Source organism: Marinobacter oulmenensis (assembly GCF_014201735.1).
Taxonomy (GTDB): Bacteria; Pseudomonadota; Gammaproteobacteria; order Pseudomonadales; family Oleiphilaceae; genus Marinobacter; species Marinobacter oulmenensis.
Genome location: NZ_JACHFE010000003.1, coordinates 227864 through 450228, shown reverse-complemented (window position 1 = coordinate 450228; position 222365 = coordinate 227864). Strand labels below are relative to the sequence as shown.

Here is a 222365-nt window from a genome sequence, read left to right as displayed (position 1 = left end):
GTGAACCGGCTGGGTGTGCGAACGGAATGGGACTATGACAGCAATGGGCGGGTTACCGAGCTCAGAGAGGCGGCTGGATTGCCGGAACAAAGAACCACCCGCTACGCATACCCGGACGCACTAACGCGAGTGAAAACCCAAGTGGGTGACGAGTACACTCCGGATGCCGTTACCACCAATGTCCAGGATCAATATGGCAACCTGGCCCGGCACACCGACGCCGAAGGCAACACCACGGAGTACAGCTACAACGCCCAGGGCAAAACCTTAACGGAAACCAGGCCCTCGGGAGCCGTTTACAGCTATGAGTACGATCCACAGGGTAACCTGACTAAAAAGACGGATCCTCTGGACCGGGCGACCCGCTATGAGTATGACAAGGCGGGCAACCTGCAAACCATGACGTGGCCGAACCAGGCCGTTACAACATACGGATACAATGTTCTGAATCGAAGAGCATCAGTGACCGATGCCCTGAATCATACGACGGAAACCGTCTATGATCGGGCAACCCGGAGTTTCACGCTGAAAGACCCGAGAGACGCCGAAACCGAGATGCGCCTGAACGCTCAGGGCTTCCCCGCACTGAAAGAAGACCCAAACGGCAATGTTACCCGGCAAACCTATGATGATGGGCGATTAGCCGCAACCCAATACCCAACCTTTGAGCAGAGTTACGAATACGCAGTCGGGTCTCGCCTCAAACGCATCACGGACCATTACGATGGACAACAGGCCGTGACGCAGATTCAACTGGATCCGTATGGGCAATTGAAGAAGAGGGTGGATGCCAAACAGAACCCGGAATACAGAGACTACGATGGTCTGGGACGCCTGATCCGGATCATAGATGCCATCGGCGGAGTCACCCGCCTGACCTACGATACCCACGGTAACCTGGTTAAGGTGACCGACCCCGAGGACCGCAGCACCTGGTTCGAGTACAACGGCAACGGCCAGGTAGTGGCGGAAGAGCGGAGGCCGGCCCCTGGAGAAGTCAACCGCCGGACCTATGAATATAACGCTGATGGTGATCTTCACATCGAGATTACGCCAAACGGGGAAAAAGTTGATTATGATTACAACCCCGCAGGTGAACTAACCAAACTGACGTTCTATCCGGACCAAAACACAAGTACGCCGGAACAGGTGACAGAGTTCAAGTACAACGATCTGGGGCTACTCGAATCCTACGACGAAGGCGAAACCTCTGGCAGCTACAACTACGATAAACTGGGGCAACTGCTCACTTCCACAATTGACTACGGTCCTTTCTCCAAGACCATCAGCTACACCTACGATTCTGCGGGCAATATTGCTACCTACACCAACCCGGAGCAGATTACCTACCAGTACACCTACGGTGCCAACGGCCAGGTAGAGAGCATAGACATTCCCGGTGCGGGCTTGGTGAGTTTTACCGATTATCAGTGGAACAAGCCGACCCGAATTCAGTTACCCGGTGGCAGCGTGATCCAGCGCCAGTATGATGGCCTTCAGCGTATGGCAAGTAACAGCTTGAAGGATCCTGCCCAGCAATCGTTGATGAACGTGGTGTACGGCTACGACTCAGTGGGTAACATCACCGGGCAGTCCACGGAACATGGTGAGTACAGTTACGGCTACGACGACCTGTACCGACTGGCCGGCGCCGACTACCCGCAAGCTCAGAACGAAACCTTCACCTACGATGGGGTCGGCAACCGGGCTAGTTACAACGGCGGCGACAGTTGGCAGTACAATGACGCCAACCAGCTTACCGCTGAAAGCGACACTACATACAAATACAACACCAATGGACACATGACGCAAAAAACCGTGGGGGATGAAACCACCTACTATATCTATGATAGTCAAGAGCGACTGGTTCGGGTTGAAAATAGTGAGGGCAATGTAATGGCGCGTTATGGATTCAACCCATTCGGCCTTCGTTTGTGGAAAGAGGTGGGGGGAGTCAAAACCTATTTTTTCTACAATCAATCAGGACTGGTAGGTGAATACACAAGTGCAGGCGACCTGATCAAGGAATACCAGTATGCGGTCAAGTCCCCATGGATGACCAATCCCTTGCTCCAGCGGGACAGTGGAGAAGTCTACTTTTATCAGAACGATCATCTGGGCACGCCTCAGCGGATGGTGGCCAAATCCGGTGCTGTGGTGTGGCAGTCAAGTTACATGGCGTTCGGTAAGGCACCGCTTTTTATCACAAAAATCTCGAACAATCTCCGATTTCCGGGACAGTATTTCGATCAAGAAACTGAGTTTTACCACAACTATTTTCGGGATTACGATCCGACGTTAGGGCGGTATATTCAATTCGATCCCATAGGGTTGAAGGGCGGAGTTAATGGGTATTCATATACATATAATAACCCTATTAATTACTCTGATCCGTATGGTCTTAATCCTCTGTTGTTTTTGGCTGGATGCACAGCTAAAGACGGAGCAAAGAAGTATGAGCAAGATGTTGCGAGTAATGAGTTCAATCGTGATGTTTTCGAGTGGCAGAAAATCAGGGATAAAATGATGCAACAATGTGGAGAGGATCATTGTGATCAGCCTGTTAAGAATAATGAATGTGAGAGAGCCGCAGAGCAATGGTATAAGGATAAGATGAAGGATTCATTTTCTAGGTTTAATGAAAGGATGGAGAAAATTAGAAACGTTTATAAAAAATGGGATTTTGTGTGTTCTTTCCCGATGAAGAGGATTGTTCCTATTCGGGGAGTTCGGCTGAGATGAGTATTTTTTTTAAGCGCGTTATTTTATCATTTTTTGTTATTTTTCCAGGGTTTTCATTAGCCGGGATAGATTTTGAAGGGTGTCATGAGTCTATAAGTGAGGCTAAAGCTATAGTTGATGAATCTATCGCATTTTTCTCTAGCGAGGATTTCGAATTTACTATGCTGGAGGATGGAGGTTCTGCCTCAACTGTTATAAAAAAATTGAATGACGAATTGTCTTTTATTGAAGAATGTTCGGAGGCTGGTCGGTATCTTCATGAAGTAGACAATTATGTTCCCTCAATTGCTGTAAAACGGAAATTCTTTGTTTCGGAAATTGAGCGCCAAAAGGCCATCGATGAGCATCTAAGGTCAGTAGATCTGATCTTGTACACGCTGAAAGACATTATGAGTGATTTATCCAGTATGAGTAGATAAGAAAAACTAGCAGTTATGATGGTTTTGGGCTTGGATGGCCCATTTCCTGCGTAAAGTCGGCAGAAGGGAATTTAGGGTATGAGATGGGTGCGAGTACTAGGTTGGCTATACATTATATGGATGTTGTTATTCGCATCCCAGGTCTCTGCTCAGGAATCCCTCTGCGCAGTCGTCAAAATCGAAATCGCCCAGGAATTGACCCTCGAGCGTCAGGGTTTCGAGGCCAATATGCGCATCACCAACAGCCTGGACACCCTGGCGTTGGAGCAGGTGACCATTGACTTGCTGTTTGAGGATGCGGATGGCAACGTGGTGGTGGCATCGTCTGATCCCGATCATGACAGCGCCAGCTTCTTTATCAGCCTGGATGACTACGCCGGGATCAATTCCGTGGAAACGGGGGCCAATGGTGCACTGACCGATGGCAAGATTGACCCGGCCGAGGTGGCAGACCTGCGCTGGTTGATTGTGCCGACGGTGGGTGCGGGTGGTGACGATGGTGAGGGCCGCCTCTATTACGTGGGTGCCGAGTTGTCCTTCACCTACGGTGGAGAGAGCCAGACCATGGACGTCTCACCTGACACCATCGTGGTTAAGCCCCAGCCCAATCTCACCCTGGATTACTTCCTGCCGGAAGAAGTGAATGGAGACAACCCCTTCACTCCTGAGATCGAGCCCGTTGAGCCCTATCATCTGGGCGTTCGCATCGCCAATAACGGCAGCGGCCCTGCCCGCTCCGTTAAAATCCAGTCTGCACAGCCGACTATTGTTGAAAACGAGCGGGGGCTGCTGGTGGATTTTTTGATCACCGGTAGCTTTATTGATGATCAATCTGCCAGCAAAAGCCTCTTGCTGAATTTTGGTGATATTCCCGCCGATGCCAATAAAACCGGCTGCTGGGTGATGGAAACCTCGCTGACAGGTCGGTTTACAGAGTTTGATGCCACTGTCAGCCATGCCGATGAGTTTGGTGGCGAACTCACCTCCCTGATCGAATCCATCAATACCCATCGGCTGGTGCATGATGTGCTTCTGGACCTGCCTGGCCGGGATACCGTGCGCGACTTTCTGGCGGAGGCGGGCACGAGCCTCCGTGTTTATGAGTCTGAGTCCACGGGCACGAACCTCGCAGACTGCAGCGACTGCTTGGCCGTTACCTCGCGCAATGGCTCACTGGGCTCGGCCACAGCAGGCGGGGCCGGCGTTAATAGAATCCTGACGACCAGCTCGGCCGCAGGACCTGTGCACATCAAAACGAGCGATCCCTATGAGGGCAGTGAGCCACTGACGGCCGTCATCCGGGCTGATGGCAAGGTTCTGCCCCCGGCCAACTACTGGTTATCCAAGAGCATCCAGGACGACAAGATCCATTACGATTACTACGTCAACGTTTTCGATACGACCGGTGACAGCAGCTACACCCTCACCTTTGGTGGTGAGGTCCAGGTGAACCAGCCGCCGGTCATCCAGCCCATTGCCAGCTATACCGGTTATGAAACCGGACAGGTTGGTTTTCTGGTTCAATCCTCTGATCCGGACAAGTCCACCCCGGAGTTGGTGGCCAGTAACCTGCCCGCCGGTGCGACGTTTGAAGACAAGGGCAATGGCCAGGGCGTGTTCAACTGGCATCCCCAGGTGGGCCAGGCAGGCAGTTATCAGCCGATGTTTGCCGCGTCAGACGGGGCGCTCAATGCCACCCGTTCCACGACCGTCACCATCTTTCCGGAGGATGATCGGGACGGTGACGGCATGTCCGATGATTGGGAGCGGGCGAATTTTGGTGATCTGAGCCGGGATGGCACCGGGGACTTCGACGGCGACGGCATTCTGGACCTGGACGAGTATCGCCGGGACAGTGACCCCACCGTGGCACAGCAGGCACCGGCTACGCCACAACTGGCTTCACCTGCGTTTGGTGCGGAGGTTTCCACCCGCACCCCTGTGCTCCAGGTAACCAATGGCTCACACGGCGGCAGTATCGGCGCCGTGGATTACACGTTTGAAGTCTATGAAGACGAAAGCCTGACCCGCCAGGTCGGCGTTATCAGTGGCGTACCCGAGGGAGAAGCCACCACGGAAGTCACTCTGGACAATTACACCCTAGGCGCCACGCTCAGCGACAATACCACTTATTACTGGCGGGCCAATGCGCGCACGGCGGCGGGGTCCAGTGAATGGGTTAATGGCCGCTTCTTTGTGAACACCGCGAATGACCTGCCGGTGGCATTCAGTGTCAGCAAGCCGTCGGACATGACATTGGTGGACACACTGACCCCGACTCTGATTACCAACAACAGCTCGGATATTGATGGTGACACCCTGAGCTACAGCTTTGCTGTTTACGGCGAAGACGATGCCGGCCTTACTGATCCGGTAGCGGAAGTGAGCGGAGTGTCCCAGGGCAATGGCGGCCAGACGGCCTGGACAGTTTCCCGCCCGTTAATCAATGGCCAGCTCTACTACTGGGTGGCCAGTGTAACCGACGAACATGGCGCCACCACGGCGGCGGATCCCGCCAGTTTCATTGTGTCCACTTCCAATCTCGCTCCATCGGCCCCGGTGGTTGAGGCTCCCGGCGAGGGTCAGGTTGTTCCCGAAACCACGGTTACCCTCCAGGTAGGCAACGCCCGGGATCCGGAGCGCCGCAGCCTGGAATACTGGTTCGAGCTGGATGAAGTGGACACGTTTGATAGCTCGGCCCTTCAGGCTTCACCCGCCATAACGGAAGGCAATGGAACCACCACTTGGAGCGTGGAGGGCCTGGAAAGAGGGCAAATCTACTACTGGCGCGCCAAGGCGGATGACGGCTCTGCCCATGGGCCATGGATGACAGCCAGCTTCCGGGTATACACCGATGCCAAACCGCCGACCCTGCCAACACTGGGCAACCCTGCACCGGACGCCTGGGTGGAGGTGCTGGCTCCGGCGTTGTCCGTGCACCCGGCAACAGACCCGAATGGCGATGCGGTGTCCTACCAGTTTGAACTCTATGCCGACGAGGGTCTGGAGGAAACCGTTGATCAGGCCACCGTCGACACTTTGTCATGGACACCCTCTCAGCCACTGGCGAACCATGAATATTATTACTGGCGCGCCCGTGCGATGGATGCCGGAGGCCTGGCCAGTGCCTGGTCCCAGTCTCAGAGATTTTTCATCAACAAGGACGGCATCGACGACGCACCGACTCTGGAATTCGTCCAGCCCGATGAGGACATTGATACCTACGGCGGCAATATTCTGTTGCAGTGGGTCGATAGCGACCCGGACAGCGATGCCACTATCGACCTGTACTACAACGGAAACCATCCCATCGCGGTGGGTATTCCCGAGAACGACGATGGCGAGGGTGACCGCTATCGCTGGAACATCGATGGCTTGCCGGTAGGTACCTACACCGTTTCAGCCGTGATCAGCGATGGCTTGAACGAGGTACCTGTGGATGCATGTTGCACCATCACCAAATCCAGCCGGGAGCTGGCGGCGAAGGTGACGGCGGTTACGGAAAACCGGACTGACGAAAGCGGCCTGTCTACCGCCGAGTTTGATGTGGTGCTGGATGGCGCTCCAAGGGTGGATACCAGCGTGGTACTCAACGTCTCCCTGTCGGATGATACCGAAGGCCGCATCCTGGATGACCTGACCTATCTGGAGTTCACGACGGAGAACTGGTCAGAACCTCAAAGGATCCGTGTGCAGGGGGTTGATGACTGCGAGACAGATGGCGATATCCGTTACCACCTTCAGTTTGCTCCGGCCGTCAGTTCAGACCCGACGTTTGAAGGCACCCTCACGCCAGCGGTTGAGATCGTTAACCGTGATAATGAGCAAACCGGGCAATCACTGTTTATCTGTGACTATCAACCGGTGGGGCAACAGAGCTCTGGTGGCCAGGTGCAGTATGAATATCGCGCCCGATTGACCAATCGGGGGCTGGGCATTAACGGCGCGAGCGCAGACGCTACGGCCCAGCAGCCGGAAATGTCCCTGGTGGCGGGTATGCCCGTGAGCTTCCCTGCTGCCGCCCGTGGTGAGAGTGTATGGAGTGAGGGCAGCTTTACGGTGTCTGTGCCAACCGGACTGCAGCCCAACCTGGCGTCTATTGCGTGGTCCATTGCAGGCAGTGCGCCGTCGGTGGTGTCGACTCCGCCAGATGAGGCCATGGATGGCCAGGAATACACTTATCAGGTCATGGCCACCGGGCGTGCCGGGGATGTGTTCAGCTATTCCCTGGCGGATGCACCAGACGGCATGGTGATTGATACTTCCACCGGAAGGATCCAGTGGACACCCGAGATGGATCAGCAGGGCTCACAGCGTGTTGTGGTGGAAGTGCGCGATCAGTTTGGTGGGGTTTCCCGGCAGGCCTTCACGATTGAGGTATCCCCCAATGGCTCCATAGCGCGGGTGTTTGTGATTGATCTTAATCCGGAAGGCGATGCGGACTTCCACAGTGTCGAGGAGGCCCTTGCGGCGCTGCCCTCGGAATTTGTGCGGCCAATAACCCTCAGGCTTCGTTCCTCAGGGAACCAGGTGGATCATCAGGGCATTCACCTGGCGTCGGTTGCGCCCACCAGTGATAAGCCACTGACACTGGTTTTCGAGGAAAGCTACCAACTGGAGTTGAATGCGACTGCAAACGGAGACAGAGCGGTTGCAGTGAAGGTGCCCAATGTCCGGCTTCAGGGCGAAGGCGGCGGAATTCTGGTTCGAAACCAGGGCTTCGATAACGTCCTGGCGGTGGAGCTGGCTGCCCAGGGCGACAGCGGATTTGTCGCTGTGGAAAGGCTGCGTATACGGGGCGACATAACGGGCGAACCGCAAACGGCGGGCGGGGTCCTGAGCCGGATGAATGGTGTCCGGGCGCTGATCCGTAACAACGACATTCGGGGATTCCGTGGCGTCGATAACGGCTTTGCCGCACGGGTTTCCGGTGAGGTTTACCTGTACAACAACAGCCTGATCAAGAACCGGACGGGGCTGGTGGCAGAAGCGGTTACCGGGCGTATTGCCAACACTCTGGCGGTAGATAACGGTTCAGACTACCAGCTTCAGGGCGATGCCTGGCCACAAACGGCGAACAATCTTAGCTCTGATGCCAGCAGCCCGAATGCGGCTTTTCACGATCGGGCTGTGGAGTTTGTGGATGTGGGCGCAGGTAATTACGCACTGGCTCCCTGGGACGAGGGCGCCCGGGCACAGGGTGTGGATCTGAGCCAGGGCGTCCCCTTCAGTTTCACTGACGATATTAACCTCCAGACACGCGAGCAGCCCTGGGATATCGGCGCTTATGGCGTGGGGGAAGTCAGCAACTGGCCACCGGCCATCGACAGTGAGGCGGTGACCCAGGTTGATCAGGGGGAGGCCTATCTCTATCAGGTAGCTGCATCGGATGAAGATGGTGATTCGCTGACATACGACTTGGCGGAAGCACCGGCTGGCATGACGATTTCAGCCACCGGTGAAATCTCGTGGGAGCCATCGGAAGACCAGGTTGGCGATCACGAGGTCGTGGTTGAGGTCACCGATGGCCGCGGTGGTATTGCCCAGCAGCCCTTTACCTTGCTGGTATCGCCGGCAGGCAGCGGTGGCGCGCGCCTGGTGACCGTGGATACCGATCCTTCAACCGGGGCCGATTATGAGGATCTTCAGAGTGCCATTGAAGCCGAAGCGGGTGATCTGGAAACACCTCTTCTGATTCGTGTGCGGGCATCGTCGGGGATTTTGGACACTACGCCGGTGGTGATCGATGGTTTCAAGACCAATTCCGAGCAGCCCGTAACGATTGTCCTGGAAGCGGGATATCACTTGCTGGTGGACGCGTTGGAAGATGACGTATACGCCATGACGATCCGTGATGATTTTGTTCGTGTGCGTAGCACCGGCGGTCAGATTACCGTCCGGAACAATGGTTACGAGGGTGTTGGTGGCATCCGGGTTGAGCAGCAAAACCCGGGGGCTGTGGTGATGCTGGATGCCTTGAAACTGGTTGGCGCTATTACCGGTGAGCCATCAGATGGTAGCGGTATCCTTGCGGGGGATGCCAACGCAACTTATGTGCTCCGTAACAACCGGGTATCGGGCTTTACCGGCAGCTATACCAACCAGGGTATCACGACAGCCGGTCCGGCATTTGTCTACAACAACACGCTGATCGGCAATCGAATCGGCATGCGGGTGGAACACCCCGAGAGCCGTATTATTAATAACCTGTCGTCCGGCAACGCCAGCGACTATGAGTCCTGGTCTGGCACCTGGGGAACCACTGGGCACAACCTGAGTAGTGATGCCACCTCGCCCGATACGGGCTTCCGCAACAGGACCGTCGCTTTTGTTGACCGGCAGGACTCGGGCTTCCAGTTGGCGCCCTGGGATACGGCGGCTGTTGGCGAGGGCCAGGACCTCTCCACGGTGGAGGATTACGCGTTCGCCACGGATGCCAGTGGCGCCCAACGCACAACGCCCTGGGATATTGGGGCCTTGGGCGTTGGTGAGGTCAATAACTGGCCTCCCTCCATAACCTCTGATCCGAACACCCAGGCAACGCAGAATGAGCGGTTTACCTATCAGGTTGCAGCGGAAGATCCTGATGGCGACACCCTGACTTATGCGCTTCAACGGGCCCCAGGCGGTATGACTATTGGTTCGGATTCGGGTTTGATCGAGTGGACGCCGGGTTCAGGGCACGAAGGCGGGTATCCGGTAGTCGTTCAGGTTAGCGATGGTTATGGCGGCTCGGCCAAGCAGTCGTTCTCGGTCATCGTTGAAGCGGTGGAGGACGAGCCCGGTGGCGGCATCGTGGACATCGTGAAGTCGATTTTTGACTGGCTGAAAGACCTATTTAGTGGTTGGTTTGGCTGATTCCCGGAACCTTTGATTAACGCCCCTTCCGGGTTTGGAAGGGGCGGGATATTCCTTTCAGGTAGTTGTAGAGAGACCGTGTTAATTATGTAACGAATTGTAGTTGTGGGTAGCAAGGTTGATATCCTGTGCTATCAGTTAGGTTACGGATTGATCAAACACATGGAGTGTGCCAATGAATAATTCCGTAGCTTTTCTTACCTTCTTTTTCCTTTCCTCAACAGCAGCAATGGCTGGACAGCCTGCATCGGTGCCAGAGGGCGCCATTCCTATCGAGAACCGTGCAGAGATAGTCAGGAAGCTCAGTGGTCGCTCGGACTCGATGGAAGCTTTAGACGATCTGGGCCATTCGGGGCGGTCAATGCGCCACCTGTCGGCCGAGCCGGAAGCTCAAGCGTTTGTTCGGGCCGAAGCCTCAACTGGAAATTCTGAGGCCCCAAAAATCAAGAAACGTTCCGTGATAGCGAACCCCAACGCCAAATAACATTCACGACGCGAGAACGTTGCAAGGATGATTCGATACCTACATGGAGGTGACCAATGTCATTTCATTGCCAAGCTCTGTCTTGCCTATTGATAGGTGCAATGATTGCCTGCTCAGCGCAGGCGAATATCAGGGACTACTACGAGGAGCCAGGACTTAATCCCTTCAAAGAGACCATTAACGAGAATTTCGGTGAACACATTGATCCGTTTTCCGGGCAACTTCAACTGAGCTATACAGACCTGGTTATTCCAGGGAATGGTGGTTTCGATATCCGGATCAATCGTGTCTACAACAATCCTCAGGACGACTTTTTACCTTATAGCCCATATGGCTATGGCTGGTATATGCATTTCGGGCGTATTTCTGTACCAGATGCCCATGAGAACAAGATCTGCACTCAAAATCTCTGGTCAGTATCGGTGATCGACAACCCATCGCTGGAGCTATCCGATGGCAGTCGACAGCTTCTGGTACTCGCAGATCAGCACAGCCCTGAGCTGATTACCAAGCAATGGTGGAGCGCGACCTGCGATGGAAGCAGCAGCAGCGATATCATAGTGAAGTCTCCCGATGGCACCACCTACACGATGAATTACCGGGACTACGACACCGAGGGAACAAAGATTTATGCCACGCGCATCGAGGATGCTAACGGTAACTGGATGACCATCGACTACAACACCAACTCCCACGGTGTGACCTATATCGAATCGTTGAACACTAGTGATGGCCGCACGGTGACGTATGACTACGCAAACCTGGGTGGTGACGACACACGACTGACTTCCATTACCGCCAATGGCGAAACGTGGACTTATGAGCACACCTATACCGCGAACACCATTCCGGAGTTTGCTCAGCTTACAAAGGTCACCCGCCCGGACGGATTGAGCTGGGAATACACCTATTACCCGAACCTCAGTAACGGGGATGCCGGAAGCTTCGCCGTTGATACGGTTACCTATCCTTCTGGCGGTACCATCGAGTACGACTATGACTACGTGAGATTCAACTACGGCGTTCAGAAAAGAACCACGGTAGTTACCGAGAAGACAAACAGTGGGCGGGACATTGAAGAAGGCACCTGGTCATATGCCTATGTCCCGGCCTACGACGGGCAGTATGGTTATGATGAGACCCATATGGTTGCCCCAGACCATCAGCGGAGTTTCTACCACGTAGGCTATACAACCGACTTAAATATATGGGAGATCGGAACAAAACGACACGAGTTGGTCTACGATCTCCAGGGCAATCAGTTAGAGCAGTACGATTACAGCTACAGCAGCATGCTGCTATCGAACGAAAATTTCTGGCACGGCCGGGATACCACCAGAATTGACACCACCACTCAACTCCCATTACTCACAAGGGTCAATCATTGGCGCCAGGGCCGGGCGGCAGAGACCCAGTACTCGAACTTTGACGCCTATGGGAAGCCTCAGACCATCGTTGAGACAACCAGCAACAGTGGTTTGGCTGACCGCTCCCGTAGTCTTACCTACAGCCACTCGGGAAGTGACTGGATCCTCGGGTTAGTCACTCAGGAAGTCATTGACTATCCGAACAGCGCTCCGGTTACCCAGTGGATTACGAACAACACCTATGATGCCGCCGGGAACCTGTTGACCAATGATCAGTCCGGTGTCCTCACAACTTATACCTACACTGACGAAGGCGATGTAGAAACGGTTACCGATGCAAACGCCAATGTAACCACGTTCTCAGACTATCATCGGGGTGCTCCTCAGATTATTAACCGGCCTGAAGGAGTGACCGAATCCCAGGAGGTGAACGACGACGGAACCTTGTATTCATCGACCGATGGGCGAGGCTATACCACGCTGTATACTTGGGACGGACTCAACCGACTGACTGGAATTGATTACCCCATCAATTCCAATGTCGCCATCAGCTACGATGATGAGTCAGCCGTGTTGACGCGAGGGGCATATAAGGAAACCCGGTTATTTGATGGTTTCTGGCGCCCCTTGGGTATAAAGCGTGAGGATACAAATACCGCCTTATCCATTGAGGTAACCAAGGAGCGTGACGAAGTTGGCAATGTGACCTTTGAAAGCTACCCCAATAGCGCCCAAGGGAAAAACATGGCCTACGATGCGCTTCAGCGCCTCACCAGCATAACTTTCCCCGATCAGGCATCCCGCACTTTCAGCTATCCGAGTGGAACGACTGTTCTGGAAGTTGACGAGAATGGCCAGCAGACGGAGAAGCGCTTTGCCTACCATGGCAACATGGAAGACGGGTGGCTCATGACGATCCTCTCACCGGAAAGTCTTGGTACCCGCATTTCTCGTGACGGTTTGGGCCAGGTCTATCGAGTATTTCAAGGAGAGGTTCAGCAGGACGATCAGTTGTTCGGGTATGCTCGATTCTATACCCGGGACGCCCGTGGCTTCCTGATGCAGGAAACACATGAGGAAACAGGAACGACGGTATACGGTCGCGATAATGTCGGGAACATGACCAGCAAAGAAATTGGCTCAAGTGGCGTTGTTGAAACCCGGACCTACGATGACCTGAATCGTGTCCAGACCATTTCGTACTCCGATGGCACTCCGACTGCCACATATTCCTACGATGCGAACAGCAACCTGACGTCTGTCTCGAATTCGGCTGCCACCCGCACTTACAACTATGACCAGAACGGGAACCTGACGGGTGAATCACTCGCCATTGGCGGTGCCACATACGATGTGTTGTACGGAATTGATAATCTGGATTATCTGACCAGCGTGACCTACCCAAGTGGACGAGTAATCAATTACGGGACCAATGTGTTCGGTTGGCAGACGCAGGCTGGACCTTACGTTAACTCCGTCACGCACTATCCAAACGGTTCGTTGGATACCATGACCTATGCGAACGGCGTAATAACCGATCAGAACCTGGATAATCGGCTGCGGCCTGATTCGCTCGTGACGGATAATGGACAGCTCAATATTGTTGATCTGCAATTCGGGTACGACCTGGCGGGCAACCTGGACAGCATTGTCGATAATGCCGGCTCACTGCACGACAGAACCATCGGCTATGATGGCGTTAATCGCATGACCTCAGCTACCGGCCCATGGGGCACGGAGACCATCTCTTATGACGGTCGAGGCAACATACTTAGCCGCGACCGCAATGGTGATTTGCAGGAGTATTACTATAACTCCGACAAAATGACCTACCGGCTCTTCACAAACTTCTACTACGCCATCTCTCATGATGCCCGAGGCAACATGACCAGCGATGGCCCCAACGTTATGACCTATGATGGCGCGAACAATCTGACTTCCGTCGATACTGGCTCCGATGTCATCGATTATACCTATGATGGCGCAAATACCAGGGTGAGTCGGGCGTCGTCCACTGAGCTAACTAACGTGTTCTATTCGATCAAAGGGGATCTGCTGGGCGAGTACGACTCGTCAGCAGGCTTTAAAGAATACATCTACGTTGATTCCAAGGTTGCGGCGAAAGTTGTCGATGACACGGCTGTTGTCGGCCAATAAGCCTCAGGGAGGACCACATCATGAAAGTCACATCAGCAAACATATTGGCCGTTCTTGCGGTACTGGTGTTCGCCTCACTGCCTCTCAATGCAGAGGAGGTTGTGACCTATTACCACAACGATCAACTGGGGTCGCCGCTAGCGGCAACGGATAGTTCCGGGGCAGTCGTCTGGCAGCAGGCCTATGATCCCTGGGGGGAGCCCGTCACCACTACCGCCAACAACCGGGCATTCACTGGCAAATGGCGCGATCAGGGCACTGGGCTAAATGACTACTCTGCGCGATGGCAGAGTTCATCAATAGGGCGATTCACCCAAATTGATGATGCCCCGTGGAATGAATCAAACATTCATTCCTTCAACCGCTATGCATACGCGAACAATAGCCCCTACCGGTACAAGGATCCCGATGGGAATGTGCCGGTTGATACGATCTGGGACCTTGCCAACGTTATATACGACGGTGGCCGGATTATTTACGGTAAGGCAACCGGTAACGACCAAATAGTGGCGGAAGCCAATACGGACATGACCCTTGATTTGGTCGCCATGGCGACTCCCTATATACCGGCAGGTGCCAGCAAAGTTGCGAGGATGGTGGCGAAGGCAAGCAATGCTAAGACTGTTGCAAAGGCGGGACGTAGCGCAGGCGCTATGGCTCGAAGAGAGTATCGAGCGGCCAGCTACCACGGGAAAGCAGGAAATGCAGTTAAAAGCAAAGCACCTAAAAATGGGCAAGATGCTCTAGACATGTCGGTGCAGGTCAAAGGCACTTCTCCACGTCGAGTAGGAATAGATTATGAGACAGGAGAGTTTGCTGTTTTCGATCAAACTACTAATGGCGTATTTCATGGTCACGTTAGGGGGTGGAATGATCTCACAAGCCAAATGCAGAATGCGCTTCGTAAAGCGGGGATGGTCGACCGAAAAGGAAAGATACTTAGAGGTGGACAATGACATATGTTTACGATGAACCTAAGGATATAGATAAGTCGCAGTTCTTGAAGATTGTTGAATCTGGAATAATAGATCTCATATGTGATGCTATAGCTAGATCTCCAAACTTTATTGATGATTACGATTGGTTGCTGCATCAGTACAAAGTATTGCTATTTCATCCGGATTTAGAGGTTCGTGGAGTAACTATTACATCTATAGGGCATTTAGCGAGAATAAACGAGCATGCAAAGAAGGATGAATTGTTAGGGGTTTTGGGGCCTCTCATTTCCGACCACGATTTGGCAGGTAGGGTTGAAGATGCGATTGACGATATCAATACTTTTTTGTAAGGATTTGATGTCGGAAAGGGCGAAAGGAGCCGGTTAGTTAAGTACCCCCCATTTTAACCGCTTTGTTGAGTGGGGGGTGGACTTCCCCAACGCACAGGACACTACAGCGCAACTGTAATCCGTGCCGATACAGTTCCAGATTTCTCGCCCTGGTCCAGCGTTGCCTGGGTGATGGTGACTTTGTATTTTTGGGTCAGGGTCTCCAGCCATTTTGCAACGTTGGTAAAATGGGATTCGTTGACCCATAGGCTGACCTTTTCTTCACCACTCGGTTCAAGACGCTGGAGTTTGACATCCCCATCGTTGGCACTTGTGGTGATAAGCGACATCAACTGCCTTACGGAGTCGGGGGTGAGGTTGTTTTCTTCGGCGGCGCCCGAACTGGAGTTGGATAGGTCCTGCAGCCGATCGAGATCAGTCCGGTGTGCGATTATCCAGGCGTGAAGCTCTTCCGCTTTTGCCTGTGTCTGCTCTGCGTGCCCGAGATAATTCTCGCTGGGCCGGTAAATGCCCGCGTAAGCGACGACGACCACTACGGCGATTCCGAGTATAAGCAGCGCTCTGCGATCCTGTGGGCTCAATGTCTGGTATCGGTGGGTTAGTTTACGATACCAGGCGTGGTCGTTATTCATCTCAAAGCTCTCCTTTGACTGTGAGCCGTCCGTCGGTGCCTTCCGGATTGTTAATGACGGAACCGATGTCAGCGTCCAGGCCGCTGCTGGCTACTTCGTCACGGAACTGTGCCAGTTGGCGATAGCCTCCGCCCCGCAAATCCACGATCAGTTCGCCTCGTTGCTCGTTATAGCTGATGGATCTGAGTGTCAGGTCGGAGCCGGATTTCAGTGCTTGCTTATGGGCTTCGCCGGTTACCCGCATCAAATCGATAAACGAGGTGTTTGAGGTTTGGGGGCCGGCGACTCTCAACTGCCCTTTTATAACCCGCTGCAAGTTGTCCGGCCCTGATCGGGTGTCTTCAGGAAAGAACTGATGGTAGATGGCCATCGTTTCTGCGTTGATTTTTTCTGCCGCCTGATGGTGGTGAATGCCCATGCCCATGTTTATCCCGGCCTCTACCGCGAGCCACAGGGCTGCGGCTATGCCAAGCGGCCGCCAGATGCGCCAGTTAGAGCGGTTAGCGCTGCTGACCGAGAATGCCTTCTGGCAAAGGTTGATCGGTGCTCCCCGGTGTTTCTGATAATTCTCGGCGAGCCAGGTTGTCAGCGAGGTCGGTGCTTCCGGATCACCTTCCGGAGCGATGAATTCCGGGAATTCGGTTTGCGCCAGCGTGTGTTCCGCATCTGGCGGTATGCACCAGTAACGCAGTGGAATCTTTGCCGAAGCCTCGTTGGTGTCGTGTTCTTGGGTGGACTGCAACGTCATGGCAAAGACGGATAACTCTGAAGCCGGTAACGAAATCCACAGTTGATCCTGATACCGGGCAATAATCTGGTCATTCGTTATCACTGCTGACCACCCGGATTCTGTCACGGGGAGTAACGAGGCGTCCGGAATCAGTGCCTCAATTTCGCCATTTTCCCAGTCCCCCATGACCTCAATCCATTCCCCCATCCGATAACGATCGATGACAGCAACGGGGTAAACGTCAGCTTGGCGAGCCCCGTGTGCAATATGGAGTGTCTCAACGGGCTGAGCGAGTTGGTCTTCGACGGCATAGGGCAAGGCCTGGTTTAAGGTCGCCTGGTTTACCCTGCCTGGGATCCTCGCGCTGCAATAGGTCACGTCGATGGTTGGGAGAAGACCAATAACCGAAACCGCTGGAATGTCCTGGTCTGTAAGCCACTGTTCGATGTCTTGTCGATGATCTCTGCCGTAGCCCGTGAGCTGGTTGTCCGGGCTGTAAACCGCCCACTCGTATTGGTCCGATTGTGGGCCGTCGCTTGTGAGGGTGAACAGGGGGCGGATGAACAATTGGTATTTCATCTTGTGGGCCTCACAGTATCGCGCTTGGTTTGTTGATTTTGACATTTCGCCCAAGGGAGCGATCGATCACAAATACTTTCCCCTGGTCATCCCGGTAGAGTCTCGTAATCATGCGTATAACGCCGCCGTCGTTACGGGCTACCTGGATGATTGCTTCAAAAAAATGAGAACTCACATGCAGCCGTTCAGACGGTATTGCGATGCCGGCAAACGCTGGCAGAGCAAGAAATTCAGTGATCTTTGAGAACGGTTTTTCTTTCCTTCGGTTATCGGCCGTTTGGGCTTCTTTACGGTTTATTCTGGGATGGAGGCTCATTATGACCGTTACAGGTGCTGAGTTTATGTTCAGGCCATTGCCCTTGATGGGCAACGCGGTTACGTAGGGCATGAGAGCCTGAACCTCTTCCTCTGTTGCGCCTTCCATAAGCCGTAACTCAGTAACCGAAGAGAAGGGCTGATTGGCTGACCTGTAAGGCGGTTGGCTGATCAGGTAGGCCCCATCTTCAGCGCCGTAAGGGCGCGTTTCCTCTTTGTTGCTGTCAATCCAGTCCACCAGGGTCTCAATGTGTAAGTTCTCAATGCCCAGGCTGGAAAACAGGTTGGTAAACCGTTGTTGGGTGAAAGAGTCTATGGTTCCCGACGGCGTCACCAGATCATTGAGGTTCAGGCGACCGGAGAGATCGTTGATCTGCAGGGACACCGACATATTGGTGTTTTCGACAGGCAGGGATACCGATTGGCCGAGCCACGCTTCGGTTAACGCATCAATCCGGGCCCCGTCTTTCGTGTCCTTCTCATGGTCTTTCTCAAGCATTCGCTTGGCAAGAATTTCGGCAGCAAGTGCAATTTCCTGCTGTTGTTGTTTTTCCAGGTACGCTTGGGTACGAAGTACCATTGTACTTTGCTTTTTCATGATCCCGGCGGTGATAAGAACGACCAGGGCCAACCCGAACAGGGTCATTATCAACGCGATGCCATTCTGGTTCTTGTTCGGAAGCAAAGTCATGAGCCGGTCTGTGCCTTCTCTGCCATCCCTTTTCGGTCATCCGGGAGTGAGGCGTTTTTAAAGGCTTGAATGGGGAGGGTGTCTGGCATGGCAAAGATTCGGTCAATTTTGCCAAATCGTTCATGCTCGATAACAATCCGAACCGCTCGGGGTAAGGCCCCATAATGATGCTGTAAGTTCTCCGTTCCTTGCTGGCTTTTATGCTGGGGCCATTGGTTTTGCCACTGCTCATCGACGAGCCAGTCCACCTGCAATGAGTGAACGTTATCGAGTTGGATGACTTCGACGGCGTTGTCTTCCTGTCCCTGGTCGAGTGTGACCCAGTCGGTTCTTGTGAGTTGTGAGCCAACCAGAGCCCAGCCAACCCGTTGCAGGTTGCTGCGCCGGCTCCCCAGTGGATTTCTCCAGCCCTGGCGGGTTAAAAGAATATCGAAGGATGGATGCTCGCCGGTTAACGCCGGAGTTAACTCTCCATACCGGTCGCGGGTCGGGCGATGAACGATCTGGAGGAAATCACGCTCCATTACTGTCATCGTGCGCTGAAGTTGTAAAAACTCCTTTGAGACTCGATCCACATGATCACGGGTGTTAAGGGTAGAGTGCAGGGTCTGCCAAAGAGCAATGCCAATGATTGAGGTGATGGTGATGGCCACGAGAACCTCGAGAAGAGTGAAGCCATGCTCTGAAGGTGCGTGGCTGCTCATTTTGTCTGCCTGCCGTCTTCAATAAAGGCTGAAAGTGTATAGACCGGCTTCGGTGCGGGGTCGGGCGGTCGAACCTGGGAAACCCTAACCTCTACGCGGTGCATGGCTTTCTCGGACGTATCCGTTATTGTTGTTTGGACCTCCCAGTTCTGGTTGGCGAACTCACGGGTGGTGTGGCTTTCTGTAACGGTTGAGCCCGAGGGCTTCAAGCGAAGCTCGGTAACCACGTTGCTGGCCAACCAACTGGCAAGGGTTTTGTCCCGAACCCGTTCCTGGGAAACAACGTATTGGCTGGTGACACTGACCGCTGCGCTGGCCAATAACGAGAACACGAGCAGTGCGACAAGCACTTCCAGGAGCGTGAAACCTATGCACGACCTTGCCCCTTTTGCCCGCATGGTCATCCTCCCCGCCCCTGGGTTTGTTGGAGCCTTATGGGCATGCCGCCGCTTGAGGTGATTTCATAAGCACTTGTGCCCGATTCGTCGGATAACGTCAGGGTAAACCCAGTAACCTCTCCGCTGGAGAGGAATATGACATCGGGCCGATGGCCGCTGTCTTCGTCGGTCAGCAGTGGTAGGCCCGCTCGCCGCTCGTGTAAGACTTTTATGCTTTCCGGGGCCGATTGGTCGCGCAATCTGCGATCAGTTGCCGGTTCCCAGCTTTCTGCCTCCCGGCTCAGTTTCAGGAATTCAAAACGCCCATCCTGGATGCGCAGCCCTATTTCCTCGTTTTCAAAGACGGCATACTCCCGGGCCGTTTCCATCTGCAGGTGGAGGTCATGGGCAAATTGATCCAGCTTTCTTTGTCCGAGGGAACCCGCCATGGAGAAGACAGCGACACTGACCAGCGAGCTTACCAGCACCAGTACAATCAGTATCTCGATCAGGGTGAACCCCTGCTCTGCGTTACTCGTCCCCGGAGAGCGCATGCTCAGGTACCTGCATCCCAGACATTGATGTCGGCGGCGTCCCCTTCTCCGCCTTCCTGGCCATCAGATCCCAGGGAGTACAGGTCATAAGGGCCGTCAACGCCCGGACTGACGTACTGATACGAGTTGCCCCAGGGGTCAACCGGAACGGACTTCATGTAACCGTTGCTGTTCCAGTTTTTGGGTTCTGGTGTCCCTGCAGGCTTGTTGACGAGGGCCTCGAGGCTTTGCTGGGTGGAAGGGTAATGGCTGTTATCAAGGCGATATAAATCGAGAGCGTTGGCAATGTTGCTTAACTGTGTTTCGGCAACGGTGACCCGGGCTTGATCACTCCGGCCCATAATATTGGGCGCAACAATGGCCACCAGCAGCCCGAGAATAACCATGACGACCATGATCTCAATCAGGGTGAAGCCGCGCTGAATACCGGCTTTGCACCCAGTGTGATGGTCATTCAGGTACCTTTGCATGTAAGTCATCTCCTTGACGGTTGGAATAGTGAATCCTGAGTCGTTATCCGACCAGGTTGCTCATGTTCAGGATGGGGAGCATGATTGCCAGAACAATAATGAGAACCACTGCGCCCATCACGAGCAACATAATGGGCTCGAACAGGCCAACGAGTGTTTCCACTTTGGCCTGTAGCGTGTTTTCCTGCATGCGGGCGGTGCGTTCCAGCATATCGTCCAGCTCACCGCTTGTTTCCCCGCTGGCGATCATGTGCAGCATCATGGGCGGGAAATAGCCGGCCTGCGTTAGCGCTTTATTGAGAGATCCGCCCTCGCTTACCGTTTTGGCTGCACTTGCCAGTCGCTCGCGCAAATGGTCATTACCCAGTACCTCGCCGGAAATGCGCATGGCTTCGACCAGTGGTACACCACTGGATGTCAGAATGCTCAACGTGCTGGCATACCGGGCTGTATTGTATCCCCGAACAAGCCCTCGAATGCCCCGCGCGTTTAACAGCCTTTTATGCACCACACGGCGAAAGGCCGGACGGTTTAACCAGATACGGAAGCCCACGAGGCTGGCAGCCATGAGCGCCAGCAAATAGATTCCCCAGGCTGACAGAAAATCCGACATTGCAAGCAGAGCCGATGTGAGGGGCGGCAGGCTTTGGCCCTGCTTGATAAAGACGTCGATTATGTCCGGGACGACATAGGAAACCAGAAACACGACGATGGACACCGCAACGATGGTAAGTATGACGGGATAGATCGTTGCCAACTGGATTTTTTGCCGGGCTTCCTGACGTTGTTCCGTGTGGTCCGCCAGACGATTCAAGACCAGATCAAGATGACCGGCATGCTCGCCCGCGGCCACCGTGGACCGATAGAGCCTGGGGAAAGCTTTGGGAAAGGCTGCCAAGCTGTCCGCTAATGTATAACCTTCAACTACCTTTGCTCTGACGGCTGAGAGAATGCTTCGGGTTCTGGGCTTTTCAGTCTGGGCGACCACTGCGCTTAGTGCCTGCTCCACAGGTATCCCTGCCTGAATCAGCGTTGCCAGTTGTCGGGTTATCAGGGCTAACTCCTGAACCTTGAGCGGTCGGCCTTTGAACAACTGGGCGCCCTGTTTCTTCTCAGTTGACGTACTCAACTCGACCGAGATTGGGACCATTCCATGGTCGCGCAATTGCTGTCGTACTAAACGGGGGCCGTCGGCTTCCAGTACCCCCTGAGTCGTCTTGCCCTGTTCGTTCAGGGCTTTGTAATTGAAGGCGGGCATGGCTACTGCTTCCTGTTGGTCACACGCATGACTTCTTCTATCGTTGTGATGCCCTGCAGTACCTTCTGCGCTCCGTCAGCCTGAATGCTGGGGAATTTGGACCTGGCTTCCGTCTCAAGAGCCCGCTCCCCGGCGCTTTGGTGAATAAGTACACCAAGGGCGTCGTCCACCGGCACGACTTCGTAAATGCCAATTCGGCCGCTGTATCCCAGCTGATTGCAGGCCGGGCAGCCACTTGCCTGGTATATGGTTGGGGGGGCGTCTGGATTTACCCCGAGGTACGAGCAATGCGTCGGCGTGGCTTCAACCGGGGTGCGACAGCTTCGGCAAAGAACCCTGACCAGCCGTTGAGCCACGATACCCACCAGTGAAGAGGAGATCAGGAAAGGTTCAATCCCCATATCCATTAACCGTGTAATGGCGCCGACAGCGGTGTTGGTATGGAGGGTCGACATCACGAGATGTCCGGTCAGGCTGGCCTGAACCGCTATCTCGGCTGTTTCGAGGTCCCGGATTTCACCGATCATAACCACATCGGGATCCTGGCGAAGTATCGCTCTGAGGCCACGGGCAAAGGTCATATCAACCTTGCTGTTCACTTGTATTTGACCGATGCCGGGCAGGTTGTATTCGATGGGGTCTTCGACCGTCATGATGTTACGGCTGCGATCATTGATGGCTTGCAGGCAGGCATAGAGGGTGGTGGATTTCCCTGACCCGGTTGGCCCGGTGACGAGAAGGATCCCGTGAGGTTCGTCGACGAGCGCCCTCATTTCACGAAGATCATTTTTGCTCATACCCAGTGACATCAGGTCAATGTGACCGGATTGTTTGTCCAGGATACGGAGAACAACGCGTTCGCCCTGGGCCGCCGGTATGGTTGAAACCCGGAGATCGATTTCCCTTCCGGCGACACGGAGAGCGATCCGGCCATCCTGTGGGACTCGCTTTTCGGCGATGTCGAGCCTGGCCATCACCTTGATACGCGATACAAGAAGTGGGGCTAATACCCTTCGCGGCTGCACCACTTCACGAAGGACTCCATCTATTCGGAAACGAACAACCAGTTGCTTTTCATAAGTTTCAATATGCACATCAGATGCATTGGTCTTCACCGCTTCCGTAAGGATGGCGTTGATCAACCGAATGATCGGAGCATCGTCTTCCTGCTCCAGCAAGTCCTCTGTTTCGGGCACGTAATCCGCCAACAACGCGAGGTCCGGATCGTCGCCGATGCCCTCGACCATTTGCATGGTTTCTTCAGAATCGTTCTGGTAGGCCTGATTCAATAACCGTTCAAATTTGGCGTTCTCAACGACTTCTATCCGGGCTTTTCCCTGGATCAGGCGGTTGGCTTCTGCAAGTGCTGAAGGAGAGGCATCACGGCGGAGGGCAATAATTGGCGCCTGGTTTTCATTGGTGGTAAGGACGACGCCCTGGCGCTTTGCGAAGGTAAAGGGTAGACGGGGTACCGCGCTGGTTTCCTCGGATTTTGGCGTTTGCATGAGGTCTCTCCGAACCATTGGGCGACACGTCCGGATATGTCGCCGATAGAAGTCTCCAGATCAATACAGGGGGTTTCCCATGTCGGGGAGACTAATTGCGGGCCGTTGTGCGGTTGGCATTCGTGCTGATATGACAGAGCCAAATCAGGAAGATCCAAAAGCCGAAGGGTATGACGGCAGCAATAGGGCTGATGTTAATTTATATCTGCTGCCAATCACAGGGGCGAGTGGTGATTTTGGAATAGAACTGAGGATATCTGACGCAAAGTTCAGTATCGGATTGTGGCTGATGGTTCGGAATGTCATCACCGAAGGCTCATAGCCTTTCGGCGCATCCGCCGGGCCTGGTGCCGGTCTGCCAGGCCCACCACAAGAATGCCGCAGCCGATCAGGCAGAACCCGAGGATGTCCGGGAAGCCCGGCTGCTCGTTCAGTATGATGGCCGAGGACACCAGGCCGACGGCGGGTACAGCGGCGGAGTTCAGGGACATGGTCACCGCCGGTAGGGAGCGGATGGCGCCCACCTGAGCAGCCACGCAGACGCCGGAGGCAATAGCGCCGCTGAAGAAGACATTGACCAGAAACGCCGGCTCCCAGCGGATGCTGTTCACGTCCTCCATCAGCAGGGACAGGGGCACCAGCAGGAACACTGACGACAGCAGTTGCCAGGGAATAAGCGACAGCACATCCCCGCGCCACTGATGCCGGCGCACGTGGATCAGCCCGGCGGTCCATACCAGGGTGGCCAGCACGATCAGGCCGCCGCCGGTGGCCATGCCCCGGGCGTGCCAGTCCACGCTCAGCGGATTGAAGATGGCGGTCAGGCCGGCCAGGCCCAGCCCCGTACCCAGCGCCCGGAACAGGGTGAAGCGTTCGCCCAGCAACAGGGCCGCGGCCGGTACCACCCAGATCGGCGAGGTGTAGGCCAGGATGGCGGCGCGCCCGGCGGGCATGAACTGCATGCCGATGGTCACCAGGGTGATAAAGCCCATGTTCTGCAACAGGCCCACCGAGAATACCACCGGTATGTCTGCCCGGTGCGGCACCCGCAGGATGCCCATGAACCGGGCGATCACGAACATGGTGATGGTACCCAGAATCATCCGCAGGGTGGTGTAGATCAGGGGCGGGCTGTAGGCCAGCCCCATTTTCAGGATGGGAAAATTGATGCCCCAGGTCAGGGCTGTGAACGCCAGAAGCAGGTAGCCCCTGCGCCAGGCGTAGCTGCCCCCCGTGGAGGGCAGCGTGTCGATGGATTGGGCCATTCAGTGTTCAACCTTCAGGGCGCTCTCATGCCAGTTACGCAGCGCCCGGTCGGAGAGCCAGACCATCAGGGCGAACAGGAGAATGCCGGTCAGCGTAATCAGGATCAGGGCGGCAAACATCTTCGGAATCTCCAGTTTGTAGCCGGACTGGAGGATGGTATAGGCCAGGCCGGCCTTGGCACCGCCGGTGCCGGCGACAAACTCCGCCACCACGGCGCCGATCAGTGCCAGCCCGGAACTGATCCTCAGCCCGCCAAAAAAGTAAGGCAGGGCGCTGGGAATGCGCAGGCGTACCAGTTCCTGCCAGCGGCCGGCCCGGTACATGCGGAACATGCTCAACAGGTTGGGATCGACACTGCGCAGGCCGAGGGTGGTGTTGGAGATGATCGGGAAGATCGCCACGATCACCGCGCAGATGGTCAGCGCCCAGGTGGTGTCGTTCACCCAGATGATGATCAGGGGCGCGATGGCCACAATCGGTGTCACCTGCATCAGCACGGCGTAGGGAAACAGGCTGATTTCAATCCACTTGCTCTGCACGAACAGCAGGGAGGCGGCCACCCCGAGCACAACGGCAATGGCGAAGGCCAGGAAGGTCACCTTGAGGGTCATCATCAACGCGTTGAACAGGGACTGGAAGTCGTTCACCAGTGACTGCGCGATATCCACCGGACTGGGCACGATGTAAACCGGCACTTCCAGTGCCATGACCGCCAGTTGCCACATCAGCAGCACCAGGGCACCGACCAGTAAAGGCGCGGCGACCTGTACAAAGCGTTCGTTCTGTATCAATGGTGTTTTCATGACGGCTGCCCCTGTGTTTCCTCACCCATGCTGCTGGCTCTTTCCAGGGCCTGCGATACCTGGCGGCAGTAGCCGGCGAATTCGGTGGAGACCCGGAAATCGGGCGATCGGGGGTAGGGTTCACGGATCTCGATATCGTCCACGATGCGTCCCGGACGGGCCGCCATCACAACCACGCGGCTGGACAGGTAGACCGCCTCATAGACGCTGTGGGTCACGAACACGATGGTCCAGCCCTTCTCCTTCCAGAGTTTGAGAACATCATCGTTGAGCTTGTTTCGGGTCATCTCATCGAGCGCACCAAAGGGCTCGTCCATCAGCAGCAGGTCGGGCTCGGTGACCATGGCACGGGCGATGGACGCCCTCATCTGCATGCCGCCGGACAGTTCCCGGGGGAAGCTGTCGTCAAAGCCCTTGAGGCCGACCATATCCAGGGCACTGTCGATCTTTTCCTCGACACCGGGCGCATTGCCGGCGTGCTCCAGGTCCAGCGGCAGACGCACATTCTTGCGAACCCGGGCCCAGGGCATCAGGGTCGCGTTCTGGAACACGAACGCCAGTTTGCGTCCTTCGCTGCCCACCACGCCGTAATCCTGCTCCCACCATTGCACGGTGCCGGTGGTGACCTCACCCAGCCCGGCCATGATCCGCAGCAGGGTACTCTTGCCGCAGCCGGATGGCCCCAGCAGGCTGACAAATTCCCCCTGCCAGACGGTCAGGTCGGCGCCCTTTAGGGCGACCGTGCCGTTGCCATAAACCTTGTTGACGCCATCGACTTCCAGAACCGGGCGGCCCCGGGTGACCGGTCCGGTTGTGGCTGCCTCTTCGGCGCTCGGCAACTCGGACGCTGTGTTTGCGGGCATACTCATGTCTCCAAAGCCGGCACGGGAAGCCCGGCCGGCATCAGGCTGTGGATGGATGACTAGGGCAGTACCGGCTCTTCCGGCAGGAACTCCAGGGTGTAGACCTCGCTGAGATCCAGGTCTTCGGAGGCCAGATCCGCCTCCACCATGAAATCCTTGATCTTCTGCCAGCGTTCTTCGGTCATCACACCGATGCCCTGGGTCTGGGCGTCGCCACCGGTGATCAGCTCATACTCTTTCATCTTCTCGATGCCGTAGGCGATCTGCTCCGGCGTCATTTCCGGGTTGGCTTCCATGATCAGGCGGTTGCCGGGCTCCGGGTTTTCCAGGTAACTCTTCCAGCCTTCCATGCTGGCCTGCACAAAGCGTTTCACCACGTCCGGGCGGTCTTCGATCATGCCTTTGGTGGTTTCGATGGTGGTGGCGTAGGGAGGGTAGCCATAGTCGGACAGCAGAAAGACCTTGGGTTCGATGCCGGCCTGCTTAATGGCAAAGGGCTCGGACGACAGGTAACCCTGCTGCACGATGTTCTTGTCGTTCAGGAAAGGCGCCACACTGAAGGTGTAGGCGTGGACCACGTCATCCTCGAAGCCGTACTCCGCTTTCAGCCAGGGCCAGAAGGTGGAATGGGCGTGGGTGGCCAGGTAGACCGGCATTCCTTCCTCCTTGATCTGTTCGATGGACTCCACGTGGGGGTGTGCCACCAGTGACTGGGGGTCGCCCTGCATGGAGGCCGCCACCGTCATGACCGGCAGGCCCTTCTCGACGGCATTGATGTTGCCGATGGGGTAGCCCATCAGCAGGTCGTAACGGCCGGTCACCAGCAGTTGTGTGCCGTTGACCTGGGGCCCGCCCATCTTGATCTCGACATCCAGCCCCTGCTCCTCATAGAGGCCCGTCGCCAACGCCTGATAGAAACCGCCATGCTCCGCCTGGGCGTACCAGTTGGTTCCGAAGACCACTTTGTCCAGTGTTTCCGCCGAGACCGGCGAGAGGCTGAGTAGCCCGGCCGCGATCAGCGAGCCGCCCAGCGCGGAAGTCAGTCTGTTTTTCATGGTTCTCTCCTTTCCTGGCTTTTTTGGTTTAAGTTGACCAGTTGCTCAGGTTTTTAAAGCAATGGTTGTACCAATCCTATTTTTTTATAAATTGTCTAAAATCAGACAGTTGTATTTATTTGGCAAAGGTTTTCGAGGGATGTTTTCGCAGGTTTCGAACCGGCCCTGTGCATGTGCTCCACTTTTGCCCAAAAAAATGCCGCCCGAAGGCGGCCAAGGACAACACAACATCAAACCTGAACATCAAAACGCGGGTTACTGGCTGTAGGCGGCGAGCTCAACCGAGGCGGGTTCCGGCTGCAGCCAGCCCGAGAGCCGGGCCACTCTGGCGCCCAGGGCATGGGCGATGGCCAGTTCATTGGCGTCCACGCCCCGGGTGCCGTCAAAGCCGGTCACGGTGGTGGCGCCATAGGGCGAACCGCCTTTTTCAGTGCGGACCAGTTCCGGCACGCTGTGGGGCACGCCGGCCAGTACCATGCCGTGCTGGAGAAAAGGCATCAGCAGCGACAGCAGGGTCATCTCGTTGCCGGAGTGCATCCCCCCGGTGGAGGTGAAGGCGGCGCCGACCTTGCCGATCAGCGCGCCCTGGCGCCAGAGCGGCGCGATTTCATCAATAAATGCCCTTAACGGCGTGCTCATCAGCCCGTAACGGGTTGGCGAGCCCCAGACGATGCCCCGGGCCCAGGCCAGGTCCTCGGCGGTGGCCCTTGGCAGGGCCCGGTATTCGGCCTGGGCGGCGATGAAGTCCGTCCGTTCGGTGTCCACGCTGAACTCCGCCTCTTCAATATCCACCCGGCACAGGCGCACCTCGGCCCCTTCGGATTCGGCACCGGCAGCCACGGCGCGGGCCAGTGCCAGCGTGCTGCCGTAGCGGGAGTCGACAACCACGGTTACCCGGCTTGCTGTCATCGTGCGCTCCTTAGTGTCCGTGGTTCTGCCAGAAGGTTTTGTGCACCGTTGCGGCTTCGTCTTCCAGGACCGGGCCGATCACCGTTACCGGTCTTTGCCCGGACTCGAACACCTGCCGGCACGGCAGGTCCAGAGTCGGGTTTTCCGGGTGATTGCCGGTGATCTGTTTCAGACGGTGTTCACTCAACCCGTACACTACCCGGCCAAGGCCGGCCCAGTAGGCGGACCCGGCACACATGCAGCAGGGTTCGGCGGATACATACATGGTGCATCGGGCCAGAAAGTCCGGGCGCCAGGTTTTGCTGGCGCGGGTCATCAGTACCCGCTCGGCGTGGCCGGTCATGTCATGGTCCGGCAGGTAAGCGTTGCCCTGCTCCATCAGGACCTGGCCCTGATCGTCCACCAGCAATGCCGCGAACGGATGGATCCCGTCATTGGCCAGGGACTCGGCCAGGGCCAGCACCCGGCGCATCAGCGCCAGGTCGGCCTCGTCCAGTTTTTCGAGTTCACTCACTGGGTCTACCTCCTGTGATTCGGTGGCTCAGCGCTTCTTCTTGGGAAGGCTCCAGGGGAAAAACAGTTGCTGTGCCCACTGCACGGACTTGAACAGCAGCAGGCTGACCACCGCCAGGAAGAACAGCCCGGCAAACGCCTGGGGTATCCGGAAGAACGATGTGGAAAACTGGATGAAGTAGCCCAGGCCCTCTTCGGCGGCGACGAATTCGGCAACCACCGCGCCGATAATGGCGAGCGTGATCGCCACCCGCAGACCGCTGAAAATATGGGGAATGGCATAGGGTATGCGAATCTGCCAGGTTTCCCGGCGGGTGGGGGCGTCCAGAGACCGGCTCAGCTCAATCAGTTCCGGCGGTGTCTCGTTGATCCCGGTGGCGGTGGAGACCACCAGCGGGAAGAACGTCAGCAGACAGGTGATCAGCACCCGTGACGGGTCATCGGAGCCCATCAGCACGATGATCAGCGGCGCCACCGCCACCACCGGTGTGGACTGGATCACCACCAGCAGCGGGTAGAGTGTCCGGTTCAGCAGTTCCGAGCGCATCATCGCAATGGCGATGGGCAGCGCGATGGCAATGGAGACGGCAAAGCCCATCAGAGCCACCCGCAACGTGGCCCAGAGATGGGTGAACCAGCGGCTCATCTCCACCTCGAAAAAGGCTGCGGTGATCGCCGAGGGCGCCGGCAGGACATAGGCCGGCAACTCGAAGATCCGGCAGACTAGTTCCCAGAGCACAATCAGCGCGATGAAAAACAGCCAGGGCGCGCTCATCAGCACAAGCTGCCCCGCTTTGCCGTCAGGCAGCTTCGGGCTCATAGATATGCTTCCTCAGACGCTCGGTCAGTTGCCCGAACCGTGGCTCGGAAATGGTGTGGCTGGTGCGGGGCCGGGGTAGATCCACATCGAGCACCTCAAGGATGGTGCCCGGGCGTTTGCTCATCACCAGCACCCGGTCGGCCAGCAGCACCGCTTCGGCAATGGAGTGAGTGATGAACAGCACGGTCTTGGGGTTGTCCTCCCAGATCTTGAGCAGATCAAAACCGATCTGCTCGCGGGTCATCGCATCCAGCGCCGAAAACGGCTCGTCCATCAGCAGGATGTCGGGGTTCAGCAGCAGCGCCCGGACAATGCCCACGCGCTGCTGCATGCCGCCGGACAGTTCGTCCGGCATTTTGCCGGCAAAAGACGCCAGGCCCGCCATGGCCAACAGATCGTCGGCCCGTTTCTCATCCTGCTGGCTGTAACGCCCGAACTTGTGTTTCAGGGGAAACAGCACGTTCTTGCGTACAGTCAGCCAGGGCAGCAGCGTCGGCTTCTGGAACACGATGCCAATGTCGTCCCGGGGGCCGTCCACCTGCTTGCCAAAGACGGAGACTTCACCCTCACTGGGCGTCAGCAGGCCGGAGATCATTCTCAGCAGCGTGGACTTGCCGCAGCCGGACGGGCCGACCACGGCCACGAACTCGTGCCGGCGTATATCCAGATCGATCGCGGTTACCGCTGGCGGCACCTGCGGGTCCGGGTCGTACCGGTGTCCGACTCCGGAGAGCCGGACGAACGAACGGTTGGTGGCGGGCGAGGTCATGTTTACAGGGCCTCAAGCAGGGTGCGGTCGATGATGCTTTCCGGGTCCAGTTTGTCTTTCTCGACTTTTTCCGCCTGTGCCACCCAGTCCCAGGTCAGGGCCACGCGTTCCCTGGTGAGCGCGCCCAGGCCATCGCGTTCGCTGACCGCGTTGATGACCAGTTCCATGGTGTCGTCAATCTGCGCGGTAACCACGTCAACATCGACTTCCGGCACCATGGAGTGCAGGTCTTCGGCGGCAGCACGGGGGTTCTCGCTGGTGAATTTCAGGGCCTTGTCAAAGGCACGCATGAAGCGCTTGGCCACGTCCGGCCGTTCGCTCAGGAAGGCTTCGCTGGCGACAACCGACGAGGAGTAGAGCTCCAGGCCGGCATCCGACCAGGGCAGTACCACCAGTTTGTTGCCGGTCGCGTCGGCCTGGCTCTCGAACAGGGCAATGTTGGTCACCCAGGCGATGATGGCGTCGGTACCGCCGTTCATCAGCATGGGGCCCAGAGCACCGGGATCGGCCTTGGTCAGATTGACGGCGTCCTCGGCCATGCCGTTTTCCTTCAGTACCAGGGGCAGGAAGGCATTGGATGATGTGAACGGCGAGGTGGCCACCTCTTTGCCCTCAATGTCCGTCAGTTCGCTGATGCCGTTTTTCTCAAGAGTAAAGAAGGCGTGGGGGGCCTGGTTAAAGATGCTGTAGACGGCTTTTACCGGCAGCGAATCATCCTGGGCTTTGGCGGCCATCAGGGAACCGATGTCGGCACTGCCAATGTCTGCCTGCCCGGTGGCGATCTTGGTGATGGCATCGGTGGAGCCGCGTCCGCTGGCGATGCTGACTTCCAGACCCTCGTCCTCAAAGAAGCCCTGCTGGACACCAACGTAGACCGGGGACTTGTCCCCGCCCGGCAGCCAGTCCAGCTGATAGGTAACCTGGTCAGCCGCCAGGGCAGCCTGGGTCATCAGGCCGCCGGCCAGCGACGCCGCGATCAGAACGGAACGTGTGAAACCTTTGCGCATGTGGATTCCCCTTTCATGATTTTCGTTATCTGATTTATTGAACAATCGGTCAGGTTTTATATCTTTGAAGCAAAGGGCAGGCCAGATTCGGGTGCGGTTGCCAGAAACTGCAACGAAAATCGCGCAAGCCCCTTACAGAGCGTCGGTTTATGGGGTCGATGCCTGTGGGTTTTTGCGACAAAAAGCGGGCCAATGAGCGTGAAGGCTGTGATTTCGGGGGTGGGGAGTCTGGATGGAAACGCTCAAATCCGGTGCAGAAAACACCTATGCGCCCCGACATGAGGCCTGAATGCCGGTTCTGAACGGGACTCCTGGCTGGAAAACCCCGCGCTCCGCCGGCCTGGCAGGGGCAATCCCTGTGCGGACTGTGGCATGCTTTGTGAATTACTGACCATCTGGACAATTTTGATTATGCGCCCCGGAGCACACCATGACCCAGTCTCACCTGACACCGCCTGCACTGCCGATGATTGACCTGTCTCTGCTGGATGGCAGCGAAAACGACCGCCAGCAACTGGCCAGAAGCCTGGAACAGGCCTGTCTCCGGCATGGCTTCTTTTACGTCTGTGAGCACGGCATCGACGGTGAGCTGATCAAGCGTGTCTTCGAACAGTCCCGGGCGCTGTTTGATCTGCCGGACGCGCAGAAAGAAGTGATCAACAAGAGCCGATCCCCGGCAAACCGGGGCTACGAGCCTCTCAAGGGACAGACCCTGGAACCCGGTTCGCCCCCGGATCTGAAAGAAGGCTTCTATATCGGCGAGGAGCTGGATGCCTCAGACCCAAGGGTGCAGGCGGGGCGCTTCAATCAGGGGGCGAACCAGTGGCCCGCCACTCTGCCGGAGTTCCGCCGTACCATGACCGGGTACTTTGATGCGCTCAATGAGCTCAGCGCCCGGATCATGTCCGCGCTGGCCCTGTCGCTTGGGCTCGATGAGGCCTTTTTTGATGATTTCTGCCACCAGCCGTTGTCGACCCTGAGGCTGTTGCACTACCCGCCCCAGCCGGCCCGGCCCGAGCCCGGTGAAAAGGGGTGCGGCGCCCACACGGACTTCGGCGGTATCACCATCCTGCTGCTGGATGACAAGCCGGGACTCCAGGTGCGGGATCCACATACCGGCCAGTGGCTTGATGCGGAGCCGGTTGCCGGAGCATTCGTGGTCAACCTTGGTGACATGATCGCCCGCTGGACCAACGACCGTTATCGCTCAACCCTGCATCGGGTGGTCAATACCTCGGGCGAGGAGCGCTATTCGGTGCCCTTCTTCTTCAGCGGCAATCCGGACCACGAGGTACGGTGCCTGCCCACCTGCCTGGCAGCCGGCGACCAGCCCCATTACCCGCCAACGACCGTGGAAGCCCACCTGATGGAGATGTACCGGAGGACCTATGCCTGAGTCCGACGTTACCGTGGTACTGATCCACGGTGCCTGGGCCGGTGGCTGGGTTTGGGATCGCCTGACACCCTGCCTTGAAGCTCGGGGATTCCGGGTGCTGGCTCCGGACCTGCCCGGTTGCGGGGAGCGTCTGGGCGACCCCCGGGAAGCGTCTCTGGCGGGATGTGTCGATGAGTTGCAGGCTGACTTGTCTGAGATCACCGGTCCTGTGCTGCTGGTGGGCCATTCCGGGGGTGGCGTGGTGGCGACCCAACTGGCGGAAGCGCTGGCGGAGCGCACCCTGGGCGTGGCCTATCTGGCGGGCATGATGCTGCCTTCCGGCATCGGCTTCGGAGAGCTGGTGGCCTCCATGATCGGCGCGCATCCCGAAGCCGCCGGCATCGGGCCCCATCTGGCCTGGGACAGTGCAGAGCCTGTCTCCCGGGTGCCGCCGGCGGCGATACGGGAGATCTTCCTGCAGGACCTCGCCGAGGACGAGGCCCGGCAGGTGATTCCCCGATTCGGGCCGCAGGCGGAGGGCAGCCGGGCCCTGGTGCCGAACTGGACCGGGCAGCGGTTCGGGCAACTGCCGCGGCTTTATATGGAAGCTCTTAAAGACCGCTCGGTGGTGCTGCCGGTGCAGCGCGAAATGCAGCGTCGTGTGCCCGGCGCAACCGTCGTTTCCCTGGATACCGGCCATGTGCCCCAGGTGATCGCCCCGGAAGCGGTCGCTGATCACCTGGCCCGCTTTGCGGCCACCACCGCCCTCACACACTCATCCTCCTGAACAACGGAAACCACGCAACAATGACCGATACCCTGTTACTGAAAAATGCCCGGGTCATCGCCACCATGGACGACGATGACCGCGAGATCGAGAATGGCTATGTCCTCATCCGCAACAACCGGATTGAGGCTGTTGGCCCGGCGGAAACCTGTCCGACGGAAGCCCCCCGGATTATCGATCTGAGCGGTCATGTGGTGATCCCGGGTCTGATCAATACCCACCACCACATGTTCCAGTCACTGACACGGGCCCTGCCAGCGGCCCAGAACGGTGAACTGTTTGACTGGCTCAGCGCCCTGTTTCCGGTCTGGCGCAATATCACCCCGGCCATGCAGCGGGCCGCCAGTCGCACCGCCATGGCCGAACTCATGCTGTCCGGTTGTACCACAGCGGCGGATCACGCCTACCTGCATGTCAATGGCATCACCCTGGACGACAGTGTTCAGGCCGCCACTGAAATGGGCATCCGTTTCCACGGTGCCCGGGGCGCCATGAGTCTGGGCCAGAGCCAGGGCGGGCTGCCGCCGGATGAGCTGGTGGAGGCTGATGAACATGCCATTCTCCGGGATATGCAGCGGGTGGTGGAAGCTCATCACGATCACAGCCCGGATGCCATGGTACGTGTGGCCCTGGCGCCCTGTTCCCCGTTCACGGTCACCACCGATCTGATGCGGGAGGCAGCGACCATGGCCCGGTCCCTGAAGGTGGGACTGCACACCCACACGGCCGAGAACTGGAAAGACCTGGCATTCAGTCAGGAGCGCTACAGCATGACGCCCACCGAATTCACCGAGGATGTAGGCTGGGTCGGAGACGATGTCTGGCACGCCCATTGTGTGCACCTGGACGATCCGGGCATCGAACTGTTTGCCCGCACCGGCACCGGGGTGGCTCACTGCCCCTGTTCCAACATGCGGCTGGCGTCGGGCATAGCCCCGGTGCGGCGCATGCTGGATGCCGGTGTCAAAGTGGGGCTGGGGGTGGATGGCAGCGCCTCCAACGACACCGGAAACCTGCTGGACGAGGCGCGGCTGGCGATGTTGTCTGCCCGGGTCCGGGATCAGGAGCCGGGCGCCATGACCGCCCGTGAGGCCCTGAAAGTGGCTACCCGGGGTGGCGCCGAGGTATTGGGCCGTGGCGATGCCCTGGGCCGGATCCAGCCCGGTTACTGCGCCGACATCGTGGCCTTCCGCACCGACGATATCGCCATGGCCGGCGGCCAGAGCGATCCGCTGGCGTCACTGGTGTTCTGCACGCCGCCCCGGGTTGCCTGGAGCATCATCAATGGCCGGGTGGTGATCAAGCAGGGAGAGCTGCTGACCCGGTCACTGCCCCACATCGTTGAGGAGCAGAACCGGATGGCGGCCCTGCTCCTGGACGGATGATGCCTCAGGCCGGTTCCTGGCGGTGGTCGTAAGTGGCATCCAGGCGTGACTTCAGATACTGCGCACAGGTAATTGGCTGGTATTTGGGCGCCTGGTCCGGGACCACATCCCTTGGATCAATCACCGACTCCGGGTTCACCTCCAGGAAGAAAGCCACCGAGTAGCGTTCCTTCGCCGGGGGGCGCACCCGGTGCGGGGTGGATACATAGGTGTCGTTGCTCCAGCGCATCAGGCAGTCGCCGATGTTACAGACGAACGCCCCCGGTACGTGGGGTGCCTGTATCCAGTCACCCTGACGGTTCAGCACTTCCAGGCCGGCGACCTGGTCGGTGGCCAGGATGGTGATGTTGCCGTAGTCACTGTGGGTGCCGGCACCGCCGTCGTCCCGCGTGTTGCTGTCGGCGCTGGGCGGATAGCGCAGCATGCGCAGGGTGGCGACGGGCTGGTCCAGGTGCTGGCTGAAGAAGTCTTCCTCAAGCCCCAGATCAATACTGAAACCGCGATGGATGGTCCGGCCCAGCTCCAGACAGTGATCGAAGTAGTCCAGAGCACGCTGACGCCAGCCCTCGATCGGCGGCCAGAAATTCACGCCCCGGAAGGGCTTGCCGGCCAGAACATCCGGATGATCCTCCGGGAAATCGGTGCCGATGTTGAAGGCTTCCTTCATGTCGGCGCCGGATTCCGGATTCAGCTTCTCATCGGCCATGGCCACATAGCCCCGGTTGTGGGGGGAACGTTTGATAGAGAGCGTTTCTTTGGTCTCGTCCGGCAGGGAGAACAGCTCCCGGGCCAGGGTAAAGGCATCGTCGCAGACTGCGTTCGGGATGCCGTGGTCGGTGACATAGAAAAAGCCGACTTCGCGGCAGGCCCGTCCCAGTTCGGCGGCCGTAGCCCGGCGCTGGGCCGGGTCGTCACTGCGAAGACCGGCGACGGATATGATCGGTAGTGAAGACATGAGGGTTCTCCTGAATGATAGGGGGTGTCAGACCATGGACGTTCGGGTGTGGGCCAGTTGCCGGCAGGCTTCATGCAGTGCCAGACCCTGCTGTTGGGCTTCGGTGAGCACTGTCTGACCGGAGACGAGAGTTGGAGCGCCGTTACGGATCAGGCGGCGGCCATCGACCCAGACACCAGCCACGTTCTGCGGGCCGGCGGAAAACACCAGGTTCCACAGCAGGTTGCCGCCCCGGGCGTCTACCGAGAAAGGCGTCAGGTTGGCGCACTGGAGATCAAGCAGCAGCAGGTCCGCTTTCTTGCCCACCTCCAGCGAGCCGATCTGGTAGTCCAGTCCCAGCGCCCGGGCGCCATTGATGGTGGCCATGCGCAGGATCTGCTCCGCGGGCAGGGCCGTGGCATCCAGCCGGGTGGCCTTCTGGATCAGGGAAGCGAATTTCATTTCCTCGAACAGGCTGAGGCTGTTGTTGCAGACCGGGCCGTCGGTGCCCAGACCGACATTCACGCCGGCTTTAAGCATCTCGGGTACCCGGGCCACGCCACTGGCGAGTTTGGCGTTGCTGACCGGGCAGTGGGCAATGCTGGTGCCGGTGTCCGCCACCCGGGCGATTTCTTCATCGTTGAGCCACACACAGTGGGCCAGCAGCGTGCGCTCACCCAGAATGCCGTAGTGGTCGAGCATGGCCAGGGACCGGCGGCCCAGGTCGGCGGTCACCGCCTGCTCTTCCTCTTTCTGCTCGCTGGCATGGGTATGGATGCCCACGCCATACTCCCGGCTCAGTGCCGCGGCCTCCCGGTAGGCGTCTTCGGTGCAGTAAAACAGATGCTCCAGGCCCAGCCACACTTGCACCCGGCCCTGTTGGGTGTCGTGGTGGCTGTGAATCAGGCGCCGGTTCTCCTCCCGGGTGGAAAAGAAATCCTTGCCCGGTCGGTCTGCCACATAAGGCGCCAACTGGACCCGCAGGCCCAGTTCGGCAGCGGCGTCGGCACAGCGATCCATGAACCGGAACATGTCCATGACACAGGTGGTGCCCGCCTGCAGGGCTTCCAGGTAGCAAAGCCGGGCCGAATGGTAGGCATAGGTTTCGGTCATGGCCCGGTGTTCGAGCTGATACCAGGGCAGCCATTCCATCAATGGCATGTTTTCGGTCACACCCCGCATCAGGCTGGAGTGGGAATGAACGTCAATCAGGCCGGGGAGCAGAGCGTGGCCCTGAGCGTCAATGACCTCGCAACCCTCGGGAAGGGTGACCTCTGTGTCCTCGCCCAACCGGGTGATCACGCCGTCCTGCACCACCAGGGTGCCGTCCGGTATCACCCGGTTATCGGGATCGACGGTAAAGATCGCCGCATGGCGGATCGCAAAACTGGACATGCTCACTCCTGTCATTAACCTGACCACCTGATCAGTTTTTAAAGCAATCGCTATGCCACGGATGGGTCCGTCGGGTCCGGACCCAGGTGTCGCTCGATGGCCCGTTTCAGGCCACCGTAGCCGGTGCAGCGGCACAGGTTGCCCGTCAGCGCTTCGGTCAGGTCGGCCGGCCCACCCTGGCGTCTCGCGCGCAGGGCGGAGACCAGGGACAGTGCAAAACCGGGGGTGCAATAGCCACATTGCAGGGCGCTCTCCCGGGCCAGGGCTTGGCGCACCCGCAGGTAATCCGGGTCATCGCTCAGTCCTTCCACGGTTTCTATCCGTCGGCCCGGCAGTTGCCAGGCCATCACCAGACAGGCAGGCATGACCTGACCGTCCACCAGCACATTGCAGGCACCGCAGCGGCCAATGCGACAGCCCGGGCGTACGGAGGTCACCTGGCCGCCGTCCCTGAGCAGGTCGATCAGTGCTGCCGCCGCCGGTACCGAACGGGTGACCGCTTGCCCGTTGAGCTCGAAGCGGATGGTTTCAAGGGGCTGATCGCCGTCTTTCATGACTGGGCCTCCCGGGCCTGGATGGCTTCAAGCAGGGCGCTGGGGCTGACGGGCAGCGTCCGGACGCGGACACCGGTGGCGGCTTCAATGGCCGAGACGATGGCGGGCGTGACGGCTTCAATGCCCAGCTCACCAATGCCCCGTATCGGGTAGGGATCGTTTTCTGGCGTGTCATCCACCACATCCACCCGCTGTGCCGGCGCGTCCCCGATGGTTGGCATCAGGTACTGGTCGAGGTTGTCGCGTTGCATTCGACCCTTCCGGGTGGGCATGTCTTCGGTCAGGGTCATGCCCAGACCCATCACCGCCGCGCCCTCAATCTGGCCCAGGTAACCGGGTGGATAGATCACCCGACCGGCGGCGGTGATGTGGTGCAAATCGGTGACCCGGACCCGGCCGGTCAGGCGGTCCACCATGACCCGGGCGATCGTGGCAATCTGCAGTTGCAGGTAGCGGCCCACCGGAGTCTCCTGCCCCGGCGCCACCGGGAAGTCCTGACCGGCCTCGGCCACCAGAGCATCGGGGGGAGCTTTGCCGGCCAGTTCCCGGTAATCGATCAGCCGGCGGCCCTGGAGAAAGAGGCCTCCGGTGCCAGGCGCCAGGTCCTCCGCGGGCTGGCCGGTGAGTTCTGCGGCCAGGCGCTTTAAGGTCTGTGTCCATTCCGGCAGCATCCGTGACAGCAGGCCGTGCACCATTACCGAACTCCGGGAGGCACTGGTCGGGCCGGAGTCCGGCCCCCGGGACTGGCCCAGGACGACTTCCACGTCGGCACTGCCACAACCCAGGGCGTCACATACCGAGCGCGTGATGGCCCCGGCGATATCCTGGCCGTAGTCGGCAAACCCGAATTCCACCCGGATACGGCCTTCCGGGGTCAGCGACAGTCGGCCGCCGCCACTGTCCGGCAGGCCATCGCCGAGGCCGTTGCCCTGGGCGCCGAACGCCAGGCCCGTACCCGTGAGCCAGCGTGCTCCAGCCGGGTTCCCCGGCTGCCACAGGGGCGATGCCAGGGCCGCATCCAGTACCGTGGCGGGTGCGGCGGTCCAGCGTACCGGCTGTCCCCGGCTGCCGGGCTCCTGGCGGGAGCGAAGGTTTTTCCGGCGCAGTTCGCCGGGGTCCATGCCCAGCTTGCAGGCCAGTGCGTCGAGCTGGGATTCCACGGCAAAGGTGGCCTGGTTGCCGCCAAACCCCCGGAAAGCGCCACACAGACCGTTGTTGGTGTAGACCAGGCGACCGGTCACGGCATAGGAATCGATCCGGTACAGGGGCGCCGTGGCATGATCCATGAAATTCTCCAGTACCGCCGGGCCCAGGCTGGCGTAGGCCCCGGTGTCCAGGACCGCGTCCACCCGATGTGCCAGCAGGTGGCCCCGGGCATCGCAGCCGGTTGTCATCCGCACGGCGACCGGATGGCGTTTCATGCCCGACCGGCAGGATTCGAAGCGGTCCAGGTGGATCATCACTGGCCGCCCGGTTCTGAGAGCCAGGATGCCGGCGGCCGGCTGGATGGTCAGTTCGTCCTTGCCACCAAAGGCACCGCCGGTGGTCATGGCTTCCACGGACACCTGTGCCCGGGGCAGGGCCAGGATGTCTGCCAGCTGCTCCACGTCCCGGTGGCCGGACTGGCAGCCTACCCGGAACAGGACGCCGCCGTTGCCATCGGGTAGTGCGACGCCACCCTCGGTTTCCATGAATCCGTGCATCTGTCGGGGGGTACGGTACTCGTGTTCGACCACCACCGCGCAGGCGGCCAGGGCCTGATCCACATCGCCGCGGGTCAGGCTCTCCTGAGCCAGCAGATTGCTGCCTTCGTGGAGGGCAGGCTGGTTTTCCGCACTGGCGGCATCCTCAACAACCGGTAGCGGCTGGTACTCCACCCGTATCGCCGCAATGGCCGCCCGTGCCTGTGCCGGGGTATCGGCGGCCACCGCTGCGATGGCGTCGCCCTCGTAGCGCACCCGGTCCTCACAGAAGACCGGCTGATCCCTTACCACAATGCCGAACCGGTTCAGGCCCGGAACATCCTCGGCGGTCACCACCGAATGAACACCGGGCATGGTCCGGGCCACGCGGGTGTCCACGGCGAGCAGCCGGGCATGGGCCTGGTCGCTGCGCAGGATGGCCCCGTGCAGCAGTCCGGGCAGGTTGAGCAGATCGGTGGGGTAGTCGAGCTGACCGTCGATCCGCTGGTAAAGGGTGTCACCGGGCTGCCCTTCCGGGCCCCAGTCGACAGCGAGTGTGCTGATACTGGCGGGGCGATCAGTGGTCACGGGCGATGTCCTCCTGCAGGAAAGCCAGCATGCGCTGAATCGCAAGCCGTAGGGCCGGGTCCTGCCAACCACCGGCTGTCAGCTCTGTGTCCTGATCCGTTTCGCTGCTACGCAAGCGCGCGGGCCCGCCTTCGCCGCACACGGCCCGGCGCATTGTCTGGCCGTCGTGAACACAGGCGACGGTCGCCCGGGGGGGACTGAAACGCTCCCGGTACCCCAGCTTTTCCAGGCCGATGCGCCACTGGCGGCTGTCGGGGATGGACAGGGCTGTCATCAGCGTGCCGTCACCGGCGCTGTAGTCTTCCAGCGGCTGGCACTGTTCCTGCGGATCGTCATCCGAAAGCCGGTGCACCTGGGCATCCAGCGCCAGAAACAGGGCGGACAGATCGCCCCCGGCGCAGAGGTTGCCGCCGACTGTGCCAAGATGGCGAACACCGGGGCCGGCGACCTGGTCCATAAACTCGGGCAGGCAAGGCAGATAGCGGTGGATCAACGGGTGCTGGGCCAGTTCGCCCAGCGTGGTCAGCGCGCCAACCCGCAGACCCTGACCGGTTTCTTCAATTCCCCGAAACCCGGGCCAGCCGGGGTTCAGGGCCACGATCTGCCGCGGCCAGCTGCCGTTACGTTCCCAGACCGGCTGTAGCCCGCTGCCTCCGGCGATGTAGGGTGCGCCGGTGGTTTTAGCCAGGGCTACGGCCTCCCGGGGCGTGGCCGGGCGCAAGACCCGGATCTGGTCCCGTTGTGTGGGGTCAGCCTGCATGACAACGCCTGAGCTGTCTGGCCATCGATTATGTCCTGTAGCCCAGCCTCAGTCGGGCTGGTACGGGTGGGTCGCTTTCCAGTGCCGGGCGATGTCGATGCGCCGGCAGATCCAGACCCGGTCGTGCTGCTGGATATGGTCGAGGAAGCGTTGCAGGGCGCGGAAACGCCCGGGCCGGCCAACCACCCGGCAATGCAGCCCGATGGACAGCATTTTCGGGGTCTCGGCACCCTCTTCGTACAGCACATCGAAGCTGTCCTTGAGGTACTGGAAAAACTGTTCGCCGGAGTTGAATCCCTGAGGGGCACAGAAGCGCATGTCATTGGCTTCCAGGGTATAGGGCACCACCAGGTGTGGCTTGTGTTCACCGTCGCTGGTCTCGACCGTGGTCCAGAACGGCAGGTCGTCGCCGTAATAGTCGCTGTCGTACTCCAGGCCACCGTGTTCCACCACCAGCCGGCGGGTGTTCGGGCTGTCGCGCCCGGTGTACCAGCCCAGCGGCGGTTCGCCGGTGAGTTCGGTGTGCTCAGCAATCGCCGCTTCCAGGTACCGGCGTTCCTCGGCTTCGCTCATGTTCTGGTAGTGGATCCAGCGCTGGCCGTGGCAGGCAATCTCGTGGCCGTCGTCCCGGAACGCCTGCACCACCTCGGGGTTGCGGGCCATGGCCATGGTGACGCCGAAGATGGTCAGGGGCAGCTGGCGTTTGCGGAATTCCCGGAGAATGCGCCATACCCCGGCCCGGGAGCCATACTCATACAGGGACTCCAGGCTCATGTGGCGGTCGGGATAGGCTTCTGCCCCGATGATGTCGGACAGGAAGGTTTCGGAGTGCTCATCCCCGTGCAGGACGCAGTTTTCGCCACCTTCCTCGTAGTTCAGTACAAACTGGACAGCCACCCGGGCATTACCGGGCCATTGGGCCTGGGGCGGCTGCTCACCATACCCCCGCATGTCTCTGGGATAGGAATCGGTTTGGTTCATGTCGGACTCTCAAGACCGCAACCTCTCAGGATCACCTCGGTGAGAAAGCTGGCCGCGTGGTCAAAGTCACGCTTTTCATACTCGGCCTTGTTCTCCACCATCAGTATCTGAACCTGGAAGTCCGCGTAATGTTGTGTGGATGACCAGATCAGGAAAATCAGTTGCACGGGGTCCACCGGTGCCATCCGGCCCTGGTCGATCCAGGTCTGGATGACGTCTGCCCGCCCCCGGACCCATTCGCGCATGTTGGTGCGCAGGTGGTCCAGCAGAAAGGGCGCGCCCTGAATGATCTCCATTGCAAACAGGCGCGAAGCCAGCGGGTACTTGCGGGACATTTCCACCTTATTGCGGATAAAGGTGGCCAGTGCCTCGGCGGGGTCGTCGTCCGGACGGATATCGGTGAACACCTTGTTCCAGCGACCCAGAATGTCGTCGAACATGGCGCTGTACATCCGTTTTTTGGTGCTGAAGTAATACAGCACGTTGGACTTAGGCAGTCCGGCCCTTTCAGCAATGTTCTGGATGGTGGCGCCCTTGTAGCCGTTCTGGGCGAACTCGGCTTCCGCCGCCGCCAGAATGCGCTCCCGGTTCCGTTCCCGTATGCGCCCCGGCCGGTATTTCCGGCTTTTGCCGTTACCCGGCTCCGGTTCGGAAACGGGGATATCTGCAACTGAATGCTTGGTCATGCATGCCTCACTTGTTGTCCATCTGATCAGGAGTCCGACAGAGTGATTCTGCCGGACTCCTGTGACGGATCAAAAGTGGAATTTCACCAGGGCGCTGACAGAGCTCTGTTCGTCGATCAGGGTTTCATCCAGACCGTACTTGTTGTTCCAGTACTGGTACTCGATGCCGGCGTATAGCACGCCCGGTGCGTCCCAGAAGTTACCCACGTCCAGCTTGATCTGCGGCGTGATCTGCAGTTCGGACTTGTGATCCGAGGCCGAGGTGGACCAGTCCATATAGCCATCGACCAGGAACAGGGCCGGGCCGACGTTGAACGGCACACCCCAGGTTACGGTCAATTGCTGGTCGTCTGCGATTTCGCTGTTGTTCACGTAGTAGAACATAGTGTTGAAGTACAGGAAGGTCGGCACATCCCAGGCAAGGCCGAAACCGGTCATGTAGTTGTTCACCTCGGTGCCGCCGCCGAATTCGTACTGGCCGGAGAGCATCACGTCCTTGATCGGACCAAAGGACAGGTCCTGGCCGGTCAGCCAGCTGCCGCTGATGTTGGGGGCAAATTCCCCGTAGACCTCATCGGTGCCTTCCAGATCGTCGTCATGGGGCTGGTCGCGGTCAATGAAGAAGAAGGTACTGCCCCAGTTATGGGCGGTGGCGTTCTCGAAGGTGAAGTAGGTGGCTTCATAGTCACGACCACCGTTACCGCCGGCGTCGAATTCGACACCCTGGTACTGGTTACTGTGCAGGATGGAGATGCTGGAGGTGCTGAAGAATTTTTCAGCGTGGGCGGCCGGAGCCAGAGCGGCGGCTACGCAGCCAGCGATCAGTGTTTTACGCAGTGCTTTCATGGTGTTACCTCTGTGGTTTGGGTCTCTCGGTTTCATTTTCTGAGTCATTTTTGGTGCAGTTTTCTTGGTTGGTTATTGTTAGTGCCCCGGCCGGTACGGCTGGCCAAGGGAAAGCGGGGTGTTCAGGCGGGTTCTGGCCGGGTTCCAGGACAACAGGACCAGCATCAGGATGGTGACCACGTAGGGCAGCATCGCGAGCAGTTCCGTTGAGCTTTTCCAGCCCAGACCCTGCAACACCAGGTGCAGGATGCTGGCAGCCCCGAACAGATAGGCACCCAGCAGCACCCGCTCCGGGCGCCAGCTGGCGAACACCACCAGGGCCAGGGCAATCCAGCCCCGGCCTGCCGTCATGTTTTCGGTCCACAGCGGGGTGTAGGCCAGGGACAGGTAGGCCCCGGCCAGCCCGGCCATGCCGCCGCCGAAGGCCACCGCCAGGTAGCGCACCACCAGGACCTTCAGGCCATTGGCGTTGGCGGCGTCCGGATCTTCACCGGCGGCACGCAGCAGCAGGCCGCCCCGGGTATGGCGAAGGAAAAAGGCAACGCCGGCAAAGGCGATCAGTGACAGGTAGACCAGCGGGTCCTGATCGAACAGCACCCGGCCCAGGACCGGAATATCACTGAGCAGTGGAATGGCCACCCGGGTGAAGCCGTCAATGGACTGGCCGACAAAGCCGGCGCCAAGAAAGGCACTGAGCCCGGTACCGAAGATGGTCAGGGCCAGGCCAGCGGCATACTGGTTGGCCGCCAGGGTGACGGCCATGAAGGCAAAGAGCATGGACATGCCGATACCGGCGACGATCGCCGCAGCCACGCCCACGATCAGGCTGCCGCTGGTCAGCGTGGCCACGAAGCCGGCCACGGCACCCATCAGCATCATGCCCTCCTGGCCCAGGTTCAGGACGCCGGAGCGTTCGCAGATCAGTTCGCCCAGAGCCACCAGCAGCAGCGGGGTTCCGGCAACAACGGTGGCCGCCAGCACGTTTGTCAGCAGTTCCATATCAGGCCTCCCCGGTGGCTGTGGAATGAGTGGATGGGTGCGCCGGCCGTTTCAGGCGGATGCGGTAGTGGATAAAGGCGTCACAGGTCAGCAGGTAGAACAGCAGCAGCCCCTGGAACAGGCCGGTGACGGCCTTGGGCATGTTCATGGCGATTTGGAGTATCTCGCCACCGATGAAGGTCAGGGCCAGCAGTGCACTGGCCACCACGATGCCCAGGGCGTGCATGCGTCCGAGGAACACCACGATGATGGCGGTGTAGCCATACCCGGGGGAGACCTGCGGCACCAGCTGGCCAATCGGGCCGGTAACCTCGGAGGCGCCGGCGAGGCCGGCGGTGGCGCCTCCGACCAGGAAGGCAAACCAGGTCAGGCGGCGGGCACCAAAGCCGGCAAAGGCTGCTGCCCGGTGGTCCTGTCCAACCACGTTCAGCTGGAAGCCGATGAAACTGCGGGCAAACATCACCCACACTGCGACCGCCGCCAGCAGACCAAAGGCCAGGCCCAGGTGCAGACGGGTGCCGGGAATCAGGTCCGGTAGCAGCGCGGAATCGCCAAACATCACCGACTGGGGAAAGCCGAAGCCGTAGGGATCCTTGAGCGGGCCGTGTACCGTGTACAGCAGCAGGTTCAGGGCGATGTAGTTGAGCATGATGGTGGTCAGGATTTCATTGCAGTTCAGGTGGGTTTTCAGCCCGGCCGCCAGGGCCGCCCAGGCCATGCCCGCCAGGGTTCCTGCCACCAGAACCACCGGCAGTACCCAGACACTGTCCACGTCCACCAGTTGCACGGCCACGATGCTGGCGCCCAGCGCGCCCATCAGGAAATGGCCCTCGGCACCGATGTTCCAGATCTTGGCCCGGTAACAGACCGTCAGGCCGGCGGCACACAGCAGCAGGGGCGCCATTTTCAGGCCCAGCTCGGCCAGGCCCATCAGGTCACTGATCGGAGTAATGAAGAAGAAGCGCAGACCTTCCACCGGGTCCTTGCCCATCGCCAGGAACAGAATGAAACCGGTAATTACGGTCAGCACCAGGGCCAGCAGCGGCGAGGCCCAGCGCATCAGGGACGAATCAACGGGACGGCGTTCAAGCAGCAGCATGGTTGGCCTCCGCACTGTCGAATTCGCCTGCCATCCACTGGCCAAGCTGTTCAATGTCCAGCTCCCGGGTCGGAGCCAGTGGCGACAGTCGCCCGGCGCACAGGGCGCCAATGCGGTTGCACAGCTGGTAGAGTTCGTCCAGGTCTTCGGAGATCAGAACAATGGCAGCGCCCTCGTCGCGCAGTTTGACCAGTGCCTCATGAATGGCCACGGCGGAGCCGACGTCCACGCCCCAGGTGGGGTGAGAGGCCACCAGAAGGCGCGGGTTCTGCAGCGCCTCCCGGCCGATGATGTACTTCTGCAGATTGCCGCCGGACAGGCTGCCGGCTGTGCTGGTTTCACCGGTGCAGCGCACACCGAACCGGCGGATGACCTCCCGGGAGAATTCCCGGACCCGTTCGAACCGGATCATGCCCCGCTGGACCAGCCCCTGACCCGAGGCCGTGAGCAGGGCATTATCGGCCAGCGTCATCTTGGGCACGGCTCCCCGGCCCAGGCGCTCTTCCGGGACGATCGCCACACCCATCCCCCTTCTCTGATCCGGGCCGAGTTTTTCCAGGCCCTTGCCTTCGAGTGTGATGGAGCCGCCATCGACGCGGGTCTCACCGGACAGAGCCTTGAGCAGTTCGTCCTGGCCATTACCGGCAACCCCGGCAATGCCGACAATTTCGCCCCGGCGCAGTTCAAGGCTCACCTGGCGCAGGCTGGTACCGAAAGGATCCTGGCTCTGCCATTCCAGGTTTTGGACGCTCAGCATTACCTCGCCCGGCTCCGCGGCCGTCACCCGGGTGGAGATTGGCGTGTCATCACCCACCATCAGGCGGGCGATATCGGTTGCCGACACCTCGGAGGGCCGGCAGTCGCCGCTGACCCGGCCCTGGCGCAGCACCGTGGCGTTGTGGCAAAGGCTGCGCACTTCTTCGAGCTTGTGGCTGATGAACAGGATGCTGCAGCCCTCCTTCGCCAGTTGCCTCAGGGTGGCAAACAGCGATGCCACCTCCTGGGGCGTCAGCACCGAGGTGGGCTCATCCAGAATCAGCAAAGTGCTTTCCTGAATCAGGCAGCGGATGATCTCGACCCGCTGACGCTCGCCCACGGACAGGGTGCTGACGTAGCGGCGCGGGTCCAGGGTCATGCCGTAGCGGTCGGAGACCTCGCGAATACGCTGATCGAGCTTTTTGCGGTCGCGGGCTTCAAAGGGGGGCAGGCTCAGGGCAATGTTTTCGGCCACGGTCAGTGTTTCGAATAGGGAAAAATGCTGGAACACCATGCCAATGCCCATGCTGCGGGCCTGGGCAGGACTGTTGACCCGCACCTCATGACCATTCCAGAACATCCTGCCTTCGTCCGGCTGAACCACGCCGTAGATCACCTTCATCAACGTGCTCTTGCCGGCGCCGTTCTCGCCCAGCAGCGCATGGATCTCACCCGCTTCCACGCGCAGATCAATGCCGTCGTTGGCCCGGCAGCCCGGGTATTCTTTGACGATGTTTTCCAGTTTCAGGCGCAACGCTGAACTCATAGGCAGCCTCTTGTCAGTCATGCTCACTGGCCAGCCCTGAAAGAAGCTGACCAAGTAATCAACATTTGAGGTGACAGCAATATGCTTGCCAATAGTTAATGCAACCTTAAAAAACCTGAAATAAACCAGTTGGTCAGTTTTTTGCAGTAAGTCATGGGCAGATAGCGGAAAACCTGCCTTAAAAGGAAGGTGGGATATCCCGAATAGGCTTGAATAGGCTGCTGGCGGAGAACACCGTGATTGAATTTCTACTGAATGGTCATCCCGAAAAAGTTGACCAGGTCGACCCAAATTTGAGCATCCTGGAATGGCTGCGCACCAAAATGCGCCTCACCGGCACCAAGGAAGGCTGCGCTTCCGGTGACTGTGGTGCCTGCACCGTGATTACAGGAACGCCCGATGGACAGGGGGGCACCCGATACGAGGCCATCAACAGTTGCATCACTCTGGTGGGGAGTCTTCACGGCAAACAGCTGATCACCGTGGATGCCTTCCAGCAGGAACCGGGGCACCCGGTCCAGATCAGCATGGTGGCAAAGCACGGTTCCCAGTGTGGCTTCTGCACTCCGGGCATTGTCATGTCGCTGATGGCGCTGCACGCCAACCGACCGGATCATGCCGTGGTCAGTCATCAGCAGATTCTGGAGGCCCTGTCCGGGAACCTCTGTCGCTGTACCGGTTACCGGCCGATCATTGAAGCCGGTCACGACGCCATGGTGAGTGAATGGACGCCGGATGCCTCCCATCCCGCGGCGGGACTTGCCGGGCATGAGCCCCCGACCGGCGCTGGCGATCCGCAAAGTGTCACACTCACGGGAACAGACGGCACCCGCTACGATGCGCCGGTAACGGTGGAGGAGCTGCGGGCGCTGAGGCGGGACTATCCGGACTCCAGGCTGGTGGCCGGCAGTACCGACCTGGCGCTGGAAATCACCCAGCAGCTCAAAACCCTGGACCACCTGATCAGTGTCGAGCGCATCGTCGAACTGCAGGGCTGCCGGATGGCCGGGGATGAATTGGTCATCGGAGCGGCCACTACCTATCAGGTGTTCCGGGAGATTCTGAGTGACTCCTGGCCCCCCTTCGACGCGATGATCGAGCGCCTGGGCTCACGCCAGATCCGCAACCGGGGCACGATCGGGGGCAACATCGCCAATGCCTCGCCCATTGGTGACATGCCGCCGCCCCTGATCGCGCTGGACGCCACCCTGGTCCTGGATGGGCCGGACGGCCCGCGCACCCTGCCAGTGGAGCAGTTTTTCCGGGGTTACCGGCAGACCGCCCTGAACGCCGGTGAATTCATTCACTCGGTGCGTATCCCCACTCCGGCGGACGATGAGTCCCTGTTTATCTACAAGATTTCGAAACGGCTGGATGACGACATTTCCGCCGTCCTGGGTGCTTTCCGCCTGACCCTGGTGGATGGTGTCGTGCGCGACTGCCGGCTGGCGTTCGGTGGCATGGCGGCAACGCCGGCCCGGGCCCTGAAGGCCGAGCAGGCCTTGCGCGGAAAGCCGTGGAACGAGGACAGTCTGGCCGCCGCCATGGCGGCCCTGGCGGACGATTTCTCCCCCATGAGTGATGCCCGTGCGTCGGCGGCTTACCGGCTGCAGGTGGCCGGCAATCTGCTGCGTCGTGCCTGGCTCTCATCCGATGCCCATCCCAGCGAGCAACTGATGGTGACTGATTATGCGTAAACTGCCGCTGAATACGCCCACACCGGCCCACACGGCCCGGGGCCTGGCCGGTCACGGCGCCAAACATGACAGTGCCTGGAAGCATGTCAGTGGCCAGGCCCGTTACATCGACGATCTGCCCATGCCGGAAGGCACCCTTCATGGTGCCGTCGGCCACAGTGAACAGGCCCACGCCCGGATCATCGCCATGGACCTGGATGCCGTTCGGGCCTACCCCGGCGTGGTGGCCGTGGTGACTGCCCGGGACGTGCCGGGGCACCTGGACATCGGGCCGGTCTTTTCCGGCGACCTGGTACTGGCAGATGACACCGTCGAGTTTATCGGTCAGCCGATTTTTGCGGTGGCGGCCACCTCCCATGACGCCGCCCGCAAGGCCGCGAAACTCGCTAGGGTGGAGTACGAGCCTCTGGAGGCGGTGGTCACCGTCACCCAGGCGCTGGAGAAAAAACTGTTCGTGCGCCCCAGCCATACCCAGAAACGGGGCGACCCGGATTCGGCTCTGTCGACCGCGCCCCATCGTCTGAAGGGTGAGCAGTTTGTGGGTGGCCAGGAGCACTTCTATCTGGAAGGCCAGGCCTGCCTGGCGGAGCCCACCGAGGACCGGGGCATGTTTGTGCATACCTCCAGCCAGCATCCCTCGGAAGTGCAGAAACTGGTGGCCGAAGTGCTGGGGCTGCCCATCCATGAGGTTCAGACCGAGGTGCGCCGCATGGGCGGCGGCTTTGGCGGCAAGGAGACCCAGGCGGCTCCGGTGGCCTGTGTGGCGGCGCTGCTGGCCAATGCCACCCGGCGCCCGGTCAAATACCGGGTGTCACGTCCGGACGATATGGTCCAGACCGGCAAACGCCATGATTTCTACAACACCTACGATATCGGGTTTGACGCTGACGGCCGGATCCGGGGCGCCGACATCATGGTAGCCGGGCGCTGTGGCTACTCGCCGGACCTGTCCGACGCCATTGTTGACCGCGCCATGTTCCACGCCGACAACGCCTATTACCTGGACCAGGCGCGGGTGGTCGGCCATCGCTGCAAGACCCACACTGTCTCCAATACCGCGTTCCGGGGCTTTGGCGGCCCCCAGGGGATGCTGGTGATCGAGCAGGCCATGGACGACATCGCCCGGCATCTGGGCCGGGACCCGCTGGATATCCGCAAGCTCAACCTCTACGGCCCGGGCCGGGACACCACCCATTACGATCAGACCATCGAACAGCACGTGCTCCCGGAGCTGATGGAGCTTCTGGAGGACAGCTCGGATTACCGCCAGAGACGGGCGGAAATCACTGCCTTCAACCAGTCCAGCCCGGTACTCAAACGGGGACTGGCGCTGACCCCGGTGAAATTCGGCATTTCCTTCACCGCCAAGCACCTGAACCAGGCCGGCGCGCTGGTGCACATCTACACCGACGGCAGTATCCACGTGAATCACGGCGGCACCGAAATGGGCCAGGGTCTGTACATCAAGGTGGCCCAGGTGGTGGCGTCCGCCTTCCAGGTAGATCTGGACCGGGTCAAGGTCTCGGCCACGCGGACCGACAAGGTGCCCAATACCTCACCGACTGCGGCGTCCTCCGGCTCCGACCTGAACGGCATGGCGGCGCTCAACGCCTGTGAAAAGATCCTCGAGGGGCTTACGGACTTCGCCGCCAGGCACTGGTCGGTGCCGGAGTCGGCGGTCGAGTTTGCCGACAACCAGGTACGCATCGGTGAACAGACCCTCGACTGGGCGGAGTTCATCCAGCAGGCGTACATGAACCGGATACCGCTGTCCTCCTCCGGTTTCTACGCCACGCCGAAAATCCACTACGACCCGGAAACGGGCACGGGCCGGCCGTTTCTCTACTACTCCAACTGCGCCGCCTGTTCCGAAGTGGTGGTCGACACCCTGACCGGCGAATACCGGGTGCTGCGCACGGACATCCTGTTCGATGCCGGCCGCTCCCTGAATCCGGAGATTGATATCGGCCAGATCGAAGGTGGCTTCGTGCAGGGCATGGGCTGGCTGACCACCGAGGAGCTGGTTTACAGCGATGACGGCCGGCTGATGACCACCGGCCCCGCCACTTACAAGATTCCGGCGGTGTCCGACTGCCCGCCGGACCTGCGGGTGACGCTGCTGCCGGACAGCCCGAACCGGGAAGCCACGGTGTTCCACTCCAAGGCCGTGGGCGAGCCGCCCCTGATGCTGGGCATGGCGGTCTGGAGTGCGCTGCGTGATGCCGTATCGAGCCTGACGGACTACCGCTTCAGCCCGCCCATGGACCCGCCGGCGACACCGGAAAAAGTGCTGGCCGCAGTGACGGCCAGTCAGGACTGGCTTCGTCAGCAGCAGAAGGAGGCCGGCTAATGGAACGTCGAATGACCTGGTATCAGGCGGTTGCCGACTGTGAGGCCCGGGGCGAGCCCTATGTGCTGGTGTCCGTGCTGGGCGTGACCGGTTCGGTGCCGCGGGAGCCGGCCAGCAAAATGGTGGTCACCGGTGAACAGAGTTACGACACCATCGGCGGTGGCCATCTGGAATACCGCATCTGCCTGCAGGCCCGGGAAAAACTGGCGCGCCAGGACTACACCGGCGAACTGGCCCACTTCCCCCTCGGCGCCAGCCTCGGCCAGTGCTGTGGTGGCAGTGTGTCCGTGCTGCTGGAGGCCCAGCCGGGCTGCGAGCAGGCACTGGTGATCTTCGGCGCGGGCCATGTGGCCCGGGCGCTGACCACCATCCTGGCGGACCTGCCCTGGCGGATCACCTGGGTGGACGAGCGCCGGGACCAGTTCCCGGCCGATGTGCCCGCCAATATCCACATTCACCACACCGACGACCCGGCCGGTGATGCCCCTGAGCTCTGCGCGGGCAAACAGGTGCTGATCCTGACCCACAACCACGCCCTGGATTTCGAACTGTGCCGGACCCTGCTCATGGCGGGCACCTGCCGGGGTATCGGCCTGATCGGGTCGGCCACCAAAGCCGACAGGTTCCGCAAGCGCCTGGACCACCGGGGCTTCAGTGAAGCGGCCATCAGCAGCATCCGGTGCCCGGTGGGCGATACCTCCGTGCCCGGCAAGCGGCCCATGGAGGTGGCGGTATCGATCAGTGCCGAACTGCTCAGGCTGGCCGCCGACAACGACGCGAGCACCCCCGCGCGGCGCGGATTGCCCTGGAAAGAGCTGCGCGGGCTGATCCAGGAAAACGACACCCGGGAGAGCCAGGAATGACACTTGATGAACTCAATGCCCTGCCGGAGGAACAGGCGGCGGCGCGTTTCCGGGACTGCTGCGCCGCCGAGCGCTGGGTGCAGGGAATGGTAGCTGGCCGTCCCTACGCCGATGCCGAGGCCCTGTTTGCCCGCTGCCGCAGCCTGTGGCCGCAACTGACCGAGCAGGACTGGCTCGATGCCTTCGAGGCCCATCCACAGATCGGCGACATCGACAGCCTGCGGGCGAAATACGCCAATACCCGGGCCATGGCCAGCGGCGAACAGGCCGGCGCCACAGGCGCGCCGGAGGCGGTCCTGCAGCGACTGAAGGCCGGCAACGACGCCTATCTGGACCGGTTCGGCTTCATTTTCATTGTCTGTGCCTCGGGCAAATCGGCGGCGGAGATGCTGGCGATGCTGGAAGCGCGCCTGACCAATACCCGCGCCGAGGAAATCGCCAACGCGGCCCGCGAACAGGCTCGGATTACCGAATTGCGACTGGAGAAACTGTTATGACCCCCAAAAGCCCCATCACCACCCACATCCTGGACCTTGGCAGCGGGCGCCCGGCATCCGGCGTCGAGGTGACCCTGTACCGGGTCCGGGATCAGGTACCGGGAGCCATCGCCACGGCCACGACGGATGACGACGGCCGGGTCATGAACTGGTTCGATGATCCTGTTGAACAGGGCCACTACCGCCTCGTCTTCGCGACCGGCGCCTGGTACCAGGCGCGCGGCCTGGAGACCTTCTTTCCGGAAGTGAGCCTGGATTTCACGGTGGCGGACCCGTCCGCGCACTACCACGTGCCCCTGTTGCTCAACCAGTGGGGCTTCTCAACCTATCGGGGGAGCTGATGGCCACTGCGACCGATGCGGCGCTGCCGGATAACTGCGAGGTTCACCGGGGCGCGCTGCTGCATTTTCTGGACGACCCCGGCAATGACCCGGAGCCGATACCGGGCAGCGTGGAATTCCTGGAAGACGGATTACTGGTGGTGCATGACGGCAAGGTACTGCTGACCGGCCCGGCGGAGGAATGGCTGCCCCGGCTGCCGGATGGCGTGCCGGTAAGCCACTGGCAGGACGGCCTGATTGTGCCGGGCTTCATCGATACCCATGTGCATATGCCCCAATTGGGTGTCATGGCCAGTTATGGCGCACAACTGCTGGACTGGCTGGAAACCTACACCTTTCCCCATGAGGCCCGCTTCAGCGATGGGGACTGGGCGCAAGCGGAAGCCCAACGTTTTACCGACCTGCTGCTCAGTCATGGCACCACGTCGGGGCTGGTGTTCTGTACCTCGCACCCGGAGTCGGTGCAGGCCCTGTTCGAGGCTGCCGAACAACGGGGCATGGGGCTGACCGCCGGCAAGGTGATGATGGACCGCCACGCCCCGGACGACCTCACCGATACCGCCCAGGGCAGCTACGATGACAGCCTTTCACTGCTCAAGACCTGGCACAACCGGGGCCGGCAACGCTACGCCATCACCCCCCGTTTTGCTGCCACCTCCAGCCCCGAGCAGTTGTCCCTGGCTGGCCGGCTTGCCGGGGAATACCCGGACGTTCTGGTGCAGACCCACTGGGCGGAGAATACCGGTGAAATCCAGTGGATCCGTGAACTTTTCCCGGAGCGAGCCAGCTATCTGGATGTCTATGATCATTACGGGCTGCTGGGTGATCACACCGTGCTGGCCCATGGCATCCATATCGACGATGCCGACCGGGCGCTGCTGGCGCAACGGGGCAGCCGCATTGCCTTCTGCCCGACCTCCAACACCTTCCTCGGCAGCGGCCTGTTCGACTTCCGGGAGGCCCGGGCCGCTGGCGTCATGGTCGGGCTTGCCTCGGATGTGGGTGGCGGCACCAGTCTGTCGATGCTGGCCACCATGGCCGAGGCCTACAAGGTCTGCCGGCTCAGGGGCCAGACCCTGACACCCTGGCAGGCCTTTTACCTGGCCACCCTCGGCAATGCCCGGGTGCTGCACCAGGCGCAGCATACCGGCAACTTCGAGGCCGGACGCTATGCGGACTTCGTGGTTCTGGACCAGGCCGGATCGCCCCAGTTGGCGATGAAGCGACCGTACACCCGCTCACCCTTCGAAGCCCTGTTCAATCTGATGATGCTGGGCGACGACCGGGCCATACAGGCCACGGCCGTGGCGGGGCAGGTACACCATCAACGTTCGGACAAAGCCCCGGCTCTGTCCTCCCATCAATCAACTCAATACGCTCAAGGAGCCTGAGCATGGAAGCCTATCTCAGCGAATGGCTGGCCCTTCTGGTCCGCTGGTTTCATGTTATTGCCGGTGTTGCCTGGATCGGCGCCTCATTCTATTTCATCTGGCTGGATAACCACCTCAAGGAACCGCCGGAATGGAAAAAGAAGGAAGGCATCAAAGGGGACCTGTGGGCCATACACGGCGGCGGTTTCTACGAGATTGCCAAGTACAAGCTCGGGCCTCCCGAAATGCCCAAGGAACTGCACTGGTTCAAATGGGAAGCCTACTCCACCCTGCTCAGCGGCCTGGCCATGCTCTTTGTAGTCTATTACATGGGTTCACCCGGGTACCTGATTGATCCGGCCAAGGCGGACCTGAGCATTGGTCAGGCGATGGCGATTGGCCTGGGCGCCATTGCGGCGGTGCTGGTGATCTATGAAGCGCTGATCCGCAGTCCGCTGGCGGACAACGGCAAGGCTTTCGGCCTGATTTTCTTTGCCATCCTCCTGCTGGCGGACTGGGCCTTGTTCCAGGTGTTTTCCGGCAGGGGCGCCTATATCCACGTGGGCGCCATTATCGGCACCATCATGGTGGCCAATGTGTTCCTGGGCATCATTCCGTCCCAGTGGGCCCTAGTGCGCTCGGTTGGTAAAGGTCGAGAGCCGGACGAACGGGTGGCCCGGCTGGCCATGCTGGCGAAACTGCGCTCGACCCACAACAACTACCTGACTCTGCCGATCCTGTTCATCATGATCAGCAACCACTACCCGGTGCTCTACAGCCATACCCACGGCTGGGCGATACTGGCGGCGATCGGTTTCATCACCGCGTTTGCCCGCCACTATTTCAACCTGCGCCACCGGGATATCCACAAACCCTGGATACTGGTGGTGTCAGCACTGCTGACCATTGCGCTGATCTGGGCAGTGGCCCCGGCGCCCCGTTCGGAAACCGCCGCCAGTGACGCACCGGTGGTCAGTGATGAGGCCGTGATGACCGTTGTGAACACCCACTGCACGGCCTGCCACGCCAGCCAACCCAGCCATCCGGCGTTCCAGTCGCCGCCGGCGGGTATCGAACTGAAGGATACCGAAGCACTGACAACCTATGGGGCGCGGATTCTGCAGGTGGCGGTGGATTCCCACTACATGCCTCTGGGCAATGTCACCGGCATGACCGAGGAGGAACGCCAGCAACTGGGGCAGTGGCTGACCGAAAACGGCAGCGGGAAATAATCGGCAGGAGACAGGGCCTTCGCCGGAAGGCCCTGTCTGTTGGCAGGGTTACTTCCGGGCTTTGACCGCGTCGAAGTTGGCCTGGATCCGCTGCAACAGGTAGTCCCGTGCGGAAATCGGCGGGTATTTCTTCTCCGGACCCTGGATGATTTCATCCTTATTGGCCTGGCAGAAAAACGCCATGCTGTAGCGGGGGCCGTTGTACTCGCCCGGCCGGGGCATGCGCACCCGGTGCAGGGTGGATTTCAGGCGGTCATCGCTCCAGCGCATCAGCATGTCGCCAATGTTGCAGGTGATGCGGTCTTCCTTGGGGGTGACGCTGAACCATTCCCGATCCTCGCCCTTGCCTTCGGCGTCCATGCCGGGGCTGACCTGCAGGCCGCCCTGGCCTTCCTGTTGGAACACCATGGTCAGGCAGTCGAAATCGGTGTGCGCGCCGGCGCGCCAGATGGACGGGTCCATCTGGTGATCTTCCGGCAGCGGCAGGTAGTGCAGCAGCCGCAGGGTGCTCTGGTAATCCTCCCGGGTGCGGTCGTGGGCGCGGGTGAAAAAGTCACGCTCGAAGCCCAGCCGGTCGGCAAAGCAGGACAGCACCTTCATGCCCAGTTGCCAGGCCTGATGTTCGAAATCCAGCATCACCCGGGTGAACTCCGGCACCACCGTCTGGTTCGGCCAGAGGTCGTCCATGTGCGGCAGGGTGATCTGGTAGGACTCTTTTTCGTCGGCAGTGCCGGTGGACGGTCTTACCTGTGAGCGGAATTCCCAGCCGGCGTTCAGGCCCTCTTTCAGCGGATACTGTTGTTTACTGGCTTCCGGCAGTGCGAAGAAACGCTCGGACAGGCCAAAGGTCTGACGGATGAGGGCCAGCTCCAGGCCGTGATTGGCAAGCTGGAAGAAGCCGACTTCGGTGGCCGCCTGCCACAGCTGTTCGGTGATTTCCTCCCGGCGCTGGTCGAAGTCCGTCAGGTCGATCACGGGGACTTCCCGCTCGCCTTCACGGCCCATGCCGCCAAGGGTGGATTCCAGGTCCAGTTCCTTGAGTGCGTATTTTTTTGCAGTGTTGGTCATTTTGCCTCCCGGGCTATAGTCGATTCATCAAAGGGAAACGCTAACCGGGGCCTGGTGGCGGGGTATCCGGGTGTCGGATATCGGTGCGGGGTGGCAGTGATCCGGCCATCGCCGCCAACCGCCCTCGGGCTTCTCCGGTTGACGACTGAGCAATGACCCGACCCAGCACGGGGCTGGCGCCTGACTGCTTCTACTCAGACTTGCGGGCGGTCGTTATAAGGCACCCGCCCCTGTCGTGCTGCAGCATTCATGCCATTGGCTGTCACCGGCACAGGCCCGGAATTTCAGGCACTTGCCACACCAGCGTGTTGGCGGGCGTCAGGCACCGGACCCACCTCAGTGCAATAATTGTCCTATTTGCACCATGACGGGGCCGGGGTGAGCGGCTTCGGCGGGTTAACTGCCAGGCTGACCGCATGGTCAGGTTCTGGTGGCGATTTTGCATTGTTCTGGCTGTTACCTGACACAAGAGTAGAAGCGGTCAGAGGTGGTCACGCTGGTGACCGGGCCTCGGGACATTGCTCTTTTCACATCACAAGGAGCAACCATGAATTACCTGATCCGTAATGCCGTTGGCATCCACAACGACAGCCATCCCGGCGCTACCGATATCCGTATCCGCAATGGCCGCATTGCCGAGCTCGGGTGGCAACTGACGCCCTCTGCCGCAGATCCTGAAACCCTGGTGGATGCCTCTGGTTGTGTGGTCTGGCCGGGGCTGGTCAATACTCATCATCACCTGGCCCAGTCGATCATGAAAGGCGTGCCCGAGGGGCTGAACCAGAACCTGGGTGACTGGCTGGGGAGCGTGCCCTACCGGTTCTGGCCGAAAGTCACGCCCGAGCTCATGTATCACGCCGCCCGGCTGGGGTTCTACGAGCTGATCCGCTCCGGTACCACCACCTGTGCCGATCATCACTACCTGTACCATGCCACCACCAGCCCGGAGCTGGAGGCGGCGGTCTGGCAGGCCGCTGAAGAACTGGGTATTCGTCTGGTTCTTTGCCGGGGCAGCGCCACCGAAACCGGTTCCCATGAAGGGATGATCGAACACCGTATTGAGCCGGAGACGATTGACCAGATCATTGACCGGCTCGACGCCACCCGGAAACAGCACCATCAGGACGGGCCGGATGCCATGAAGAAACTGGTGGTGGCCCCCACCAGCCTAATTCATTCCAGTTCACCGGAGGGCCTGAAGGCACAGGCGGCATGGGCCCGGGAGCATGGCCTGAAAATGCATTCGCACCTGCTGGAGGTGGATTTCGATGAGATCCAGGCCCGGGAAAAATACGGCCAGAGCGCCATTGATTATGCCGAATCCTGTGGCTGGCTGGGCGATGACGTCTGGTACGCCCACCTGGTACACAGCGATGCCCATGCCATCGAACGGTTGGCCGCCACCGGCACCGGCATTGCCCACTGCCCGACCTCCAACTGCCGCCTGGGCAGCGGCATTGCTCCGGTGATCGAAATGCAGAAGGCCGGCGTGCCGATATCACTGGCGGTGGACGGCTCTGCCTCCGCCGAATCCGGTTCCATGCTGCAGGAGCTGAATCTGGCCTGGTTGATTCACCGGGCCGTGCATGGTCCGGAAGCAACGACGCTGGAACAGGTGCTGGACTGGGGCAGCCGGGATGGCGCCCAGCTTCTGGGCCTGTCTGACACCGGCAGTCTGGCTATTGGCAAGGCGGCGGACCTGGTCCTGTATGACATTGATCAGCCCCGTTTCGCGGGTGTGCACTCACCGCTGATGGCACCGCTGATGTGTGGTGAACCGGTGCAGGTTCGTGACAGCTTCGTGCAGGGCCGGCGGCTGGTGGCCGATGGCCGGGTGGCGGGTCTGGATGAAGCCGAACTGACCGCAAAGGTTCAGCAGAGCGTGGCGCAACTGCTGGCGGATGCCTGAAAGCCGCACACAGAGACAAAAAAGCCGGTGGGTGGTAGCACCCGCCGGCTTTTTTTCTGCCCGCCTGAGCGGAGCAGTCGGTTACCGGGAGGTCCCGGAAGCTTATTCCGGCAGCGTGGCGGTCATGCCCTGGACGTACCAGTCCATGCCGGCCAGTTCTTCCTTGGTCATGGTTTCGCCTTCCAGTACGCGCAGTTCACCGCTCTGGTCCTTCAGGGGGCCAGTGAACGGATGGAACTCACCGCTGTCGATGGAGGCAATCACCTCGTCGACCTTGGCGCGCTGCTCATCGGTCAGGCGATCACTGATGCCGACAATCTGGATCACGTCATCGGAGATGCCGCCCCAGTAGTCCTCGGATTCCCAGGTGCCGTCCATCACCGACTGTACGGTATCGATATAATACGGGGCCCAGTCATTGACCACAGACAACAAGTGGGCGTCACCCCCGAACTTGCGCATATCGGAGGCCTGGCCCACGCCCCAGTTGCCGCGCTTCTCGGCCGCCAGCAGCGGTGCCGGGCTGTCGGTATGCTGGACAATAACATCGGCGCCCTGGTCCATCAGTGCGTTCGCGGCATCGGCTTCCTTGGCGGGATCAAACCAGGTATTGGCCCAGACCACTTTCAGCTCGATGTCCGGGTTGACGGCTTTGGCACCCAGATACACCGCGTTGATGTCACGGATGACTTCCGGAATCGGGAACGAGGCGATGTAGCCCAGGGTATCGGTTTCGGTGACCAGACCGGCAGCGGTACCTGTCACGTAACGGCCCTCATAGGTGACCGACAGGTAGGTGCCCAGGTTTTCGGCCTGCTTGTAGCCGGTGGCATGCAGGAAGGTAATGTCCGGGAATTCCTCGGCAACCCGGGCGGTGGGGTTCATGAAACCGAACGAGGTGGTGAAGATGACGTCGTTGCCGGTCTGTGCAAGACGACGGATAGTGCGCTCGGCGTCCGCCCCTTCGCTCACGTTTTCCACATAGGTGGTATCGACCTTGTCGCCAAAGTGTTCCTCGAGGGCAAGGCGCCCCTGATCGTGCTGATAGCTCCAGCCATGATCGCCAATCGGACCGACATAGACAAAGCCGACTTTCATCGGGTCTTCCGCCATAGCCGGCATGGACAGACCGAGCGTGACAGCAAGCACCAGGCTCCGGTTTATTTTCATGGGATCTCTCCTGAATCTCTGGATCGTTTTGTGTTTTTCGAGTGAACGATGTTCCAGGGGTAAGAGAGCAAAAAGCTGGCCAATTGTTCAGTAATTTTAAGCTTATGATTTGCAAGTGCTTTTGTTTTTAGGCCATGGCTGGTACTGCTGAGATGGCACCAATATGGGTCAAGGTGGTGCAGGGGCGGGGCTCCGGTTTTCTGGCCGGACATTCAGGCATAAAAAAAGGCCGGATGAACCGGCCTTTTTACTGAAGCTGTCAGCCTTACTTCTGGCTGGCACGCTGCAGCATACGCTTGGCGCGCTCGTTGGCTTCGTCAGCGGAACGCTGAGCAGCCTTGGCCGCAGCCAGTGCTTCTTCAGCAGTCTGCTGGGCAGTGCGAGCGTCGCTAGCGGCGCTGTTGGCGGTGTTCAGAGCCTCATCAGCAGTCTGCTCAGCGGAAGATGCATTCGCATTGGCTTCGTCGATGGCGGCCTGGTTGGCACAGCCAGCGGTCATAACAGTGGCCAGTGCAAACCCAGCGATCATCAGTTTACGCATGGTAAATCCCCTTTATGGTCGTTTTGTTTCCCGTAGTTTCGGAAGCCGGTCTCCAGGACTTCCTGTCAGCTCGGCCCGATAGGCATTGACTACCGGAGTCGAATTCAGTGTAAAACAGTACGAGATAAAATGTTAACCAATGATCGCGAAAATTTCCTATCGTGTGACAGCAACTTAATGCTTTTGTGATGATCGTTGGCGTGGGTCAGGGTTCGATGCGGATGGGTGTTCCGTTTTCGACCAGTTGCCAGATTTCATCCATGGCTTCGTTGGTGACCGCAATGCAGCCGTCGGTCCAGTCCAGTCCGGCATAGGCAAAGGCCATATCTCCGGCGTTGTTGGGCAGGCCGTGGAGCATGATGCTGCCGCCGGGATCGAGCCCCCAGGCGGCGGCCAGCTCACGATCACGGGGGCTGGGGTAGGAGATATGGATGGACTTGTGGAAATCGCTCTGCGGATTGCGCCAGTCCAGAACGTAGTCGCCCTCCGGTGTGCGCTCATCGCCTTCATAGAGCTTGTGGCCGTCCGGGTTGTCGCCCAGGGATATGCGGTAATGGCGCACCCGATTGGCACCACTCATCAGGTACAGGCGGCGCTCGCCCTTGCGGACCAGAACCAGTGTCACCTCCGGAGACGGGGTAACGGACTCCTGCCCCGGGGGCATGTTCAGATGGGGCTCGGCCCGGGCCAACAGCTCGGAAGCGCTGGCGAAGAGCGGTAACAGCAGAAGTGGCAGCGCCAGAAGCAAACGCATGACCATGAGGGTTCCGTAATGCCGGTCAATGTTAAATTTCATTCATGTGGTTTATAGCACAACTGACCGTGCCGGTGATAACCCCTTTTGTCGGGTGTTTGTTAACCAACGGTGTCAGCCATCCATCTTCAGGCCAACCTTGGTCACCCGGTCCGCCTCCGTGGCGCGGGCGACCAGTGTGACCGGGCCCAGTGTCACCACATCGCCCACCACCGGGTGGCCCTTGGTGCGACGGGCAAAACACTCGGCCAGGGACAACTCGGGCGACAGCTGCTGGAACTCGATGCCGTAAACCTGCTCGACATCGCCCAGCAGGGCATCGCCATTGAGCACAAAGTCACCAAAGAAGGTGCGCTCGGCCAGGTGCCGGGGCGCCTGGCGCCCGCTCAGGGCCTTGCCCAGTTCTGACAGCACCGAGGGCGTGGCAAACAGGGCGATGGTGTCGCCGGAGGCCACTTCCAGATCATCCGCCGGCGGCAGGCAGTCACGGTTGCGGAAAATCCCGGCGATGGCCGTGTTCTTCGGTAGCCGGAGCTGGCCCAGTTTGCGCGGTTTTTCCCAGGCCTGGCCCCGCAGCGGGAACAGCATGAGTTCGTGATCGCCGGCGGCGGGGGCATCCAGGGGCAGCCGGCGATAGGGATCCTCGCTGGCGGGGACTTCCAGGCGCAGTTTGCGGGCCAGCGGCGCCATGGTGGTGCCCTGCACCACCAGTGACACCAGCACGATGAAGAAGGCGGCGTGGAAGACCAGTTGGGCATCGGGCAGGTTGGCAATCACCGGAAACAGCGCCAGCACAATGGGCACGGCGCCGCGCAGCCCGGTCCAACTGATGAAGCCGAGTTCGCGCCGGTTGAAGCCGAACGGCCAGAGCGTCATCAGTACCGCCAGCGGGCGGATCAGGAAAATCAGGGCCAGGGCCAGGATCAGGCCGGCACCGGCCAGGGGCACCAGGTCGGAGGGATTGACCAGCAGCCCCAGAATCAGGAACAGGCAGAGCTGGGCCAGCCAGGCCAGACCGTCGTGCACCTGCAGGATCATCGGCATCATCCGCACCCGGCGATTGCCGATCACCACGCCGGTCAGGTAGATGCCCAGGAAACCGCTGCCGCCAATGGCATTGGTGGCGGAAAACACCACGATGCCGGCGGCGGCTACCAGCAACGGATAGAGTGCCGGTGTCAGCCGGATTCGGTTGGCCAGTTCCACCACCACAAAACCACCGGCGACACCGATCACGCTGCCCAGGCCGAATTGCTGCACCAGCATCCAGAGCCCGGACACCAGATTGCCGTCCTCATGCTGGCTGATGATGGTGACCAGCATCAGGGTGAGAAAGATGGCCATGGGGTCGTTGCTGCCGGATTCGATTTCCAGCGTCGCACTGACCCGCTCATTCAAATGCAGGCCCCGGCCCTGCAGCAGCGAGAACACCGCCGCCGCGTCGGTGGAGGAGATGATGGCGCCGATCAGCAGCGCCATCAGCCAGTGCAGTTCGAACACCCACCAGGCCACCACGGCCGCGCCCAGGGCGGTGAGCCCGACACCGACAGTGGCCAGCATGAGCGCGGGCCGCAGGCCCACCCGGAAGGTCTCGGCCCGGGTGCGCATGCCGCCGTCCAGCAGGATCACGCCCAGGGCCAGGTTGGCAATCAGGAAGGCTAGTTCGAAGTCATCAAAGACAATGCCGCCGGGCCCGTCCTCGCCCATCATCATGCCCACCACCAGGAATACCAGCAGCACAGGCATGCCAACACGGCTTGAAAGCGGGCTCAGGACGATGCTGATGACCAGCATCAGGGCGCCAATGAGGGTTAGCGTGGGATCCATCAGACTCCAGACCAAAGGGGGTTGCCCGAATGCGGATTCGGGCCTATATTGCTGATGCCTTCATTATGCAGGCGGGCGTAGCTCAATGGTAGAGCAGAGGCTTCCCAAGCCTACGACGAGGGTTCGATTCCCTTCGCCCGCTCCAGTCCCCGGTCCTTTGATTGTGCTTGCAGGTGGTTGTGCCTACAGCGATGCGGCTGAGCGGGCCGCCTGGTCGTAGAGGCCGGACACGCCCCGGAGGAAACTGGCGATGGAGCCCAGGTCGGTATTGGAAAAACCGAGAGTGCGCAGCGAGTCCACCAGGCAGCTTTCCCGGATTTCTGCGTAGGATTTGCAGACGGACTCGCCCTTGTCGGTGATCGAGTACAGGGTCTCTTTGCCCCGGCGTTCGGACGCCACCACGCCATGCTTCACCAGCTTCTTGAGCGCATACGTAACCGTGTGGGTGTCCTCCACATTCAGCACCAGGCAGATATCCGCTGATTTTTTGGCCCGGCCCCGATGATTAACACTGTGAAGAACGAGGATGTCCAGGGGGCTCAGGTCGGGCAGGCCGGCTGCGTTCATGCATCGCATCATCCAGCGATTGAAGGCATTGCCGGCAACAATCAGCCCGAATTCCAGTTCCGACAGCTCCGCCGCGCGACCGGACAGGTGCGCAGAGGAAACGATCGGGCCGATGTGCTTGGCCTCGGAGGGCGGTGCCGCCTGTTGCTGGCCTGAATCACCTTGTTCATTGTTTTTCATGGTCGTCTTACCTGACTGGGTTCGCGAAAATCGATGGTCCAACACCGGGCTCGAGAGCGACTGCCATCAACTGCCCATCTGATGGGGCAGGAAGGTCGCAATTTGCGGGAACACAGTTATAAGTATTACGCCGGTGAGTAGCAACAGGAAATAGGGCAATGCGGCCAGCGCCACCTTGAGGATGTTCTCCCCGGTCAGGCCCTGGATCACAAACAGGTTAAAGCCGACCGGCGGCGTAATCTGGCTCATCTCGACGACGATCACCAGATAGATGCCGAACCACAGCGGATCAATGCCTGCGGCTTCCACCATGGGCAGGATGATGGACGTGGTCAGTACCACCACCGAGATGCCATCGAGGAAGCAGCCCAGCAGAACAAAGAAGATGGTCAGGGCAAACAGCAGCATTCCGGGTGTCAGCGAGAGGGTACTGATCCACTCGGCGAGTTCCCTGGGAATGCCGGTAAACGCCATGGAGACAGTCAGGAAGTGGGCGCCCACCAGAATGAACGCGATCATGGTGGAGGTTTTCACGGTGCCCATCAGCGCCTGGCTGAAGGTCTCCCGGTTCAGGGAACCGCCATACCAGGACAGCAGGTGTGCCAGGGCCACGCCCACGGCTGCCGATTCTGTGGGTGAGGCGATGCCACCGTAGATAGAGCCGATCACCCCCACAATCAGCAGCACCACCGGAATCAGCGGCTTGCTGCGGCGAATTTTCTCGGCCAGGGGCAGCGCTTCCTCAGCTTCGGACGGCACGCCGTCCGGATTGATCTTCGACCAGATCGCCACATAGCCGACAAACAGGGCCATCAGCAGCATGCCGGGCAGGATGCCGGCGACAAACAGGCGGGCGATGGACTGTTCGGTCGCCACCCCGTAGACAATCAGGATGATCGAGGGCGGAATCAGCAGCCCGAGGGTGGCGGAGCCGGCCAGCGTGCCCAGGATCTGCTTGCGGTCGTAGCCACGCTCGGTGAGCTCCGGCACCGACATCTTGCCAATGGTCGCTGCGGTGGCTGCGGAAGATCCGGAAATGGCCGCAAAGATGCCACAACCGATGATATTGGTGTGCAGCAGCCGGCCCGGAACCCGGCCCACCCAGGGCGCGATGCCGGTGAACATTTCCTGGGACAGCCGGGAGCGGAACAGCACTTCACCCATCCAGATGAACATGGGCAGGGCTGCCAGCTCCCAGGAAACACTGGCGCTGTAGAACGAGGTTGCCAGGCTGGTGCCCACCGGGATGTTGCTGAAAAACTGCAGTGCCACCAGCCCGGTCGCGGTCAGAGCAAACGCCACCCAGAGGCCGGCGCCAAGCAGAACCAGAAGCCCCAGCAGCAGGAGAAGGCTCATTGAGATCATGTCCATGGTTTACTCCTGGGGGCCTTCGTCTTTGATTTGGGTAACCCGACCGGTGATCAGGCCGATGAACAGATCCAGCAATGCGATAGCCAGAAGCCCCAGCCCTGCAACCATGACCGTCTGCGGAATCCAAAGGGGCACCGGCACCATGCCGATCGAGACATCGCCAAAGTCGTAACTTTCGTAAGCGAGCAGTACGCTGAACCAGATGCCATAAACGGTGATGGCGAGCGCAATCAGCGTGACCAGAATGTCGAGCGGACGCTGGACCTTGCCGGGCAGGGCCCGGTGCACGATATCGACACGAATATGGCCGCCGCCCACAAAGGTGTAGGCCAGGCCCGTGAAGGTGGCGCCGAGAAGAAGGAATCCCGCGAGCTCGGCGAGCCCGGGGATCTGAAGGCCCAGGGAGTTCATCCCCAGGGCCAGCAGGACCGTATCCAGAAGCCGTCCCAGCACCTGAAGGACCACCATGATCATGATCAGGGTGAGCTGGAACGCCGAGACAAAACCACCGAAGCGGTAAATCGTGTCTAGAAACCTGCGCATGGCAATCGCCTCTGGATAGCCGTTATTGAGTCAGGCCTCAGCGGGCCCGGTATGCTTCGATCAGCGCCTGGCCGTCGTCACCGGCCTGCTCGATCCATTCCTGGGTCATGGTGTCGCCAACGTCCTTGAGGCGCTTGACCAGGGCATCGCTGGGTTCAGACACGACAATGCCGTTGTCTTCCATGATCTGGATCTTGCTGGCGGTTTCCTTCTTGCTGGCAGCCCAGCCCCGCTTTTCCGCTTCCGCTGCTGCGGTTTCAACGGCGGCCTGAACTGACTCCGGAAGGCGTTTGAACGCCCGGGCGTTCACAATGACCATGTTTTTGGGCAGCCACAGCTGGGCATGGTTGAAGTGGCTCAGGTAATCCCAGGCACGGGTATTGGCGCCGGTGGACGGTGACGTGATCATCGCGTCAACGCGGCCGGTGCCGAAGGCGGTCGGGATGTCCGGCACTTCCACCTGGGTGGGGATGGCCCCCAGCAGCTCCGTCAGGCGTTCGCTGGATTTGTTGTAGGCGCGCATTTTCACGCCCTGAAGTTCCTCGCCGGTTTCGATCTGGAACTGGGTGTAAATGCCCTGCGGCGGCCAGGGTACGGCGAACAGCAGTTTCAGGCGCTGGCGCTCCAGGCGTTTTGCCAGGATATCCCGTGAGGCCTGCCACAGGTCCCACGCCTCGTCGTAATTGCTTGCCAGGTAGGGAACGGAATCCACCGCAAACAGGGCGTCCTCGTTCGCCAGCCGGGACATGATCAGCTCGCCAATCGGAACCAGTCCCCGGCGAACCGAACTTTTGATTTCCGGGTGCTTGATCAGCGATCCGCTGCTGTGAACCGTGATGTCCAGCTCGCCATTGGTGGCCTCCCGGACGTCATCAGCAAAGCTGCGGATGTTGACGGTATGGAAGTTGGAGTCGCCATAGGGCGTGGGCATATCCCAGTTGGTTTCTGCCACGGCCGGGCCCACAAGCGCCGACAGTGCGATGGCCGCAAGGCCTTTTCGAATGGTGTTCATGTTTTTCTCCTGTGTGTCTCACGTTGAGCGTAATCCTGGACCCCGCGATGGCGAGCTACAGGTAAAGCGAGTGCGTACTGCAACTGTTTCTTATTTGGGCAAGATAGTTAGCCTATGAACGCCTGTCAAACATTTCGGTGGTAAACAATACGTACTTATGCGTTGAATCGTTGATAATTTATCTATAAATTGTCTCTAAGGTCAATTTTGGATCGGTTTTTTGTTTGGCGGGCGAGGCCCGGGGGAATGGCTATGTTATTGAACTGTGATATTGGTGAGAGCTTCGGTGCCTGGACCATGGGGATGGATCGTCAGGTGATGCCCTTTATCGACCAGGCAAACATAGCGTGCGGGTTTCATGCCGGTGATCCGGTCACCATGCGCAACACGGTGCGCCTGGCTCTGGCTTCCGATGTTGCGCTCGGCGCTCACCCGGCCTACCCGGACCTTCAGGGCTTTGGCCGGCGTTCAATGGCGCTCCATCCGGATGAGGTCTCAGCCATGGTCAGTTACCAGATCGGGGCACTCTGGCACATTGCCGAATCGGAAGGCGGGAGCCTGAGTTACGTCAAACCCCATGGCGCACTGTATAACGACATGATGCGGGATCCGGCGCTCCTTGAGGCGGTGCTGGTGGCGATCAGGCATTCCCCACGACCGCTTTCCCTGATGGCGATGACGACACGCGATAACGGGCGTATCCGCGCTGCCTGTCAGGACCATGGTGTCGATCTGATTCTGGAGGCCTTTGCGGACCGGGCCTATGACAGCCATGGCTACCTGGTTTCCCGGAGTCAGCCCGGGGCTGTGCACAGGGACAGGGCGTCCATCCTTGACCAGGCCATCCGTATTGCCGAAGGTAGGTCGATCCCGACGATTGCCGGTGAAACCGTGGTCCTGGAAGCCGATTCGCTGTGTGTGCATGGCGACAACCCGGAATCCGTCGAGGTGGTGCAGGCCATTCGTGAGGCCCTGGGGGCTCGGCCATGATGTTCTGGCGTTACGAGGTCACCGGGGTGGATACGGTCACCCTGCATTTCGGGGACCGGATCGATATTGCCCTGGCTGACCGGGTCCATCAGGCCGCCGATGCCATAGCGGCCGACATGGGCGACCGATTGATGGACATCGTGCCCTCGTACACCACCGTGTTGCTCCGTTATGACCTCTCCCGTGACGATCTGTCGAGCCTGCTCAGTGATGTTTCAGACACACTGGCAGACCTGCCGGCCATCGGCCCCGGAGACAGTGACGGCGAGGTGGTGGATATACCGGTCTACTACGACCCGAGTGTCGGCCCGGACCTGGCAGACGTTGCCGACAGGGCCGGAATGACGGTGGATCAGGTGATCGGGCGTCACAGCGGGGAGCTCTATCACGTGTTTGCCATTGGTTTCGCCCCCGGGTTTGCCTATCTCGGGCAGGTGCCGGAGGCATTGGCCGTGCCCCGGCAGTCCACGCCCCGGCCCAAAGTGCCGGCAGGGACCCTGGGCATTGCCGACACCCAGACTGCCCTCTATCCCCTGGCGTCTCCAGGCGGCTGGAATCTCATCGGCCGTACCCCGGTTACCCTGTTTGATCCGGGCCGGGATCAGCCCTCCCTGCTGCAGGCCGGGCAGAAAGTGCGGTTTGTCCCGATCAGTCGTGAACGCTACCTGGAACTGGGCGGCCGTCTGGACGACCTGCCATGGCGTGAAGAGGCTCAAGCACCGGCCAGCGAAGGAGGCCAGCCATGACAGCCACAGCCGGACAGGGATTGGTGGTGACCAGGCCGGGTTTCTTTACCCTTCTGCAGGATGCGGGGCGACGGGGTGTCATGCACCTGGGGCTGGCCGCCGGGGGCGCAATGGACCGCCATGCCTGGGCCTGGGCGAACCGTCTGCTGGGCAACGCCTACGATTCGGCGGCCCTGGAAATCACCTTCGGCAACGTTGAGTTCACCAGCGAGCTGGATACCCAGATTGCGGTCACCGGTGCGGATGCCGCCTGCACGGTTAATGGCGAGCCCCGGCCGCTGTGGAGCACCCTGAGGCTCCGGGCGGGCGACCGGGTGGCCCTGGGCGTACCGAAATCGGGCATCCGTTCCTACATCGCGGTGCTTGGCGGCTTTCAGGTCAGCCGGGGGCTGGGCGGCAGTTGCGCCAGCTTCATCCGGGAGGGCATGGGTAGCCTGAACGGCGATGGCTGCAAGCTGGCGCAGGGGGATCACCTGCCCTGCCTGTCCGGGCTGGCGCCCGTTGCCAACCGGAAGGTGCCGGAGGGATGGCGCCCCGACTACAAAACCCCACTATCTCTGCCCGTTATTCTGGGGGCACAGGTTGAACGCTTCTCTGCAGCGACCCTGGAGACCTTCTTCCAGAGGCCATACACGCTTTCACCCCAGTTTGATCGTATGGGGGCGCGCCTGAAAGGACCGGCCCTGGCGGTGACCGACAACACCCTGATTTCGGAAGGCACCAGCCTGGGGGCTATCCAGGTGCCGTCAGACGGGCAGCCGATCGTGCTGTTGCATGACCGGCAGACCATTGGCGGTTATCCGAAACTGGGGGCGGTAACGCCACGGGGCCTGGATGCGCTGGCCCAGCGGCCCCCGGGGACCGAGGTTCGGTTCAGCCCGGTGGCTCTGCATCAGGCCCAGCGTGAGGAGCACGAATTCCTGTCGTTTTTTAACGCCTGAGATCAGTGCAGTTTCAGCCGCGGGTGCATGGCCCGGGTGATCTTGTCCATCAGCCAGATGATGCCGGTACGCAGGACACCGTGCAGGGCCACCTGATGCATCCGGTACAGGGACACATAGAACAGGCGCGCCACCTTACCTTCGATGTACATGCTGCGGCCGGACAGGTTGCCCATCAGGTTGCCGACCGTGGTGTAGCGACTGAAGTTGATCAGGGAGCCATGGTCGTTATAGACAAACGGGACACCCTCTTTGCCCTCCAGGCGGTTGCACAGGGTCTTGAACAGGGTATCGGCCTGCTGGTGAGCGGCCTGGGCCCGGGGCGGTACCGGGCGTTCGGAGCCCGGCTGCGGGCAGGCCGCGCAGTCACCAAAGGCAAAGATGTTGGAATCCCGCGTGGTCTGCAGGGTCTGTTCCACCGCCAGTTGGTTGCCCCGGTTGGTCTCCAGGCCATCCAGTTCCGCCAGAAACGCCGGTGCCTTGATGCCGGCCGCCCAGATGGTCATCTCAGAGTGCAGCTCACTGCCGTCTTTCATCACCAGGCTTTCTTCACGCACCTCGCTGACCGGCTGGCCAGTCATCACCCGCACATTCTGGTATTCGAGTTCTTTTGTGGCTGCCACCGACAGCCTGCCGGGCAGGGCCGGCAGGATACGGTCCGCGGCCTCAATGACCGTGATGGAGACATCCGAGGACTGCAGGTGATTCATGCCGTAAACCGGAAGCTCCCGGGAGGCCAGACGCAGTTCGGCGGCCAGTTCCACGCCGGTGGCGCCGGCACCAATGATCGTGATGTCCAGATGGTGGGCCTTGCCGTTGTGGGACTCGTGGTTCTTGCGCAGAAAGGCGTTGAGCATCAGGTTGTGGAACCGGCGGGCCTGTTCCAGGCTGTCCAGGAACAGGCAGTTGTCCTGGGCGCCGGGCGTGCCGAAGTCATTGGCGGTGCTGCCGACTGAAATCACCAGGGTGTCGTAGGGCAGGCGCCTTTCGGGGACCACTTCCTCGCCGTCCTCGTCGTGGAAGGGGGCGATAATCATTTCTTTGCTGTCCCGGTCCAGGCCGCTCATCCGGCCCAGCTGGAACTCGTAATGGTGTTTACGGGCATGGGCGCGGTAGTTGATCTCGTTGGCGTTGGCGTCGAGGGAGCCGGAGGCGACCTCGTGTAGCAGGGGTTTCCAGACATGGGTCAGCCCCGAGTCCACCAGGGAGATTCGGGCCTTTTTCTTTTTGCCCAGGCTGTTGCCCAGTCGTGTGGCCAGTTCCAGACCGCCGGCACCGCCGCCGACGATAACGATATGGTGAAGCTTCTCCATGATGTCAGTGCCTTGCCCGATAATGATCAAGAATGCCGGCCATGTCCTCGGCCAGCGCCCGGAGTTGCTCGCCTTTGGTGCCTTTCTCGGCCATGTCACGCAGCGCCATCATCTGGGCCTGGAACAGCCGGCCCAGCCGCTCGCAGTCGACGTCCGGCGCCAGTTCGCCGGTGCTTCTGGCCTGCTCCAGCAGCCCAATCAGGGTCGCTTCCAGAGAGCCCAGGGCTTCCCGGGCCTGAATGGCCAGGCTGTCGTGGGTATGGCGGGTTTCCAGCAGCGTCTTGACCACCATGCAGGCCCGGGAGGGGCAGGTGTCGTTCTGGCAGCTCTCGGCTGCCTTGATCAGATAGGCCTGAAAGCCATCGACGATACCGTCGTACTGCTGCATGTGGTCGTTCAGGTCCGCGCTACCCGTCTCAGCGTACAGGGCCAGGGCTTCTGAAAACAGGCCGTCCTTGCTGCCGAAGGCGGCATAGATGCTGCCGGGGCGCATATCCAGGGCCTGTTCGATCTGTTTCATGGAACTGCCATGGTAACCCTTCTCCCAGAACAGGCTTACCGCCTTTTCCAGCGCTGCAGTGCGGTCGTATTGCGGGTGTCTGGCCATGTCCACTCCAATGGCTGAATATTGAAGGTTTGCTCAATTTTAACTTGAGCGATTGATCAATAACAGGCGGCGGCCACCCCCGGAAGTGATCCGGATCATGTTGCCCTGCAGTAGGTGTGGTGCCCTGTATCCTTTGCTAATCTGATGGCAGTTGTGTTCTGGTGACTGAATCGAAGTTCTTGTCAGCACCGTAAAGATCGAATTCCTGACAATGTCTGAAGGAGAGTAACCGTGAAACTAGAGGTTCGAGGAATCGAGGAAGGCAAACCCGTTCCGGAGAAATACGCCTTTGGCGTATTCAGCGAAGAGGACCACATGAGTTTTGGCCCCAACCGTAACCCGGAAATGGTCTGGGACGATGCGCCGGCGGGGACGAAGAGTTTTGTGGTGATCGTATTTGACCCGGACGTGCCCAGCGTCGCGGATGACGTCAATCAGGAAGGCAAGACGGTGCCGGCGGATCTGGAACGGGTGGACTTCTTCCACTGGCTGCTGGTGGACATTCCGGCCACCACCCACCGGATTCCGGAAGGGGAAGACAGCGACGGTGTTATTCCCAAGGGCAAGAACCCGGGCCCCGGCCCGATTGGCATCCGCGGGGTCAACAACTATACCCAGTTCCTGGCCGGCAATCCGGACATGGCTGGCACCTACGGCGGCTATGACGGCCCCTGCCCGCCCTGGAACGATAGCATCATCCACCATTACCACTACGAGGTTCATGCCCTCGATGTTGAGACCCTGAACCTGGACGGTGAGTTTGACGGCCCGGCCGTACGCGAAGCCATGGCAGGGCATGTTCTGGCCAGCGCAAGGGTGACCGGCACCTACACCCTGAACCCGGACCTGCGCTAACCGGCGCCTGCCGGTTCATCAAACTGTCGCATCGTTGTCACCCGGCTGTCACCGGCCCTTGCCAAGGTGGCTCCAGGGTCCTGAAACCAGGGCCCGGAAGCACGGGAGGCCTCATGCGACAGTACCGCAGCGTATTCATCTCCGATGTCCATCTGGGAACCGCTGACTGCCAGGCGGAGTACCTGCTGGATTTCCTGCACAATGTCCGGTGCGACACCCTCTATCTGGTCGGCGACATCGTGGACCTGATGGCGATGCAGCGCCGGGCCCATTTCCCGGAAAGCCATCGCCAGGTGATTCACCGGCTGATTGAGCTGGCCGCCTCCGGCACACGGGTGGTGTACATTCCCGGCAACCATGACGAATTCTTTCGCCGTTTCTGTGACCAGACATTCTCCGGTATTGAATTGCAGTACAAGGCCATCCACACCACCGCTGACGGCCGCCGGTTCCTGGTGTGTCATGGCGACCAGTTTGACCAGGTGGTGCGCTGCAGTCCCCTGATGTTGCTGGTGGGGGATCGGGCCCATGGCCTGCTGCTGCGACTGAACCGCTGGCTGAACGCCCTGCGCCGGCTTCAGGGCAAGTCGTACTGGTCGCTGGCGGCATGGACCAAGAGCCGGATCGGCAAGGCCCGGACCTTTATCCGGCGTTTCGAGCTGGCGGCGCTGACCGCTGCGGAGAAAGGCCAGTACGACGGTTTCATCTGCGGCCATATCCACTCCGCCGGCTTTCTGCGCAGCGAAGATGGCCTTTACTGCAACGACGGCGACTGGGTGGAACACTGCACGGCGCTGGTGGAGCAGGCCGATGGCCGGCTGGAGCTGCTGCACTGGTCCGAATCGCCGGTCACCCTGAGCCGGGAGCCCGAAGCGCCCAGCCCTGAGCTGGCTGGTGATGCCCGGCCGGCTGTGGACGCCCTGCCGGCGTCTTTCCTCGAACAGTTCAACGAGCCGGCAGGCTGAGGCCAAGCCCCGCCGGCTTAATGGCTGTGGGCGTGCCGGTGGGCATCCTGGGCCTGGGGCGCATGCCCCATGATCATCTCCGGAATCTGCCCCAGGGCGATGATGTAATCCACCGCCTGCAGTTTGATGGCTTCCTTGGGCATGCCGAAAACCACGCATGAGGCTTCATCCTGGGCCACGGTCCGGGCCCCCTTCTCTTTCATAAGCTTCAGGCCCCGGGCGCCGTCGTCGCCCATGCCGGTCATGATGATGCCGGTGGCGTTCTGCCCGCCGGTCTGTGCGACGCTGCGGAACAGCACATCCACCGACGGTTTGTGACGGGTAACATGGGGGCCGTCGAAGATGCGCACCCGGTACTGGGCACCGCTGCGCACCAGTTCCATGTGCTTGCCGCCCGGAGCAATCAGGGCCAGGCCGGTGTGGACCCGGTCGCCATCCCGGGCTTCGCGCACATCAATACGACAGACTGAATCCAGGCGCTTGGCAAAGGCGGCGGTGAACTTTTCCGGCATGTGCTGTACGGCAACAATGCCTGGCGCATCGGGCGGCAGGGCGGAGAGCACGGCTTCAAGCGCCTGGGTGCCACCGGTGGAGGTGCCGATGGCCACTACCCGGTCAGTGGTCCGGTACGAGACGGCCCGGGTGACCGCCGGTGGTGGCTGGGCCACCCGCTGGGCCTTGCGGGCCGGTCGGGCACTGCTCGCTTCCCGAACGGCACGGACCAGTCGCCCTTTCAGGTCGTTCAGCCCTTCCCTGACGCCATGGGCGCTCTTGGTGAAGACCGACACGGCACCGGCTGCCATGGCATCCACGGTCAACTGGGCGCCCTGATCGGTCAGCGTCGAGCAGACAATGACCGGTGTGGGCCGCTCGTGCATCAGCTGTTTGAGAAAGGTCAGCCCGTCCATGCGGGGCATTTCCATGTCCAGCAGGATGACGTCGGGCCAGTCCTTGTCCATCTTCGCCTTGGCGAAAATCGGGTCCGCAGCCGTGCCGATGACGTTGATGTTCTCGGAGCGCAGAGCCTCGGAGAGCACCTGCCGTACCAGGGCCGAGTCATCAATGATGAAAACGCGGGGGGCGGATGTGTCACTCATACAACGCCAACCTTACAAAGTGCCTAGTGGGTTTTCCGGTACACCGCCGGAGCCAGTTGTGTCAGGGGCAGGTCCTGCCCGAACAGACTCTCTGAATGGCCCACCATGAGCAGGCCTCCGGGTTTGATCCGCTCCAGCACATGGAGGATCAGCCGGCGTTTGCTGTCAGTTGAGAAATAGATCAGGACATTGCGCAGGAAGGCCACATCGAACTGACCCAGGCTACCGGGCAGGCGGTCATTGAGGTTGGCCACCCGGAAGTGGACCCGGTCCCGTAATTTCGGTTTGGCCAGGATCATGCCCTCACTCCTGCCAATACCCCGGAGCCAGTAGCGTTTCAGATACTCCCGGGGGATGGAATCGAGTGCCCGGGCACTGAACAGTCCCCGGCTGGCCTGATTTACCACCGAATGGGACACATCCGTACCCAGTACTTCCCAGTCCTGGCGCCGGTTGGCCGGGTCCACCAGGCACATGGGGTGCGGGTGGGCCCTGAACAGCTCGCCATAGGCTTTAAGAGTCCGGGCGTGACGTTTCTTTTCGCCCCGGTGTTTCCGGAGTACGGCACTGAGCAGAAAATAGAGGGCAACGGCGGTTATCGAAACCAGCACCAGTTGGTCCAGAAAGTGGAGGACTGTGGGGTTGTCGGCCGGATGTGCGTCCAGTGCCACCCAGTCCAGGCCGAAGCTGAACAACGCGGCAACACTGATATAGGCAAGGGCGAAGCCAGTGGCGCCAAAGCGTTTCAGGAATAAATGCATGGGGTCTCAAGGGCTGAATTTGGATTTTTCGCTTTTATTGAAATAAGTGTAGATCATATGGACAGGTGATGCCTTTGAGTTAGGGTTTATGGGTTGCTCTGTCATGAAGGAGGGAATGAGCCGGGTGGCCCCGCTCCTTTCGTCGGATTCGCCGATGCACGGACCATCGGTTCTATGAATCCGATGCTGTAGGTCGCTATGAGTGACCAACTTGATAGGGTTCCGTTATTAATTCGTGAGTATTGCACGGTAGCCTGTCATGGTTGGACGCTTCCAGTGTCTGGATAACGACATTCCCTGAAACGGAACCGATAAATGATGGCGAAACCGAAGCTGATTCTGCTGGCAGTGATCCTGATTGTAGTGGCAGCGTTCGTACTGCTGGGCGGGCCGGGGTTGCTGACCCTGGAAAACCTTCAGCGTCACCAGGCGTCACTGGATCAGTGGATCTCCGGCCATCTGTTGCTGGCAGCTTCCGTCTATGCCCTGATCTATGTTGCTGTGACCGCGTTGTCGTTGCCGGGAGCGTCGGTCCTGACCCTGGCCGGCGGGGCCTTTTTCGGTAATGCCGTTGGGCTGCTGGCCGTATCGGTGGCCTCCACGATTGGAGCCTCCATCGCCTTTGCGGTTGCCCGGTTCCTCTTGCAGGACACATTGCGGCGCCGGAACTCCAATACCGTAAGACGCATTGATGAGGGGGTAAAAAAAGATGGCCCTTTCTATCTGGCCACCCTGCGGCTGGTGCCGGTTTTTCCCTTCTTCCTGATCAATCTGGCCATGGGCCTCACCAGTATGCGCCTGTGGACCTACGTCTGGGTGAGCTGGGCGGCCATGCTGCCGGGGACGTTTATCTACGTGAATGCGGGCACCCAGCTCGGCCAGATTGAATCGGTGGGCGATATCATGTCCGCCGAACTGCTGTTTTCCTTTGCCCTGCTGGGGCTTTTCCCGCTCATGGCCAAGTTTGTTGTGGCTTTTCTTCGCCGCCGACGGGTCTATGCCGGCTGGCAGAAGCCGGCGTCTTTCGATTACAACCTGCTGGTGATCGGCGGTGGCTCGGCCGGGCTGGTGTCCGCCTACATTGCGGCGGCGGTGAAGGCCAGGGTAGCCCTGATTGAAAAAGACCGGATGGGCGGAGACTGCCTGAATACCGGCTGTGTCCCTTCCAAGGCCCTGATCCGCAGCGCCCGGGTTGCCGATACCCTCAGGCATGCGGATCGCTACGGGCTGGATTCCGTGCCGGTGACCGGATCCTTCAAACGGATCATGGACCGTGTCAGGGAGGTGATCGCCCGGGTCGAGCCCCACGACTCCCCGGACCGATACCGGGCGCTGGGGGTGGATTGTCTGTTCGGGCAGGCCAGTTTCGTCTCGCCCTGGGAATTGGAAGTCCGGCATAACGATGGCCATACCGAGCGCCTGACGGCCCGCAGCATTGTGGTGGCGACCGGAGGCAAGCCTGCGCTGCCGCCTGTCCCCGGGCTGGTGGACATGAACCCACTGACCTCGGAGAACCTCTGGCAGATTGAAGAAAGACCGGAGCGCCTGCTGGTGCTGGGCGGCGGGCCCATCGGTTGTGAACTGGCCCAGGCGTTTGCCCGCCTGGGCAGTCAGGTCACCCAGCTGGAACGGGGAGACCGGCTGCTGTCACGGGAGGATGCCGATGTTTCGTCCATGGTGCTCAGCCAGTTTCAGGCCGACGGTCTGGATGTCCGGCTGAATCATTCGGTGGTGGCTTTCCGGATGGAAGAGGGCGAAAAGGTGGCCTGTTGCGAACACGCCGGCGAGTCGGTGCGGATTGCCTTTGATCAGGTGCTGGTGGCCACCGGGCGCGCCGCCAATACCGAGGGTCTGGGGCTTGAGCGTATTGGCGTGGAAACCCTGCCCAGCGGTGCGGTCCCGGTGGAGGATGACATGAGCCTGCGTTACCCGAACCTCTTCGCCTGTGGCGATGTGGCCGGGCCCTACCAGTTTACCCATGCGGCCGCCCATCAGGCCTGGTACGCGGCCGTGAACGGGCTGTTTGGTCAGTTCCGGCGCTTCCGGGTGGATTATCGGGTGATGCCCTGGGTCACCTTTACTTCCCCGGAAGTGGCCCGGGTGGGGTTAAGCGAAGCCGAAGCCCAGGACCGGGGTATTGCCTGTGAAGTCACCCGTTACGACCTGAACGATCTGGACCGGGCCATCGCCGAGAGCGAGGACCGGGGCTTTATCAAGGTGCTGACGCCGCCGGGCAAGGACCGGATACTGGGCGCGGTGGTGGTCGGCGCTCATGCCGGCGAAATCCTGGCGGAGTTTACCCTGGCCATGAAACATGGGCTGGGTCTGAACAAGATCCTGGGGACCATTCATCCCTACCCCACCTGGAACGAGTCCGCCAAATTCGCGGCCGGCGAGTGGAAAAAAGCCCACGCGCCGGGCACGGTGTTGCGCTTGCTTGAGAAACTTCATGCCTGGCGCCGGGGCGCAGATCGGAACGCCCTGCGCCCGCGTAAGGACAGACAGGATAGCGATGCATAACGACAAGGAGCCATCATGCCCCTGACCGAGACGAGAACAGAGCGCCGGGCGCGGATTCCCGCGGTTGACCTGCTTGAACCCCGGGCCCGGGACAGCTGGACCCACACCCGCGATGGCGATCCCCGTGGCTATATTGACGCCGACCGCCTGAAGGAACTCTGGATCCACACAGGCACCGCCTGCAACCTGGCCTGCCCTTTCTGCCTGGAAGGGTCTCACCCCGGTGATGGCCGGATTCCCGGCATGAAACTCAGCGACGTCCGCCCCTTTATTCACGAAGCCCTGGACATGGGGGTGGAGCAGTTCTCCTTCACCGGCGGCGAGCCGTTTGTAATCCGGGATTTCGTCAACATCCTGGACTACGCCAGCCAGCACCGCCCGTGTTTCGTGCTCACCAATGCCACCGAGCCCCTGCTCAAACGCCGGCATCAGGTGACGCCGCTGCTGGACAACCCCTACCCCGTTCACTTCCGGGTCAGCCTGGATTTTCCGGACCGTGCCAGGCACGACAAGGACCGCGGGGAAGGCAGTTTCGAGCAGGCGCTGGAAGGCATCCAGTGGCTGCTTGAGCAGGGTTTCAAAGTCTCCATTGCCCGCCAGACCGATCCGGGCGAAGACCCGGCCGAGGTGGAGGCGGCTTTCCGGGCTATTTTCCGGGCCCGGACGATTCCGGAGAACCTGGCGTTCACGGCCTTTCCGGATCTGGGCACGCCCGGCTCCGAGGATGGCAGCCCGGAAATCACCGAGGCCTGTATGGACAAGTACCCCACCCGGGAGTCCCGCAGTTACTTCATGTGCACCTACACGCGCATGCTGGTGAAGAAAAACGATCAGGTCCGGGTCTACGCCTGTACCCTGGTGGACGATGACCCCCAGTACGACCTTGGCGGCACATTGGCCGAAAGCATGGACGAACGCATCATGCTGCGCCATCACCGGTGCTTTTCCTGCTACCGGTTCGGCGCCAGTTGTTCGGCACCGGCCTGATGAGCGCCACCCCGACAGGATTTCAGGAACCATTTCATGACAGTGTTTGAAGCTTCGGTCTTTTGGGCCTTCCTGCTGATGTACGGCGCGGTGATGTACGCGCTTTCCCCCAGAAGCCGGAACGCGGATTCGTTTTACCGGGGGGCCGACGACCAGGGTAATCCGGTCGGGCAGTGGTCGCTGACGGCCAGCATCTTCATCAGCTGGATCTTCGCCAAATCGGTGACCAATGCGGCCAACCTGGGCGAAGCCTACGGCGTGGTGGGCGGTCTGGCCTATGCCAGTTACTGGCTGTCGATCCCGGTGGCCGGTTACATCATCTACCTGATCCGGACCCAGACCGGTGCCGGCAGTCTCCAGGAATTTCTGACCTCCCGCTTCGGGCGCCTGGCCAGCCTGGCCTTTGCCGCGGCCATCCTGATACGGCTGTATAACGAGGTGTGGAGCAATACGGCGGTGGTCGGCGGTTATTTCGGCCTGCCGGGCGAGACCGAATACTACGCGGCGGCGATGTTGTTCACCGTGTTCACCCTGGCGTACAGCCTCAAGGGTGGGCTCAGGTCTTCCATTTTTACGGACGTTATCCAGGCCTTTGTCTTCGTGTTTTTTGTCGGCGCGGTTCTGTTCCTGGTGTTGCCCGCCAACGACACCGGGACCCTGCTCTCGGACGGCGACTTCCGCCTCGACGCCGGGGCGGACCTGCTGCTGGTGGCATTGCTGCAGCTGTTCAGTTACCCGTTCCACGATCCGGTACTGACCGATCGCGGGTTTGTGAACCGCGAGAAGACCATGCTCCGCAGTTTCGTGGTTGCCGGCCTGCTGGGTTTCGTGGCGGTGTTCATTTTCAGCCTGGTGGGCGTCCATGCCCGGCTCAATGGCATTGAGGTGATGGGCAATGCACCGGCGGCGGTCGGCCAGTCGCTGGGCCTGACCGCGCTGTTTTTCATGAGCGTGGTGATGATGACCTCCGCCGGCTCGACCCTGGATTCCACCTTCACCTCCCTGGCCAAATCCCTGGCGGTGGACCTGCCAAGACTGGCGGGGCGACTGGGCGACCGCCTGCCGAGCATGAAAGTCGGTGCCGTGGTGATGGTGGTTTTCGCCTTTCTGGGCAACCTGCCCATGTTTGCCGGCACCGATATCCTCAAGGCCACGACCATCTCCGGCACCATGGTCATGGGGCTGGCGCCGGTGTTTCTGTTTTACCGCTTTACCCGCTGGTCGCCCTGGAGTTTCCACCTGAGTTTCTGGACCGGCCTGGGCCTGGGTGTGGCCCAGGCCCTGGGCGCCCTGCCCGCCACCTGGGCGATCGGCGAGGGTAAATACGCCCTGCTGCTGGGCGTGAATGCCTGGGGCATCCTGATCTGTACCGCGGGGTTCTTCCTGCCGTTGCTGGTGCGCCGGCTGGCGGGTCGTTCGCTGGCCGGGGGTGAGCCTTTGGCGGCGTCGCAGCCGGAGACCTCGGCATGAGCGAAGGTCGCAGTTGTCCGCTGGCCTACCGTTACCGGCCGCAGGACCTGAGCAGTAGCCCCGTCGAGGTCGGGGAGGACGTGCTCTACATCATTGGCGGTCTCTACGGTAATCCGTTTGCCCTGGATGAAATTGAGCGTATGGCGGCGGCGGAGCGCCGCGACGGACGCCGGGTGAAGCTGGTTTTTAACGGCGACTTCAACTGGTTCAACGCCAGCGACGATCTGTTCCGCGATATCAACCACCGGGTAATGGCCCATACCGCCAGTCTGGGCAACGTTGAGTATGAACTGGGCTCGCCCAGTGACGGGGCCGGTTGCGGCTGTGCCTATCCGGAGTCGGTGGATCAGCAGGTGGTTGAGCGTTCCAACCGGATCATGGAACGGTTGCAGCAGGTGGCCGGAAACCATCCGGATGTCCGTGCCGCGCTGGCGGGGTTGCCCCGTTATCGGAGCCTGATATTTGGAGGCCTAAATATTCTTGTGTTGCACGGTGATCCGGAATCCCTGGCCGGCTGGGGCCTGTCGCGCGAGTCGTTGCTGTCCGAACAGGATAGTGCTGGGAGCAATCGGGTTGCGGGCTGGTTGCAGGCGACCGGTGCCGATGTCATCGCCTGCACGCATACCTGCCAGCCGGCGCTCTGGCGTGGTCACGTTGATGGCCACCCCCGGGTGGTGGTCAATAACGGGTCCGCCGGTATGGGGAATCTGTCGGGTAAACCAGGTGGGCTGATCACCCGGATCGCCCTGTCGGAGCCGGGAGCAGCGCCAGTTGCGGCCTCAGGCGGCTCAGGGCTGTCCGTTTCGCTGGTGCCGGTCGATTACGATGTCAGCGCCTGGCTGGCCTGTTTTGACCGCGTCTGGCCGTCGGGTTCGCCGGCGGCGCTGTCCTACCGGGAGCGGATTGTCCGGGGTACGTCTCTGGTGCCTGACGATCTGCTGATCGGGTCGGGTTTGTAACGGGTCTGTCACTGGCCAATGCTCGAATAGACGCTATTCTTAAAGTATGGGCCAGATGCTTACGGGAGGCTTCCCAAAGCGTCAACTTGAAATATATTTCGTGGTCTATATAATTTGTCCCCATCTTTCGGAAGCGAATTGATCACATCATGACATCAGAAGGTTCGAATACCACCGCCATCACCCTGCGCACACCAACGAAGGATGATGGCTTCAGGCTCCACCAGCTTGTGGCCGAGTGCCCACCGCTGGACCCCAATTCCATTTACTGCAACCTGTTGCAGTGCAGCCACTTTGCCGAAACCGGCGTGGCCGCGGAGAAGGAAGGCGATCTGGTCGGCTTTATCTCCGGATACATCCCTCCCCAACAGCCCGAGACCGTGTTTGTCTGGCAAGTGGCGGTTCACGAGAGAGGTCGTGGACAGGGCCTCGCCAAGCGGATGCTGAAGGCGATTGTTTCCCGGGACGCGTGCAAGGACGTGACCCATCTGGAAACCACCATCACCGAAGACAACGAGGCCTCATGGGCGCTGTTCCGCTCATTCGCCCGTGATATGGGAGCCGAGCTCACCTACCACGAGCACTTCGAGAAAGAGACCCATTTCGGCGGCAGGCACGATTCCGAGTTCCTGCTGCGTATCGGGCCCTTCACGAAGCCTGTCTGAGAGCCCGGGTTTTACGATCCGATATCGTGACCGACTGTGATTTGGCGTAGCCGGCAGGCCACCCGAGGAGGGCCTGCCATCAAGGCTTAAACCAACGCACGGCGGGCCTGTTGCGACCGTAAGCTCTACCGGCAGGTCCCCGCGCATCTACCTCGAACCTGACATGCTAAGAGGCAAGACCATGGAAATTTTCAAGTCCACCGAATCCGAAGTACGCGTTTATTCCCGTGCCTTTCCGGTGATTTTTAACCGCGCCAAGAACGCGCACCTGTACACCGAAGACGGCAAGGAATACCTGGACTTTCTGGCCGGTGCCGGTTCCCTGAACTACGGCCACAATAACGACATCCTGAAAAAAGCACTGCTTGAGTACATCGAATCGGACGGTGTGAGCCAGGGCCTGGACCTGTTTACCACCGCCAAGCAGGACTTCATGGAGTCCTACAAGAAGCACATCCTTGATCCCCGTGGCCTGGACTACAAGATGCAGTTCACCGGTCCGACCGGTACCAACTGTGTGGAAGCGGCCATGAAACTGGCGCGCAAGGTGAAAGGGCGCACCAACATCATCTCCTTCAGCAACGGTTTCCACGGTGTCACCACCGGTGCGGTTGCCGCCACCGGTAACGAACACCACCGTGGTGGCGTCGGCCTGCCCCTGAACGGCGTGGACTTCCTGTTCTACGACGGTTACCTGGGCGAGGACGTGGACACCCTGGCCATCATGGACAAGGTGCTGTCTGACAGCTCCTCCGGTGTTGAACTGCCGGCCGCTGTGATCGTCGAGGCGGTTCAGGGCGAAGGCGGTCTGAATGCGGCCCGTGCCGAGTGGCTCAAAGGCCTGTCCGAGCTGTGCAAGAAACACGACATCCTGCTGATTGTGGATGACATCCAGGCCGGTAATGGCCGTACCGGTGAGTTCTTCAGCTTTGAGTTTGCCGGCATCCAGCCGGACATCGTCACCGTGTCCAAGTCACTGAGCGGCTACGGCCTGCCCATGGCGCTGGTGCTGTTCAAGCCGGAACTGGACGTCTGGGCCTCTGGTGAGCACAACGGGACGTTCCGTGGTAACAACATGGCATTTGTCACCGCCCGTGCCGCCATTGAGAATTACTGGAAAGACGACGCCTTCGCCAATGAGGTGAAAGCCAAGTCCAAAGTGCTGGGCGACGCCCTGCAGTCCATCTGTGACAAGTACCCGGGCGAGTTCCGCCTGAAAGGCCGCGGTATGATGCGGGGCATTTCGGCCACTCACGCCGAACTGACCGATCCGATCACTGCCCGTGCCTTTGAAAAGGGCCTGATTATCGAGACCAGTGGCCCCAATGACGAAGTGATCAAGTGCCTGATGCCGCTGACCACCAGCGAGGAAGACCTCAGGAAAGGGGTGGCCCTGCTGGCGGAAAGTGTGGACGAAATCATGCAGGAAGGCGTGAGCCAAGCGTCGTAAGACGCCTATACTGACAGGACATCCATTGCGCAGGAAAGCAAAGGCGGAGACATGACAACGGCACAACATACCGTCGAGAAAATCGGCGGTACCTCCATGAGCAATTACGAGGCGGTGCGCGACAACATCATTGTTGGCAAGCGCAAGAAAAGCGACCTCTACCAGCGCATCTTCGTGGTGTCGGCCTACGGCGGTGTGACCAACGAACTGCTGGAACACAAAAAGACCGGTGAGCCGGGCGTTTACGCTCTGTTCGCCGACGCCGAATCGGACTGGGCCTGGGGCGATGACCTCACCAAGCTGATCCAGTTCCTGACGGATATCAACGGCGAACTGTTTGAGGATCCGATGCTCAAGCAGCAGGCGGACCAGTTCATCACTGACCGCATCGAAGGGGTGCGCGGCTGCCTGATCGATTTGCAGCGGCTGTGTTCCTACGGTCAGTTCCAGCTGGAAGAGCACCTGCTGACCGTCCGGGAAATGCTGGCCGGTATCGGGGAGGCTCACAGTGCCTTCAACACGGCCCTGAAACTGCAGCAGGAAGGCATCAATGCCCGCTTTGTTGACCTGACCGGCTGGCGCGACAGCGAACTGCTGCCCCTGGACGAGAAACTGCAGCAGGCGTTTGACGCCATCGACCTGAGCCGTGAGCTGCCCATCGTGACCGGTTATGCCCAGTGCAAGGAAGGGCTGATGCGGACCTTCGACCGGGGCTACAGCGAGATGACCTTCAGCCGCATTGCGGTGATCACCAATGCCCGGGAAGCCATCATCCATAAGGAATATCACCTGAGTTCCGCCGACCCCAACATCGTGGGCGAGGAAAAGGTGGTGCCCCTGGGGCGGACCAACTACGACGTGGCGGATCAACTGGCCAATCTCGGGATGGAGGCCATCCACCCACGGGCCGGCAAGGGGCTGCGTCAGAACGAGATTCCCCTGCGGGTGATGAACACCTTTGAGCCGGAGCACACCGGCACCCTGATCACCGGGGATTACGTCAGTGAGAAGGCGCAGGTGGAGATCATCGCCGGCGCCAAGGGGGTGTTTGCCATTGAGGTGTTTGACCAGGACATGCAGGGCGAGCCGGGGTCTGACCGGAAGATCCTGGATGTGCTCACCCGCTTCAAGGTGCGCTTCATGTCCAAGGATTCCAATGCCAACACCATCACCCACTATGTGGAGACCACGCTCAAGCATGTGAAGCGTGTGGTGAAGGCGCTGGAAGAAGCGTTTCCCAATGGTGAAATCAGCACTCGCAAGGTGGCGCTGGTGTCCGCCATCGGCAGTGACATGAAAATACCGGGCATTCTGGCTCGGTCGGTCAAGTCACTGGCAGACAAGGACATCAGCGTGCTGGCGATCCACCAGTGCATGCGTCAGGTGGATATCCAGTTCGTGATCGATGAGGACCACTACAATGAGGCGATCGCCGCTCTGCACGGCGCCCTGATTGAGCCTCACAATCACGAGTACGCCATTGTGGCGGCATCCACCACCGCCAGCTAGTGTATCCGGCGGCCGGAACCGGTCGCTCCGGCCGCCGATACGGGAGGTTGTCTTGCCTCCCGGTCGGCAGCCCCGCCCTGCGAATGACTGCGGGGTGGGGGCTGCCGGTCTTTGTCCCTCAGATCAGCCCACGTGAACCAGGTGGAACCAGGCGCCGGCCAGGACCTGGCAACTCACCACCACGACCGTCAGCCCCAGCCTCAGCTTCAGATACCAGTCCGGCCAGAACTGTCGCATCCAGCGCACATCCACCAGATACAGCAGCGCAAACGCCAGGGTGTACAGCACGATCTTTTCCGGCGTTTCCAGTAACAGCCCGACACCGGCCGCCACAAAAAAGACCTGACTGAGCAGCATGGTGACGAGGGGGGACTGAGGATAGGTTCGGTTTTCCTCCAGTTGCATGGCGATGGGCCAGTAAATGCCGGCCATGAAAGCGAGAATGCCGGCGCTGTAGAGGTAGAACCAGGCCAGGATCGCCACGCTTCGATCCGGTAGCAGGAACAGCCCCAGCACCCCGCCAATGAACGGAATCAGGCCGGCCAGTCCCACCAGAATGGCGACACGAGCGACGGCAATCACGAGCTTTGCCTCTGTACGCGGATGCGCATGGGTTCAATATGGGCCGGTTCCATGCCCACCATTTCATGGTAGGCCGACGGGTGAACCACCTGGGTTTCCCGGATATCGAAGGCTCCGAGCAGGTCCTGTATCTGCCAGGCGCTGGCGAACAGGCGGGTAACGTTGCTGCCGTCCGACAGCACCTTCATACCGAAGTCGCCATGGATCCGGGCCATGTATTTCTGGCCTTCCAGGGACAGGATTTCCAGTAGGCTGATGGTTGAGGATGGCAGCGCCCTGAGTTCTTCGAAAGTGATTCGCACACGCAGGCTCCTGAAACGGTTGTGTCAGGGTATTACGCCGCGCGGTCGAAACAGGATCAGTCCGCCAGCCGTCGACATTCCTCGTGGACGTGACAGTCGATCAGATGATCATTGACCATGCCGGTGGCCTGCATGAAGGCGTAGACAATGGTGGGGCCCACGAAGGTGAAACCGGCTTTTTTAAGCGCCCGGGACATGGCCCGGGATTCGGCAGTTTCGGTCGGCACCTCCTCGAACAGGCGCCAGCGGTTCTGTATCGGCTGGCCATCGACGAACTGCCATAGGAAATCACTGAACGCCTGGCCCTGCTCCTTCAGTTGCAGATAACGCCGGGCATTATTCAGGACCGACCGGACCTTTAGCCGGTTCCGGACGATGCCGGGGTTGTCCAGCAGCCGGGCCACATCCGAATCATCAAACCGGACCAGCTGCTCCGGGTCGAATCCGGCGTAAGCCTGCCGGTAGTTTTCCTGTTTGCGCAGAATGGTCAGCCAGCTCAGCCCGGCCTGCTGGCCGTCCAGACAGAGCTTCTCGAACAGCGCCTGGCTGTTGTATTCCGGGCGCCCCCAGACGGTGTCGTGATAATCCACGTATAACGGGTCGGTGCCGCACCAGGGGCAGCGTTGCACGTTGTTCTCCATCAGGTCTCCCGATCAGCCAGAGGGATGAATGTCAGCATTGAGCAGCCAGTCTGCGGTGCACGCAAGCGGTTCCGGTGCCACCAGGCGGCAGTCGTCCGGTGGCGGTGCTAACAGCGTCGGCGCGGCCGGTTGGCCCCCGGCCGCCTCCGGACCCTGCCACACCAGTGTGACGATGAAACCGGCGACAAGACAACTGCCGGCGCGCCAGCCCCCCTGTTGCTGGTCACCCAGAAGCTCGAAGTCGGCGCTGACCCGAAGTGTCTGCAGGTTGCCGGCAATGCCCCGTCCGGTGGCCTTGAGCCAGGCTTCCTTGAGGGTCCAGACTTTCAGGAACTCGAATGCGTCGTCTGTACGCAGCAGCCAGTCCTGTTCGGCAACTGAAAACCAGCGGCGTGCCACCCGCTGCCAGTCTGCCCGCCGCCGGGCCGGTTCGATATCGATACCCACCGCACCGGTACCCGTGGCACAGGCCGCGAGGTTCTGGCAGTGGCTGATGGACAGGTGCCAGCCGGGAGGCGTCGCCGCCGCCGTGGGGCGACCCGGCACCGGACAGCAGTCAGAGGCCGGAAGGCCACTGGCGCCGGCCAGAGCCTGTCGGATCAGCCAGCGGGTGGTGAGAAACTCCTGCCTGCGATGGCCTTTCAGGCCGGCGAGCCGCTGTGCCTCATCCGGAGTCAGCCAGTCAGGCGTGGCCTCGTCTGCCTTTTTCGCGGGTTGGCAGAGCCAGATACGGGGAATGGACTCAGGGTTGGAGTCGCTGGATGCTCCAGCCATCGTAGCTCCTTACGTACTCGAAGCGGTCGTGCAGGCGGCTGGGCCGGCCCTGCCAGAATTCGATGCGCTCCGGCACCACCCGGTAGCCACCCCAGAAGCTGGGCAGGGGAATTTCGCCGTTACTGAACTTGCGTTTCATTTCCGCCACCTTCTGTTCCAGCAGCCCGCGGGAGGTGATCACGTGGCTCTGCTCGGAGACCCAGGCACCGATCTGGCTGCCCCGCGGGCGGGAAGAGAAATAGCGCAGTGACTCGGATTTGCTGACCTTTTCCACGGCGCCCTGGATGCGTACCTGGCGGTTCAGGGCAATCCATGGGAATAACAGGGCGGCCTTGGGGTTCTCCTCGATTTCCCGGGCCTTGCGGCTGCCGTAGTTGGTATAGAACACGAAGCCACTGGCATCGAAGTATTTCAGCAGCACCGTGCGCAGGTCCGGTAGCCCATCGGATCCGGTGGTGGCCAGGGACATGGCGTTGGGCTCCAGAATGCCGCCGTCCCGGGCCTGTTCAAACCAGGTCTGGAACTGCTGCACAGGGTCGTCACTGAGGGCGTCCCGATCCAGGCCCTCACTTTCGAAATCCCGACGCATCTCGCCGATATCCATACTGCCACTCTCCGATTGGGGGAACTCACGAAATGATACGTCAGCGGAGCATATCGGGTTCGCCGGTTCCTGTCAGGCCCGGCTGACAAATTGCACCCCCGGGCGCTATGCTTGCAGGATGGATCATCCATCTTGAAAGCGGGAGTGGCCTGTGGGCAGGACAAAGGCGGAGAGTCACCTGGCGCGGAATCTGGCGATCGGGTTTGCAGTACTTCTGGTGTTATACACGCTGGCCGGGTTTCTGGTTCTGCCCTGGTGGCTTGAGAAGTCGGTACCGGAACAGCTGGAGCAGCGCATGGGCTGGCAGGCCGGGGTTGCCGGGGTCGCCTTCAATCCGTTTTCACTGGAGTTGGATGTCAATGGCTTTGAAGCCCGGGACGGGGCGGATGAGCCGGTACTGGCCTTTGACCGCCTGCGGGTAAACCTGAGTTTTTTCCAGCTTTTGACCGGGGTGGTCGGTTTTGAGGATATCCAGCTGAACGCGCCGCACATCCGCGTCGACCTGCTGGAGGATTACTCGGTCAATTACGCCCGGGACTGGCAGGCGGCCAATCCGCCCGCAGAAGAACCCGACCCGGATGCAACCGACGAGGCTTCCGCAGCGCCGCAGTTGTATTTCCAACGTGTCGCCATCGAAGATGGTGAACTCCTGTTCCGGGATTTCAGCCGGGGCGAGGTGGCGGAGTTCCATTTCAGTCCCCTGGATCTGACTCTTAACGATCTGGCCACCTGGCGTCAGGCCGACGATCAGGGGCCCAGCAACTATTCCATCAACGCGACCTCCGGCGACCAGACGGTCGAATGGGAAGGGGAGTTGAACATCGCGCCCTTCTATTCCCAGGGGCACATCAGGCTGGCGGATATCGACCGCCAGACCCTGTCCCATTTTCTGGAGCCGGTCTTGCCGTGGCAACTCCGGGAAGGCTCGCTGACCGTGGAATCCCGCTACCGGATTTCGGCCAGTGGCGGTTTCGATCTGGTGACCACCGAAGGCCGGGTGTCACTGAAAGAGCCGGTCCTGGCTCTGAGCGAGTCCGATGACGAGCCGGCCCTGAGTGCCGGTGAGATTCGTGTGGAAGGCCTTGGCTTTGATCTGGCCGGGCGAGTGGCCACGGTGGGCATGGTGTCCCTGGACCAGCTGATGGTTGCTGCCCGGCGCGATGCCGAAGGGCGCATTGACTGGGTGTCTTCCCTGCCGGCTTCCGAAGCGGCTGGCGATGCCCCGGACAGCCCCGCCGGTACGCCCTTCCGGTGGTCGGTTCAGGCCGTGGAATTCACAGACAGCGGCCTGCGCTGGCGGGATCAGGTACCGGCCACGCCGGCGGAGTTTGAACTGACCGGACTGAACGCCACCCTGACGGGACTCTCGGACCGCTTGCAGGAGCCGGTGCTGTACCAGTTGTCCTCCGATGTGGCCAGTGGCGGCCGGTTGCAGGCCAATGGCCAACTGACGCCAGCACCGTTTACCTTTGAAGGCGCCTTGTCCGGGTCGGGTATCCTGCTGTCGGTTGCACAGCCCTATCTCCAGCAGGGCGCCAATCTTGAGGTGCGCGACGGCCAGCTGTCCTTCGATGGCAACCTGGACCTGGATGACCAGAACGATCCCATGACCGGCACCTTCAGTGGCACAGCTCAAATCACCGATCTGGATGTGCGCCTGCCGGATGACGACGGCCCGCTGATGTCCTGGCAGAGCCTGCGTCTGACGCCGGTCGAATACAATGTCTATCCGCCGCGGCTGGAGATCGGCACGGTGACCGTTGCCAGCCCGAGCGCCACCATTGTGCGGGCAACCAGTGGCCTGCATAACGTACAGCGGGTTGCCGGAGCCCCGGCGCCTGCAACGGCAGAAGCAACAGAACCGGCCGCAGCCGGCGACGCTCAGGCACAGCCCGGCTTTATCTTCCGCATTGGCGACCTGCAGATCCAGGATGGTGCTGTCTCGTATACCGACCGGACCCTGGAACCGCCCTTCAGTACCACCTTCGATGCGCTGAACGGATCGGTGACCGGCGTCAGCAACGTGCCGCCCCAGCAGGGGCGGGTCAACCTGAGAGGCGAACTCTCCGGTGTCGCGCCTGTGGAGTTCCGGGGTACGCTCGGAGCCCTGGGGACCGAGGAGCCCAGCGACCTGAAACTGACCATGGAAAACCTGTCATTGCCGGTGTTGTCCCCCTACTTTGGGCGCTATCTGGGGTATGCGGTGGACAGTGGCAAGATGCGCCTGGACCTGGACTACCAGATCACCGGCACCCGGCTGGATGCTTCCAATCTGGTGGTGCTGGACCAGATGCAACTGGGGCAGTCGGTCCAGAGCGACCAGGCAGTCAGTGCCCCGGTCAAGCTGGGTCTGGCCCTGCTGACCGACCGCCAGGGCGTGATCGAGGTGAACCTGCCCGTCGAGGGGGATCTGGCGAACCCCGAATTCAGTGTCGGACAGGTGGTCATGCGGGCCTTTGTGAACCTGCTGGCGAAGGCGGCTGCCTCGCCGTTCACCATGCTCGGCTCGATTGCCGACCTTGCCGGGTTTAACAGTGAGGAACTGGGCTATGTGGCATTCCAGCCGGGAACCACGGCGCTGAGCGAAGAAGAGGCCAGCAAGCTTTCGGTGCTGGCCGACGCCCTCAAGGAACGCCCGGAACTGATGCTCGATATCCGCGGCGCCTTCGCCCCCGAAGCCGATGGTCTGGCCCTGCTGAAGGAGCAGATGGAGGCCCAGGGCGAAGCCACCACCGGTGACGCCTGGGAGCAGGCCCGTCAGGCCTACCTGGCCGGTGACCGCAACCTGCCGCCGGAAGCGCTGGGGCAACTGGCCAACCGCCGCGCCCTGGAAGTCCGGCGTATTCTGGAGCAGACCCACGGTGTGCCGTCGGATCAGGTGTTCCTGCTGGATATCAGCCGGGATGCCGGAACCACGGGCCAGTCCTCGGTGGTGGTGCCCTTCAATCTGGATGTACGCTGATGTCCGGTGACGGTGAAAACCGGCCGGGCAAGCGCCTGGCCAGTCACTTTTTTGCCTATATCTCGCGGCTGCGCTGGATCAAGCGCTGGGGCCTGATGCGCAATGCCATTGAGGAGAATGTCGCCACTCATTCCTGGGAGGTGGCCACCATTGCCCATGCCCTGGCGCTGATCCGCAACCGGGACGGTCAGCGCCGTGTGAATGCGGACCGCATCGCCGCCGCTGCGCTCTACCATGACGCCACCGAAGTGATTACCGGGGATATGCCGACACCGGTCAAGTATCATTCCCGAGTCATGCGTGAAGCCTTCGGCGACATTGAACACAAGGCGGAAGAGGAGCTGTTGGCGCTGCTCCCGGAGGAGTTGCGGGGTTCCTTCAGCCCCTATGTCCAGGAGTCCCGGCTGGCACCCGAGGAACAGGAGTTGATCAAGGCGGCCGACCGCCTGTCCGCCTGGCTCAAGTGCCGGGCCGAGCTGCGGGCCGGCAATCCGGAGTTTGCGCCGGCGGAAGCGCAGATTCGCAGCCGCCTGGAATCCGAGGACCTGTCGGAGGTTCGCTACTTCATGGAGGTATTTGCCCCCGGATACGAGCAGCCACTGGATAACCTGCTGGACTGATTCAGAGAACAACGCGGAGCCCAAGTGAATGTGTGAACTGCTGGCGATGAGCGCCAACACGCCTACGGACCTGTGTTTCAGTTTCACCGGTCTCACCCGCCGGGGTGGCGACACCGGCCCCCACAAGGACGGCTGGGGGGTGGCCTTTTACGAAGGCCGGGGCGTGCGCTGTTTCCATGATGCCGATGCCAGTGCCAGCTCACGGATTGCCGAGGTGGTGCAGACCCACCCGATCAAGAGCGAAGTGGCGATCTGCCATATTCGTCAGGCCAATGTCGGGGATATCTGTCTGGCCAATACCCATCCGTTCATGCGCGAACTCTGGGGTCGCTACTGGGTCTTTGCCCATAACGGCCAGTTGAATCATTTCCGGCCGTCTGACGGTTTCTATGAGCCCGTCGGCACCACCGACAGCGAAGCGCTGTTCTGCGACATACTCAACCACCTGAGGACAAACTGCCCCCGGGATGCCGCCATGGAGACCATGGTCAGCCAACTGGTTCGCCTGTCCCGGGGCTATGCCGCGCAGGGGGTGTTCAACCTGCTGCTGAGCAACGGTGACTGGCTGTTCACCTACTGCACCACCAAGATGGCCAGCATTACCCGGCGGGCCCCGTTCGGGCCGGCACGCCTCAGGGATGCGGACGTGACCGTGGACTTTGAATCCGAGACCACCCCGGACGACGTGGTCAGTGTGATCGTCACCGAACCGCTCACCACCGACGAGACCTGGGATATCTATGAACCGGGTGAGTGGCGGCTCTGGCAACGGGGGGAGGTGGTGATGTCGGGGATTGAAGCGCCAGACCAGAGAACGGCTGATTAAGGTTTCTTCACAGGGTTGGGTCCCGGTGTTGCTGTCCCCATTAACACGACAGATGCATCACCAAACACTGGCGGGACGGAACACGAGATGATTGAACGCAGCAACACCCATAGCAAGATTTTTGGCTATCTGCTCTGGATCTTCGGATTTCTGGGCTCACACCGGTTTTACTACGGCAAACCGGTCACCGGCACCATCTGGTTCTTCACCCTGGGGCTGTTTTTTGTTGGCTGGATTGTGGATTTCTTCCTGATTCCGGCCATGGACCGCGAGGCGGACCTGCGTTTCCAGGCGGGGGAAACCGATTACAACATCGCCTGGCTACTGCTGACCTTCCTGGGTGTCTTCGGGGTTCACCGGATGTATATGGGCAAATGGATCACCGGGGTGATCTACCTGTTTACCGGCGGCCTGTTCATGATTGGCGTGCTCTACGATTTCTGGACCCTGAACGAGCAGGTGTCCATCCGCAACCAGCAGCGCCTGCTGCGCTGATCAGGCGGCCGCAGGGCTGAGCAGTGGCAGTGGTACCCGGTAGCGGCTGCCCGCGGACCGGCCAGTGCCCTGCACCGTACAGCTCTTGCGGTTGACCCGGAGAATACGGCCCTGACGCTGCCGTGGCCCTTCCCCGAACGTGACCTCATCGCCTACCTGCCAGCGACCGGCCAGTTCGGCGTTGTCAGGCAGGGCGAATGGCGTATCCAGAGCCGGCAGGCCCAGGGCGGAACTCCGGGAAGCCAGGTGCCGGCGGAGCGCGCCGGCCCTGCCGTCGGCATGAAGCTGGTCCAGCAGGTCGTAGAAATACCGGTTGTGGACGGAACCATGGGTGCGCCTGCCGGCGCGTTGCTGTAGCAGGTGGGCGAATTCGTGGCAACAGGTATGGGCCAGCAGGTTCAGTGTGCTGAGCTCGCCATCAAAATACTCCCGGTTGCGAATTTCCCTGGTCGAGAGCCAGCCCATGGCGGTTTCCGGGTTCTGCTTGGCCGCGATCATGCGGACACCATAGGTAATGACATGCAGCCGCTGGCCGGGACTGTAGCGGTGGTAGGTGGCCTGCCCGGAGCCCACCCGACACTGCAGGCGGGGTGGTCGTCGACCCATACTGCCGGCTTCGGTCGGCCAGAGGGCGTCCAGGGTGGCGCGGCACATCAGCTCGCCAAGTTGTCGGTTCAGATCTGGTTCGGGCATCAGGCGGTAGTGGATCGTGAGTCGGAATGCATGCTGAGAAGCCTACCTTCAGAATTTGTAATTTACTATGGCCCGCCTGGCCAGACTTGTTTAGAGTCTCTCCACATTTTGTGTAGTGGTTGTTTCAGGAGACACTTTCCCACCATGAATGCCGAACAGCTCAAACAACTTGAAGACGATCTCTGGTCCGCAGCCGATAACCTGCGGGCCAACTCCGATCTCAAGTCCAGCGAATATGCCACGCCGGTACTCGGGCTGATCTTCCTGAAATTTGCTGACAACAAATACCAGCTCGCCGAGACTGAGATCACCCAAGAGTTCGCGGCTTTAAAGGGCAGCCGTCGAGAAAAGCCACTCTCTGAAATCGCGATTCAGAAATGCGGCTTTTACCTGCCGGATCATGCCCGATACAGCTACCTGCTGAATCTGCCGGAAAGTGAGGATCTGGCCAAGAAAATCAAACAGGCCATGGAAGCCATCGAAGACTACAAAACCGAGTTGGACGGCATTCTGCCGAAAGATGAGTATTTCGCACTGACGCGTACCAGCAATACACTGCTGGCCGAATTACTGAAAACCTTTTCTGACATCCCCATCGATGCCGGCGGTGACATCTTCGGCAAGATTTACGAGTATTTTCTTGGCAAGTTCGCGCTAAGCGAGGGGCAGAAAGGCGGCGAGTTTTTCACGCCCACCTCGGTGGTTAAACTGATGGTGGACATCATCGAGCCCCACCACGGCACGGTGTATGACCCGGCCTGCGGATCGGGGGGCATGTTCGTTCAATCCCAACAGTTTGTGGAAGCGCACCGTAAAAAACTGGACGAGTTGGGCGAAGCCCACCAAGAAGACCAACTATACGTGTACGGCCAGGAGAAGACCCTGGATACCGTCAAGCTGGCCAAAATGAACCTGGCAGTGAACGGCCTTCGTGGCGATGTTCGGCAAGCAAACAGTTACAGTGAAAAACCGTTTGCAGAGGTCGGTCAGTTCGACTTTGTCATGGCGAATCCACCGTTCAACGTGGACGATGTGCCCCTGGCAACGGTTGAGAACGATCCCCGTTTCAATACCTACGGCCTGCCCCGCAAGAAAACCAAAGCCAAGGCCAGCGAACAGGGCAAGGAAACCGTCCCCAACGCCAATTACCTGTGGATCAACCTGTTCGCCACCTCCCTGAAGGACAACACCCCGGACAGCGGCCGGGCGGCCCTGGTGATGGCAAACTCCGCCTCCGATGCCCGCCACAGCGAGGCGGACATTCGCCAGACCCTGATTGAAAACAACCTGATCTACGGCATGCTCACCCTGCCGTCCAACATGTTCTACACGGTCACCCTGCCCGCGACCCTGTGGTTCTTCGATAAGAACAAGCAGGACGACCGCATCCTGTTTATTGATGCCCGCAACATCTTCACCCAGATCGACCGGGCCCATCGGGAGTTCAGCGAGGAACAGGTCCAGAACATCGCCATTATCAGCAAACTCCACAAAGGCAAGCGTGCGGACTTTATCCGGCTGGTGGACAGCTACTTCCGCAAAGGTATGGAACAGTTGCTGGCCAATCGTGAAAAGGTGGAGTCGGTCAGTGAACAGTTGCTGGACGTATTGGACGATACCCAGGGCAAACAGGCCGTGGGCGAACTGGTCAGCCAGTGGCAAGGCTTGAAAGCCCTGCAGCAGGCGAGCGATGCCTACACCCAAACTGCGGACCTGCACCTGAGCACCCCGGAAGCTATTGAAACCGCCAACCGCACCCAGCAGTCACTGAGAGCGACATTCGATCCCTTCTTCCAGCAACTGCACACCGGCCTTAAGCAACTGGACAAAGTGGTGCGTCAGCATGAAAAAGCCAGAGCCGAAGAAGCCAGACAAGCCGGCAAACGCATCGCCATCGACCGCAACGCCCGTCGCCTGAAGGAGGCGCTGGAGGAGTTGCATAAGGAGGTTCGCAGTGCCGAGGCCTACTACCAATATATTCACTGGCTGCAGGAGCGCTTTCCGAATGCCGAATACGAGGATGTAACGGGTCTGTGCAAGCTGGCGAGACCGGAGGAAGTGAAAGAGCAGGATTACTCCCTGAATCCGGGGCGGTATGTTGGGGTTGTGATTGAGGAGGATGGGAAGACGGAGGAGGAGTTTCTTTCAGAGCTATCTGATTCGTACGAGTTGCTGACGAACCTCGATGCTGAAGCTGCCGAGCTTTCTAGAACAATCCGGCTGAACCTTCGGATTTTGACGGGTGAATCATGACAGAGTTCGTGGACAACACACTTGGCGAGGTTTGCCAAGACAGTGGTGGAATCATTCAGACTGGCCCATTTGGTTCGCAGCTACATCAGAGTGATTACTCAGAAACGGGCATCCCTGTCGTGATGCCTGCTGACATAAAAAATGGGCGTATCGACGAGACCAGAGTTGCCCGAGTCTCTGAAGGGCATGTGGAGCGTTTGAAACGTCATAAGCTGGAAGTTGGCGATATTGTTTATGGCCGCCGAGGAGATATCGGAAGGCAGGCAATCATCAGGTCTGAAAATGAAGGTTGGTTGTGCGGCACTGGTTGCTTACGACTTTCCCTTGGTGAGAATCCGCGAATCCTTCCAGAGTATCTTCATCTCTATCTTTCAATGCCCGAGGTTATCGGCTGGATTCAGAATCAGGCGATTGGTGCGACTATGCCCAATCTCAATACCCAGATTTTGAAACGAGTGCCGCTGATATTCCCTGAAGACTTCGATGCCCAAAAGAAGATCGTTGCAATCGTTGCAGCCTACGACGACCTGATCGAAAACAACAAACGTCGCATTACCCTGCTGGAAAACATGGCCGAGGAAATCTACCGCGAGTGGTTTGTGCGGTTCCGGTTTCCGGGGTGGCAGGAGGCGAAGTTTGAGAAGGGGCAACCTGTTGATTGGATTCTCAATCCAGTTTCGGAAGCAATTGAAATTAATCCAACGGAACGTATCGACAAGGGCGAAGAGAAACCTTTTGTCGGAATGGATACGCTCTCTACTAATGCCATGTATTTTGAAACTCAGGAATGGCGGACTGGCAATTCGGGTTCGAAGTTCAGAAACGGTGACACCCTTTTTCCACGTATCACACCATGCCTTGAAAATGGTAAACGTGGTTTTGTTATGTCACTGGAAGAAGGCCAAGTCGCTGTGGGTTCAACAGAGTTTATCGTCATGCGAGGAAAATTGGTCTCACCTGAATACACATACTTGCTCTGCAGCTTTCCGCCTTTCCGAACTCATGCCGAGCAGAGCATGGTGGGAGCATCTGGTCGGCAAAGAGTGGCTGAGAACTGCTTTTCATTTTTTTTAATTAGGGTTCCACCAGTCGAGATCATGGATAATTTCACCAAGTTGGTGCGTCCGATTTTTAACGAAATCGGGTTCTTAAATAGACAAAATTCTGTTTTAGAACAAACCAGAAACCAACTTCTCCCCCGCCTGATCTCCGGCAAACTCTCTGTGGAAAACCTGGATATCCAGTTTCCACCGTCCATGCAGAGCGAGCGGTCGAATAACACCAACGAAGCCGTCGCTTGAACCCTCAATGGTATTCAGACAAACTGTTGCCAGATATCAATAAGTGGTGACGGTTTGTCTGATTCTGGCTCTGCCCGATCCTCCCGGGCACAACTCCAAACCCTGTTCCGCCAGCACGGCGGCAAGCTCCGCCTGAGCGAAGCGCTGGCACAGGGCTTTAGTCGGTATCAGTTCTATCAGCTTCGGGACGAAGGGGTGATAGAGCCGGTCAGCCGTGGTCTGTACCGGCTGGCGGACCTGCCGGCCATCGAGAACCCGGATTTGGTGGCCGCCGCCACTCGGTTCCCCAATGCGGTGCTTTGCCTGATTTCCGCGCTGGACTGGCACGGCATCACCACCCAGATTCCGCATCAGGTGCATCTGGCAGTGGAGCGGGATGCCCGTCTGCCGGTTCTGGATTACCCGCCGGTGGCCGGGTACCGGTTCTCCGGACGAGCCTTCAGCGCAGGCATTGAGCAGGTCGATGTAGATGGCATCACCCTGAACGTTTACAACCCGGAGAAAACCCTGGCGGACTGTTTCAAATTCCGGAGCCGCATCGGCATGGATGTGGTGCTGGAGGCACTGGAGCTTTACCGCACCCGAAAAACGTTTCGGCCCGGCAGGCTGATGGAATACGCCCGAATCTGCCGGGTCGCCAATGTGATGGCGCCTTACGTGGAAGCCAAGCTATAAGTGAGCGCGTTTAACCCATGGAAGCACCGAAGTGAAAGGAGATCACGATGGCCAAAAACACCGCCGCCTCTGTTCGCCAGAAATTGCTGAATAAGTCCTGGGAAGAAAAACGTCCCTTTCAGGAGCTGTTGCAGTATTACGCCATGGAGCGGTTTCTGTATCGGCTGAGCCAATCGCCCCACAGCGGCTGCTTTACCCTGAAGGGCGCGCTTATGCTCTGGGCTATGCAGGGGCCGACCAGCCGACCGACTCGTGACATTGATATGTTGGGGCAGACCAGCAACGAGCCGGAGGCGATTCTTGTCCAGATGCGGGACATACTTGCGACTGAGGTGGCGGATGATGGCTTGCGTTTTGATGCGGGTACCCTGAAAGCAGATACCATCACCGAAGATGCGGACTATCAGGGGCTGCGGGTGACGTTCACCGGCTTTCTCGACAGTGCCAGGATTCCGATGCAACTGGATATCGGTTTCGGCGATCCTATATTTCCGTTCCCCTCCTGGCTGGAGTTTCCAACCCTACTGGATTTTCCCGCTGCGCGGATTAAGTGCTACACCCCGGAATCGTCGATTGCCGAGAAGTTTCAGGCGATGGTAAGCCTTGGCGAGCTGAACAGCCGGATGAAAGATTTCTATGATGTCTGGCTGCTGTCTCGCCAGCACGAATTCCGGTTGGCAGATCTCAAGGGCGCGATTCAGCGCACTTTTGAAAAACGCGGTACCGAACTTCCTGAAACCAATCCTTTTTCTGCCGCCTTTGTAGACAGCAAGCAGCCGCAATGGCAGGCTTTTCGTAAACGCCTTGGCCAGGATCATGTGCCGGCGGCATTTTCGGAAGTTGTAGAGGCGGTGGTTGAGTTTCTTGGGCCGGTGATGGACGGCAACGTCGCGGATGCCCCCGAGGAAATCTGGCAACCACCCGGTCCATGGAGTCGGCAGGCCGATGGCTAGTTTTATTTCGGAAGACAATATCGAGCAGGCGCTGTTGCAGCGGCTCCAGCATATTCATGGTTTCAATGTGCTGGACTGCTGTACCGCAAAGCCGGAAGACCTGAATGATGGCTCCCACCGTTCCGATAAACGCGATGTTGTTTTTCCGGTTGAGTTAAAAAAAGCCTGCTCCGACCTGAACCCAGATATCCCCGAAAGTAAGATTGATGAAGCCATTGAGCGGATCATGGAACGGCGAACGGCCATGTCTCCGATTGCCGCGAACCGCGAACTGTATGACCTGATCCGGGATGGTGTGCCCGTACAGTTTGATGATGAGCGGGGCATCAAACGGCACGAGAAAGTGCGGCTGGTCCATTTTGATGATCCGAAGCAGAACCACTGGCTGGCGGTGTCGCAATTATGGATCAAGTCCGTGGGCCAGGCTCCCAAAGCTGCCTACCGTCGCCCGGATGTCATTCTGTACGTTAACGGGCTGCCTCTGGTCTTCATCGAACTGAAAAACTCCAACGTGCGGCTGCGCAATGCCTTTGAGGATAACCTTCACAGTTACCGGCACGACATCCCTCAATTGTTCCATTGCAATGCCTTCTGTGTGCTGTCCAACGCGCTGGAAACACGGGTGGGTAGTTTCACTGCCGGTTGGGAGCACTTTTTTAACTGGTTCCGGGTCGAAAGTGAGAATGAAGCGGTGAATCGAAAGGAGATCACCGAACACGCTACCAGTCTGGAACATGCAGCGGATGGTCTTTGCGAAAAATTCCGCCTGCTGGATTACGTTGAGAATTTCATCCTGTTCCATAAAGGCGAAACCAAGATTATTGCCCAGAACCACCAGTTCCTAGGTGTGAACAACGCCTATGAGCGCTTCCTGAATCGCCGGGAGCACGATGGCAAGCTGGGGGTGTTCTGGCACACCCAGGGCTCGGGCAAAAGTTTTTCGATGATTTTCTATGCCCGCAAAATTTTCCGTAAAGCCACGGGCAACTTCAGTTTTGTGGTGGTGACAGATCGCCAGGATCTGGACGGTCAAATCTACCGGAATTTCCTCAATACAGAGACGGTTCGCAAAGAAGATTCTGCCCAACCGGCCAACGCCGAGGAAATGCGCAAGTTTCTGGGGCAGAACAAGAAGGTGGTTTTCACCCTGATCCAGAAATTCCGGTACGACAGAGGCCGCCAGTACCCTCGCCTATTCGATCCCGAGAAGGAAAACCGGGAAATCATCGTGATGGTGGATGAGGCCCACCGCACCCAGTACAAGAACCTGGCGGAAAACATGCGGGCGGGCCTGAAGGGGGCTCACTTCCTGGCCTTCACCGGCACGCCGCTCTTGGGGCGTGATCGCAAGACCAACAGCTGGTTTGGCGATTACGTGTCCGAGTACAACTTCCATCAGGCGATGGAAGATAACGCCACCGTGCCGTTGTTTTATGAGAAGCGGGTGCCGAAGGTTCTGATCCAGAACGACGATCTGGGGGATGAGTTCTACGAGCTACTGGAAGACGAAAACCTGGACGAAGCCCAACAGGAAAAGCTGGAGAAAAAGTACGCCCGGGAACTGGAAGTCATCAAGCGGGACGACCGCCTGGACACCATTGCGCGGGACATCGTGTATCACTTTCCCCGCCGTGGTTATCTCGGCAAGGGCATGGTCATCACGCTGGACAAGTTCACCGCTGTGCGGATGTACGACAAGGTGCAGCAGCACTGGAAAGATGAACAGAAGCGACTGCTGAAGCTGATCAAAGAGTCGACCAACGAGGTTGAAAAAGCCCGCTACAAGAAAATCCGGGATTACATGAAAACGGTCGAAATGGCCGTGGTGATCAGTGACCCGAAAGCGGATGAGGAGAAATTCGAGAAGCAGGGCCTCGATATCAAACCCCACATCAAGCGCCTGGAGCAGCTTGATGCGCACATGCACGACGTGGAGTACAACTTCAAAGACCCGGAGCACCCTCTTCAACTGGTGTTCGTGTGCGCTATGTGGCTAACCGGGTTCGATGCTCCCACTGTATCCACACTTTATCTCGACAAGCCCATGAAGGGCCATACCCTGATGCAGACCATTGCCCGGGCTAACCGGGTGGCTTCCTATCGCGTCAAAGGCCACAGCGGTGATCTGGTCGAGAAGAAAAACGGCGAAATCGTTGATTACTACAACGTGTTCCGCAACATGCGCAAAGCTCTGAAAGATTATGCGCAGGGTGCGGATGGTGAGGAGCAACCCGTTCAGGAGAAGTCTGAGCTTTTTGAATTACTCGATGATGCTATTGCCCAAACACTCGAGTTTTGCCGGGAGCGGGATATCGAGATGAATGCGGTGTTTGAGAAACCGGATACCTTCAAGAATGTCGGCTTCTTTAACCAGGCAGCCGATACCCTCCTGAGCAACGAAGACTGGCGCAAGCAGTTTAACGTGTACGAGAACACCGTGACGGGGCTGTATGAGGCATGCAAGCCGGAAATCTTCCAGCAGCATGATAATCAGCGGATTGCGGCAATCCAGTACCTTCGTGGGGTGGTGGACGCACTGGTGGAGCAGGCCGACATCGACGAAATCAGTCAGAAGATTTCGGAACTGCTGGACGAGAGTGTGGTGGTAGACAATGCCGAGGCTTTCAACATCAAGGAGCACCGCGCGGAATACGAGATCGTCCAGAAAGGCCAGGGCTGGGATCTGAGCAAGATCAACTACGGTAAGCTCCGTGAAGATTTCAAAAAAGCTGAGTACAAGCACATTGAGATTGCAGAGTTGCGCGCCTTTATCGAAGACAAATTGCAGCAGCTTCTGGAGCAGAACCACACCCGTACCGACTTTGCACAACGGTTGCAGGAGATCATCGACAAGTACAATTCGGGCAGCTCTTCCGCGGATGCGTACTATGAAGATCTGGTCCAGTACGTTGGCAACATGCGGGAAGAATCAGAACGGCATATCCGTGAAGGTCTCAGTGAGGATGAGCTGGAGATCTACGACCTGTTGAAAAAGGACAAACTCACCAAAGCCGAGGAACAGAGGGTAAAGCTGGCGGCAAAGGATTTGATCATCCGTCTGTTGGAAGGCCATCCGAAAGTGTTGGTTCAGGATTGGTGGAAGGATGGTCAGACTCAGCGGGCTGTAAAGGCTGCCATTGAGGAAGTACTGGATAAAGATCTTCCGGACAGTTACGACAGGGTTGCCTTCAAAGAAAAGTGCGACAATATCTTTGAACTGGTTGTCGAATTCGCCGCCAACGGTAAAAAATGGGTCGCTTGACGCGGCTCAACGCAGGCTGAACCGCACCGGCAGTGCGTAGGTGAACGTCCGGCCGGACATGGTGTCCGGTACTTCCGGCAGGGGCGCGGCCTGGGTCAGCATTTCCTGGGCGGCGTCATCCAGCAGGCGGTGGCCGGAACTGTCGCGCAGGGAATGGCCGATCAGGGTGCCGTCCCGGCTGAACTCGAAGACGATGACCGGGGTGCCTTCCTGGCCCAGGCGCCGGGCCCGGCGGGGGTATTCATAGTAGCGGGCCAGGTGGCGGCTCAGGCGGCTGAGATAGCTGTCCACATCGGCGCTGTTGCCGGCGTTCTGCAGCGCCACGGCGTTCTGGCTGTCCTGATCATCCGCTTCCTGCCCGGCCGCTTCGGCCGGTGGTCCCTGTTCGACCTGTTCCGCCGGGGCTGTTTGCTCCGGCTGGGGCTCTGGTGTCGGTTCGGGTTCCGGCTGTGGCTCGGGTTGAGGTTCGGGCTCCGGTTCAGGCTCGGGCACGGGTTCCGGCTCCGGCGTTGGCTCCGGTTCAGGTTCGGGTATTGGTTCCGGTTCTGGTTCTGGCTGAGGCTCGGGTTCCGGCTCTGGCTCAGGTTCCGGTTCGGGCGCCGGTTTTGGGGGTGTGTCTTTGGCCGGCTCGGGCTGACTGGCCGGCTTTGGTTCCGGCGCCTGCTCGCCGGCCAGGCTGATCTTCATGGCCGGTGCGGTGTTGACGGCACTGTCACCCAATACCGGTAACTGCATGGGCTCGTCCGGTGCGGCCAGTACCATCGCCACAGCGGTCAGGGCAATGGCGAGCGCCAGGAAAACGGTCTTGGGGAGGTTACCCGCTGTTTTCATGCCGCCGGCTCCGTCAGCAGCAGGACTTCGTCATAGCCACCTTCCTCAAGCAGTTGAAGCAGGTTTTCCAGATCGGCCATGGTGAGGGCTTCGTCGGCGGCGATCCGCAGCGGGTTCTGTTCGTCCGGGGCCGGCAGCGCCTGCAACAGGCGATTGCCTTCCAGGGTTTCCCCCGCCACCTGCCAGCGGCCGTCGGCGCGCACCATCAGGTCGGCCTCCGGTGGCCGCTGCTGCTCCATCCGGGCAGTGCCGGGCAGCTCCGGCAGCGGCTCGTTGGCCAACTGGCCGGCCACGATGAAAAACATCAGCAGCAGGAACACCAGGTTGATTAGCGGTAGCAGGGCGTCCTCGACGCGTTCCAGCAGGCTTTTCCCGGAAGTGGACGGAGGTGGAACCAGTTCTGTCATGAGTCGGGAGTGCTGCGTTTCCAGTGAGCCTTGATGCCGGCGTTGTCCAGTGCGCTAAGCGTGCGGGTGAAACTGGCCAGGCTGGCGTCGTCTGCGGTGGCCAGATTGGCCTCGTCAATACCGGCACCAGAGAGCGCTGGCAGCAACTCTTCCACGGTATAGCGGGTGTTCTGCCAACTCACCGAACCATCCGTATTGACCATCAGTTCAGGTAGCGGATCGCCGGTGGCGGTTCCCCGGCTGCTGGTGTTGTTGCCAAGCTCCAGATAATCCACCGGCAGCAGCCGGGTGGTGAGCATGAAAAACACCAGCAGGATGAACACCACATCGATCAGTGGTGTGATCCTGATGGGGATGGGGCGGTTGGGCCTGGGTTCAACCAGCTGCATGGGCGTATCGGGGCGTGCTGTCGATGTCGTAGTTATCCCTTTCGCCGGCTTTGGCTGGCTCTGGCTGCTGCCGGGAGTCTGCCTGTGCCGGTTCATCATCGGCAACCGGGGTCACGTTGAACACGCTGACCAGGGCACTGTTGATGTTCTTGTGGATCCGGCGCAGGCGGAACTCGATCCAGGCGGCCAGGGCAGCAAAAGGAATTGCGACGACCAGGCCTGCCGCCGTTGTGGTCAGGGCCTCATAGATCCCACCACTGAGCTGACTGGCGTTGGCGCGGCCATCGGCGGCAGCCATGGCGCTGAAAGCGTCCATCATGCCCATGACCGTGCCCAGCAGGCCCAGCAGTGGTGCCAGGGCGGCGATCACTTCGATGATCTTCAGCGGTGCTTCAAACGGCTCAAGGCTGCTCTGGGCATCCCTCACCGCGGTTTCGCGTACGGCACTGATGTTGGGGTTGCGCTGGCATGCGGACATGGTGTTGACCAGCAGGTGCATCAGTGGGTTGGTGCGGCTGAGAAAACCGCTCTGGCGGCGAACTTCTTCAGGGCGCGCTTTGGCTGGGTCCTGCTGCCACTGCCCCAGCAGCTTGCGCAGCGAGCGGCTGAATCTGGGTGCGTAGAAGGCACCGAACAGCATCAGGTAGATAAATGTCACCACGCCGATCAGGGCGATGGCGATCAGGACGATCATGACCGGACCGCCCATTTCCACGAGCTGGTTGAGCGGACCCGGGGTGAGCATGGTATCGGAGGCAGCACTAATGGCATTCATGACAGGATTACCCGGCAACTTGAAAACAGATTTAAATAATAACGATTATCAGTAAATTTTCAAGTCCCGGGTCAGGCTGCCAGCCAGCCGGAGGAGATGGCCGCGAGCCATAGCAGTCGAAGGGCCAGCAATGTCAGGACGACGTTGAATACCAGGGTGAACCAGCGGTTGCTCATGGATTTGAGCAGATGAAGGCCAATCCAGGTGCCGGCAAAGCCGCAGGCGATCATGGCCAGGATGAATGGCAACCACTCGGAAAACACAAACCCGGCCACGCTGAAGACCAGGGCTTTGGGCGCATGCTGCAGGGTCATGGCGGTGGCAAAGGTCGAGACGGTGCGGAACCGGTCCCGGTGAATCTGCTTGATAAAGGCCGCCACCAGGGGACCGGTGGCACCGACAAACAGGCTGATAAAGCTGGTGAGTGTGGAGGCGATGAAAATACCGGGTTTTCCGATGGAAGCCTTGGGCAGCGCAGGGCCCCAGCACAGATAAAGCACGAACAGGGCGATGGTCAGTTGCCACAGGTATTCCGGCAGGTCCACCAGCAGCCAGGCACCGAGTGCCGCGCCGGCCAGTACGCCAGGGGCAAACGCGGCGATCACCCGCCAGTCAATGTGCCGGCGGGTCAGCGTGGCGCGTCCGGCGTTGGAGCCGAGCTGGATCATGCCATGGACCGGGATGATGGCCGCAGGCGGCATCCAGGATGCCATCAACACAAGCAACAGCACGCCACCACCGGCGCCCAGTGCCGCTGTTATCATGGAGGTGAGGGTCGAGGCGAGCAACAGGAACAGCCCGATGCCCGGTCCGATGGCGTCGGGAAACAGCGACAGCGACATGAAAGGTCCTGATACGAGTGAAACGGATGAACCGCTGGCGGGTTCGGTCGTTATGAGTTTCCGGATTATGCCCGGAATGTCCAGTGACAGGGGTTGTGATCCGACGACATCGTCTCCACGTTTATCTTTGCTACGGGAACAGGCTATGCTTGTTGTAAGGGGAAATGCTTTCCCCGACCCGGATGGCATCGAGGAGGCGAGCATCTTATGAACCAATCGATGGCGATCGAGGATCTGGTATCGGTAGCACAGGCCGAGGCCATGGGCGAGCTGGATGCTCCGATGATGGCGATTGTGCTGTCCAGCGAGGAGAGTTATGACCTGCCGATCAACTCTCTGGAAACCGATGCCGACAAGGCGCGCTGGGGGCTGATCCTGCGCGCGGCACGTGAACATGTGGAAGCGGATGCGGTAGCGGTGCTCTACCCTGCCTGGACCACCATTCGTCACAAGCCGTTGGACAATGAGGAACAGCCGGCCCGGGAAGCTGAGGATGAGGGCGGGCCGATTGATACGCTCTTTGTTCAACTGCACACCCGGGACCGAATCTATTGGCGAGGGTTCGAGCAGATCCGGGATCCACGCCACCAGCGGATTGTCGGTTTCCGGCGCATCAAGGCGCTGTCCACAGACTATGACCGGGATGATGTGCCCCCGGTGGCTTCCTGGTTGAGCACGCTCTTTGAGCCGTTGCCGGAAGAGGGCCAGGAAACCGAGGTGGATATGGAGCTGTCGGACCTTCTGGAAGAACCGGAGGTCAGTGCCGCACTCTACCCCAGACAGATGCGCTCCCTGCACTAAGTCAGTGTGCCTGTAGGGGCAACTACCCATCGTTGCCTCGTTTTGGAAGGTTCGGGTTTAACCGGCAAATGGGCTATAATCGCCGGTTTTAACAGCGCACCCACAAGGCACTGATTGTGATTGTATTCGACCAGGTACAGAAGTCGTATCAGGTGGGCGGGGAGGCCGTGCCGGCCCTGCACCCCACCAGTATGACGATTGAGACCGGTGAGGTTTTCGGCATTGTCGGCCACTCCGGCGCCGGCAAGTCGACGCTGGTCCGGCTGATCAACCGGCTGGAGCCGTCCACCGGTGGCCGGATTCTCATCGACGATGAGGACATTACCCACTACAGCCATGCCGAGCTCCGGGCGTTCCGCCGCAAGGTTGGCATGATCTTCCAGCACTTCAACCTGCTGTCCTCGAAAACCGTGGCGGACAACATCGCCTTCCCGATGAAGCTGGCCGGCATTTATTCCGCCACCCAGATCCGCGAACGTGTGGATGAACTGCTGGCCCGGGTGAGCCTGGTGGACCAGGCCAACAAATACCCGTCACAGCTTTCGGGCGGCCAGAAGCAGCGGGTCGGTATCGCCCGTGCCCTGGCCTGCCGGCCCACCATCCTGCTGTGCGATGAGGCCACCAGTGCCCTGGACCCCCAGACCACCCAGTCGGTGCTCAAGCTGCTGGGCGACATCAATCGCGAGCTGGGGCTGACCATTGTGCTGATCACCCATGAGATGGATGTGGTTCGCCGTGTCTGCGACCGGGTGGCGGTGATGGATGCCGGGCGTGTGGTTGAGATGGGGCCGGTCAGTGATGTGTTCCTGCATCCCCAGCATCCCACTACCCGGGATTTCGTGTTTGAGAGTGAAAGCGTTGACCGGGACGAACTGCAGGAGGATTACCAGAAGGCCGAGGGCCGCATCCTGCGCCTGACCTTCAAGGGCGAATCCACCTACCAGCCGCTGCTGGGCAGTGTGGCCCGGGAATCGGGGGTGGATTTCAGCATCCTGTCGGGCCGTATCGACCATATCAAGGACACCCCTTACGGCCAGCTTACGCTGTCGCTGGTGGGCGGTGATCTGGGCCTTGCCATGCAGGCGTTTGAGAAAGCCGATGTTCACGTGGAGGTGGTGCGCTGATGGAAGGCCTGTTGACGAATGTAGACTGGGTGGAGATCGGCTGGGCAAGCTGGGACACCCTGGTCATGGTGGGCATGTCGCTGCTGTTCAGTGTGGTGATCGGCCTGCCGGTGGGTGTGCTGCTGTTCCTGACCGGCAAGCGCCAGTTGCTGGAGCAGCCGGTGGCCTACGCCGTCCTGTCGTTTGTGGTGAACGTGCTGCGTTCGGTGCCGTTCATCATCCTGCTGATTGTGATGATTCCGTTCACGGTGATGCTGATTGGCACCTCCCTGGGCGTGGCCGGTGCCATCCCGCCACTGGTGGCGGGTGGTGCGCCTTTCTTTGCCCGGCTGGTGGAAACCTCCCTGCGGGAAGTGGACCGGGGTATCATTGAGGCAACCCAGGCCATGGGCGCCACCGTGCGCCAGGTCATCTTTGGTGCCTTGCTGCCGGAGGCACTTCCGGGCATCATCGCGGGCATTACGGTGACAGCGATCACCCTGGTGTCCTATGCCGCCATGTCAGGTGTTATCGGTGGTGGCGGTCTGGGCGATCTGGCGATCCGGTTCGGTTACCAGCGTTTCCAGACCGATGTCATGGTGATTACCGTGGCGCTGCTGGTCATCTTTGTGCAGATACTGCAGATGATTGGTGACCGCTTGGTGCTGTACTTCAGTCGACGTTAATACCGAGTCAGCACAGATTTCCGGGCATTTTCCAGAAACTGTTGAGGGCCAGGGACGGCCCGAAACAAGCCCACATGGACGTGCTTGTCGGCGTGTTTCTGGAAAATGCCCGGAGAGCTGGGCGTCTTGCTGCAACGAAGTTTCACGATAACAGGAGCAGGTTATGAACTTTAAGAAGACCCTGGTAGCCCTGGCTGCCGCCGCAACCTTTACCTCGGTGGCCAGCGCTGAAGAGCTGTCCGTGGCGGCCACTCCGGTGCCGCACGCCGAGATTCTGGAACACGTCAAACCGATGCTGGCCGAAGAAGGCGTGGAGCTTGAGGTGAAAGTATTCACCGATTACATCCAGCCGAACATCCAGGTGGATCAGGAGCGTCTGGACGCCAACTACTTCCAGCACCAGCCGTACCTGGACGAATTCAACGCCGGTCGTGGTACCGATCTGGTGACGGTCGCAGGCGTTCACGTTGAGCCGTTTGGTGCCTACTCCAGCCGCATCAGCAGCCTGGACGACCTGGAAGATGGCGCTGTTGTGGCGATTCCGAACGACCCCACCAACGGCGGCCGCGCCCTGCTGCTGCTTCAGAAAGCGGGCCTGATCACCCTGGAAGATCCGAGCAAGATCACCTCCACCGCCAGTGACATCGCCGAGAACCCGAAAGACCTGGAGTTCAAGGAACTGGAAGCTGCGACCCTGCCGCGTATCCTGGATCAGGTGGACCTGGCGCTGATCAACACCAACTACGCGCTGGAAGCCGGCCTGAACCCGACCGAAGACGCGCTGCTGATCGAGGGTGCCGAGTCTCCGTATGTGAACATCCTGGTGGCTCGTCCGGACAACAAGGACAGCGACGCCATGAAAAAGCTGGCTGAAGCCCTGCGTTCCGAGGACGTGAAGAACTTCATTCTGGAGAAGTACGAAGGTGCGGTTGTTCCCGCTTTCTGATCCGGACTGCCGGCACAGGCGGGCCTGAGCGCCCGCCGGGCATAAAAAAACCGGACCGCCGAGGCAGTCCGGTTTTTTTGTGGGCGGAAACTTAAACTCAGTCGCCGCTCCAGTTGGCTTTTGGATCCGGGGTCATGCGCAGGTAGGACTTGACCGCTTTGTAGCCTTTCGGGAAGCGTTGTTTGATTTCGTCCTCGTCCTGCAGTGACGGCACGATTACCACGTCTTCGCCACGCTCCCAGTTACCCGGTGTCGCGACCTTGTGTTCGTCGGTCAGTTGCAGGGAATCGATCACCCGCAGAACCTCGTTGAAGTTACGGCCGGTGGACGCCGGGTAGGTGATGATCAGGCGCACCTTCTTGTTCGGATCAATGATGAACAGGGAGCGCACGGTCAGCGTGCTGTCGGCATTGGGATGGATCATGTCGTACAGGTTTGCGACCTTGCCATCGTGATCGGCAATGATCGGGAAATTGACGGCGCAACCCTGGGTCTCATTGATGTCCTTGATCCAGTCCTTGTGGGACTCGACCGGGTCCACGCTCAGGGCCAGAGCCTTGACATCGCGTTTCGCGAACTCGTCTTTGAGTTTGGCGGTCAGGCCCAGCTCGGTGGTGCAGACCGGGGTGAAATCCGCCGGGTGGGAGAACAGGATGCCCCAGCTGTCGCCCAGCCAGTCATAGAAACGGATCTTCCCTTCGCTTGAGTCCTGTTCGAAATCCGGTGCGGTATCTCCAAGACGCAGACTCATAATCACTCTCCTTTTCCGTGCCAGAAGTGTCGGAATGCCTTTGCATCCGGTCTTACTGTGTGACCTGATGCCAGACGGCAGAAAAACAAGGGCTTTGTCGGACTGCCGTCTGATGGATTATGCACATGCATATGAGCCATGTGCATTACAGCATGGTTACTTGGGGGGCGTGCCCTGCTTGTCAAAGTAACCCCGGGTGAGTTTGAACACCACCGGGCTAAGCAGCAGCAGCGCGATCAGGTTGGGCAGCGCCATCATGGCATTGAGGGTATCGGCCACCAGCCAGATGAAGCCCAGGTTCACGGTGGCGCCCACCGGAATGGCGATGATCCAGACGATCCGGTATGGAATGATCGCCTTCACGCCGAACAGGAACTCGATGCAGCGTTCACCATAGAACGACCAGCCCAGGATGGTGGTAAAGGCAAAGATCGCCAGGGCGATGGCCACCACGTAGTTACCGAAACCGGGCAGGCCGTTCTCGAACGCCAGTGAGGTCAGGGCTGCGCCGGTCTCGCCGGAGGTCCAGACACCGGAGGTGATGATCACCAGGCCGGTGATGCTGCACACGATGATGGTGTCGATAAAGGTACCGAGCATGGCCACCATGCCCTGTTTGACCGGGTCCCGGGTCTGGGCGGCGGCGTGGGCAATGGGGGCAGAGCCCAAACCGGCTTCGTTGGAGAAGATGCCGCGGGCGACACCGAAGCGGATGGCGGCCCAGACAGCGGCACCGGCAAAGCCGCCTTCGGCAGCTGTGGAGCTGAAGGCCGAGCCGAACACCATGCTGATGGCTTCAGGGATTTCATGGGCGTTGATCGCCAGGACCAGCAGGCCGATGACGACATAGGAAACGGCCATGAAGGGCACCAGCGCGCTGGCGACCTGGCCGATCCGGCGGATGCCGCCGATCAGGACCATGCCCACCAGCACCATCAGTGCCACGCCGGTTACCCAATGGGGCAGGCCGAAGTTGGTTTCCAGCACGTCCGCCACAGAGTTGGCCTGAACGGTATTGCCGATGCCGAAGGCGGCAACGGAGGCAAATACCGCAAAAAGGATACCCAGCCAGGCCCATTTGGAGCCCAGGCCGTTACGGATGTAGTACATCGGACCACCGACGTAGGAGCCGCGTTCGTCCACTTCCCGGAACCGTACCGCGAGTACCGCCTCGGAGTATTTTGTGGCCATACCGACCAGTGCCGTCAGCCACATCCAGAACAGCGCCCCCGGCCCACCGAGGAAGACGGCGGTGGCCACGCCGGCAATATTACCGGTGCCCACAGTAGCGGAGAGCGCGGTCATCAGGGCCTGGAACGGCGGGATTTCACCGGTATCGTCCTCGCCCCGCGCCCGACCGCTCCACATCAGGCGGAAGCCGGCGCGCAGCTTCAGGATCGGCATCAGCTTCAGGCCGATGCTCAGGAACAGGCCCACGCCGAGGATCATCACCAGCATGGGTGGTCCCCAGACCAGGCCGTTAATTTGACTGACTAAATTCGAAATCGCTTCCATGGGATCTCCCCAGTTTTGCCATGGATTGGTTTTTGCGCCTTGTGGGCATAACTCATTGAGTTTAGCCAACTATCTTTTCGTGTAAACCGTTTTGGCAATGCCGGGAAGGATTTTCCGTCGGAAAGATCAGGAGCGGAAGCCCCAGAGCAGGCTGAAGTCCATGGAGGGCATGGTTTCGGGTTCCTCGTGATCCCGGATCATGTAGTCGATCAACCGGGTGTCCCGCTCAAAGGTGCCGCTGTAACGGTTGCCCCTCGGGCCGAAGATGGCCTGGACAATGGTGCCTCGTGCCCGGCTGGCCCGCTGGGTCACCACGCCGACCTCATTGTTGTCCAGGCGCACCAGCACGCCGGGCGGGTAGTTGCCGAGCAATTCCAGCAGCGCCCGGGGAATGGCCGGGCGGAATTTGTCCTCGCCAAGAGTCGAAATCAGGCGGCGGGCATCGGCGATGTTCATGCGATCCCGGTAGGCCCGCTTGGTGATCATGGCGACATAGCGCTCCGACAGGGCGATGATTTCTGCCTCGGGAAGAATGTCGCTGCCGCTCAGTCCTTCCGGGTAACCGGTGCCGTCGGCCTTCTCATGGTGCTGGGCGATGATCTGCAGCAGTAGCTTGTTATCGATGCCCGCCGCTTCCATGGCTTTGACGCTGCGGTTCGGATGCCGTTCGATTACCGTGCGCTGGTCATCGCTGAGAATGACATTGGAGGCATTGAGCTGATCCGCCACCGGTACCAGTGCCAGGTTGGCTGTCAGCGCGGCACTGGTCAGCAGGCTGGTTCGTTTGCTTTCCAGGCCGAACTGGCGGGCAATGAACTGGCTGAGGATGGCGTAAAAAAGGATCTGCTCGTGGATCGTCGGGTTGATCGAGTACAGATGAACCAGCGCCAGGCTGGCGTCCGGCGCCTCCATGCAGGTGCGCTCCACCATGCGGCTGAGTCCCATCAGGCGCTTCTGGGAGGAGGGGTCCCGGGAGGTGATGGCGTTGAGGGTGGCTTCCAGCGTGGAAAGCAGTTCCGCGTACTCGGCAAATGGATTGCGCTGGCGCAGATCCTCAAAGGTTTCCTCTTTGGGCAGATCAATCTTGCGGGGCTTGAACCGGCCACGCTCGAACAGGTGCTCCAGTTGTGTCTCGGTCTGAATCACGTAGCCCTGGCGCAACAGCACATTGCCATCGGAGTCAAAGACATCCCAGGGCAATGGCCGGCCGATGACAAGTGCCCCAGGGGCAATGCGTACGAATTCAGGCAAAACAGATGTTCCTGGCGACAGAGTGGACAAGTTAGTCTAACCTCGAATGTTTATTCAGTACCAGCAATCTTTGTTTTGGCGACATGTCGTTCATTGCTGCATTGCTGAGTGATACTGGAAGGCCTGCCGGATCTGTTCCCGGAGCTGCTCCTCGTCCCATGGTTTGGTGAGGAACTTGTAAATTGCCCCTTCGTTGATGGCATCTGTCACCGACTTAAGGTCGGTGTATCCTGATAGCACAATGCGCACCGTATTTGGATGGATGGCTTTGACCTGGCTGAAAAACTCAGTACCGGACATCTCGGGCATGCGCTGGTCCGAAACAATAACCTGTACTTCGTTTTCCGCCAGGATGCTGAATGCTTCCCGGACACTGGTTGTCGACAGGATACGGTAGCCGTCCCGGCGGAGTGTGCGGCTGAGGGCCTTGATGATATTCGCTTCATCATCCAGGAGCAGTAGGGTCTTGTGCCCGGATGAGTCGGCCGGCGAGGGTTCGCCGCGGCGGAAGCCGTGATGGTTCATGTAGTCCACCAACTGGTCATAGGGCAGGGGTCTGGAAAACACGTACCCCTGCAGGAGGTCGCAATGATGGCGTTTGAGAAAGCTGGCATGGGCGTCGGTCTCCACGCCCTCTGCCACCACTTCCAGGCCGAGATGATGAGCCATAGAGAGAACGCCTTGGGTGATAGCGGCATCACTGCGATTCTGGATGACATCCTTGATGAAAGAACGGTCAATCTTGATCTTGTTGGCCGGCATCAGCTTCATGTAACTCAGGCTTGAGAAGCCGGTTCCGAAATCGTCAATGGCAATCCGGACGCCAAGATCGCGAAGGTTGTTCAGGATCCGGATAACCTGGTCGGTATCGTAAAGTACTGCTGACTCCACCACTTCCAGCTCCAGCGACTGGGGCGGCAATCCCGAGGCCTTGAGCGCTTCCTTGACGGTCTCCAGGAAACTGTCTGTCCGGATCTGGATGGGTGATACATTGACCGCCACGGTGCAATGGGTGAACCCGGCCGCGTGGAGCCGGACCATGTCACGGCATGCCTGTCTGAGAACCCAGCGCCCGAGCGCTATAATCTGCCCGGTTTCCTCGGCCAGAGGAATGAAATTGCCTGGCGGGACCAGCCCCTGTTCGGGATGCTCCCAGCGAACCAGGGCTTCCACGGATCGTGCCTGCCCGGTGCGTGAATCAATCAGTGGCTGGTAGTGGATAACGAGGGTTCCATTGTCGATGGCGTCCTGGAGCTGGTTACGGATCTTCACCCGGTAGTTCGCCTGGGTGTTCATCTCCTCGGAAAACCACTGCCAGGTATTGCGACCCAGTTGTTTGGCCTGGTACATGGCCAGGTCTGCCTGTTGAATCAGCTCTGCTGGATTGGCGATGTTGCCGTCGGTGGCGGTGATTCCGATGCTGGCGGTCAGGTAGATACTTTCATCGTTGACAATATAGGGCGCCGAAAGCGCACGGCTAGCGCCTTCCACTATCAACTGTACATCCTTGGCTTTAGCCAGTGCCGGCAGTGCCATCACGAATTCATCACCACTGACCCGGGCCACCGTATCACCGGAGCGCACCAGTTTTCTGAGGCGCTGGGCCACTTCGATCAGGATTTGGTCACCGGTCTGATGGCCGAGGCTGTCATTGGTCAGCTTGAAGCCGTCGAGGTCAATAAACAGGACGCCAACAAAATGCTGGTACCGGCGGGCAAACTGACAGGCCTGACTTAACCGATCCTCCAGCAGGGCTCTGTTGGGCAACTGGGTCAGTACGTCATGACTGGAGTTATAGGCCAACTGGTTTTCAATGGACTTTTTTTCCGAGATGTCGTTCTGGATACCGACATAGTGGGTGATTTCGTTCCTGCCATTGCGAATGGGGGACAGGTAGAGTTCATTCCAGAATGGCGAGCCGTCTTTGCGATAGTTTCTAAGGACGACGGATACCTCGCTGCCTTTATTCAGCGCCCTGTGGATCTGGGAAAGCGACTGCTCGTTACTGAGGTCGAACTCACTGCCCTGAAGGAAACGAAGGTTTTTCCCGAGGGCTTCGCTGGCGGAATATCCGGTAATACGTTCAAAGGTAGGGTTAACATACACCAGTGGCATGTCCCCTGCCCGGGCATCGGTAATAACTATGCCGTTGGAGCTGGATTCGATGCAGCGCTTGAGCAGTTTCAACTGGCGGTTATTGTCGATCTCGGCGGTTTTGTCGTTAAGGGTAAGGAGAGCCAGGTCATCACCGTTGATGGTGATGCTCTCCGAAACCATCTCGACAATCAGGGGCTGACCGTCCCGGGTCTGATGCATCTCCAGTGTGGCCCCCGGGTGCAGGATGACCCCTTCCCGTTCGGGCGGTGTGCAGTCGGGTTTCTGAAGGTCCTGCAGTTGTAAGACAGGCTCCTGCTCTTGCCTGATTCTGTATAAGCTCCGGGCTGCTCCGTTGAGTGCGCTGATGACCCCGGTTTCCGGTTTTAACAGGCACATGGGGGTCGGATTGTTCTCAAACAGCAGGCGATATTGGGCTTCACTGCTGATCAGGTTTTCATTGGCGGTTGCCCGGTCGAGCGCGTAGCGAATACTTCTGAGCAATGTATGACCATCGAGCCTCCCCTTCACCAGGTAGTCGGCGGCGCCCAGTTCCACTGCCCGGGCATCCAGCTCCGGATCCCCCTGTCCTGTCAGCAGGATGAAAGGGATGCTGATACCTTCTTCCTGAGCCTGCTGAATCAGGTCAAGCCCGGAATCCGGTCCCAGTCGCAGATCCACCAGGGCAATATCAATAAGCCCTTCGCGCAGAGCCTCCAGTCCGTCATCGAGATTGTCCTTCCAGATCAGGCCCGTATACGCGGGGTTGGCCTCACTCAGCAGATCCCGGGTGATCAGATAATCGTCTTCGTCGTCCTCGATTAACAGGACTCTCAGGGTCGGTTCAGTCATGGCTACCCTCCTGACAGTCGGGGTTGCAGCAATTCAGGTAGGCCTGAAAGGAATCCACGAGCGCCAATAATTCTGTATAGCGGGCCGGCTTGACCAGAAAACCATCGGCACCGCTGGATAGGCAGTACTGGCGATCCTCATCGTTCCGGGAGGTGGTCAGAATGATCGTTGGCATGCCTCGGAAGCGATTGTTGGCCCGGATTTCGGTCAGGGATTGGCGGCCGTCTTTGAATGGCATATTGAGATCCAGTAACAGCAATGCCGGCAGTGGATCATGCCCGATGGTTTGTGTGGGTGACCCGGACAGAAAATCCATCAGTTCCACGCCATTGTTCACAAAGCAGAGCTGGCAGTTGCCGCAGCGTTCACGGAATGCGTCCCGGAGCATCAACTGGTCGTCTGGGTCGTCCTCGGCAATGAGAACGAGCGGGTTGTTTGCGTTAGTGGTCATACTGCTCTCCTAACCACGTTTGAAACGGATCCGGAAGCTGGTTCCGGATCCGGGAACGCTGTTGACGGAAACCGTCGCTTGATGACGGTCGAGTATTTTCTTGACGATGGCCATGCCGATACCGGTGCCGGCATAGCCGGCGTTCTGATGTAGCCGCTGAAACGGGAGGAACAGTTTTTCCGCATAGCGTTCATCAAAGCCGATACCGTTATCGGCGACGACCAGGGTCCAGCTATCCTCCGAGAGATCACCGGCATGGATATGGATCTCGGGAGTGCGCTCAGGTGCATGAAACTTGATCGCGTTGCTAAGCAGGTTCTGGAAGACCTGGCGCAGTTGCGTTGGGTCGCCATGAGTGTCCGGCAGGTCGTCAATCCGGATCTGAGCCTGCTCCCTGCCGATGGCGGTTTCCATATCCTGCAGCACTTCCCCCAGAATTTGCCGGGTATTACAGGAGGCCATGGGCTTGGCACGGGTGGTGACCCGGGAATAGCTGAGCAGGTCGTCTATTAGGTTCTGCATGCGCCCGGCTGCTGACTGCATGCGGCGCAGGTAGTCTCTTTCCTGCTCGCCGAGGACGGTTGATCGGGTGATCAGCCGGTCGGAGAAAGCCTGTATCTTGCGCAATGGCTCCTGAAGATCATGTGATGCCACAAAGGCGAAGTCCTGCAGTTCCCGGTTGCTGCGCTCGAGTTCCTGAAGCGTGGCTTCCAACTGCCACTGGGCCTCTTTGCGCTCCCGGATACTCCGGTAGTAGACAGCAAGACCTTCTTCAGAGGGGTAGGCGCTGATCTCCAGCCAATTGTCCAGAGGCTCGTAATAGCCTTCAAAGGAGACGGACTCCCCGGTTTCCATGGCGTGCCGGTATTGGCGTTCGAATTCGGTGCCCAGGGCGCCGGGGAACATCTCCCAGAGATTGTATCCGAGAAGCTCATCACGTGATTGTCTCAGCAGCTCTTCGGAGCGACGGTTGATATAGGTGAAACACCAATTGCGATCGAGGGTGAAAAAGGCGTCGGTAATGCTCTCGAAGATGGTCGCCTGGCGTTCGGCAAATCGCTTGATCTGTTCCATTGCCCTTTTCGATGCGGTGATGTCCTGTAGAGCCCCTTGAAGGCGTGTGATCCTGCCGTTGTCATCCTTGACTGGATGGCCGATGGCACGAACCCACCTAAGTCGGCCCTGAGCGGTCCGGATCTGCAGTTCCTTGTCAAAGGGCATGCCGGTGTCGATGCATGTCTGGATGGCGAGACGGATAGATTCCCGATGTTCAGGAATGTAATAGCGGATGGCTTCCTCCAGGGCTGGAACCCGCCCGGCAGGCAGATCGTGGATGATACACACAGCATCGGACCAGGTGGAGTTGCCGGTCTCCAGGTCCAGCGCCCAGCCGCCAAGCATGGCCACCTGTTCCGCCATCCTCAGTAGCGCTTCACTTTCTCGCAGCTTCTGCTCAATCACCCGTTGCTCTGTGGTGTCCCGGGCTACCACGTAGATCAGCTCGTCAGCGCTGAGGATGGCGTTGATATTCAGCCAATGCTCCGAACGGTCCCGGTCGAGCAATCGCAGTACCAGATCGAACACCTGATGGCCATTGAGTAGAGAGGTTACGGCGTTGGCGGCCAGGTGGTGGTCGTCCGGGTGAATTAACTCCAGATAGGAGGTGCCAATCAGGTCTTCCCGGTCGTAGCCCAGAGTCTCCACGAAGGTGTTGTTGACCTCGAAGAACAGGGTGTTGAGGTCCACAATGCAGAACATGTCAGGTGACAGTGAGAAGAACTGGTCGCGCTCCCGGGTCAGTGTCTCCGCCATCAGCTCGTTGGATATATCCCGCCCCACGCAGAACAGTGCCTCGTCCTCAGAGGACCATTCGGCGCTCCAGGCAACGGTCACAACCTGCCCTGACCGATGGCTCAGACGGGTACGGAATCCCGTTGCCCGACCCTGCTTGCCATTAAGCAGCAGACGGATTTCATCTTCTGTTGCAAGGCGGTTATCCCCGGCCAGGAGGTCCCGGTAGTGTGTTCCGATCAGCTCAGTCGGCCGATAGCCCAGGAGTGCCTCGCTGGCGGGGCTGACCTGGAGGAAACGGCCATCCTTGCCGATGGAACAAAGCAGATCCCGGGAATACTCCAGGATGCGTTCATTGGTTTGACGCAGTGAGCGTTCCTGATCCAAATGATAGTTGAGAACCTGATTAAGTGATTCGAGGGATTCTGAACGTTGCTCCGATTCCCGCCAGAACAGGTGAATCAGCATCACGAGAAAGCTCAACCCCAGCCCGCTGAACAGCACCAAGGGTGGCAGATAGAGATCGCCCGGGGGGACGACACCCTCCGGTATACTGATGTCGAGGGTCCACTGGGTGTCATGTTGCGCTTTGACCGTGCGCGTCAGCAGGTGAATGGGCGCCTGGTTGTCAGGTAGGCTCCGTTCTGGCGGAAACTCGAACACGGGAATATTCCGAGCGTAAACTCGAACATTCATATCCTGATCCAGATGGCGGGTCAGTTGTTCAAATACCCGGCTCATATCCACCACGGCCATGAGCAGTCTGGTCTTCCCGTCGGCAATATCAACCGGCATTCCAATGGCTGCCAGTGCCTGGCCCTGGCCCGAGAGACGAGGCTGGCCAAGATGCACACTACCGGAACCCAGAACATGCTCCTGCCAGTCGGCAAAACCGGAATCGTGCAGCAGGTCATTAAGCCAGGCCAGGCTGTCGGTGCTGCGTGCCCGCGTTCGGGCATGCCCGCTTTGAGGGTCGATAATAGCCATCAGTCGAAGATCCGGGTGGTCCCGAAGGTAACTGGATACTTCCTGTTGCCATAGGAGTGTGGAGGGCAGGGTGTCGAGGAGTTCCCAGCGTTCGGACATGCGACGGATTAGAGCCAGTTTGTCCTGATAGGCTGACAGGCTTGTCGCTTCCAGTTGATCCGCCAGTGCGTTGGCCCTCTGCATCAGGTACTCACTGTGCTGAACCCTGAGGAAATGCCAACTGAATGTGGTGATCACGATAGCGATAGCGCCAATAACGATGGGCCCCTGTCGAGGCACCTGAACGGTACGGCGGAAGACCTGCGGCAGGAAAGGCAGGAGTGCACCCGCCAGCATGACCAGCGGGCTGACCACAACCGTGGACTCGGGAACGCTACCGAGACTCAGGGCCGACAGTTCCGGAAGCCATTTGGAAAGCAGCGACATCATTCCGAGTAGGGTACTGGCCAGGCCGGTCAGCACACCCGGGATCCGGTACTGCGGCCAACCGATAGCAGCCACAATGCCAGTGGCCACCAGGGCTGTAACGACCCAGAATGGCGGTGTGACGGCAAAACCGGCGACGGCGGTGCTGACCTCGTAATAGGGCAATACAGCCAGCACGGAAGCCAGGGCTAGCGCAGAGATTGCCAGCACAGTGGCCAGTCTTCCAGCCTGAAATGCCAGAGCCATGAAAGCGGCTCCCAGGATGACAGACAACACACCTCCGCCCGGTCGGAGGTTGATGTGGCTTCCGGTGGCAGGTTCCAAAGTGGCGGCGTCAAAAAGGATGGTTGCGCCCAGAGCGGCCATGGTGATGGACAGGGCGAGCGTCGCACAAAACCAGAAAGCTGTCAGATTCCGTGACTCAACCATGAATCACCTGTGGCCCCAATAGCCGGAGTATTTCCTCCGGCGTGGTGACGCCGTCGGCCAGTTTTTCCAGGCTGTCATCCAGCAACACTCGCATGCCCTGCTCCAGGGCCAGTTTTTCAATCTGCATGGCACTGGCGCCTTCGGTAATGGCGGCCCGAAGGGTGTGGTCCATGGTCAGGACTTCATGCAGGGCGACCCTTCCCTGATATCCCTTGTGGCATCTTTCGCAGCCACGGCCACGATAGAAGGTCAGCTCGGGCGACAGGAACTGTGGACCAAGCTGTTCCAGGACGTCGGTGGGCGGCGATATTTCCTCACGACAGTGGTGACAGATGCGGCGCACCAGGCGCTGGGCAATGATGGCTTCAAGGGCGGAGGCAACCACGTAAGGTTTGAGTCCCAGGTCGAGGAGCCGGGCGACCGTCGCTGATGCGGAGCTGGTGTGCAGGGTGGAATAAACCAGGTGCCCGGTCATTGCCGCGTGAAATGCCACATCCGCTGTTTCCTGGTCGCGGATTTCACCAAGCAGGATGACGTCCGGGTCCTGCCTGAGTATCGCCCGTAGCACACTGGCAAAATCCAGGCCGATGCGGTCTTTTACCGGAACCTGGCCTGCCATGTCGACATGGAACTCCACCGGGTCTTCAATGGTGACATAGTTGCGTTCCGGGGTGGCGTTGTGTTGAAGCAGGGCGTATAGCGTGGTGGTTTTCCCGCTGCCGGTTGGGCCTGTGGCCAGGATAATCCCCTGGGGCTTGGCAACCACATGCATCAGGCGCTTCAGGTTATGTTCGGAAAGTCCCAGTTCCCCGAGTGACTGGGCGGATGACTGTCGCTCCAGTACCCGCATCACCACCTTTTCACCGTTGATGGTAGGGAGGGTTGAGATACGCAAATCGACAATGCGCATTGGGGTTTTCACAGTGATGCGTCCGTCTTGGGGGCGTCGACGTTCGGTGATGTCCAGTTCAGCCATCACCTTGATACGGGATACCACCGACATCAGCAGGTTGGTGGGAATGTGGATCTTGTCCTGCAACACGCCGTCTATCCGATAGCGCACCACCAGGGATTTTGTGCGGGGGTGAATGTGAATGTCGCTGGCGCCCAGTCGCAGGGCTTCCAGAATGATGGCGTTAACTAGGCGAATGGCGGGAGGTTCCTCTGAACTGCCAAGCAGTTGTTCCAGCGATTCCTGGTCAGAGTCGTCGTCCAGGACGATCTCGATGCCTTCGTAGGGATCATCGGTGCCGACCTTGGTGGCAATGTCATCCAGATCCTGGGTTTCCCCGAAAATCTCCGCCAGTTTGGCCTGCATCTGGTTGGTTTCGCATAACAGCGGGTGGATGGTGTAACCGGTCATGAAACCCAGTTCATCAATCAGGTTGACGTCCATGGGGTCGACCATGGCCAGGCGCAGACGCTGGCCGGTAACCCTGAGCGGCAGAACCAGTTGACGGGTAGAGATGTTATGCGGAATCAGGGACAGCAGGCTCGGGTCTGGCTGGAATTCCCGCAAATCCACTTCTTCGAACAGCATGTCGTCACGCAGCAGCTCGAAGACTTTCCGGAAGTCCAGCCAGTCATGTTTGAGCAGAGTGCGAACCACCGGGTTTTTTCTGCTTTGCATTTCCCGGTGCAATTGCTGGATCTGTTGGGCGTTTAGCCAGCCCTTTTTATGCAGAAGGATGGCCAACTGGCTCCGGTTTGTGGCCGTCAGCTTGCTGATAGTGTCCAGGTCCTTGCTTTGTTTTTCCGTTTGCTGTTCCAGTGCCCGGGTACGCTGGATCAGTTCATATTGTTCCAGCGCCAGTGCGATGGTCAGGCGAATGTCGTCGTCATTCCAGGGTTTGAGAATGAAACGGTACACTGCGCCGTCCCGTATCGAGCCCATGACCGCGTCGGTATTAGCGTGGCCGGTCAGCATGATCCGGATGGTCTGGGGCCAACGTTCGCGCACTTCCCGTAGCAGTTCGCTGCCGTTCATGCTAGGCATCATGAAATCGGTCATGATCAGTTCGACCGGTTGTTTTTCCATGATCGCAAGCGCTTCGGCACCGCTGGCAGCAAACAGCAGCTCATAGTTTTCCCGGTGGAACACCCGTTTGAGGGAGGCCAGGATGTTCGGCTCGTCATCGACCAATAGCAAGCGATAGGGAGCCCTTTGGGGCTCCTGATAACGGGTATCGCTGGCATGGGCGTCTTTGCCGTAAAACAGTGAGGCGTAGCGTTTGGCCATCTGGCTTCCTTTAACTGATCGGTAGCGTTAACAACACCCGCGTACCGGCGCCTTCACGGGAGTGTAGTTGCAACTGGCCGCCATGGGCACGCACCGTGTCCTGGGCGACCGTCAGTCCGAGACCAGTGCCCGAGCCGACGGGGCGGGTGGTGTAGAAGGCATCGAATACTCGCGGCCGGTGGCTGTCGGGGATGCCGCAACCGTTGTCCTGGATAGTGATCTGGATGCGGTCATTCTGTGCCAGGGCCTTTACCAGAATACGGCTATTGTCCCGGGTTTCACTATTGCCTAAAGCCTGCGCGGCATTATCGAGCAGGTTGAAAAAGGTTTGTGACAGTCTTGAGGGGTGGCCGGAGATCTCCGGCATGTCATGCAACTGCTCTGTGATGCGCAACCGGTGGTCGTATTCGGTCTGGACAAGATGAATGGCGCTGGCGAGCAGGGCTCTGATATTGCAACGGGTATAGTCAGCCTGGTCAATGCTGGAGAACGTTTTCAGATCAGTCACAATGGCGGCGATGCGGCTGGTACCTTCAATGGATTCATTCAGCAGGTCATGGAAGTCCGTGGCCAGTTCCCGATTCTCAGCGGAGTCCGGCAGCATGGCCTGGATGTCCTTCACATAGTCCCGTGCTACCCGCAGATTACTGCTGATAAAGCCAATGGGGTTGTTGATTTCGTGGGCCACTCCGGCAGCCAGTTGGCCAACGGACCGCATCCGGGCGCTTTCATACAGCTCCTGCTGGGTTTGGCGGATCACGCCGACCTGCTCATCCACTTTCTGCTGCAACTGGTTGGACAGCTCCCGATACCGGGCCTCTGATTCTCGGAGTGCTTCGTTCTGGCGCTGCAGTTCGGCGTAACTGGCTTCGGTGGTGTCATGGTGCAGATTGGCGGCCAATCGGTATTTGCCAATGAACAGCATCAGGAATGACACCAGGTCGGCGGCGGCTTCGCGTTCCTGCGGCCCCTGCCCTCCAGACAGCCAGCCTACGGTGTCGAGGTTGAATTCCACTGCTGTGGCGTCATTGCCCGGATGGGCCTCTGTCAGCATGACCGGCTCACGGCACAGCTTGCTCAGACACTGGTGCAGTCGGGAGAGCTGCTCGGCATTGAGCAATTGGGACAGGGTCGGATCATCTTCAAAGGTATCCATGGGGCACCTCGCTTTTGCTGCTCCGGCCGAGCCGGTCAACAAACTCCTGGCGGTTAATGCCGTGTGTCTCTGCCAGTCGGAATTCCTCATCAACACGGGTGTACAGGCGGTCAAGCAGGGACCGGAAGGTCTGGATCACTCCTTCGCCTTTCAGTGCCGAGGCCATGATCAGGGGCGCCCAGGGTGTATCGGCCCACCGGTCCTGTAATTCCCTTTCGCCAGCCACCCGGGGCAAATCCCGCTTGTTGAACTGCACCACCATGGGCAGTGTGTCGATATCCAGGCCGACCTTGTCGAGGTTTTCTTCCAGGTTGCCGAAGGCGATGGCGTTATTATCCTGCTGGTTAAGCTGAGAGTCGGCGACAAACACCACCCCATCCGCCCTGGACAGAACCGCCTTGCGGGTACTGTCGTGCTGTACCTGACCGGGCACGGTGTAAAGTTTCAGGCGCAGGTCGAAGCCCGAGATGCCCTTCAGGCCAAGGGGGAGCATGTCGAAAAACAGGGTGCGGTCGTCCCGGGTTTCCAGCACCATAAGTTCGCCCTTACGCTCCGGGTTCAGCAGGGTGTGCAACTGCATCAGGTTGGTGGTCTTGCCGCTCAGGGCCGGGCCGTAGAACACCACTTTCAGCGTCAGCTTATTGTTGTCGGGGCTGAAATCAGGCATGGGGCATACACTGGTTCAATGATTTTTCAAAAGTACCGAGCCGTCTTGGTCCCGGTATACCCTGGTGATGCCCGGGCTCTCGGCCTCCAGGCGCAGAAGTTCTTCCTCCCGGGCTTTCAGTTGAGCCCGCTGGCGGTCGTTTTCCTCACGTAAATGCTGGTTCTCACGGTGCAGGTGGTAAAGCTCAATGGCCGATTTGACGGCTGCGACCAGTTCGTAATCGTCCCAGGGTTTCGACAGGTAACGATAGACTTCAGCCTGGTTTATGGCTTTGATCATGGAGGCCCGGTCACCGTAGGCACTCAATACCATGCGAATGGCGTCTGGCTGCTTTTGTTTGGCAAACTGCAGGTAGGTGACACCGTCTGCGGTGGGCATCTGATAGTCTGACAGGATCGCCGCATACTCGTGCTCCAGCAGAGCCTGCAGGGCGTTATCCACTCGGGTGAATGTATCGACCTGCCATCCCTGGGGTTTGAGCAGACGTTTCAGACTGTTGAGGATATTGGCCTCATCATCCAGCAATAGAATCCTGGTCATGCCCGGGCCTCCGCTTGCTCGTCTTCAGGTTCACAGACATACAGGGTGTAACGATGTCCGCCAGGCTCACCCTGTTCAAAGGCAGTCAGCTTTTCGATCAGGATGGGGGTCAGGGTTTTCCCTTCATTCAGTAGCAGCATGCCTGATGCAGCATAGAGGTTGCGGGCCAGTACCATCCCGGGTCTCAGACGCCGGGTATCCAGCACCAGAATTGACGGATCGTCGTGTTCCACATCCGGCGCCAGCTCCTCCAGCATAGTGATGAACTGGTCGGTTAACGCCGGGTCGTACAGGCGTCCCCGGTAGCGCTTGAGCAGTTTGATGGCATTATCGCGGGTCAGTTGGCGCTCCAGAACCAACCCCAGTTGCAGCTCAACAAAATCAACTGCAATTTTCAGTACCCGGGCATCCGGCGGAATCTGTTCACCCTTCAGCCTGTCCGGAACACCATAACCATTCCACTTTTCCTGATGGTGACGGAGGATTCGGGCGGTCTCTTTCAGGGGTTCCAGCGTCATCAACAGTTGTTCGCCGGTCACCGGGTATTTCAGGTATTCCTGCCGATGCTCCCCGGCCATCAGGTCTGACGGTGTCGCAAACAGCTTGTCGGGCCAGGCCAGTTTGCCCAGGTTATAGAGCGCAGCGGCCATGGCGAGATTCCGAGCCCTTTCCTCGTCCATGCCTGAGTAATCCGCAAATGCCCGTACCAGTGTGATGACGCGTTGGTTTGGACGTTGGTCAGTTGGCAGACGTTTATTGATCAGCGCTGAGAAGACTTCCGTGGTGGTGACGTAGCTTTGTCGAAGTTCCTGATAGGCCAGATCCAGCATATCCGCCGTTTGTTTCAGTTCGGCGGTGCGCTCCCGGACCTTGTCCTCAAGACTGGCGTTGAGTTGCTGCAGTTTCTGATTCTGTCTGCGTGTGACTTTCTCCAGAGCCAGCCGGCGTCGCTCGGAATGCTGGAATGCCAGAGCCTGCCGGATAATCAGTCGGAGCTCATCGTCGTCCCATGGTTTGCTGATGTAGCGATAGATCTGGCCATCATTGATGGCGCTGACGGTGGTGGTGATATCGGCGTAGCCGGTAAGCAGGATCCGGATACACCAGGGATATTTTCGCCTTATCTCTGCCAATAGGGTTGGCCCGTCCATGCCCGGCATGCGGGCATCGGATATAACCAGATCAAAATGGGACTCTGCCATGTCCTTCAGAGCCTCTTGTCCTGAGGTCGCACAGACCACTTCCCATGGCTCCCGGCGCAGCACCCGCTGCAGGCTGCGCAGGATGTTTTCCTCATCGTCCACAATTAGCAGTCGCGCATTATCGGGCAGTTGCGCGGCCGGGTGTTTAGGCTTGTCCGGAGTGTCACTCATGGCTGTTCTTTTCCGGTTGTCGAACGGGCAGGGTGACTCTGAAGCAGGTTCCCTGCCCTGGCTGGCTGTCTGCTTCAATCCTGCCATTGTGCTTCTCAACAATGCTGAACGAGAGCGACAGACCCAGGCCAGTGCCTTTGCCAATGGGCTTCGTGGTGAAGAAAGGGTCGAAAATCCGGTTCAGATGTTCTCGGGAAATGCCCGTGCCTGTGTCTTCCACTTCAATGGCAACCTGATGGCCGGTCGATCGGGTCCGAACCGTGATCCGGCCATAGTCTTCAATGGCATGGGCGGCGTTGACCAGCAGGTTCATCACCACCTGGTTGACCTGGGAGATGATGCACTCAATTTCCGGCAATTCGCCAAAATCACGAATCACCTCGGCTTTGTACTTAAGCTCATTGTTGACGACATTCAGGGTGGTCTCTATCCCCCTGTGAAGGTCTGCTGGTTTGAATTCGTCTTCCTCTATGTGGGAGAAGTCCTTCATCGCCGAGATGATAACCTTGACCCGTTCAATACCCTCCCGGGACTCGGCGAGCAGGTCTTTGAGGTCCTCACGCAGGTAGTCGTAGTCGATGTTGTGCTTGATCAGGCGAAGGTCATCCAGGGACTGTGCGGAATCCACCGCTTCGGTCAGTCTGAACAGATCATTGAGATAGGCTTCAAGGCTCTGCAGGTTGGAGTACACATAACCTACGGGGTTGTTTATCTCATGCGCGACGCCGGCAGCCAGTTGGCCAATGGCCGCCAGTTTTTCCGACTGCATCAGTTGCCGGTTGGCCTGCTCAAGCTTTTCTGAGAGGGCCTGCTGTTCTTGCGGTGAAGGGCGCGACGGGTTCATTAGCGATGCCTTCATATCAGTTGTCTAATTGTTTTTCTGTGAACTGTTCCGAGTATATAGGCAGTGGCGGCGCAAGTTCGTAACGTTTCGTTTCCATAAAAGGCGGCTAAGGCCTGTCAGGATTTAACGGCAGAGGGGGGGGCGCCTCAGGGCTCTCTGAAAATATTCACATGCTTTATGTTTTCGGCCTGAAAATCTTTGCCCGGCAGCAGCGGTTTCTGTTTGTACTAATTATTAATTGTTAAGTTTCGTAGCCATTGTCTACATACCAGAAATAAATGCTCTATGATTATGTTTAAAATAAATCTAAGACTTTAGTCGAGTTCACCCGCCCATGCTCCATCGCCTGAAAAACGATTTCCGGCTATCCATCATCGTTCTGTTGGGTACCAGCGGTGTACTGGGTATCACGCCCTTTGCGGTTCTCCGGTTTTCCCAGGGCAATGTTCTGGCGGGTACTGTGGATGTGTTGATTCTGCTGGGTGTCTCCTTGCCTATGACATACGCCTGGCTGACTGGCGACACCCGCCGCAGCGGGTTGGTCATGGCGTTTATTTCCTCCTTTGGCGCGGTCGCTGTCGGAACCCTGGTGGGCGATCCGGGCCTGTTCTGGCTGTATCCCTGCCTGGTTACCGGCTTTTTCCTGGTGGCTCCCCGCATTGCCATGGCCATTAATATCTCTGCAGTCCTGCTCATGATGATGTTGGGCGACGCTTTCCGGTCGCAGGAGCAGATGTGGTCTTTTGCCGCGACGGCCGTTGTGGTCAGTGCCTGTGCCTATGTGTTTGCTTACCGCAACCGCAGTCAGAGACGGCGGCTGGAGCATCTGGCGACCATCGATCCCCTGACCGGCGTCAAGAACCGCCGGTCCATGGATCAGGAACTGGCCATGGCCGCGGCCCAGTCCGAGCGCACCGGCTTTCCGCTGTCACTGGTCCTGCTGGATATTGACCACTTCAAGAAGATCAATGACGAATACGGCCACGGCGTGGGTGATGAGGTACTGGTGGAACTGGTCTGGGCGGTGGATCGACACACCCGCAAGTATGACCAGCTGTTCCGCTACGGTGGCGAGGAATTCGTGCTGTTGATGCCTGGGCTCGAAGGTGCGGGGCTGGAGGTTGTGCTCAGTCACCTGCGTCAGGTTCTGCATCGTTACGTCAGACATCCGGGCGGATCGGTGACTGCATCCTTTGGGGTCGCCAGCCTGCAGCACGGGGAGAGCGTGGAAACCTGGCTGGCCCGGGCCGATGACGCGCTCTATCGGGCAAAATCCAGTGGCCGAAACCGCGTGGTTTATGCTGACGGGATGGAGGATCAGCCGTTAATCGAACCGGCCTGAGACCGCCTGGATGGTGGCAGTTCATGCCGTGTCGGCCGGTACCGGAACAGGCGCCAGCCCAGCAGCAGGCTGGCGGAAGTGAGCCCGGCGGTCAGCCCTACCCAGAAACCGGCTGCGCCCAGTGCCGGTAGCAGCCAGTCGGTAAAGGTCAGCACGTATCCCAGCGGCAGGCCCACCCCCCAGAATGAAAACAACATGATGAACATGGGCACGCCGGTGTCCTTGTACCCCCGCAGCGCGCTGATGCAGGTGACCTGGATGACATCAGCAATCTGGAACATGGCCGCAAAGGTCAGCAGGCGCACGCTCACCGCCTGCACGTCCGCTTCACTGGAATAGAGTGCGGCGATGGGCCTGGAAAAGGTGAACAGCAGGAGTGCGAACACCAGGGCGATGCTGGCCGCCAGAATCAGCGAACTGCGTGAAATCAGGCGGGCGGTATCCGGTGCCCGTGCGCCCACCAGGAAGCTGACCCTCAGTGTCAGCGCCATGCCCAGGCTCAGCGGTAGCATGAATAGCAGCGAGACCACGTTCAGTGCGATCTGGTGCCCGGCCACCACCACCGGCCCCAGTGGCGCGAGAAACAGGGCAATAACAGCAAACATGCTGGCTTCCACGAAGATGGTAAAGCCGATGGGAACACCCAGGCGCAGGATATAGCGGATGCCCTGCCAGTCTGGCCTGGCCCAGTCAGCAATCAGGTGGAACCGGCGGTAGCTGCGGCTGCGGTTCAGGTAGATAAGCATGGCGATGGCGGCGACGCCGTTGGACAGCGCCGTGGCCCACCCGCACCCTATGCCGCCCATGGCCGGCAGCCCCAGCTTGCCGTAGATGAAGATGTAGTTCAGTGGCAGATTGACCAGCGTGCCCAGCACGGAAAACACCATGATCACTCGGGTGTGGCCCAGGCCATCGGTCAGCCCACGCAGGGCGTTGATCAGCAACAGTGCCGGGATCCCCCAGGCAAAAGCGTCCAGATAGCCCTGGGTGATACCCGCCGTGTGTGGTTCCAGATTGAGTTGTGCCAGCACCGGGTGGACGTTGGTCAGCAGCAGCGCCATGATCACGGTGCCGGCACCGGCAATGTAAAGGCCCTGCCATGTGGCCGGCATGATCCGTTCAGTGGTACGGGCGCCGTTGTAGCCGGAAATAATCGGCTGCAGGGCGCCAAGCAGCCCCATGAAGAACAGGAACAGAGGCATCCACAGGCTGCTGCCTATGCCTACGGCGGCCAGGTCCTCGGCGCTGGCATGGCCTGCCATGACCGTATCGATAACGCCATTGGCCATCTGGGCCACCTGAGCGATCAGAATTGGGCCACCGAGCGCGGCCAGTGTTTTCCATTCAGCCAGGGTGCGCCGGGTCAGTGGCTGTCTGGCTTCTGGTAATGGCTGATGGCTTTCATCCATGGCGTTACTGGGGACCGACATCGTTCAGGGGCTGTGATCGGATCACTGGCCTGCGGGTGAGTGCGAACCGGACATCATACGCGATTGCGCCCCTTCCGGGGCATAGGCAGTTGTCCGTGCGCAAAAACGTCAAAACGGGTACAGTGGCCCGCCCGGATCTGGAGGTAGGTATTCATGGCATTACTGGTTCTTGTCACCGTCCTTTGGGCGTTTTCATTCAGCCTGATCGGCGAGTTCCTCGCGGGGCAGGTCGATAGCGATTTTGCGGTCCTCAGCCGGGTCCTGCTGGGGGCGCTGGTGTTCCTGCCGTTTACCCGTTGGCGGGGTGTGCCGGGTGGTTTGCGCCTGGGGGTTCTGGTTACCGGCATGTTGCAGTTTGGCATTACCTATCTGTGCCTCTACCGTTCCTTTGGCTACCTGTCGGTGCCCGAAGTCCTGCTGTTCACCATTTTCACACCGCTTTATGTCACCCTCGTGGACGATGCGCTCTACGGCCGGTTCTCTCCGGTTGCCCTTATGGCTGCGGCCATTGCCACACTGGGCGCGGGTATCATCCGTTACGATGGCCTGAGTGAGGACTTCCTGACAGGCTTCCTTTTGTTGCAGGTGGCCAACTTTACCTTTGCCTCCGGCCAGGTCGGCTACAAGCACGTGATGCAGCGGTATCAGGTGGACCTGCCGGGTTACCGTACCTTTGGCTACTTCTTTTTCGGGGCCCTGATCATTGCTTTGCCCTCGTTCCTGATTTTCGGCAACCCGGAGAAGCTGCCTTCCACGCCGATGCAGTGGGGCATACTGGCCTGGCTCGGGCTGGCGGCGTCCGGGCTTGGGCTTTACCTCTGGAACCGCGGTGCCTGCACCGTCGATGCGGGGACTCTGGCGGTGATGAACAACGCCCTGGTGCCGGCCGGTCTGCTGGTCAACCTGCTGATCTGGAACCGTGACGCCGACCTCTTGCGTCTGGCGCTCGGCGGAGCGGTCATCGCGCTCTCCCTGTGGGTGAATGCCCGCTTTCATCCCAGAGCCCGGCTGGCGGCGGGTTGACCGGTAACGACATGTCGACGCCAGATCCGGCCGGATCTGTCACTCCCTGGCCATTGTTATACCCGCCAGCACTGGCATCATCGGGCCAGTGCTGGCAGAATCCCGCCCCAACACTCCCGCCGGGCCTGGCGGGTACCATATTTTCGTCCCAGCCAAAAGCACAGGAAGAATTCTCATGAGTCAGTCCAATTCCGCATCCGACAGCGGTGCACGGGGACTCTGGTCATCCAGGCTTGCCTTCATTTTAGCGGCGACCGGTTCCGCCGTGGGCCTTGGCAACGTCTGGAAGTTCCCCTATGTCACCGGCGAAAACGGCGGCGGTGCGTTCGTTCTGGTTTACCTGCTGTGTATCGCCATTATTGGTGTGCCCATCATGATGGCCGAGGTGTTCATTGGCCGTAACGGGCGCCATAACCCCATCACCAGTTTCCGTCTGGTGGCGGAACGTAACCTGGTGTCGCCGCTGTGGCGCATATCGGCCATTATCGGCATGCTGGCCGCGTTCATCATTCTGTCGTTCTACTCGGTGATCGGTGGCTGGGCGGCGTCCTACATTGGCCACGCCGCCGCCGGTGACTTCACCGGTGGTACCGCCGAGTCAGTGGGCGAGCTGTTTTCCGCCCTGCTGGGCAGCCCGACGCAGCTGCTGCTCTGGCACACCGTATTCATGGCACTGGTGGTGCTGGTGGTATCGCGCGGGCTCAAGGGCGGCCTGGAACGGGCTGTGACCATCCTGATGCCGGCACTGTTCGTGTTGCTGCTGGCAGTAGTGGGTTACGCCACCACAACCGGCCACTTCGGTGAGGCAGTCAGCTTCCTGTTCACTCCGGATTTCGGTGCCCTCACGGTTGATGGCGCTCTGGTGGCTCTGGGCCACGCGTTCTTCACCCTGAGCCTGGGCATGGCCATCATGATGGCCTATGGCTCTTACCTTGGTCGCGACGTCCATATCGGCCGTACGGCGGTGAGCGTGGCGATCATGGACACCGTGGTGGCCCTGCTGGCCGGCCTGGCCATCTTCCCGGTGGTCTTTGCCAACGGGCTGGAAGCCGGTTCCGGCCCGGGCCTGATTTTCCAGACTCTGCCCCTGGCTTTTGGCAACATGCCCATGGGCAGCCTGTTCGGGGCCCTGTTCTTCATCCTGCTGCTGTTTGCCGCCTGGACCTCGGGGATCTCCCTGCTCGAGCCAGTGGTTGAGTGGGTCGAGGAAAGAACCAGCTTCGCCCGTACCGGCAGTGCGGTACTGGTCGGCATTCTGTGCTGGGCGTTGGGCATTGTCTCCATCCTGTCCCTGAATGTCTGGTCGGATGTGACGCCGCTGGGAATGTTCCAGGCTTTCGAAGGCAAGACTATTTTCGATCTTCTGGATTTCTTCACCGCCAATATCATGCTGCCGCTGTCCGGTTTGCTGACGGCCATCTTCGTGGGCTGGTTCGTGGCCCGGGAAACCATGAAGAGCGATCTGGCGCTGGAAAACGGTGCCTTCACTCTCTGGTACAACCTGATCCGGTTCGTGACACCGGTGGCAGTAGCCGTTGTCTTCTTCTACAACCTGATGGCCTGAATCGCGGCGTCAGCAAGGCACAAAAAAACCGGCGCCCGAAAGGCTGCCGGTTTTTTTGTGCCTGTAGGAAAGGCCGGGTTCAGAGTTTGAAACGGGCCACCTGGGTGCTCAGACCCTCGGCCAAGCTGGACAGTTCGTCGCTGGCTGTGGAGACCTGCTCGGTGGACGCCGCACTCTGCTCGCCGACATCGCGGATCAGGGTGATGTTCTGGTTGATATCCTCGGCAACCGACGACTGCTGTTCCGCTGCCGTGGCGATCTGACTGTTGTACTGCCGGATTTCCTCCACGGCTTCGGCCATCTGGGTGATGGTGCTGCCGGCTACCTGAGCCCTTTCCAGGGTCTGTTCGCCCAGGTGGGTACTCCGTTCCATGGTGGTGACGGAGGTTTCAGCGCTGTTGACCAGGTTGCTGATCAGTGTCTCGATTTCTTCGGCGGAGCTCTGGGTACGCTGGGCCAAGGACCGGACCTCATCGGCGACCACCGCAAAGCCCCGGCCCTGTTCACCGGCACGGGCGGCTTCAATGGCCGCGTTCAGTGCCAGCAGGTTAGTCTGTTCGGCCACGGACTTGATCACATCCAGTACAGTGCCGATGTTCTGGGTATCGCTCTGCAGGCCGCGAAGCTGTTCCATCACGTTGCCTATCTGGCTGTTCAGGTCAGTGACGAACTGCAAGGCTTCCCCGCCGGCTTTCTCGCCCTCACTGGATTTCTGACTGGCGTTCTGGGCCGCAGAGAAAGCCGACTCGGCACTCTTGGCAACGTCGTTCACCGTGGCCACCATTTCGTTCATGGCGGTGGCAACCTGGTCGGTCTGGTCCTGCTGGTCGTTGACGCCCTGACGGGTCTGTTTGGTGACAGCCGACAGTTCCTCAGAAGCGGAAGCGATGCTGGTGGCACCGGTGTCAATCTGCTGGATCAGGTCCCGCAGGTTGGTGACCATGGTGCCGAACGCCGACAGCAGGTTGCCGAATTCGTCGCCCCGGTCACTGTTGATTTCAACGGTCAGGTCACCGGAGGCCACGCGGTTGGCCACTTCGACAGTCTGATGGATGGGCCGGGTGATGGAGCGAATCATGAACAGGGCAATCAGGATGGCCAGCACGATGGCGACAGCAGTGATCGAGCCAATCAGGATCAGGGCTTTGTTGTACTGTTCCTCCATGCGTTCGACCTGGATTTCCTGCAACTCGACGGCCTTGGCAACCATGGCCCGGGCGGTTTTGCTCAACGCCTTTTCCGCGTCATCCACGGCGGCAAAATTGTTATCCAGTGCAAAGGCCAGATCTTCAAGCTTGGATTTATAGGTTTCTACGTTTTCAGCGACAAAGTCGATTCTGGCGTGGTTTTCCGGTGACGCCAGAATGCCTTTCAGCGGCATCAGTGTGTCGGCGGCGTTCTGGACCAACTGCTCGGCCTCTTCGCGGTAGCTGGTGTCCCGGAGTAACTGGAAGTTCTTTTCTTCGGTTCTGGCTTCGAGCAGGTAGGATTCGGCGGAACTGGCACCGGCTACAATCAGTGAACGCTGGTTATAGGCGTTCAGGTTGCTGACGGAAAGTGCAGCAATGATGGCGGTAAAAACAATCAGCAGTGTGAAGCCGAAGCCCAGTTTTTTGCCAACCGACACGTCATTCAGTTTGGCGAGCGACATGGAAGAATCCTTTTGTCAGGTTTGAGAGGAGAGGCCGAGCCCGGTCAATCCATTTTTATAGGGTCACCCTGTACGCATCGGAAAGTTTGCCTGAAACTTTAGGTCGTCAGGTGGCTTCGGCGAATTATCAATAAGTTTATGCGTTTTATTAATAGCCTATTCCCGGGCGAAGCACACTGCCGATGGCGGTGGGGTGGGATTTAAACCTTGCCGCCCAGCAGAATGCGCACGGCGGTGCAGGCGTCTTCGAGTTCCTCATCCCGGGGTTCCCGGCCGCCAATGATGTCGCTGTAGAGACAGGACTCGGCCAGCCGGACCATAAAGTAGGACAGACTCTGAATGTTCATGGGCGGGCTCAGATGTCCGGCCCGGACCTCGTCCTTCAGCAGCCGGGTGTTCACCTCCACCGTGCGGGCATGCAGGGTGGAGTGTGAGGAGGTGAGCATCTTCAGGGCGTATTCCGGGTCCTGGTGCAGGAACTTGCGCAGGGGGCCGAAATGCAGAATGGTGGTGTTGATGTAACGGAAAACACCGACCACGTAATCGACACCCTGGCCCGGGGTTTTTGCCCGCGCTTCCTTGTAGAGCGGTTCATAGAGGGACCACAGGATCTCACCCACCAGCAGATCCCGGTTACCCACCCAGCGAAACAGGGTGGCCCGCCCGATGTTGAGATCGTCGGCCAGGGCAGCCAGGCTGATCTTCTCGCCTTTCAGCCACATCCGGCGGGCCCGCCGGAAGGCATCCAGGGGGGTTGGTTTGGCAGGTTGTCCGGTCACTCTCACCTCTGTGTCGGGTTTGGGGACATTCTATCGATTGCCGGTGCCCCCGGCTATGGCCGTTACACCCACAGGTCCCCGATGGCGGTCTCCGGGCTGAAATGATGGAGAACCTGAGCCTGAAGCAGCTCGGCGGTGGCGATGGCGTCAATCAGGGCGTTGTGGCCGGCGTAGTGTGGCAGTCCATAACGCAGGCGACTGTCAGCGAGACGGATGGAGACTGGCTTTTTCCCCAGCAGCCGCTGCCAGCGGTTCGGATTACGGTCCGGGTGCAGGTAGGCCTCGATCGCCATGGTGTCCAGCACCGGAAACCGAAGCTGTTCCTGCAGACGATGCTGCAGTGCCACGTTCAGAAAAGGCCGTTCAATGTTGCGGTAATGAACGACGGGAATGCGCCCGTTCAGGTGCTCGAACAGGGTGTCGAGCACCTCGGACAGGTCAGGTGCGCCGTCGATGTCACTGTGGGTGATGCCGTGGATGGTCACCGAGGTCTGATGCAGCGGCAGTTGCGGACGGACAATCTGATGCCAGCTTTTCCCCAACTGGATACCGTCCAGGGTGAACGGCACCAGGCCAATACTGACAATGGCGTGTTCATCCGGATCCAGACCGGTGGTCTCGAAGTCCAGAGCCACCAGCGGGACCTCGCTCATCGGGGTGGCCGGGGCCGGGCAACCGGCTTTGTAGAACGCCTGGATGCGCGGGTCCCTGGCGGTGTTGGCCATGTCCCGGTAGCGTTCCGGCCAGGTCTTGTGGGGCTGTGCCGTCGGGCCGTTGTTACTGGACATTACGCCCACCTCCGGCGTTGTACCGGAACCGGAGGAATTTCTGGGCGTTACTGACAATCTGGAAGGCGTCCTTCAGGTGACTGCGTTCAAACGGTGACAGATCCTCCGGGCGCACGTTGTTGTCCGGCTCGCGTCCTTCCTCAATGGCCAGGGCCTGATGTCGTATCCGGACGATGGAGATGAACTCCAGGGCATCCCGCAGGTTGCCGGCATCGTCGTCGATCAGCAGCTTGGTTTTGGAAATCGCCCGCAGCCGTTCAAACGAGTTCTGGGCCCGGGATCCGCAGGCCAGCGCGTGCACCCGGATCAGGTCCGAGACCGGCGCGGTGCCCCGGCGCTTGAGGTTGAAGCTCTTCTGGTGCTTGCCGTTTTCCTCCAGTACGAAGGCCCGGAAGAAGCCCAGCGGCGGGGTACGGTTCAGGGCATTGCGCGCCAGCAGGGTCAGAAAACGCTGGCTGCCTGAGGCCTTCTCGGCGATCAGGTCCTTGAGTTCCTCGGCAAAACCGGTCTCGCCATGAATGCCGTCCAGGTCGAAGAAAATGTTGCTGTTGAGCAGGGACTCCGCCTTGGGGTATTCGATCCAGTCAGTGAAGTACTCCTTCCATACCCGCAGTGGCTGGCGCCATTTCGGGTTGGTCGCCATAATTTCGCCGGTGCAGTAGCTGTAGCCACATTCGGCCAGGCCATCGCTGACGAACTTGGCCAGTGCCAGGAAGTACTCATCGTGTTCCTCGGGGATGAAGCTGTCATCGAGGATCATGGCGTTGTCCTGATCGGTCACCACCAGCTGTTCGTCCCGGGCCATGGAGCCCAGTCCCATGAAACAGTAGGGCACAGGCGGCGGGCCGAGTTTTTCTTCGCCCAGCTCCAGAAGGCGCTGGCTGAAGCTGCGCCCGATGCCGGCCATGGCGCTGCCGATCATATGGGAGTTGGCGTCTTCGTTGACCATACGCACGAAGGTGTCCGGGACACCCCGGCTGATCTTCTTGAGCCCTTTGACATCCACCTGCTGGTAGATATTGCTGACCAGGAACAGGCTGCTCTGGCTCTCGTATTTCACGATATCCGACAGTGCTATCACGCCACGGACCTCGTGGCCATCCATCACCGGCAGGTGGTGCACGTTGTTGTGCAGCATGGTGAGCATGGCCTCGAAGATGTAGGCGTTGGAGCGGATGGTGATCAGGTCTTCGGTCATGATGTCGCTGATCGGGGTTTCCGAGGGCAGCGCCTGGGTCACGGCCCGTGTGCGCAGGTCCCGATCAGTGATGATGCCTTCCAGCTTCGGGAAGTCGCCGGTCTCGTCCATCAGCAGCAGGGCGGAGACGCCGTTGTCGGTCATGATCTTGGCTGCTTCCTGGAGCCGGACGGTGCTGGGGGCGGTAACCGGCTGGCGGGCAATCAGACGGGTGACCTTGGAGGTCATCAGGTCGTTGGCTTTTTCCTGCCGGGAGATGGCGGAGCGCAGGCGGCTGCGGTCCTCTACCTCGACAAAATCGGCGAAATTTTCGTCCTGTTCCCACAGATACTGGAAGGTCTCATAGGGAATCTTGTAGATCAGCGAATCCTCGATGGCCTTCGCCGGGAATCGTACCCGCTGATTGCGCAGCAACCCGAAGTGGCCGAAAAACTCGCCTTCCCCCAGCCGGTTGTACAGTTCCCCGGAGCGGCGGGAGATTTCCACCGCGCCGCTGCGCAGGTAATGCAGCCAGGCATTCTGCTGGCCCAGTTCCAGAATTTGGGTACCTGCGCGGAAATAGGCCACCTCGATGCCTTCAACCACCTGGTCGAGCAGTTCTTCGGCCATTTCATCAAACGGGGGGTACTGGGCAATGTGGTTGCGGATGTCGAGCAATTCGGCCTGCATGGGGACTCCAGTTGTCCAGAAAAACGGTCCGAAAGCCGGATTCCCTGCCGGCGGCTTTCGCAAGGTCTGGCGAAACTATAGCAGGTGCCCGTACCCTTGTTGTACCTTTGCTTTTCAAACCTTTTAGGAGTGCACCTAATGGCCGACAAGTGTCTGATCACCGGAGGGATTCGTTCCGGCAAGACGGGGCTGGCGGAGGCCCGGGCCGGGCAGTTTGGGGGCCCGGTTGTCTATGTCGCCACGGCCACCGCGGGTGACGATGAGATGGCCGGCCGGATTGAACGCCACCGGCGCCAGCGCCCGGATGACTGGGGGCTGGTGGAGGAGCCGTTGCGGCTGGCTGCGGTGCTGGCGGATTTCCGGCAGCGGCCGGGGGACCCGCCCCTGTTACTGATTGACTGTATGAGCCTGTGGCTGAGTAACCTGCTGTTTTCCGACGCCGGGGTGTTCGGCGACGAGCGAGCGGCCTTTCTTGAGCAAGTGTCTGCCTATCCCGGTGCCCTGATCGTGGTCAGCAATGAGGTAGGGCTGGGCACGATCGGCATGGATGCGCTGACCCGGCGCTTCGCCGATGAGCTTGGCTGGCTCAATCAGGCGCTGGCCGAGCGCTGTGACGAAGTCATTATGTCAGTGGCGGGGCTGCCCCTGACGCTCAAGGGCAGTGACTGATCAGGCTGCGGAAAACCCGGAACTCCGACTGGTCCACCTGGATCCGGCTGCGGCAGGCATAAGGCACGGCAAAGCCGGCAAAGGAACGCTCCAGAGGAATGCCCAGGACGTCGGCCAGGATCATGCGGATAACGCCGCCATGGCAGACCACCAGCACCCGCTGACCGGCCAGTTGTTCCTGCCAGCGCCGGAATGCCCGGGCAACGCGTTCGTGGAACTGCGCCATGGGTTCGCCACCGGGTGGTGTGAAATGAACCGGATCCTGCCAGAACCGCGACAGATGTTCGCCGTAGCGGTCATGGACCTGCTCCGATGTCAGCCCCTCCCATTCACCGAAGCGGATCTCCTGAAGCTCCTGTTCGACATGAATCGGCAGCCCGAGGCGCTCTGACAACTGCCCGGCAAACTCCCGGCAGCGCAGCAGTGGCGAGGTGACAATGGCGTGCCACTGGTCCTGGCTGGTGATGGCGGCGTGCATCTGATTCCAGCCATCCTCGCTCAGGGGGTCGTCTTTGCGCCCCCGGAACATAGGACCGCCTTGCGGTTCGCCATGCCGGATCAGGTCGAGAACGGTAGTGGTCATGACGCCTCACCCTCTGAACGGTTGCTCACACCGGCGGCTTCGAAGGTCGCCATACCATTATGCAGGGCGCAGGCGGCGCGAAGCAGGGGCACGGCGACGGCGGCACCGCTGCCCTCGCCCAGACGCATGCCCAGTTCCAGCAGCGGCTCCGCTTCCAGTGCCTGAAGCAGCGTCTTGTGGCCGGGTTCGGCCGACTGGTGGGCAAATAGTAGCCATTCGCGGGCCCTTGGCTGCTGGTGGACAGCCATCAGGGCAGCTGCGGAGACGATGAAGCCGTCCACCAGTACCGGGATGCCCCGGGCGGCGCAACCCAGAATGGCACCGGTCAGGGCGGCGATTTCAAAACCACCGAGCGCCTGGAGTATGTCCAGGGGCTCCCGGGTGTTGCCGATGCGACCGATGGCCCGGCGCACCACGTCTGACTTGTGGGACACTCCGCGCGCATCGAGACCGGTACCCGGACCCACCAGCTCATCCGGATCGCGCCCCAGCAGGGCGCAGGCCAGAGCGGCGGCACTGGTGGTATTGCCGATGCCCATGTCGCCGCCGATGAACAGCTGGGCCCCGGCCCGTCTGGCCCGGTCTGCGGCCTCGTCACCATGGCTCAGGGCGGCCTCCAGTTGGCTTGGGGTCATGGCGTCGGTCTGTGCAAGATTGGCGGTTGCCGGGGCAATGGTCCGGTCCAGCACGCCGGACAGGGCCGCTGCCGGTTCCACCGTCCCAAGGTTGATCACTTCCAGCCAGGCGCCCAGTTCTTTGGCCATGACACTGATGGCCGCACCGCCGCTGGCGAAGTTGGCAATCATCTGGGCGGTGACCGCCTGGGGAAAGGCCGAGATGCCCTCATCGCAGACCCCATGGTCGCCGGCAAATACTGAAATATGAATCCGGTCGAGGGCGGGCCGATCATTGGCCTGTAACCCCGCCAGGGTGATGGCGGCCTGTTCCAGTCGACCCAGTGATCCCGGCGGCTTGGTCAGCACCTGTTGGCGCTGGCGGGCCAGCTCGACGTAGCGGGCATCGGGGGAAGCAGGTTGCTGGGACCAGCTGTCTGGCAGGGGCATGGCGGTTTCCTGATAGCCGAAAAGCCGCCATGCTCCTCCGGCCATGAAAAGCTGTCAAGCGGGCAGGTGGGTCCGTTAGACTTGCTGGCGCCCGGTCTGAGGGCATGGGATGCGCTGGCTTGTGAAGGAGAGCGGTTTGGAGAGTTTCTTGGTGTCAGTGGCCGTGTGTTGTGCCGCGGTACTGTTGGATGCCCTGGTGGGTGAGCCTCGCCGCTGGCACCCGCTGGTGGGATTCGGTCGGCTGGTGACGTCTGTTGAATGCTGCTTGAACCGGGCGCCGGGCAGACCCGGTCTGAGCCTGTTGCTGGGGACGGTTGCGGTTGTCGTTCTGGTTATGCCGGCGGTTTTGCTGATGCTCTTCGCTGAGGCTGTGCTGACCGGCTGGTGGCTGGTGCTGATCCAGACGCTGGTGCTCTGTCTGGCGCTGTCGCTTCGGGGGCTGGTGGAGCATGGGCGGGCGGTGGCTCAGCCACTGGCAAGGGGGGATCTGCCGGCAGCACAGGAGCAGGTCAGTCGTATTGTCAGTCGCCGGGCGTCAGAGCTGGACGAGGCTGGCGTTGCCAACGCAGCGGCCGAATCCATGCTGGAAAATGGTGCCGACGCGGTGTTCGCCAGCCTGTTCTGGTTTCTGGTGGCCGGCGCTCCCGGCGTGGTGCTGCATCGGCTGGTCAACACGCTGGACGCCATGTGGGGCTATCGCAATGACCGCTTCGAAGGGTTTGGCAAAGCGGCTGCCCGCCTGGACGACCTGCTTAACTGGATCCCCGCGCGGTTGACCGCGCTGACCTACGCGCTGCTGGGTGATACCCGGCTGGCGCTTCAGTGCTGGCGGCGCCAGGCACCGACCTGGGAGAGCCCGAATGCGGGGCCGGTGATGGCCGCAGGCGCCGGAGCCCTGGGGGTGGTTCTGGGTGGAGCGGCCCCCTATGGCTCCGGGGTGAAGCACCGGCCAGTGCTTGGTAGCGGGGTCATGCCCACGGCGGCGACCGTGGAGGCCTCCATTGAGCTGGTCCGCAAAGGCGTTATCTGCTGGCTGGTGACCCTGGGGATTCTGGCGATGGTGGTGGCATGGCTATGAGCTGTGACGCGCCGGCTTCCCCGCCCGGTCATGGCGGTCGGCTGAACGCGGCCGCCCGGCACTGGGGTATTCCCCGGGAGCAGTGGCTGGATCTTTCCACGGGTATCAACCCGGTGGCGTGGCCGGTGCCGCAACTGCCAGAGACGATCTGGCAGCGGCTCCCCGAAGAGGACGATGGCCTGGCTGAGTCGATCCGGCTCTGGTGTGGCGCTCCGGCCGATGCCTGCTGCTTGCCGGTTGCTGGCAGTCAGGCCGCAATCCAGGCCCTGCCGCAATTGCTGCCTCGCTGCCGGGTGGGCATTCCCGTGCCGGGCTACCGGGAGCATGGGTACTGGTGGCGCAAGTCAGGGCACCAGGTGGCGCCGATTCCGCTTGAAGGTGGCGCCACTGGTGACGACTGGCTGGACGCGCTGGACTGGCTGGTCTGGATTCACCCCAATAATCCGACCGGGCTGACGCTGCCTGTCCAGCAACTGGAGCTCTGGCGCCGGAAACTGGCTGCCCGGGGCGGCGGGCTGGTGGTGGATGAGGCGTTTGTTGCCCCCGGCTCCAAGGCCAGTCTCGCGGCCATGGCCGGCCGCCCGGGGCTGATTATTCTGCGTTCTCTGGGCAAGTTCTTTGGCCTTGCGGGTGTTCGCGCCGGGGCGGTACTGGGCCCCGAGGCCTTGCTGATGTCACTGTCGGAGCGGCTTGGGCCCTGGGCAATGAGCGGCCCGGCGAGGCATGTCATGGCCAGGGCGCTGGCTGACACAGACTGGCAGACAGAGACACTCGAGCGGCTGGTGCGGGACAGCGAACGCCTGCGCCGGTTGCTGGCGGATACGGGGCTTGGTGAGAGCTCCGGAACCATCCTGTTCCGCTACCTGGTGACGCCTGATGCCGGTGCGATTCATCAAGCACTGGCCCGGCAGGGCGTGCTGGTGCGCCTTTTCAAATCCCCGTCAGCCCTGCGTTTCGGGCTGCCCGGCTCTGAGACCGAATGGCAACGCCTGGCGCTGGCCCTTGGCAAATGTCATTGACCAGACATTAACCGATTGTTAGCCTTTGCCGACGTTTTCAGGTGCCCCTGTGCAAAGCTGCCGGGGGTGAAACGGGAAGTTGGTGCGTTCAGAGTCCTCCTCTGGTCAAGTCCAACGCTGCCCCCGCAACGGTAATTGAGTCAACAGCCATCGAATGCGCCACTGTGTCCAGGCACGGGAAGGCGATGGCTGCGATTCCGGCTTCCGGAATCGGCTCATGAGCCCGGAGACCGGCCTGATAACACACCAGATGCTGCGGAGGGCGGTGACGGTGGGTGAAGGCCTGTTCCATCGGAGTCCCTGTTCCAGCCAAGGCCTGCCCTTCCTGCATTCTCTCCCCAGCCCAGTGACTAACCGTCGTGCGGGTGCTGCACGATCTGATGGTGAGAATGTTTGATGGCTATTTTTGAGAATCCCCGGGCCCTTGTCTGCGCCTCTCTGACGCTGACAGCCCTGCCCCTCTCCTCTGCGGTGGCTCAGGCCGCCCAAACGCAATCCCCGGATGCTGACAGTCTGGACCCCATTGTGGTGACGGCCACCCTGGGCCCCAGAACGGTGGGGGAAAGCCTGTCCTCGGTCACGGTGATCGACGAGGAAGAGATTGAGAAAAAACAGGCACGGCAGTTTTCCGAGTTGCTGGAAAGTCAGCCCGGCATCAACGTGGTGAACAATGGTTCGTTCGGCAAGAGCACCAGCGTGTTTATCCGGGGCCACGACTCTTCAGGTTCCGTCCTGCTGGTGGACGGTATTCGCCTGAGATCGGCGACCACGGGTGCGCCGGCCTGGCAGTATCTTCCACCGCAACTGATCAAGCGGGTTGAGATTGTCCGCGGCAGCCGAAGCAGCCTGTACGGGGCGGATGCGGCCGGCGGGGTCATCCAGGCCTTTACTCTGCCTCAGGGGCAGAGTCCGGCCAGCGGCTGGGTGGAAGCCGGCGCCGGTAACCTTGACAGCCAGCAGTATGGCGCCGGGTTCTCACTGGCAGAGTCGGGCACCAAGGTCAGTGTGGGCACCAACTATTTCCGCACAGATGGCGCCCCCGTGGTGATCGGCGGCGAGGACAAAGACTACGACAACCGCTCGTCGGTGGCGAGTGCGAGCCACACTTTTGATAATGGCGCGCGGATCGCGGCGACCTTTCTGAACGCCGAGGGTTCCTCGGCCTACGAGGGCGGTGAGATGGACTTCGTGATCCAGACCGCCGGGGCGAGTCTCGAGGTGCCCATCACTGACTACTGGCGCACCCTGGTTCAGGTGTCTGACTCACGGGATGAAAGCGATTCGTTCAGTTCCGGCAGTTCCATTCCCAGCACGTTTGATACCCGCTCCCGGTCATCACGGCTGGAGAACTGGCTGACGCTGGGCACGCACGAGTTTGTCGTCGGCGCCGAGCGCATGACCGATCAGGTGGATGGCACCACCGATTATGACGAAAGCAGCCGCGATAACAGCGCCTATTTTGCCCAGGCGCTGCTCAACTTTGGCCCGACAGACGTGCATTTCAGCGTGCGCGAGGATGACAACGAGGCCTACGGTGCCCATACAACCTGGGGCGCCGGGCTGGGCTACCAGTTTGACCGCAGTCACCGGGTCCGCCTGAGTGCCGGTACCTCGTTTCGGGCGCCTTCGTTCAATGACCTGTACTATCCGGGATTCGGTGATCCCGATATCGAGCCGGAGGAATCGACCAGTTACGAACTTGGCTTTGAAGGCCGTTATACCCGGTGGTTCTGGGATGTGGCTGTATTCCAGAGTGACGTTGAGGACCTCTCTCTGCCAAGCTCGAGTGGGGCTGACAGTGTACCGGAGGCCCGTCTGCGGGGTGTGGAATTCGCCAGTGGCCTGGAAATGGGCAACTGGGACGTCAAGCTGGCGGCCACGTTGGGTGACTACGAGGATGACCAGACCGGTGACCAGTTGAGGCGTCGGGCCGAGCGCTCGGTCCGCCTGGATGTGGATCGGGAACTGGGCGCCTGGTCCTTCGGTGGCACCGCACGGGCTGAAAGCCACCGCTACGACGATGCGGGCGAAGAAGGCCGCCTGCCGGGTTACGGACTGCTGGACCTGCGGGCAAGCTGGGCCTTTGCGCCGGGCTGGCAGGCCAAAGTGTCGGTGGACGATGTCTTTGACAACACCTACCAGACCGCCAGCCGCTGGACGGGTGACATGTATACCTCTGCCGGCCGTACGGCCATGCTGACGGTGCGGTACGATTTTCTGTCGGAGTGAGTGATGGGGCCGGATCATCAGTGAGTATCCAATGAGGCAGGATTGCGCAATACCGGTCTGGAAATGGCTGCTGGCGGTAATGTTGCTGGCGGTCATAACCGGGGCAAGGGCGGAAGTCTGCGCCACGGATGACCGGGGCCAGCAACTCTGCCTGGAACAACCGGCCAGCCGCATCGCGGCGCTGTCACCGGGGGCCACGGAACTGGTCTGGGCCGCGGGCGCTGGAGACCAGGTGGTTGCGGTTGTGGATTATTCGGACTACCCACCGGCGGCTCGTGAGGTGCCTTCGGTGGGCAGCCACACCCGGCTGGACATGGAACGGTTGCTGACCCTCAAACCAGACCTGGTGATCGCCTGGGTGACCGGCAATCCGCCCGAACAGGTCGCCATGCTGGAGGAACTGGGTCTGCCGGTGTTTTCGATTGAGCCCCGGAGTTTTGAGGCTGTCTCCGGCACCATCGAGCGGTTGTCGGTGCTGGCGGGAACGCAAACTGCTGGCTTTGCCGAGGCGGGACGGTTCCGGCGGGGCATCGACAGCCTGCGTGCGGAATACAGAAATGCCAGTCCGGTCCCGGTGTTCTACCAGGTGTGGGATGAGCCCCTGATGACGGTTAACGATGAACACCTGATCGGCGAGATGATCCGCCTGTGCGGTGGCGCCAATGTGTTCGGCGACCTGGCTCGCCTGGTGCCCAGAATCGGCGCCGAAGCGGTGGTGGCCGCCAACCCGGAAGCCATCCTGGCCGGTGGCATGGGGGAGGAGAACCGCGGCTGGCTGGATCGCTGGCGGGCTTTCCCGGGACTGACCGCGACTGCCCGTGGCAATCTGTTTTTTGTGCCGCCATCCCTGGTGCAGCGGCCAACCCCTCGCATGCTGGAAGGCACCCGCCTGTTCTGCGAGAAACTGGAGATAGCCCGTGCCCGTCGATAGAACCGGGGGCCTTCTGTGATCCGACCACTGACGCTACCACTGTTGTTGCTGGGGCTGGCCAGTGTGCTGTCGATGATGCTCTCCGTGGGCATCGGCAGTGTGGCCCTGTCTCCGTCTGAGGTGCTGGCGGTCTTTGTCGGGCAGAGCCCCGATATGCACCAGACGCTGGTGCTGGAACTCCGGCTGCCTAGGACCCTGGCGGCGTTTGCCACCGGTGGCCTGCTGGCGGTGGCTGGCGCCCTGATGCAGGTCCTGTTGCGCAATCCTCTGGCTGATCCCTACGTGCTCGGGCTGTCCGGAGGCGCGGCCGTGGGCGCCCTGTTCGCCATGCTCGCCGGCTTCGGCGGCTTCCTGATCTCCGGTTCGGCATTTGCCGGCGCCCTGCTGTCCACGCTGATGGTGTTTGGCCTGGCCCATGGCACCGGAAGCTGGACCCCAACCCGCCTGCTGTTGACGGGCGTTGTGGTAGCTGCCGGCTGGGGCGCAGTGATTACCCTCATGCTCGCCATCAGTCCGGCCCGTGAACTGCCGGGCATGCTGTACTGGCTGATGGGCGATGTGTCCTATGCACGCACACCCTGGCCGGGATTGCTGTTGCTCCTGCTGGTCTGCCTGGCCCTGGTACCGCTGGGGCGGGGATTGAATGTGCTGGCTCGAGGCCCCCTCCAGGCCGCTGCGCTGGGTGTCTCGGTACGGCCCCTGGAATGGCTGGTCTACATTCTGGCCAGCCTGCTGACGGCGGCGGCTGTGACCATGGCCGGCAGCATCGGCTTTGTCGGCCTGGTGGTGCCCCACATGCTGCGGCTGGTGCTGGGTAACGACCAGCGCCTGATCCTGCCGGCGAGCGCCTTTGCCGGCGGCACTCTGCTGGTGCTTGCTGACGCCCTGGCCCGGGTGGTTATCGCGCCGGAGCAATTGCCCGTGGGAGTGATCACCGCCCTGCTGGGCGTGCCCACCTTCCTGTACCTGCTGTACCGGAGCCGCTGATGAATGCATTCCGGCGCCCCCTTATGAGCCATCTCAACACCCGTGACCTGGTGATCGATATTCCAGACCGCCCGGACGCTTATCCGCTGGGCCTGACCATTGAGCCAGGCCAGGTCTGGGGCGTTCTGGGGCCCAATGGCGCGGGCAAAACCACACTGTTACACACGCTAGCGGGCCTGCGGGATGCCCGCCGGGGCAGCGTCTGCCTGGATGTGCAGCCGCTGACGACCCTGCCGCGTCGACAGCTGTCACAGCAACTGGGGCTGGTCTTCCAGGATCGCCAGGACGGGTTCCCGGCGACAGTCCTGGAAACGGCCCTGATCGGGCGCCACCCCTGGCTGTCGCCCTGGCAGATGGAAAGCGCCGATGATGTTGCCATGGCCGAACGGTCCCTGGAGGCCCTGGACGTACTGCACCTGAAGGACCGACTGGTCAGCACCCTGTCCGGCGGTGAACGCCAGCGCGTGGCCATCGCCACCCTGATGACCCAGGCGCCCCACACCTGGCTGCTGGATGAGCCCACCAACCACTTGGATTTGCATCATCAGGTGGCGGTCATGAAACTGCTGACCGAACGGGCGAAAGCGGGCAACGCCATTTTTATGTGCCTGCACGATCTGAACCTGGCCGCCCTCTGGTGCGACAACATTTTGTTGATGTTCCCGGATGGCGAGGCCTGCTGGGGTCCGGCGGATCGCATGCTGGTGCCGAACGCTTTGGAGCGTTTGTACAACCAGGACCTGGAAACAGTGGAAGTGGACGGCGCCCCTTTTTTCGTGCCGAAGAGAAGCTAGCACCTGTCATGACAAGGGCTGTGGGGTAGAGCTGTCCGGGACTGTCTGCAGCATGGATGCTGCAGTCAAGCGTACAGGGATGTATTCACAGCGTGTCCCGGAAAGCTCTGCCCCGCAGCCCGTCAGCACCAAACCCAGATAACATGGATCACTCAGGAATGCCGACAGCCAAAGTCCCAGCCGCCATGATCACCGCCCCCGGCTCCGGCCAGGGCAAATCCATGGTCTCCGCCGCCCTCGCGCGACTGCACCGAAATGCGGGTTTGAATGTGCGTGTGTTCAAGCACGGCCCGGATTATCTGGACCCCATGGTGCTGGAAGTCGCCTCCGGTAATCCGGTGTACCAGTTGCACCCCTGGATGACCGGCGAAGGCGAATGCCGCTGGCGCCTGGCCGAAGCCGCGCAAACCGCCGACCTGATTCTGGTGGAAGGCTCGATGGGCCTGTTCGACGGCAGCCCCAGCAGCGGCGACCTGGCCAAACTGGCCGGCATTCCCGCCCTGCCGGTGATTGATGCCAAGGGCATGGCGCAGACCTTCGGCGCGGTGGCATACGGCCTGGCTCATTTTGATCCGGAACTGCCGGTGCATCAGGTGATCGCTAATAAAATCGGCAGTGCCTACCATGGCCAGTTGCTGGCGGATAGCCTGCCGGAGGGCATTGACCTGCTGGGAGCCATTCCCCGCAACGACGCCATGGACATTCCGGACCGACACCTGGGGCTGGTGCAGGCCAACGAGCTGTCGGATCTGAGTGACCGGCTGGACCAGGCCGCCGAGGTATTGAAAGCTGCCGGGCTGGATACGCTGCCCAAACCCGTCGAATTAAGTGCGGAACCGCCTGCCGCTGTGGAACAGCTTCTTGCCGGCCGCCGCATCGCCATTGCCCGGGATGCCGCTTTCAGCTTTCTCTACCGGGCCAACCTGGACCTGCTGGAAGCCATGGGGGCGGAACTGTGCTACTTCTCCCCGCTGGTGGATACCGAACTGCCGGAGGCGGATGCCCTGTGGCTGCCGGGCGGTTACCCTGAGTTGCACGCAGCGACACTGGCCGCCAACATGCCGATGCTGGAAGCCATTCGTGCTTTCCATCAGATGGATAAGCCGGTACTGGCCGAGTGTGGTGGTTTGATGGCCTGCACCGAAACCCTCGTGGACAAGGAAGGCGCTGAACATGCCCTGTTGGGCCTGCTGCCCGGCTGCGCGACCATGGCGGGCCGCCTGAAGGCCCTGGGCCTGCAGAGCCTGGACACGAACCTGGGGGATTTGCGGGGCCATACCTATCACCATTCCACCCTGGACACGCCCTGGCAGCCGGTGGCACGAACCCGCAAACAAGCCGGTTCCGAAGGCGAAGCGGTGTATCGCCAGGGCGCGTTGACCGCCAGCTATTTCCACGGCTACTTCCCCTCGGCCCCCGCCCTGGTGGCTGCGATTTTCCGGGGTGAATCTTTCACCGTCACCCACTCACCATCTCAATAAGAGGAGTGCCCTCATGCGAGAGCGCGCAAAAGACCCCGAACGCCACGCCAGGCGCATGGCCGCCAAACAGAAGATCATGCAGGAGCGCATTGCCCGCGCCCAGAACGAGCAGGGTGTGCTGCTGGTGATGACCGGCCCCGGCAAGGGCAAAAGCAGTTCCGGTTTCGGCATGGTGGCCCGGGCCCTGGGCCATGGCATGAAGGTGGGCATCGTGCAGTTCATCAAGGGTGCATTCAGCACCGGCGAGGAGGCGTTTTTCCGGGACCTGCCCAACGTGGATTACCACGTGATGGGTCAGGGCTACACCTGGGATACCCAGAGCCGGGAGCAGGACGTGGCTTCAGCCAACGCCGCCTGGGACATCGCCGCCGCCATGCTGAAGGACGACAGCTATGACCTGATCCTGCTGGACGAGCTCAACATCGCCCTGAAATACGATTACATCGACCTGGACCGGGTACTGGACGACTTGCAGGGCCGGCCCGAGATGCAGCATGTGGTGGTGACTGGCCGCAGTGCGCCCCAGGAACTGATCGACCTGGCCGACACCGTGACCGAGATGGGCGCGGTCAAGCACGCGTTCAAGGACCAGGGCATCAAGGCCCAGAAGGGTGTGGAGCTGTAAGTGCCCACGCTGATGGTGCAGGGCACCACCTCGGATGCCGGCAAGACTACGGTGGTGGCGGCCCTGTGTCGCTGGCTGGCGCGCCAGGGTGTGTCCGTGGCGCCGTTCAAGCCCCAGAACATGGCCCTGAACAGTGCCGTGACCGTGGACGGTGGCGAAATAGGTCGCTCCACCGCTTTGCAGGCCCTGGCCTGCGGGCTTCAGCCCCACAGCGACATGAACCCGGTGCTGCTCAAGCCCCAGAGCGACCGGGGCGCCCAGGTGATCCTGCGCGGTCGCGTACACGGCAACATGGACGCGCTGGACTACCACGCCTACAAGGCCGAGGCCAAGGCCACGGTGATGCAGAGCTGGCAGGCGCTGAGCTCGCAATACGACGTGGTGATCGCAGAAGGCGCCGGCAGCCCGGCGGAGATCAACCTGCGGGCCAACGACATTGCCAACATGGGCTTTGCCGAGGCGGCGGACTGTCCCGTTCTGCTGGTGGGTGACATCGACAAGGGCGGCGTCTTTGCCCAACTGGTGGGCACGTTGTCGCTGATTTCCGAGAGCGAGCGGGCTCGCACGGCCGGTTTCATCATCAACCGCTTCCGGGGCGACATTGCGCTGCTGGAGCCGGGGCTGGATTGGCTGCACGAGCACACAGGTAAACCGGTCTTCGGTGTTCTGCCCTACCTGCACGGTCTGGTGATTGATTCCGAAGACAGCGTTGCCACTGCCGGCACCAGCGACGCGGGCGCGCTGAAAGTGGTGGTGCCGGTGCTGCCGCGCATCAGCAACCACAATGACTTCGATCCGCTGCGCCTGCACCCCGGGGTGGATTTGGTGTTTGTCGGGCCGGACGAACCCATTCCCCCGGCGGACCTGATCATCCTGCCCGGCAGCAAGAGCACCCGCCACGACCTGGCCTGGCTGAGACAGCAGGGCTGGACGGAGGCCATTCGTCGGCATCTGCGTTACGGGGGGAAAGTGCTGGGGATTTGCGGTGGCTTTCAGATGCTGGGTGACCGGGTGGATGACCCCGAAGGGCTCGAAGGCGACGCGGGCAGCACCGAAGGCCTGGGCTGGCTGGCCATGACCACCCGCATGGTGCCGGGCAAACAATTGCGTTACGTCTCCGGGCCACTGAACCTAGCCGCCTCAGGCAAGGAAAGCGCGCCCGTCATGCAGGGCTATGAGATGCATAATGGCGTTACCGAAGGCCCGGCTCTGGCCCGGCCGGTGGCCCAACTCGATGGTCAGCCGGACGGCGCCATCAGCGAGGATGGCCAGATCCTGGGCACCTACGTGCACGGCCTGTTTGATGAGCCCGGGGCCTGTGACGCCTTTCTTCATTGGGCGGGGCTGAAAACCGACAGCGCCCGATCCTTGGATTATCAGAGCCACCGCCTGCAGCAGCTCGACCGTCTGGCCGACCAGGTGGAGCAGTGTCTGGATACCGACGCACTGAAGAGGCAACTGGGGCTATGAACGAACACGACCAATCCTTCACCGAGGCGCAACGCGAAGGCCTGTACCGGGCCATCTTTGAACGCCGTGACGTGCGCTCCCAGTTCCTGCCCGACGCCATCCCCGATGACGTGCTGGCCCGGCTACTGGAAGCCGCCCACCACGCCCCTTCCGTGGGCTTCATGCAGCCCTGGGATTTCATCGTGATCGACAGCGTCGAGGTGCGCCAGCAGGTGCTAGACAGCTTCAACGAGGAAAACGACCGGGCGGCGGCCAACTACCAGGGTGAACGTCAGGAACGCTACCGGAGCCTGAAGCTCCAGGGCATTCTCGACAGCCCCATCAACCTGTGCATCACCTGCGACCGCAGCCGGGGCGGCCCGAATGTGCTGGGGCGCAACTCCATCATGGAGATGGATCTGTTCAGCACCTGTCTGGCGGTGCAGAACCTCTGGCTGGCCGCCCGGGCGGAGAATATCGGCGTGGGTTGGGTGAGTATCCTCAGCCAGGACCGGCTGGCGGAAATCCTGCAGTTACCCGAACACGTCTACCCGCTCGCCTACCTGTGCCTGGGCTATGTCAGTGAGTTTCTTGAACAGCCGGAGCTTCAGGCCAAGGGGTGGCGCTCGCGGTTGCCATTGGAGGAACTGGTGCATGGCAATCAGTGGGCGGAGCCACTGGCCAATGAGTCACTGATGACGCAGTTGAAAAAGCGTTGAAGCGGGCCCAGCATGAGGACTCCCGGTAACCGTATTCAGGATTCATCATGGAATTTTCCGCGTTTTACGATCAGGCATTGATGCGCAAAGGCGGTGAAACCGCCCTGCAGGCCCTGCTGCCGCCGGTGGTTGAGAAAAGCCGCCTGGCGGAAATCAGCGACGACCGTTACCTGTCGGAGATGACCCGTTGCATCTTCAAGGCGGGTTTTGTCTGGCGGGTGATCGAGAACAAGTGGGCAGATTTTGAAGAGGCCTTTCAGGGCTTTGTCCCCGCCTATTGGCAGCAGGTGCCACCGGAGGTGCTGGAGGAACTGGCGAAGGACGAACGCATCGTGCGCAACCTGCAGAAGATCCGCACGGTGCCGGAAAACGCCCGGATGATCATGGATGTGGCGAAAGACCATGGCAGCTTTGGCCGCTTTCTGGCGGACTGGCCCGGCACCGATCAGGCCGGGTTGCTGCTGTATCTGAAGCGCAATGGCTGCCGATTGGGTGGCAACTCCGCCCAGTATTTCCTGCGCCGTGTGGGGTGGGACGGGTTTATCCTGTCCCGGGATGTGGTTACCGCACTGACCCGGGCGGAGATCCTGGATGCCTCTCCAGCCAGCCAGAAGGGGCTGAAACAGGTACAGGCGGCGTTCAACCAGTGGCACGAGGAAACGGGTTTGCCATTCAGTCACCTGTCTCGGATTGTTTCTTTTACGGTGGATAACTAATAAGGGGGCGGACAGTTTTGGGGCAGTTTTTCCAAAACACGCTGTGAATACTTCCCTGTAACGCTCGGGCTCCGCCCTTCAGCGCTTATTGCTCCTGCGTCGCGCTGAAGGTCCTGGGCAGGCCATCCATGGCCAGCCCGTGAAGAGCTTTTCGCTCTTCACCCATGGCTCCGCACGGTTTTGGAAAGGCCCACCTCAAACTGTCTTTCAACTGCTGAGTCAGCTTTTTAGAGAAATAACAACAACACCAATTCGCTTAACACCACGCTAGCTCCCAGCGCATCACCGGTATAACCCCCCAACTGACGTTTGAGATAAGCTCCCCAGCACAGGGCTACCAGCAGCACCGCGGCCAGGGTGCCGGTGATCAGGACGGGCTGCCAGAATGACAGAGTCCCGGTCACGATCAGTACAAATCCGATGGCGGCGGCCAGTCTCGAGGCGGAAAAACCGTCGGCCACGGGTTTGGATTTGCTCTTGTCGGGATCGGTCACGTAGCTGAGCGTCGCCATCAGCAACAGGGGCGTCAGGCGTGAGACGGCGGGTGCGGCCAGCAGGGCCAGCCAGAGATGGTCGGCTTCCGCCAGCAGCGCCACTTTCAGCAGCAACGCCATCACCAGGGCCACGGTGCCGTAGGTGCCGATGCGGCTGTCTTTCATGATCGCCAGGCGCTTTTCCACGGTGTAGCCACCGCCCAGAGCATCGACACTGTCGGCAAGCCCGTCCTCGTGGAAGGCGCCGGTCAGGAACAGGTGCACGATCACCACCAGGATGATCGAGACCAGCGGACTGAAGGCCAGACTGAGTACCCCGTAAACACACAGGTAGAGCACGCCCAGCAACAGACCCACGAGCGGAAAGTACAGGCTGCTCTGGTTCATCAGGCGCTGGGAGTAGTCGATGTTCACCAGCATGGGAATGCGGGTCAGAAAGCCGATGGCGAGCCAGAAGGCCTGCCACTCCTGTTTAACCGGTTGGGCCGAGCGCATGGATCACCGTAGTCAGAGGGTTGGTCAGCCTATTCTAGCGTCTGTCTGACGGGTAACCATACATTGACGCGCAGTCCGGGCTTGCCGTCTCCACGGCCTGACAGCGAAAGACTGCCCTGGTGCAGTTCGGCGATGCGCCGGGCAATGGCCAGGCCAAGACCGGCACCGGCACCCTGGCGCTGGTCCAGGCGGGTAAACCGGCTCAGCGCCCGTTCCCGCTCTTCCGGTGGAATGCCCGGTCCCTGGTCGCAGATAGCGATGATCACGCCGCCCTCTTTCTGTGCCAGGGTGGTGGTGATCCGTGTGCCGGCGGGGCTGTACTGAATGGCGTTGGCCAGCAGGGAGCGCAGCATGGTCGCAATCAGGGCGCTGTGGCAGCTCACGGCCGGCAGGCCGGCCGCACTTTCCAGTTCAGGCTCCACCTGCTTGCGCAGCGCCAGCGGCGCCACATCGGCAATGCTCTGCTCCACCAGTGCAGAGACATCTTCCGGCACCGGGCGGAAATCCCCGCCGGCATCCACACGGTTCAGCAACAGCATCTGTTCGACCAGATGCACCATCCGGTCGACGGCCGCTGTCAGGTTGTCGAATTCACCCGGGTGATCCTGTCCCAGTTTTTCGAGACTGAGTCGCAACGCGGTCAAAGGGGTCCTCAGTTCATGGGCGGCATCGGCGGAAAACCGGCGTTCCCGCTCCAGGGCCTGGTCGAGGCGGCGTAACAGGCCGTTCACCGCATGCACCAGGCCAACCACTTCCCTGGGGGCCTGCTGGTCATCCAGTGGGTGTATTCTTTCCGGTGCCATGTGCCGTACCGGTTTTTCCAGGCGGCGCAGCGGCACAAAGCCCAGTTGTATGGAGCCGACCACCGCCAGCACCAGCAACGGCAGCGCGATCAGGAACGGCAACACATTGCCCAGGGCGATTTCCTGGCTCAGTTCGTCGCGGACATCTTCGCGCTGGGCCGAGCGGATCCAGAACCCGGTCTCCGGGTCTTTCAGGGTGAAGGTCCGCCATCGGAATCCGCCCACTTCCTGCCAGGCAAAGCCGGGTTCCAGCTTGCCGGTATCAGGTGCGCCGAGCGTGTCGAGCACCGGCTCGCCGTCGGGGGACCACAATTCAAACGCGATCTTGCGTTCGTACCGGTGGCCGGCGCCATCGGCAAGAATTTCATCGTTGGCGTTATCCGCCTCATAGACACTGTCTGGGAGTTCCAGCGCACGGGCCAGGGTTTCGGAGAGCTGGCCGACCGGGTGGTTGTCGGACATGTGCTGCATCAGGCCCTGGACGACCCGCGTATTCTGGGCCAGTTCCGCATCGAACAGTTCTTCGAGCTGGTTGTCGCTCACCATAAAGCCTGAACCGGCGGCCAGCAGGGTAATCAGCGACACTGTTGTGGTGATCAGCAGAACCAGTTTTCGGGTCAGGCTCATTCGGTCGATTCCCGGGCGGCCATGTCACTGTCCAGCAGGTAGCCCACGCCCCGCACGGTCCGGATCGTCTGTTTGCCCACCCGACGGCGCAGATGGTGGACATGAACTTCCAGAGCGTTGCTCTCGGCCCCGGCCTCCCAGCCATAGAGCTGTTCTTCCAGTTGGCGTCGTGTGGCCACCTGGTCCGGCCGGCGCATCAGGTACTGCAGTATCTGGAATTCGCTTCGGGGCAGGGACACGGCCGAGTCACCCACAATCAGACGGCTGCTCTCGGTATTGAGTTTCAGTCGACCCACCTGCAGCTCCGGGACCGATGGCCCGAACCCGCCGCGCCGGGTGACAGCCCGGATTCGGGCCTTGAGTTCGGCCATGGCGAAGGGCTTTGTGAGATAGTCGTCGGCGCCGGCATCCAGGCCATGGAGCTTTTCGTCCAGGTCGGAACGGGCCGTGAGGATGATAATGGGCGTCTGGTTGCCCTGTTGTCTTACCCTCCGGACGATGTCCAGGCCGTCCAGCCGGGGCAGGGTGAGGTCCAGTATCACCAGGTCAAACCGGTCTTCCATGACCGCCCCCAGCGCCTGCTGGCCATCATCCAGCCAGTCTACGGTGTGGTCTTCCCGCAGCATGTCCAGCATGGTCTGGGCCAGCATCTGATCGTCTTCTACCAATAATACGCGCATCAAACTGAATCCTTGTCGAAAGCGGGGTGCCTGATCAGGAGGCAGGTGGCACCCGGAACAGTATATACCGTTTGTCTGTGTCTACGGGCTGGCCGCGCCGGCGGATTGTTTCCCGGGCGGCAGCGTCGTCACGATCCACAGCAACCAGGGCCGGCCCTTTGCCGGTTTGCCTCTCCAGAAAATGCCCCAGGCGTTCCGGGGCCAGGGTATGGGCCTGTCCCTGGCTGTAGAACCGGGCTGAAAATGGCAGATCGCCCAGGTAAAACAGGCGCTCCGGTGATACGTCGAAGCGGTCCTGCACAGCGGTTACCAGTGTTTTTTCGGTTTTCAGCTGGTCGGGATGGGTGGCAAACCAGCCTCCGGCCAGACTTCCGATCAGAGGGATCAGCAGAACAGCGGCCAGGACAGTCGGTTGGGTACCCCGAAAACGCCACCGTGTTACCAGCGGTTCGATTGCCAGTGCCAGAAAAGGCAGACCGGGCAGTACGTAGGTCCAGAGAATGTTGCCGGAAAAGGTGAAAAACAGTACGGGTGTGAAGGCCGCTGCAAGCACCAGTATCGTCAGACCCTGAGCGGGCCGGGCGCTGGGCCTGTCAGCTCGCTTGGTCCACAGCCATGCGACGACACTGGCCAGCATGATCGGGCCCCAGGGAAAGCTTGCCAGCGCCAGGTAAAGCCAGATGGTGCCGCGGGTGAACTCGTGGGCATTGCCGTACAGGTCCCCCTGCCAGTTGCTGACCAGAAACCGCTTGATGTGCTCGCCCACAATGAAGTAGTCGATAAAACCCGGGGTTTTGAGCTCTGCCAGCAGGTACCAGGGGACAGACAGGGCAAGCATCAGCAGTGTGCCAGGAACCCAGGGCAGGCATCGCCAGAGCAGCGGCCAGTTCCGCGTGGCCGCTACCCAGATAAAAACCGGCAGGCCGCTCAGCACCAGAACCAGCGGCCCCTTGGCAAGCAGGCCGAGGGCGAGGCCGATAAAGAACAGCCAGCCCCAGATGGCGGGTCCACCCTGGATGCGGATGATCAGGCTGGTGATCACCAGGGTAGTGGCCAGGGCCAGGAAGGAATCCGTCATGACTGTACCGGCACTGAGGAAGCCCAGCGCCATGGTGCTGTAGATGATGGCTGCGAGCAGACCACCGAGGCGGGCTTCGTTGCTTGAGGGCCGGTTATGCAACGCCAGCCCTGCCCGGTAAATCAGTGCGACCACGCCCAGGTTGGCCAGCCACGAGGGGAGCCGCCCGGCAAATTCGCTGACACCCAACAGTTTGAACGCCAGCGCCTGTGACCAGAATGACAGCGGTGGCTTGCCCCAGAAGGGGACCCCCTCCCGGAACCAGGGCGTGATCCAGTCACCGCTGCTGGCCATAATCCGGGCAATTTCGGCATAGCGCGGCTCGGTGGTGTCCGCAAAGGGCAGCATGGCGCAGAGCCCCAGGCGGGCCAGTAGAATGGCCGCAAGCAACCAGAACAGTCGGTTAACGGTGGTGGTCATCGCCGGCGACTCTCAGCATCGGTGAAGGGGCGTGACTGGCGGTATCGTCTGACACGATGAAATTGGGACGCTGTTTGGTCTCCAGGTAGATGCGCCCGACGTATTCACCCAGCAGCCCCACGCACAGCAACTGGACACCGGACAGAAAAGTCACCACTGCGATCATGGAAGCATAGCCAGGCGTGGATACGCCAAACACCAGTGCCTTGAGAACCTCCCAGGTCCCGAACAGGCCGCCGGCTCCGGCTGCAAGAAAGCCCAGTACCAGAGCCAGACGCAGGGGGCGTGTGGAAAACGAGGTAATTCCCTCCATCGCCAGGTGCCCCAGTTTCAGGTAATTCCACTTGGTGTTGCCGGCGGCGCGCGGGTCCCGGTCGAACTCCAGCGTGACGGTGGGCATGCCGACCCAGGCAAACATGCCCTTCAGGTAACGGTTGCGTTCCGGCAACCGGTTCAGGGCATCCACCGTGCGCCGGCTCATCAGCCGGAAGTCTCCCGTGTCCACCGGAATCGGGGCATCACTGATGCGATTGATCAGCCGGTAGAACAGCCGGGCGGTGGTCCGTTTGAGCCAGCTTTCTCCGGCGCGGGAACGGCGCTTCATGAGCACCACATCGGCGCCTCTTTGCCATTCACTCACCATGTCCGGGATCAGTTCCGGTGGGTCCTGAAGGTCCGCGTCCATCAATACCACCGCATCGCCACGGGCATGGGCCAGTCCGGCGGTCACCGCTGCTTCCTTGCCGAAATTGCGCGAAAGCCGGATCAGCCGGATGTCGGCGTTGTGATGCCGGGCCGTCAGCAACAGCTTCACGGAGTTGTCCCGGCTGCCATCGTCCACAAACAGTAATTCCACCGGGGCGCGGAGCTTACGGCACACAAGAGCCAGCCGGTTCAGCAGGGTCGGAAGGACATCCGCTTCGTTATGAACCGGAACCAGAATACTCAGCATCGGGTTACTGCGGGGTCTGGATGGAGGTGTCATGGAATACGAACCTGTCAGCAAGAAGGAAGTTGATGAAAGTGACGGCTCCTGTGGCCACAGTCTGTGCCGTCAGGGCGCTGCTGGCAGTGCGGAAGACTGCATCGAAAATCATGAGGTTGAACAGCCAGCCGACGCCCGCGCCGGCCAGATAACGCAGGAAGGCCACACGGTGAGGCCTGGCTGAACGGAAGGTCAGGTGATACTGAAACAGATAATTGACCAGCAGCCCCACTGCACCACCCACTCCAGTGGCGATGGCGGCCTGGCAGTCCAGTTGTAGCAGGGCAAACAGCACCAGCCAGTGAGTACCAGTCGCAATGCTCCCGCCCGTCAGGAAGGCGGGTAATCTGTGCCGTGGTCTGTTTCCGGGATTAGCATCAGGCATGTTCAACGTCCGGTTGTCATCAGTGAGGCCTGCCACTTTAGGCCGGCTTCCTTAATCACGCCTTAAACCGACCCGCCCATATGCTTAAGCCCGGGTTAAGTATTTTCGTCTTTGCGGTTAAGGCTGGTTTAAGCCTGATTCCCGATCATGGCAGTCATGTTCAAAGGCCTATACCCATTTGGGCCAACGGAGAGCGTGCCATGACAGACCCGATAATGTTGTCTACCTGTTGCCTGGCGGATGGCCAGGCTGCCCATCCAGTTGTGACCTGTGCCGGTCGTCTGCTGAGCCGGATTGCACCGGAAACCGACACGGCGGATGCTGTGGCCGGGTTCATCCGGCGGCGTTTTCTGCAGGCTTATGGGGCGGAGCCCATTCTGCGCATCCCGGACCTTTTGGCGCTGACATCGGCGCAGGGCACAGTGCTGGCTGCGGCAGGCGTGCGCAATGCCGGCAAGGAGAAACTGTTTCTGGAGGATTATCTGGGGAAACCGGTGGAATCGGCTCTGCCCGAGCCGTGTGCCGACCGTGACCGGGTTGCGGAGATTGCCCATCTGGCCGGAGTGGAAGCCGGTATCAGCCGTTATCTGTTCGCCTGCCTATCCGTATGGCTCGACAGCGAGAACTACGACTGGGTGGTCTGTACCGGCACCGACCAGCTTCGTAACAGTTTCCACCGCCTGGGTATTACCACTCAGGTACTCGGCGAGGCTCTTGCCGGGCAACTACCGGACCGGGGCGCGGGCTGGGGCGCTTATTATCAGCACCACCCGCAGGTACTGGCCATACGGATTTCGGATAGCCTGTCGGCACTCCAGCGGGCGGGGTTGCTTCAGCGGGTCCGGTTGGTGCCTGGCGCGTTGCCCGATGAAGGAGGGCGATATGGCCGGACTGCTTGAGGATCTGGAACGTCAGGCACGGAGCACACCGTCCCATGTCGCCCTCCGTGGACCAGACGAAGTCCTGAGTTACTCCCGGATGATGGCGGAGGTCCATGCCCTGGCTCAGCAACTGCGGGCGTTGGGTGTGCGCCGGGCAGGCCTGTGTGGTGACAACTCCGTGGCCTGGGTGCTGGCGGATCTGGCGTGCCTGGCGGCAGGCGTGGTGTGTGTGCCGGTACCGGTTTTCTTCTCACATTCCCAAAGACAGCACCTGATTGGCCGGGCGGGTCTCGATGCCCTGCTGTCCGGTGATTTTCTGGACGGTGCCCGACCGCTTGGCAGTGGGGTCATGCTGAAGCATCTGCCGGTGTCAGGCGGCGTTGTGCGGATGCCGGATACGACCGCGAAGATTACCTTTACATCCGGGAGCACCGGCACCCCGAAGGGGGTGTGTCTGTCCGGGACGCAGTTGTCGGCGACCGTGCGAGCCCTGCGCGACCGTCTTTCGTGCGTGACTCTGGAAACTCACCTTTGTGTTCTGCCACTGGCCACCCTGTTGGAGAACATTGCCGGAATCTACCTGCCCCTGTTGATGGGCGCGACAGTGCACCTGGAACCGCTGCAGAGCCTCGGGATGACCGGCAGCAGCGGTCTGGATGTGGCGCAACTGGTAACAGCGCTTCGAATGCACCGGCCCCATTCCCTGATTCTGGTGCCGGAACTGGCGGCGGCCCTTGTGCGGGCTGCGGCTGACGGACTGCTATCCGGTGTCGGTTTCCGGTTCGTCGCGGTCGGGGGTGGCCGTGTGGCGCCGGAGTTGCTTGAGCAGGGCCGCGCCGCCGGTCTGCCCCTGTATGAGGGGTATGGCCTGTCTGAATGTGGTTCGGTCGTTGCCCTGAACGTGCCGGAGGCGGATCGGCCCGGCACTGTCGGGAAACCTCTGTCCCACGTTTCGGTGCAGGTGGATAAACAGGGCCATATCCGCGTCTCCGGCAACACTCACCTGGGTTATCTGGGGGATGACACTCAACCGGAGGTCTGGCTGGACACCGGGGATCTGGGTGGGCTCAATGCTGAGGGTTTCCTCTCGGTCCGTGGTCGGGCCAAGAATCTGCTGATCACCAGCTTTGGCCGCAACATCAGCCCGGAATGGCTGGAAAGCGAGCTGGTGCAGTGTGTAGGGGCCAGGCAGGCGGTGGTGTTCGGCGATGGCCAGCCGCAGCCGGCGGCCCTGGTGGTGGCTCCTGAGCGGACTGGCCAGTGGCTGGAGGAGGCCCTGCGGTGCCTTAATGCGCGTTTGCCGGATTACGCCCGTCTCAGTCGGGTCTATCTCAGGCCTCAGCTCCTGAGCCGGGCCCGGGGGCACCTGACCGACAACGGCCGGCCCATACGACGGCAGATCGAGGCGGACCTCGACGCGCTGCTCGCCGATATCCCATTTGTAGAACTGACCGCCACTCCCTGGCGGCTCGAGGCGGAACTTACCGCAGGAGATTATTCGATGGCATTTTTTGACCGTTTGCAGACTGAAACAGCGCAGGCTCGCCTGCACATTACCAACGCACCGGTAATCCGGGCTATCGGCGAGGGGCGTTTCGATCTTTCCGGTTATACCTGGTTTCTGACTCAGGCCTACCACCACGTCAAGCACACGGTTCCGCTGATGATGGCCTGTGGTGGACGGCTGCCGGAACGTCTCGAGTTTGTCCGCAAGGCGCTGGTGGAATACATCGAGGAAGAGTATGGCCACCATGAGTGGATTCTCAATGACCTGGTGGCCTGTGGCGAGGATCGTGAGGCCATCCGCTCCGGGAAGCCGGACACCGCCATCGAACTGATGGTGGCTTATCTCTATGACCGGATAGAGCGGGGCAACCCCGTGGCATTCTTCGGCATGGTCCAGGTATTGGAGGGCACCTCCATCGAACTGGCGACGCCGCTGGGAAAAGCCATCCAGCAGCAACTGGAACTGCCGGATGAAGCCTTCAGTTATCTGTATTCCCATGGCGCCCTGGATCAGGAGCACTTCGAGTTCTTCCGGACGCTGATGAACGATATCACCGATCCCGAGGACCAGCAGGCCATTATCGACGCCGCCCGGATGGTCTACCGCCTGTATGGGGATATGCTGCACAGCATCCCCTTGCCTGCCGCGCACCCGGAGGCCAACCATGAGGCTGCATAACCGTACCTTCCTGCTGCTGGGTGGTAGCGGGGGGATTGGCCAGGCACTGCTGGAACCGCTGTTGGATGCCGGTGTCCGGGTCATTCTGGCCTCCCGGCACCCTGAACGTGTGACGCACCGGCAGGGCGTAATTCCGGTTCCGCTGGATCTCGCAGCGGGTGACCTGGCCGGGCAACTGGAACGGCTGGCCTGGGCCTACCCTGACATTGATGGAGTCATCCATTGCGCAGGCCAGAACCGCTTTGCCGGACTGGCGGACATGACCGTGGAGGACATTGATGCCCAGTTGAACGTTAACCTGCGTTCAGCCCTGCTGGTGGCCCGGCAGTTCTCGCCGCGATTTGTCCAGTCCGGGCTGGGCGCGCTGGTGTTTGTGGGCTCTACCTTCGGCAGCATCGGCTTTCCCGGCTACAGCGGATACTGTGCCAGCAAATTCGGATTGCGCGGATTCACCGAAGCCTTGCGCCGGGAACTGGCTGATACGTCGGTTCAGGTGCTTTATGTGGCGCCCCGGGCCACCAGCACCGCCATGAACCCGGATAGTGTGGAACAGATGAATCAGGCCCTGGGTAACCGCATGGATGCTCCGGAGCAGGTCGCTGAGCAGATTCTGCAGGCGATGAAGCAGGATCAGCGACGGCGTTTCCTGGGTTGGCCGGAGCGGCTGTTCGTAGTACTCAACGGCATCATGCCCCGGTTGGTAGACAAGGTCATGATGAAACAGCTGCCGGTGGTCCGGCGCTATATGGCGGGAAAGTAAGGTCATGGTGTGTGTCAATCTAAGCTACACTTGGAGATTGTGTATCACTGATTGAACCAGGAGAGACCGTCAGTGACGGCAGACCGCTCCGATGATTTTTTCAAGAAACTGGCCTCGGGTGTTCCGGGCGTTCTCTATACCTACTGGCTCAGCGCTGACGGAAAGTCCCACTGCTGTCCCTATATCAGTGAACAGGCCCGGGCTCTGTTCGGCATGGAGCCGGACTGGCTCCGGCATAACGCCAGTCCCTGGTTTGATCTGATCCATCCCGAAGACCTGGCAGGACTGAACCAGAGTATCCTGAGCTCCTGGAAAGCCATGACGCCCTGGTCCCATCAGGTCAGATTCATGCGCAAGGACGGTGAATACGAGTGGTTTGAAGGCCACTCCAAACCAGAACGACAGGCGGATGGCAGTACCGTCTGGTACGGCCGGTTCCACAGCATCCAGCATTACAAGGTCCTGGAGCAGAGCCTTCGGGACAGCCGGGCGGAGTTCTCCTTCCAGGCCGGCTTCCAGCGTCTGATTGCCCGGCTGTCAACGGAATTCATCAATCTGGGGTTTGGCACCATTGACCAGTGTATTGATGAAGTGCTGAGTTCTATCGGCCGCTTTTTTGGTGTCGACCGGGCCTACCTCTATCGTTTCTCGGATGATTACCGGCAGATGACCAACACCCATGAGTGGTGTGCCCCCGGTGTTCCATCGCTGATGGGGGAGCAACAGGTGGTGGATATCTCTGACTTCCATTGGTGGCGTCGCCGGATTCGATGCATGGTCGAAGACAACAAGGTCACGTTTATCGAAAACGTCGATCTCCTGCCCCTGGATGCGGAGAACGAGCAGTCCCTGCTGAGGGAGCAGGGGGTGGCTTCCATGTTCTGTGTACCTATCCGCGTCCGGGGCCGGGTCACCGGCTTTTTTGGCGTGGATTCGCTGAGCCTGCGCGAATGGCGCACCGATCAGGCGGATCTGTTGATTATTGTGTCGGGCCTGCTGTCCGGCGCCTTGGAACGGCATTATCTGGAAAAGGAGCTGCTGGCCCAGTCCATTCGTGATCCCCTGACCGGTCTGCACAACCGTCGTTATCTGGAGCCTCGATTGGAGGAACTGCTGGCCAGGGGCGGGCGTCAGGATGAGTCCTTTGCTGTTGTCATGCTCGACATTGACCATTTCAAACAGTTGAACGACTCCCTTGGACATCTGGGCGGTGATTACGTCCTGCAGCGGTTTGCAGATTTACTCAGGCGTTATTGCCGGGGCTCCGACATTGTCTGCCGGTTTGGTGGTGAGGAGTTTCTGGTGGTGATCACGCCAGTCAACCCGGATGATGTGGAAACCCTGGTCGCCCGGATTCTGGACGCCGTGCGCGAAGAGACCTTTGTCTACAACGGGCAGCCCATTTATGTCACCGTAAGCGCGGGGGTTGTCTGTAACAGCGAGCTGCCACCGGCGAACGCAACCTCGGTAGCACTGATTGATGCGGCGGATCATCGCATGTACCTGGCCAAGAAAGCCGGTCGGGACTGCGTGGTCGATGGCTCTGGTTTATCGGGCATATAAGGAAACAGCATTTCACCTTTTATATCGTTACAGTATATCCTTAGATCAAATACGCGAATGCGATATCAAGGTGACCACCATGAGCAAGCCCATCGTCCAGCATTTCTTTGATGAACCCACCAATACTTTCAGTTACGTGGTCCAGGACCCGGACAGCCGTGCCTGTGCCATCCTGGACTCGGTTCTGGACTTTGATTACGCGGCTGGCCGCACCGATGTGCGTTCAGCAGACGGGATCATTGATTATGTTCGCCGCCACGACCTGACCGTTGAGTGGATTCTGGAAACCCATGTCCATGCCGACCACCTGTCGGCGGCGCCCTATCTCCACAAAAAACTGGGCGGGCGCACCGGGATCGGTGCCAACATCACCGTGGTGCAGGAGGTATTCGGCAAGGCCTTTAACGCTGGTACGGAGTTCGCCCGGGATGGCCGCCAGTTTGATTTCCTGTTCCAGGAAGGCGATACCTTTGGCATTGGCAACCTGGAAGGGCGTGTATTGCATACGCCGGGTCACACCCCGGCCTGCCTGACCTACGTGATCGGGGATGCCGCTTTTGTCGGGGATACCCTGTTCATGCCGGACTTTGGTACGGCCCGCTGCGATTTCCCCGGGGGCGATGCCCGCACCCTCTACCATTCCATCCAGAAGGTGCTGTCTCTGCCGCCGGAAACCCGGCTGTTCATGTGCCACGATTACGGAGCCCCCGGCCGGGAGCAATTCCAGTTCGAGACCACCGTGGCGGCAGAACGGGAAGCGAATATCCACGTCCATGACGGCGTGAGTGAAGAGGCGTTTGTTGCCATGCGCCGGGAACGGGATGCCACTCTGGATATGCCGCGGCTGATTCTGCCCTCGGTCCAGGTGAACATGCGGGCTGGCCACATGCCTCCGGCAGAAGATAATGATCAGGTTTACCTGAAAATACCGATCGATCTGTTCTGAGCCGGCGCATGAACCTGAAACGATACCTGCCCATCCTGCAGTGGGCGCCGGACTACAGCCGCAACCAGGCCACCAGTGACCTGGTGGCAGCGGTTATCGTGACTGTCATGCTGATTCCGCAGTCTCTGGCCTATGCACTGCTGGCGGGGCTGCCGGCGCAGGTTGGGCTTTATGCCAGTATTCTGCCCCTGGCTATCTATGCGCTGTTTGGCAGCAGCCGGACCCTGTCTGTTGGTCCGGTGGCTGTGGCATCCCTGATGACGGCGGCTGCATTGTCCCCCCTGGCTGAGGCCGGTAGTGCGGAGTACCTGATGGGGGCGGTTGTGCTGGCGCTGATGTCCGGACTGATGCTCACCCTGATGGGGGTGCTCCGGCTGGGCTTTCTGGCCAATTTTCTCAGCCACCCGGTGATTTCGGGGTTTATCACCGCCTCCGGCCTGGTTATTGCGGCAAGCCAACTCCGGCATCTGTTCGGGATACAGTCCGGCGGCCATAACCTGGTGGAAATAGCCGGCTCCTTTCTGGCGTCGGTGGGTGACACCAATCTACCCACGCTGATGGTGGGGGCCGGCTCCATCGCCTTTCTGGCCTGGGCCCGTTACCGCCTCAAGCCCCTGCTTGGCCGCCTGGGGATGGCAGATCGCACGGCGGATATCCTGAGCAAGACGGCGCCGATCCTGGCGGTGATTGTGACTACGTTTCTGGCCTGGGCCCTGCAACTGGATGCCCAGGGGGTCCGGCTGGTGGGAGAGGTGCCGTCCGGACTACCGGAACTGGCCCTGCCCAGCCTGGCCCCGGATCTGTGGTCGCAACTGGCTGTCAGTGCGCTGCTGATCAGCGTGGTGGGGTTTGTGGAGTCGGTTTCGGTCGGCCAGACTCTGGCGGCCAAACGCCGGCAGCGCATCGATCCGGATCAGGAACTGATCGGGTTGGGCTCCGCCAATATCAGCGCCGGTCTGTCCGGTGGTATGCCGGTTACCGGGGGCTTCTCCCGTTCGGTCGTCAACTTCGAGGCGGGTGCTGAAACCCCGGCCGCCGGAGCTTACACCGCCGTGGGGATCGCTCTGGCCACACTGTTTCTGACACCGGCGATTGCCTGGTTGCCGAAGGCAACGCTGGCGGCCACCATTATCGTGGCCGTGATCACCCTGATTGATCTGCCCGCCCTGGTGCGCACCTTCCGGTATTCCCGGACGGATTTCGGGGCCATGCTGGCGACCATCCTGCTGACCCTGGTGCACAGTGTCGAGGCCGGCATTATCGCCGGTGTCGCCCTGTCGATTGGCCTGTTTCTGTATCGGACCAGCCGTCCGCACTGTGCCGTGGTGGGCCGGGTGCCGGGCACCGAACATTTCCGCAATGTACTCAGGCACGACGTGGAACTGTGCCCGAAAGTGACGTTCCTGCGGGTGGACGAAAGTCTGTACTTCGCCAATGCCCGGTTCCTGGAGGAAACGGTCATGGACCTGGTGACCCGGGAACCGGAACTGACCGACCTGGTGCTGGTCTGCCCGGCGGTGAACCTGATCGACGCCTCGGCCCTGGAAAGCCTGGAGGCGATCAACGAGCGCCTGGGTGATTCCGGCGTGCGCCTGCACCTGTCGGAAGTCAAAGGCCCGGTGATGGACCGCCTGCGTGGTACGGAACTGCTCGAGCACATGGCAGGCGGCGTTCATCTGAGTACATTTGAGGCCTGGCAGGCACTGACGGACCGGGCAGCAGCTTGACCTGCATGAAGTGATCCCGTTGACCAAAACGCCAGTATCAGTGAACAATCCAGCGACATTCTGTCGCCTTGTGCAAACCGGTGAACGCCATGGGAATGACTGACAATCTGTTGTCGACCGGCCAGTGGCTACTCACGGCGGTGCTGTTCCTGCTGATTCTGGGGGTGGCGGTGCGTCAGGTGAACTGGCGTGCCTTCCGCCAGGATAATGCCATCCAGCATTCGTTTTTCGGGGCGGCAGTGATTCTGGGCTTTATCTGGCAGCTTCGGGCCGGTATTTCGCCCGGCCTGGCCATCCATGTTTTTGGCATCACTGTCATTACCCTGATGCTGGGCTGGGCCCTGGCGGTGCTCAGCGGCCTGCTGGCGCTGGTGATCACGGTGATTACCGGCCGGGAGCCACTGGTGATGTTTGCCGCTAATGGCCTGGTGACAGTGATAATACCGGCGCTGGTCAGCCATGGCATCATGCTCTGGGAGCGGCGTCGTAACTTCCGCAATTTTTTTGCCTACATCTTCTTCTGTGGCTTTTTCGGGGCGGGACTGTCTGTGGCGGTGGCAGGGCTGGTGATGTGTCTGCTGCTCTGGACGGGGGGTATTTATACCCTGGATGAACTGGTGAACGAGTACATCCGCTACCTGCCGCTGTTCATGCTGCCGGAGGGGTTCATCAATGGCACGTTTGTTACCGGTTTGATGGTGTTCCATCCGGACCGTCTGGTCACCCTTGACCAGAGCCGCTACCGTTAGATATCGGCTTCAGTCTTCACCGATCAGCACCGACAGGTTCTCCAGACTGGTGCATCGGCCGGTCTTTTCGCGCCAGCCCCTAAGCCAGGGCAGGACCTGTTCCGAGTGCATCGGACGAGCGACACCGTACCCTTGTACCAGGTTGCAGCCCATGTCCTGCAGTACCCGGGCGTGTTCCAGGGTTTCCACCCCCTCGGCCAGTACCAGATGGTCAAAGCGTTGCGCCATGAACACCACGCTCTCCACAATGGCCCGGTCACTCGGGCTGACCAGCATGTTGCGGACAAAACTCTGATCGATTTTGATCATGTCGACCGGCAGGGTACGCAGGTAGGTCAGGGAGGAGTAGCCGGTACCGAAATCATCCAGTGCGATCTGCAGGCCCATGGCCTGGCAGCTCTGAAGCACATTGCCGGCGCCCTTGATGTCTTCGAGTGCGGTACTTTCCAGTACTTCAAGGGTGATGCGATCAGGACTCACTTCGGGGTGACTTCGCAGATAGCCGTGCAGGTAATCCACGAAATGTCGGTCCATCAGGTGGGCGGCACTGATGTTGATGGACACGTTGATCTGTTCACCGGCCTCATGCCACTGGTTCAGGTGATGGATGGCTTCTTTCAGCACCCACTGGCCCAGCGGAATTTCCAGGTGGCTGTGTTCCAGTGCCGGCAGGAACTCACCCGGAGATACCAGACCGTTGTGGGGGTGCCGCCAGCGGATCAGCGCTTCAAAGCCAACCGTCTGATAGTCTGCCATGCGGATCTGGGGTTGGAAATGAAGCTCGAATTCCCCGTTTTCCAGGGCTCGGTTGATTTCCATGAGCTGGTCCCGGCGTTGGCGTCGCGAGGCGTCCAGGCCCGGATCAAACAGGTGGTACTGGTTGCGGCCTTTTTCCTTGGCTGAGTACATGGCCTGGTCGGCATGGCGGATCAGCGCTTCGGCATCGGTGTTGTCATCCGGATAGACCGTCACTCCAAGGCTGGCAGTCAGGGTGATGTTTTCATCCCCGAATTCCAGCGGGGGAGCCACCACATCCAGTATCCGCTGATAAATGGCCCGGGAATGATTGGTCTGGACCAGCAGGACAAACTCGTCGCCACCCATTCTGGCAACGGTATCACCATGGCGAAGGGCGCTGGTCAGACGATCGCCAATGGTACGCAGGGCCTGGTCCCCGGCCTCGTGGCCGTAAGCATCGTTGATGGCCTTGAAGCCGTCCAGATCCAGATAGCAGACCGAAAGGGTCTGGTGGAGCCGGTCGGCATGCTGGCAGGCGGCACGCAGGCGCTCTTCCAGCAACTGGCGGTTGGGCAGGCCGGTGAGATCATCGTAATTGGCGGCGCGGTCCAGCTCCCGTGCGTGGTTCTTGAGGGCCGTAATGTCCGAGAACGAAGCCACGAAGTAGTGTCGGCCAGGCTCCTCCAGGTGCACCCGGCTGATGGACAGCAACTCAATATACTCCTCGCCGTTTTTGCGCCGGTTCCATACTTCTCCCCGCCAGTGGTCGTATTTCTCGATGCTTTTCCACATGGACCGGTAGTACGCCCGGGAATGGCGGCCCGAGCTGAGAATGGACGGGTTCAGTCCGAGGACTTCAGCACGGGTGTAACCGGTAATGCGCGAGAAAGCGGGGTTAGTATCGACAATCCGGTTGTATTCGTCGGTGATGACAATGGCTTCGTGGCTGCGGTCGAAAACGCTGGCGGCAATGCGCAGCCCGCGCTCGCTGTTTTTGCGGTCCGAGATGTTGGTCTGTACCACCACAAAGCCCGGGGCGACGCCTTGTAGCTCTCCAATCGGTATGCAGTAGGTGTGGGCCCAGTACGGGGTACCGTCCGCACGGTAGTAAAGCAGGTCTTCCTCGTATCCCTGATGATTGGCGAGGCAGGCATCAATGCGTTCCAGAAGCTGCAGATTGGTTTCCGGCCCGGCTAGCAGTTCGGTAGGCCGGCGGCCAGCCGCACTCGCCAGCGGGTAACCGGTATGCCTCTGGAAGGCCCCATTAACCCATTCGATACCGCCATCCGCATCCAGTATCAGCACCATGTTGCGGGTGGCAGCCGCAGCCAGCGCCAGTCGACGCGGATCGATATTATCGAAGGGCTGCAGGGTTTCCGGAATGTTGGCCATAGATCGTGGGAACCGGTGAGTGGTTTATCGGTGTTACCCTCCCATCCCTGTGAGAATTTGCCGGATTATAGCAGTGAATTCAGCGTCTGTTAGAGGCGCCTGAGTGATGGGTCTGATTTTGCAATCGGGTTGCAAAAATTGACAGGGCAGGATGCTACCCCATCCCTATCGTAAACGCATAAGATTCTCATGCGTGCTCTTTGATTAATATCAATTTTGGATGAGATTCCGTTCTGCCGGAAGGTGAGGGGCGCCTACTGGCGCCAGCGCGAATGCTTCTGTAACTTTCGCTGAAGGGTACGACGGTGCATATTCAGGGCCCGCGCCGTGGCGGAAATGTTGCCTTCGTGTTCGTTTAGAACCCGTTGAATGTGCTCCCATTCCATTTCCTCCACTGACGGAGGTTCGGTCCGCAGGTCGGGCCCGGTCTCAAGGGGCTGGAAGCCATTGATCAGTTGCCCCACGGTAACCGGTTTGCACAGGTAATTGGCAGCGCCTCGACGCATGGCCTCGACGGCGGTGGCGATGCTGCCGTAGCCGGTCAGGACCAGCACCTCCAGATCCGGTTGCCGCTCCAGTAATTCCGGCAGCAGCTGCAGGCCGCTTTCCCCGGCAAGGTTGAGGTCCAGTACACAGTGTGTGACTGGATGCTGCTCCAGCATTTCGAGGGCTGTGTCCGGATGGCTGGCAGTGAGGGTGTCGATGCCCTGGCGCGCGAGGGATCGGGAGAGGACCTGCAGGAAGGCCTCGTCGTCATCTACCAGCAGCCAGAAATCCTGTTCCGGTTCTGACATGTCATATCTCCTCGTTGGGGGTGGCGACCGGCAGGTCGATCACCATGGTTGTGCCCGAGTCATCGGCTCTTGCCCGCAAATGCCCGCCCAGTCTCTGGATGGTGGCATTGGACAGGAACAGGCCAACCCCCAGACCGTTGCGGGAGTCCACCACGTCTTCCCCGGGGGCACCCTGTACAGCCATTTCAAAGCCATCGCCGTGGTCCTCCACAATCAGTTCGATACGACCGCCTTCGGTCAGGGCACTGCGGACAGAAACCCACTGGGGGCTGGCCGTCAGAGCGTTGGCAATCAGGTTGAGCACGGCCTGGTCGAGGGTGGCATCCACCGCCAGGGTGACATCCGGCGGTTTCCCCTCCCAGTGCAGTGCGCTGCCCGGCCATAGCAGGGTGGCGGATTCCCGAAGCCGGGTCAGCCACTCAGCTAACGGGAGCTGTTCCAGTCTGGCGGCTTTTGCCTCCACAGCGGCCCGGGTCAGCTGTTGCAGGTGCTGGCTGCACAACAGCACCTGCTGCTCCATCAGGTTGAGGTCGTCCTCAAGTTCGGGGGTCTGTCGGGAACCGGTGTGGCTGCGGATTTCTTCCAGCAGCAGAGTCATGGTGTTCAGGGGCGTACCGAGCCGGTGAGCCACCGAGGCCGCCGACAGACCCAGTGAAATGATCTGCTCGTCGCGCAGACGGTTTTCCCGAAACCGGGCCAGCTGGCTTTGCTGGGCGCGCAGCCGGCGAGCCAGGGTGCCTACGACCAGCAGCAGTATGCCGGCCATCAGGGCGAAGGTGACCCACATGCCAATCAGGTGTAACTGGGCCAGGTCTGCGCCGTGCTGCTGATGGCTGACGGGGGTATGCCAGAGAATCAGGAGGGTATAGGCGCCAACGCTGGCCAGGGTGAGCACAATACTCTGTTGCAGTGGCACAAGGATGATGGCGACGGCCGTCGGCAGCAGCAACAGTGATACCAGCGGATTGGTGTAGCCTCCCGTGAGATAGAGCCAGAATGTGATCAACACCAGATCGGTGGCCAGCGTCAGGCTGACGGTAACCGGCGATGCCGGCGGCCGGCGACTGAACCAGAGCCAGCTCAGTGTGGCCAGCACGCCATACAGCAGGCAGAGCGCGAGCGCCTCTGCCTGATGGGTGAGCGACACCACGGTTTCGGCCACCGCGATTGCCACCACCTGGGTGGCAATAAGCGCCAGCCGCATCCCCAGAAGATAACGGGCGGCCTGTTGAAAACCTGTCTGAGAGTGCGTGAGCCATTCCATGGCGTCGATTCTAGCAGGATGTCCCCGGACGGGATGCCCGAATACTCCTTTGTAGGTGCGGCATTGTGTCTCAAGCCATGGCGCACGGGGCGCCCTAGAATGCCGCCCATTGATTCCGGGAATGTCGATGCGCGGGCGCAACCCCGGCAGCCTGACAGTATTCCCCTGATGAAAACAGGAATACAAGGAAGCCACTCCATGATCAGACACCCCCTGGCCCGCTGTATCAGCCTGGCCCTGACCGGCGTGACCGCGTCGGCCATGGCCCAGACCCAGACTGATGACCAGGTGCTTATCCGCGTCACCGAGGGCCAGTCGGCAGAGGTGGAGCGGCTGACGGAAACCGCCATTGGCACAGAGCCTGTGGCCCGGCTTGATGCTGACCCCGCAGTCTCCCTTTCCCGGCTGGGTGGCCGGGGGCTGGACCCCGTGGTCCGGGGCCAGAGCCAGGAACGGGTGGATGTGCTGCTCGATGGCATGCGGGTGGAAGGGGCCTGCCCCAACCGCATGGACCCGCCGACCAGCCGGCTGAGCACGGCCCTGCCCCAGGTGCTGGCCGTGAAAACCGGCAACCAGACACTGCGCTGGGGGCCGATTGCCGGTGGCCAGGTCATTGCCACCACCGCCGCCCCGGCATTTGAGGATTCCGTGACGACCGGGCATGTCACGATTGGCGGCTCCGATAACGGCAGTGGCTCGCTGGCGGCGGCCAGTGCGGCGGTGGGCGATGACGACGCCTGGCTGCGCCTGTCCGGTGGCTACGAGGAAGCGGATGACTACGAGGATGGCGACGGCAACGAGGTACGCAGCGCCTTCGAGAACACCGAAGGCCGGATTGACGGCGCCTGGCGAGCCGATAACGGCTTCTACATCAAGGGCATGGTCAGCCGGCAGGAAGAACGGGACGTGAAGTACGCCGCCATGATGGATGCGCCCAGCACGGACACCGATATGGCCCGGCTGGAGCTGGGCGCGCCGGTGGCCAACGGGGAGTGGAACCTGATGGCCTGGCAGGCCGATGTGGACCACCTGATGGACAACTTCAGCCTGCGTGAACCGGGCATGATGCAGATGGAAACCCGGTCCGAGACCCGGACCCGTGGCGCCCGGCTGGTACTGGATCAGACCTTTGACTACACCAAGGAGCTGTCGGTTGGTGTGGATGTTGAAAGCAACGACTGGGATGCCACCCTGTACAACGTCACCACGCCCCCGGGGGCGGTGGCTTCTTACATGTGGCCGGACGTTGAGCGCGACCGCGTGGGTGTTTTCGTGGAGGGTTTCCATCAACTCCGGGTGAACACCCGTGTCGGCGCCGGTGTGCGTTATGACCGGGTGGAAATGAATCCGACGGGCGCGGACCAGAGCTACATGGGTGGCATAAAAACGCCGGCCGGCACCTACCAGAGCGCCTACGGGACCGGGGATCTCAAGGCGCAGGATGACAACGTCAGTGGTTTTCTGACCACCGAATGGCGCTTCTCCGATTTCCAGACCTTCGAAGCCACCGCCAGTCACAGTGTTCGCAGCCCCGGTGTGAATGAACGGTACGTGGCCCGGGATACCATGATGGGCACCTGGGTGGGCAACCCGGAGCTGGATACCGAAAAACACCACAAACTGGAGCTTGCCATTACCGGGCAGCGGGCCGGCTGGCACTGGCGACCGGCCCTGTGGATGGACCGGGTGGATGACTATGTCCTGCGCTACCAGCCCCAGCCCGGCGATACCCGGTACCGCAACATCAGTGCCCGACTGGTGGGCGTTGAAGGGGAGCTCGGCTGGACCGATGGCACCTGGAGCACCACTGGAAAGCTGGCCAGTGTGCGCGGGCGCAACACCGACGACAATGATCCGCTGCCTCAGATTCCGCCCCTGCTTTACACCCAGACCCTTGGCTGGTCTCACCAGGGACACCGTGTCGAAGCTGAGTGGCAGCTCGCCCGCCGCCAGGACCGGATCAACGAGGAGTCCGGGCTGGACCCAGGCGAGTCCCCGGGATACGGCGTGCTCAACCTCAGTGGCCATCATCCGCTCACCGGGTTCCTGACCCTGAGCTGGGCGGTCGACAATGTCTTTGACAAAGCCTGGGCGCCCCACGTCAGCCGTGAGGACTCGGTGACCGGTGAGGGATACCGGGTCAATGAACCGGGCCGCACCCTGCGCGCAGCGCTGACGGCCCGGTGGTGATAGCAGTTAGGAAAGTTGCCCGCTCCTCATAGCCGGCGGGCAACATTCAGACCCCGGTGGAGCGCGTCTTCAACCGGGGTTTTTTTGTTTCAGGAAGGTCGCCTGATCTGCTCTGGATTAGACTGAAACGTGGGCGATCCCGTGCTAGAATTTTGTCATTAGGAAATTCGTTTCAGGAATAAGCATAATGAACAAAACGGCTCTCTCTGTCCTGGCGCTGGTTCTGGTGGCTGTCCTGCCGGCCCCCTCTCTGGCTCAATCTGTGCAGCTTGCGCCCGTGGTGGCGGAACCGGTCCAGGAAACGGTTCACCTCGATGGTGTGATCGAGGCGGTTCAGCAAAGCACCATTTCAGCCCAGACCAGTGGCACGGTGGTGGCGCTGCCCGTGGATGTGGACGATTCCGTCGCCGCCGGCGATCTGATCGTGCGGCTGGATGACACGGAACAGCGGGCCCGGCTGAGCCAGGCCCGGGCCAGTGTGGAAGAGGCCGTATCCGGCTTGCAGGACGCCCAGCAGCAGTTTGATCGGGTCGAGGCCATTTATGAGCGCCGACTGGTTTCCCGTCAGGAATTCGACCGTGCCCTGAACAGCCTCAATGCCGCCCAGGCTCGGGTGGAGCGCGCCCGGGCGGCGGTTGATGAAGCCCGGGAGCAGCTCGATTACACCCGCATCACCGCACCATACGGCGGCATTGTCACCGAGCGCCATGTCGAAATCGGCGAAGCGGTGAACCCGGGGCAGCCACTGATCAGCGGCCTGTCCCTGGAACAGCTGCGGGTGGTGGTGGACCTGCCCCAGCAATACGCGGACATGGCCCGCAAGCAGCGCCAGGCCACCGTTACCCTGTCAGACGGCCGGGTTCTGCAGACCGGGGATATGACCTTCTACCCCTATGCCAGCCTGGATACCCACACCTTTCGGCTGCGCCTGCAACTGAATGAGCCCAACGGCACCCTGTTCCCGGGCATGCTGGTGAAAGTGGAAGTGCCCGTGGCCAGCCGTGACTCGCTCTGGATTCCCGCCTCGGCCCTGGTCCGGCGCAGCGAACTGCGGGCGGTGTTTGTGATGAACGACCAGGACCAACCCAGATTGCGCCAGATCCGCACCGGTGTCAGCCATGGTGATCGGCTGGAGGTGCTGTCCGGGCTGGGTGAGGGTGAGCAGGTTGTCAGTAACCCGGCCACGCTGGTTGGCAGTGAACAGCTGGCGCTCCCGGGCGATCAGAGCGGTGAGGAGTAAGCCGGTATGAGTCAGGAGCTGCCCCCGGTCGGACCGTCCGGCGCTATTGCCCGGGTTTTCCAGAACAACCATCTAACCCCCCTGCTGGCGATACTGGCTATCGCACTGGGCATTCTCTCGGTGGTGATCACCCCGAAAGAGGAGGAGCCCCAGATTGATGTCACCATGGCGGACATCATGGTGGCCATGCCCGGTGCCAGCGCCCGGGAAGTGGAAAGTGCCATTGCCACGCCCGCTGAACAGGTCATGAGCGAAATCAAGGGCATTGAGCATGTCTACTCGGTGTCCCGGCAGGGCGAGGCTGTGGTCACCGTCGAATTCGAGGTGGGCATTGCCCGTCAGGAAGCGCTGGTGCGCCTGTATAACCAGGTTTACTCCAACCAGGACTGGCTGCCCCAGGATCTGGGCGCGTCCCAGCCGCTGATCAAACCCCGGGGCATCGACGATGTGCCGGTGATGACCCTGACACTCTATGACCCCACCGGCACCCACAGCGGGGAGGAACTCACCCGGCTGGCGCACATGCTGGAAGTGGCGCTCAAGCGGGTGCCGGGAACCCGCGACATCTATACCGTCGGTGGCATACCCGACCGGGTGGATATCCGCTTTGATCCAGGCCTGCTGGCGGGCTTCGGGCTGACCACAGACGACATCATCCAGGCACTGGCATCGGCCAATGCGGCCAGCCAGGAGTCCCGGGTGACCCGCAACAACCTGTCGATTCCGGTACAGACCGGGACCCTGCTGGAAACCGTGGAAGACGTTCGTGGTCTGGTTGTGGGCATGCATGACGGCGCCGCAGTGCATCTGGAGGATGTGGCAAGGGTCAGCCGGGGCGGTACGGTGCCGGACCAGAGTGTGATGACCGGTTTCGGCCCGGCTCATCCGGAGGCGAAGCCGGGTCAGCCCGGTGAGGTCTATCCGGCAGTGACCCTCGCAATCGCCAAGAAGCCGGGCGAAAATGCCATCGATATCACCACGGCGATCGAGGACCGGATCGAGCGCCTGCGTAATCGCGCGCTGCCCACCGATATTGAGGTCATGATTACCCGGGACTACGGGGTGACTGCCTCCGACAAGGCCCAGAAACTGATCTCGGATCTGGCGTCCGCCACCCTGGCGGTCATGCTGCTGGTACTGGCGGCCATGGGCTGGCGACAGGCGCTGATCGTGGGGGTATCGGTGCTGATCACCCTGCTGCTGACCCTGGTGTTCTCCTGGGCCTGGGGCTTCACCCTGAACCGGGTGTCCCTGTTCGCTCTGATCTTCTCCATCGGCATCCTGGTGGATGATGCCATCGTCATCACCGAAAACATCAACCGGCGTATCCAGAACAGTCGCCGTTCAATTCGCGAGATCATTCCCGTGGCGGTGGACGAGGTGGGCACTCCCACCATCATGGCCAGCCTGACGATCATGGCAGCGTTGCTGCCCATGGCTTTTGTCACTGGCCTGATGGGGCCCTACATGAGTCCGATCCCCATCAATGCGTCCGCGGGCATGGTGGTCTCCCAGATTGTCGCCTTCGTAGTGGCGCCCTGGCTGGCGTTCCGCCTGCTGCGCCGGAAAAAGGGTCAGGCCCTGGACGAGGAGGGCGAAGCCACCAGTTCCGCCGATGGGGTCAGTCCCATGGCCCTGAAGATTTTTGACGGGGTACTCACGCCTTTCCTGGGAGAGCACCCCTGGCGGCGGCGCCTGCTGGGGCTGGGCGTTCTGGTGCTGACGGTGGCGGCGGCCTCGCTGCCGGTGTTCCTGGCGGTGATCCTGAAAATGCTGCCGTTCGACAACAAGTCGGAGTTGCAGGTGGTGCTGGATATGCCGGAGCGGACCCCGGTGGAACAGACCCAGCGGGTGCTGACGGAAATGGGGCACTACCTGGAAACCGTGGAGGAAGTCTCCGACTGGCAGTCCTACGCGGGTACCGCCTCCCCGATCAATTTCAACGGGCTGGTACGCCAGTATTACCTGCGCAGTGAGCCCTACCAGGGCGACATCCAGGTAAACCTGGCGGCGGCGGAGCAGCGTGAGCGGCAGTCTCATGACATCGCCCAGGGACTTCGGAGGCCCTTGACCGAGATTGCCCGGCGCTACGACGCCAGTGTGAAGATTGTCGAGGTACCGCCGGGACCACCGGTCATGTCACCGGTGGTGGCGGAGGTCTACGCCGCTGACGCCCCCCGCCGGGCCCAACTGGCCAATCTGGTGGCGGATGGCATGACCCATGTGGATGGCCTGGTGGATATTGATACCACACTCGAAGCCCCCACCCGCCAGTGGGAAGTGGTGGTGGACAGGGCCCGGGCGGCCCGCCTGGGTGTGTCCCAGGCGCAGGTGGTCAATGCCCTGCAGACCGCACTCGGAGGCACGGGTGTCAGTTATCTGCATGATGACCAGGCCAAATACCCGGTACCGATCCGGGTGATCCTGTCGGAGGGCGCCAAGGCCCAGCCTTCGGCCCTGCTGTCACTGAACGTGCGCAGCCGCAGCGGCGGGCAGGTATCACTGGCGACCATTGCCGAGGTCCGGGAAGCCGACTGGATGGGGGCGATCTATCACAAGGATCTGCTGCCGGTCACCTATGTCACGGCGGATATGGCCGGTGACATCGACTCGCCCCTCTATGGCATGTTCCGGATGGTGGACCGCCTGGAACAGCAGGAAGAAGCGCCGGAGCAGTACTTCATCCAGCAACCGCCCCTGCCGGAGAAGGGCACCCTGAAATGGGACGGCGAGTGGCAGATCACCTATGAAACCTTCCGGGACATGGGCGCCGCATACAGTGTCGGCATTTTCATGATCTTCGTACTGCTGGTGGCCCAGTTCCGGTCCTACCTGCTGCCACTGGTGATCATGGCCCCCATTCCGCTGACCATGATCGGCATCATGCCGGGCCATGCCCTGCTGGGTCGGGAATTCACCGCCACCAGCATGATCGGTATGATCGCCCTGGCGGGTATCATCGTCAGGAACTCGATTCTGCTGGTGGTGTTTATCCGCCAGCTTCTCGACGAGGGCATGGAACTGGAACGGGCGGTCGTGCTTGCTGGCGCCGTGCGCATCAAGCCCATTGCCCTGACGGCGATCTCCGCGATGGTCGGGGCCTACTTCATCCTCAGTGATCCGATCTTCAATGGTCTGGCTATTTCCCTGGTGTTCGGGCTGGCCATGTCGACCCTGTTCACGGTGATTGTAGTACCGCTGCTTTACTACACTCTGGCCCGGTGCAAATGGATCTGATGGCCCTCAGCGGGAGGGCCAGTAGCGCTGCATTTCCAGGAACAGGAAAGAGGCACTCCAGGTAATCAGCAGAAAGCCGGTGAGTGCCTCGATACCGGTGAGATAGCGCAGTTGGCCCAGCGGCTCGACATCGCCGTAGCCCAGGGTGGTGAAGGTGGTAAAGGAGAAATAGGCGCAATCGAGCAGGGTGCCATTAAAGTTGCCCAGCAACTGGCCCCAGCCTTCGGCGTGGTGCATGAAGTAAAACGCCGAGGCAAAGATCCACACCTGCAGGGCGTGGGAGACCAGGCAGCCAAGCACGGCGACGATCAGCCGGAAATGGTGGCTCTGGCGCATCCGGCTTAGCATGCTGCTGAGCCGGATCAGGGCGGCGTTATGGATAATCACAACCACGCACACGAGCAGGCCGTTCAAAACGGTGACGTTAAGCAGGTTGTCGTGGGCTATATCCATTAAGCCGGTTCCCTTGGTGGTCAGATACGTCTTGCGGGCGGGGCTTTGCTGCCCGCCAGTGGGCGTTCTGCCTGATTGTATAGTAGTTTTGGCGCAGACGCGTCCCGCTAGCCGACAGGTTGTTACTTTCCATGTCCAAGAAAATCCTGCCCGTTCTGATCCTGATCGCCGGTGTGGCGGTGTTTGTTTTGTTGAGTGCCACCCGCCCTGAGCCGCCGAAGGTTTCCGCCACCGAGCGCAGCTGGCTGGTGCAGGTGCAGCCGGTTTCGCCGGCCCGGCGGTCGCCGGTCCTGGCTCTGTACGGCGAGGTGGTCGCCCCGGACCTGCAGACAGTGACGGCCACGCTGGCCGGGCAGATTGACGCATTGCCGGTCAGTGAGGGCGACCGGGTAAAGCGGGGCGATCTCCTGGTGGCTCTGGACACGGTCGATATCGAGCCGGTACTCGCCCGGGCCCGGGCGGATGTTGCCGATCTGCAGGCGCAGATTGACTCGGAGCGGGTGAGATACCGCAATGATCAGCGGGCATTGGAAAGTGAGCAGTCCATCCTGGCCAATGCCCGTCGCCAGTTCCGGCGTATCGAATCACTGGCGGAGCGAGATATGGCTTCGGAGGGCGAACGGGAGGCGGCCACCGATGCCTTTGCGCGGGCGGAGTTGACGGTCACCACCCGGCAGCGTGCCATCGAGGAACACCCCGCCCGGCTGCAGAGCCTTGAGGCCAGGCTGACCCGTGCCAGGGCGAGCCTGGCCACCACGGAGCTTGATTCCAGACGGGCGCGGGCGAAGGCGCCGTTTGACGGTGTGGTTACCAACCTGCAGGTGGCCGAGGGCGACAGGGTGTCACCCAACCAGACGTTGCTGTCGGTTTATCCCCGGGAAGGTCTGGAAGTACGGGCGACCGTCCCCCGGGTATTCCAGAAGGAATTGACCGATGCCCTGGGGCGGGGTGAGCGGCTGATCGCACGGGCCGGAAATCAGGAGTTTGTGCTGACCCGGTTTGCCGGGCTGTCGGACGCCGCCGGCACGGAAGCGGTTTTTGAGTTGCAGGGCCCGCCGGAGGGACTGCGCCCCGGCAGCCTGCAGACCCTGGAACTGCAGCGCCCGGCCCGTGATGACGCAGTGGAGGTCCCCTTCAGTGCCCTGTATGGGGCCGACAGCGTCTATGTGATGACCGATGACAACCGCATGCAGCGGCTGACCGTGGAACGTATTGGCGAAGCCGATGCCCGTGAGGGTGAGCGTCGGCTGCTGATCACCGGCGAGGCACTGGAGCCGGGCATGCGACTGATTACCACCCATCTGCCCAACGCCGTGACCGGGCTGCGGGTCCGGCTGGCTGAGACAGACGGAGAGCCGTCCTCATGAGCCGCAGGAAGGGAGTGATCGGCTTTTTCGTCCACCATCGGGTGGCCGGCAACCTGGTCATGCTGGTGATGCTGCTGGGGGGCGTGCTGGCCCTGAGCCGGATGAATATCCAGTTCTTTCCCACCTTTGCCCTGGATGTGGTGAGTGTCCGGGTGGTCTGGAGCGGTGCCTCCGCCGAGGATGTCGAGCGTGCCGTCACCGACCCGCTGGAGCAGCGTCTACGCAGCGTGGATGGCCTGAAGAAAATGACGTCCACCTCCGCCCAGGGCGTGGCCTCCATCAGCCTGGAATTTCATGAGGGCTCCGATCCCATCCAGGCGGTGGATGACGTCCGCCAGCAGGTGGATGAATTCAATAATTTCCCGTCTGATGCTGAAGAACCCCAGGTGTCGCGGGTGGAGCGTTACGAACCGGTGGCCCGTCTGCTGGTGTATGGTGACTTGGATCGCAGTGAGCTGCGACAGATGGTGTACCGCTTCGAGGATCAGTTGCTCGAGCGCGGGATCGACCGGATCAATATCCGGGGCTTACCGGAACAGCAGATCAGCATCGATATCCCGGTGGAACGCCTGGAAACCCTGGGGCTGTCCCTGGACCAGGTGGCCGACCGGGTGGCCGCCCTGTCGCGGGACCTGCCGGCGGGCATGATGGCCCAGCAGGATGCGACCCGCGAACTGCGTTCCCTGGAACAGCGGCGCACCCCCCAGGCCTTTGAATCGGTACCGGTACTCAGCGGTGACCGCATCCGGCTGCGTCTTGGCGACATCGCCATCATCCGCCAGGAGGCCCGGGACAACCAGACGGTGCTGACCAATAAAGGCCAGCCGGCGGTGGAAATGCAACTGCAGCGGGCGGAGAACGGCAACTCGCTGACGGCAGCGCGGGCACTGGAAGGCTGGTTATCGGAGACCCGCCCGGCACTGCCGCCCACGGTCAAGCTTGAGGTCTACGACGAAACCTGGCAGTTGCTGGAAGACCGGATTTCGCTGCTGGTCAATAACGGCCTGGGTGGTCTGGTACTGGTGGTGGCGCTGCTGTATCTGTTCCTGCCCGGGCGCGTTGCCGCCTGGGTGGCCATCGGCATCCCGACGGCGTTCCTGGCGGCCCTGGCCGTGCTCTGGCTGATCGGTGGCTCCATCAACATGATCTCCCTGTTCGCGCTGATCATGGCGCTAGGGGTGATTGTGGACGACGCCATCGTGGTGGGAGAAGATGCCGACGCCCATGCCCGCATGGGCGAAGAGTCGATCTACGCCTCCGAGGGGGCGGCCAAACGTATGGTCTGGCCGGTGCTCGCGTCCTCCCTGACCACGGTGGCCGCTTTCATGCCCCTGCTGGTGGTGGGTGGCGTGATTGGCAACATTCTCGGGGATATTCCGCTGGTGATGATCTGTGTGCTGGTTGCCTCCCTGCTGGAGTGCTTCGTGGTATTGCCGGCCCACCTCCGGCACGCCTTTGACCGACCGTCCGGTAAAGCCGGGAGCCGGTCCCATGCGGTCACCCGGCTGCGCAAGGGCTTTGAGCACCGTTTCGACCGTTTCCGGGAAGGCCCTTTCCGGCGTTTTTCCCGTTACAGCCTGGAGCATCGGGGGGTTACCGTTGCCTCCGCCCTGGCGGTGGCGGTGATGACGGTCGGGCTGCTGGCCGGTGGCCGGCTGGGATTCAATTTCTTCCCGACGCCGGAGCCTTCGGTGTTCTATGCCAACGCCAGCTTTGTGTCCGGCACCAGTGAGGAGACGGTTTCCGGGTTCATGACCCGGATGCAGGAGGCGCTGAACGAGACCGAAGCCGCGCTGGGCGGGGATCTGGTGTTGCACGCGGTGACCACCTATGGCGCCACCCAGGGGGCGGAGGGCAGTTCCCGGAATGGCGATGAGCTGGGCTCAATGCTGGTGGAACTGGTACCGTCGGATCGCCGGGACGTGCGCAACCCGGCGTTTATCCGCGAATGGCGCAGCCGGCTAAAGCTACCGGCGGGACTGGATTCCCTGAACATCACCGAGCGCCAGGCCGGCCCGCCGGGCCGGGACGTCAATGTTCGGCTGACCGGTGGCGACGCGGTGCAGCTCAAGCAGGCGGCGGATGAACTGGCCCAGGCGCTGGGCGCGCTGCCCGGTGTGCTGGACGTGGAAGACGACATGCCCTGGGGCCGGGAGCAGCTGATCTATCAGGTCAGCGCCCATGGCGAGGCCCTGGGGCTGACCACGGTGGAACTGGGCCGCCAACTGCGGGCGGCCTTTGATGGCCGTATCGCGCAGGTCTATCAGGAGGGGCGTGATGAGATGGAGGTACGGGTGCAGTTGCCCCGTTTCCAGCGGGAACGTTACGCCACCCTGGAGCGGATGACAGTCAGGATCCCGGATGGCCGGTTTGTGCCCCTGACCCAGGTGATGAACCTGGACCATCGCCAGGGCTTCCAGGCCCTCCGGCACGCCAACAGCCAACTGGCGGTGGAGGTGACCTCGGGCCTGAACACCGCCGTGGCCACCACCGACGATATCCTCCAGAGCCTTCAGGCCGGTCCCTTGCCGGACATCGCCAGCCGTTACGGGGTTCGTTACAGCTTTGAAGGCCGCTCGGCCGATCAGCGCGAAACCATGGCGGACATGAAAACCGGGCTGATGATCGGTCTGGCACTGATGTACGTGGTACTGGCCTGGGTGTTTGCGTCCTGGAGTCTGCCGCTGATTGTCATGGCGATCATTCCGTTCGCCCTGGTTGGCGCCCTCATCGGGCACTGGCTGATGGGCCTGCAACTGACGATCCTGTCCCTGTTCGGTCTGTTTGGCCTGTCCGGTATCGTGGTCAATAACGCCATTATTCTGGTGACTTTCTATAACCAGCAGCGCCAGAAGGGGCTGGGGATCACCGAGGCACTTGAGGAGGCCACGGTTCAGCGCGTCCGGGCTGTGCTGCTGACCTCCCTGACCACGATTGGCGGCCTGCTACCGCTGATGTTCGAGACCTCTTTGCAGGCCCAGTTCCTGATACCCATGGCCACGTCCATAGCCTTTGGCCTGGGCCTGTCCACGCTGCTGGTGTTACTGGTGATTCCGGCCCTGCTGAGCTGGCTGGAGCAGTTCCGGGAATGGCGCTCAGCCCGGGCCTAGCGCCGGCGGCGTTAACTGGTTGAACAGGCCGCGCAGGCCCTCGTGCCATTGCTGGCGCAGATCGTGGAAATAGGGGCTGGACTCGTCCACCCGTTCGGTGAAACAGGGCTGGAGGTTGTCCCGGCGGTAGATGGCCACATCGAGCGGCATGCCCACCGACAGGTTGCTCTTCATGGTGGAATCGAAGGAGATCAGGGCACACTGATAGGCCCGGTCCAGGGGCGTGCTGTAGCTGACCACCCGGTCCAGGATGGGCTTGCCGTACTTGGATTCGCCGATCTGGAAAAACGGGGTTTCCTCGGTGGCTTCAATGAAATTGCCTTCCGGATAGATGTTGAACAGCCGGGGCTGCTCTCCCTGGATCTGCCCGCCAAGGATCAGCGAACAGCTGAAATCCACATTGCTGATCTTGCCGTCCGGATTGTCTCTCTGGATCACCTCCCGGATGGTCTGGCCGACCAGCTCGGCGGTTTCGAACATGGAACTGGTGCCCAGGACATTGGGGGCATCGGTGCCGGCCCGGCGCTCCAGCAGGCTGATTACGCTCTGGCTGGTGGCCAGGTTGCCGGCGGACAACAGCACCAGTTCCCGTTCCCCGGCCTGTCTGAACGTATGCATCTTGCGAAACGTGGAAATCTGGTCGAACCCGGCATTGGTCCGGGAATCGGATGCGAATACCAGGCCCTCGGCCAGTCGCATGGCTACGCAATAGGTCATTCAGCCCCTCCTGACAGCCTTTCTTATCTGGGCGTAGTCTAATCGCTTACGTGGCCAGGTGTGAGTGTTTTATGTCCCTATACCTGGCCGGTCGCTACTGGCTTATCTCCGAATCCGTGACCCAGGCCCGGGTGGACATATGCTCGGTGCCACCACCCCCGCGAACGCCCCGGACCGGTGCGCTGTCCCGATAATCAAGGCCCACCGCCAGTTTGATGTGGCTTTCCGCCACATTGAGGGTGTTGACCACGTCGAAGGTCTGCCAGTTGCGGCCAATCCAGGCTTCCGCCCAGGCGTGGGTGGCGACATGATCGTCGTTGGGGGAATGGATATAGCCACTGACATACCGGGCCGGTACCCCGATATGCCGGCAACAGGCCAGGAACATATGGGTGTGATCCTGGCAGACCCCGGCTTTGAGGCTGTAGGCCTCGCTGGCGGTATGGCTGACCGTTGTGGCTCCGGGCTGGAACGCCACATGGTCCCGTAGTTGCTGCATCAGTTTGAGCAGGCCCCGCTTGTTCGGGGTGTGCTGGTCGGCCAGTTCCTTGAGGGCGGCGTCCGCTTCGGTCAGCGGTGTCTGGCGCAGGAAAACCGCCGGAGGAAAGGGGGAGTCGTCCCGGGTCAGTGGTTTGCCGGTCAGGTCGACAATGCCTTCGGCGGTCAGGATGATTTCGCTGACCGGTTTGGCCAGCGTCATCACTGTGACCAGATTACCGAAACCGTCGACCATCTGGCTGGTTTCGCCGGGGGTGGTGAGCTTCCACTGGTGGATACGCTGCTGGGGCGTGTTCCGGGGCGTCAGACGGATGTACTGGATGCTGTCCCGAACCGGGGAGTCGTAGGTGTAACGGGTTTCATGCCGGATATGCAGTCTCATGGCTGCCACCCCATATAGTCTTGCTGGATCTGGCCGGCGATGTCCTGAATGCGTTCCAGGAAGTCCACCAGATAGTTGTGAAGGCCGCACTCGGCAATGTAGTCCCGATCACCATAGCGGATGTTGGCGTACAGGCTGGACGCCAGTCGCCGGGCACGGCGGGCATCGCCGCTGGTCACCTGCTCGAGCAGTGTCGCGATCTCCCTCAGGCATCCGTGCAGGGATCGGGGCACATCCGGCTTGAGGATCAGCAGTTCCGCTACGTTCATGGGCTCAAGATTGTTGCCGTAGAGAGTCTGGTAGGCCTCGAAGGCCGCCAGGGAATGCAGCACGGCCGTCCATTCGAAGAAGGCCTGGGTGGTCTGTTCCTCGCTGGCCTTGGTGGCCATGGCATGACGGATGTCGAGTACCCGGGCGGTGTTGTCGGCCCGTTCGATGAAGGTGCCCAGGCGCAGGAAATGAAAGGCATCGTTACGCAGCAGGGTGCCGTAGGCAGCGCCCCGGAAGCTGTGGGAGCGTTCCCGGACCCAGTCAAAAACCGAGCTGGCGCTGGATTCCCGGACACCACGACGTTGCAGGTCCTTCATCTCAAACCAGGCCTGATTAATGCTCTCCCAGACATCGGATGACAGATTGCCCCGAACCTGCAGTGCGTTGTCACGGGCGGCCTGGAAAATGCCGAAGATACTGGCAGGATGCCGGCTGTCCAGCACCAGGAAATCAATCAGGTTCTGGGGCGTGATGTCTTCGTAGTACTCGAAGAACACTTCGTGGATGCCGGAAACCAGCAGGGGTACCGATAACTGTTCGGTCCGGTCCTCGGGAACATCAATCAGTGCCATGGTCAGACTGACGTTGATCAGCCGTGCCTGACTCTCGGCCCGTTCAAGATAGCGGGCCATCCAGAACAGACTGGAAGCAGCGCGACTCAGCATGATTCGCCCTCCAGAACCCAGGTGTCCTTGGTCCCGCCGCCCTGGGAGGAATTCACCACCAGTGATCCTTCCCGGAGGGCTACCCGAGTCAGGCCACCGGGTACCATCTGTATTTTCTTGCCGGACAGCACAAAGGGCCTCAGGTCCAGATGTCGTGGCGCGACACCCTCCTCAACGAAGGTCGGACAGGTGGACAGGCTCAGTGTAGGCTGGGCGATGTAGTTGCCCGGGCGGTTGCGGAGCAGTGCCCGGAAGGTTTCCAGTTCCTTCTTGCTGGCCTTCGGACCGATCAGCATGCCGTAACCACCGGCCCCCTGGGCTTCCTTGACCACCAGCTCGTCCAGGTGATCGAGCACGTAGGCCAGATCCTCGGGTTTGCGGCACTGCCAGGTGGGCACATTGTTCAGGATGGGCTCTTCGTTCAGATAGAAACGGATCATGTCCGGGACATAGGGGTAGATGGACTTATCGTCCGCCACCCCGGTGCCCATGGCGTTGGCCAGGACTACATTGCCGGTGCGGTAAGCGGCGTAGAGGCCGGGTACACCCAGCATGGAGTCCGGGTTGCCGGCGAGCGGGTCCAGGAAGTCGTCATCGATGCGGCGGTAGATCACGTCCACCTGCTGCGGTCCGACCGTGGTCTTCATGAAGACCCGGTTGCCGGACACAAACAGATCGGCCCCTTCCACCAGTTCCACACCCATCTGACGGGCCAGGAAGGCGTGCTCGAAGTAGGCGCTGTTGAAGCGGCCGGGGGTGAGTACCACGACGGTGGGGTCCGGCTTCAGGGTCGCGGCACTGAGGGTCTCACCCAGCAGATTCGGGTAGTGGTCAACCGGGGCTACGGACAGCTGGGAAAACAGTTCCGGGAACAGTCGCATCATCATCCGGCGGTTTTCCAGCATGTAGGAGACACCGCTGGGACAGCGGAGGTTGTCTTCCAGAACGTAGAAGTCGCCGTCGTTGTGCCGGATCAGGTCGATGCCGGCGATGTGGGAGTAAAGGTTGCGCGGCAGCTTGAGGTTCTGCATGCCGGGCTGGTACTGGGGGTTGGCGAAGACCTGTTCGGCGCTGATCACCCCCGCCTTGACGATGTCGTAATCGTGGTAGATGTCATACAGAAAGCGGTTCAGCGCCTGTACACGCTGACGCAGGCCGGCCTGAAGTTTCTGCCAGTCGGCCGCCGATATCACCCGGGGAATCAGGTCGAAGGGGATCAGTCGGTCAGCGCCCTGTTCTTCGCCGTAGACATTGAAGGTGATGCCCAGGCGCTGGAACAGGACATCGGCTTCGCGGCGTTTATCGGTGATCAGTTCCTCACTGGAGTGTTTCAGCCATTGCTCCAGCATCCGGCAATGGGGCCGGAACCGGTCGTCTTCCCCAAACAGTTCGTCGTAGATTCCCGACGCGGGTTTTTTTATCTGCATGCTTCCATCTGCCCCCTCAAAGCGCGCTGTTCAATAGAGGCGCGTATAAAAAGATAGCAGCAAAAGCCGGGCCATGGCCGGGTTTGGGGGCTGTTCAGGGGGAACGGAGTGCGATGAACGGGCGGGCTGGCTCCCGGACCGGGCGAGCGCACCAGAATGGAGCGCCCGCCGGCCCGTTTACCAGGTCAGTTCGTTACCGGTGGGAGGCGGTTCCGGTGCTTCGAGGTCGATGATCGCTTCTTCGGTGGCTTCGGCCTGGCGATCCTCAATGGTTTTGCGCAGGGCCAGTTCTTTTTCTTCCAGTGGGCCGGAAAGATCGATAATGATCTCCACCCGGCGGTTCTTGGCACGGTTTTCGGTGCTGTCGTTGGCAACCCTGGGTTCGGTATCCGCCAGACCGGTGACTCTCAGGCGCTCCGGCGCCACCTGTTCCCGGGCCAGCAGGACGTTGGCCACCGCCGCGGCCCTGGCGGCCGACAGGTCCCAGTTACTCTGGAACCTGTCGGTATTAATCGGGATATTGTCCGTGTGCCCTTCAACCGCAAGGTCGCCGGGTATGCCGGCCAGAACTTCCGCCATGTCCAGCAGCAGGCCTTCGAATTCCCAGGTAAGCTGGGCGGAGCCGGAAGGAAACGACCCTTTTTCTTCGACCCGGATAACAATCCGGCGCTGGTTTTCGGTGACATCAATGCGGCCATCCTTGATGGCCGGCTGCAGAACATCGCGTATTTCGGCGACGTTGGCGTCGACTTCGTTTTGGATGGCTTCCTGAACCGCCTGTTCCTGAGCTTCTTTAAGTGTCTGAATCTCAGGTTGGGTGTCGGTCGTGGTCTGCTTGACCTGGTTGACGACGGTCGGTTCCGGCGGCGCGGGTGAGAAGCTGTCAAAGATCGGGCTGGTACCCTCGGGAATTTCAAGGGCCGGGACTTCCCGCTGGACACCGAAGGCTTTGGAGAGTTCACCGGCAATCTGCTTGAACTTCATGGCGTCCATCTCCGAAAAAGAGAGCAGGAGCACAAAGAAGCACATCAGCAGGGACATCAGGTCGGCGAAGGTAACCACCCAGGCCGGGATGCCCGGTTTTTCCTCTTCCGGGAGTTCGTCCATAGCCTATCCTCCCGCTGCCTCCGGCTCTCCGTTTTTCGCCCTTTCCTTGGGTGGCAGGTAACTGGACAGCATCTGTTCGATGATCCTGGGGTTGGTGCCGTCCTGTATGGCAACCAGAGCATCGATTTAGAGTGACTGCATCCGCGCCTCTTCCGTCATCCGCAGGGACAGTTTGTCGGCGATCGGGTTGGCAATCATGGTGGCGATCATGGCGCCGTAGAGGGTGGTCAGCAGGGCAACCGCCATGGCAGGGCCGATGGACTTGGGGTCTTCCATGTTGGAGAGCATCTGCACCAGACCGATCAGGGTACCGATCATACCCATGGCCGGGGCCACGTCCGCCAACGCGGTAAACACCTTGGCACCGGAACGGTTGTGTTCCAGGGTCATCAGCCGTTCTTTGCTGAGCAGTTGCTGGGTCGTTTCTGTGGTCTGGCCGTCCACCAGCATCTGGATGCCCTGGGCCAAAAACGGTGACGTGACTTCCCTTTGCTCCAGTCCCAGGACGCCTTCCTTGCGGGCGATCTGGGCGATTTCCACCAACTCCTCAATGCTTTCCTGGACTTCCGGAAGCTTGAACTTGAATGCCCGGGCGGCGGCTTTAAACGCCCCGAGGAACTGCCCGATACTGAATTTCGCCAGAACCACAAACAGGCTGCCGCCGACCACGATCAGCAGGGATGCCGGGTTGATGAATACCAGGGGAGAAGCGCCAAGAACCACGGAGGCGGCAATCAGGAGTATCGCTCCGACAAGACCTATCAGGGTTGCTAAATCCACAGTGACTCCGTTGATGGACTGTTGGTGGAGCGGGAGAATACCGTCCGGTCAATCCGTAATCAATTATCGGTTGTGCTATTTTCCTGCTGTATTTCCTTCCACGCAGCGTAGCGGTGAAGATCGGATTCAGCCAGTTTCAGGCAAAAGGCAACAATCGTGGCGTCGTCCACCAGGCCGAGGCCGGCGATCATGTCCGGGAGCAGGTCCAGCGGATTTAGGACATACAGCAACGTGGCGGCTACTCCGGCAATGGTCTTCCAGGGAATGTCCCGGTAATCGCCCCGCCAGTAATCCCGGATCAGCGAGAACATCAGGCGCACGTCGGTACTGAAGCGGTTGAGACGACCGCTGGCGCGAACCTTGTCTTCGACCGCCTGCTGACGTGCCAGCAGGTCTTCGATGTCCTCCGGGGCCACCTTGCGGGATTCCCGGTCCAGTCGGTCTGCGGCTGTCTTTTCTGAGAAGAGTGCCATGATTGATCCGGATCCTTTTTGTGCCGTTACCACCAGGCCTTGCCCCACATTTCCGGGTTGGCCCAGTTGTCGGGATTGTTCCAGGCCCGTTTGTGGTTGTAGCTGGAGAGATTATAGCTGTACAGCGTGAACCGGCCCTGCCGCCCTTCAAGTTCGGCATGCCGGTGAAAGCCGAGGGCGATAAAGTCGGTCATGTGCCACTCGCTGTCGGCCGGAACCATTGCTGCGATGCGGCCGGTTCCGAAATTCCGTAACTGGCCGAGCAGCAACGCGCCTTCGTCCTGGCTGAGATGCTCCAGGGTGTCAGTAATCAGTGCCAGGTCCACCCTTTCAGTTGGCGGCATATCGGCGTTGGGGTTGGCCGGGTCCGGCGTTAGCAGGTGGCCATCCGGCTTTGCGGCCGCCCACACCTCACCGGCGGTGCGCGCCATGTCGCCGCAACACAGCAGGCTCTGCGGAGCGCTGCTGTCTATGATGCGGGCCAGTACTTTTTCCGGGGTTGTATCCGTCATATCGGCCATTCCGCTGCATCGATGGTGTGCAGTCCCACCAGTCGGGTTGAGTGTCCCCGTTATCGTCTCATGAACTCGCCGTTCGGGTCATACTGGCGACCCTGTCTGGCCGGATTCCGCCGCCCCACGGTAAACCAGTAAAGGACGGACAACGTAAAGCTCATGGCTGCGTTGGTGACTGAGGTTTCTTACGTACGAGTGTGGGAAAGGGATCTGGCCAAGGTTGCAGGCTGGCCGCTTTCCCGACAACTGATTTTTGCAGGCCATGGAACCGGATGTTCGTGGTTGTGCCCACGACCGAAACGGAAGAAAGCATGTTCCTGACCCAAAAGAAAAAACAGCAGATGGCCGATGACCGCCGCCAGGCGAGTCAGTGCCAGGCCGTGCTCAACGCCATACGCGCTGCCTCGGTGACGGTGGACTTCACACCGGACGGCCTGATTCTGGATGTGAGTGACCATTTTGCCGAACTGGTCGGCTACCGCCGCGAAGAACTGGTGGGCCAGCATCACAGCCTGTTCTGCGACCGCGAATGGGTCAATTCGGGCGAATACCGCCGGTTCTGGGAGTCCCTTCGCCGGGGCCAGCCCCATTCCGACACCTACCCGCGCAGGGACCGTCAGGGCCGCCGGCTATGGTTGGAGGCGACCTATTTCCCGGTCGCTGACGAATCCGGTGAGATCGACCGTGTGATGAAGATTGCCAGCGATGTCACCGAAAAACACGACCAGTTGCGAGACCAGCGGGCCGCGCTGGCGTCGGTTCAGCGTTCAATGGCGATCATCGAGTTTGATCCCGATGGCACCATCCTGACCGCTAACGACAACTTTCTGTCGGCGGTGGGCTACCGCCTTGAAGACGTTCGTGGCCAGCATCACCGGATGTTCTGCGACGACGACTTCTACCGCGAGAACCCGGATTTCTGGCGCGGACTGGCGCAGGGAGAATTCCGCTCCGGTCGTTTCCACCGGCTGCGTTCGGATGGAGCCGATCTCTGGCTGGAAGCGAGCTACAACCCGGTGCTGGATGAAAACGGGCAGGTGGTCAAGGTGATCAAGTTCGCCAGTGACATTACCGAGCGGGTCGAGGAAGCGCTGCAGACCCGCGATGCAGCCGCGGTGGCCTCAGCCACGGCAACCCAGACGGTCAATATCATTGGCCGTGCGGACGAAGCCCTGCAGCAGTCAAAGGCGACCGCCGAGCGTATTGAATCTGGAGTGGACGAAGCAAAGCGGCTCATCGCCGAACTGAACGAGCGCTCCCAGAGTATCGAAAAAATGGTGGACACCATCGCCGGAGTGGCAGACCAGACCAACCTGCTGGCCCTCAACGCTGCCATTGAGGCAGCCCGGGCCGGGGAGCACGGTCGTGGCTTTGCGGTGGTTGCTGACGAGGTTCGCAAGCTGGCGGCCAACACCAGTGGTGCGACCGATGAGATCGCGGATGTCATTCACACCATTCTTGGGCTGTCGGGTGGTGTCGAACAACAGATAACGGACGTGCTGGCCGTTGCGGTCGAAGGTCGGCAGCAGTCGGTTGCCGTTGAGGATGTGGTCGGTGAAATCCGGGACGGAGCCGGCTCGGTACTGGATGCCATCGACGCTATCGGCCGGTAAAGGCAGGTGGGGGAGGCGGTGCCTCCCCCGGTAGCGAGGTCATCCTTCCTGAAGCGTTTGTACGACCGCCTTGGCGGCACCTTCCGATGACGCCGGGTTTTGGCCGGTAATCAGTTTGCCGTCGACGACAATGTGCGCGGCCCAGTCTTCACCGCGGCTGTAACGGCCGTTGTTTTCCTTGAGCATATCCTCCACCAGGAAAGGCACAATGCCCGTGAGCTGAACGCCTTCCTCCTCGGTGTTGGTGAAGCCGGTGACTTCACGACCACCGACGATGTTCTGGCCGGGTTTGATGAACACATTGCGGAATACGGCCGGTGCGTGGCAGACCGCACCGATGACCTTGTCCTGCTCCCATGCCGATTTGATCAGGTCCACGGACTTGTCATCATTGGCCAGGTCCCACAGGGGCCCGTGGCCGCCGGGATAGAAGATGGCGTCGAAGTCGCTCATGTCGACGTCCGCCAGTTTCTTGGTGCTGGCCAGCATTTCCTTGGCGTGGCTGTCCTGACTGAACCGGCGGGTGGTTTCGGTCAGCGCCTCTTCGGCTTCGCTGTTGGGGTCAACCGGGGGTTGGCCACCCTGGGGCGAGGCCAGTGTGATATCCGCACCGGCATCCTTGAAGACATAGAACGGCGCCGTGAACTCTTCAAGCCAGAAGCCGGTCTTGTGGCCGGTATCTCCCATCTGGTCGTGGGATGTCAGAACCATCAGGATTTTCATGTTGATTGACCCTCCTTCGGGGACGTTGGAATTGGGTTTCCATCGTTCTACGGAGTGAGCTTGTGATGATCTCCGGTAATTTCAACACCCGATTACGGAGGCTCGAATCCTGCGGATCAGTGCTTCCCTCTGTTGCCGAATGACAATCGCGGTATGGATTGATCTGAGTCGTGGGTTTGGTCCGGGGAACCTGACAGATTGATCACTGTCAGTGTGAAAACTCATATCGTTAAAAGGGATGGTTATGTCAACGATACGGCTGTGGGATCTGCCTACCCGCCTTTTTCACTGGTCGCTGGTGCTGGCGGTGGCCGGTGCCATGGTCACCATCAAGCTCGGCAGCGATTGGATGGCCTGGCATGAACGTTTCGGTTTGCTGGTTGTGGGGCTGCTGACCTTCCGCGTGATCTGGGGATTGGTGGGCTCCACCTATGCCCGCTTCGCGCACTTTGTCCGGGGGCCTGGAGCCATCCGCGCCTATCTCCGGGGCCAGTGGCAGGGGGTTGGACATAACCCACTGGGTGCCTTGTCGGTTCTGGCATTGTTGGGCCTGTTTGGCTTTCAGGCGGTGACCGGTCTGTTCGCCAATGATGATATTGCCTTTAATGGCCCGCTGTATCGGCTGGTCTCTTCAGACTGGAGCGATACGCTCAGTGGCTGGCACCGTCAGACCGAGTGGTTCCTGTACGCTCTGGTGGCGCTGCATGTGCTGGCGGTGGTGTTTTACACGCGGGTGAAAAAAGACAACCTGGTCAAACCGATGATTACCGGGCGCAAGCCGGTGACGCCCGGGGCGACTGCGATAACCGATGCCACTGGCGGCGGCGTACTGGCGTTGGTGATAGCGGTAGGCATTGCGGTTTTCGTGGTCTGGGTGGCGAATGGCGGCCTGGTGCCACCACCACCGCCACCCCCGGAAAACCTGGGCTGGTAAGGCCCGGCCGGATCAGTCGGCGCGGAAGTTGTCGTGACAGGCCTTGCAGGATTCGCCAACCTTGGCGAACTGCTGGGCCACGGCGGCTTTGTCCCCGGTTGCGGCCACTTCCTGAAGCTTGTTCGCCTCACGAACGAAATTGACCGCCACTTCCTGAACTTTCATAGGCTCTTCAAAGAAGTTTGGTTTCAGTCGGGTGTTATCGGCACGGTCGTTGGCGCTGTCCCGGCTGTAGAGCGTGCTCATGCCGGAGTTTGCTACAGCGGCAATGGCGTTGGCGGCTGCCTGGATCTGCTGCTGATCGTAGGCAACAGAGCCGTCAATAGCCTGGGCTTTGATTTTCCCCATGTTCCAGGCCGCAAACTGGTAGGCCGACTGGCGGGTTTCAATCTGGTCTTCCACGTCCATCTGGGCGGCAACGGGGGTTGCCAGTGCAACGGCGGCCAGTGCAGCGGCCAGTGCGGTCGTTTTCATCATTTCAGTTCCCTCTCTTTTTTGGGGTTGGTTGTCAGGCAAAAATGCTCTATAACACCCCCATGGTGTTGAGCATGCTATATGCATAACCTCATTCCTGACAAATATAAGCGATAAAAGTTCCACCCGGAGAATCTCTACATGTCGATCTGGACGGTGACCCCCGACCTTGAGCAGATGACGGCCGTTAGCCAGAACACCGCCGTTAACCATATGGGTATCGAATACCTGGAAATCGGTGACGATTACCTCAAAGGCCGCATGCCGGTCGACGACCGCACGGTGCAGCCCTTTCGCATACTGCATGGCGGAGCCTCGGTGCTACTGGCAGAGACGCTGGGCAGCATGGCGGCCAATTGCTGTCTTCGGGACAAGGGCACCATGGCGGTGGGCCTGGACATCAATGCCAACCATGTTCGCCCGGTCAGTGGCGGCTGGGTGTATGGCACGGCGAAAGCGGTTCACCTTGGCGCGGCCACCCAGGTCTGGGAAATCCGGCTGGAAGATGACAAGGGGCGGCTGACCTGCCTGTCCCGGCTGACCATGGCTGTTACCCGGCGCCGTTGAGAGGGATGACCTCGACGATGGCGGGTTGTCGCACTAGAGTTACGGTATGATGACGACAGGCTGGTGTTCCGGCCTGTCATTCCAAAGCTGCTGTGTTGGAGTCCTCATGCCTTTAAGCAAGTCGATGGCCGGGTGGCACCGGCGCGGTTTTCGACTGTTGGTTGCTCTTGGGTTCGTGGTTGCGACTGGCCCGGCTCATGCCAGGGACGACGCCTCCTGCGACACTCTGGTCGCCAGTGGCAATCCGGAGTATCCGCCGCTGTTGTGGCAGGCCGGCGATCAGTCACAGCCCCTGAAAGGAGCTCTGGCCGAACTGCTCAGGGAGATTGTTGAACCTCTGGGGGTAGCGCTCGAGGTACGGGATCTTGGTTCCTGGGCCCGGGTTCAGCGCACCGCGCGACTGGGAGACATTGACCTGGTGGCGGGCGCCTTTGTGACGGAGGAGCGTCGGGGCTATCTGGACTATGTTTCGCCTCCGGTCACCTGGTTGCCCTCGAATGTCTGGGTTCCGGCGGATGACCGTTTCTCCTACCGTTACTGGACGGATCTACGGAACAAGACTGGCAGCACATTGATTAACAACAGCTTCGGACAGGATTTCGATCATTTTGCTGAGCAGCACCTGGCCATCGAAGGTATTCGTACGATCGAGCAGTCCTTCCGTATGGCCAAGGCCGATCGCGTTGACTACGTGCTTTACGAAAAACTGCAGGGTCAGGTAAAACTGGCCAGGCTGGGTCTGGCCGATGATTTTGTGGCACTGGAGCCGCCGATCAGCAGTGAGCGGCTTCACTTTGCCTTTTCCCGGCGCTCACCCTGTAATACCGAGGCTTTTCGTGAGGCCTTTGCACGCAGGCTGGCCGACGTTACCCGTCAGCGGCGCATCGACACCCTGGTTGAAGAATACACCCGGGAATATCTGGAAACGTCAGAGTAATTCTTCCGGGGCTTCAGTGCTGATCCGGTTCCGGCCGAGATCCTTGGAACGGTAAAGGGCGTGGTCAGCCCGGTGCAGGAGGTCTTCAAGGCTGTGATCCTCCCGGGCGATGGCGGTAACGCCAAAGCTTGCACTGGTGCGTATGCTTTTCCCCCGATACCGAATCAGCGTGTCGCCTGTTTTCAGGAGCAGGCGTGAGGCCAGTTCGTCGCCATCCTCAAGCGTACTTTCCGGTAGCAGAATGGCGAATTCCTCGCCCCCGACCCGGGCGGCGATATCCGAATCCCGTACGCCTTCTTTGAGTAGTGTCGAAAACTGACGCAGGACCTCGTCGCCGGCGCCATGGCCATGGGTATCGTTGATCTGTTTGAAATGATCCAGGTCGAGCATGATCAATGCCAGCGGGGAATCGTAGCGCCTGGCCTGGCGCAGCATCTGCTCGCCCAGCCTGAAAAAGGCCCGCCGGTTGGGCAGCGTGGTCAGTTCATCGGTAAACGCTGCCTGCCTGGCATTACTGTGAGCTTCTTTCAGCGCCAGTTCCATCTCCTTACGGTCGGTGATATCCGTAGCGATTTCCAGTCGGACCAGTCGCCCGTCCGTCCAGCGGATCGCCTGATCACGGCACTGATACCAGCGTTCATCGAGTGTGTTCTGGAACTCCCAGACGTGGGGAGCAGCGGCACTGCCATCGGGGTTGCGCAGAAGGTGATTGGTGCAGAAAGAACAGGGAGAGTTATTGCCCTGTAGCATCTGATAGCACTTGCGACCATTGATGTCGCCCCAGATGCGCCGGCCATAGGCATTGATGTAGAGCAGTTCCCAGGTGTCGAAATCCGACACGTAAACCAGCGCGTCTATGTTGTCGAGCACGGTCTGCAGAGCGTCCGCCGAGGGTGATGCGTCTGTCCCCGGCGGAGGGTTCTGCTCAGGCGTTCCTGAGGTCATAAGCTTTTCAGCTGCCTATTCGAACTCCGGCAGTTTCGGTTTGGCCACATCCTTGCCCGCTTCCTGCCAGGCATCAAACCCCCCGGCAATGGACTGCACGCTGCGGTAGCCCATATCCTTGAGCGCTTTGGCGCTGAGTGCAGCGCGCCCGGACGTTTTGCAGTAGAGCACAATATCCATGTCCCGGTTTTCCAGGGACGGGTCGTTGCTGAACTTGAACTCCAGCATGCCACGGGAGATGTTGACCGCTCCGGGGATGTGGCTGGTCCGGTACTCGTCGGCGTCCCGGACATCGAGCAGGAGGTCGGCGTCCTTGATGGCGGCGTCAGCCTGCTCAACGGAGATTTCGCGAATGTCCTGTTTGGCGTCCTGGACAAGGTCCTGCGCGGTTTTCATTGTGCTGCCTCCTTCTGTTATCTGCTTTCAGGTTACGCCATTTTTTTTGCCGGCGTCACCTTAATCAAGGGCTTCCCTAGAGTGTCATCAGTCCGCGGATCAGCGCGGCCGCACCGGCGACGGCGGCAATGCCCAGAATGACAGGCCTCAGATGCCCGAACGGAATACGGTGCACCAGGTGTCCGGACAGCCAGAACCCGGCCAGTACGCCCGGAAAGGTTGCTGCTGCCAGGATCAGCTCGGGGCTACCCAGATACCCTGAGAACACCAGTGCGATCAGGCTGAAGAAACTGCCGACCAGAAAGAACGCCGACATATTGGCCCGGACCAGCGGTCCCTTCTCGTTCTGGTAAATCAGGGCAATGGGTGGACCGCCCACCGCCGTAATGGTTCCCATATAGGTGGAGGCCGCCCCGGCGATGGTGCTGCTGGTGTTGTTCAGCCCGGGTTTGATGCCGGCTACACTCAGGCCAACACCGGCCAGAATCAGGATGCCGAAGGTCAGTTCAAACCCCTTGGGGGAGATCAGTGCCAGGGTCACGCCAGCCAGGATCATGCCGACCACACCGCCGCCGATGGCAAACCGCACTTGCTGTATCTGCAGGGCCCCGCGATTACGCAGCAGCATCAGAATGGTCAGAAGTGTGGCATTGAGAACCAGTGGCGCCGGCAGCAGAGTCGGGCTGATCAGGAACAGCAGCGGGGCAGACAGGGTGCCTATGCCGTAACCGGCCACACCCTGCAGGCAGGAGCCGGCAAGGATGGCGAGGTTGGCCAGAAGCAACTGGAGCAGGGAAATCTCAAGCAAAGGGAACGGTCCTCGTGAAACGGGGCGTGTTGACGATTGGTCAGGCCAATTGGAACGTTAGCATGATACCTGAGACACGCTTCCCTTGCTTCCTCCCGACGCGCCTGTGTTACCCGGCCTACCCCTGCGCCAGATTCAGCCCTCCCAGAGACAGTATCTGGCGCCGCACCTCGTTTTTCTCCTGTGACAGCTGGCGCAGCAGATCCTCCGTTGCCGCGGGCAGAATGCCCGGTGCCTCACGGCGGAACTGTTCGACCAGGCCTATCTGCACGTGCAGGTCCTGGAAACGACCGTAGAGTTCCTGGCGGAACTTTAGGCTTTTCAGAGCGTCGCGCCAGCTGTCGGCATCCAGTTCCATGAGATAGCGGATGCGCTTTAGCTGTTTGCGAAGGCTGTGCAGGTCCTCATCCGGAGAATCGTGCAATAGTTCAGCGGTGCGTCGGTTGAATTTACGAACCTGCGTCTCGACCACATGAGCAATGTCTTTGGGTTCGAGTTTGCCGACCAGCTTGCGCAAGGCACTGCCCTGGATACGATCTTCCCAGTCCTGAAGGAATTGACGATAGCGTTTGCTGTCCAGATGCTCAACGAGCACCAGGTGTTCCCGCCGGGCTTCGGACTGGGCCCAGGTTTCCAGGGCGGCGTTCAGTTCGAAATTTTCACCGCACAGGGCGTCCAGGTCGTGAATGAAGACATGCAGGTCGCGCAGGCGGCTGGTGGCTCCGGCGTGCTGTTTGATCTGCCGGAGTGGCGAGTCCAGTGCGCTGTCACCGGTGACCTTGCGTACCGAATCCGCCACTGCGCGGCTGCGCCGGGTAGCGATACGGAACTGGTGCAGGAACTCAGCGTCGAGATCCGTTCTCACCCCGGGCTCCAACTCTTTCATCCGCTTCACCTGGTGTGCCAGCGATTTGGGGATGTCCGCGCCCGGGGCCTTGCCCGATGTCGCGGCCCGTTTTTTCTGTTTTCGGGCGAATTGCTCGTAGCTGTAATCCCGGGGGGTCAGAAAGGCCTCGAGTCGGCCTTTGCCCTTGCCGGTCATCAGTTTGTGCCACGGCTTGTCCGGCAGTCTGATGCACAGGATGCTGGCGGTGGGTAGCTCAGAGGGTGGGTGCTTGAGCAGGTGATGGGCCAGTTCCAGCAGGGCCGGGTTATGGCCGATCAGGGCCACGGTGTCTTCATCTTCAGGTAGGGCCTCAAGCCAGTCGAGCAGCCGGGTATAGTCGAATGTATAAAGATCGGCCGTGACATGAACCCGGTTTTCCGGAAATTCCGCAGGTATAATGCCTTCGAGTGTGCTGCGCGCCCTGAGAGCCTCACTGCAGTATATGTGTCCCCCCAGGGCGCCGGTGTGCACAATGGCCCGGGCCAGAGAGGCCACCTGGCTCTCTCCCCGGGCGTTGAGTGGACGCTCACGGTCTTTCAGGTGCTGATCTTTCCAACTGGACTTGGCATGACGGATGAGAAACAGGTGCTTCATGGTACTCCCTGATGGCGATGATCGTGGATTAACTCAGAGCCCTCTGAAGTCTGGCACAGACTAAAGACGATGGCATGACAGCCGATACCCTTATAGCCAGTTGTTGTTTCTTTAAGCAGTAGAAGCATGGCCGACCAACATTGCAACACTATGAGTAGCGTAACCGTCGCGATAAAAAGACACTCCAACAGACGACACGCTACAGAGAGCGCTTAACTGCGATAACGCAGACCTGGAGAGAACCAAAGATGCCCTTTTTGAACAATTTGATGATCCGGACCCGTCTGTTGATTGGCGTGCTCCTGCCAGTGCTGGTGACGGCCGGTGTCATTGCCTGGATTACGGCCAGCCAGATGCAGGACAATGGCGAGGCTGAGGTAAAGCGCCTGGAGCATAGTCTGCTCGAGGCCAGAAAGGAGGGGTTGAAGAATCTGGTTGAGACCGCGCGCTCTGTGGTTATAGAGGCAAAGAACAGCGGGTTGTCTGACTCGGAGGCCCGGGAAGAGGCAAGGGCCCGTATCCGGTCCATCAACTTTGGCAAAGACAACTATGTCTTTGCCTACAACCGTGATATCGACAACCTCGCTTATGCGCCGGATCCCTCCAAGGAAGGGCCCACGACCACGCAAACGACCCGCAAGCTGGTCAAGGATCTGTTTGCGGCTGCAGACGGGGATGGTTTCTACCAGTACGAATGGGCAAACCCGGCGTCGGGTAATGTCGAGCCAAAGGTTTCCTACGCGACACTCATCCCCGGTTGGGACTGGATGATCGGGGCCGGTGTCTATGTGACCGATATCCAGCATGTAGTGGATGCCGCCGAACAGAAAATCTCCAGCGCCAAAACCGCTGCCATGGGCTTCATTCTTCTGGTTACTCTGGTTGTGGTGGTGATCAGTGTGCTGATTGGCATGGTTATCGGCCGGACCGTGACCGTACCCCTCAAGAAGGTGACTGACATGATGCAGGACATCGCCGATGGTGATGGTGACCTGCGCCATCGTCTGCCGGAAGATGGCAACGATGAACTGGCCGACCTGGGCCGCAAGTTCAATCATTTTGTGGTAAAAATCCAGAACACCATTCGTGAAGTCGGAAACACCACCGATCAGGTCGCATCGGCCGCGGAAGAACTGAGCCGTGTGGCGAATGAAACCCGGCAGTCGGTGCAGGAACAGGGCTCCGAGACCGATCAGATTGCCTCGGCCATTAATGAAATGGCGGCGACCATCCAGCAGATTTCCGGCAACTCGAACGAAGTCGAAAGTGCGGCTTCGGACGCGGATCGCATGGCCCGTGAGGGCGGCGAAACCATCAGCAGCGCTCAGGGTTCAGTGACCCAGCTGTCCGGGGAAATCGAGAGCACCGCCCGTAGCATTGATGCCCTGGCCGAGAAGTCCAATGACATCCAGCAGGTCCTGGACGTGATTCACGCGGTTACGGAGCAGACCAACCTGCTGGCTCTGAACGCCGCCATTGAGGCTGCCCGCGCCGGCGAGCATGGTCGCGGGTTCTCGGTGGTTGCCGACGAGGTGCGCCAGTTGGCCAGGCGTTCCGCCGAATCTGCTGATCAGATCAGAGAGATGATTGATGGTTTTGTCTCGGAGTCCCGTGCGGCGGTGGAGCAGATGAGCCACTCCCGCAAGAGCTCTGAAGACACAGTCGAGCGCATCAACCATGCGACCAGTGCACTCAACACCATCGTTACGTCCGTGAGTCAGATCCATGACCAGGTGACCCAGATCGCGACAGCCGCGGAGCAGCAGAGTCAGGTGGCCGAAGAGATCAACCAGAATGTGGTCCGGATTGTCGACTCCGCCCAGCGCAGTGATGAAGGTGTCACCCAGACCAACCAGGCCAGTGAAGAGCTGGCTCGGCTTGGCGAGACCCTTCGTGATTTGGTGGGGCAGTTCAAAGTCTGACCCTGTGTCGACAGAACGGCCATACCCATTGGCGTGGCCGTTCTGTCTGGTTATCATGGTTTCCGTTTGTTTTTTCACGTGAAAACCAACAATAACGGAAGCCTGACCCATGAGCCTTCGAAACACCCTTCTTGCCGCGGTTGCCGCGACTGTCACTGTTTTCAGTTTTTCCGCTGTCGCCCAGGAAACCCATACCCTGCGACTGGCCCAGACCTGGGGCCCGAATTCACCCATTCTGGGAGAAACCACCGAGCACTTTGCCGAACTGGCGGAGAAGATGTCCGATGGCCGGCTGCGCATCCGCATTGATCCGTCCAACAAGCACAAGGCCCCGTTTGGTATTTTCGATCTGGTCCGTCATGGCCAGTACGATCTGGGCCATACCGCGTCGTATTACTACAAGGGCACCATCCCCAACGCCATGTATTTCACCACCATTCCTTTCGGCATGATCGCGCCGGAGATGTACGCGTGGTTCTATCACGGTGGTGGCATGGAGCTGATGCAGGAGGTCTATGAGCCCTACGGGCTGCTGTCTTTCCCGGGCGGCAACACCGGTAACCAGATGGGCGGCTGGTTCCGTGAGGAAATCAACTCCCTGGAAGACCTCAAGGGCCTGAAAATGCGTACACCCGGCTTCGCCGGCGAGGTAATGTCTGAGCTGGGCGTGGCCGTCACCAATATTCCACCGGGCGAACTCTATAGCTCCCTGGAGCGTGGCACCGTGGACGCGGTGGAGTGGGTTGGTCCGGCCCTGGACTTCCCGATGGGCTTCCATCAGGTGGCTGACTACTATTATTCCGGCTGGCAGGAACCCAACGCCGAGGTGCAGTTCCTGGTGAACCAGGATACCTGGAATGAGCTGCCCGTTGACCTGCAGGAGATCCTGCGCGTGGCCATGCGCACCGCCGCCTATGACATGTACATCCAGAGCATGCACGAGAGCGGGGTTGCCTGGGACCGGATGAAAGAAAACTATCCGAACGTGACCCACAAGGTGTTCCCGCCGGAAGTCATTGAGGCACTTCGCGAAACCACCAATCGTCTGTTGAGGGAAGCGGCGGAAAACGATCCGATGGCGGCTAAAATCATCAAGTCCCAGCATGATTACCTGAAACAGGTACGCCAGTGGACCAATATCTCCGATAAGGCCTATCTGAACAGTGTGGCAGGGGATTAACCCCGTTTCAGGGCTGATCGTCTGAAAAACAGGGGCGTCCGGGGCCGAAATGTCCCGGACGCCCCTTTTTGTTCGTTTCCGTTTCTGGAAAAATAAGCGGTTCACATCTTGGGCAGGGCCGATGAAAAAGACACTGCTATCTCTGAGAAATCTCACCAAGCAATTCGACGGCAAAACGGTTCTGGATTCACTGGATCTGGACATCGCCGATGGTGAATTCATTACCCTCCTGGGTCCCTCCGGATGCGGCAAGACCACCTTGTTGCGTCTGATGGCCGGGTTTGAACACCCGGATGCGGGCAGCATTTCCCTGGCGGGTGAAGAACTGATCGATGTAGCGCCGGAGAATCGGCCACTGAATACCGTTTTCCAGCATTACGCCCTGTTTCCCCACATGTCGGTGTTCGATAATGTCGCCTATGGCCTGAAAATGGAAAAGCGTCCGAAGGACGAGATCCGGCAGCGGGTGGAAGAGGCGTTGGCCATGGTCCAACTGCAGGACTACGTGGCACGCAAGCCGCATCAGCTTTCCGGCGGGCAGCAGCAGCGGGTGGCTATCGCCCGGGCTGTGGTCAAACGGCCGAAAATGCTGTTGCTGGACGAACCCCTCTCGGCGCTGGATTTCAAGCTGCGCCGGACCATGCAGGTGGAACTCAAGCGGCTTCAGCGGGAACTGGGCATCACCTTTGTCTTTGTCACCCACGACCAGGAAGAAGCCCTGTCCATGTCGGACCGGGTGGTGGTGTTCAAGGATGGGGTGGTGCAGCAACTGGGAACCCCCCGGGAAGTCTATGAGCGCCCGGCCAATCTGTTCACCGCCCGGTTCGTGGGGGAAACCAATTTCTTCCCGGGGCGTGTGGAAGCCGCCGACGCCGGGGACAGCATCACCGTGGATGTGCTCGGGCTCAAGCGCACCTTCCGGCGCCCGGATTTTGCGGTTGTCGACGGCCAGTCCCTGCATGTCCTGCTGCGCCCGGAGGACATCCGGGTGCTGGCGCCGGATGACACCGAGGGCCTGCCGGGCCGGGTGGTCGAACGCAATTACAAAGGCAGTACCCTGGACTCGGTGATTCACCTGGAAGACGGCACAGAAGTGCTGGCCTCGGAATTTTTCGATGAAGACGATCCCACCTTTGATTACCGCCTGGGCGAGCCCGTGAGGGTCAGCTGGGTGGATGGCTGGGAATGGCTGCTGCCCGAAGAAAGTGCGGCGGCCGAGGCGGAAGCGGTCACCGATGCGTAGTCTGATGCAGCAGCCGTTTCGCACGGCGGTGCTGGTTCTGGTCTGGGGCTGGCTGCTGTTTCTGGTTCTGGCGCCGAACCTGCTGGTGGTGGGAGCCAGTGTGGCCACACGGGATCCGGTCTCGTTCATATCCCTGCCGCTGAACCTGGACGCCTATCGCCAGCTGTTCGATCCGCTGTACCTGGAGGTCTTCCTGCACTCCCTGTACATGGCGGCGATGACCACCCTGGTGTGCCTGTTGATCGGCTATCCGTTCGCCTGGGCGCTGTCCAGGGTGCCCGGCCGTCGTCAGTTGCTGCTCATTTTCCTGCTGATCGTACCGTTCTGGACCAATTCCCTGGTGCGGACGTACGCGCTCAAACTCCTGCTGGCGACCAATGGCCTTCTGAACAGCGCCCTGCTCGGCCTTGGCTGGATTGATGAGCCACTGAAGATGCTCTACACCGAGGGTGCGGTGGTTATCGGGCTGGTGTACCTGCTGCTGCCGTTCATGATCCTGCCACTGTATTCGGTATTCGACGACCTGCGCCAGGAACTGCTGCTGGCCTCCCATGATCTGGGCGCAGGCAGGGTGGCCACCTTTTTCCATGTCATTGTGCCATTGACCCTGCCCGGGGTTCTGGCCGGTGTCATGCTGGTGCTGCTGCCGGCCATGGGCCTGTTTTTCGTGCCGGATATTCTCGGCGGCTCGCGCAATCTGTTGGTGGGCAATGTGATCAAGAACCAGTTCCTGGATGCCCGCAACTGGCCATTCGGCGCGGCGGCCAGCATTGTCCTGACGATCACCATGGCGTTTCTGATGTTTGCCCACAAACTGAGTAAGCAGCGGATCGGGGAGGACGGTGTATGAGCCGCTGGTTGCCCCGCGCCTACCTGACCCTGGTTTATCTGCTGCTGTATGTGCCTATCGGCATACTGGTGCTGTTTTCCTTTAACGACTCCCGCAGTGGTTACACCTGGGGTGGACTGAGCCTGCGCTGGTATCAGTCCCTGTTCAATAACAACGCCATGGTGGAAGCCATGTGGAACTCCCTGTGGCTGGCGCTTTCCGCCGCCACGGTGTCCACGGTTATCGGCGCGCTGACAGCGCTGGCACTGCACCGGTACCGGTTCCGGGGCAAGAAAATGCTCAATGGCATGCTGTTCGTGGTGATGATGTCCCCAGAAATTGTCCTGGCCATCTCGCTGCTGGCGCTGTTTCTGCTGGTGGGTATCCAGCTGGGCTATGTGTCGCTGCTGCTGGCCCATGTCACCTTCTGCCTGCCGTTCGTGGTTATCACCGTCATGGCCCGGCTCAGCGGCTTTGATGAACGCCTGCCGGAAGCCGCGCGGGATCTGGGCGCGTCGGACTTCACCATGACCCGGACGGTACTGATTCCGGTCATCATGCCGGCCCTGCTGGCGGGCTGGCTGCTGGGGTTTACACTGTCACTGGACGATGTGGTCGTGAGCACCTTCGTCAGTGGCCCCAGTTATGAAATCCTGCCCCTGCGCATCTATTCCATGGTGCGGGTGGGTCTCAAGCCCGAGGTGAACGCCCTGGGCACACTGTTGCTGGTGTTTTCACTGGTCATGCTGATGTTGTCGCAATGGATACTGTCAAGGAGCAAACGATGAAGAAACTCGCACTGGCCAGCCTGCTGGCGGTAGGTCTGACGGGCTGCAGTTCCGAGGAACCCCAGGTCCTGAATCTTTACAACTGGTCTGAATACATGCCCCAGGAAGTGCTGACCCGCTTCCAGGAGGAAACCGGTATCGAGGTGGTCTATACCACCTATGACTCCAACGAGGCCATGTACGCCAAGCTCAAACTGCTGGACGACAGTGCCGCCTATGACCTGGCGGTGCCTTCCACCTATTACGTGAGCAAGATGCGCCAGGAAGGCCTGTTGATGCCGATCGATCGCAGCAAGATCGAGGGCTTCGACAAGCTGGACCCGGAACTGGTCAACCTCGACATTGATCCGGACAACCAGTACAGCATCCCCTACCTCTGGGGCACCACTGGCCTGGCTGTGGATAATGCCGATATTGAGGGCGAGCCGGTCACGGCCTGGGAAGATCTCTGGCAGGAGCGCTTTGAAGGCCGGGTAATGCTCACCAATGACATGCGGGAAGTGTTCCATGTGGGTCTGCGGGTGCTGGGTTATTCCGGCAACAGCACCAACCCGGAGGAAATCGAAGCCGCCTATGAAAAGCTCTCCGAGCTGATGCCCTCTGTGCGCACGTTCAACTCTGACGCCCCACGGGTTCCCTATCTGGAAGGTGAGACCGACGTGGGCATGATCTGGAACGGCGAAGCGGTCATGGCGGAGGAAACCATGCCGTCGCTCGAGTACGTCTATCCGGATGAAGGCATTATCGCCTGGCTGGACAGCTTCGTGATTCCGAAGAACGCGAAAAATCCGGAAGCGGCGCACAAGTTCATCAGCTTCGTGCTGCAGCCGGAAATCTCCGCGCTGATCAGTGAAGAGATCGGATATGCCACGCCCAACCTGGCTGCCCGTGACATGCTGCCGGACGAAGTGGCAGACAACCGTGCCAGCTATCCGACCCCGGAAGACATGGAAAATGCCGAATTCCAGGTGGATATCGGCGATGAGGCCCTGCAGGTTTACGCCAAGTACTGGGAAATGCTCAAATCCGGTAGCTGATCCCCGACGCCGGGCCGCCTGGCCCGGCGTTTCTCCTTTTTACCTGTCCCGCTGACCGTTTGACTCTTCCCACCGCTTCCCGATCTCGTCACAAAACTGTCATTTGGTGTCTATACTGTTTCGTTAATCATTAGATTGCGACGGATGTGTATCACTTTTAAGGCAGGGATCCGGATATGAAAGCAAGACAGGAATGGCGGCAGTTGGCTGCAGGCTTGATGGTTGGGGCGCTTGGTTTTTCCGGCACGACGAGCGCAGAGGAGCTGCGTCTGATCACGTGGGGCGGTTATGCTCCGGATGACGTGGTTGCCCAGTTCGAGGAAGAGACCGGGATTGATGTCAAAGTGACCCTGTCCAACAACGAAGACATGATCTCCAAGCTGCGGGCCACCGGCGGTGCCGGCTTTGACCTGGCCCAGCCCAGTCAGGACCGTATCGTGGGTGTCCAGCGCCAGTTCAACATCTACAAGCCGATTGATTTCAGCCGGGTCAACACCGACCAGTTGCAGCCTTCCATGGTCAAGGCAACCCGCGACTCCACCGAACTGGAGGGCGAGTACTACGGCGTCCCGTCGGTCTGGGGTACCAGCGGTCTGATCGTTCATGACTCCGTGGCCGATCAGGTGACCGACTACACCGATCTGTGTGATCCGTCAGTGGCCGGTCAGGTCAGCTACCGCCTCAAGCGGCCGACGCTCATCGGTTTTGGCTTCGCCATGGGGCTGGACCCGTTTGCCGCCTATAACGACCGGGATGAGTACGAATCCATTTTGGCGAAAGTTGAAGACCAGCTGATCGACTGCAAGAGCAACGTCAAAACCTACTGGACCGGTGGTGACCAGTTGCTGGCCCTACTGCGCACCGGTGAAGTGACAGCCGCCATGGCCTGGGATGCCGGCGGCTGGAAGCTCAACGCCGAGAACCCGGACATCCGTTTCGTGGCGCCGGAATCTGGCGCTCTGGGCTGGATTGACACCTTTGCCATTCCCCGGCGCAGTGAAAATGAGGCCGCAGCCTACCAGTGGATCAACTTCGTCATGCAGCCGGAAATCGCGGCGAAGATCACCAACGCCTCCGGTAACTTCACGGCTTCGAAGGGAGCGGACGAATATGTCCGCGCAGAGCTGCGGGGTGCCTATCGCGCCAGCTTTGACCAGCAGGCGATCGACAACATCAAATGGTATCCGCCGGTGCCTCCCGGACTGGAAACCGTCGAAGGTCAGGTACTCGACCGGGTTCAGGCTGCCAACTGATCCGGTATGGCAACACCGTCTGACCTGTTCTGCCATCAGCTCATCCGCCGTTTCGGGAACCATCCGGCGGTGGATGGGATCTCGCTGGACGTGCCCGCCGGTACGTTCTTTTCCATTCTTGGCCCCTCCGGGTGCGGCAAGACCACCCTGCTACGCCTGCTGGCCGGGTTTGACCGCCCGGATGAGGGCGACATCTACATTCGCGGCGAGCGGATGAACCGGGTGCCGCCCAATCACCGGCCCGTCAACATGGTGTTCCAGCACCTGGCCCTGTTCCCGACCATGAGTGTCGGCGACAACATTGCCTACGGCCTGAAACGCCAGCGGGTGCCGGCGGCCCGGCGCAGGCAGCGTGTGGAGCAGGTGCTGGAGCAGGTGGGTCTGCCCGGGCTCTCCGGCCGGATGCCGTCCGAGCTCTCAGGGGGGCAGCGCCAGCGGGTGGCCCTGGCCCGTTGTCTGGTGCTGGAACCGACCCTCCTTCTGCTGGATGAGCCCCTGGGCGCTCTGGACCTGAAACTGCGGGAACAGATGAAGGTGGAGCTCAAGCATCTGCAGAAGCAGTTTGGCACCACGTTTGTTTACATCACCCACGACCAGTCCGAAGCCATGGTGATGTCGGACCAGGTGGCGGTGATGAAAGACGGGCGTTTTGATCAGGTGGCCGCGCCGGAGGAACTCTACCGGGAACCCGCGACGGCCTTTGTGGCCGGCTTCGTGGGTGACAACAACCGCCTGAGGGGGCAGGTGGTTTCGGTCAGCGGAGACCGGGCGCAGTTGCGCCTGACAGGCGGTGCCATAGTGGAAGGCCGGCTGGCGGCGCCCCTGGAGCCCGGTGCCAGTGCGGATCTCTATGTCCGGCCGGAGTCCCTGGTGCTGTCTGATGGCGAGGTTGCCGAAGGCCTGAGCCGGTGCCGGGCATCGGTGCGCACTACCCTGTTCGACGGCGCCAACAGCCGGGTTGAGACAGACATCGGTGGCGAGCCCGTGTTCGCCCGCCTGCCGCAGCACGGCAGCGCACCGAGCCTGTCCGCCGGAGATTCCCTGCAACTGGCCTGGGAGCCGGATCGGGCCCGGGTATTCGGAGCCGCCACCCCGTGAAGTCGCCGGCTACCCGTCTGTCCCTGATCCTGTTGCTAACGCCCTTCCTGCTGTGGATTGTGCTGCTGGTGATCCTGCCCCACCTGCAGATGCTGAGGGTGTCGTTTCAGGTACGGGAAAGCTGGGATACGCTCAGTTGGGGGCTGGAGCAATACGCCAATTTCTTCAGCGAGTCCTACTACTGGCGGACCTTCGTCCGCACCGGTGTGATGTCCCTGTTCACCACGTTCCTGACCCTGCTCATCGCCTTTCCGATTGCCTGGTACATTGCCCGCCTTGCCAGTGGCCGGGCCCGGGGACTGCTGTTTCTCGCCTGCCTGATTCCGTTCTGGGCCAGTGAGCTGGTCCGTACCTACGGCTGGATGATCCTGTTGCGGGAAAGCGGATTGTTCAGTGCCTGGCTGCAGGCCCTGGGCTGGAGTGACGGGCCGGTCGAGATGCTCTATAACGACGCAGCTGTGATCATCGGCCTGGTCTACAACGGCCTGTTGTTCATGGTGGTGCCCCTGGTCACCACCCTCGATGGCATGGAAGAAAACCTGGTGGAAGCCGGTTACGATCTCGGTGGCGGCCACCTGACGGTACTGCGGGAAGTGGTGGTGCCCTGGGCCATGCCCGGCATCGTCTCCGGCTGTATTGTCGTGTTCATGCTCACCCTGGGCAGCTATCTGACCCCAACCCTGATGGGCGGCAAGGACAGTGCCTGGTTTACCCAGCAGATCTTCACCCAGTTCATTACCCGCTTTAACTGGGAGCAGGGGGCGGCCCTCGGGGCACTGCTGCTGGGTCTTTCGTCGCTGATCGTCTGGGCCGGGCTGAAGCTGACCGGCCAGTCCCTGCGCAAGGTCATGGGGTAGCCAGATGATTCCCTCCGTGCCCAGAACCCGGCTGTTCGATGCGCTTTACCTGGCCTACCTGGTGGCCTTTTTCATCTACCTGGCGCTTCCGCTGGCGGTCACCGCGGTCTTTGCGTTCAACGACGCGCCTTTCCCGTCTCTGCCCTGGCAGGGCTTTACCATGGACTGGTACCTGGCGGATGGCACCGCGGGCCGGACCGGCCTGTTCCATGACGACACCCTGCTGTCCGCGCTCTGGACCAGTACCCGCATTGCGCTTTGGGTGACACTGGTGAGTGTGGCCCTCGGGTGCATCAATGCGGTGCTGTTTGAACGCCTGGAATTTCCGGGCAAGGAACTGCTGTATTTGCTGATGTTGCTGCCTCTGGTGATTCCCGGAGTGATCCTGGGGGTGTCCATCCTGGTGTTCTACAGTGGCATGGCCAATGACCTGTCCCGGCAATGGGGGATCGAGCTGGATGTGTTCCGGCCGGGTCTGACCCTGGTGATCATGGGGCAGGTGACCTTCATCACCACACTCACGACTCTGGTGATTGCCGCCCGGTTGCGCAAGTTTGACCGGCAGCTGGAGGAAGCGGCGCTCAATCTCGGGGCCACGCCGCTGGTGGCGTGGTTTACGGTGACATTGCCGTGGCTGGCGCCGTCGCTGTTTGGGGCAGCGGCCATGGCCTTTCTGATGTCGTTCGAGAACTTCAATACCACGGTCATGCTGACCGGGAGCGATACTCCCCTGACGGTGGCCCTGTTCAATCGACTGCGGGAGGGCTCGACACCGGTTCTCAATGCCGTCGCCCTGTTCCTGATGGTGGTTTCCGCCCTGCTGGCGCTACTGAGTGTACGCCGGAACCGGTGAAAAGCCTGCCGCACATTGGGCGGCAGGCTACCGGAGTCAGTGCCAGATATTGCTGTCGATCTTCTCGTGCAGTTCCGGATAGTCCTTTGACCGGAAATGCGGCACCTTGCCTTCCTTGCGCTGGGCCAGATAGTCCCGGGTCAGTTTGACCACGGTGCCGGAGAGCAGCACGATCGCAATCAGGTTGATGGTCGCCATCAGCCCCATGGAGGCGTCGGCGGTGTTGAAGACCGTCACCACAGCTTCGTAGCCACCCCAGACCACCATGCCCAGTGCCGCCAGGCGAAGCACCATGATGCCTATGGTGTTGCCACCCCCCAGATAAACCAGGGCGTTCTCGGCGTAGGTGTAGTTGGCCACGATGGAGGTGAAGGCAAAGAACAGAATGGCAATGGCGATGAAGTAGCCACCGAATTCACCCAGGTGAACCTCCATGGCTTCCTGGGTCAGTTGGGTGCCGGTGACCCCGGAGCCCGGTTCCAGTACGCCGGACATGAGAATCATCACCGCTGTGGCAGTGCACACGACGATAGTATCCACAAACACGCCGAAAGCCTGTACCAGGCCCTGTGAGGACGGGTGGTGGGGCGCTGGCGTGGCGGTGGCGGCGATGTTGGGGGCCGAGCCCATGCCGGCCTCATTGGAGAACAGGCCGCGCTTGATGCCGTTGAGCATGGCGACCGTGATGGAGCCTGCCGCGCCCCCCGCGGCTTCCTGAAGGCCAAAAGCACTTTTGACGATGGTGGCAAGAATGCCCGGCACCTCGCCGATGTGCATGACCATGATACCGATGGCCAGCAGGACATAGGCGCCTGCCATAAAGGGCACCACCAGTTCCGCAAAGCGGACAATGTTACGCAGCCCGCCAAAGATCACCACGCCGGCAAAGACGGCCACAGCAACGCCCACCCACAGTTTGGAAACCCCGAAGGCGCCCTGCATGGCATCGGCGATGGAGTTGGCCTGAACCGCGTTGAAGACCAGGCCGAAAGACAGAATCAGGCAGACTGCGAAAATGGCCGCGGCCCAGGGCGCTTTCAGGCCTTTGGCAATGTAAACCGCCGGGCCACCCCGGTACTGGCCCTTGCCGTCGCGAACCTTGTACAGCTGGGCCAGGGTGCTTTCGGCGTAGCCGGTGGCCATGCCCACCAGGGCAACCATCCACATCCAGAAGATGGCACCGGCACCGCCCAGATACAGCGCGACCGCCACCCCGGCCAGGTTCCCGGTGCCCACCCGGGATGCCAGGCTGGTGCACAGGGCCTGAAACGGGGAAATGCCGTGGACATCGCTTTCCCGGGAGCCACGGATCGCCCGGATCATTTCACCAAAGTTGATGAACTGCAGAAAACCCAGGCGGATAGTAAAGAAGATGCCGACAGCCAGCAGGCCGTAGACAAGCACGTAGCCCCAGAGAATGGAGTTCAGAAAATCGACAATTGCAGACATGAACGAGCGCCTTGTAACCGTGAATGGGTAAATCACTCAAGGCGCCGCAGTCTAGCATGCTCAAAAACAGTGCAGGCTGCGGAAATCCGCGATTGCCGGGTGGGGAGAATTATGGCAACCGCGGGTCAAACGGCGTCGGCGCCGGTGGTCTCAGACCACCAGCACCGGACACTTGGCGTTGGACGCCACCCGGTGGGACACACTGCCCAGGAACATGCCGTCCTTGTCGCTGTTGGTGCCTTTGGTGCCGACCACGATCAGATCGGCTTTCTTCTCCTTGGCGAACTTGACGATGGTCTTGGACGGTCGGCCCGCCTTGACGAACCCCCGGACCTTGGTGGCTCCGTGCTCGCTTGCCACTTCCTTGGCGTGGTTGACCACCTCGCGGGCGTATTCCGACAGCACCTTGTCCGGGATGTCCATATCGTCAGGGCGCCCGATGGACAGGGACGCCTCGAACAGGCTGTGATGCTTGTAGACGCAGATAATGTAGATCTCCGCCTCCGGCATCAGCTTTTGCAGGTCGACCGCCTTGTCCAGAGCTTTGAGTGATGTCTTGGACCCGTCCACGGCCACCACGATTCGATTGAACATGAATTTCTCCTTGTTTCAGTTGCCGTGGTTCTACTCGGCAAATGCCACGTCCCGCAGGAACAGGGCAATATCCGGGAAGGCGATAATCAGGCCAGCCGCTGCAACCAGCATGAAAATGAACGGCGGCGTGCCACGGATGACCTCAAGGTAAGGCCGCTTGAAAATCGCGATGGCGGTGAAAATGTCACAGCCAAAGGGTGGCGTGGCAGAACCAATGGCCACCTGAAGGGTGATCAGTACCCCCACCAGTACCGGATCCAGGCCGGTGGACTCAATGGCCGGCGCAAAGATGGGCGTGAGCACCAGGATGACCACAATCGGGTCAACAAACATGCAGGCGACGAAGAAGGCCACACAGATGGCAATCAGGACACCCACCGGGCCGGCTTCATTCACACCGACCGCTTCCAGAATGGTCTGCGGAATCTGGGCAAAGGAAATGATCCACGAGAAGCCGTTACCCACGGCCACCAGGATGAAGACCACTGCCGTGATCAGGCCGGTGGATTTGGCAATCCGGTAGACATCCATCATCTTCAGTGACCGGAAGATCACGAACTCCAGCAGGAAGGCGTAGAGCACACAGACAGCCGCCGCTTCGGTGGGGCTGAAAATGCCGCCATAGATACCGCCGACGATGATCACCGGGAACATCAGAGGCCATGACGCATCCCGCACCGACAGGGCACGTTCCCTCCAGGAGGAACGCTCCTCGGTGGGGACATTGTTCCGGTAGGCGTAAATCAGGCAGTAAACCGAGAACATGAACAGGATCAGCAGACCCGGACCAACACCGGCAATGAACAGTTCGGCGATGGAGGTCTCGGAGATGACCCCGTAAATGATCATGCCGATACTGGGCGGAATCAGGAAGGCGATATCACTGGAGTTGATGATCAGTGCCAGGGTGAACGGGTCGGAATAACCCGCCTTGAGCATTTTCGGGCGCAGCGGGGAGCCTACGGCGACCACGGTGGCCTGGGTAGAGCCGGAGACTGCACCGAACAGGGTGCAGGAGGTGGCGGTACTGATCGCCAGACCGCCCTTGATGTGGCCGATAAAGGCCATGACCATGTTGATCAGCCGGTCGGCCGACTGGCCGCGGGTCATGATGTCAGCGGCCAGGATGAACATGGGTACGGCGATCAGCGAGGCCGGCCGGATACCACCCATCATCTGCTGGACGAAGGTGCCCATCTGGCCGAAGCCATCAAACATCATTACAAAACCGACCACTGCACCGGTGATCAGCGGAACCATCATCGGGAAGCCCAGCAGCAGTAACCCGATCATGATCACCATCATTATAGTTGCCATGATTGTCTATCCTTATCTGAGTTCAGCTGCGGGGTTCATACTTCCGACTCGGTATCGGCGTAGCCATCCACCACGCCGGTGGACAGATATACGTCCTTGCTGGTCAGGTTCTTGATGGCGGTGAGGAAATACTGGATGCCGGTAATGGCAAAGCCGACGGGCGCCCAGATATAGATCCACCAGATCTCGAAACCCAGTGCGGGCAGGATCCGGCCGCGACTGTGCAGGGTCAGGATGTATTCGTAGGAGTGGTAACAGAGAAAGAACATTACGGCGGAGGTAAACAGCGCGATGATGATCATCAGTATCCGCCGACCCTTGGTGGGGATGGCATCGTAAACGGCAGACATCCGGATATGGCGACCGTGGCGTGCCGCGTAGCCGATGCCGGCAAAAGTGATGAGGATGATCAGTATCCGGTTGATCTCGCCGGTAAAGAACAGGCCTTCGCCGAATACGAAACGGGCGACGACGTTTACGCAGGTATTAATTGCCATGAGGATGACGCCGAGCGCCAGCATCACCGCTTCAACCTTGGATATCCAGACGTCAATGGTGCCCAGTATGCCGGGCAGGCCGGACTCGTAGTGGCCGGTATCGTCTTCGATCTCCGGGGATTTCTCGGACATGGATTCTGCTCCGAAGCATGTCGCTCCCGGCGGGAAGGATCCCCGGCGGGGCGGGGTTAAGCGGGTGAGCTGCCGGGTGCTTTCGACCCGGCAGCTACCGTTCTAACGAAGGATCAGTTGTTCTGAACTTCTTTCAGGTCTTCCTTGAACTGGTTCAGCAGCTCTTTACCGCGCTCACCAGTCATTTCAATGAACTTTTCTTCCACCTGCGGCGCACGGGCCTTGAACGCTTCGATCTGTTCATCGTTCAGGCGGGTCACGGTGACTTCATCGCTGGCGCTGGTGATCTTGTCCAGAGCTTCGTCAGCCAGACCGTCGATGTGCACGATGATCTCTTCAAAGGCATAGTCAGCGGCGTCTTGCACCAGCTGCTTGTCTTCGTCAGACAGGCCATTGTAGAAGTTCTGGTTGGCCATCATGGCGGTGGTGAACCAGCCGTGACCGGTGAAGACCAGGTTCGGTGAGACTTCGTACAGACCGCCGGACTCGATCCAGAAGATCGGGTTTTCCTGACCCTGAATCATATTGGTCTGCAGCGCACCGTAAACCTCGCCCCACGGCAGCGGAGTCGGGGTTGCGCCGAAGGCTGAGTAGGTTTCGGACAACAGCGGGTTGGTCATTACCCGGATTTTCTTGTTGTTGAATTCTTCAGGCGAGGTAACCGGCTCGTCCACGGTGACAACCATCTCGCCTTCCGGGTACATCTGCAGCAGCTCAAGGCCTTTCTCGGCGTACAGTTCCGGGAAGTCTTCGTTGATGGCTTCAGACTCGCGGAAGAATTCGATCACCATATCCATGTCGGTAGGCATGAGATACGGAATGAAGAAAATTTGTGCTTCGGGAATCAGCGAGCCGGTAAAGCCCGGTGACTGGTTTACGAAGTTCAGGATGCCGGCTTGAGTCTGTTCCATGATGTCATCAGACTCGCCCAGCTCACCAAAGCGATAGATCTGCAGGGTGTGGTCTGAGTTGTCTTCGATGTATTCCTTGAACTTGTAAGCGAATACGTCCTGAACGTCACCCTCATATTCCTCGTGGGCGTAGCGCCAGTTGTCGGCGTTCACCGCGTTGGCTGCGGTCAGACCGGCGAAAGCCAGAACTGAAATTCCCGCCAGTTTGCTGAACTTGCTTGTGCTGCTCATCACGTTGTCTCCGCTTGATTTTTTCTCATTAACCCATGGTTACGTTTTTAAAGACTGGCAAAACAAAGTGGTTTTCGCAAGAAATCGGGCAAAATCGCTGCCGGGCTGCTCATGGATTGACCAGAATTCGCAAGTTTCTGAAAAATGGGTTGATTCATTTCAGGCGCTGGAGGAAGGCTTGGAATTCCTCGACCACCCGGTCGAGCGAACTGGCCAGCCGGTGGCCGTCCGGTAGAACCAGAATGGGCAAATTCTGCTCCCGGGCAAGTTCAATGACCGGCATGGCCGGCACTACATCGTCTGCCCAGCCATGGATGATCTGGGTTTGGCGGGCACCGATGCGCGGGCGGCTCTGGGGATAGTCCGGCAGGGCCAGGGCCGGAGCCATCAGGAAACAGCCCAGGACCGGTGTCAGCTCACTGCTGCGGGCACAGACCCATCCGCCCATGCTTGAGCCGACAAGTAGGGTTCGTTCCGGCACGCTGCCTGCCCGGCTCATGGCTTCATGCATCTGTTGCAGCCGCTCGGCGGGATCGCGGGTATGGCGATGGTCCAGGGCCTTGGCCCGAACGCCTGGAAACTGTTCCGCAGCGGTTTTCAATGCCTGGATCTTGGTGCCGTCGGGGCCGCTCTCCAGACCATGGGAAAGGAAAACGTGCAGGGTGTCTGACATGGCTAAAGTTCTCCGGAAACAGCGGGAAATGGCTGGGCGGGTTCCTCTTGGGATCCGGGGGCCCGGAACAAACGCCGACACAGCTTTTCAGAAATGACCGCCCGGGAAAAGCTCCCGGCCTGAATGATGCTGTCATCAAACCGTCATTGCATCGGGTTACTGTGAGGACTCATTGAGACGAGCTGCATTGTGTCTCCTCATCATGCGTTAGCGATTGCCGGGCCCCTTCCCGGCTTTTTTTATGCCTGTTTTTCGCCGGTGGCGGAATGGGACTCTCTCCTAAGCGCCCGTTGTCGCCGGCGTTCGCTCTCGGTGTGTTCGGAAATGGCCTGCTGGACAAATTCGATATGACTGCCGGCAATGGCCCGCGCGTCATCGGCGCGGCCTTCGGCGATGGCGGTATACAGGGCGTCATGCTGGTCCATCAGGCCCTGACGGGTCTGCGCCTGCCGGGCGTTCATACCGCCAATGTTGGTCACGATGTTGCGCTTGAGCATGCTGAACAGGCCGCGCATGGTATGAAGTAGCACCAGGTTATGACTGGCTTCGGCTATGGCCATGTGAAAGCGGGCATCGGCGATCCCCTCGGCCACCACGTCGCCCGGTGCGGGCTTCTGATAGCAGGTTTTGAGTGCCTTCCAGGCGTCTGCCAGGTTTCTGCGATCCACTTCGGTGGCCCGAAGGGCCGCGTAATAGGCGCAATCCGCTTCCAGCGTGCGCCGGAACTCGAGCAGATCACGATGGGCATCCGGGCGGCTCTCCAGGAGCTCAACCAGGGGGTCACTGAAACTGGCACCAAGGTTCTCAGTGACAAAGTTACCGCCGCCCTGACGACTGCGCAGCAGGCCACGGGTGACCAGTCGTTGGATGGCCTCCCGCAGTGATGGCCGTGAGACGCCAAACGTTTCCGCCAGAGCCCGCTCCGGAGGCAGTCTTTCCCCGGGGCTCAGGGTGCCTTCCAGAATCATGGTTTCGAGCTGTTCGACGATGGTGTCAGCAATACGCTTCGGGGCGATACGGTTGATGGTCATTGGCTTTCGGTGTCTGTGATGTATTAATTGGTAAAACCAATTTATGGCTATGTCAGTTGCTGGCGTACAGCTGTTTTCTGATGCTTTGATACAAAACTGATACCAATGTATAGAAAGCAGTCTTTGACAGCATCCAGTCAGCTGCAATAACGTATGATACACGCTCTGGATAATTGGTCATACCAATTTATGAGCCTTAGACAATGATAAAGATCAGATGGCTGTTCGAGCCCCGAACGGACCCCGTCGGTGGCATCAATAGGCCCGGAGGCACCCCTGATGAGTGAATTGTTCTACGACGCCGCCCCCAACGCGACCCGGGTGGCACCGGAGCGCCCGAAACCAAGGCATTACCCCGAAAAACCGGCAGCGGTCACCCTGTTTGGCACCTGCGTGATGGACCTTTTCTTTCCGGAAGCCGGTCTCGACGCCATTCGTCTGCTCGAGCGGGAGGGCATCCGGGTGCGCTATCCCCAGGGCCAGTCCTGCTGTGGCCAGCCGGCCTGGACCTCCGGCTATGTCAGCGAGGCGCGGGATGTGGCCCTGAGCCAGTTGGACCTGCTGGATAACGGCCTGCCGGTGGTGGTGCCCTCCGGCTCCTGCGCCGGCATGTTCCGGGAGCATTACCGGGAGGTGTTTGCCGGCGAGCCGGAGAATCTGCGGCGGGTGGAAGACCTGGCGGAGCGTACCTACGAGCTGACCGAGTTCCTGCTGTATGTCTGTCGGGTGCAGTGGAAGGACCTGGGGCAACCCACTCGGATCGCCCTGCACACGTCCTGTGCCGCGCGCCGGGAAATGAACACCCACCTTCACGCCCGGGAACTGCTGGAACAGCTGGATCAGGTCGAGCGCGTGGATCATGACCATGAGAGTGAGTGCTGCGGTTTTGGTGGCACCTTTTCCGTGCGCATGCCCGAGGTCTCCGGCGCCATGGTCCAGGACAAGACCCGTGCCCTGGTGGATTCCGGGGCGGCGGAAATGGTCACGGCCGATGGCGGCTGCCTGCTGAACATCAATGGCTCACTGGAAAAGCAGGGCCAGGCCTTCCGGGGTCGTCATCTGGCGAGTTTCCTGTGGCAACGCGTGAGCGGGGAGGTTGAGGCATGAATCAGCGTATTCCCGTTACCGAACTGACTGGTGGCTTCCGGGACCGTGCGGATCAGGCGCTGGACGACAGCCAGCTGCGCAGCAATTTCCGCACCGCCATGGACTCCCTGATGAAGAAGCGGGCTGATGCCTTCCCGGATGAAGACGAACGGGAGGGGCTCCGGGAGCAGGGCAACCACATCAAGGCCCGGGCCCTGTCGAAACTGCCCGATCTTCTGGAGCAACTGGAAGCCCGCCTGACGGAGAACGGCGTCAAGGTGCACTGGGCCGAGACCACGGACGAGGCCAACCGGATTGTGCACTCGATCATCGAGTCCCGTCAGGGCTCCCAGGTGGTCAAGGGCAAGTCCATGGTCAGCGAGGAAATGGAGATGAACGATTACCTCGCCGAGCGCGGGGTGGAATGTCTGGAATCGGACATGGGCGAATACATTGTCCAGCTGGATCATGAAAAACCGTCCCACATCATCATGCCGGCGATTCACAAGAACCGTCGCCAGGTGTCGAAGCTGTTCCATGACAAACTGGGTGTGGAGGAAACGGACGATGTGGACCGTCTGATCCGCATCGGACGGGAGACTCTGCGCCAGAAGTTCATGGAAGCCGATGTGGGCGTGTCCGGGGTGAACTTTGCCATCGCCGAGACCGGCACGCTGCTGCTGGTGGAAAACGAAGGCAACGGCAGGATGAGTACCACCGCCCCGCCGGTGCATGTGGCGGTCACCGGCATCGAAAAGGTGGTCGAGAATCTGCGGGATGTGGTGCCCCTGCTGTCACTGCTGACCCGGTCGGCGCTGGGCCAGGCCATCACCACCTACGTCAACATGATCTCCGGGCCGCGCAAGGCGGATGAACTGGATGGCCCCGAAGAGGTACATCTGGTGCTGCTGGATAACGGCCGCACCGGTGCTTTTGCCGATGCCCAGATGCGACAGACACTGAACTGTATTCGCTGTGGCGCCTGTATGAATCACTGCCCGGTCTATACCCGGGTGGGTGGGCACACCTATGGCGAGGTCTATCCGGGACCCATTGGCAAGATCGTCACGCCTCATATGGTGGGCCTGCATCAGGTTCCCGATCACCCCAGTGCGTCGTCCCTGTGCGGGGCCTGCGGTGAGGTCTGCCCGGTCAAGATTCCCATTCCGGAGTTGCTTCAGAGACTCCGCCAGGAGAACGTCAAGCATCCGGACGAGGCCCCGGCAGTGAAGGACGGTGGTGCCAAATACTCGGCCCGGGAGCGTGCCATCTGGTGGTTCTGGAAAACCCTCAATACCCGGCCCGTGTTTTACCGGCTGTTCCTGTGGGGCGCCACCCGGTTTGGCTGGATGACTCCGAAAAACGTCGGGCCCTGGACGCGTAACCACAGCGCGCCGGTGCCTGCCCGTCGCTCTCTGCATGATCTGGCCCGGGAGCATCTCGATAATGGAGGTCAGTCATGACTGCCCGCAACAACATTCTGGACAAGTTAAGAACCGGTCTGGCCGGCAGTACCCCGAGGCCGGATGATTTCGACGAAAGCCTGGTCACCCAGCCCTGGCAATACACGCCGGAGGACCGGATTCAGCGCCTGCGCGCACTGATGGAAGCCGTGCATACGGAAGTTCACCAGCTCCCGGCCCGTGACTGGCCGGGCATGGTGCAGACACTTCTGGAACGACGCGCCCTGGGTAATCTGCTTTATGCGCCGGGTACCGATTATGGTGAGCAACTGGCGGCACACTGGCAGGCGTCCGGTGCGGCGCCCGACCTGATTGCCTACGACCGGCCGGTGGAAGAGTGGCGCGAAGAGCTGTTCTGGAAGGTGGACGCCAGTGTGACCTCAACCGTGGGTGCCATTGCCGCCACCGGCTCTCTGGTGCTCTGGCCGGACCGGCAGGAGCCCCGGCTTATGAGCCTGCTGCCACCGCTGCACATCGCCTTGCTGAAGGCCAGCGATATTGAAGACAACCTCTACGGCATGATGCAGAAGCAGCAGTGGTCCGCCGGTATGCCAACGAACCTGCTGATGGTGTCCGGACCCTCGAAGACGGCGGATATCGAGCAGGTGCTGGCCTACGGTGCCCATGGCCCTAAGGAACTGGTTGTCCTCATCCTTGAAGATCTCTGAGGTTCGGGCCTACTTGAGCCCGAACCCCCGCTTTTCCAGAAAGGCTTTCATATGCAGGCGCAGCTTGGTGGTGAACAGCGGCGCCAGCTCTTTCGACCAGGTGCTGTCTTTGCGACCGCCGGTCCGTTCCTGGTAGTAGCGGTGCATGGCTTCGTCAAACCCGGCGACCTGTGCCTGGTCCTGGCTGTCGTCGTAGCGATCCTGTTTCAGGATGCTTTCGAGGGGCAGTCGCGGTTTCACTTCCGGGTCCTGGGCCGGATAGCCAATGCACATGCCAAAGACCGGGTAGACGTACTCCGGCAACGCCAGTAGTTCGCTGACGCCGTCCGGATTGTTGCGGATGCCCCCGATGTAGCAGATGCCGAGGCCCTCGGATTCGGCTGCAATGGCTACGTTCTGGGCCATCAGGGCGGTATCGACGCTGGCGACCACCAGCTGTTCACTGGTGCCCCGGACGACCTCGGCCCCGGCTCTCTCGGCGGCCTCGGTTGCCCGTTTCATGTCGGCACAGAACACCAGGAACTCAGGCGCCGCCGACACATAGGGTTGGCCGCCTGCCAGTTCGGCCAGCCGGTCCCGTTTGTGCGGATCCGTGATCCGGATGACGGAGTAGGCCTGCACCTGATTGGAGGTGGCGGCGCACTGGCCGGCCCGGATCAGTGTTTCCAGCAACCCTTCGGGCAGAGGCTGGTCCTGAAACTTGCGTATGGAGCGGTGCTTTGTGAGCTGCTGGATGATCGGGTTCATGGTCCTCGCCTGTGATTGCTGAAATCAGACGATAGCTTGGGTATCAGCACTCAGGCAAGTTCGGGAAGTACGGTCAGGCGGGGGAAGCTGGCACAAAAAAGGCACGCCCATGGGCGTGCCTTTTCGTTTCCACAGTGACCGTGAAGACTAGGGCACCATGTCAACCGGCTTGGGAGTACCGGCAGTGCTGGCAGGCAGAACCGGATAGGTCACTTCCGGGACGTTGCCGGTCAGGCTCTTCAGGAAGGCCACAATGGAGTCGACCTCACCCTCGTTCAGCTCGGTGCCCAACTGGGCGGTACCCATGACGGCAACCGCTTCTTCCAGGCTCCAGACGGCGCCGGAATGGAAGTAAGGCGCAGTCAGCTCAATGTTACGAAGCGGCGCGGCACGGAATACGTACTCGTCAGACGCGGTGTCGGTAACGGTGAAGCGGCCTTTGTCACCCTCAGGCAGGATTTCGCCGCCCGGACGGGAGACCAGACCAAATGGGTAGTAGTTCTGGCCACCCACGTTTACGCCACTGTGGCAGGCTGTGCAGCCACGGTCCATGAACAGTCGCAGACCTTCTTTCTCGGTCTCATTCAGCGCTGTCTGGTCGCCACGGAGGTAATGATCGAACGGTGCATCCGGTGTGATCAGTGTTGCTTCATAAGCTTCGATGGCGGTCGCCATGTTGTCGAAGGTGACCGGATCTTCCTGGCCCGGGAAGGCATTTTCGAAGTGCTCAATGTACTCCGGAATACTCTTCAGGGTTTTCACGACGCGGCTGGGGGTGCTGCTCATTTCAACACCGGCTTGCACCGGGCCCTTGGCCTGCTCGGCCAGGTCGGCAGCGCGGCCATCCCAGAACTGGGCGGCGTTGAACACGGCGTTGAACACGGTCGGCGCGTTACGCGGGCCTTTCTGCCAGCCATGACCAATGGAGGTGGACAGGTCGTCGTCGCCGCCAAGGCCAACGTTGTGACAGGTATTACAGCTGATCAGGTGGCTGCCGATAAGCCGGGACAGCCGGTCCGGTCTGGCGAAGAAATAGCCCTGTCCGATCAGGACGCCCTCGTTGAGTAGCAGTTCGGCCTGGGCCTGCTTTTCGATACCTTCGGCAATCACCTTGAAATCGAACTGCCGGCTCAGGGTCACCACCGCCCGGATGATTTCCAGATCGTCCTGGTTATCCGGTGTCAGGTTCATGATGAAGTCCCGGTCGATTTTGACAAACGAAGCGCCCAGCTTTCGGATGTAGGACAGGCTGGAATAACCGGTGCCGAAATCATCAAGAATGATGTCAAAACCGGCCGCCTTCAGGGCGTTCAGGTTGTGGGCGGCGCTGTCGTATCCATCGATGGACAGGTTTTCGACAACCTCGATGCTGATTTTGTCGTTGTCTGCCCGGGAGGTCTGTGCCACACGGATGAATTCCTGGATGAATTCGTCGTCCACCAGAGACAGCGGGGACAGGTTGATGGAAATGTCCACCTCGCCCCAGATGTCATGGATTTTCGGCAGGTCCCGGATGATCTGTTTGAGAAGGTCCAGGGTGAGAGCGTTGATGTGGCCCGAATTCTCACAGAGCGGAATGAAACGCCCCGGCGATATGGTGCCAAAGGTCGGGTGGTCCCATCGGGCAAGGGCCTCGAATCCGATCACCTCCCGGGTGATCAGGTTCAGCTGGGGCTGGTAGGCACAGTAAAACTCGCCCTTTTCCAGTGCCGTCGGGATGGAGCCGGTCAGGGTCTGATCGGCCCAGGCCCGCTCGACGTCGTCGTGGGTGAATTCGACGATGGTGTTACGGCTCTGGCTCCGGGCATGAGCCAGGGCAAAGCTGCACAGGCGCACGCTCTCCTCAATGAGTGAAACCGGCAGCTTCTGGATAAAACCGCCATTGTAGGTAAGCTGGAAATGCTGGCCGTTGATCCTGACGGGCTTAAGGACGCTGCGGCACAGGTGCTCCAGCCTTTCTCTGGCGTTGAATCCCTCTGGCACCAGGCCGGCGACTATAAATTCGGCATCACCCGCCCGGGCAAGCACGCAGGTGTCCTGCAGTTGTGCTTGCAGCCGGTTGCGTATTTCCAGGATGGCCGCATCTGCGGCGCTGTTGTTCAGAAAGCCTCGCAGCAGGGTAAGGCCATTGACCGTGATGGTCGCCAGGCAGAGCTGGTGATCCTGCAGTCCCTTGCGTTCCAGTGCCATCTTCAGAAGCTCCACCGCCATCGGGGGTGTGGGGAGCTGGGTGAGGTCGTCATAGGGAAAGTTGAAAGGCACACTGCGGAGGCTGCGGTCGACACTCTCGATGTCGTTCTGGATGCCAAGATAGTGGGTAGTAGTGCCGTTATCGTCCCGGATCGGGCTCAGGTACAGGTCGTTCCAGAAGGGGGTGCCGTCCTTGCGGTAGTTGCGAACGACAATCCGGTAACGCCGGTGCTCGGAAATGGCCAGCCCGATGGCATCCCGCACCTGCTGGCTGGTGTCCTCGCCCTGCAGGAAACGACAGTTCTGGCCCACGATCTCCACCGGGTCGTAGCCGGTCATCTGACAGAAGGTCTCGTTGCAATAGATGATTGGCAGGTCATCCCGGCAGTGGCAGATCACCACACCACTGTCAGATTTGTCGAAACACCGAAACGCGATCTCCGCTATCTCTTCCACAGACGCATGACCCTCTGATTCGCAGGTGTGCCCTGGGTTCTTCCTGTGCCTTCCCCGGCCTGAATGGAGCCCATTCCTTTACGAGGAACTCTATGGCTACCAGAATGACCTCTATACAGGTCATACCGTATGCCATGAAGTGTGGCCTGTCCATTTCTCAGTGCCGAAAATTGAGGCTATTCAAGGTCTCAGGGAAGCATTACATGAATGCTGAAGAAGTGGAGAGAGTGGGCGGAGCCTTCGGCCGCGCTGTCAAACTGAGAAGAGTGGAGGTGGGCTACACGCAGGAGGAGCTTGCTGAAAGGGCCCAGCTTGCCCGGTCATTTGTTTCCGGGGTTGAGCGTGGCACGGTTAAAGCCACGGTTGCCACGGTCTGGAAACTGGCAAAGGGGCTCCACTATTCTCCCTCGAAACTCTGGGCAGCCGCCGAAGAAATCTATCACTCCAAACACCGTTAACGCCCCTCTCTCAAGTCGATGATACCGGGTTCCGGTTGTCTGACGTCGGCAGTTGCCCACGGATGTGGGACTGCAACTGCAGCGCCAGTTGCCGGGTGGCCTCTGTGGACCGCCCGGTGGCCCGGTGCAGGGCTATTTCAATACTGGGCAGTTCGGGCAGCCCGGATTCGCTGCCGAGAACCCGCATGTCCGGCCCCAGCATGGACGGGGTGAGCACGGTAATCGCCAATCCCGCCCGGACTGCCGCAGACAGCCCGGACAGACTGGTGCTGGTGTAGGCGATACGCCAGGGAATGCCAGCTGTATCGAGACTGGCAAGTGTGCGCTCCCGGAAAATACAGACGCCCTGTTTGGACACGGCCAGTGGCAGCGGTGACCGGTTCTGGGTGTCATGACCGGTGGCTCCCGCCCATATCATCGGTTCCCGCCGCAGGACCTCACCGCCCGGGCTTCTGGGCTGGCGGGTGGTAATGGCCAGGTCCAGCATTCCGGCTTTCACATCCTGCACCAGGTCGACGCTCAGACCGCAATGCACTTCCAGTTCCACGCCGGGGAAGCGGGCCTCAAAATCCGATAACGCCGTGGGCAGATAGCTCAGATAATCCTCGGGTATCCCCAGACGCACCACCCCGGCCAGCCGCTGATCCAGTACATCCTGCCAGGCCAGGGCGTTCTGTCGGAGCATCTGACGGGCATGCACCAGTAAGCGTTCGCCCACCGCTGTTGGCGTTGCGCTCTGCTGCCCCCGCTGCAGCAGTGGTCGCCCGGTGACCTCTTCCAGCCGCTTAATATGGGCGCTGACGGTCGATTGCGCCATGTGCAGATGCTCTGCGGCGGCAGTGAACCCGCCCTGGTCAATCACTCCGACAAAGGTTTTCAGAAGGACCAGATCAATCGGTCGATGCTGCTGGGTCATAGGTCATCACGTTTCTTGATGGGTTTATCAGAACTCTTCGTTTCCCTGATGGCAGGGACTCTTCCACAATGCGCGCCCGAAGACAAGTCAGGCCCGGATTACTGGAGGCAAATCACTGATGGAACGCGTATTTGGCAAGTCACTCGGGCTCGCCGCAGCCCTGCTGACCATCACGCTGTGGGGCAGTCTGCCCGTTCTCCGGAACCTTGTTCACCTGCCACCCATGCTGACCGCCGCTGTTGCCATGGCGACAGCGGCGGTGCTGGCGCAGTTTATGGCCGGGCGGAATCGCCGAGCCCAGAGGGGGCCTTCCCTGCGGGACCCCCGGTTCTGGCTCATGGGCGTGGGTGGGCTGACCGGTGCGCTGTACTTCTACTTCCTGGCGCTGGCCGAAGGCGATCCGGCCAAGGTCACGCTGGTGACCTACACCTGGCCGATCGGTTTCATTCTGGTGGCCGACCGGCTGGCAGGCAACGGACT

At 60.3% G+C, this 222365-nt stretch carries 194 protein-coding genes, 1 tRNA gene, 3 pseudogenes and 1 riboswitch (1 of these 199 cut by a window edge); of the genes and pseudogenes, 91 read left to right on the top strand and 107 right to left on the bottom strand.

Going from position 1 to position 222365, the window contains the following annotated elements:
• From HNR38_RS08260 to HNR38_RS08230, 7 genes are all read left to right on the top strand, one after another.
• Positions 1 to 2742 (top strand): RHS repeat-associated core domain-containing protein (locus tag HNR38_RS08260; protein ID WP_183701993.1); only part of this gene is annotated, 2742 nt, incomplete at its 5' end.
• Positions 2739 to 3161 carry a hypothetical protein gene (locus tag HNR38_RS08255; RefSeq protein ID WP_183701991.1) on the top strand — a complete coding sequence of 141 codons (423 nt, stop codon included), beginning with the start codon at positions 2739 to 2741 and terminating at the stop codon, positions 3159 to 3161. The genes HNR38_RS08260 and HNR38_RS08255, both read left to right, overlap by 4 nt.
• A 120-nt stretch (positions 3162 to 3281) precedes the next feature.
• A complete protein-coding gene (locus HNR38_RS08250) occupies positions 3282 to 10019 on the top strand; it encodes a putative Ig domain-containing protein (RefSeq protein WP_183701989.1) in 6738 nt (2245 codons plus the stop codon).
• Positions 10020 to 10194: 175 nt separating this feature from the next.
• Entirely contained in the window at positions 10195 to 10503 is a 309-nt protein-coding gene (locus HNR38_RS08245; protein WP_183701987.1) for a hypothetical protein, read from the top strand.
• A gap of 56 nt (positions 10504 to 10559) precedes the next feature.
• The gene (locus HNR38_RS08240; RefSeq protein WP_183701985.1) at positions 10560 to 14027 is read left to right on the top strand and encodes an RHS repeat domain-containing protein; all 3468 of its coding nucleotides are present in this window, start codon (positions 10560 to 10562) and stop codon (positions 14025 to 14027) included.
• A 20-nt stretch (positions 14028 to 14047) separates the two neighbouring features.
• Positions 14048 to 14983 carry an RHS repeat-associated core domain-containing protein gene (locus HNR38_RS08235; protein WP_183701983.1) on the top strand — a complete coding sequence of 312 codons (936 nt, stop codon included), beginning with the start codon at positions 14048 to 14050 and terminating at the stop codon, positions 14981 to 14983.
• Positions 14980 to 15315: a hypothetical protein gene (locus HNR38_RS08230; RefSeq protein WP_183701981.1), complete on the top strand. Its 336-nt coding sequence runs from the start codon at positions 14980 to 14982 to the stop codon at positions 15313 to 15315. Before HNR38_RS08235 ends, HNR38_RS08230 begins: the two co-directional genes overlap by 4 nt.
• Before the next feature lie 101 nt (positions 15316 to 15416).
• On the opposite strand, the gene gspM is transcribed toward HNR38_RS08230, so the two are convergent.
• The 18 genes from gspM to HNR38_RS08140 form a co-directional block, all read right to left on the bottom strand.
• A complete protein-coding gene (gspM, locus tag HNR38_RS08225) occupies positions 15417 to 15947 on the bottom strand; it encodes a type II secretion system protein GspM (protein ID WP_183701979.1) in 531 nt (176 codons plus the stop codon).
• Position 15948: 1 nt separating this feature from the next.
• Positions 15949 to 17256, bottom strand: coding sequence for a type II secretion system protein GspL (gspL, locus tag HNR38_RS08220; protein WP_183701978.1), 1308 nt, complete (start codon positions 17254 to 17256; stop codon positions 15949 to 15951).
• A gap of 10 nt (positions 17257 to 17266) precedes the next feature.
• On the bottom strand, positions 17267 to 18262 hold the full coding sequence (gene gspK / locus HNR38_RS08215) for a type II secretion system minor pseudopilin GspK (protein WP_183701976.1): 996 nt from the start codon (positions 18260 to 18262) through the stop codon (positions 17267 to 17269).
• Positions 18259 to 18966 (bottom strand): type II secretion system minor pseudopilin GspJ, encoded by a 708-nt coding sequence (gspJ, locus tag HNR38_RS08210; RefSeq protein WP_183701974.1) that lies wholly within the window; start codon positions 18964 to 18966, stop codon positions 18259 to 18261. Before gspJ ends, gspK begins: the two co-directional genes overlap by 4 nt.
• Positions 18963 to 19370, bottom strand: coding sequence for a type II secretion system minor pseudopilin GspI (gene gspI / locus HNR38_RS08205; RefSeq protein WP_246362545.1), 408 nt, complete (start codon positions 19368 to 19370; stop codon positions 18963 to 18965). The genes gspJ and gspI overlap by 4 nt, the downstream gene beginning before the upstream one ends.
• Entirely contained in the window at positions 19367 to 19897 is a 531-nt protein-coding gene (gspH, locus tag HNR38_RS08200; RefSeq protein WP_281380395.1) for a type II secretion system minor pseudopilin GspH, read from the bottom strand. The genes gspI and gspH overlap by 4 nt, the downstream gene beginning before the upstream one ends.
• Before the next feature lie 2 nt (positions 19898 to 19899).
• Positions 19900 to 20367, bottom strand: a complete 468-nt coding sequence (gspG, locus tag HNR38_RS08195; RefSeq protein WP_183701970.1) for a type II secretion system major pseudopilin GspG — start codon at positions 20365 to 20367, stop codon at positions 19900 to 19902.
• A gap of 43 nt (positions 20368 to 20410) precedes the next feature.
• On the bottom strand, positions 20411 to 21625 hold the full coding sequence (gspF, locus tag HNR38_RS08190) for a type II secretion system inner membrane protein GspF (RefSeq protein ID WP_183701968.1): 1215 nt from the start codon (positions 21623 to 21625) through the stop codon (positions 20411 to 20413).
• A gap of 2 nt (positions 21626 to 21627) precedes the next feature.
• Positions 21628 to 23130 carry a type II secretion system ATPase GspE gene (gene gspE / locus HNR38_RS08185; RefSeq protein ID WP_183701966.1) on the bottom strand — a complete coding sequence of 501 codons (1503 nt, stop codon included), beginning with the start codon at positions 23128 to 23130 and terminating at the stop codon, positions 21628 to 21630.
• Between the two features lie 305 nt (positions 23131 to 23435).
• On the bottom strand, positions 23436 to 24395 hold the full coding sequence (locus tag HNR38_RS08180) for a DMT family transporter (protein ID WP_183701964.1): 960 nt from the start codon (positions 24393 to 24395) through the stop codon (positions 23436 to 23438).
• On the bottom strand, positions 24396 to 25199 hold the full coding sequence (locus tag HNR38_RS08175; RefSeq protein WP_183701962.1) for an ABC transporter permease: 804 nt from the start codon (positions 25197 to 25199) through the stop codon (positions 24396 to 24398).
• Positions 25196 to 26062, bottom strand: coding sequence for an ABC transporter ATP-binding protein (locus tag HNR38_RS08170; protein ID WP_183701960.1), 867 nt, complete (start codon positions 26060 to 26062; stop codon positions 25196 to 25198). Before HNR38_RS08170 ends, HNR38_RS08175 begins: the two co-directional genes overlap by 4 nt.
• Before the next feature lie 59 nt (positions 26063 to 26121).
• Positions 26122 to 27117, bottom strand: a complete 996-nt coding sequence (locus HNR38_RS08165; protein ID WP_183701958.1) for an ABC transporter substrate-binding protein — start codon at positions 27115 to 27117, stop codon at positions 26122 to 26124.
• Between the two features lie 255 nt (positions 27118 to 27372).
• Positions 27373 to 28026 (bottom strand): NAD(P)H:quinone oxidoreductase, encoded by a 654-nt coding sequence (wrbA, locus tag HNR38_RS08160; protein ID WP_183701955.1) that lies wholly within the window; start codon positions 28024 to 28026, stop codon positions 27373 to 27375.
• 10 nt (positions 28027 to 28036) lie between these two features.
• Positions 28037 to 28540: a nucleoside deaminase gene (locus HNR38_RS08155; RefSeq protein WP_379919069.1), complete on the bottom strand. Its 504-nt coding sequence runs from the start codon at positions 28538 to 28540 to the stop codon at positions 28037 to 28039.
• A gap of 27 nt (positions 28541 to 28567) precedes the next feature.
• Positions 28568 to 29359: an ABC transporter permease gene (locus tag HNR38_RS08150; RefSeq protein WP_183701952.1), complete on the bottom strand. Its 792-nt coding sequence runs from the start codon at positions 29357 to 29359 to the stop codon at positions 28568 to 28570.
• Positions 29340 to 30128 (bottom strand): ABC transporter ATP-binding protein, encoded by a 789-nt coding sequence (locus HNR38_RS08145; RefSeq protein ID WP_183701950.1) that lies wholly within the window; start codon positions 30126 to 30128, stop codon positions 29340 to 29342. The genes HNR38_RS08150 and HNR38_RS08145 overlap by 20 nt, the downstream gene beginning before the upstream one ends.
• A 2-nt stretch (positions 30129 to 30130) precedes the next feature.
• Positions 30131 to 31135, bottom strand: coding sequence for an ABC transporter substrate-binding protein (locus HNR38_RS08140; RefSeq protein ID WP_183701946.1), 1005 nt, complete (start codon positions 31133 to 31135; stop codon positions 30131 to 30133).
• Positions 31136 to 31565: 430 nt separating this feature from the next.
• On the opposite strand from HNR38_RS08140, the gene HNR38_RS08135 reads away from it, so the two are divergent.
• Genes HNR38_RS08135 through HNR38_RS08125 form a run of 3 tightly spaced genes read left to right on the top strand, consistent with a single transcriptional unit; the run spans position 31566 to position 34682 of the window.
• The gene (locus HNR38_RS08135) at positions 31566 to 32531 is read left to right on the top strand and encodes an isopenicillin N synthase family dioxygenase (protein ID WP_183701943.1); all 966 of its coding nucleotides are present in this window, start codon (positions 31566 to 31568) and stop codon (positions 32529 to 32531) included.
• The gene (locus HNR38_RS08130) at positions 32524 to 33297 is read left to right on the top strand and encodes an alpha/beta fold hydrolase (protein ID WP_183701940.1); all 774 of its coding nucleotides are present in this window, start codon (positions 32524 to 32526) and stop codon (positions 33295 to 33297) included. The genes HNR38_RS08135 and HNR38_RS08130 overlap by 8 nt, the downstream gene beginning before the upstream one ends.
• Positions 33298 to 33317: 20 nt before the next feature.
• Entirely contained in the window at positions 33318 to 34682 is a 1365-nt protein-coding gene (locus HNR38_RS08125) for an 8-oxoguanine deaminase (RefSeq protein ID WP_183701936.1), read from the top strand.
• A 4-nt stretch (positions 34683 to 34686) separates the two neighbouring features.
• On the opposite strand, the gene HNR38_RS08120 is transcribed toward HNR38_RS08125, so the two are convergent.
• The 11 genes from HNR38_RS08120 to HNR38_RS08070 all read right to left on the bottom strand — a co-directional run bounded on the left by HNR38_RS08120 (position 34687) and on the right by HNR38_RS08070 (position 46728).
• The gene (locus HNR38_RS08120) at positions 34687 to 35637 is read right to left on the bottom strand and encodes an isopenicillin N synthase family dioxygenase (RefSeq protein ID WP_183701932.1); all 951 of its coding nucleotides are present in this window, start codon (positions 35635 to 35637) and stop codon (positions 34687 to 34689) included.
• A 27-nt stretch (positions 35638 to 35664) separates the two neighbouring features.
• The gene (locus tag HNR38_RS08115) at positions 35665 to 37011 is read right to left on the bottom strand and encodes an amidohydrolase family protein (RefSeq protein ID WP_183701929.1); all 1347 of its coding nucleotides are present in this window, start codon (positions 37009 to 37011) and stop codon (positions 35665 to 35667) included.
• Between the two features lie 50 nt (positions 37012 to 37061).
• Entirely contained in the window at positions 37062 to 37565 is a 504-nt protein-coding gene (locus tag HNR38_RS08110; protein WP_183701926.1) for a (2Fe-2S)-binding protein, read from the bottom strand.
• Positions 37562 to 39835, bottom strand: coding sequence for a molybdopterin cofactor-binding domain-containing protein (locus tag HNR38_RS08105; protein WP_183701923.1), 2274 nt, complete (start codon positions 39833 to 39835; stop codon positions 37562 to 37564). Before HNR38_RS08105 ends, HNR38_RS08110 begins: the two co-directional genes overlap by 4 nt.
• Complete coding sequence (locus HNR38_RS08100; RefSeq protein ID WP_183701920.1) at positions 39825 to 40595, bottom strand: FAD binding domain-containing protein; 771 nt, start codon at positions 40593 to 40595, stop codon at positions 39825 to 39827. Before HNR38_RS08100 ends, HNR38_RS08105 begins: the two co-directional genes overlap by 11 nt.
• 48 nt (positions 40596 to 40643) lie before the next feature.
• Positions 40644 to 41576, bottom strand: coding sequence for an allantoinase PuuE (gene puuE, locus HNR38_RS08095; protein WP_183701917.1), 933 nt, complete (start codon positions 41574 to 41576; stop codon positions 40644 to 40646).
• On the bottom strand, positions 41573 to 42262 hold the full coding sequence (locus HNR38_RS08090; RefSeq protein ID WP_183701913.1) for a TetR/AcrR family transcriptional regulator: 690 nt from the start codon (positions 42260 to 42262) through the stop codon (positions 41573 to 41575). The genes puuE and HNR38_RS08090 overlap by 4 nt, the downstream gene beginning before the upstream one ends.
• 69 nt (positions 42263 to 42331) lie before the next feature.
• Positions 42332 to 43108: an outer membrane protein OmpK gene (locus HNR38_RS08085; protein WP_183701910.1), complete on the bottom strand. Its 777-nt coding sequence runs from the start codon at positions 43106 to 43108 to the stop codon at positions 42332 to 42334.
• Between the two features lie 78 nt (positions 43109 to 43186).
• On the bottom strand, positions 43187 to 44107 hold the full coding sequence (locus HNR38_RS08080) for an ABC transporter permease (RefSeq protein WP_183701907.1): 921 nt from the start codon (positions 44105 to 44107) through the stop codon (positions 43187 to 43189).
• A 1-nt stretch (position 44108) separates the two neighbouring features.
• Complete coding sequence (locus HNR38_RS08075) at positions 44109 to 45206, bottom strand: ABC transporter permease (protein ID WP_183701904.1); 1098 nt, start codon at positions 45204 to 45206, stop codon at positions 44109 to 44111.
• Positions 45193 to 46728 (bottom strand): ABC transporter ATP-binding protein, encoded by a 1536-nt coding sequence (locus tag HNR38_RS08070; RefSeq protein WP_183701901.1) that lies wholly within the window; start codon positions 46726 to 46728, stop codon positions 45193 to 45195. The genes HNR38_RS08075 and HNR38_RS08070 overlap by 14 nt, the downstream gene beginning before the upstream one ends.
• A gap of 236 nt (positions 46729 to 46964) precedes the next feature.
• Between HNR38_RS08070 and xdhA the strand changes: the two genes are divergently transcribed.
• Genes xdhA through HNR38_RS08035 form a run of 7 tightly spaced genes read left to right on the top strand, consistent with a single transcriptional unit; the run spans position 46965 to position 55078 of the window.
• Complete coding sequence (gene xdhA / locus HNR38_RS08065; RefSeq protein ID WP_183701898.1) at positions 46965 to 48425, top strand: xanthine dehydrogenase small subunit; 1461 nt, start codon at positions 46965 to 46967, stop codon at positions 48423 to 48425.
• Positions 48418 to 50775 carry a xanthine dehydrogenase molybdopterin binding subunit gene (xdhB, locus tag HNR38_RS08060; RefSeq protein ID WP_183701895.1) on the top strand — a complete coding sequence of 786 codons (2358 nt, stop codon included), beginning with the start codon at positions 48418 to 48420 and terminating at the stop codon, positions 50773 to 50775. Before xdhA ends, xdhB begins: the two co-directional genes overlap by 8 nt.
• The gene (gene xdhC, locus HNR38_RS08055) at positions 50775 to 51638 is read left to right on the top strand and encodes a xanthine dehydrogenase accessory protein XdhC (protein ID WP_183701893.1); all 864 of its coding nucleotides are present in this window, start codon (positions 50775 to 50777) and stop codon (positions 51636 to 51638) included. The genes xdhB and xdhC overlap by 1 nt, the downstream gene beginning before the upstream one ends.
• A complete protein-coding gene (gene uraD, locus HNR38_RS08050; RefSeq protein WP_183701890.1) occupies positions 51635 to 52135 on the top strand; it encodes a 2-oxo-4-hydroxy-4-carboxy-5-ureidoimidazoline decarboxylase in 501 nt (166 codons plus the stop codon). Before xdhC ends, uraD begins: the two co-directional genes overlap by 4 nt.
• Entirely contained in the window at positions 52132 to 52476 is a 345-nt protein-coding gene (uraH, locus tag HNR38_RS08045) for a hydroxyisourate hydrolase (protein ID WP_183701886.1), read from the top strand. The genes uraD and uraH overlap by 4 nt, the downstream gene beginning before the upstream one ends.
• A gap of 23 nt (positions 52477 to 52499) precedes the next feature.
• A complete protein-coding gene (gene guaD / locus HNR38_RS08040) occupies positions 52500 to 53867 on the top strand; it encodes a guanine deaminase (RefSeq protein WP_183702072.1) in 1368 nt (455 codons plus the stop codon).
• Between the two features lie 2 nt (positions 53868 to 53869).
• Positions 53870 to 55078 carry a urate hydroxylase PuuD gene (locus HNR38_RS08035; RefSeq protein WP_183701874.1) on the top strand — a complete coding sequence of 403 codons (1209 nt, stop codon included), beginning with the start codon at positions 53870 to 53872 and terminating at the stop codon, positions 55076 to 55078.
• A gap of 48 nt (positions 55079 to 55126) precedes the next feature.
• Here HNR38_RS08035 and HNR38_RS08030 read toward each other — a convergent pair whose 3' ends face one another.
• On the bottom strand, positions 55127 to 56146 hold the full coding sequence (locus HNR38_RS08030; RefSeq protein WP_183701870.1) for an isopenicillin N synthase family dioxygenase: 1020 nt from the start codon (positions 56144 to 56146) through the stop codon (positions 55127 to 55129).
• A 547-nt stretch (positions 56147 to 56693) separates the two neighbouring features.
• Between HNR38_RS08030 and HNR38_RS08025 the strand changes: the two genes are divergently transcribed.
• Positions 56694 to 58055 carry an amidohydrolase family protein gene (locus HNR38_RS08025; RefSeq protein WP_183701867.1) on the top strand — a complete coding sequence of 454 codons (1362 nt, stop codon included), beginning with the start codon at positions 56694 to 56696 and terminating at the stop codon, positions 58053 to 58055.
• A 102-nt stretch (positions 58056 to 58157) separates the two neighbouring features.
• Here the strand turns inward: HNR38_RS08025 and HNR38_RS08020 are convergent, their stop codons facing one another.
• The 4 genes from HNR38_RS08020 to HNR38_RS08005 all read right to left on the bottom strand — a co-directional run bounded on the left by HNR38_RS08020 (position 58158) and on the right by HNR38_RS08005 (position 62347).
• Positions 58158 to 59225: a BMP family ABC transporter substrate-binding protein gene (locus HNR38_RS08020; protein WP_183701856.1), complete on the bottom strand. Its 1068-nt coding sequence runs from the start codon at positions 59223 to 59225 to the stop codon at positions 58158 to 58160.
• A 265-nt stretch (positions 59226 to 59490) separates the two neighbouring features.
• Entirely contained in the window at positions 59491 to 59766 is a 276-nt protein-coding gene (locus HNR38_RS08015; protein ID WP_183701853.1) for an Lpp/OprI family alanine-zipper lipoprotein, read from the bottom strand.
• Positions 59767 to 59971: 205 nt separating this feature from the next.
• Positions 59972 to 60526: a L,D-transpeptidase family protein gene (locus tag HNR38_RS08010; protein WP_183702068.1), complete on the bottom strand. Its 555-nt coding sequence runs from the start codon at positions 60524 to 60526 to the stop codon at positions 59972 to 59974.
• Between the two features lie 108 nt (positions 60527 to 60634).
• Positions 60635 to 62347 carry a potassium/proton antiporter gene (locus tag HNR38_RS08005; RefSeq protein WP_183701850.1) on the bottom strand — a complete coding sequence of 571 codons (1713 nt, stop codon included), beginning with the start codon at positions 62345 to 62347 and terminating at the stop codon, positions 60635 to 60637.
• A gap of 71 nt (positions 62348 to 62418) precedes the next feature.
• Here HNR38_RS08005 and HNR38_RS08000 point away from each other — a divergent pair.
• Positions 62419 to 62492, top strand: a tRNA-Gly gene (locus tag HNR38_RS08000).
• 38 nt (positions 62493 to 62530) lie between these two features.
• Here HNR38_RS08000 and HNR38_RS07995 read toward each other — a convergent pair.
• The 4 genes from HNR38_RS07995 to HNR38_RS07980 form a co-directional block, all read right to left on the bottom strand.
• Entirely contained in the window at positions 62531 to 63094 is a 564-nt protein-coding gene (locus HNR38_RS07995) for a winged helix DNA-binding protein (protein WP_183701847.1), read from the bottom strand.
• A 66-nt stretch (positions 63095 to 63160) separates the two neighbouring features.
• Positions 63161 to 64465, bottom strand: a complete 1305-nt coding sequence (locus HNR38_RS07990; protein WP_183701845.1) for a TRAP transporter large permease — start codon at positions 64463 to 64465, stop codon at positions 63161 to 63163.
• Between the two features lie 3 nt (positions 64466 to 64468).
• Complete coding sequence (locus tag HNR38_RS07985; protein ID WP_183701842.1) at positions 64469 to 65008, bottom strand: TRAP transporter small permease; 540 nt, start codon at positions 65006 to 65008, stop codon at positions 64469 to 64471.
• Between the two features lie 37 nt (positions 65009 to 65045).
• Positions 65046 to 66020, bottom strand: coding sequence for a TRAP transporter substrate-binding protein (locus HNR38_RS07980; protein WP_183701839.1), 975 nt, complete (start codon positions 66018 to 66020; stop codon positions 65046 to 65048).
• A 252-nt stretch (positions 66021 to 66272) separates the two neighbouring features.
• Here HNR38_RS07980 and HNR38_RS07975 point away from each other — a divergent pair, with 252 nt between their 5' ends.
• The 3 genes from HNR38_RS07975 to HNR38_RS07965 are packed head-to-tail and all read left to right on the top strand — an operon-like array spanning position 66273 to position 68697.
• Complete coding sequence (locus tag HNR38_RS07975; RefSeq protein WP_183701836.1) at positions 66273 to 67010, top strand: 5-oxoprolinase subunit PxpA; 738 nt, start codon at positions 66273 to 66275, stop codon at positions 67008 to 67010.
• Positions 67010 to 67756, top strand: a complete 747-nt coding sequence (pxpB, locus tag HNR38_RS07970; RefSeq protein ID WP_183702064.1) for a 5-oxoprolinase subunit PxpB — start codon at positions 67010 to 67012, stop codon at positions 67754 to 67756. Before HNR38_RS07975 ends, pxpB begins: the two co-directional genes overlap by 1 nt.
• Complete coding sequence (locus HNR38_RS07965; RefSeq protein WP_183701833.1) at positions 67753 to 68697, top strand: 5-oxoprolinase subunit C family protein; 945 nt, start codon at positions 67753 to 67755, stop codon at positions 68695 to 68697. Before pxpB ends, HNR38_RS07965 begins: the two co-directional genes overlap by 4 nt.
• A gap of 2 nt (positions 68698 to 68699) precedes the next feature.
• Here the strand turns inward: HNR38_RS07965 and HNR38_RS07960 are convergent, their stop codons facing one another.
• Complete coding sequence (locus HNR38_RS07960) at positions 68700 to 70010, bottom strand: NAD(P)/FAD-dependent oxidoreductase (protein WP_183701830.1); 1311 nt, start codon at positions 70008 to 70010, stop codon at positions 68700 to 68702.
• 4 nt (positions 70011 to 70014) lie between these two features.
• On the bottom strand, positions 70015 to 70617 hold the full coding sequence (locus HNR38_RS07955; RefSeq protein WP_183701827.1) for a TetR/AcrR family transcriptional regulator: 603 nt from the start codon (positions 70615 to 70617) through the stop codon (positions 70015 to 70017).
• A 231-nt stretch (positions 70618 to 70848) separates the two neighbouring features.
• On the opposite strand from HNR38_RS07955, the gene HNR38_RS07950 reads away from it, so the two are divergent.
• Together HNR38_RS07950 and HNR38_RS07945 are read left to right on the top strand one after the other, a co-directional pair.
• The gene (locus HNR38_RS07950; RefSeq protein ID WP_183701824.1) at positions 70849 to 71472 is read left to right on the top strand and encodes a YbhB/YbcL family Raf kinase inhibitor-like protein; all 624 of its coding nucleotides are present in this window, start codon (positions 70849 to 70851) and stop codon (positions 71470 to 71472) included.
• A 113-nt stretch (positions 71473 to 71585) separates the two neighbouring features.
• On the top strand, positions 71586 to 72437 hold the full coding sequence (locus tag HNR38_RS07945; protein ID WP_183701821.1) for a UDP-2,3-diacylglucosamine diphosphatase: 852 nt from the start codon (positions 71586 to 71588) through the stop codon (positions 72435 to 72437).
• A 17-nt stretch (positions 72438 to 72454) separates the two neighbouring features.
• On the opposite strand, the gene HNR38_RS07940 is transcribed toward HNR38_RS07945, so the two are convergent.
• The gene (locus tag HNR38_RS07940) at positions 72455 to 73534 is read right to left on the bottom strand and encodes a protein-glutamate methylesterase/protein-glutamine glutaminase (RefSeq protein WP_183701818.1); all 1080 of its coding nucleotides are present in this window, start codon (positions 73532 to 73534) and stop codon (positions 72455 to 72457) included.
• 23 nt (positions 73535 to 73557) lie between these two features.
• Entirely contained in the window at positions 73558 to 74295 is a 738-nt protein-coding gene (locus tag HNR38_RS07935; RefSeq protein WP_183701815.1) for a CheR family methyltransferase, read from the bottom strand.
• 318 nt (positions 74296 to 74613) lie between these two features.
• On the opposite strand from HNR38_RS07935, the gene HNR38_RS07930 reads away from it, so the two are divergent.
• The 7 genes from HNR38_RS07930 to HNR38_RS07900 all read left to right on the top strand — a co-directional run bounded on the left by HNR38_RS07930 (position 74614) and on the right by HNR38_RS07900 (position 83855).
• Complete coding sequence (locus HNR38_RS07930; protein WP_183702061.1) at positions 74614 to 76815, top strand: FAD-dependent oxidoreductase; 2202 nt, start codon at positions 74614 to 74616, stop codon at positions 76813 to 76815.
• Between the two features lie 15 nt (positions 76816 to 76830).
• Positions 76831 to 77802, top strand: a complete 972-nt coding sequence (locus HNR38_RS07925) for a radical SAM protein (protein WP_183701813.1) — start codon at positions 76831 to 76833, stop codon at positions 77800 to 77802.
• Between the two features lie 36 nt (positions 77803 to 77838).
• Complete coding sequence (locus HNR38_RS07920; protein ID WP_183701810.1) at positions 77839 to 79272, top strand: sodium:solute symporter family transporter; 1434 nt, start codon at positions 77839 to 77841, stop codon at positions 79270 to 79272.
• Positions 79269 to 80231 carry a metallophosphoesterase family protein gene (locus tag HNR38_RS07915; RefSeq protein ID WP_183701807.1) on the top strand — a complete coding sequence of 321 codons (963 nt, stop codon included), beginning with the start codon at positions 79269 to 79271 and terminating at the stop codon, positions 80229 to 80231. The genes HNR38_RS07920 and HNR38_RS07915 overlap by 4 nt, the downstream gene beginning before the upstream one ends.
• A gap of 149 nt (positions 80232 to 80380) precedes the next feature.
• Positions 80381 to 80896, top strand: a complete 516-nt coding sequence (ectA, locus tag HNR38_RS07910) for a diaminobutyrate acetyltransferase (protein WP_183701804.1) — start codon at positions 80381 to 80383, stop codon at positions 80894 to 80896.
• A gap of 181 nt (positions 80897 to 81077) precedes the next feature.
• Positions 81078 to 82346 (top strand): diaminobutyrate--2-oxoglutarate transaminase, encoded by a 1269-nt coding sequence (gene ectB / locus HNR38_RS07905; protein ID WP_183701801.1) that lies wholly within the window; start codon positions 81078 to 81080, stop codon positions 82344 to 82346.
• A gap of 51 nt (positions 82347 to 82397) precedes the next feature.
• Entirely contained in the window at positions 82398 to 83855 is a 1458-nt protein-coding gene (locus HNR38_RS07900) for an aspartate kinase (protein ID WP_183701798.1), read from the top strand.
• A 123-nt stretch (positions 83856 to 83978) separates the two neighbouring features.
• Here HNR38_RS07900 and HNR38_RS07895 read toward each other — a convergent pair whose 3' ends face one another.
• Genes HNR38_RS07895 through pdxH form a run of 5 tightly spaced genes read right to left on the bottom strand, consistent with a single transcriptional unit; the run spans position 83979 to position 86758 of the window.
• Positions 83979 to 84437 (bottom strand): DUF3429 family protein, encoded by a 459-nt coding sequence (locus HNR38_RS07895; protein WP_183701795.1) that lies wholly within the window; start codon positions 84435 to 84437, stop codon positions 83979 to 83981.
• Complete coding sequence (locus HNR38_RS07890; protein WP_183701791.1) at positions 84434 to 84739, bottom strand: DUF6482 family protein; 306 nt, start codon at positions 84737 to 84739, stop codon at positions 84434 to 84436. Before HNR38_RS07890 ends, HNR38_RS07895 begins: the two co-directional genes overlap by 4 nt.
• Before the next feature lie 56 nt (positions 84740 to 84795).
• A complete protein-coding gene (locus HNR38_RS07885; protein WP_183701788.1) occupies positions 84796 to 85380 on the bottom strand; it encodes a DNA-3-methyladenine glycosylase I in 585 nt (194 codons plus the stop codon).
• A gap of 12 nt (positions 85381 to 85392) precedes the next feature.
• A complete protein-coding gene (locus tag HNR38_RS07880) occupies positions 85393 to 86154 on the bottom strand; it encodes a 4'-phosphopantetheinyl transferase family protein (RefSeq protein ID WP_183701785.1) in 762 nt (253 codons plus the stop codon).
• Positions 86123 to 86758, bottom strand: a complete 636-nt coding sequence (pdxH, locus tag HNR38_RS07875) for a pyridoxamine 5'-phosphate oxidase (RefSeq protein ID WP_183701783.1) — start codon at positions 86756 to 86758, stop codon at positions 86123 to 86125. The genes HNR38_RS07880 and pdxH overlap by 32 nt, the downstream gene beginning before the upstream one ends.
• Before the next feature lie 151 nt (positions 86759 to 86909).
• Between pdxH and HNR38_RS07870 the strand changes: the two genes are divergently transcribed.
• The 4 genes from HNR38_RS07870 (at position 86910) to HNR38_RS07855 (ending at position 91661) form a co-directional block, all read left to right on the top strand.
• Positions 86910 to 89720, top strand: coding sequence for a DUF748 domain-containing protein (locus HNR38_RS07870; protein WP_183701780.1), 2811 nt, complete (start codon positions 86910 to 86912; stop codon positions 89718 to 89720).
• Positions 89720 to 90340, top strand: coding sequence for a 5'-deoxynucleotidase (gene yfbR, locus HNR38_RS07865; protein WP_183701777.1), 621 nt, complete (start codon positions 89720 to 89722; stop codon positions 90338 to 90340). The genes HNR38_RS07870 and yfbR overlap by 1 nt, the downstream gene beginning before the upstream one ends.
• Positions 90341 to 90368: 28 nt before the next feature.
• Positions 90369 to 91166, top strand: coding sequence for a class II glutamine amidotransferase (locus HNR38_RS07860; RefSeq protein WP_183701774.1), 798 nt, complete (start codon positions 90369 to 90371; stop codon positions 91164 to 91166).
• Positions 91167 to 91253: 87 nt separating this feature from the next.
• Complete coding sequence (locus HNR38_RS07855; RefSeq protein ID WP_183701771.1) at positions 91254 to 91661, top strand: NINE protein; 408 nt, start codon at positions 91254 to 91256, stop codon at positions 91659 to 91661.
• On the opposite strand, the gene HNR38_RS07850 is transcribed toward HNR38_RS07855, so the two are convergent.
• The gene (locus tag HNR38_RS07850) at positions 91662 to 92354 is read right to left on the bottom strand and encodes a hypothetical protein (protein ID WP_183701767.1); all 693 of its coding nucleotides are present in this window, start codon (positions 92352 to 92354) and stop codon (positions 91662 to 91664) included.
• A gap of 144 nt (positions 92355 to 92498) precedes the next feature.
• Here HNR38_RS07850 and HNR38_RS07845 point away from each other — a divergent pair, with 144 nt between their 5' ends.
• From HNR38_RS07845 to HNR38_RS07825, 5 genes are read left to right on the top strand one after another with little or no spacing between them, the layout of a single operon-like run.
• Positions 92499 to 94607: a type I restriction-modification system subunit M gene (locus tag HNR38_RS07845; protein ID WP_183701763.1), complete on the top strand. Its 2109-nt coding sequence runs from the start codon at positions 92499 to 92501 to the stop codon at positions 94605 to 94607.
• Positions 94604 to 95908, top strand: coding sequence for a restriction endonuclease subunit S (locus tag HNR38_RS07840; RefSeq protein ID WP_183701729.1), 1305 nt, complete (start codon positions 94604 to 94606; stop codon positions 95906 to 95908). Before HNR38_RS07845 ends, HNR38_RS07840 begins: the two co-directional genes overlap by 4 nt.
• A 54-nt stretch (positions 95909 to 95962) precedes the next feature.
• A complete protein-coding gene (locus HNR38_RS07835) occupies positions 95963 to 96583 on the top strand; it encodes a type IV toxin-antitoxin system AbiEi family antitoxin domain-containing protein (protein WP_246362541.1) in 621 nt (206 codons plus the stop codon).
• 47 nt (positions 96584 to 96630) lie between these two features.
• On the top strand, positions 96631 to 97536 hold the full coding sequence (locus tag HNR38_RS07830; protein ID WP_183701726.1) for a nucleotidyl transferase AbiEii/AbiGii toxin family protein: 906 nt from the start codon (positions 96631 to 96633) through the stop codon (positions 97534 to 97536).
• On the top strand, positions 97529 to 100798 hold the full coding sequence (locus tag HNR38_RS07825) for a type I restriction endonuclease subunit R (RefSeq protein WP_183701723.1): 3270 nt from the start codon (positions 97529 to 97531) through the stop codon (positions 100796 to 100798). Before HNR38_RS07830 ends, HNR38_RS07825 begins: the two co-directional genes overlap by 8 nt.
• Positions 100799 to 100804: 6 nt before the next feature.
• Here the strand turns inward: HNR38_RS07825 and HNR38_RS07820 are convergent, their stop codons facing one another.
• From HNR38_RS07820 to HNR38_RS07800, 5 genes are all read right to left on the bottom strand, one after another.
• Positions 100805 to 101629 carry an energy transducer TonB gene (locus HNR38_RS07820; protein ID WP_183701720.1) on the bottom strand — a complete coding sequence of 275 codons (825 nt, stop codon included), beginning with the start codon at positions 101627 to 101629 and terminating at the stop codon, positions 100805 to 100807.
• Entirely contained in the window at positions 101626 to 102036 is a 411-nt protein-coding gene (locus HNR38_RS07815) for an ExbD/TolR family protein (RefSeq protein WP_183701717.1), read from the bottom strand. The genes HNR38_RS07820 and HNR38_RS07815 overlap by 4 nt, the downstream gene beginning before the upstream one ends.
• Positions 102033 to 102425 carry an ExbD/TolR family protein gene (locus HNR38_RS07810; RefSeq protein WP_183701714.1) on the bottom strand — a complete coding sequence of 131 codons (393 nt, stop codon included), beginning with the start codon at positions 102423 to 102425 and terminating at the stop codon, positions 102033 to 102035. The genes HNR38_RS07815 and HNR38_RS07810 overlap by 4 nt, the downstream gene beginning before the upstream one ends.
• Positions 102412 to 103200 (bottom strand): MotA/TolQ/ExbB proton channel family protein, encoded by a 789-nt coding sequence (locus tag HNR38_RS07805; protein WP_183701711.1) that lies wholly within the window; start codon positions 103198 to 103200, stop codon positions 102412 to 102414. The genes HNR38_RS07810 and HNR38_RS07805 overlap by 14 nt, the downstream gene beginning before the upstream one ends.
• A gap of 71 nt (positions 103201 to 103271) precedes the next feature.
• Positions 103272 to 104042: a sulfite exporter TauE/SafE family protein gene (locus HNR38_RS07800; RefSeq protein ID WP_183701708.1), complete on the bottom strand. Its 771-nt coding sequence runs from the start codon at positions 104040 to 104042 to the stop codon at positions 103272 to 103274.
• 207 nt (positions 104043 to 104249) lie between these two features.
• Between HNR38_RS07800 and HNR38_RS07795 the strand changes: the two genes are divergently transcribed.
• The 4 genes from HNR38_RS07795 to HNR38_RS07780 all read left to right on the top strand — a co-directional run bounded on the left by HNR38_RS07795 (position 104250) and on the right by HNR38_RS07780 (position 107578).
• Positions 104250 to 104843: a hypothetical protein gene (locus tag HNR38_RS07795; protein ID WP_183701705.1), complete on the top strand. Its 594-nt coding sequence runs from the start codon at positions 104250 to 104252 to the stop codon at positions 104841 to 104843.
• Between the two features lie 116 nt (positions 104844 to 104959).
• On the top strand, positions 104960 to 105967 hold the full coding sequence (locus tag HNR38_RS07790; RefSeq protein WP_183701702.1) for an ATP-binding cassette domain-containing protein: 1008 nt from the start codon (positions 104960 to 104962) through the stop codon (positions 105965 to 105967).
• Positions 105967 to 106632, top strand: coding sequence for a methionine ABC transporter permease (locus HNR38_RS07785; RefSeq protein WP_183701699.1), 666 nt, complete (start codon positions 105967 to 105969; stop codon positions 106630 to 106632). Before HNR38_RS07790 ends, HNR38_RS07785 begins: the two co-directional genes overlap by 1 nt.
• A 163-nt stretch (positions 106633 to 106795) precedes the next feature.
• Positions 106796 to 107578, top strand: coding sequence for a MetQ/NlpA family ABC transporter substrate-binding protein (locus tag HNR38_RS07780; protein ID WP_183701696.1), 783 nt, complete (start codon positions 106796 to 106798; stop codon positions 107576 to 107578).
• Between the two features lie 97 nt (positions 107579 to 107675).
• On the opposite strand, the gene HNR38_RS07775 is transcribed toward HNR38_RS07780, so the two are convergent.
• The 12 genes from HNR38_RS07775 to HNR38_RS07720 form a co-directional block, all read right to left on the bottom strand.
• Complete coding sequence (locus HNR38_RS07775) at positions 107676 to 108329, bottom strand: peroxiredoxin (RefSeq protein WP_183701693.1); 654 nt, start codon at positions 108327 to 108329, stop codon at positions 107676 to 107678.
• A 156-nt stretch (positions 108330 to 108485) separates the two neighbouring features.
• Positions 108486 to 109844: an alanine/glycine:cation symporter family protein gene (locus HNR38_RS07770; RefSeq protein ID WP_183701690.1), complete on the bottom strand. Its 1359-nt coding sequence runs from the start codon at positions 109842 to 109844 to the stop codon at positions 108486 to 108488.
• A 126-nt stretch (positions 109845 to 109970) separates the two neighbouring features.
• Positions 109971 to 111095 (bottom strand): HD-GYP domain-containing protein, encoded by a 1125-nt coding sequence (locus HNR38_RS07765; protein ID WP_183701687.1) that lies wholly within the window; start codon positions 111093 to 111095, stop codon positions 109971 to 109973.
• Positions 111096 to 111185: 90 nt separating this feature from the next.
• Positions 111186 to 114041 (bottom strand): EAL domain-containing protein, encoded by a 2856-nt coding sequence (locus HNR38_RS07760; protein ID WP_183701684.1) that lies wholly within the window; start codon positions 114039 to 114041, stop codon positions 111186 to 111188.
• Positions 114034 to 114492 carry a response regulator gene (locus HNR38_RS07755; protein WP_183701681.1) on the bottom strand — a complete coding sequence of 153 codons (459 nt, stop codon included), beginning with the start codon at positions 114490 to 114492 and terminating at the stop codon, positions 114034 to 114036. The genes HNR38_RS07760 and HNR38_RS07755 overlap by 8 nt, the downstream gene beginning before the upstream one ends.
• 9 nt (positions 114493 to 114501) lie before the next feature.
• Positions 114502 to 118125, bottom strand: a complete 3624-nt coding sequence (locus tag HNR38_RS07750; protein ID WP_183701678.1) for a PAS domain-containing sensor histidine kinase — start codon at positions 118123 to 118125, stop codon at positions 114502 to 114504.
• Complete coding sequence (locus tag HNR38_RS07745) at positions 118118 to 120364, bottom strand: ATPase, T2SS/T4P/T4SS family (RefSeq protein ID WP_183701675.1); 2247 nt, start codon at positions 120362 to 120364, stop codon at positions 118118 to 118120. Before HNR38_RS07745 ends, HNR38_RS07750 begins: the two co-directional genes overlap by 8 nt.
• A 10-nt stretch (positions 120365 to 120374) precedes the next feature.
• Positions 120375 to 121520: a sensor histidine kinase gene (locus HNR38_RS07740; RefSeq protein WP_183701672.1), complete on the bottom strand. Its 1146-nt coding sequence runs from the start codon at positions 121518 to 121520 to the stop codon at positions 120375 to 120377.
• A complete protein-coding gene (locus tag HNR38_RS07735; protein ID WP_183701669.1) occupies positions 121507 to 122187 on the bottom strand; it encodes a GTP-binding protein in 681 nt (226 codons plus the stop codon). Before HNR38_RS07735 ends, HNR38_RS07740 begins: the two co-directional genes overlap by 14 nt.
• A 15-nt stretch (positions 122188 to 122202) precedes the next feature.
• The gene (locus HNR38_RS07730; RefSeq protein WP_183701666.1) at positions 122203 to 122727 is read right to left on the bottom strand and encodes a response regulator; all 525 of its coding nucleotides are present in this window, start codon (positions 122725 to 122727) and stop codon (positions 122203 to 122205) included.
• On the bottom strand, positions 122724 to 124100 hold the full coding sequence (gene nosR, locus HNR38_RS07725) for a response regulator c-di-GMP phosphodiesterase, NosR family (protein WP_183701663.1): 1377 nt from the start codon (positions 124098 to 124100) through the stop codon (positions 122724 to 122726). The genes HNR38_RS07730 and nosR overlap by 4 nt, the downstream gene beginning before the upstream one ends.
• Entirely contained in the window at positions 124093 to 124959 is an 867-nt protein-coding gene (locus tag HNR38_RS07720; protein ID WP_183701660.1) for an ATP-binding protein, read from the bottom strand. The genes nosR and HNR38_RS07720 overlap by 8 nt, the downstream gene beginning before the upstream one ends.
• A 319-nt stretch (positions 124960 to 125278) precedes the next feature.
• On the opposite strand from HNR38_RS07720, the gene HNR38_RS07715 reads away from it, so the two are divergent.
• Positions 125279 to 126286: a GGDEF domain-containing protein gene (locus HNR38_RS07715; RefSeq protein ID WP_183701657.1), complete on the top strand. Its 1008-nt coding sequence runs from the start codon at positions 125279 to 125281 to the stop codon at positions 126284 to 126286.
• Here the strand turns inward: HNR38_RS07715 and HNR38_RS07710 are convergent.
• Positions 126262 to 127695 (bottom strand): MATE family efflux transporter, encoded by a 1434-nt coding sequence (locus tag HNR38_RS07710; protein ID WP_183702055.1) that lies wholly within the window; start codon positions 127693 to 127695, stop codon positions 126262 to 126264. The two genes, HNR38_RS07715 and HNR38_RS07710, sit on opposite strands and share 25 nt — an antisense overlap.
• Before the next feature lie 174 nt (positions 127696 to 127869).
• On the opposite strand from HNR38_RS07710, the gene HNR38_RS07705 reads away from it, so the two are divergent.
• Both HNR38_RS07705 and HNR38_RS07700 read left to right on the top strand, forming a co-directional pair.
• On the top strand, positions 127870 to 128739 hold the full coding sequence (locus HNR38_RS07705) for a DMT family transporter (RefSeq protein ID WP_183701653.1): 870 nt from the start codon (positions 127870 to 127872) through the stop codon (positions 128737 to 128739).
• 175 nt (positions 128740 to 128914) lie between these two features.
• Positions 128915 to 130303, top strand: a complete 1389-nt coding sequence (locus HNR38_RS07700) for a sodium-dependent transporter (RefSeq protein ID WP_183701649.1) — start codon at positions 128915 to 128917, stop codon at positions 130301 to 130303.
• Positions 130304 to 130382: 79 nt separating this feature from the next.
• Here the strand turns inward: HNR38_RS07700 and HNR38_RS07695 are convergent, their stop codons facing one another.
• The 4 genes from HNR38_RS07695 to HNR38_RS07680 all read right to left on the bottom strand — a co-directional run bounded on the left by HNR38_RS07695 (position 130383) and on the right by HNR38_RS07680 (position 135388).
• Entirely contained in the window at positions 130383 to 131954 is a 1572-nt protein-coding gene (locus tag HNR38_RS07695; RefSeq protein WP_183701647.1) for a methyl-accepting chemotaxis protein, read from the bottom strand.
• A 200-nt stretch (positions 131955 to 132154) separates the two neighbouring features.
• Positions 132155 to 132733 (bottom strand): QsdR family transcriptional regulator, encoded by a 579-nt coding sequence (locus HNR38_RS07690; protein WP_343068262.1) that lies wholly within the window; start codon positions 132731 to 132733, stop codon positions 132155 to 132157.
• Positions 132734 to 132795: 62 nt separating this feature from the next.
• The gene (locus tag HNR38_RS07685) at positions 132796 to 133521 is read right to left on the bottom strand and encodes a 3'-5' exonuclease (protein WP_183701644.1); all 726 of its coding nucleotides are present in this window, start codon (positions 133519 to 133521) and stop codon (positions 132796 to 132798) included.
• The gene (locus tag HNR38_RS07680) at positions 133511 to 135388 is read right to left on the bottom strand and encodes a putative nucleotidyltransferase substrate binding domain-containing protein (RefSeq protein WP_183701641.1); all 1878 of its coding nucleotides are present in this window, start codon (positions 135386 to 135388) and stop codon (positions 133511 to 133513) included. Before HNR38_RS07680 ends, HNR38_RS07685 begins: the two co-directional genes overlap by 11 nt.
• 138 nt (positions 135389 to 135526) lie before the next feature.
• Here HNR38_RS07680 and cobU point away from each other — a divergent pair, with 138 nt between their 5' ends.
• On the top strand, positions 135527 to 136057 hold the full coding sequence (cobU, locus tag HNR38_RS07675) for a bifunctional adenosylcobinamide kinase/adenosylcobinamide-phosphate guanylyltransferase (protein WP_183701638.1): 531 nt from the start codon (positions 135527 to 135529) through the stop codon (positions 136055 to 136057).
• Here cobU and HNR38_RS07670 read toward each other — a convergent pair.
• Together HNR38_RS07670 and cobT are read right to left on the bottom strand one after the other, a co-directional pair.
• The gene (locus tag HNR38_RS07670) at positions 136041 to 136640 is read right to left on the bottom strand and encodes a histidine phosphatase family protein (protein ID WP_183701635.1); all 600 of its coding nucleotides are present in this window, start codon (positions 136638 to 136640) and stop codon (positions 136041 to 136043) included. The genes cobU and HNR38_RS07670 overlap by 17 nt on opposite strands.
• On the bottom strand, positions 136637 to 137698 hold the full coding sequence (gene cobT / locus HNR38_RS07665) for a nicotinate-nucleotide--dimethylbenzimidazole phosphoribosyltransferase (protein ID WP_379919077.1): 1062 nt from the start codon (positions 137696 to 137698) through the stop codon (positions 136637 to 136639). Before cobT ends, HNR38_RS07670 begins: the two co-directional genes overlap by 4 nt.
• Before the next feature lie 157 nt (positions 137699 to 137855).
• Here cobT and cbiB point away from each other — a divergent pair, with 157 nt between their 5' ends.
• The 11 genes from cbiB to HNR38_RS07610 all read left to right on the top strand — a co-directional run bounded on the left by cbiB (position 137856) and on the right by HNR38_RS07610 (position 149732).
• A complete protein-coding gene (cbiB, locus tag HNR38_RS07660) occupies positions 137856 to 138782 on the top strand; it encodes an adenosylcobinamide-phosphate synthase CbiB (protein WP_379919078.1) in 927 nt (308 codons plus the stop codon).
• Positions 138773 to 139801: a threonine-phosphate decarboxylase CobD gene (gene cobD / locus HNR38_RS07655; RefSeq protein ID WP_246362536.1), complete on the top strand. Its 1029-nt coding sequence runs from the start codon at positions 138773 to 138775 to the stop codon at positions 139799 to 139801. The genes cbiB and cobD overlap by 10 nt, the downstream gene beginning before the upstream one ends.
• 22 nt (positions 139802 to 139823) lie before the next feature.
• Positions 139824 to 140054: riboswitch (cobalamin riboswitch) on the top strand.
• 143 nt (positions 140055 to 140197) lie between these two features.
• Positions 140198 to 142030: a TonB-dependent receptor plug domain-containing protein gene (locus tag HNR38_RS07650; protein ID WP_183701625.1), complete on the top strand. Its 1833-nt coding sequence runs from the start codon at positions 140198 to 140200 to the stop codon at positions 142028 to 142030.
• A 31-nt stretch (positions 142031 to 142061) separates the two neighbouring features.
• Entirely contained in the window at positions 142062 to 142961 is a 900-nt protein-coding gene (locus HNR38_RS07645) for a cobalamin-binding protein (RefSeq protein WP_379919071.1), read from the top strand.
• Between the two features lie 72 nt (positions 142962 to 143033).
• Positions 143034 to 143948 carry a FecCD family ABC transporter permease gene (locus HNR38_RS07640; protein WP_183702043.1) on the top strand — a complete coding sequence of 305 codons (915 nt, stop codon included), beginning with the start codon at positions 143034 to 143036 and terminating at the stop codon, positions 143946 to 143948.
• A gap of 23 nt (positions 143949 to 143971) precedes the next feature.
• The gene (locus HNR38_RS07635; RefSeq protein WP_183701623.1) at positions 143972 to 144742 is read left to right on the top strand and encodes an ABC transporter ATP-binding protein; all 771 of its coding nucleotides are present in this window, start codon (positions 143972 to 143974) and stop codon (positions 144740 to 144742) included.
• A 158-nt stretch (positions 144743 to 144900) separates the two neighbouring features.
• Positions 144901 to 146223: a cobyrinic acid a,c-diamide synthase CobB gene (locus tag HNR38_RS07630; protein ID WP_183701620.1), complete on the top strand. Its 1323-nt coding sequence runs from the start codon at positions 144901 to 144903 to the stop codon at positions 146221 to 146223.
• A gap of 13 nt (positions 146224 to 146236) precedes the next feature.
• Entirely contained in the window at positions 146237 to 146848 is a 612-nt protein-coding gene (cobO, locus tag HNR38_RS07625) for a cob(I)yrinic acid a,c-diamide adenosyltransferase (protein ID WP_183701617.1), read from the top strand.
• Complete coding sequence (locus HNR38_RS07620) at positions 146849 to 148318, top strand: cobyric acid synthase (RefSeq protein WP_183701614.1); 1470 nt, start codon at positions 146849 to 146851, stop codon at positions 148316 to 148318. It begins immediately after the preceding gene.
• On the top strand, positions 148315 to 149016 hold the full coding sequence (bluB, locus tag HNR38_RS07615; protein WP_183701611.1) for a 5,6-dimethylbenzimidazole synthase: 702 nt from the start codon (positions 148315 to 148317) through the stop codon (positions 149014 to 149016). Before HNR38_RS07620 ends, bluB begins: the two co-directional genes overlap by 4 nt.
• Before the next feature lie 47 nt (positions 149017 to 149063).
• Positions 149064 to 149732, top strand: coding sequence for a DNA-3-methyladenine glycosylase I (locus HNR38_RS07610; protein WP_183701595.1), 669 nt, complete (start codon positions 149064 to 149066; stop codon positions 149730 to 149732).
• A gap of 227 nt (positions 149733 to 149959) precedes the next feature.
• Here HNR38_RS07610 and cobS read toward each other — a convergent pair whose 3' ends face one another.
• The 6 genes from cobS to HNR38_RS07580 are packed head-to-tail and all read right to left on the bottom strand — an operon-like array spanning position 149960 to position 155699.
• Complete coding sequence (gene cobS / locus HNR38_RS07605) at positions 149960 to 150721, bottom strand: adenosylcobinamide-GDP ribazoletransferase (protein WP_183701592.1); 762 nt, start codon at positions 150719 to 150721, stop codon at positions 149960 to 149962.
• Positions 150722 to 150750: 29 nt separating this feature from the next.
• Positions 150751 to 152151, bottom strand: a complete 1401-nt coding sequence (locus tag HNR38_RS07600; RefSeq protein WP_183701589.1) for an ATP-binding protein — start codon at positions 152149 to 152151, stop codon at positions 150751 to 150753.
• The gene (locus HNR38_RS07595; protein ID WP_183701586.1) at positions 152148 to 152831 is read right to left on the bottom strand and encodes a response regulator transcription factor; all 684 of its coding nucleotides are present in this window, start codon (positions 152829 to 152831) and stop codon (positions 152148 to 152150) included. The genes HNR38_RS07600 and HNR38_RS07595 overlap by 4 nt, the downstream gene beginning before the upstream one ends.
• Positions 152832 to 152865: 34 nt before the next feature.
• Entirely contained in the window at positions 152866 to 154329 is a 1464-nt protein-coding gene (locus tag HNR38_RS07590; protein WP_183701583.1) for an ArnT family glycosyltransferase, read from the bottom strand.
• Positions 154313 to 155281 carry a glycosyltransferase family 2 protein gene (locus HNR38_RS07585; RefSeq protein WP_183701580.1) on the bottom strand — a complete coding sequence of 323 codons (969 nt, stop codon included), beginning with the start codon at positions 155279 to 155281 and terminating at the stop codon, positions 154313 to 154315. Before HNR38_RS07585 ends, HNR38_RS07590 begins: the two co-directional genes overlap by 17 nt.
• Before the next feature lie 4 nt (positions 155282 to 155285).
• Positions 155286 to 155699: a GtrA family protein gene (locus HNR38_RS07580; RefSeq protein WP_183701578.1), complete on the bottom strand. Its 414-nt coding sequence runs from the start codon at positions 155697 to 155699 to the stop codon at positions 155286 to 155288.
• 200 nt (positions 155700 to 155899) lie between these two features.
• Here HNR38_RS07580 and HNR38_RS07575 point away from each other — a divergent pair, with 200 nt between their 5' ends.
• The 7 genes from HNR38_RS07575 to HNR38_RS07545 all read left to right on the top strand — a co-directional run bounded on the left by HNR38_RS07575 (position 155900) and on the right by HNR38_RS07545 (position 164510).
• Positions 155900 to 156598, top strand: a complete 699-nt coding sequence (locus HNR38_RS07575; protein WP_183701575.1) for a thermostable hemolysin — start codon at positions 155900 to 155902, stop codon at positions 156596 to 156598.
• Positions 156582 to 158765, top strand: coding sequence for an AMP-binding protein (locus HNR38_RS07570; RefSeq protein WP_183701572.1), 2184 nt, complete (start codon positions 156582 to 156584; stop codon positions 158763 to 158765). The genes HNR38_RS07575 and HNR38_RS07570 overlap by 17 nt, the downstream gene beginning before the upstream one ends.
• Complete coding sequence (locus tag HNR38_RS07565) at positions 158752 to 159525, top strand: SDR family oxidoreductase (protein WP_183701555.1); 774 nt, start codon at positions 158752 to 158754, stop codon at positions 159523 to 159525. The genes HNR38_RS07570 and HNR38_RS07565 overlap by 14 nt, the downstream gene beginning before the upstream one ends.
• A gap of 72 nt (positions 159526 to 159597) precedes the next feature.
• Positions 159598 to 161088 (top strand): diguanylate cyclase, encoded by a 1491-nt coding sequence (locus tag HNR38_RS07560; protein WP_343068261.1) that lies wholly within the window; start codon positions 159598 to 159600, stop codon positions 161086 to 161088.
• 79 nt (positions 161089 to 161167) lie between these two features.
• Positions 161168 to 162034, top strand: a complete 867-nt coding sequence (locus HNR38_RS07555) for an MBL fold metallo-hydrolase (protein WP_183701550.1) — start codon at positions 161168 to 161170, stop codon at positions 162032 to 162034.
• 8 nt (positions 162035 to 162042) lie between these two features.
• Complete coding sequence (locus HNR38_RS07550; protein ID WP_183701547.1) at positions 162043 to 163761, top strand: SulP family inorganic anion transporter; 1719 nt, start codon at positions 162043 to 162045, stop codon at positions 163759 to 163761.
• Between the two features lie 89 nt (positions 163762 to 163850).
• On the top strand, positions 163851 to 164510 hold the full coding sequence (locus HNR38_RS07545) for an energy-coupling factor ABC transporter permease (protein WP_183701544.1): 660 nt from the start codon (positions 163851 to 163853) through the stop codon (positions 164508 to 164510).
• A gap of 9 nt (positions 164511 to 164519) precedes the next feature.
• On the opposite strand, the gene HNR38_RS07540 is transcribed toward HNR38_RS07545, so the two are convergent.
• The 3 genes from HNR38_RS07540 to HNR38_RS07530 form a co-directional block, all read right to left on the bottom strand.
• The gene (locus HNR38_RS07540; RefSeq protein ID WP_183701540.1) at positions 164520 to 166640 is read right to left on the bottom strand and encodes a putative bifunctional diguanylate cyclase/phosphodiesterase; all 2121 of its coding nucleotides are present in this window, start codon (positions 166638 to 166640) and stop codon (positions 164520 to 164522) included.
• Between the two features lie 254 nt (positions 166641 to 166894).
• On the bottom strand, positions 166895 to 167434 hold the full coding sequence (locus HNR38_RS07535) for a response regulator transcription factor (protein ID WP_183701537.1): 540 nt from the start codon (positions 167432 to 167434) through the stop codon (positions 166895 to 166897).
• A gap of 1 nt (position 167435) precedes the next feature.
• The gene (locus HNR38_RS07530; protein ID WP_183701534.1) at positions 167436 to 168698 is read right to left on the bottom strand and encodes a sensor histidine kinase; all 1263 of its coding nucleotides are present in this window, start codon (positions 168696 to 168698) and stop codon (positions 167436 to 167438) included.
• A gap of 198 nt (positions 168699 to 168896) precedes the next feature.
• Here HNR38_RS07530 and HNR38_RS07525 point away from each other — a divergent pair, with 198 nt between their 5' ends.
• The 3 genes from HNR38_RS07525 (at position 168897) to HNR38_RS07515 (ending at position 175365) form a co-directional block, all read left to right on the top strand.
• Complete coding sequence (locus HNR38_RS07525) at positions 168897 to 170888, top strand: TonB-dependent receptor domain-containing protein (RefSeq protein WP_183701531.1); 1992 nt, start codon at positions 168897 to 168899, stop codon at positions 170886 to 170888.
• 187 nt (positions 170889 to 171075) lie between these two features.
• Positions 171076 to 172128, top strand: coding sequence for an efflux RND transporter periplasmic adaptor subunit (locus tag HNR38_RS07520; RefSeq protein WP_183701528.1), 1053 nt, complete (start codon positions 171076 to 171078; stop codon positions 172126 to 172128).
• A gap of 6 nt (positions 172129 to 172134) precedes the next feature.
• On the top strand, positions 172135 to 175365 hold the full coding sequence (locus tag HNR38_RS07515; protein WP_183701525.1) for an efflux RND transporter permease subunit: 3231 nt from the start codon (positions 172135 to 172137) through the stop codon (positions 175363 to 175365).
• Positions 175366 to 175371: 6 nt separating this feature from the next.
• Here HNR38_RS07515 and HNR38_RS07510 read toward each other — a convergent pair whose 3' ends face one another.
• Positions 175372 to 175818: a potassium channel family protein gene (locus tag HNR38_RS07510; RefSeq protein ID WP_183701522.1), complete on the bottom strand. Its 447-nt coding sequence runs from the start codon at positions 175816 to 175818 to the stop codon at positions 175372 to 175374.
• Positions 175819 to 175949: 131 nt separating this feature from the next.
• Between HNR38_RS07510 and HNR38_RS07505 the strand changes: the two genes are divergently transcribed.
• Together HNR38_RS07505 and HNR38_RS07500 are read left to right on the top strand one after the other, a co-directional pair.
• Complete coding sequence (locus tag HNR38_RS07505) at positions 175950 to 177185, top strand: efflux RND transporter periplasmic adaptor subunit (protein ID WP_183701519.1); 1236 nt, start codon at positions 175950 to 175952, stop codon at positions 177183 to 177185.
• Positions 177182 to 180295 (top strand): efflux RND transporter permease subunit, encoded by a 3114-nt coding sequence (locus tag HNR38_RS07500; protein ID WP_183701516.1) that lies wholly within the window; start codon positions 177182 to 177184, stop codon positions 180293 to 180295. The genes HNR38_RS07505 and HNR38_RS07500 overlap by 4 nt, the downstream gene beginning before the upstream one ends.
• Here the strand turns inward: HNR38_RS07500 and HNR38_RS07495 are convergent.
• The 8 genes and pseudogenes from HNR38_RS07495 to HNR38_RS07460 form a co-directional block, all read right to left on the bottom strand.
• Complete coding sequence (locus HNR38_RS07495; RefSeq protein ID WP_183701513.1) at positions 180281 to 181012, bottom strand: proteasome-type protease; 732 nt, start codon at positions 181010 to 181012, stop codon at positions 180281 to 180283. The genes HNR38_RS07500 and HNR38_RS07495 overlap by 15 nt on opposite strands.
• A gap of 94 nt (positions 181013 to 181106) precedes the next feature.
• Positions 181107 to 181892 carry a transglutaminase family protein gene (locus HNR38_RS07490; protein WP_183701510.1) on the bottom strand — a complete coding sequence of 262 codons (786 nt, stop codon included), beginning with the start codon at positions 181890 to 181892 and terminating at the stop codon, positions 181107 to 181109.
• Complete coding sequence (locus HNR38_RS07485) at positions 181889 to 182827, bottom strand: alpha-E domain-containing protein (protein WP_183701507.1); 939 nt, start codon at positions 182825 to 182827, stop codon at positions 181889 to 181891. The genes HNR38_RS07490 and HNR38_RS07485 overlap by 4 nt, the downstream gene beginning before the upstream one ends.
• Positions 182821 to 184254 (bottom strand): circularly permuted type 2 ATP-grasp protein, encoded by a 1434-nt coding sequence (locus tag HNR38_RS07480; protein ID WP_183701504.1) that lies wholly within the window; start codon positions 184252 to 184254, stop codon positions 182821 to 182823. The genes HNR38_RS07485 and HNR38_RS07480 overlap by 7 nt, the downstream gene beginning before the upstream one ends.
• Positions 184255 to 184431: 177 nt before the next feature.
• Positions 184432 to 185361 (bottom strand): flagellar motor protein MotB, encoded by a 930-nt coding sequence (locus HNR38_RS07475; protein WP_183701501.1) that lies wholly within the window; start codon positions 185359 to 185361, stop codon positions 184432 to 184434.
• 3 nt (positions 185362 to 185364) lie between these two features.
• Positions 185365 to 186141: pseudogene (pomA, locus tag HNR38_RS07470) on the bottom strand (flagellar motor protein PomA).
• A gap of 59 nt (positions 186142 to 186200) precedes the next feature.
• A complete protein-coding gene (locus HNR38_RS07465) occupies positions 186201 to 186614 on the bottom strand; it encodes a YkvA family protein (protein ID WP_183701498.1) in 414 nt (137 codons plus the stop codon).
• A gap of 26 nt (positions 186615 to 186640) precedes the next feature.
• Positions 186641 to 187126, bottom strand: coding sequence for a DUF6231 family protein (locus HNR38_RS07460; RefSeq protein ID WP_246362532.1), 486 nt, complete (start codon positions 187124 to 187126; stop codon positions 186641 to 186643).
• Positions 187127 to 187401: 275 nt separating this feature from the next.
• On the opposite strand from HNR38_RS07460, the pseudogene HNR38_RS17605 reads away from it, so the two are divergent.
• A pseudogene (locus HNR38_RS17605) lies at positions 187402 to 188205 on the top strand (PAS domain-containing protein); the annotation flags it as partial.
• Between the two features lie 39 nt (positions 188206 to 188244).
• Entirely contained in the window at positions 188245 to 188742 is a 498-nt protein-coding gene (locus tag HNR38_RS17600) for a methyl-accepting chemotaxis protein (RefSeq protein ID WP_425488694.1), read from the top strand.
• A gap of 39 nt (positions 188743 to 188781) precedes the next feature.
• Here HNR38_RS17600 and HNR38_RS07450 read toward each other — a convergent pair whose 3' ends face one another.
• Positions 188782 to 189465 (bottom strand): type 1 glutamine amidotransferase domain-containing protein, encoded by a 684-nt coding sequence (locus HNR38_RS07450; RefSeq protein WP_183701488.1) that lies wholly within the window; start codon positions 189463 to 189465, stop codon positions 188782 to 188784.
• Positions 189466 to 189709: 244 nt separating this feature from the next.
• Here HNR38_RS07450 and HNR38_RS07445 point away from each other — a divergent pair, with 244 nt between their 5' ends.
• On the top strand, positions 189710 to 190399 hold the full coding sequence (locus tag HNR38_RS07445; RefSeq protein WP_183701485.1) for a cytochrome b/b6 domain-containing protein: 690 nt from the start codon (positions 189710 to 189712) through the stop codon (positions 190397 to 190399).
• 12 nt (positions 190400 to 190411) lie between these two features.
• On the opposite strand, the gene HNR38_RS07440 is transcribed toward HNR38_RS07445, so the two are convergent.
• Complete coding sequence (locus tag HNR38_RS07440) at positions 190412 to 190873, bottom strand: c-type cytochrome (RefSeq protein ID WP_183702040.1); 462 nt, start codon at positions 190871 to 190873, stop codon at positions 190412 to 190414.
• 141 nt (positions 190874 to 191014) lie between these two features.
• On the opposite strand from HNR38_RS07440, the gene HNR38_RS07435 reads away from it, so the two are divergent.
• Together HNR38_RS07435 and HNR38_RS07430 are read left to right on the top strand one after the other, a co-directional pair.
• Positions 191015 to 191440 carry a hotdog fold thioesterase gene (locus tag HNR38_RS07435; RefSeq protein WP_183701483.1) on the top strand — a complete coding sequence of 142 codons (426 nt, stop codon included), beginning with the start codon at positions 191015 to 191017 and terminating at the stop codon, positions 191438 to 191440.
• A 106-nt stretch (positions 191441 to 191546) separates the two neighbouring features.
• Entirely contained in the window at positions 191547 to 192377 is an 831-nt protein-coding gene (locus HNR38_RS07430) for a substrate-binding periplasmic protein (RefSeq protein WP_246362529.1), read from the top strand.
• Here the strand turns inward: HNR38_RS07430 and HNR38_RS07425 are convergent.
• From HNR38_RS07425 to HNR38_RS07410, 4 genes are all read right to left on the bottom strand, one after another.
• The gene (locus HNR38_RS07425) at positions 192369 to 193322 is read right to left on the bottom strand and encodes a GGDEF domain-containing protein (protein ID WP_183701480.1); all 954 of its coding nucleotides are present in this window, start codon (positions 193320 to 193322) and stop codon (positions 192369 to 192371) included. The genes HNR38_RS07430 and HNR38_RS07425 overlap by 9 nt on opposite strands.
• Before the next feature lie 15 nt (positions 193323 to 193337).
• On the bottom strand, positions 193338 to 193718 hold the full coding sequence (locus HNR38_RS07420) for a rhodanese-like domain-containing protein (RefSeq protein ID WP_183701477.1): 381 nt from the start codon (positions 193716 to 193718) through the stop codon (positions 193338 to 193340).
• Positions 193719 to 193794: 76 nt separating this feature from the next.
• Positions 193795 to 194526 (bottom strand): sulfite exporter TauE/SafE family protein, encoded by a 732-nt coding sequence (locus HNR38_RS07415; protein WP_183701474.1) that lies wholly within the window; start codon positions 194524 to 194526, stop codon positions 193795 to 193797.
• A gap of 118 nt (positions 194527 to 194644) precedes the next feature.
• Entirely contained in the window at positions 194645 to 196006 is a 1362-nt protein-coding gene (locus tag HNR38_RS07410) for a CHAD domain-containing protein (protein ID WP_183701471.1), read from the bottom strand.
• A gap of 248 nt (positions 196007 to 196254) precedes the next feature.
• Between HNR38_RS07410 and HNR38_RS07405 the strand changes: the two genes are divergently transcribed.
• The 10 genes from HNR38_RS07405 (at position 196255) to HNR38_RS07360 (ending at position 207066) form a co-directional block, all read left to right on the top strand.
• Entirely contained in the window at positions 196255 to 197928 is a 1674-nt protein-coding gene (locus tag HNR38_RS07405) for a methyl-accepting chemotaxis protein (RefSeq protein ID WP_183701468.1), read from the top strand.
• A gap of 109 nt (positions 197929 to 198037) precedes the next feature.
• On the top strand, positions 198038 to 199108 hold the full coding sequence (locus HNR38_RS07400) for a TRAP transporter substrate-binding protein (protein ID WP_183701464.1): 1071 nt from the start codon (positions 198038 to 198040) through the stop codon (positions 199106 to 199108).
• 121 nt (positions 199109 to 199229) lie between these two features.
• A complete protein-coding gene (gene potA / locus HNR38_RS07395; protein WP_183701461.1) occupies positions 199230 to 200351 on the top strand; it encodes a spermidine/putrescine ABC transporter ATP-binding protein PotA in 1122 nt (373 codons plus the stop codon).
• The gene (potB, locus tag HNR38_RS07390; RefSeq protein ID WP_183701458.1) at positions 200344 to 201201 is read left to right on the top strand and encodes a spermidine/putrescine ABC transporter permease PotB; all 858 of its coding nucleotides are present in this window, start codon (positions 200344 to 200346) and stop codon (positions 201199 to 201201) included. The genes potA and potB overlap by 8 nt, the downstream gene beginning before the upstream one ends.
• Positions 201198 to 201968, top strand: a complete 771-nt coding sequence (gene potC / locus HNR38_RS07385; protein WP_183701455.1) for a spermidine/putrescine ABC transporter permease PotC — start codon at positions 201198 to 201200, stop codon at positions 201966 to 201968. Before potB ends, potC begins: the two co-directional genes overlap by 4 nt.
• On the top strand, positions 201965 to 203005 hold the full coding sequence (locus HNR38_RS07380; RefSeq protein ID WP_183701452.1) for an extracellular solute-binding protein: 1041 nt from the start codon (positions 201965 to 201967) through the stop codon (positions 203003 to 203005). The genes potC and HNR38_RS07380 overlap by 4 nt, the downstream gene beginning before the upstream one ends.
• Positions 203006 to 203181: 176 nt before the next feature.
• Positions 203182 to 204258, top strand: coding sequence for an extracellular solute-binding protein (locus tag HNR38_RS07375; protein WP_183701449.1), 1077 nt, complete (start codon positions 203182 to 203184; stop codon positions 204256 to 204258).
• Positions 204259 to 204264: 6 nt separating this feature from the next.
• A complete protein-coding gene (locus tag HNR38_RS07370) occupies positions 204265 to 205356 on the top strand; it encodes an ABC transporter ATP-binding protein (RefSeq protein WP_183701446.1) in 1092 nt (363 codons plus the stop codon).
• Positions 205353 to 206213, top strand: coding sequence for an ABC transporter permease (locus HNR38_RS07365; protein WP_183701443.1), 861 nt, complete (start codon positions 205353 to 205355; stop codon positions 206211 to 206213). Before HNR38_RS07370 ends, HNR38_RS07365 begins: the two co-directional genes overlap by 4 nt.
• A gap of 4 nt (positions 206214 to 206217) precedes the next feature.
• Positions 206218 to 207066 carry an ABC transporter permease gene (locus HNR38_RS07360; RefSeq protein WP_183701439.1) on the top strand — a complete coding sequence of 283 codons (849 nt, stop codon included), beginning with the start codon at positions 206218 to 206220 and terminating at the stop codon, positions 207064 to 207066.
• A gap of 36 nt (positions 207067 to 207102) precedes the next feature.
• Here HNR38_RS07360 and HNR38_RS07355 read toward each other — a convergent pair whose 3' ends face one another.
• From HNR38_RS07355 to HNR38_RS07325, 7 genes are all read right to left on the bottom strand, one after another.
• Positions 207103 to 208515: an alanine/glycine:cation symporter family protein gene (locus HNR38_RS07355; RefSeq protein WP_183701436.1), complete on the bottom strand. Its 1413-nt coding sequence runs from the start codon at positions 208513 to 208515 to the stop codon at positions 207103 to 207105.
• A gap of 150 nt (positions 208516 to 208665) precedes the next feature.
• Entirely contained in the window at positions 208666 to 209109 is a 444-nt protein-coding gene (locus tag HNR38_RS07350; protein WP_183701433.1) for a universal stress protein, read from the bottom strand.
• A gap of 30 nt (positions 209110 to 209139) precedes the next feature.
• Positions 209140 to 210426, bottom strand: coding sequence for a TRAP transporter large permease (locus tag HNR38_RS07345; protein WP_183701430.1), 1287 nt, complete (start codon positions 210424 to 210426; stop codon positions 209140 to 209142).
• Positions 210427 to 210461: 35 nt separating this feature from the next.
• A complete protein-coding gene (locus HNR38_RS07340) occupies positions 210462 to 211055 on the bottom strand; it encodes a TRAP transporter small permease (protein ID WP_183701427.1) in 594 nt (197 codons plus the stop codon).
• A gap of 113 nt (positions 211056 to 211168) precedes the next feature.
• Entirely contained in the window at positions 211169 to 212197 is a 1029-nt protein-coding gene (locus HNR38_RS07335; protein WP_183701425.1) for a TRAP transporter substrate-binding protein, read from the bottom strand.
• A 154-nt stretch (positions 212198 to 212351) separates the two neighbouring features.
• Positions 212352 to 212870, bottom strand: a complete 519-nt coding sequence (locus HNR38_RS07330; protein WP_183701422.1) for a YqiA/YcfP family alpha/beta fold hydrolase — start codon at positions 212868 to 212870, stop codon at positions 212352 to 212354.
• 239 nt (positions 212871 to 213109) lie between these two features.
• Positions 213110 to 213901: a GntR family transcriptional regulator gene (locus HNR38_RS07325; RefSeq protein WP_183701419.1), complete on the bottom strand. Its 792-nt coding sequence runs from the start codon at positions 213899 to 213901 to the stop codon at positions 213110 to 213112.
• Between the two features lie 279 nt (positions 213902 to 214180).
• Here HNR38_RS07325 and HNR38_RS07320 point away from each other — a divergent pair, with 279 nt between their 5' ends.
• The 3 genes from HNR38_RS07320 to HNR38_RS07310 are packed head-to-tail and all read left to right on the top strand — an operon-like array spanning position 214181 to position 217118.
• A complete protein-coding gene (locus HNR38_RS07320; RefSeq protein ID WP_183701416.1) occupies positions 214181 to 215008 on the top strand; it encodes a (Fe-S)-binding protein in 828 nt (275 codons plus the stop codon).
• On the top strand, positions 215005 to 216450 hold the full coding sequence (locus HNR38_RS07315) for a LutB/LldF family L-lactate oxidation iron-sulfur protein (RefSeq protein ID WP_183701413.1): 1446 nt from the start codon (positions 215005 to 215007) through the stop codon (positions 216448 to 216450). The genes HNR38_RS07320 and HNR38_RS07315 overlap by 4 nt, the downstream gene beginning before the upstream one ends.
• Positions 216447 to 217118 (top strand): LutC/YkgG family protein, encoded by a 672-nt coding sequence (locus HNR38_RS07310; RefSeq protein ID WP_183701410.1) that lies wholly within the window; start codon positions 216447 to 216449, stop codon positions 217116 to 217118. Before HNR38_RS07315 ends, HNR38_RS07310 begins: the two co-directional genes overlap by 4 nt.
• 9 nt (positions 217119 to 217127) lie before the next feature.
• Here HNR38_RS07310 and nfsA read toward each other — a convergent pair whose 3' ends face one another.
• The 3 genes and pseudogenes from nfsA to HNR38_RS17495 form a co-directional block, all read right to left on the bottom strand.
• On the bottom strand, positions 217128 to 217865 hold the full coding sequence (gene nfsA / locus HNR38_RS07305) for an oxygen-insensitive NADPH nitroreductase (protein WP_183701407.1): 738 nt from the start codon (positions 217863 to 217865) through the stop codon (positions 217128 to 217130).
• A gap of 147 nt (positions 217866 to 218012) precedes the next feature.
• The gene (locus tag HNR38_RS17500; RefSeq protein ID WP_343068266.1) at positions 218013 to 219701 is read right to left on the bottom strand and encodes an EAL domain-containing protein; all 1689 of its coding nucleotides are present in this window, start codon (positions 219699 to 219701) and stop codon (positions 218013 to 218015) included.
• Positions 219702 to 219743: 42 nt separating this feature from the next.
• Positions 219744 to 220511: pseudogene (locus HNR38_RS17495) on the bottom strand (PAS domain-containing protein); the annotation flags it as partial.
• Between the two features lie 203 nt (positions 220512 to 220714).
• On the opposite strand from HNR38_RS17495, the gene HNR38_RS07295 reads away from it, so the two are divergent.
• On the top strand, positions 220715 to 220969 hold the full coding sequence (locus HNR38_RS07295) for a helix-turn-helix domain-containing protein (RefSeq protein WP_183701401.1): 255 nt from the start codon (positions 220715 to 220717) through the stop codon (positions 220967 to 220969).
• Positions 220970 to 220979: 10 nt separating this feature from the next.
• Here the strand turns inward: HNR38_RS07295 and HNR38_RS07290 are convergent, their stop codons facing one another.
• Positions 220980 to 221885 carry a LysR substrate-binding domain-containing protein gene (locus HNR38_RS07290; RefSeq protein WP_183701398.1) on the bottom strand — a complete coding sequence of 302 codons (906 nt, stop codon included), beginning with the start codon at positions 221883 to 221885 and terminating at the stop codon, positions 220980 to 220982.
• Positions 221886 to 222003: 118 nt separating this feature from the next.
• On the opposite strand from HNR38_RS07290, the gene HNR38_RS07285 reads away from it, so the two are divergent.
• Positions 222004 to 222365, top strand: the 5' portion of a protein-coding gene (locus HNR38_RS07285; protein ID WP_183701396.1) for an EamA family transporter. 280 nt of this gene lie beyond the right edge of the window; only the first 362 of its 642 coding nucleotides appear in the window; it begins with the start codon at positions 222004 to 222006; the stop codon falls past the right edge of the window.

Bases quoted from the DNA above. Each gene is read 5' to 3' on its own strand.
- HNR38_RS07940 (WP_183701818.1), bottom strand. From the start codon at position 73,534: ATGAGTGACACATCCGCCCCCCGCGTTTTCATCATTGATGACTCGGCC.
- HNR38_RS07530 (WP_183701534.1), bottom strand. From the start codon at position 168,698: ATGGAATGGCTCACGCACTCTCAGACAGGTTTTCAACAGGCCGCCCGT.
- HNR38_RS07375 (WP_183701449.1), top strand. From the start codon at position 203,182: ATGAAAGCAAGACAGGAATGGCGGCAGTTGGCTGCAGGCTTGATGGTT.
- HNR38_RS08030 (WP_183701870.1), bottom strand. From the start codon at position 56,146: ATGACCAACACTGCAAAAAAATACGCACTCAAGGAACTGGACCTGGAA.
- HNR38_RS07955 (WP_183701827.1), bottom strand. From the start codon at position 70,617: ATGGCCAGACACCCGCAATACGACCGCACTGCAGCGCTGGAAAAGGCG.
- HNR38_RS08120 (WP_183701932.1), bottom strand. From the start codon at position 35,637: ATGTCTTCACTACCGATCATATCCGTCGCCGGTCTTCGCAGTGACGAC.
- HNR38_RS07370 (WP_183701446.1), top strand. From the start codon at position 204,265: ATGGCAACACCGTCTGACCTGTTCTGCCATCAGCTCATCCGCCGTTTC.
- HNR38_RS07570 (WP_183701572.1), top strand. From the start codon at position 156,582: ATGGCCGGACTGCTTGAGGATCTGGAACGTCAGGCACGGAGCACACCG.
- ectA (WP_183701804.1), top strand. From the start codon at position 80,381: ATGACATCAGAAGGTTCGAATACCACCGCCATCACCCTGCGCACACCA.
- HNR38_RS08075 (WP_183701904.1), bottom strand. From the start codon at position 45,206: ATGCTGCTGCTTGAACGCCGTCCCGTTGATTCGTCCCTGATGCGCTGG.
- HNR38_RS07425 (WP_183701480.1), bottom strand. From the start codon at position 193,322: ATGACCTCAGGAACGCCTGAGCAGAACCCTCCGCCGGGGACAGACGCA.
- gspH (WP_281380395.1), bottom strand. From the start codon at position 19,897: ATGCGCTCTCCGGGGACGAGTAACGCAGAGCAGGGGTTCACCCTGATC.
- HNR38_RS07730 (WP_183701666.1), bottom strand. From the start codon at position 122,727: ATGACCAGGATTCTATTGCTGGATGATGAGGCCAATATCCTCAACAGT.
- HNR38_RS07715 (WP_183701657.1), top strand. From the start codon at position 125,279: ATGCTCCATCGCCTGAAAAACGATTTCCGGCTATCCATCATCGTTCTG.
- cobU (WP_183701638.1), top strand. From the start codon at position 135,527: ATGGCCGACAAGTGTCTGATCACCGGAGGGATTCGTTCCGGCAAGACG.
- HNR38_RS07330 (WP_183701422.1), bottom strand. From the start codon at position 212,870: ATGTCAGACACCCTGCACGTTTTCCTTTCCCATGGTCTGGAGAGCGGC.
- ectB (WP_183701801.1), top strand. From the start codon at position 81,078: ATGGAAATTTTCAAGTCCACCGAATCCGAAGTACGCGTTTATTCCCGT.
- gspF (WP_183701968.1), bottom strand. From the start codon at position 21,625: ATGCCCGCCTTCAATTACAAAGCCCTGAACGAACAGGGCAAGACGACT.
- HNR38_RS08090 (WP_183701913.1), bottom strand. From the start codon at position 42,262: ATGACCAAGCATTCAGTTGCAGATATCCCCGTTTCCGAACCGGAGCCG.
- xdhC (WP_183701893.1), top strand. From the start codon at position 50,775: ATGGAACGTCGAATGACCTGGTATCAGGCGGTTGCCGACTGTGAGGCC.
- gspL (WP_183701978.1), bottom strand. From the start codon at position 17,256: ATGAAATACCAATTGTTCATCCGCCCCCTGTTCACCCTCACAAGCGAC.
- HNR38_RS08110 (WP_183701926.1), bottom strand. From the start codon at position 37,565: ATGAAAGACGGCGATCAGCCCCTTGAAACCATCCGCTTCGAGCTCAAC.
- HNR38_RS07510 (WP_183701522.1), bottom strand. From the start codon at position 175,818: ATGGATATAGCCCACGACAACCTGCTTAACGTCACCGTTTTGAACGGC.
- HNR38_RS07680 (WP_183701641.1), bottom strand. From the start codon at position 135,388: ATGCAGGCCGAATTGCTCGACATCCGCAACCACATTGCCCAGTACCCC.
- HNR38_RS07645 (WP_379919071.1), top strand. From the start codon at position 142,062: ATGAGGCAGGATTGCGCAATACCGGTCTGGAAATGGCTGCTGGCGGTA.
- HNR38_RS07545 (WP_183701544.1), top strand. From the start codon at position 163,851: ATGGGAATGACTGACAATCTGTTGTCGACCGGCCAGTGGCTACTCACG.
- HNR38_RS07335 (WP_183701425.1), bottom strand. From the start codon at position 212,197: ATGAGCAGCACAAGCAAGTTCAGCAAACTGGCGGGAATTTCAGTTCTG.
- wrbA (WP_183701955.1), bottom strand. From the start codon at position 28,026: ATGACAGCAAGCCGGGTAACCGTGGTTGTCGACTCCCGCTACGGCAGC.
- HNR38_RS07815 (WP_183701717.1), bottom strand. From the start codon at position 102,036: ATGACAGAACTGGTTCCACCTCCGTCCACTTCCGGGAAAAGCCTGCTG.
- HNR38_RS08005 (WP_183701850.1), bottom strand. From the start codon at position 62,347: ATGGATCCCACGCTAACCCTCATTGGCGCCCTGATGCTGGTCATCAGC.
- pxpB (WP_183702064.1), top strand. From the start codon at position 67,010: ATGTTCTGGCGTTACGAGGTCACCGGGGTGGATACGGTCACCCTGCAT.
- cobD (WP_246362536.1), top strand. From the start codon at position 138,773: ATGGCTATGAGCTGTGACGCGCCGGCTTCCCCGCCCGGTCATGGCGGT.
- HNR38_RS07420 (WP_183701477.1), bottom strand. From the start codon at position 193,718: ATGAAAACCGCGCAGGACCTTGTCCAGGACGCCAAACAGGACATTCGC.
- HNR38_RS07435 (WP_183701483.1), top strand. From the start codon at position 191,015: ATGTCGATCTGGACGGTGACCCCCGACCTTGAGCAGATGACGGCCGTT.
- HNR38_RS08145 (WP_183701950.1), bottom strand. From the start codon at position 30,128: ATGACCTCGCCCGCCACCAACCGTTCGTTCGTCCGGCTCTCCGGAGTC.
- potB (WP_183701458.1), top strand. From the start codon at position 200,344: ATGCGTAGTCTGATGCAGCAGCCGTTTCGCACGGCGGTGCTGGTTCTG.
- HNR38_RS07925 (WP_183701813.1), top strand. From the start codon at position 76,831: ATGCCCCTGACCGAGACGAGAACAGAGCGCCGGGCGCGGATTCCCGCG.
- HNR38_RS07555 (WP_183701550.1), top strand. From the start codon at position 161,168: ATGAGCAAGCCCATCGTCCAGCATTTCTTTGATGAACCCACCAATACT.
- HNR38_RS07930 (WP_183702061.1), top strand. From the start codon at position 74,614: ATGGCGAAACCGAAGCTGATTCTGCTGGCAGTGATCCTGATTGTAGTG.
- uraD (WP_183701890.1), top strand. From the start codon at position 51,635: ATGACACTTGATGAACTCAATGCCCTGCCGGAGGAACAGGCGGCGGCG.
- HNR38_RS07600 (WP_183701589.1), bottom strand. From the start codon at position 152,151: ATGAGCCTGACCCGAAAACTGGTTCTGCTGATCACCACAACAGTGTCG.
- HNR38_RS07535 (WP_183701537.1), bottom strand. From the start codon at position 167,434: ATGTCAGAACCGGAACAGGATTTCTGGCTGCTGGTAGATGACGACGAG.
- cobO (WP_183701617.1), top strand. From the start codon at position 146,237: ATGCGAGAGCGCGCAAAAGACCCCGAACGCCACGCCAGGCGCATGGCC.
- HNR38_RS07590 (WP_183701583.1), bottom strand. From the start codon at position 154,329: ATGACCACCACCGTTAACCGACTGTTCTGGTTGCTTGCGGCCATTCTA.
- HNR38_RS07845 (WP_183701763.1), top strand. From the start codon at position 92,499: ATGAATGCCGAACAGCTCAAACAACTTGAAGACGATCTCTGGTCCGCA.
- gspK (WP_183701976.1), bottom strand. From the start codon at position 18,262: ATGACTTTGCTTCCGAACAAGAACCAGAATGGCATCGCGTTGATAATG.
- HNR38_RS07780 (WP_183701696.1), top strand. From the start codon at position 106,796: ATGAACTTTAAGAAGACCCTGGTAGCCCTGGCTGCCGCCGCAACCTTT.
- uraH (WP_183701886.1), top strand. From the start codon at position 52,132: ATGACCCCCAAAAGCCCCATCACCACCCACATCCTGGACCTTGGCAGC.
- HNR38_RS07350 (WP_183701433.1), bottom strand. From the start codon at position 209,109: ATGTTCAATCGAATCGTGGTGGCCGTGGACGGGTCCAAGACATCACTC.
- HNR38_RS07830 (WP_183701726.1), top strand. From the start codon at position 96,631: ATGGCCAAAAACACCGCCGCCTCTGTTCGCCAGAAATTGCTGAATAAG.
- HNR38_RS07740 (WP_183701672.1), bottom strand. From the start codon at position 121,520: ATGGATACCTTTGAAGATGATCCGACCCTGTCCCAATTGCTCAATGCC.
- HNR38_RS07760 (WP_183701684.1), bottom strand. From the start codon at position 114,041: ATGACTGAACCGACCCTGAGAGTCCTGTTAATCGAGGACGACGAAGAC.
- HNR38_RS07410 (WP_183701471.1), bottom strand. From the start codon at position 196,006: ATGAAGCACCTGTTTCTCATCCGTCATGCCAAGTCCAGTTGGAAAGAT.
- HNR38_RS07860 (WP_183701774.1), top strand. From the start codon at position 90,369: ATGTGTGAACTGCTGGCGATGAGCGCCAACACGCCTACGGACCTGTGT.
- HNR38_RS07520 (WP_183701528.1), top strand. From the start codon at position 171,076: ATGAACAAAACGGCTCTCTCTGTCCTGGCGCTGGTTCTGGTGGCTGTC.
- HNR38_RS07700 (WP_183701649.1), top strand. From the start codon at position 128,915: ATGAGTCAGTCCAATTCCGCATCCGACAGCGGTGCACGGGGACTCTGG.
- HNR38_RS07900 (WP_183701798.1), top strand. From the start codon at position 82,398: ATGACAACGGCACAACATACCGTCGAGAAAATCGGCGGTACCTCCATG.
- HNR38_RS07670 (WP_183701635.1), bottom strand. From the start codon at position 136,640: ATGACCACTACCGTTCTCGACCTGATCCGGCATGGCGAACCGCAAGGC.
- HNR38_RS07595 (WP_183701586.1), bottom strand. From the start codon at position 152,831: ATGCGCGTATTATTGGTAGAAGACGATCAGATGCTGGCCCAGACCATG.
- HNR38_RS07810 (WP_183701714.1), bottom strand. From the start codon at position 102,425: ATGCAGCTGGTTGAACCCAGGCCCAACCGCCCCATCCCCATCAGGATC.
- HNR38_RS07735 (WP_183701669.1), bottom strand. From the start codon at position 122,187: ATGCCTGATTTCAGCCCCGACAACAATAAGCTGACGCTGAAAGTGGTG.
- HNR38_RS08135 (WP_183701943.1), top strand. From the start codon at position 31,566: ATGACCCAGTCTCACCTGACACCGCCTGCACTGCCGATGATTGACCTG.
- HNR38_RS07710 (WP_183702055.1), bottom strand. From the start codon at position 127,695: ATGGATGAAAGCCATCAGCCATTACCAGAAGCCAGACAGCCACTGACC.
- HNR38_RS07310 (WP_183701410.1), top strand. From the start codon at position 216,447: ATGACTGCCCGCAACAACATTCTGGACAAGTTAAGAACCGGTCTGGCC.
- HNR38_RS08250 (WP_183701989.1), top strand. From the start codon at position 3,282: ATGTTGTTATTCGCATCCCAGGTCTCTGCTCAGGAATCCCTCTGCGCA.
- HNR38_RS07460 (WP_246362532.1), bottom strand. From the start codon at position 187,126: ATGACGGATACAACCCCGGAAAAAGTACTGGCCCGCATCATAGACAGC.
- HNR38_RS07775 (WP_183701693.1), bottom strand. From the start codon at position 108,329: ATGAGTCTGCGTCTTGGAGATACCGCACCGGATTTCGAACAGGACTCA.
- HNR38_RS07880 (WP_183701785.1), bottom strand. From the start codon at position 86,154: ATGGCTGGAGCATCCAGCGACTCCAACCCTGAGTCCATTCCCCGTATC.
- HNR38_RS07430 (WP_246362529.1), top strand. From the start codon at position 191,547: ATGCCTTTAAGCAAGTCGATGGCCGGGTGGCACCGGCGCGGTTTTCGA.
- HNR38_RS07685 (WP_183701644.1), bottom strand. From the start codon at position 133,521: ATGTCCAGTAACAACGGCCCGACGGCACAGCCCCACAAGACCTGGCCG.
- HNR38_RS08085 (WP_183701910.1), bottom strand. From the start codon at position 43,108: ATGAAAGCACTGCGTAAAACACTGATCGCTGGCTGCGTAGCCGCCGCT.
- HNR38_RS07565 (WP_183701555.1), top strand. From the start codon at position 158,752: ATGAGGCTGCATAACCGTACCTTCCTGCTGCTGGGTGGTAGCGGGGGG.
- HNR38_RS08010 (WP_183702068.1), bottom strand. From the start codon at position 60,526: ATGGTCATGCGTTTGCTTCTGGCGCTGCCACTTCTGCTGTTACCGCTC.
- HNR38_RS07340 (WP_183701427.1), bottom strand. From the start codon at position 211,055: ATGTCCGAGAAATCCCCGGAGATCGAAGACGATACCGGCCACTACGAG.
- HNR38_RS07525 (WP_183701531.1), top strand. From the start codon at position 168,897: ATGATCAGACACCCCCTGGCCCGCTGTATCAGCCTGGCCCTGACCGGC.
- HNR38_RS07885 (WP_183701788.1), bottom strand. From the start codon at position 85,380: ATGGAGAACAACGTGCAACGCTGCCCCTGGTGCGGCACCGACCCGTTA.
- HNR38_RS08235 (WP_183701983.1), top strand. From the start codon at position 14,048: ATGAAAGTCACATCAGCAAACATATTGGCCGTTCTTGCGGTACTGGTG.
- HNR38_RS07515 (WP_183701525.1), top strand. From the start codon at position 172,135: ATGAGTCAGGAGCTGCCCCCGGTCGGACCGTCCGGCGCTATTGCCCGG.
- gspJ (WP_183701974.1), bottom strand. From the start codon at position 18,966: ATGAGCAGCCACGCACCTTCAGAGCATGGCTTCACTCTTCTCGAGGTT.
- HNR38_RS08150 (WP_183701952.1), bottom strand. From the start codon at position 29,359: ATGAGCCCGAAGCTGCCTGACGGCAAAGCGGGGCAGCTTGTGCTGATG.
- HNR38_RS08240 (WP_183701985.1), top strand. From the start codon at position 10,560: ATGTCATTTCATTGCCAAGCTCTGTCTTGCCTATTGATAGGTGCAATG.
- HNR38_RS07500 (WP_183701516.1), top strand. From the start codon at position 177,182: ATGAGCCGCAGGAAGGGAGTGATCGGCTTTTTCGTCCACCATCGGGTG.
- gspG (WP_183701970.1), bottom strand. From the start codon at position 20,367: ATGCAAAGGTACCTGAATGACCATCACACTGGGTGCAAAGCCGGTATT.
- HNR38_RS07325 (WP_183701419.1), bottom strand. From the start codon at position 213,901: ATGACCATCAACCGTATCGCCCCGAAGCGTATTGCTGACACCATCGTC.
- HNR38_RS08170 (WP_183701960.1), bottom strand. From the start codon at position 26,062: ATGCCCGCAAACACAGCGTCCGAGTTGCCGAGCGCCGAAGAGGCAGCC.
- HNR38_RS07610 (WP_183701595.1), top strand. From the start codon at position 149,064: ATGGAATTTTCCGCGTTTTACGATCAGGCATTGATGCGCAAAGGCGGT.
- HNR38_RS07360 (WP_183701439.1), top strand. From the start codon at position 206,218: ATGATTCCCTCCGTGCCCAGAACCCGGCTGTTCGATGCGCTTTACCTG.
- HNR38_RS08255 (WP_183701991.1), top strand. From the start codon at position 2,739: ATGAGTATTTTTTTTAAGCGCGTTATTTTATCATTTTTTGTTATTTTT.
- cobS (WP_183701592.1), bottom strand. From the start codon at position 150,721: ATGCGCTCGGCCCAACCGGTTAAACAGGAGTGGCAGGCCTTCTGGCTC.
- HNR38_RS07750 (WP_183701678.1), bottom strand. From the start codon at position 118,125: ATGGTTGAGTCACGGAATCTGACAGCTTTCTGGTTTTGTGCGACGCTC.
- HNR38_RS07915 (WP_183701807.1), top strand. From the start codon at position 79,269: ATGAGCGAAGGTCGCAGTTGTCCGCTGGCCTACCGTTACCGGCCGCAG.
- HNR38_RS08020 (WP_183701856.1), bottom strand. From the start codon at position 59,225: ATGAAAATAAACCGGAGCCTGGTGCTTGCTGTCACGCTCGGTCTGTCC.
- puuE (WP_183701917.1), bottom strand. From the start codon at position 41,576: ATGAACCAAACCGATTCCTATCCCAGAGACATGCGGGGGTATGGTGAG.
- HNR38_RS08015 (WP_183701853.1), bottom strand. From the start codon at position 59,766: ATGCGTAAACTGATGATCGCTGGGTTTGCACTGGCCACTGTTATGACC.
- HNR38_RS07975 (WP_183701836.1), top strand. From the start codon at position 66,273: ATGTTATTGAACTGTGATATTGGTGAGAGCTTCGGTGCCTGGACCATG.
- HNR38_RS07580 (WP_183701578.1), bottom strand. From the start codon at position 155,699: ATGCCTGATGCTAATCCCGGAAACAGACCACGGCACAGATTACCCGCC.
- gspM (WP_183701979.1), bottom strand. From the start codon at position 15,947: ATGAATAACGACCACGCCTGGTATCGTAAACTAACCCACCGATACCAG.
- HNR38_RS07935 (WP_183701815.1), bottom strand. From the start codon at position 74,295: ATGCATTTATTCCTGAAACGCTTTGGCGCCACTGGCTTCGCCCTTGCC.
- HNR38_RS07795 (WP_183701705.1), top strand. From the start codon at position 104,250: ATGAACCAATCGATGGCGATCGAGGATCTGGTATCGGTAGCACAGGCC.
- potA (WP_183701461.1), top strand. From the start codon at position 199,230: ATGAAAAAGACACTGCTATCTCTGAGAAATCTCACCAAGCAATTCGAC.
- HNR38_RS08180 (WP_183701964.1), bottom strand. From the start codon at position 24,395: ATGGCCCAATCCATCGACACGCTGCCCTCCACGGGGGGCAGCTACGCC.
- HNR38_RS07445 (WP_183701485.1), top strand. From the start codon at position 189,710: ATGTCAACGATACGGCTGTGGGATCTGCCTACCCGCCTTTTTCACTGG.
- HNR38_RS08140 (WP_183701946.1), bottom strand. From the start codon at position 31,135: ATGCGCAAAGGTTTCACACGTTCCGTTCTGATCGCGGCGTCGCTGGCC.
- HNR38_RS08125 (WP_183701936.1), top strand. From the start codon at position 33,318: ATGACCGATACCCTGTTACTGAAAAATGCCCGGGTCATCGCCACCATG.
- gspE (WP_183701966.1), bottom strand. From the start codon at position 23,130: ATGCAAACGCCAAAATCCGAGGAAACCAGCGCGGTACCCCGTCTACCC.
- HNR38_RS07440 (WP_183702040.1), bottom strand. From the start codon at position 190,873: ATGAAAACGACCGCACTGGCCGCTGCACTGGCCGCCGTTGCACTGGCA.
- HNR38_RS07400 (WP_183701464.1), top strand. From the start codon at position 198,038: ATGAGCCTTCGAAACACCCTTCTTGCCGCGGTTGCCGCGACTGTCACT.
- HNR38_RS07980 (WP_183701839.1), bottom strand. From the start codon at position 66,020: ATGAACACCATTCGAAAAGGCCTTGCGGCCATCGCACTGTCGGCGCTT.
- HNR38_RS07490 (WP_183701510.1), bottom strand. From the start codon at position 181,892: ATGAGACTGCATATCCGGCATGAAACCCGTTACACCTACGACTCCCCG.
- HNR38_RS07480 (WP_183701504.1), bottom strand. From the start codon at position 184,254: ATGCAGATAAAAAAACCCGCGTCGGGAATCTACGACGAACTGTTTGGG.
- HNR38_RS07695 (WP_183701647.1), bottom strand. From the start codon at position 131,954: ATGTCGCTCGCCAAACTGAATGACGTGTCGGTTGGCAAAAAACTGGGC.
- HNR38_RS07630 (WP_183701620.1), top strand. From the start codon at position 144,901: ATGCCGACAGCCAAAGTCCCAGCCGCCATGATCACCGCCCCCGGCTCC.
- HNR38_RS07380 (WP_183701452.1), top strand. From the start codon at position 201,965: ATGAAGAAACTCGCACTGGCCAGCCTGCTGGCGGTAGGTCTGACGGGC.
- HNR38_RS07820 (WP_183701720.1), bottom strand. From the start codon at position 101,629: ATGAAAACAGCGGGTAACCTCCCCAAGACCGTTTTCCTGGCGCTCGCC.
- HNR38_RS07320 (WP_183701416.1), top strand. From the start codon at position 214,181: ATGAGTGAATTGTTCTACGACGCCGCCCCCAACGCGACCCGGGTGGCA.
- HNR38_RS07465 (WP_183701498.1), bottom strand. From the start codon at position 186,614: ATGGCACTCTTCTCAGAAAAGACAGCCGCAGACCGACTGGACCGGGAA.
- HNR38_RS07485 (WP_183701507.1), bottom strand. From the start codon at position 182,827: ATGCTGAGTCGCGCTGCTTCCAGTCTGTTCTGGATGGCCCGCTATCTT.
- HNR38_RS07755 (WP_183701681.1), bottom strand. From the start codon at position 114,492: ATGACCACTAACGCAAACAACCCGCTCGTTCTCATTGCCGAGGACGAC.
- HNR38_RS07575 (WP_183701575.1), top strand. From the start codon at position 155,900: ATGACAGACCCGATAATGTTGTCTACCTGTTGCCTGGCGGATGGCCAG.
- pdxH (WP_183701783.1), bottom strand. From the start codon at position 86,758: ATGGATATCGGCGAGATGCGTCGGGATTTCGAAAGTGAGGGCCTGGAT.
- HNR38_RS07295 (WP_183701401.1), top strand. From the start codon at position 220,715: ATGAATGCTGAAGAAGTGGAGAGAGTGGGCGGAGCCTTCGGCCGCGCT.
- HNR38_RS07800 (WP_183701708.1), bottom strand. From the start codon at position 104,042: ATGTCGCTGTCGCTGTTTCCCGACGCCATCGGACCGGGCATCGGGCTG.
- HNR38_RS07450 (WP_183701488.1), bottom strand. From the start codon at position 189,465: ATGAAAATCCTGATGGTTCTGACATCCCACGACCAGATGGGAGATACC.
- HNR38_RS07920 (WP_183701810.1), top strand. From the start codon at position 77,839: ATGACAGTGTTTGAAGCTTCGGTCTTTTGGGCCTTCCTGCTGATGTAC.
- HNR38_RS07540 (WP_183701540.1), bottom strand. From the start codon at position 166,640: ATGGCCAACATTCCGGAAACCCTGCAGCCCTTCGATAATATCGATCCG.
- HNR38_RS07635 (WP_183701623.1), top strand. From the start codon at position 143,972: ATGAGCCATCTCAACACCCGTGACCTGGTGATCGATATTCCAGACCGC.
- nosR (WP_183701663.1), bottom strand. From the start codon at position 124,100: ATGAGTGACACTCCGGACAAGCCTAAACACCCGGCCGCGCAACTGCCC.
- HNR38_RS07785 (WP_183701699.1), top strand. From the start codon at position 105,967: ATGGAAGGCCTGTTGACGAATGTAGACTGGGTGGAGATCGGCTGGGCA.
- HNR38_RS08175 (WP_183701962.1), bottom strand. From the start codon at position 25,199: ATGAAAACACCATTGATACAGAACGAACGCTTTGTACAGGTCGCCGCG.
- HNR38_RS07345 (WP_183701430.1), bottom strand. From the start codon at position 210,426: ATGGCAACTATAATGATGGTGATCATGATCGGGTTACTGCTGCTGGGC.
- HNR38_RS07475 (WP_183701501.1), bottom strand. From the start codon at position 185,361: ATGGACGAACTCCCGGAAGAGGAAAAACCGGGCATCCCGGCCTGGGTG.
- HNR38_RS07995 (WP_183701847.1), bottom strand. From the start codon at position 63,094: ATGAAAAACAATGAACAAGGTGATTCAGGCCAGCAACAGGCGGCACCG.
- HNR38_RS08100 (WP_183701920.1), bottom strand. From the start codon at position 40,595: ATGCAGGCTGACCCCACACAACGGGACCAGATCCGGGTCTTGCGCCCG.
- HNR38_RS07965 (WP_183701833.1), top strand. From the start codon at position 67,753: ATGACAGCCACAGCCGGACAGGGATTGGTGGTGACCAGGCCGGGTTTC.
- HNR38_RS08165 (WP_183701958.1), bottom strand. From the start codon at position 27,117: ATGAAAAACAGACTGACTTCCGCGCTGGGCGGCTCGCTGATCGCGGCC.
- HNR38_RS07990 (WP_183701845.1), bottom strand. From the start codon at position 64,465: ATGGACATGATCTCAATGAGCCTTCTCCTGCTGCTGGGGCTTCTGGTT.
- HNR38_RS07315 (WP_183701413.1), top strand. From the start codon at position 215,005: ATGAATCAGCGTATTCCCGTTACCGAACTGACTGGTGGCTTCCGGGAC.
- HNR38_RS07960 (WP_183701830.1), bottom strand. From the start codon at position 70,010: ATGGAGAAGCTTCACCATATCGTTATCGTCGGCGGCGGTGCCGGCGGT.
- HNR38_RS07745 (WP_183701675.1), bottom strand. From the start codon at position 120,364: ATGGCCAAACGCTACGCCTCACTGTTTTACGGCAAAGACGCCCATGCC.
- HNR38_RS07770 (WP_183701690.1), bottom strand. From the start codon at position 109,844: ATGGAAGCGATTTCGAATTTAGTCAGTCAAATTAACGGCCTGGTCTGG.
- nfsA (WP_183701407.1), bottom strand. From the start codon at position 217,865: ATGAACCCGATCATCCAGCAGCTCACAAAGCACCGCTCCATACGCAAG.
- xdhB (WP_183701895.1), top strand. From the start codon at position 48,418: ATGCGTAAACTGCCGCTGAATACGCCCACACCGGCCCACACGGCCCGG.
- potC (WP_183701455.1), top strand. From the start codon at position 201,198: ATGAGCCGCTGGTTGCCCCGCGCCTACCTGACCCTGGTTTATCTGCTG.
- bluB (WP_183701611.1), top strand. From the start codon at position 148,315: ATGAACGAACACGACCAATCCTTCACCGAGGCGCAACGCGAAGGCCTG.
- HNR38_RS07705 (WP_183701653.1), top strand. From the start codon at position 127,870: ATGGCATTACTGGTTCTTGTCACCGTCCTTTGGGCGTTTTCATTCAGC.
- gspI (WP_246362545.1), bottom strand. From the start codon at position 19,370: ATGACCATGCGGGCAAAAGGGGCAAGGTCGTGCATAGGTTTCACGCTC.
- HNR38_RS07850 (WP_183701767.1), bottom strand. From the start codon at position 92,354: ATGCCCGAACCAGATCTGAACCGACAACTTGGCGAGCTGATGTGCCGC.
- HNR38_RS08035 (WP_183701874.1), top strand. From the start codon at position 53,870: ATGGAAGCCTATCTCAGCGAATGGCTGGCCCTTCTGGTCCGCTGGTTT.
- HNR38_RS07640 (WP_183702043.1), top strand. From the start codon at position 143,034: ATGATGCTCTCCGTGGGCATCGGCAGTGTGGCCCTGTCTCCGTCTGAG.
- HNR38_RS07290 (WP_183701398.1), bottom strand. From the start codon at position 221,885: ATGACCCAGCAGCATCGACCGATTGATCTGGTCCTTCTGAAAACCTTT.
- HNR38_RS07855 (WP_183701771.1), top strand. From the start codon at position 91,254: ATGATTGAACGCAGCAACACCCATAGCAAGATTTTTGGCTATCTGCTC.
- HNR38_RS07405 (WP_183701468.1), top strand. From the start codon at position 196,255: ATGCCCTTTTTGAACAATTTGATGATCCGGACCCGTCTGTTGATTGGC.
- HNR38_RS07945 (WP_183701821.1), top strand. From the start codon at position 71,586: ATGCGACAGTACCGCAGCGTATTCATCTCCGATGTCCATCTGGGAACC.
- HNR38_RS07840 (WP_183701729.1), top strand. From the start codon at position 94,604: ATGACAGAGTTCGTGGACAACACACTTGGCGAGGTTTGCCAAGACAGT.
- HNR38_RS07505 (WP_183701519.1), top strand. From the start codon at position 175,950: ATGTCCAAGAAAATCCTGCCCGTTCTGATCCTGATCGCCGGTGTGGCG.
- HNR38_RS07825 (WP_183701723.1), top strand. From the start codon at position 97,529: ATGGCTAGTTTTATTTCGGAAGACAATATCGAGCAGGCGCTGTTGCAG.
- HNR38_RS08115 (WP_183701929.1), bottom strand. From the start codon at position 37,011: ATGTCCAGTTTTGCGATCCGCCATGCGGCGATCTTTACCGTCGATCCC.
- HNR38_RS08080 (WP_183701907.1), bottom strand. From the start codon at position 44,107: ATGGAACTGCTGACAAACGTGCTGGCGGCCACCGTTGTTGCCGGAACC.
- HNR38_RS07805 (WP_183701711.1), bottom strand. From the start codon at position 103,200: ATGAATGCCATTAGTGCTGCCTCCGATACCATGCTCACCCCGGGTCCG.
- HNR38_RS08245 (WP_183701987.1), top strand. From the start codon at position 10,195: ATGAATAATTCCGTAGCTTTTCTTACCTTCTTTTTCCTTTCCTCAACA.
- HNR38_RS07585 (WP_183701580.1), bottom strand. From the start codon at position 155,281: ATGCTGAGTATTCTGGTTCCGGTTCATAACGAAGCGGATGTCCTTCCG.
- HNR38_RS07550 (WP_183701547.1), top strand. From the start codon at position 162,043: ATGAACCTGAAACGATACCTGCCCATCCTGCAGTGGGCGCCGGACTAC.
- HNR38_RS07985 (WP_183701842.1), bottom strand. From the start codon at position 65,008: ATGCGCAGGTTTCTAGACACGATTTACCGCTTCGGTGGTTTTGTCTCG.
- yfbR (WP_183701777.1), top strand. From the start codon at position 89,720: ATGTCCGGTGACGGTGAAAACCGGCCGGGCAAGCGCCTGGCCAGTCAC.
- HNR38_RS07650 (WP_183701625.1), top strand. From the start codon at position 140,198: ATGGCTATTTTTGAGAATCCCCGGGCCCTTGTCTGCGCCTCTCTGACG.
- HNR38_RS08230 (WP_183701981.1), top strand. From the start codon at position 14,980: ATGACATATGTTTACGATGAACCTAAGGATATAGATAAGTCGCAGTTC.
- HNR38_RS08025 (WP_183701867.1), top strand. From the start codon at position 56,694: ATGAATTACCTGATCCGTAATGCCGTTGGCATCCACAACGACAGCCAT.
- HNR38_RS08130 (WP_183701940.1), top strand. From the start codon at position 32,524: ATGCCTGAGTCCGACGTTACCGTGGTACTGATCCACGGTGCCTGGGCC.
- HNR38_RS07355 (WP_183701436.1), bottom strand. From the start codon at position 208,515: ATGTCTGCAATTGTCGATTTTCTGAACTCCATTCTCTGGGGCTACGTG.
- HNR38_RS07495 (WP_183701513.1), bottom strand. From the start codon at position 181,012: ATGACCTATTGCGTAGCCATGCGACTGGCCGAGGGCCTGGTATTCGCA.
- HNR38_RS08070 (WP_183701901.1), bottom strand. From the start codon at position 46,728: ATGAGTTCAGCGTTGCGCCTGAAACTGGAAAACATCGTCAAAGAATAC.
- HNR38_RS07720 (WP_183701660.1), bottom strand. From the start codon at position 124,959: ATGAAGGCATCGCTAATGAACCCGTCGCGCCCTTCACCGCAAGAACAG.